The organism is Cellulomonas hominis (genome assembly GCF_014201095.1).
Classification (GTDB): Bacteria; Actinomycetota; Actinomycetes; order Actinomycetales; family Cellulomonadaceae; genus Cellulomonas; species Cellulomonas hominis.
Genome location: NZ_JACHDN010000001.1, coordinates 1699458 through 1929269, shown reverse-complemented (window position 1 = coordinate 1929269; position 229812 = coordinate 1699458). Strand labels below are relative to the sequence as shown.

Below are 229812 nucleotides of genomic sequence, written 5' to 3'. Positions count from 1 at the left end.
AGCCCAGGACGAACTCGCCGGGATGCAGGACGAACGGCTCGTCGCCCTCGACCTCGACCAGCCGGGTCAGCTCGGGCTGGTCCTGGGCGGGGTCGATGACGGGGTACTTGTGGTTGTCGAAGAGCCGGAAGAACCGGTCGAGCCGCACGTCGATGCTGGACGGCTGGAGCATGGCCGGGTCGTAGGGGTCGAGGACCACCCGTCCGGAGTCGAGCTCGGCGGTGATGTCGCGGTCGGAGAGCAGCACGCGCCTACGGTACCGACCCTCCCCGGGGGTCCCCGCCGCGTCCCGGGACGCGCCCGCGACGGCGTCCCCGACGGCCTGCCGGCACCGTCCGGGACCCCCGGTCGCGGGAAGCGCTTCGACGGACGCTATGCTGACCATCGGCACACCCGTGGGAGCGCTCCCGCGGCATGATCACCTGACACCGAGAGGCGCAACGATGCGGTACGGCCACTTCGACGACGAGGCACGCGAGTACGTCATCACGACGCCGCACACGCCCTATCCCTGGATCAACTACCTGGGCTCGGAGGAGTTCTTCTCCCTGCTCTCGCACACGGGCGGCGGCTACTCGTTCTACCGCGACGCGAAGATGCGCCGCCTCACCCGGTACCGCTACAACAACATCCCCGCGGACGAGGGCGGCCGCTACTTCTACGTCAACGACGGCGGCGACGTCTGGACCCCGGGCTGGCTGCCCGTGAAGGCGGACCTCGACCACTTCGAGGCGCGGCACGGCCTGGGCTACTCCCGGATCACCGGCGAGCGCGGCGGCCTGCGGGTCGAGACGCTCTTCTTCGTCCCGCTCGGCGAGACGGCCGAGGTGCAGCACGTCACCCTGACCAACACCTCGGACGCCGAGAAGACGGTCAGCCTGTTCTCGTTCGTCGAGTTCTGCCTGTGGAACGCGCAGGACGACCAGACCAACTACCAGCGCAACCTGTCGCTGGCCGAGGTCGAGGTCGAGCTCGACGGCCCGTCCGGCTCGGCGATCTACCACAAGACCGAGTACCGCGAGCGCCGCGACCACTACGCCGTCTACGGCGTGAACACGCGCGCGACCGGCTTCGACACCGACCGCGACACGTTCGTCGGCCCGTGGAACGGCCTGGGCGAGGCCGCCGTGCCGCGCGCCGGCGCCGCCACCGACTCGGTGGCCTCCGGCTGGTACCCGATCGGCTCGCACCAGGTCGACGTGACCCTCGCCCCGGGCGAGAGCCGCGCGCTGACGTACGTCCTCGGCTACGTCGAGAACCCGCACGAGGAGAAGTGGGCGCCGGCCGGCGAGGGCGAGCTGCCGATGCAGCGGCTCAACCGCGAGCGCGCGCACGCCCTGCTCTCCCGGTTCGCGACCACCGAGCAGACCCTCGCCGCGTTCGAGGCCCTGCGGACGTCCTGGACCGAGCTGCTCTCGACCTACTCGGTGACGTCGACCGACGACAGGCTGGACCGGATGGTCAACATCTGGAACCAGTACCAGTGCATGGTCACGTTCAACATGTCGCGCTCGGCGTCGTACTTCGAGACCGGCATCGGCCGCGGCATGGGCTTCCGCGACTCCAACCAGGACCTGCTCGGCTTCGTGCACCTGGTCCCGGAGCGCGCCCGCCAGCGCATCATCGACATCGCCTCGACGCAGTTCCCCGACGGCTCGGCGTACCACCAGTACCAGCCGCTGACGAAGCGCGGGAACAACGACATCGGCTCGGGCTTCAACGACGACCCGCTGTGGCTCATCCTCGGCGTGGCCGCCTACATCAAGGAGACGGGCGACGCCTCGATCCTCGACGAGCCCGTGCCCTTCGACAACGAGCCGGGCTCCGAGGTGCCGCTGTTCGAGCACCTGACCCGCTCGTTCCAGTTCACCGTCGAGAACCGCGGCCCGCACGGCCTGCCGCTGATCGGCCGCGCCGACTGGAACGACTGCCTCAACCTCAACTGCTTCTCCACCGAGCCCGGCGAGTCGTTCCAGACCACCGAGAACCAGGCCGGCGGCGTCGCGGAGTCCGTGTTCATCGCGGCGATGTTCGTGTTCATCGGCCCCGAGTACGCCGAGCTGGCGGAGCGCCGGGGCCTGACCGACGTGGCCGCCCGCGCGCGGGCCGCGGTCGCGGAGATGCGCGACGCGGTGCTCGAGCACGGCTGGGACGGCGAGTGGTTCCTGCGGGCGTACGACTTCTACGGGAACCCCGTCGGCACCGACGCCAAGCCCGAGGGCAAGATCTGGATCGAGCCGCAGGGCTTCGCCGTCATGGCGGGCATCGGCGTCGAGTCCACGGACCCGACGACCCCCGGCGCCCAGGCGAGCCCGGCGCTGCGCGCGCTGGACTCCGTCCGCGAGCACCTCGCCACCCCGCACGGCATGGTCCTGCAGTCCCCGGCCTACACGAGCTACCAGATCGAGCTCGGCGAGGTCTCCACGTACCCCCCGGGCTACAAGGAGAACGGCGGCATCTTCTGCCACAACAACCCGTGGGTCATCATCGGGGAGACCGTGGTGGGCCGCGGCGAGCAGGCGTTCGACTACTACCGCCGGATCACCCCCGCGTACCGCGAGGAGATCTCCGACGTGCACCGGCTCGAGCCGTACGTGTACGCGCAGATGATCGCGGGCAAGGAGGCCGTGCGGCACGGCGAGGCCAAGAACTCCTGGCTGACGGGCACGGCCGCCTGGAACTTCGTCGCGGTGTCCCAGTACCTGCTGGGCGTGCGGCCGGACTACGACGGCCTCGTGGTCGACCCGCAGATCGGCCCGGACGTGCCGTCGTTCACCGTGACGCGCGTCGCCCGCGGCGCGCGGTACGAGATCACCGTGACGAACTCCGGCCGCGCCGGGGCGCGCGGGACGCTCGTCGTCGACGGCGAGGCCGTCGAGGGCCGGACCGTCCCCTACGCCCCCGCGGGCAGCACCGTGCGGGTCGAGGTCACGGTCTGACGGCCTGCGCCGCCGTGCCCGGGTCACCGCCCGGGCACGGCGCCGCAGCGCGCACGAGCGGCGGCGCAGCGCGCACGAGCGGCGGCGCGGAGCCGCTATGCTGGTCGCGCGTCCCCGGCGACGGGGGCACCACGACCGCCTGCGAGGCACCTCGTCAGACGGTCGCGCGGGTGTAGTTCAATGGTAGAACTTCAGCTTCCCAAGCTGACAGCGCGGGTTCGATTCCCGTCACCCGCTCCACCGAGGGCCAGGTCCGGCAGACGCCGCGCCTGGCCCTTCGCGTTCCCCGGGTGCGCGCGTCGGCGCCGCGACCAGCGACCTGAGTGCTTCCGCGCGGGGCGAGTGGTTTCCCCTACGGAGTCGCGCGCGACCCCTGACGCCGTGGATAGCGTCCCCGTCGCCAGTGCCACAACGGGAGGACCGCATGAACCGGCAGATCGCGCGCATCGACCTGCGGCTCCCCGACCGCTGGTGCGGCTGGCGTCCCGGTGAGGGCCTGCGCGCCGCACGACAGGCCGCTGCCGACCTCGCATCCGGCCCGGTGGCCGAGAACCGCCTGCGCTCGGCCCTGGAGGCGATCGACCGGGCCGTCCTGGCGCAGAACTCCCGCCACGTCCGCGTCGGCGCGTGGGTGCCGGACGGCAGCGGCGACGTCGCGGCCGGCCTCGCGTGCGAGCTGCTGGCCGAGGCGCCCGACGGCCCCGACGCGGCCGAGGCGTACCTCGGCCGGGTGCAGCGGAAGATCTACCGCTCCCGCCGCACCGCCACCCGCGTCACGTACCACACCGCCGGCCTGCGCGAGGTGGCCGCCGGGCGGGCGGTCGTGACGCTGCGGAGCCACGGGGTCGTCCGGCACGAGGTGATCTGGACGGTGTTCCCGCCGGGGTCGGTGGAGGCGGTCGAGCTCCGGTTCGACACCCGGAGCACCCCGCGCTACCAGGACGTCATGGACGAGGCGGAGCTGATCGGCGAGCGGCTCGGCGTCGCGTTGACCGGGGGGCCGGTGGCCCCGTCGCCGCACCTCCTCGCCTGACCGGACGATCCGTCCACCGGGCGTGCACACGGCGTCCACAGGCCGGGTCCGCCGGTCCCCGCTCGATGCACACCCTCGTGCACAAGGTGGGGACAAGTGTTGTGGATAGATCCGGACATATCGCCCAATCGGGTGGCCAATCGCCCCCGTTCGGACCACCGCCCGCCGGCCGTCGCCCACAGGGCCTGTGGACAAACGTGTCCGGACACGGAGAAAGGCCCCTCGGAGTAAGCGTCCGAGGGGCCTTTCCCTGACCGTCGTCCCCACGTCCCCGACGAGTCGGGAACCGGCCGCCGCTCTGACGGTGCGGCTCCGTCCCGGCACCCGGCTACGGCCCCGGAGGGCCTCCCCGCGGGCGGGACGGCGACGATCAGACCGTCGGGGTCCTGCGAGCCGCTGCGTCGTCATCCGCAGCTCGGCCGGTTGCCCGCCCGAGGTGGCCCGTCGTTCTCCCTCCGGTCCCGGCCCCGCCGGTCCCGCCGCCCGCCGGGCCGCCCGGCGAGCCGGTGGTCCTGCGGTGGACGGGGAGTCCGTCGAGGTCGATGGAGAAGTTCTAGTCCCGCCGCGGAGCGCGCCGCAAGGGTTTCGCGGAGGGAATTCTCGTCCACCGCGCCGTGCACATGTTGTCCACATGTTCACCTGCGTGATCGAGCGGAACCCACAGGCCTGTGCACAGAATCTGTGGATGACGGCGACGTCGGCGCGCCTCCACGGCGGCCCGCGGGCGGGCCCGTAGCGTCGTCCCCGGATCGAGGCCCCTCGGAGTAAGCGTCCGAGGGGCCTCGCCGCGTCAGGCGCGCACGTCGTGCAGGTGGTGCACCACGTCGTGCAGGAAGTACTGCCCGAGCGTCGTCGCCGTGAAGGACGAGCCGTTCGACCGGCGCCCCGGGCGGTCCCACTGGTCCGGGCGCACGGACTGGAACCGCGCCGCGAGCACCGCGGCCGCGTCGGCGAGCTCGTCGGCGACCCGGCCCGGGTCCTGCAGGTCGTACCGGTCCGCGGCGGCGGTCGCGTCCTGGTCCCAGTTCGGGAACAGCGGGTCGTCCTCCTCGAGGATCAGCCGCAGCCGCTCGTCGAACACCCGGTGCACGTCCCGCACGTGCGCGCCGTACTCGAGCGGCGACCAGGTCCCCGGCGCCGGGCGGTCCCGGACGTCGAGCCGGTTGAGCGCGGCGCGCCAGCGCGGGACGAGGTCGTGGATCGTGCCGGCCAGGTCGGGGCCGGCCACGTCGGTGCCGGCGAACCCGCACTCCGGGCACCGCTCCCGCAGGACCCAGGTCCAGTCCTTGGCGTCCGGGTCGGCGGGCGCGTACGCGTCGGCCCGTTCGTCGGGCTCGTCGGGCAGGGGGGCGGCGTCAGCGGTCACGTCCCGCACGCTAACCCGTGCGCCCCTCCGCGCGGGAGCGTCCGGCGGCGGGTGTCCACGCCTCGGTCGAGAAGGGTAGGCAATCCTTACTTGATCGGGTACCTTGCTGACGCGGCGTCAGAACGACGCCCCGTCCTTCTCCCGGGAGCCCCGATGACCGCCACGCACGAGCTCGCCGCCACCTCGCCGGCCGACGGCGGCGCCGCCGACCCCGCCGGCACAGCCCCGCTCTCCGTCCTGCTCCGCGAGGGCACCCGGTCCGAGCACGAGGCGGCCGAGGGATCGCGCTTCGTGGAGGACCTGCTCGGCGGACGCCTCACCGTCGGCGCGTACGCCGACCTCGCCGCGCAGCTGCACACGGTGTACACGGCGCTCGAGGAGGTCGGCGAGCAGGTGCGCCGCACGCCGGCCGGCGCGGGCGTGGTGTTCGACGAGCTCGCCCGGGTGCCCGCGCTGGAGTCCGACCTCGCGCACCTGCTCGGCCCGGGCTGGCGGGACTCGACCGCCCCGCACCCGGCCACCGCGGGCTACGCGGCGGCGATCCGGGCCGGCGGGGACGACGTGGGCGCCTACGTGGCGCACGCGTACACCCGGTACCTCGGCGACCTGTCCGGCGGCCAGGTCATCGGCCGGATGGTGCAGCGGCACTACGGCGTGCCGGATGCGGGCGTGGCGTTCTACGCGTTCCCCGCGATCCCGAAGCCGAAGCCGTTCAAGGACCTGTACCGCGCCCGCGTCGACGCCCTCGAGCTCGACGCCGCCGGGCGGGCCGCGGTCGTCGAGGAGGCCCGGGCGGCGTTCCGGCACAACCGGGCCCTGTTCGCCGCGCTCGCGGAGGTCCACCCGTCCGCATGACCGGATGTGCTGACACTTCGTGCGAGAATGTCAGCATGCCCAAGATCATCGGCGGCTCGCTGCACGAGCACCGCGAGCAGACGCGCCTCAAGCTGTTCGGCGCGCTGTCCCGGCTCATGGCCGAGCGCGGGTTCGACGCGATCACCCTCGCCGACATCGCCCAGGCGGCGGGCGTGGGCCGCACCGCGGTGTACAACCACTTCGCCGACAAGGAGTCGATGCTCGTCGGCTTCATCATGCACGAGACCGAGCAGTACGTGGCCGCCCTGGAGGCCGAGCTCGCCGGCGTCGACGACCCGACCGAGCAGCTCCGCGCGTTCGTCCGCGCCCAGTGCGAGCTCAAGCGGGACTACCACCTGGCCCCCGGCCCCGACCTGCGCTCGGTGCTGTCCCGCGGCACCCAGCAGCGGGTCCGCGAGCACGTCGTGATGGTGGAGTCCCTGCTCCGGCGGATCCTCGCCGCCGGCATCGAGTGCGGGGAGTTCGCCGAGCAGGACCTCGGCACCAGCGTCTCCCTGGTGAACGCCTGCCTGACCAGCCGGTCGCTGCCCGACGACGGGCCGGCGCGCGAGCAGACCGTGGAGTCGACCGTGCGGTTCGTGCTCCGCGCGGTCGGCGCCGGGGAGCGCGCCGAGCGACCCGTCGCGGAGCCCGTCCCGGCCTGACCGGCGCCCGTTCACCCACCCGCCGCGGGCGTTCCCGTGTGGTCCGGGCCCCGACCGGGGATGATGGACGCGTGACCGACGCACCGCCGCCGGCCCGGACGAGCGCACCCCGCGGCGACGGGGACGACGCCCGGCACTTCGCCCTGCTCGCGCACCGGCTCGGGGACCTCCTGACGCTCGCCGAGGTCCACGAGGCGGGGGTGGTCGCGGCGCGCGACGTGCTGGCCGCCGGGGTCGCCGCGCTGGCCCGCGTCGAGCAGGACGAGTGGCGCGTGCTCGTCGCCGACCCCACCGACGAGGCAGCCGCCGCGGAGGACGCCCTCAAGGACGGCGAGGCCGTGCGCGCGCTCGCCCGGACCCGGGAGACCTGGCGCGGCGCGCCGGGCGCCGACCCCCTGCGCACCCGGCCGGTGCTCGTGGCGCCGGTCGTCGTGAACGGCGACCTGTGGGGCGTGCTGTGCGCGGTCCGCGACGAGCGGGCGGCCCCGTTCGGGTCCGACGACGCGGCCCGCGGCGAGGTGCTCGGCGCCCTGGTCGGCGCGCACATCGCCCGGCTGGACCTCGCGGAGCAGGTGCGGCACCTCGTCTCGGACGACCCGCTGACCGGGCTCAGCACCCGCCGGGTCGCGGACGAGGCGGCGCAGGCCGCGATCGACTCGGGCGACGAGACCTGCATCGTCATGTGCGACGTCGACGGCCTCAAGCGGGTCAACGACGAGCTCGGGCACGACGCCGGCGACGAGCTGCTCCGCGCCGTGGCCGGGGTGCTCCGTCGCGCGAGCAGCGGGCTGCCCGGGTCGACCGCCGCCCGCATCGGCGGCGACGAGTTCTGCATCGTCACCTGCGGCATCCCGCGCACCACCGTCGTGCAGGTCGTGGACGCCACCGTCGGCGACTCCGCGCTGCCGTACGGGGCGTCGATCTCCTACGGGATCGCGTCCTCCGCCCGGGGCTCGCTGTCCGCGGCGCCGACGCCGCGCTCGCTGTTCCGCCGGGCCGACGCCGCGCAATACCACGCCAAGCGCAGCCACGCGGCGGCGCGGGCGCGGCAGTACCGGGCGGACGACCCCGGGGCGGTGCTCGGCCGGGCCGTGTCCGCCGGCGTCACCGCGCTCGCCGCCACCGGCCCGGCCGTCCTGCCCCGGGTCTGCGCGCTCGCCGCCGCCGTGACCGAGGCGATGGGCGGCTCCGGGTGGGTGGTCGCGCGCGCCGAGGGCCCCGACGGGGACGGGCCGGTCGTCGTGGCGCGCGGCGGCACGTCGTCGCTGCACGTGAGCGGGATGCGGCAGATCGAGCTCGCGCGGGCGCCGTGGGTGGTCACGCTCGAGTCGACGCTTCCCGCGGACGACCGGACCGTGCGGACGACGCTCCAGACTCTGCTGTCGCTGGCGGTGCTGGGCGCGGCCTGACGGCGCCCGCTCACCGCAACCGTCCACCTTCGACCTGGGCCCCCCTGGGGCGCTACCCGTGCAGCGGCAGCGTCAGCGCGTCCGGCGCCCCCGCGACCACGCGCACCGGGACGCCCCAGTCCTGCGAGCTCAGGTGGCAGGCCGGGAACTCGATCGCCGGGTCCGCGTCGCAGGACGCCGCCCGCGCGGTCACGTGCAGCACGCCCTCCGCGACCGACGGGTCGATGCGGAGCGTCCGGGTCAGCGGCACGTCGTCGCCCGCCCCGTCGAGCAGCAGCTCCGGCGGCGTCGCGGACACCTTGAGCAGCGTCGACGGGCCGTAGCGGTCGTCGTACTTCTGCCCGGCGGCCGGGGTGAACACCACCTCGAGCGCGAGCTCGCCCGGGGCGATCTCGGTGACGGGCCGCTGGGTGCGGTGCGCCCCGGAGTCCAGGACCTCGCCGGCGAGCGTCGCCGGCAGGGCCACGCGGGTGAGCCGGTGCGCGGCGGACTCCACGACGACCAGCGTCACGCCGTCGCCCTCGGCCTGGACGACGATCCCGCTCGGCTCCGCGAGGCCGGTCGCGAGGGTGCTGACCTCGCCCGGCCCGCCGTCCGCCCCGGGCGCCCAGCGGCGCACCGCCCCGTTGTACGTGTCCGCGACGACGACCGACCCGTCCGGCAGCACCGCCACGCCGAGGGGGTGCTGGAGCAGCGCCTGGTCCGCGGCCCCGTCCCGGTGCCCGAAGTCGAACAGCCCGGCGCCGACGGCGGTCCCGACGGTCGCGGCGGCCCAGGCGTCGGCCGGTCCCGCACCGGCGGCGGCGTCGCCCGGGTCGATCCAGCGCAGCGCCGACACCTCGGAGTCCGCGAGCCACACCCGCCCGCCGGGCGCGAGCGCGACGCCGGAGGTCTGCGCGAACCACGCCTCGCGGGGGTCGCCGTCGACCAGGCCCTCGTTCATCGTCCCGGCGACCGGCTCGACCGCCCCGGTGCGCGGGTCGAACGCCCACAGCTGGTGGTCGCCGGCCATCGCGACCAGCGCGGTTCCGGTCTGCGGGGACCAGGTCACGTCCCACGGCGAGGACAGCGGGACGTCCGTGCCCGGGCGCGGGGCGCCGTCGGTGCGCCACAGGTCGGGGCGCCCGGGCAGCGGCGACGGGACCGTGGGGTCCCCCACCAGGTACTGCGCCCCGGTGCCGGCGACGGTCGTGACGTGGCCGTCGGCGAGCCGCACGCCGCGCAGCGCGTGGTTCACGGTGTCCGCGACCAGCACGTCGTAGCCCGCGGCCTCCGCCACGTCCGCGGGCAGCACGGCCAGGCCGTTGGGCTCGCTGAACCGGGCCGCGTCCGGGCCGCCGTCGACCAGCCCGCGCTCCCCCGACCCGATGCGGCGCAGCAGCGTCTCGCCGTCCGCGTCGAGCAGGGCGAGCGAGTGGTGCCCGGCGTCCGCGACCAGCAGCGTCCCGTCCGGCAGCGCGACGGCCTTCGCGGGGAACCGCAGCGTCCCCGCGGTCGGCTCCGGCGGCACGTACGGGCCGGCGCCGCGGTGCAGCGTGCCCTTCGCCTCGTGCTCGGCGACCAGGTCGGCCACCAGGCGCGCGACGTTGCTCTGGTGCCCCTCGCCCGCCATCTGCGCGACGACGTAGCCCTCGGGGTCGACGACGACCAGCGTCGGCCAGGCGCGCGCGGTGTACGCGGACCAGGTGACGAGCTCCGGGTCGTCCAGCACGGGGTGGTGCACCTCGTACCGCTCGACCGCCGCGGCCAGCGCGTCCGGGTCCGCCTCGTGCACGAACTTCGGCGAGTGCACGCCGATGATCACCAGGACGTCCCGGTGCTGCTCCTCCAGCTCGCGCAGCTCGTCCAGGACGTGCAGGCAGTTGATGCAGCAGAAGGTCCAGAAATCCAAGAGGACGATCTTCCCGCGCAGGTCCCCGAGCGCGACGTCCCGCCCGCCGGTGTTGAGCCAGCCGCGGCCGACGAGCTCGGACGCGCGGACCTTCGGGAGTCGGGTGGGGCTGGTGGTCACGGGACAAGTCAACACGACGCCGCGCGCGGGTCGTCCCGCGCGTCCGCCCCGCGGGCCGGCGTGACACCGGCGGGGCGGGGCGGACGGCGCGGGTTGGTGCCCGTCAGACCGCGGGCGGCGGGGTCCGGTCCTCGTACCGCTCGACGACCTCGCGGTGCGAGGTGTGCGCCCGCTGCTGGTTGATGACCAGCGCGAGGATCAGCGCGAGCAGCCCCGCGCCCATGCAGATGTACCCGATGACCGTCAGGTCGACGTTCGCGATGTTGTCGCTGACGCCGAACGCGAGGATCGCGCCGATGACGATCAGGGCGATGCCGCCGCCGATGCCCATGGTCGGACTCCTTCCGCCGGCCCGGGCACGGGTGGCCCGGGTCTGAGGGCGAGTCTGGAACGGCGGACGCGATCCCGCGCGTCGAAACCGGACAACCGGCCCGTTGCGCAACGGCCGGGTTGCGCAACGGGCCGGCTGTCAGCCGCCCAGGTCGGGCAGCTCCGGCAGGTTCACCGCCGCGACCATCCGCGGGTCGTCCGGCGCGACGTGCTCGAGCGACTCCGCCAGCGCCACGAGCCGGTCCATCCCGCCCGAGCCGGACACGAAGGAGGTCAGCCCGCCCGCCGACCAGCGCAGCTCGCCGTAGTCCTCGCCGAACTCCTCGGGCGCGCCCGGCTGCGGCGCGTACTCCGCCAGGTGCCCGCCGACCTCGGTCAGGACGACGCCGGGCGCCCCGGTCGCCGCCCACTCCACGGTCGCGCTCGGCCTCGTGCTGACGTTCACGTGCACGCGGTCGGCCGTCCACTGCGCGACCGGCGCGCCGTAGTCGACGCCGAACGACACCTCGCGCCGCTCCGTCGTCGGAGCCGGGACCTCGGCGGTCAGCATGTCCGCGGGGACGCTCGACGCCTCGACGCCGCCGTCGGGCACCAGCGCGAGCGAGTCGAGCAGGCCGACCGCCTCGTCCCCGGCCATGCCCCCGGCCCAGGCCACCCACCGCTTCCCGTCGGGCTCGACCCAGGACAGCACCTGCCCGCCGTCGTCGAAGGTCATGACCTGCGCCGTCGTCCCGCGCACGGCGACGTCCGCGAGGCCGCCCTCCGCCGAGTAGGGGTTCGCGACGTCGGTGTAGAGGGCCAGGGCGCGCACGGGCGTCCCGTCGGCGTACAGCACCGCGGTCGGCACCGCGGGCGCGCAGTTGTGCGTGTACGACCCCATCGACACCCCGCGCATCGGCGCGAGGTCGGTCGAGTCCAGCAGCACCGGCAGCGCCGCGGTCACCGGGTCGGCCGCCCAGTCCTCGTACGGGATCTCCCCGTCGCCGACCCCGATCCGGCAGTCCACGTCCCCCGTGGCGGCGCTCGCCGGGACCACGCCGAGGAACTGCGCGACCGCGGGCGCCTCCCCCGCCGGGCCGGTGCCCTGCGGGAGCACGACGCCCGCCACGGCGATCGCCGCCGCCACCGCGCCCACCGACAGCGCGGACGCCGTCCGCCGCCGCCGGCGCCGCAGGACGGCCGCGCGGGCGTGCACGCGCTCGACGGGCGGGACGGGCCGGGCGTCGGCGTCGTCGCCGAGGGTCACGAGGTCGAGGGGCGCGTTCATGCCGGGTCTCCGTTCAGGCTGGGCTCCAGCACGCGGGCGAGCTGCCGGCGCGCGCGGGACGCCGGTGGTGGCGACGGTGCCGCGCGACACGTTCATCGCGTCCGCGACCTCGGCCTCGGTGAGGTCGGCGACGTACCGCAGCGCCACCGCGGTGCGGGCCCGGGGCGACAGGTCCGCGACGGCGCGCCACAGCGCGGAGTCGGGGAGCGCCGGTGCTGGCACGTCCTCGGAGCGCAGCCGCTCCGCGCAGCGGCGCTCGAGCGCGGACCGGCGCCAGGAGCGCCGCACCTCGTTCAGCGCCGTGGCGTAGACCCACAGTCGTCGAAGACCGGCCCCCCGGGGTCGTCGTCGTCAGTCATGCCCGTGCAAGTCCTGAGGGCCGCGGGGTGTTGACACCCCGCGGCCCCGGCCGGACGTCAGCCCAGCACCTCCGGCAGCGCCGGGACGTCGTCCCCGCCCAGGCCCAGCACGTGCTCCGCCAGGAACGACTCCACCACCTGGTACCAGACCTTCGCGTGCTGCGGCGTGAGCACCCAGTGGTTCTCGTCCGGGAAGTAGAGGAACCGGTGCGGGGTGTTCCCGTCGTCGTCCGCCGGCAGCGCGGAGCGGGACAGGAGCTCGTACCAGAGCCGCAGGCCCTCGCCGATCGGCACCCGGTAGTCCTTGTCGCCGTGCACCACGAGCATCGGCGTGACGATCTTGTCGACCGAGAGGTGCGGGGAGTTCGCGAGCGCCATCTCCGGCGTCATCTCCCGCTCCCAGTAGAACGAGTCGTCCGTCGTGGGGCCGAACTGGTCCAGCGCCCACAGGCTCGCGTGCGTGACGACCGCCCGGAACCGGTCGGTGTGCCCGGCGACCCAGTTCGCCATGTACCCGCCGAACGAGCCGCCCATCGCACCCGTGCGGGTCTCGTCGACGTCCGCGCGCGCGACGGCGGCGTCGGTGACGGCCATGAGGTCGGTGAACGGCGCGGCGCCCCACGCGCCCCAGCCGCGCTGGACGAAGTCCTGGCCGTAGCCGGTGGACAGCGCCGGGTCGGGGAGCAGCACGGCGTAGCCGCGGGCGGCGAGGATCCACGGGTTCCAGCGCCAGGACCAGGCGTTCCAGGAGCCGAGCGGGCCGCCGTGGATCCACAGCAGCAGCGGGGCGGGCGACGCCGCGGACGCGCCCTCCGGGAGCGCCAGCCACGCACGGACCTCCGCGCCGTCCTCCGCCGTCGCGGTGACCTCGGTCAGCGTGCCGGGCAGGGCGGGCAGCGGCGCCGGCGCGGGCAGGGCCACGGCCTCGACCGGGACGCCGTCCGCGAGCGCCCCGGCCAGGTCGAGCCGGACGGGGTGCGCCGGGGCGGCGTACGAGGCCCGCAGCGCGTACAGCGTCCGGCCGTCGGGCGAGACCCGGAGGTCCGAGAACACGGCGTCGTCCGCGGTGACCCGGGTCACGGCCCCCGAGTCCAGGGCCACGTGGAACACCGGCCCGCGGCCCAGGTCGTCGGCCTGCACGAGCAGCCCGGCACCGTCACGGGTCCAGGCGACCTCGTGCGGCCAGCGGTCCCAGTCGGCGGCCACGCGGCGGGCGGCGTCCGGGGCGTCGAGGTCGAGCACCCACAGCTGCACCTGCGGCGCGGCGGTCGGGGTGCTGACCGTCTCGCGCAGGTAGGCGACGCGACGCGAGTCCGGGGAGACCACCGGGGAGCCGGCGTCCGCCGTCGGGTCGTCCACCAGGGTGCGCCGGGCACCGGTCGCCACGTCGACCGCGACGAGCACCTGGCGCAGGGCGCCGCGCGCGCCCGGGCGGGTCCAGGAGGTGACGAGCGTCCGGCCGTCCGGCGACAGCACGGCGTCCTGGTGCCGCAGCCCCACGCCCGGCCGCGGCGTCAGGTCGCGGAGGGCGAGCCGCGGCGCCGGGGCGCCGGCCTCCGGGGAGGCGGCCACGGTCGTGAGGTCGCCGGCGAACAGGTGCGGCTCCGACGGGCCGAGGTCGTGGTCCCAGAACCGCACCGGGTACTGCGTGTGCAGGATCGCGGACACCTTCGCGTCCTTGCGGACCCCGATCAGCCGCTCGTCCTCGGCGTCGTCGGCCGCGCTCGGCAGCACCTCGGACGGGACGACCACGACGGGCGCGTCCTGCGCGACCACGACGCCGTCGATCCCCGCCTTGCGGGACGCGACCACCCGGGCCTCCGCGCCGTCGGCGGGCAGGAGCCAGAGCGCGGCGGGCGGCTCGTCGTCCGGGGCCTCCGCGTCGGCGTCCGGGCGGGCCGAGGTGAACAGCAGGTCGCCGGTCGAGGCGAACCGCGCCGAGGACTCGCCCTTCGCGGAGCGGGTCAGGCGGCGGGCCGGGCGGACGCCCTCGGGGTCGACCTCCCACAGGGCGGTCAGGTACCGGGTGCGCTTGGCGTCCAGCGTCGAGACCGCGGTGACCAGGCGGCTGCCGTCCGGGGACAGCGCCAGGCCGGACATCCGGGGCAGGGCGACGTAGGCGTCGAGGTCGTGGAAGGGGCTGGGCGGGGTGGCGGCGTCATCGGTCACCCCGCCGTCCTATCACCTCAGCGCGTCGCAGCGGCGGCGATGAGCCGGGCGAGGTCGTCGGGGCGGCTCCACATCGGCCAGTGACCCGTGGGGAGGTCGACGGTGTCGACGTCCCGGAGCCTCGCGACCTCGGCGAACACCGGGTGGCCGGCCCGGGCGAGCTCCAGCACCTGGGCGCCGGGGATCGAGCAGCACACCAGCGTGGTCGGGACCTGCAGGCGGGCGTCGTCGGCGAGGTCCACCGGCTGGCGGAGCACGGGGCCGGGCTCCGGGACGGCGCGCGCCCGGAAACGCTCCAGCACCTGGCTGCTCAGTCCCTCGAGGCTGGCCTGCTGCGCCAGCGCGTCGAAGGGCGGCAGGGGCAGCTCGTCCAGATCGCCCGGGGCGAAGACGGTCCCGGGCGCGACCGGCCCGCTGTCGACCCAGACCACGCGGCCGACGCGCTCGGCGTGCCGGTCGAGCACGACGCTGACCGGGGCGTTGGCTCCGCTGTGCGCCACGACGACCACCGGCCGCTCGGCGGATGCCCCCGCGCGGTCCAGGGTCTGCTCGATGGCCGCCACCTGGTCGTCCAGGGTCCGGGACGCCCGGTCGTCGTCGGTCGCGTCGAGGCCGGGAAGGGTCATCGGGACGGCGCGCCGGCCGGCGGCCGTCAGGTGCGCCACCACCTCGTCCCAGGCCCACGCCCCCAGCCAGTGGCCGGGGATCAGGATGATGGTCGGTTCTGTCGTCGTGGTCGTCATGCGGCGACCCTCGCACCCCCGGCGGACACCGGTGTGTCACCATCTCTGACATGATCTCGACCGGATCGCCGCGATGAAGCGGGCCGAGCGGCTCCACGCGCTGACCGAGCTGCTGCGCCGCAGCGGGTCCCGCGGGTGCACGGCCGAGCGGCTGGCGGCGGAGTTCGGCGTCTCGGTGCGGACGATCAAGCGGGACCTCGACGCCCTCGACCGCAGCGGTGCGCCGGTCTGGTCGCGCCCGGGTCCGGGCGGCGGCTACGGCCTGGCGGCCGGGGCGAACCTCCCGCCGGTGAGCCTGAGCCCCGCGCAGGCGGTCGCCCTGCTCGCGGCCGTCTCCGCCGCCCCGGACGCGCCCTACGCCGACCTGGCCTCGGCCGGGATCCAGAAGATCCTCGACGTGCTCGACCCCCGGACCCGGGCGCGAGCCGACGCGCTCGCGAGCCGCGTGTGGGTGGACGCGCCGCCGTCGTCCGCCGCCCGCACGGTCCGGTCGGCGCTCGAGGAGGCGATGACCGAGCAGCGCGTCGTGCGCATCCGCTACACCTCCGGGGACGGCAGCGACACCGTGCGCGACGTCGAGCCGATCATGTTCGGCTCCCGGAACGGGCGGTGGTACCTGATCGGCTGGTGCCGGCTGCGCGGCGGCATCCGGTGGTTCGTCGTGACGCGGATCGGGCACGCCGCTGTGACCTCGATCCCCTGCGAGGGCCACGGCATCGAGGAGGTCGGGGTCCCGCCGGCGACGGCGCGTTCCGTGCAGCGGCGAGGTGCGTGAGGACGGCCGGGCGGGCGCACCCCCGGGGGCTAGTCGTCCCCGGGCCGCGCTGCTCCGCCCCGCGGGGCGTCGTCGCCGTCCCGCGCCGCCAGCCGGGCCAGCATCGCGTTGTACTCGTCCATCTCCGTGTCCCCGTCGCGGTCGACCTTGCGGTCCCGGCGCCGGGCCGTGCGCTCGTCGTCGCGGGCCCAGGCGAAGGCCACCCCGATCGCCAGCGCGAGCGTCGGCAGCTCGCCGATCCCCCACGCGACGCCGCCGCCGCGCTGCTGGTCGACGATCGCCGACGGCCCCCACTCGCGCCCGAGCAGGCCGAACCAGTCCGGCACCAGCAGCACGTCGCCGGTGGTCAGCGCGACGCCGAAGAACGCGTGGAACGCCATCGTCGCGAACAGCAGCAGCAGGCGCTGCGGGTAGCCGGGCCGGGTCGGGCCGGGGTCGATGCCCACGAGCGCGTTGACGAACAGGTACCCGGCCAGCGAGAAGTGCACGACCATCGCGTAGTGCCCGACCTCGGAGGTCAGGGCCCAGCGGAAGACGTCGGTGTAGTAGAAGACCACCATCGACCCGGCGAAGTTCACCGCGGCGACCACGGGGTTCGCGAAGAACCGGCCCCAGCGGCTGTGCACCAGGCCGAGCAGCCACTCGCGCGGGCCCTTCGAGGTGTCCGGGCCGGCTCCCGGCGCTCGGCCCGCGCCGCGCGACGCCGCCGCCCGGGACGGCAGCGCGCGCAGCGCCAGGGTCACCGGGGCCGAGAGCGCCAGCAGCACCGGGACGACCATCGCCAGGAGCATGTGCTGCACCATGTGCGCGCTGAACAGCACGTGCCCGTACATCGCCGGGCCACCCGACGTGGTCCAGAGGAACAGCGCCATCCCGGTCACCCAGGACGCGGTGCGCAGCCACGGCCACGCGTCGCCGCGCCGGCGCAGCCGCAGCACCCAGCGCACGTAGACGACCAGGCCGGCGACGGCCGCGCTCGCCAGCAGCACGTCCCACCGCCACTGCGTCAGCCACTCGGCCGTGCCCGGCTGCGGCGGCAGGGCGTGGCCGGTGACGATCTCCGCCGGGGTCGGGTCCGCGATCGGCTCGTCCGGCACGGGCGGCGGCGACGACGCGAGCGCGACGGCCACGCCGGACACCGCGCCCATCACGGCGAGCTCCACCAGCACCAGGCGCCAGAACAGCCACGTCGCGGGCGCGCGCTCGTCGCCGGCCAGGCGGCCGACGACCCGGCGGCGGTGCGCCAGGCCCAGCAGCCCGAGCACCCCGAACAGCGCCACCTTGACCAGCAGCAGCACGCCGTACCGGGAGCCCAGGTCGGACCACGCGCCGAGCCGGATGACGGAGTTGACGACGCCGGACACGGCCACGGCGACCAGGGACCACCCCGCGATCACGGAGAACCGGGCGACCGCCGGCGCGAGGTCGGCGCCGAGCCGGTGCGCCAGCGGGGACAGCGCGACCAGCGTGCCGATCCACAGCGCCGCGCCCACCAGGTGCAGGTACATCGACGACGTCGCGAGGTCGTGGCTGGCCGCGCCCGCCGCGTGCCCGGTCTGCGCGGACTGCCACAGCGCCGTGAGCACCAGGACCGCCGTCCACACCGCCGCGACCGGGGACGTCGTCATCAGCGCGAGCGCGGTCACCACGGCGGCGGCCACCGCGACGAACAGCAGCACCCGGCCCAGCTCGAACTGCGAGACGAACTGCCCGAGCTCGCCGCCGAAGGCCGGGTCGTCCAGCGGCAGGCCGGCGACGTTCGCGTACGTCAGGACCAGCTCGACGACGGCGGCGAGCGTCCAGACCGCGGCGGCGACCCCCGTGACGCCGGAGGCCGCGCGGACCACCGCGCCGTCCTGCCGGCGGACCAGCACGGTCGCGAGCAGGACGAGGCCGCCCAGCGTCGCGGACGCCGCGAGCTCCGCGGCCGTCGACGCGACCGGCAGCCCCCAGCGCACGAGCGCCCCGGGGTCGCGCAGCGCGGTCGGGGCGGCGGCGCCCGTGAAGGCCATCCCGGCGACCACGGCGGCGACCGCCGCCACGCCGAGCGCGACCAGGCGCAGCCACGACGACGCGCGGTCGCCCCCGTCCGCCGCCCGGTCGGCGCGGGCGGGGCGAGGTGCGGCGGCGACGCCCGGTGCCATCAGTCCTCCGACCGGTCCGTCCCCGACCGGCGCCGCTCCCGCACGACGAACACCGCGACCGCGCCCGCGGCCAGCACCGCGACGACGATCGCGGCGACGACGCCCGCCTCCAGGCCGGCGTCCTCGTCCTCCACGACCTCCTGCTGCGCCGAGATCGTGGCCGCCGGGGACGGCGCGACCGGGGCCGGCTCGGTCGGGTCGGCGGTCGGCGGGGCCTCGGTCGCGGCGGGCGACGGCGCGGCAGCGGTGAAGGTGAGCTCGCCGGACAGCGGGTGCCCGTCCGCCGACGTCACACGCCACTGCACGGTGTACGTGCCGGCCGCCAGGCCGCCGGCGAGCGCCTGCGCGACCGTGGTGTCCACGAGCTCCGCGGACCCCGTGCTGGCGACCGCCCCGTCCGGGCCCAGCACGACGACCTCGGTGCCGAGCGCCTGCGCCGGCTGGCCGAACGTCAGCGTGACGTGGGACGGCGGGGTGTCCACCGTCGAGCCGTCGGCCGGGTCGGTGCCCTGCAGGGTGTTGTGCGCGGCCGCCCGGGGCGCGCCGGCCAGCAGCACCAGCAGGGCGAGCAGCGCCGGCAGGAGCACGAGGGTCAGGGGCGCGCCGGTCCGGCGCACGGAGGAAGTCACGCCCCCATCATCACCCGCGCGACGGCCGCTCCGCTGCGGGGGTGGCGGGCGTCACGCGGCTGCGCGGGCGGCCGCGCCGGCGGTCGTGTCGGTGGCCGGGTCGATCATGGCGGCCTGCGTCCCGTCCGCGGGGAAACCGGGCCTGTGGACAACCGCGGCGGCGCCCCGGGCCGCCCCTAGTGTCGAGGACGTGACGACCGTGACGATCGCCGACCTGGACCCCGCGCAGCGGCCGCGCGAGCGCATGCTGCGGCTCGGGGCCGACGCGCTGTCCGACGTCGAGCTCGTCGCGCTGCTGCTCGGGTCCGGGCGGCGCGGGTCGAGCGCCCTCGACACGGCCCGGGACCTGCTCGTCGCGCACGGCGGGCTCGCCGGACTCGCGCACGCCGACTCCGCGGCGCTGCTGGGCGCACCGGGCGTCGGCCCGGCCAAGGCCACGCGGGTCGTCGCCGCCCTCGCGCTGGCCCGGCGGTTCGGGACCTCGACCGACCGCCGGGAGACCGTCCGCACGCCCGCGGACGTCGCGCGGATCGCCGGTCCCCTGCTCCGCGGCCCCGCCGACGGGCGGGTGGTCGCCGTCGCGGGCGACCGGGCGTCGCGGCTGCTCGGGGCGGTCGTCGTCCCCGGGGCCGTCGCGCACGGCCGGCCGTTCGCGGTGCGCGAGGTGCTCGCCGAGACCCTGCGCCGCGGCGGGGTGACGCTCGCGCTCGCGCACCGGCACGACGAGCACGAGCCGCTGCCCGCGCCCGCCGACCGGGACGCCACGGCGGCCGTCGCCGACGCGGCCGCGCACTGCGGGGTCCGGCTGCTCGACCACCTGGTGCTCGCGGGCGACGCGTGGACGAGCGTGGCGGAGGCCGGTGCCGCCCGGGCAGGATGACGTCCTGTGAGCCAGCCCGTGATCCGCATCGCCGCCGCCGTCATCACCGACCCCGACGGGCGGTGGCTGCTCGTGCGCAAGCGGGACACCGCGGCGTACATGCAGGCCGGCGGCAAGATCGAACCGGGCGAGGACCCGCGCGACGCCGTGGTCCGGGAGATCGGCGAGGAGCTGGCCGTCGTCGTCGACCCCGCGCGGGTGCGGTCCGTCGGGCGGCGCGAGGCGGCGGCCGCGAACGAGCCGGGGCACCGGCTCGAGGCGCACGTGTTCGCCGTGGACGGGGTGACCGACGTGGTCGCGACCGCGGAGATCGCCGAGGCCGTGTGGGTCACGCCCGAGGAGGCGGGGCGGCTGCCGCTGGCGCCGCTCACGGTGGACCTGCTCGCGCTGGGCGGCGGCGCCGCGGCCTGAGCGGCGAGGCTCTCCACCCCGGGGCGGTGCGCGGCACGCCCCCCGCCCCCGCGGACGACGGGACGCCCCGCGCGGGCCGCGCCTACCCTCGACCCCATGGCCCGCACCATCGCGACGAACCGCGCCGTCGACCTGCCCGAGCTCCTCGACTTCGTCCGCCCGCGGCACCACCTGCTGCTGGTGACGAACCGCCGCGACGGCCGCCCGCAGGTCTCCCCGGTCAGCGGCGGCGTCGACGCGTCGGGCCGCATCGTCGTCTCGACCTACCCGGGGCGCGCGAAGACGGTGAACGCCGAGCGCGACGCCCGCGTCTCGGTCGTCGTCCTCTCCGACGACTGGAACGGCCCGTGGGTGCAGGTCGACGGGGACGCCGAGGTGCTGCACATGCCCGAGGCCGAGGACGCGCTGGTGGACTACTACCGGTGCATCGCGGGCGAGCACCCCGACTGGGACGAGTACCGCGCCGCGATGCGGGTGCAGGGCAAGTCGCTCATCCGGGTCACGCCGACCCGCTGGGGGCCGGTCGCGACCGGCGGCTTCCCCGCGGACGTCGCCGCGCGCCTGGACGCCTGACGGGGCTCGTCAGCCCCAGACCAGCGCCTGCGCCGGGTCGGCCAGCACCGCCGCGACGTCCGCGAGCACCCGCGACCCGAGCTCCCCGTCCACCAGCCGGTGGTCGACGGACAGCGCGAGCTGCGTGACGTGCCGGACCTTGATCTTCCCCTTGTGCACCCACGGCTGCTCGCGGATGGCGCCGAACGCGAGGATCGCGGCCTCGCCGGGGTTGAGGATCGGGGTGCCGGTGTCGATGCCGAAGACGCCGACGTTCGTGATGGTGATCGTGCCGTCGGACATGTCCCGCGGGGTGGTCTTGCCGGCGCGGGCGGTCGCGGTGAGGTCGGCGAGCCCGAGCGCGAGGTCGTGCAGGCCGAGGCGGTGCGCGTCCTTGATGTTCGGCACGACGAGCCCCCGCGGGGTGGCCGCGGCGATGCCGAGGTTCACGTAGTGCTTGTAGACGATCTCCTGCGCGGCCTCGTCCCAGGACGCGTTGACGTCGGGGTGCCGGCGGACGGCGAGCAGCAGCGCCTTGGCGGCGATGAGCAGCGGCGTCACGCGCACGTCCCGGAACTCGCGGTCCTCGCGCAGCCGGGCGACGAGCTTCATCGTCCGGGTGACGTCGACCGTGTGGAACACGGTGACGTGCGGCGCGGTGAACGCCGAGGTCACCATGGCCTCCGCGGTGCGCTTGCGCACGGACTTCACCGGGACGCGGGTCTGCCGGCCGTCGGGCGAGACCGTGCCGGACGCGAGCCACGGCTGGTCGTCGCCGGGGTAGGTCGCGAGCTGGCGCGCCTCGGCGGCGGCCTGGTGGGCGAGGACGTCCTCGCGGGTGACGATGCCGCCCGGTCCGGTCGCCTGCACGGAGTCGAGGTCCACGCCAAGGTCGCGGGCGAGCTTGCGGACCGGCGGCTTGGCGAGCGCGCGGCGGCCGGACGCCGCGGCGAGCTCCCCGGCGGGCGCGCCGACCGGCGCCGCGGGCTCGGCGGCAGCCCTCGACGCGCCGGGGCCGGCCGTCGTCGGCCGCACCGCCGGGGCACCGGCGTCGGCGGCGGCGGGCGCCCCCGCCTCCGGGTCGCCCTCGGCGGAGGTGAACCGCGCCCGGCGGCGCGTCGGCGCCGCGGCCGTCCCGTACCCGACGAGCACCGCGCCGCCGGCCTCCTCGGCCTCCTCCGCGGGAGCGGCGGGGGCCGCGGGCGCCGCCGCCACCGGGTCCGCGTCCGACGTCGGCCCGTGCACCGGCACCTCCGGCCCGACCCCGGTCGCCCCGGGCCCGTCCGGGTGCTCCCCGGTGGGATCGGTGTCGATCTCGATGATCGGCGTGCCGACCTCGACGGTCTCCCCCTCGGCGACGAGCAGCCGCGTGACGACGCCGGCGAACGGCGACGGCAGGTCGACCAGGGACTTCGCGGTCTCGATCTCCACGACGGTCTGGTTGATCGCCACGGTGTCCCCGACGGCGACGTGCCAGGCGGCGATCTCGGCCTCGGTCAGGCCCTCGCCGGCGTCGGGGAGGCGGAACTGCTGGTAGGACGGCACGGGTGGTGCTCCCTCGGGTGGGACGAGTCGGTCAGTGCGCGAGCACCCGGTCGACGGCGTCGAGGACGCGGTCGAGGCCGGGCAGGTACTCGTGCTCGAGCTTGGCGACGGGGTACGGGGTGTGGAACCCGCCGACGCGCAGCACCGGGGCCTCCAGGTGGTAGAAGCACTCCTCGGTGACGCGCGCGGCGACCTCGGCGCCCGTGCCGTACAGCACCGGGGCCTCGTGCACGACGACGCAGCGCCCGGTGCGGCGCACCGACTCGGCGACGGTCGTGATGTCGAGCGGCGAGATGGCGCGCAGGTCGACGACCTCGACGGACCGGCCCTCGGACGCGGCGGCGTCGGCGACCTTGAGCGCGGTCGCGACGGTCGGTCCGTGGGCGACGAGGGTGACGTCCGTGCCGCGGCGCAGCACCCGGGCGCCGTCGAGCGTCGAGGGGGCGTCGAGCGGGTCGGCGTCGAGGTCGACCTCGCCCTTCTCCCAGTAGCGGCCCTTCGGCTCGAAGAACATCACGGGGTCCGGCGAGGCGATGGCCTGCTGGATCATCGTGTACGCGTCCTGCGGGTCGGACGGGCTGACCACCCGGAGGCCGGCGGTGTGCGCGAACAGCACCTCGGGCGACTCGGAGTGGTGCTCGACCGCGCCGATCCCGCCGCCGAACGGGACCCGGATGACGACGGGCAGGTTCAGCCGCCCGGCGGACCGGTAGTGCATCTTCGACAGCTGGGTGGTGATCTGGTCGAACGCCGGGAAGATGAACCCGTCGAACTGGATCTCGCACACCGGGCGGTAGCCGCGCAGGGCGAGGCCGATGGCGGTGCCGACGATGCCGGACTCCGCGAGCGGGGTGTCGACGACGCGGTCGGTGCCGAAGTCCTTCGCGAGGCCGTCGGTCACCCGGAACACGCCGCCGAGCGCGCCGATGTCCTCGCCCATCAGGAGGACCTTCGGGTCCCGCTCGAGGGCCTTGCGCAGGCCCGTGTTGATCGCCTTGGCGAACGTCAGCTTCTGGCTCACTTGCCGCCCCCCGTGAACGACGCCTCGTAGCGCTCGAACCAGGCACGCTCGGCGTCCACCACGCTGTGCGGCGTCGCGTACACGTGCTCGAACATGGTGCTCGTCTCGGGCCGGCCGAGCGCGCGGGCCGTCACGCGGACCCGCTCGCCCAGGGCGTCGGCCTCGGCCTCGAGCCCGGCGCGGAACTCCGCGGGGAGCTCGCCGGCCGCCTCGAGGTGCTTCTCCAGGCGGTCGATCGGGTCGCGCTGCCGCCAGTACTCCTCCTCCGCGGCGGACCGGTACCGCGACGGGTCGTCGGAGGTGGTGTGCGCGCCCATCCGGTAGGTGAACGCCTCGATCAGGGTCGGGCCGCCGCCGGACCGCGCGCGCTCGGCCGCCTCGAGGGTGACCGCGTAGCAGGCCAGCACGTCGTTGCCGTCGACCCGCACGCTCGGGACGCCGAAGCCGGGGCCGCGCGCCGCGAGCGGGACGCGGGCCTGCCGGGTCGTCGGCTCGGAGATGGCCCACTGGTTGTTCTGGCAGAACAGCACGAGCGGCGCGTTGTTCACGGCGGCGAAGACCAGCGCCTCGCTGACGTCGCCCTGGGAGGTCGCGCCGTCGCCGAAGTAGGTGACGACGGCGGTGTCCCGCGCGAGGTCGCCGGTGCCGACGTCGCCGTCGCGCTGCACGCCCATGGCGTACCCGGTCGCGTGCAGGGTGTGCGAGCCGATGACCAGCGTGTACAGGTGGAACCGGAACTCCTCGGGGTCCCAGCCGCCGTGGTCGATGCCGCGGAACAGCCGGAGCACCTGCGTGAGGTCGAGGCCGCGGGTGTGCGCGACGCCGTGCTCCCGGTAGGACGGGAAGACGTAGTCCTGCGGGGCGAGCGCGCGGCCGGAGCCGATCTGCGCGGCCTCCTGCCCGAGGCTCTGCGCCCAGAGCCCGAGCTCGCCCTGCCGCTGCAGGGCGGTCGCCTCGGTGTCGAACCGCCGGACCAGCACCATGTCGCGGTACAGCCCGCGCAGGGCGCCGGCGTCGAGGTGCGCGACCCGGGGTGCGTAGTCGGGGTGGTCCACGCGCTCGCCCGCGGGGGTGAGCAGCTGGACCAGGCCGTCGTCGGTGAGCGGACCGCTGGGGCTCACGCGGTACTCCTTCGCCTGGGGGCGCCCGCCCGGGGACCGGGGGGCCTGTCGCAACCTACGCCAGCGTAGGCTACGCAACCGTAGGTCCGAGGCCCCGGGGCGCGTCAAGACGGGACGTCCCCCGTTGTGGGGTCCCGACAACCCCCGGGCGTCAGCGCGGGGGGCCGCCCTGGCCGGCGCGCAGGCGCAGCTCGTCGACCTCGCGCTGCACCGGCCACCGGGAGTACGCGAACACCACGAACATCACGAGGTTCACCACCGGGACCAGGCCCAGCAGGACCCACCGGCCGGAGTACCCGGCCTTCTGGATCACGCGGATGTAGGCGATCAGCAGGAGCAGCCACACCACGGCGACGAGGACGATGCCGACCCCGCCGGTGAGCCACTACCAGACCTCGTCGTCCGTCCAGTCCTCAGCCATGGCGACCAGCATCCTCGCCCGCCTCGCGGGCGCCGCGCTCAGCGCTGCGGCAGGCGCACGACCTCGACGAAGAACTCGTCGATCTGCCGGACGACCTCGATGAACCGCTCGAAGTCCACGGGCTTGGTGACGTAGGCGTTGGCGTGCAGCGAGTACGACCGCACCACGTCCTCCTCGGCCTCCGACGTCGTGAGGACGACGACGGGGATGCTGCGCAGCGCGTCGTCGTTCTTCATCGCCTCGAGGACCTCCCGCCCGTCCATCCGGGGCAGGTTGAGGTCGAGCAGCACCAGGTCCGGGGTGCGGGCGTCGGCGTGCTCGCCCTCCTTGCGCAGGTACGCCAGCGCGCTGACGCCGTCGGACACGACCGCGAGCCGGTTGGCGACCTTGTTGTCCTCGAACGCCTCGCGCGTCATGAGGACGTCGCCCGGGTCGTCCTCGACGAGCAGGACGTCGATGACCTTGCCGGTGCGTGCCACGTTCACTCCGATTCCTCCGGTCCGGCCGGTGCGTCCGGCGCGGGCTCCTCGGCGGCCGGCAGGGTCCAGCGGATGCTGGTGCCGTGCGCCTCGGGTCCGTCGAGCTCGCCGAGCCAGATGCGACCGCCGTGGTACTCGACGATCTTCTTGCACAGGGCCAGGCCGATGCCGGTGCCCTCGTACACGTCCTTGGGGTGCAGCCGCTGGAAGATCACGAAGACGCGCTCCGCGTACTGCGGGTCGATGCCGATCCCGTTGTCCCGGCACTCGAGCTCCCACGAGTCTGCCACCTGCGCGGCGGTGATCCGGACCACCGGCGCACGCCCCGGGTCGCGGAACTTGATCGCGTTGCCGACGAGGTTCTGGAACAGCTGCACGAGCAGCGGCCGCTCGCCGCGGACGACCGGCAGCGGGTCGTGCGTGACGACGGCGCCGGTCTCCTCCACGAGCCCGCCGAGGTTCTCCAGCGCGTCCGCGAGCGACTGCTCCAGGGAGACGTCGGACAGCTCGCCGCCGAGCCGCCCGACCCGGGAGAACCCGAGCAGGTCCTGGATGAGCTGCTGCATGCGCTTCGCGCCGTCCACGGCGAAGCCGATGTACTGGTCGGCGCGCTCGTCCAGCTGCCCGCCGTACCGCTTCTGCAGCAGCTGCGTGAACGAGGCGACCTTGCGGAGGGGCTCCTGCAGGTCGTGCGAGGCGACGTAGGCGAACTGCTCGAGGTCGCGGTTGGACCGGCGCAGCTCCTCCGCCTGCTCGGACAGCCGGTCGTGCGCGTCGGCGATCTCGGACCGCGAGCGCTCGACCTCCTGCACCTGGGCGACCAGGTGCAGGCGCATCCGCTCGACGGCCTCGGCCAGGTCGGCGATCTCCCCGGGGCCGGTGGCGTGCACGACGTGGTGCAGGTCGCCGGCCGAGACCGTCCGCGCGTCGGCGGCGAGGGCGTCCAGCGGCTCGGTGATCCAGGCGCGCAGCGTCCGCCACAGCACCGCGCCCGCGACCACGCCGGCCACCACCAGCGCGACGAGCGAGCCGATGACGATCCGGGTCCACGCGGCCAGGTCGGACGCGGCCTCGTCGCGACCCTCGCGCAGCACGTCGAGGTACGCCTCGACGGCCGTGCGGGTCCCGTCGAACAGGTCGCGGCCCTGCTCGATCTGCTCGGGGCTGACGGCGGCGGTCCCGCCGGCCGCGACGGCGGCGATGGTCGGGCGCGCGAACTCCTCGTCCCACCGCTCGGCGGCGGCGACGGCGGCGGCCGCGGCGTCCCGCACCGCGGGGGAGGCGGCGACGTCGGGGGCCGCGACGGTCGCGAGGGAGGACGTCGCGTCCATGGCGCGCTCGTACGGCTCCAGCGTGCCGTCGTACCCGGTCAGCGCGTAGCCGCGGACGGCCGTCTCCGCGTCGACGAGCCGGGTGTACGAGGTCTCCGCGTCCGTGATCGCGGTGAAGTACCGGTCCGTCACCAGGTCCTGCGCGTCGAGCATCCGCCACAGGGCGACGCCGGAGCCGACGAGCACCAGGCCGAGCAGCACGCCGGCGGCGACGAGGGCGAGGCCGAGGCGGCGGCGGATCGTCACGCGGGCGCGCGGGGCCGCGGGGGCGGCGGGGGCGGCGGTCACGCGCCGCCCGCCCAGCCGAGCACGACGACGGCGGTGTCGTCGACCAGGTCGCCGCCGTGCCGCCGCCGCACCTCGCGCAGCACGTCCTCGACGACGCCGTCGTCCGGCGCGGCGAGCGACCCGTCGACGACCTCGAGCAGCCCGGACTTGCCGATCCGGTCCGCGGTGCCGCCGACCGTCGCCTCCAGCAGGCCGTCCGTGTACATGAGCAGCCGCCACGCGCCGTCGAGCTCGAGCCGGCGCGGCAGCCAGGTGCCGTCCACGGGGATGCCGAGCGCGCGCCCGCGGCGGTCGGTCGGCAGCAGCGCCGACGGCCGGGCCGCGCCCGGGTCGCCGAGCAGGAACGGCACCGGGTGCCCGGCGAGGTACAGGTCGACCTCGGTCCGCTCCGGCGCCACGACGACCATCGCCATCGTCGTGAAGATCTCGTCGCGCGCCCGCTCGGACTGCAGCACCCGCTCGACCAGAGGCAGCAGGTCCGCCACCGGGGTGTCCGCGAGCACGAGCGTCCGCCAGGCCGTGCGGAGCACCGCGCCGAGCGCCGCCTCGTCGGGGCCGTGCCCGCAGACGTCGCCGATCACCGCGAGCACGGTGCCGTCCGGCCGCTCCACCACGTCGTAGAAGTCCCCGCCCAGCACGCCGTCGCGGCCCGCGCGGTAGCCGACGCCGACCTCCAGCCGCGCGTCGCGGACCGCCGGGCGCGGCAGCAGCGCGCTCTCGAACCGGAAGGTCTCCTCGGCGCGGACCATGCTCCGGTAGAGCGCGCGGTCGACCGCCTCGAGCCGGCGGCGCTGGACGGCGTACCGCACGGACCGGCCGAGCAGCTCGCCGTCGACCTCGCCCTTGACGAGGTAGTCCTGCGCGCCCGCCGACACCGCCTGCAGGCCGGTGCCGGTGTCGGTGCGGCCCGTGAGCACGACGACGGCCGGGGCACCCGCGGCGAGCAGCCGCTCGAGCGCCCCCAGCCCGACCGCGTCGGGCAGGCCGAGGTCGAGCAGCACGCAGTCGACGTCCAGGCGCGCGACCGCCTCGTCCAGGGTCCGGGCCCGCCGGAGCAGCACGTCGAGCCCCGCGTCGGCGAGGTGCTCCTCGACCAGGAGGGCGTCGCCGTCGTCGTCCTCGACCAGGAGGAGCGCGATCTGCCCGTCGCCGGCCGGGTCGGCGGGGTCGGGGACGTGGCCGGGCCAGCCCGACGGGATGGTCCCGTCGGGGGTCGTGCTCTCCGTCACCCGGCCCACCCTCCCTGCGCTGCTCGGCAGCATAGGCGAGCAGCCGCCGCCCGCAAGCCGGTGGCGGGGGTCAGCGGCGCAGCTCCCGCGCGACCTCGAGCACGACGTCCGTCGCCTCGGGCTCGCCGACGCTGATGCGCACCCCGTCGCCCGCGAACGGCCGCACCAGCACGCCCGCCCGGGTCGCCTCGGCCGCGAACCGCGCGGTGTCGTCGCCGATGCCCAGCCAGACGAAGTTCGCCTGGCTGTCCGGGACGTCCCAGCCGTGCGCGCGCAGCCCCGCGAGCATCCGGGTGCGCTCCCGGACGATGCGGTCCACCCGGTCCAGGAGCTCGTCCGCGGCCTGGAGGGAGGCGACGCCCGCGAGCTGCGCGAGGTGCGACACCCCGAACGGCGTCGACGCCGCCCGGATGCCCGCCGCGAGCCGCGCCTCCGCGACCGCGAACCCGACCCGCAGGCCCGCGAGCCCGTACGCCTTCGAGAAGGTCCGCAGCAGCACCACGTTCGGGTGCGCGGCCAGCACAGCGAGACCGTCCGGCGCGTCGGGGTCGCGCACGAACTCCACGTACGCCTCGTCCAGCACCACCAGCACGTCGGGCGGGACGGCCGCGAGGAAGGCGTCGAGCTCGTCGGCGTGCACCGCCGGGCCGGTCGGGTTGTTCGGCGTGCAGACCAGGACGACCCGGGTGCGCTCGGTGACGGCGGCGGCCATCGCCGGCAGGTCCAGCCGGCCGTCCGCACGGACGGGCACCGGGACGCCGGTCGCCCCCGCGAGCGTGACCATGATCGGGTAGGCCTCGAACGACCGCCACGCGTGCACGACCTCGTCGCCCGCGTCGCAGAACGCCGCCAGGACGTGCCCCAGCACCGCGACCGACCCGCAGCCCGCGACGACCTGGTCCGGCTGCACGCCGAGGTGCGCGGCCACGGCCTCGGTCAGCTCGGTCGCGTACATGTCCGGGTAGCGGTTCACGTCCACGGCCCCGTCCGCGATCGCCGCGACCACGGACGGCAGCGGCGGGTACGGGTTCTCGTTCGACGACAGCTTGTACGCGGCCGCGCCGACGGGGGCGCGCGCACCGGGGACGTACGGCGGCAGGGAGGCGAGGGCGGGACGCAGGGGGACGCGCTTCACGCCCGCCAGGATGCCACCGGGCCACCCCCCGGCCGCGCGGCCGGTCAGCAGGCGGACGCGCGCCGGGACGGGCCCGCACGCCCGGACCCTGCCGCGTCAGGGCCGCGGATGGCAGGATCGATCCATGAGCTTCGTGCTGCGCGTCCTGATCAGCGGCGTCGCCCTGTGGCTGGCCGAGGTGCTCCTGCCCGGCATCAGCATCATCGGCGCCGACACCACCTGGGGGCGCATCGGGGTGATCCTGCTGGTCGCCCTGGTCTTCGGCATCGTGAACGCCGTGGTGAAGCCGATCGTGGCGGTGCTGTCCATCCCGCTCTACATCCTCACGCTCGGCCTGTTCACGCTGGTCGTGAACGCGCTGATGCTCATGCTCACCGCGTGGATCACCGAGCAGACCTCGTGGGGCCTGCGGATCGACGACTTCGGCGACGCGTTCGTCGGCGCGCTCATCGTGTCGGTCGTCTCCTTCGCGCTGAGCGTCGCGATCCCGCGCAGCCGCGACTGACCGCGACGCCGCCACGCCGCCCATCCCCCTCACCCCGCCGGGCCACTCCGCCGGACCTCTCTCGGCGGGGCCGAGCGGGCCCCCGCGTCGGCGCACGTCAGCGGGCCGGGGTCACCCGACCGGAGTAAGCCGCCGTTGCCGACGTCCGCGGGCGCTCCTACCGTCGGTCGGGTCGAGGTCGCGCCAGAGACGGCGCGGCCGACCGCAGGAGACCCGGGGGAGTCGCCATGCCGACGCGACCGAGCAGTGCACCGCGCGTGCGCTCCGTCGCGTCCCGCTGGCTCCGCCGGGGCCTGTACGCCGCCGGGGGGCTGGCCCTCGCCGGGGCCGCCGCCGTCGGCCTCGCGCCGGCCGCCTCCGCGCAGGAGGCGCCCGCACCGCCCGCCGGGCCCGTGAGCGCGCTGCTCGGCGGGGTCCGGGACGCGGTCGGCGCCGTCGTGCAGCCGGTCACGGAGCACGTCGTGGCGCCGGTGGCGCAGCGGGCGGTCCCCGCGCCGCCCCCCGCCACCCCGGCCCGGCCCGCCGCCCCTGCCCGGCCCGCCGCGCCCCCGGCCGCCGCAGCCCCGGCCGCCGCACCCGCCCCGCCGGCGGCACCCGCCGCACCCGCGTCCACCACGCCGCCGGCCGCCGAGGCCGCCCGGCCGACCGCCCCCGCCGCCCTCGGCACCGCGCTCGCCCACGTCCCGACCGCGTTGGGCGACCCGGTGGTCGCACCCGTGGCGGACGCGGTGGCCCCGGCCGTCGAGGCGCTCGCGGACGACGTCGTCGGACCCGCGGCGCAGGCCACCGAGCCGCTGCGCCCCGTCGTCACCCCGGCCGCCGAGGGCCTCGTCGGCCCGCTCCTCGACCTGGTGACGCCGGGTCTCGGCCCCGTCGCCGCCGGGCTCGCGCCGGCCCTGCGGCCCGTGACGGCACCCGTCACCGACGCCGCGCTGACGCCGGTGGCCGACGCGCTCGAGGGCACGCCCCTGGGCACCGTCCTCGCCCCGGTGGTGCAGGTCCTGCGGCCCGTCCTGCCCGGCGTGCTGCCGCCCGCCGCACCCGCGCCCGAGGGCACCCCGGCCGCGCCGGTGGCCCCCGCGGTCCCCGCGGGCCCGGACCGCGCCGCCACGCCCTTCGGGCCCTGGGGTGACGGATCCGGCCCCGGCACGGGACCGACCGCACCCGCCGCGGTCGACCGCGCACCCGCCGCGCACCCGCCGGCCGCCGCCGGCGCCGCGGTGCCCGGCGACGCGTCCGCGCCCGCGCCGGCGACCCCCGCGGGCTCCGACCGCCCCGCGCCGCCGGCGCCCGGCACCCCTGCCCCTTCCGGCACGGGCACCGGATCCAGCGGCAGCCCGCTGCGCACCTCCGGCGGCGGCGACGTGCTGGCCGTCCTCACCGCCGCCGTGCTCGTGCTCGGCGCCTCCCGCCTCGTGGCCGCGGCCCGGGGCCGCGTCGAGCTGCCCCTCCGCCTGCGCGAGGTCCCCGTCTTCCCTGCCTGAGTCCGGCCCCCGGCGGCACGTCAGCCGCCGTCCGGCCACCGCGCCGCAGCGCGGCGCACCCGACTCAACGCAGGGAGCAGGACCATGCACACAGCTGTCAGACGAGCGATCCACACCGCGCTCCTGACCGGCGGCCTCGTCGTCGCCGGATCGGTCGCGGCCCATGCCGCCGAGGACGACGGCCTCCTGGCCGGCCTCGGCATCCAGGCCCCCGTCGACGTCCCCGTGGAGGTGTCCGGTCTCGCCGCCGGCCTTCTCGGCGACGCCACCGTGACGGGGGCCGGCGGCGCCCCGGCGGACCCCGCACCCGCGCCCACGGCGTCGGTGCCCGGCGGGTCCGCCGGGGGCGCCGTCTCCGGCACCGAGGTCGCCGCCCCGGTGCACGTGCCCGTCGACGTGTCGGCCGTCGCGGTCGGCGTCCTCGGGGACGCGGCGGTCGCCGGATCCGGCACCCCGGCCCCCGCGGCCGCCCCCTCCGCCACGGTGGAGCAGGGCGACGGCGAGGGCCTCGCCTCCGGCACGGCCGTCGCCGTGCCGGTCGGCGTCCCGGTGACGGTCGACTCCGTGGCGCTCGGCGTCCTGGGCGACGCCGCCGTCACGGGGACCGGGCCGGACGACGGCACCGCGCCGGCCTCCGACGCCCCGGCCGCCACGGTCGGCGGCGGCGACTCCGCCGGGATCGCCTCGGGCACCGGCGCCGCCGCGCCGATCAGCATCCCGGTCACCGTCGGCAGCCTGGCCGTCGGCCTGCTCGGGGACTCCGCGATCGCCGGCTCGTCCGGCACCGCCGCGGACGCCCCGGCCGCCACCGTCGGCGCCGGCTCCGGCGAGGGGCTGCTCGCGCGCCTCGGGCTCGCGGTGCCGGTCTCCGTCCCGGTGACGCTCGGCGGCCTGGCGCTCGGCGTCGGCGGCGACGCGACGGTCGCGGACCCGGGCACCGGCACCACCACCCCGGGCACCACGCCCGGCACCGGCACCACCCCCGACGGCACCGCCACCCCGGCTTCCGCCGTCACCTCCGCGGTCCTCGCCGCGGCGGACGTGGCGGCCGCGCTCGACGCGTCCGCCGCGGCGGGTGTGCGCCTCGCACCCGCGGCCCTCGCCCCGACGGGCGCCCCGGCCGCGGTGCTCTCCCTGACGGCGGCGGCGCTGGTGGCCCTCGGGCTGCTGCTCCGTCGTCTCCCCCGGACGGCCCTCTGACCGCCCGGGCGTGAACGCCTCCGGTCGGCGACGGGTGCGGGACCGTCGCCGGCCGGAGGCATCGCTGACACGACCCGTCCTCCCGCACCGGACCGAAGGAGGAACGTCGGAGCGGCCCCCGGCCGGTGGCAGGTGCGGGCCCGCCACCGGCCGGGGGCACGACCTCCTGCCGGGTGGCCCCACCGGCGCGGACACGCCTCGGCGTGCCGGCCCCAGGGGATCCACCGCGCGGCCTGTGGGCTGGTCAGCCCCGCCGCTGGGCCGTTCGACCCAATAAAGACGCTCCCGGCCGTTGAAAACTCGGCGCATGCACAGCGCAGCAGTCGGTCCGGGGCACGTCGTCGTCGTCGGGGGCGGCATGGTCGCCCACCGCTTCGCGGAGCAGCTGTGCTCCCGCGCGGACGCGCCGCCGTGGCGGATGACCGTCATCGGCGAGGAGCCGCACCGCCCGTACGACCGCGTGCACCTGTCCGAGGTCGTCGGCGGCCGGACCGTCGAGAGCCTGACGCTGGACCCGTCGCCGTGGGACGACGAGCGCGTGACCCTCGTCGTGGACGAGCGGGTCATCGCGATCGACCTCGCCGCGCAGACCGTGACCACGCACCGCGGCCGCGTCGAGCACTACGACACCCTCGTCCTCGCCACGGGCTCGCGCCCCTGGGTCCCGCGCACCGAGGGCACCGACCTGCCCGGCGTGCTCTGCTACCGGACGCTCGGCGACATCGCGGACCTGCAGTCCTGGGTCCGGGACCGGTCCGCGGCGCTGGGCCGCCCGCTGCGCGGGGCCGTCGTCGGGGGCGGCGTGCTCGGCCTGGAGGCCGCCGCGGCGCTGCAGACGCTCGGCGTCGCGCAGCCCGCCGTCGTGGAGTTCGCCGACCGGCTGATGGCCGTCCAGCTCGACGCGGGCGGCGGGGAGACGCTCCGCCAGCTCGTGACCGAGCGCGGGATGGACGTGCGGACGGGCGCCGGCGCCGAGCGCGTGCTCGCGACCGGGGACGGCGCCGTGGGCGGCCTGGTCCTCACGACCGGCGACACCCTCGACGTCGACGTCCTCGTCTACTCGACCGGCATCCGCCCGCGCGACCGCCTGGCCCGGGAGTGCGGGCTCGCGGTCGCGGAGCGCGGCGGCGTCGTCGTCGGCCCGACCTGCCGGACGTCCGACCCCGCGGTCTGGGCGATCGGCGAGTGCGCGAGCGTGGACGGCGAGTGCGCCGGCCTGATCGCCCCGGGCAACGCGATGGCGGACGTCGTCGTCGACCAGCTCTGCGGCGGCATCCGCTCCTACGCGCGGACCCCGGACGGCACGAAGCTCAAGGGCGCCGGCGTCGACGCGGCGTCCTTCGGCGACGTGCTCGGCCTGACGCCGGGCGCGCTGGAGGTGACGTTCGCCGACCCCGTGGCCCGCACCTACCGCAAGCTCGTGGTCTCGGACGACGCGCGGCTGCTGCTCGGCGGCGTGTTCGTCGGCGACACCGACCTGTACGCGCAGCTGCGACCCCTGCTCGGCCGGCCGCTCGGCGCGGACCCGTCGGCGTTCCTGGCCCAGGGCGGCGGCCCGGTCGTCACCGACGTGCCGGACGACGTCGTCCTCTGCTCGTGCTCGAACGTGACCGCCGGGACCGTGCGCGCCGCGGTGACCGAGCACGGCTGCCGCACCGTCGGCGAGGTGAAGACCTGCACCCGCGCGGGCACGGTCTGCGGGTCGTGCGTCCCCCTGCTGACGAAGGTCGTCAACACGACGCTCGAGCAGGCCGGCTTCGAGGTGTCGTCCGCGATGTGCGAGCACTTCGCGATGTCTCGCGCCGAGCTGTTCGCCCTGGTCCGGACCGAGGGCCTGCGGACGTTCACCGAGGTCGTGAGCCGGCACGGCCGGGGCCGCGGCTGCGCGATCTGCCGCCCGGTGGTCGCCTCGATCCTCGCGTCGCTCGGCATCGGCCACGTGCTGTCCTCGGACCAGGCGCCGCTGCAGGACACCAACGACCACCTGCTCGCGAACCTGCAGAAGGACGGCACGTACTCGGTCGTCCCGCGGATGCCCGGGGGCGAGGTCACCCCGGAGAAGCTGCTGGCGTTCGCGGAGGTCGCCCGCGACTTCGGCCTGTTCACCCGGATCACCGGCGCGCAGCGGATCGGCATGTTCGGCGCCCGGCAGGACCAGCTGCCGGAGATCTGGCGGCGCCTGGTGGACGCCGGCTTCGAGTCGGGGCACGCGTACGGCAAGTCCCTGCGGCAGGTGAAGACCTGCATCGGCGCCACGTGGTGCCGGTTCGGCGTGCAGGACTCGGCGTCGATGGCCGTGCGGCTCGAGCTGCGGTACCGCGGCCTGCGCGCCCCGCACAAGTTCAAGATGGGCGTCTCCGGCTGCGCCCGCGAGTGCGCCGAGGCCCGCGCGAAGGACGTCGGCGTCATCGCCACCGAGAAGGGCTGGAACGTCTACGTCGGCGGCAACGGCGGCTTCACGCCCCGGCACGCCGACCTGCTGGCGGAGGACCTGGACGACGCGCGCATGATCCAGGTGGTCGACCGGTTCCTCGCGCTCTACGTGCGGCGCGGCGACCGGCTGCAGCGCACGGCCCCGTTCGTCGCCGGGTTCCCGGGCGGCATCGAGGAGCTGCGGCGCGTCGTCGTCGAGGACTCCGAGGGCATCGGCGCCGAGCTGGACGCCGAGATCGAGCGGCACGTGGCGTCGTACGCCGACGAGTGGCGCACCACCCTCGAGGACCCGGAGAAGCTCCGCCGGTTCACCCCGTACGTGAACGCCCCCGGCGTCGGCGACCCCGACCTGGCGTACGTGCCCGAGCGCGGCCAGGCCCGCCCGGCCCGCCCCGGCGAGCACGGCGTCCCCGACCTGCGCACCGCCCGAGCCCTGGAGACCCAGCCGTGACCCCGCCGAGCACCGACACCGACGGCGCCACCCGCGTCTGCCGCCTGACCGACCTGCTGCCCGAGCGCGGCTCCGGCGCCCTGATCGGCGAGCACCGCGTGGCCCTGTTCCGCCTCGCGGACGACCGCGTGCTCGCCGTGCAGCAGCACGACCCGTTCTGCGGGGCCAACGTGCTCAGCCGCGGCATCGTCGGCGACGTCGACGGGGTCCCCACGGTCACGTCCCCCATGTACAAGCAGGTGTGGGACCTGATGACCGGCGCCTGCCTGGACGCCGTCGGCAAGGAGCCCGTCGACCTGCGGACCTACCCCGTCCTCGTCGTGGACGGCGACGTGCTGGTGGTGACGACGTGACCCTGCTCGCCGGGCTCGACCTGACCGGCCGGCCCGTGCTGGTGGCGGGCGGCGGGCCGGTCGGCGCGCGCCGGGCCGGTGCGGCGCTGTCGGCGGGCGCCTGCGTGCGCGTCGTCGCGCCGGAGGTCACCGACGAGCTCGCCGCCTGGGCGGCCGAGGGCCGGCTGACCGTGCACCGGCGCCCCGTCGCCGCGGACGACCTCGCGGACGTCTGGCTGGTGCTCGCGTGCACCGGCGACGCCGCGGTGGACGCCGACCTGGCCCGCTGGGCCGAGGACCGCCGGCTGTTCTGCGTGGTGGCCTCCGACGCGGAGCGCGGCAGCGCCCGCCTGCCCGCCGCCGCCGAGGTCGCGGGCCTGCGCGTCGGCGTGCTGTCCGAGGGCGCGGCCGACCCCCGCCGCGCCGCCGCCGTCCGGGACGCGCTGGTCGCCTCCCTGGTCGCGGGCACGGCCGATGCCGACCTGCGGCCCGTGCGCGGCGGCGCCACCGGCCCCGACGTGCTGCACCCCGGCGAGGTCGCCCTCGTGGGCGGCGGCACCGGCGACCCCGGCCTCATGACGGTGCGCGCCCGCACCCTGCTCGCCCAGGCCGACGTCGTCGTCGCGGACCGCCTCGGCCCGGCCGCGGTGCTGGACGACCTCGGCGACCACGTCCGCGTGGTCCCCGTCGGCAAGGCCCCGGGCGCCGCGCACGTGTCGCAGCAGGGCATCGAGCGGATCCTCGTCGACGAGGCCCGCGCCGGGAACCGCGTCGTCCGGCTCAAGGGCGGCGACCCGTACCTGTTCGGCCGCGGCGGCGAGGAGGTGCTGGCCTGCCGCGCCGCCGGGGTGCCGGTGCGCGTGGTGCCCGGCGTGACCTCCGCGATCGCCGCCGCCGGCGCCGCGGACATCCCCGTGACCCACCGCGGCACGAGCGACCGGGTGCACGTGGTCAACGGCCACTGGCCGTTCACGGACCTGGACCTGGACGCGCTGCGCCGGCCGGACGTCACCGTCGTGGTGCTCATGGGCGTCGCGACGCTCGGCGACCTGGTGGCCCAGGCGCTCGACGGCGGCGTCGACCCGGCGACCCCGGCCGCGGTGGTCGCCCGCGCCACCCTGCCCGGCGAGCGCGCCGTCCGCGCGACCCTGGCCGACCTGCCCGCCGTCTGCGCGGCGGCCGGCATCCGGTCCCCGGGCGTCGTCGTCGTGGGCGAGGTCGCACGGCCCGGGTTCCTGGACCCGGGCAGCCCCGGGCGCGCGGTCGCGCTGCCGACCCGCGAGGAGCGCCGGGCGGTCGCCGGTGTCTGAGGCCGGGGGCGCGGTGCTCGTGGCGTGCGCGCACGGGACCCGCAGCGAGGCGGGCCGGGCCGTGGTGCGGTCCGTGGTCGAGGACCTGCGGGCGCTCGTCGGCGGCACCCCGGTGCGCGAGGCGTTCGTCGACGTCCAGGAGCCCGCGGTCGGCCCGGCGGTCGGCGACGCGGTGCGCGCGGGCGGCGTCGCCGTGGTCGTGCCGCTGCTGCTGTCCACCGGGTTCCACGTGCGGCACGACATCGGCGCCGCGGTCGCCCGCCGGCCCGCGGTCGCAGCCGGTCCGCTGGGGCCGGACGACCGGCTGGTGACGATCCTCGTCGAGCGGCTGACCGAGGCCGGGGCGACCGCGGACGACGCCGTGGTGCTCGCCGCCGCCGGCTCCTCCGACCCCGCCGCCGCGGAGGCCGTCGCCGAGGTGCTGGCCGGGCTGCGCGCCCGCTGGCCCGGGCCGGTCACGGTGGGCTACGGCGCCGCCGCACGCCCGTCGGTCGGGGACGCCGTGGCCGCCGCGCGGGCGACGGGCGCGCGCCGCGTCGTCGTCGCGTCGTACCTGCTGGCGCCCGGGCACTTCCACGGCGCCCTCGCCGGGGCCGGTGCCGACGTGGTCACCGCGCCGCTCGGCCCGCACCCGCTGCTCGCCCGGATCGCGCTCGACCGGTTCCGGGACGCCGCGCGGTGACCCGCCTGGGGCCGACGCCCCCGCCGCCGCCGGGCCCGGCCGACGACGCGGTGCGGCACCGGGTGCTCGCGGTGCCCAGCCGCGCCGCGCTGCTCCAGGCCCTGCGGCGCGCGGCGGTCCCCGTCACCGTCCAGGACCTCGCCGCCGAGGTCGGCCTCGGGGTCAGCACCGCGCGCGAGCACCTGGCCGCGCTGGTCGACACCGGCCTGGTCGAGCGGACCGTCGAGAACCGGCACGCCCGCGGCCGCCCGCACACCCTGTACGCCGCGGCGAACGAGCCCGGCGACGGCGAGCGCTGGGTGCGCGAGCACCTCAGCCGCGTGCTGCTGGCGGGATACGGGCGGGACCTCGCGGCGCCCGGGTCCGCGGCGGCCGAGGCGGCGGTCGCGCTCGCCGGGACCCCGCCGACCGCCGCCGGCGTCGCGGCCGACGACCCGGCGGCCGCCCGCGAGGGCCAGCTCGCCGCGCTCGGCGCGCACTTCGCCCGGCTCGGCTACGACCCGGAGGTCCGGCCCGACGGGACGGCGGTGCGGCTGCGGCGGTGCCCGGTGCTCGACCTGGCCCGCGAGCGCGCGGACGTCGTCTGCGCCGTGCACCTCGGGCTCGCCCGGACGGTGCTCGCCCGCGCGGGCGGACCGGTCACGGCGACCGACCTCACGCCGTTCGCCGGCCCCGGCTGGTGCCTGCTGCACCTCGACCCGGGCGAGGCCTGACCGCTCAGGACGCCCGGAACGCCCGCGCCATCTCCCGCTGCTCGTCCAGCACCTCGCCGATGCGGGCCTGCACCTCGTCCATCCGGCCGATCGTCGTGCTCACCGCGTCGATGCCCCGGGACACCGCGCCGGTGTTCGCCTGGATGTCGGCGACCTGCTGCTCGACGCGGGAGGTCGCCGCGGACGTGCCGCCCGCCAGGTCCTTGACCTCCGTGGCCACCACCGCGAACCCGCGCCCGGCCTGCCCGGCGCGGGCCGCCTCGATCGTCGCGTTCAGCGCGAGCAGGTTCGTCTGGTCCGCGATCGACGAGATCACGCGGATCACGTCGCCCACCGCCGACGACGACTCCTCCAGGGTCCGGACCTCCTCCGCCATCGCGGCGGTCTGCGCGACCGCCTCCTCGGCCACCCGCGCCGCCTCGGCCGCGCTCTCCGACAGCCGCGCGACGCTGCCGAGCAGCGCCTCCGACGCCGCCCGGTCGCGGGCCGCCGCCCGCAGGATGTCCAGCCGCTGCGAGACCAGCCGGGCGACGTTGCGCAGCGAGCCGCGGCGGCTGTCGCTCAGCTCGATGGTCTGCGTCGTGAAGAAGTCCATGGTGCCGACGACCTCGTCGCCGACGACGACCGGCAGGCACACCCCGGACCGCACGCCCGCGCGCTGGGCCGCCGGGGCGCGCACGCAGTCGGTCAGCTCGCCGAGGTCGCGCACGAACACCAGGTCCCGCGCCCGCCAGGCCCGGCCGGCCAGCCCGACGCCCTCCGCGAAGCTCGCGGACAGGGTGACCCGGCGGAACTCCTCCCCCGCCGTGCCGGACTCCACCTGGAACCGCAGCACGCGCGCCTCCGGGTCCACCGCCCAGTACGAGCCGTAGTCCCAGCCGAACTCCTCGCGGACGGTGTCCAGGGCGGTGCGGAGCGCCGCCTCCTCGTCGGCGCACGCGCCGACCCGGGTGACCGACGTCGTCACGGCCTGCTGGTCGCGCGCGACCTGGGCGATCTCCGCCGCGGACCGCCGGGCCTCGAGGGTCTGCGACACCGTCCGGGCCAGCACGTCGAGCACGAGCACCTGGTCCGGCCCCTCGCCGCGCACCTCGCGGGACGCGAAGTCCAGCACCGCCACGACCCGGCCGTCGCGCCACAGCGGCATCGTCATCGCCCCGCGGGCGCCGTCCCGGACCGCCTGCTCCCCGCGCTCACACGTCGCGGGGTGCTCCCGGGCGTCCGCCAGCACGAGGACGCCGTCCCGCTGCCACGCCAGCCCGCACAGGCCGACGCCCTTCGGCATCCGGAAGCCGGGCGACATCCGCGACACCGCCGCCGACAGCTCCCCCGACTGCGCCACGAACGCGAGGTCGCCGCGCGCGTCGTCCACGACCCAGGCCGAGCCGTAGTCGTAGCCCAGGCCGGTGCGCACGACCTCGAGCACCTCCGGCAGCCCGCAGTCCCCGCGCAGCGCGCCGAGCGCCCGCACCACGTCGTCGAGCGCGCGCAGCTCCCGGCCCACGTCGCCGCCGGCGGTCTCCGGCGTCCCGGCCCCGCGTCCCCGTCGCCCGAGCAGCGCCATGTCGTACCCCTCGTCCCCGCACGCCCGCCGGCGTCTGCTCCGCGCGGCTCCCCCTGAGTGGTGTCCCCATCGGCAGCCCGGGGCCCGGCCTGAGGCGTCGCGGGAGAGCGCCTCCCCGGTCGGCCCCGGCCCCGGTGCGCCCGTCCGTGGGAGGATGCGGGCCATGCCCGCGACCGACCTCGCCCCCGCTGCCCGCCGCCCGCTGGCCGACGTCGAGCCGCCCCTGGCGCTCGGCCCGCTCGACGGCCGGTACCGGCGGACCGTCGCCCCCCTCGTGGACCACCTGTCCGAGGCGGCGCTGAACCGCGAGCGGGTGCACGTCGAGGTCGAGTGGCTGATCCACCTGACCACGCACGGCGTCGTCCCGGGCGCCCCGGCGCTGTCCGACGCGGAGCAGGCCTACCTGCGGGCGGTCGTCACGGACTTCGGGGCGGCGGACGTCGCCCGGCTCGCCGAGCTCGAGCGGACGACCGTGCACGACGTGAAGGCCGTCGAGTACTACCTCAAGGAGAAGATCGCGGCCGCGCCGGCGGTCCTCGGCGAGACCGTGCTGCCGTCCGTGTCGGAGCTCGTGCACTTCTGCTGCACCAGCGAGGACGTGAACAACCTGTCCTACGCGCTCATGGTCCGCGGCGCGGTGCGCGACGTGTGGCTGCCCGCCGCGACCGGCCTGGTCGACGACCTCGCGACGATGGCCCGCGACCTCGCCGACGTGCCGATGCTCGCGCTCACCCACGGGCAGCCCGCCACCCCGACCACCCTCGGCAAGGAGCTCGCGGTCCTCGCGCACCGGCTGCGCCGGCAGCTCCGCCGGGTCGCGGGCGCGGAGTACCTGGGCAAGCTCAACGGCGCGACCGGCACGTACGGCGCGCACGTCGTGGCCGTCCCCGACGCCGACTGGCCCGAGGTCAGCCGCACGTTCGTCGAGCACCTCGGCCTCACGTGGAACCCGCTGACCACGCAGATCGAGTCGCACGACTGGCAGGCCGAGCTGTACGCCGACGTCGCCCGGTTCAACCGCGTGCTGCACAACCTCGCGACCGACGTGTGGACGTACATCTCCCGCGGGGTGTTCGTGCAGATCCCCGTCGCGGGGGCCACCGGCTCGTCCACGATGCCGCACAAGGTGAACCCCATCCGGTTCGAGAACGCCGAGGCCAACCTCGAGCTGTCCTGCGCGCTGCTCCACACCCTGAGCGCCACGCTGGTCACCAGCCGCCTGCAGCGCGACCTCACCGACTCCACCACCCAGCGGAACATCGGCCCGGCCTTCGGGCACGCGCTGCTCGCGGTCGACAACGTGCGCCGCGGCCTCGGCGCGCTGTCCGTCGACCGGGACCTCCTGGCCCGCGAGCTCGACCAGAACTGGGAGGTCCTGGGCGAGCCGGTGCAGTCCGCGATGCGCGCGGCCTCGGTCGCCGGGGTCACCGGGATGGAGAACCCGTACGAGCGGCTCAAGGAGCTCACGCGGGGCCGCCGCCTCACGGCCGGGGACATGCGGGAGTTCATCGCCGGGCTGGGCCTGCCGGCCGACGTCGCGGCTCGCCTCCAGGCGCTGACCCCGGCCGCGTACACGGGCCTCGCGGAGTCCCTGGTCGCGCTCCTGGACGACTGACCCCGCCGAACGCACCCGCGTGCACCCGCGTGCACCCGCGGGCGCCCCGGCCCCCGCGCTCGCCGTTCCGCTCGCCGAGATCGGTACTTCGCGCCGAGATCGGCGCGTAGAGCGACCGATCTCGGCGCGGACGACCGATCTCGGCGCGACTGCCGCCGATAGGACTGTCGCGCCGAGACAGGGCGGCGCACGGACCTATCTCGGCGACCGCACGGAGGGCGTGCCCGGGGCGAGCGCATGGGGCGCGGTGTCCGGGGCGCGGTGTCCCAGAGCGCGGGGCCCAGGGCGAGCCCGTGGGGCGGCGGGCGCAGGGCCGACGCGGCGAGCGACCGCGTGCGGGGTCAGGCGCGCGGGGTCGCCAGGTCCCGGGCCGGGACCGTGACCGTCGCCAGCTCCGCGAGCGCCGCCGCGTACTCCGCCGCATCCCCCGCGGCGGCGGCCGCGCGGGCCCGGACGGTCGGGCCGTGCAGCGCGGACCGCACCCGGCGGCGCAGTGCGCGCGCCTCCCGCTCGGGCAGCCCGTCCGCGGCGGTCGCGAGCTCCTCCAGCACCCGGCGCCGCTCGGCGACCACCGGCGGGTTCCACTCGCGCGTGCGGCGGGTGCGCTCGAACGCCTCGGCCTGCTCGGCGACGAGGGCCAGCGCCTCGGCGACGGTCGCGGAGTGCCCGTCGGGCGCCTGCTCCGCGACGGTGGTCAGGCTCACCAGCCGCACGCCGGGCAGCTCGCCGACGGCGGGGTCCACGTCGTGCTGGAGCGCGAGGTCGAGGACGGCGAGCGGCCGGGCACCGATGGAGGCCTCGGCGGACCGGGCGCGGATCAGGGCGTCGACGTCGAGCACGGCCCCGGCGGCGCCGCTGCACGCGACGACCAGGTCCACCCCGGCGAGGCTCGCGGCGAGGTCGGACGTCGCGGCGCTGACCCCCCGCTGCGCGGCGAACTGCCCGGCGCGGCCGCTGGCCGAGTACACGAGCACGTCGCGGCAGCCGCGGGCCTTGAGCGCGGCGAGGCTGGCGCCGGCGTAGGAGCCGGTGCCGATGAGCAGGCAGCGGACGTCGGACCAGTCGGGCAGGCCCTCCTCGACGAGGTCGAGCGCGACGCCCACGACGGAGCGCCCGGCGGCACCGAGGCCGGTCCGGCCCTCGACGGCGCGCGACGCGCGGGAGGCGGCCTGGAACAGCGCCTCGAGGTCGGAGGTCGTGGTGCCGTCGCGGCGGGCCGCGGTCAGCGCCCGGCGCACCTGGCCGGCGATCTCCCGCTCGCCCACGACCATGGACTCCAGGCCGGACGCGACGGCGAACAGGTGCTCGACGACCGCGCCGCCGGTGGCGGGGGCGAGGGCGTCCGCGACGTGCTGCGGGGTGTAGCCGGAGCGGGCGGCGACGGTGGCGGCGACGGCGGTCCGGGCGGCCTCGGCGTCGGCGGGGTCGGGGATGTCCAGGTACAGCTCGAACCGGTTGCAGGTCGCGAGCACGACCGCCCCCGAGACGGGGTGGCAGCCGGTCACGATCTCCCGCCCGACGGCGTGCGTGTCGGCGGACAACCGCTCCAGCACGGCCAGATCGAGGTCGTGATGGCTCGCCACCAACGACAGCATCACCACGCCTACGATTGAATCACTCCAGGGAAGAGGGGGCACAATCGTCGGTGATGTCGACTTCGTCACTCCCCGCTGAGCCCCCGATGCCCCTGCCCTCGCTGCCCGACGGCGCCGGCCTGCCCGCCGGGCACCCGCTCGTCGACGGCCGCACGACCCGCGCGCCCCTGGTGGACGCCTACCGGGGCCGCACGCCCGCGCGCCGGCCGGTGTGGTTCATGCGCCAGGCCGGGCGGTCGCTGCCGGAGTACCGGGCCGCGCGCGCCGGCACCGCGATGCTGGACGCCTGCCTGACCCCGGAGCTCGCCTCGGAGATCACCCTGCAGCCGGTGCGCCGGCACGGGGTGGACGCGGCGATCTTCTTCTCGGACATCGTCATCCCCCTCAGGCTCGCGGGCGTGGACGTGGACATCCAGCCCGGCGTCGGGCCGGTGCTCGGCGCGCCGGTGCGGACCGCCGACGACGTGGCCCGGCTGCGGGACGCCTCGCCCGCCGAGTCGCTGACCGCCGAGGTGCTGGCCCCGGTGACCGAGGCCGTCCGCCTGACCACCGCGGCGCTCGGCAGCACGCCGCTCATCGGGTTCGCCGGAGCGCCGTTCACGCTGGCCGCCTACCTGGTCGAGGGCCGGCCGTCGCGCGACCACCTGGCCGCACGCACGCTCATGCACGCCGACCCGGCCACGTGGCGCGCGCTGACGGAGTGGGCCGCCGACCTCACCGGCGCGTTCCTGCGGGCCCAGGTGCTGGCCGGCACGAGCGCCGCGCAGCTGTTCGACTCCTGGGCGGGCTCCCTGTCGCTGGCGGACTACACCGCGTACGTCGCCCCCGCCTCCACCCGGGCGCTCGCGCACGTCGCGGACCTCGGCGTCCCGCGGGTGCACTTCGGCACCGGCACCGGCGAGCTGCTCGCGGCGATGCGGGACGTCGGCGCGGACGTCGTCGGCGTCGACCACCGGATCCCGCTGGACGAGGCCGTGCGGCGGCTCGACGGCCGCGTCCCGGTGCAGGGGAACGTCGACCCCGCGCTGCTCGCCGCGCCGTGGCCGGTGCTGGAGGCGCACGTCCGCGACGTGCTCGCGCGCGGGGCGGCCGCGCCGGGGCACGTGGTCAACCTCGGGCACGGCGTCCCGCCGGAGACCGACCCCGACGTGCTGACCCGCGTCGTGGAGCTCGTGCACACCGCCTGAGGACCCGCAGGTCCCACCCGCCCGCGGCGCCGGCGCGGCAGAGTGGGGCACCGACCGACCGCCCGACGACGAGCCGAGGAGCAGCCACGAGCGAGCACGACGCCCGACCCGCGGGTCGGGGCACGCAGGAGTCGCCGGAGCCGTCCCGGCACGACGCGGTGGTGGTGGGCGGCGGCGTCGCCGGCCTGGTCGCCGCACGCGAGCTCGCCCTGGCCGGGCTGCGACCGCTCGTGCTCGAGGCGTGGCGCGCGCCCGGCGGGGTGGTCGGTCGGCACGAGGTCGACGGGCTGCGGCTCGACGCCGGAGCGGAGTCGTTCGCGACCCGCGGCGGGGTGGTCGCCGCGCTGGCCGACGAGCTCGGCCTGGCGGACCGGGTCGTCGCGCCGGAGCCGCACGGCGCGTGGGTGCGCCTCCCGCACGGCGCGGGCCCCCTGCCCCGCACCGGGCTGCTCGGCATCCCGGCGGACCCGTGGGCCTCCGACGTGCGCCGCACGATCGGCACCCTGGGCTCGCTGCGCGCCGCGCTGGACCGCGTGCTGCCCCCCTCGGCCGGCCTCGGCGCGCCACCCGCGCCCGCCGAGGTCGAGGGTTTCGCGCGAGAAGGTGCCCCGAAACCCTCGACCTCGCCGCAGACCCTCGACCTCGGCGGCAGCGGGGGGAGCGGGAGCGGGAGCAGCGCGAGCGCCGGCGCCACGCTCGGCGGGCTCGTGCGGGCGCGGATGGGCCGCCGCGTGCTGGATCGGCTCGTCCGCCCGGTCGTGGCCGGGGTGCACGCCGCGGAGCCGGACGACATCGCCGTCGACGCCGTCGCCCCGGGCCTGTCGGCCGCCGTCCGCCGCACCGGCTCCCTCGCCGCCGCCGTCGCCGACCTGCGCGCCCTGGCCCCCGCGGGGTCGGCGGTCGCGGGGTTCCGCGGCGGCCTGCACGTGCTCGTTGACGCCCTGGTCGCCGACCTGACCGCGCGCGGCGGCGAGCTCCGCACGAGCACCCGCGCCGTGGCGGTCGAGCGGGACGCGGACGGGTTCCGGGTGACGGTCGAGTCCGGCGGGTCCCGGCGGGTCCTCGCGGCGGACCGCCTGGTCGTGGCCACCCCGCGCGCGACCGAGCTGCTGGCCGGCGTGGCGCCCGACCTCGCCGGGCTGCACACCGACCCGGGCGCGGACGTCGTGCTGGCCACGCTCGTGCTGGACGCCCCGGCGCTGGACTCCGCCCCGCGCGGGACCGGCGTGCTGGTCGCCCGGGCCGTCCCCGGTGTCCGCGCGAAGGCGCTCACGCACGCCACCGCGAAGTGGGGCTGGCTCGCGGACGCCGCCGGACCGGGCCGGCACGTGGTCCGCCTGTCCTACGGCCGCTCGGGCGAGAGCGAGGCGCTGCCGCCGGACCTCGGCGGGCTGACCGACCTGGCGCTGCGCGACGCCGCGGCGGTGCTGGGCGTGCCCCTGGCCCCGGAGCAGGTGCGCGCGTCCGCCCGGGTGTCCTGGTCGCAGGGCCTGCCGGTGCCGAGCGCCGCGCACCGCCGGACGGTCGAGCGGGTGCGCGCGGCGGTCGGCGGGGTCCCGGGCCTGGCCGTCGTCGGCGCCTGGGTGTCCGGCAACGGCCTGGCGTCCGTGGTGCCCGACGCCCGGGCCACCGCTCGGTCCCTGACCGCGCCGTGAGCCCCGCGCCCCGCCCTTCGCCCCGCCCCGACCAGCCGGTTTCGACAACCCCCGGAAGCGTGGCCGAGACTGGCCCCATGCCCCACACGCTCCGGGTCGGCACCCGTGCGAGCACGCTCGCCCTCACGCAGACGGGACACGTGGCGGACGCCCTGACCGCCCTCGGCGCCGGGGAGCACGAGCTGGTCCGGGTGCGCACCGACGGCGACCGGCTGACCGGCTCGCTGGCCAGCCTGGGCGGCACCGGCGTGTTCGTGACCGCCCTGCGCGACGCCCTGCTGGACGGCCGGTGCGACGTCGCCGTGCACTCGTTCAAGGACCTCCCGACCGCGCCCGCGGACGGCCTGGTGGTCGCCGCCGTGCCCGTGCGGGAGGACCCCTGCGACGCCCTGTGCGCCCGCGACGGCCGCACGCTGGCCGAGCTCCCCGAGGGCGCGTCGGTCGGCACCGGCTCGCCGCGCCGCGCCGCGCAGCTGCTCGCCGCCCGGCCCGACCTCACGGTGGTGGACATCCGCGGCAACGTCGACACCCGGCTGCGGCGGATCGAGGACGACCTGGACGCCGTCGTGCTGGCCCGCGCGGGCCTCGCGCGGCTGGGCCGGCTGGACGCCGTGACGGAGGCGCTGCCGTTCGCCGTCATGACCCCGGCCCCGGCCCAGGGCGCGCTGGCCGTCGAGGTCCGCGCCGAGGAGGCCGCGGGCGCCGCACCGCTGGCCCGGGCGCTCGCCGCGCTGGACCACCGCCCGACCCACCTCGCCGTGCTGGCCGAGCGGGCGCTGCTCAGCCGCCTCGAGGCCGGGTGCGCGGCCCCGGTGGGCGCGTACGCGCGGGTCGGCGGCGACGACGTGCTCACGCTGGACGCGGTCGTGCTCCGCCCGGACGGCACCGCCTCGCTGCGGCGCACCGCGTCGGCGACCCTGCCCGCCGCCCCGGCGGACGAGCCCGCGGCGACCGCCCTGGCCGCCGCCGCGCTCGGCACCCGGCTGGCCGAGGAGCTGCTGGACGCCGGCGCCGCCGCCCTCGCGGGACTCGCGGCGTGACGGGGCCGCTCGCCGGCCTGCGGGTGCTGGTCCCCCGCGAGACGCCCGGGCCCGACCCGCTGGTGATCGCCCTGCGCGCCGCCGGGGCGGAGCCGCTGGTGGTCCCGCTGATCCAGACCGTCCCGCCGCTGGACCCCACCGAGCTGGACGACGTCCTGCTCGCCCTCGAGGTCGGCTACTACGGCTGGGTGGCCGTCACCAGTGCCGCCGCCGTCCCCGTGCTCGTGGACCGCGCCGAGGAGACCGGGCACACGCTGGCCGGGTTGCTCGCGGGCGTCCGGGTCGCCGCGGTCGGCGGCACCACCGCGCGGGCGCTGCGCGAGGCCGGCGTGCGGGTGGACCTGGTGCCGGCGGGCCGGTCGTCCGCCGTGACGCTGCTCGCCGCCTGGCCGCCCGCCGGCGAGGAGCCGGACCGGGTGCTGCTGCCGCTGGGCGACCTCGCCGCCCCGACCCTGGCCGAGGGCCTGACCGCGCACGGCTGGCCGGTCGACGTCGTCGAGACCTACCGCACGGTGCCGGGCCCCGCCCCCGACGAGGACGTCCGCGCCGCGTGGGCCGCCGGGGAGGTCGGCGCCGTGCTGCTCACCTCCGGCAGCACCGCCCGGAACCTGCTGACCATGCTCGGCGCCCCGCCGCCGGGCACCCTGGTCTGCTGCATCGGCGAGTCGACCGCGGCCGAGGCGCGCCGCGCCGGGCTGGACGTCGCCGCCGTCGCCGAGGAGCAGACGCCCGGCGGCCTGGTCGCCGCCCTGGCATCCGCCGCCGGCACCCCTTCGACCCGCGACACCGACGGAGAGCACGCATGAGCCCCGACCCCACCGCCTCCGCCGCCGCGGCGGCCGCCCGGCCCGGCCGCGTCCGGCCCCGCCGCCTGCGCGCCACCCCGGCGCTGCGCCGCTCGGTGACCCAGACCCGGCTGCACCCGGCCGACCTGGTGCTGCCGATGTTCGTCAAGGAGGGCCTGACCGAGCCGCAGCCGATCGCCTCCATGCCGGGCGTCGTGCAGCACAGCCGGGACACCCTGCGCCGCGCCGCCGCCGAGGCCGCCGCCGCCGGGATCGGGGGCGTGAACCTGTTCGGCGTCCCGCTGGTCCGGGACGCGGTCGGCTCGGGCGCCACGGACCCCGACGGCATCCTCAACCAGGCGCTCGCGGACGTGCGGTCCGAGGTCGGCGACGCGCTCGTCATCCAGGCGGACCTCTGCCTCGACGAGTTCACCGACCACGGCCACTGCGGCGTGCTGACCGCCGACGGCACCGTGGACAACGACGCGACGCTGGTCCGGTACGCCGAGATGGCGCTGGTCCAGGCCGAGGCGGGCGCCCACATGGTCGCCCCCAGCGGCATGATGGACGGCCAGGTCGGCGTGGTCCGGGACGCGCTGGACGCCGCCGGCCGCGCCGACGTCGCCGTGCTGGCGTACGCCGCCAAGTACGCGAGCGCCCTGTACGGCCCGTTCCGGGACGCCGTCGAGTCCACCCTGGACGGCGACCGCCGGACCTACCAGATGGACCCGGGCAACCGCCGCGAGGCGCTGCGCGAGGTGGCGCTGGACATCGCCGAGGGCGCGGACGTCGTCATGGTGAAGCCCGCGGGTGCGTACCTGGACGTGCTGTCCGACGTCGCCGCCGCGAGCACCGTGCCGGTCGCGGCGTACCAGGTGTCCGGCGAGTACGCGATGATCGAGGCCGCGTCCGCGCAGGGCTGGCTGGACCGGCGGCGGGCGATCACCGAGTCCGTGCTGGCCATCAAGCGCGCGGGCGCCGACCAGGTGCTGACCTACTGGGCCGTGGAGCTGGCCTGCTGGCTGCGGGAGGAGTGGCGATGACCGTCTCGGAGGAGCTGTTCGACCGGGCCCGGGGGGTCATCCCCGGCGGGGTGAGCTCGCCGGTGCGCGCCTACGGCTCGGTCGGCGGCACGCCGCGGTTCCTCGCCTCCGCGCGCGGCGCCTACGTCACGGACGTGGACGGCCGGGAGTACGTGGACCTCGTCGGGTCCTGGGGGCCCGCGATCCTGGGGCACGCGCACCCGGAGGTCGTCGAGGCCGTGCGGGAGGCCGCCGGGCGCGGGCTGTCCTTCGGCGCCCCGACGCTGGCCGAGGTCGAGCTCGCCGGGGCCGTTCGGGCCCGCGTGCCGGTGATCGATCGGCTGCGTCTGGTGTCGACCGGCACCGAGGCGACGATGACCGCGATCCGGCTGGCCCGCGGCGTCACCGGGCGCGACAAGGTCGTGAAGTTCGCCGGCTGCTACCACGGGCACTCCGACGGCCTGCTGGCCGCCGCCGGCTCGGGCGTCGCGACGTTCGCGCTGCCGGGGTCGGCGGGCGTGCCCGCGACGATCGCCGCCGAGACGATCGTGCTGCCCTACAACGACCTCACCGCCGTCGAGGCCGCGTTCGCCGAGCACGGCGCGGACATCGCCGCCGTCATCACGGAGGCCGCGCCCGCGAACATGGGCGTCGTCCCGCCGGCGCCGGGCTTCAACGCCGGGCTGGCCCGGATCGCGCACGCGCACGGGGCCCTGCTCATCCAGGACGAGGTGCTGACCGGCTTCCGCGTCGGCCCGGCCGGCTGGTGGGGGCTGGAGGCCGCGCGCGAGGGCTGGAGCCCGGACCTGCTGACGTTCGGCAAGGTCGTCGGCGGCGGGATGCCGGTCGCGGCGCTCGGCGGGTCCGCCGCGGTGATGGACGCGCTCGCGCCCACCGGCCCGGTCTACCAGGCGGGCACGCTGTCCGGGAACCCGGTCGCGACCGCCGCCGGGCTCGCCACCCTGCGGCTCGCGGACGACGCGGTGTACGCCCGGGTGGACGCCGCGGCGGCGACGCTGCGGGAGGGCGTGGACGAGGCGCTCGCCGCGGCGGGCGTCCCGCACGCGGTGCAGCGGGCGAGCAACCTGTTCTCGACCGTGCTGGGCACGGACGCCGGTGCGCGGGACTACGCGCAGGTGCTCGCGTCCGAGTCGTGGCGCTACCCGGCGTTCTTCCACAGCCTGCTGCGCGACGGCGTGTACGCGCCCCCGTCGGCGTTCGAGGCGTGGTTCGTCTCGGCCGCGCACGACGAGCGGGCCCTGGCCCGCGTCCTGGACGCGCTCCCCGCGGCGGCCCGCGCGGCCGCGGAGGCGACGCCGCCCGCCGCCTGACCCCGCCACGTCCCGACCCACGTCCGCGGGGCGGGCAGCTGCCCGGTGGAGTTCGGCGCGCTGATCTGCACCGTGACCGGTTCGCAATCCTCCCGTAACACGCGGATGTCCTGTGACGCCCCACACTGTGCTAGTCCTATGTCCCACGTATCGGGCACAGGTGACCGACACGCGAGACAACCGGCGTCGCGGCGCCGGGCAGGGGCTTCACTCCAGGGAAGAGGTACACGCATGACTGCGGTTCCCCACGGCCGCCGACGCGGCTTCGCGGCCGGTGCCGGCCTGGTCGCCACCGCACTGGTCCTCGCCGCGTGCAGCGGCGGCTCCGGCGGCGACGACGAGACGGACGGCGGCGGCGAGAGCACCGGCGGCTCGCTGCTGATCGGCACGACCGACAAGATCACGACGATCGACCCGGCGGGCTCGTACGACAACGGTTCGTTCGCGGTGATGAACCAGGTCTACCCGTTCCTCATGAACACCCCGTTCGGCAGCCCGGACGTCGAGCCGGACATCGCCGAGTCGGCCGAGTTCACCTCGCCGACCGAGTACACGGTCACCCTCAAGGAGGGCCTGACCTTCGCGAACGGCAACGACCTCACCTCGTCCGACGTGAAGTTCACGTTCGACCGCCAGCTCGCGATCTTCGAGTCCGGCGCGGACGGCGGCAACGGCCCCGGCTCGCTGCTCTACAACCTGGAGAGCGTGGACGCCCCCGACGACACCACCGTCGTCTTCCACCTGAAGTCCGAGAACGACCAGGTGTTCCCGCAGATCCTGTCGAGCCCCGCGGGCCCGATCGTGGACGAGGACGTGTTCGCGGCCGACGCGCTCACCCCGGACGCGGACATCGTCGACGGCCAGGCGTTCGCCGGCCCGTACACGATCACGGACTACAGCCAGAACGACCTCGTCTCGTACGCCGCGAACCCGGACTACCAGGGCCTGCTCGGCGCGCCGAAGAACGACGAGGTCACGGTGACCTACTTCGCCGACGCCTCCAACCTGAAGCTGGACATCCAGCAGGGCAACATCGACGTCGCGTTCCGCAGCCTGTCCGCGACCGACATCGAGGACCTGCGCGGCGACGACAACGTGAAGGTCGTCGACGGCCCCGGCGGCGAGATCCGCTACATCACGTTCAACTTCAACACCCAGCCGTACGGCGCGACCACGCCGGAGGCCGACCCGGCCAAGGCGCTGGCCGTCCGCCAGGCGGTGGCCGACCTGATCGACCGCGAGGAGATCGCCGACCAGGTCTACAAGGGCACCTACACGCCGCTGTACTCGTTCGTGCCCGAGGGCCTGACGGGTGCCACCGAGTCGCTCAAGCCGCTGTACGGCGACGGCGACGGCGGCGCGGACGCCGACAAGGCCGCCGAGCGGCTGTCCGCCGCGGGCGTCGAGACCCCGGTCCAGCTGTCGCTGCAGTACAGCAACGACCACTACGGCCCGTCCTCCGGCGAGGAGTACGCGCTGATCAAGGACCAGCTCGAGGCCACCGGCCTCTTCCAGGTCGACCTGCAGACCACCGAGTGGGTGCAGTACGCCAAGGACCGCACGTCCGACGTCTACCCGGCCTACCAGCTCGGCTGGTTCCCGGACTACTCCGACGCGGACAACTACCTCACGCCGTTCTTCCTCACGGACAACTTCCTGGGCAACCACTACGACAACCAGGAGGTGAACGACCTGATCCTCCAGCAGGCCGTCACCCCCGACGCCGGCGAGCGCACCGCGCTCATCGAGCAGATCCAGGACGCGGTGGCGCAGGACCTCTCGACGGTCCCGTACCTCCAGGGCGCGCAGGTGGCCGTGGTCGGCACCGACGTGACCGGCGCCGAGGACACCCTCGACGCGTCCTTCAAGTTCCGCTACGGCGCGCTGGCCGTCGGCTGACGCACCGCCCCACCCGACGCCCGGTGCGGGTCGCTCCTCGCGAGCGACCCGCACCGGGCGTCACGGGCTTGTGAAGCGAGAGACATGACCTCCACCTCCCTCACCGGACCGCAGCAGCCCACCGGCCTGCCGTCCGGCACCGCACCCGGCGGGGACGCGACCACCGGCCGGCAGGGCCGCCGCGCCCGATCCGGCGGCGGGCTGGGCCGCTACCTGCTGGTCCGGTTCCTCCTCATCATCCCGACGGTCTTCATCCTGGTGACGGTCGTCTTCCTGCTCATGCGGACCACCGGCGACCCGATCACCGCCGCGCAGGGCGGCCGGCTCCCCGCCGACCAGCTCGCCGAGCGCATCCACGCCGCCGGCTACGACCGGCCGGTCCTCACCCAGTACGTGGAGTACCTCGGCCAGCTCGTGCGCGGGGACTTCGGCACCACCCTGAGCGACACCCGGCCGGTCACCGAGGTCATCCTCACGTTCGGGGCCGCGACGCTCGAGCTCGCGTTCTACGCGCTGATCGTCGCGTTCGTCGTCGGCATCCCGCTCGGCCTGGCGGCCGCCTACTTCCGCGACCGCGTCCCGGACGCGCTGCTGCGGGTGTTCGCGATCGTCTGCTACGCGACGCCGGTGTTCTTCGCGGGCCTCATGTTCAAGCTCGTGTTCTCCGTGCAGCTCGACTGGCTGCCGGTGTCGGGGCGGGCGTCCACCCGGTCGGAGATCGCGATGCGGCGGCTCGACGACCCGACGGGCATCTACCTGATCGACGCCATCCGCACCGGCAACCCGGACGTCGTCGTGGACGTCCTGCAGCACGCGATCCTGCCGGCGCTGACGCTCGGCCTGCTGACCGCGGGCGTGTTCCTGCGGCTGGTGCGCACCAACGTCATCGGCACGCTCGGCTCCGGCTACGTCGACGCGGCCCGGTCGCGCGGCGTGCGGGAGTCCCGGCTGCTGCGCAAGCACGCGTACCGGCCGGCGCTCATCCCGATCGTCACCGTCATCGGCATGCAGATCGCGATGCTCCTGGTGGGCGCCGTGCTCACGGAGACCACCTTCGAGTGGCGGGGCCTCGGCTTCCAGATCTCGGAGTACCTGCAGGCCCGCGACTTCGTGGCGGTGCAGGGCATCGTCGTCATGCTCGCGGTGATCGTGGCCGTGACGAACTTCCTGGTCGACATCATCGCCGCGCTGATCGACCCGAGGGTGAGGTACTGAGATGACCACCGCCACCCCCGTGGCCGCCGGGCGCACCCGCCGCACCTGGCGCAACCTGCCCGTCGTGCACCAGCTCCGGCAGAGCGTCGGGCTGCAGCGCGGCATGCTGATCACCGGCCTGGTCCTCGTCGGCCTGCTGGTCGTCACCGCGATCGTCGCGCCGTGGGTCGCGCCCTACGGGTTCGCGCAGCTGCGCGACGCGAACGGCCCGTTCGGCGCGCAGCAGCCGCCGTCCGCCGAGCACTGGCTCGGCACCACCGTCGGCGGGTACGACGTGCTGTCCCGGGTCATCTGGGGCACCCGGACCGCCGTGCTCGTCATCCTCATCGCCATCGCGGCGTCGCTGTTCCTCGGCGTGCTGCTCGGCCTGGTCTCCGGGTACTTCGGCGGCTGGCTCGACCGGGTTCTCGTCGTCATCGCCGACGCGATCTACGCGTTCCCCTCCCTGCTGCTCGCCATCGTGCTGGCGATCGCGATCAGCGGCGGGCAGGCGGACCTCATGGGCGGCGTGCTGGCCGCGGCGTTGTCGTTGATGGTCGTGTTCACACCCCAGTACCTGCGCGTCGTCCGGGCGGAGACGATCCGGATCAAGTCCGAGGCGTTCGTCGAGTCGGCGCGCGTGATCGGCGCGAGCAACGGCCGGATCATGTTCGTGCACGTGCTGCGCAACGCGACCCGGACGCTGCCGCTCATCATCACGCTGAACGCGTCCGAGGCGATCCTCACGCTCGCCGGCCTGGGCTTCCTCGGGTTCGGCATCGAGCCGACGCAGGGCGCCGAGTGGGGCTACGACCTCAACCGCGCCATCGCGGACGTCACCTCCGGCATCTGGTGGACGTCCGTGGCCCCGGGTGTCGCGATCGTGCTGTCGGTGCTCGGCATGACGCTGATGGGCGAGTCGCTGAACGACCTCGCCGACCCCCGCCTGCGCGCCCGCCGGGCCGCCGGCTCCGACGACGGCGAGGTCGCCGCGACCTCGGTCGTCCCGGGCGGCGTGCTCACGGCGCCCGGCGGGATCGCGGACCTCGAGACCCCGGAGGCAGGCCGATGACCGCCGCACCGCAGACCGACGCCGCCGCGCCGGTCGTCGAGATCACCGACCTGTCCGTCACGTTCGCGACCGACGCCGGCGACGTCCGCGCCGTCGCCGGGGTGTCGCTGTCCGTGCGCGCCGGCGAGGTGCTGGCCGTCGTCGGCGAGTCCGGCAGCGGCAAGTCGGTCACCGCGAAGACGATCCTCGGGCTGCTCCCGGAGACCGCCCGCACGCGGGGGGCCGTCGTCCTCACGTCGAAGGACGGCAGCACCCGGTCCGACGTCGTCGGGCTCGACAACGCCGCGCTGCGGCGGGTGCGCGGCCGGGACGCCGCCATGGTGTTCCAGGAGCCGTCGACCGCCCTGAACCCGGTCTACCCGGTCGGCTGGCAGATCATCGAGGGCCTGCGCGCCCACGGGAAGATCGGCAAGGCGGAGGCCCGGGCGAAGGCGGTCGAGATCCTGCGCAAGGTCGGCATCCCCGACCCCGAGCACCGGATCGACCACTACCCGCACCAGTTCTCCGGCGGGCAGAAGCAGCGCATCGTCATCGCCCAGGCCCTCGTGCTCGACCCGGGCGTCATCATCGCCGACGAGCCGACCACGGCCCTGGACGTGACGGTGCAGGCCGAGATCCTCGACCTCATCCGGCGCTGCCGGGACGAGTTCGGCGCCGCCGTGGTGCTCATCACGCACAACATGGGCGTCGTCGCGGACCTGGCCGACACGGTGGCCGTGATGTACCAGGGCGAGATCGTCGAGCAGGCCCCGGTCCGGCAGCTGTTCTCGGCGCCCGCGCACGAGTACACCCGGGCGCTGCTGGACGCCGTGCCGCGGATCGGCGGGGGTGGCGCGCACGCCCGCGCACGCGCGGCGGCCCGGCCGGAGGGCTGGGCGGCTGCCACGCCCGTCGTCGAGGCGCGCGACCTGGAGATCACCTACCCCGGCCGGCTGCGGCAGCCCGGGTTCCGGGCGGTCGACGGGGTGTCGCTGGCGATCCGCCCCGGCGAGGTGGTCGGCCTGGTCGGCGAGTCCGGCTCCGGCAAGACCACCATCGGCCGGGCGATCGCGGGCCTCACCCGCGTCACCGGCGGGTCGCTGCAGGTGCTCGGCCTGGAGATGAACGGGGTCAAGGAGCGGGCGCTGCGCCCGGTCCGTCCGCGGATCGGGTTCGTGTTCCAGGACCCGGCGACGTCGTTCAACCCGCTGCTCACCATCGCGGAGTGCGTGGCGGAGCCGCTGGTCGTGCACGGGCGGGCGTCCGACGCCCGGGCCGCGCGGGGGCGCGTGGACGAGCTGCTCGAGTCCGTGCAGCTCCCGCGGGCGTACGGCGACCGGTTCCCGCACGAGCTGTCCGGCGGCCAGCGGCAGCGCGCGTCCCTGGCCCGGGCGCTGGCCCTGGACCCGGAGCTGCTCATCGCCGACGAGCCGACCTCCGCCCTGGACGTGTCGGTGCAGGCGCGGGTGCTGGAGCTGTTCTCGGAGCTCCAGGAGAGCCTCGGGTTCGCGTGCCTGTTCATCAGCCACGACCTGGCCGTGGTCGACCTGCTGGCCGACCGGATCGCGGTGCTGCACCGCGGCCGGCTGGTCGAGGAGGGCACCGGGGAGCAGGTGCTCGGCAGCCCGCGCGAGGAGTACACGCGCAGGCTGCTCGCGAGCCTGCCGGTGCCCGACCCGGAGGAGCAGGCGGCCCGCCGGGAGGCGTGGCGCGCGCTGGCCTGATCCCCGGCCGTCGCGCGCGGCGAGGTGGCAGACGATGCGGGTCCCGGGCGTCCGGGGCCCGCATCGTCTGCGTTCCCGGCGGCTCGGAGGTCCCGGGGTGGAATACCCCTGGGGGGTATACGGTTGGGGTAGTGGCGGGGCGCGCGGTGCGTCCCTGCGACCGAGGGGAGCCGGGCGATGCACGGGTACACGAGCGACAAGGACGACTACCTCAAGCGCCTCAAGCGCATCGAGGGCCAGGTCCGCGGGATCGCCCGCATGGTCGACGAGGACGTGTACTGCATCGACGTGCTCACCCAGGTCGCGGCCGTCACGAAGGCGCTGCAGGCGGTGAGCATCGGGCTGGTCGAGGACCACCTGGGCCACTGCGTCGTGGACGCCGCCCGCCAGTCCCCCGAGGCCGGCGCCGAGAAGGTCCGCGAGGCCTCCGAGGCGATCGCCCGGCTCGTCCGCTCCTGACCCCCCGAAACCCCCGAGAGGAACCCCCCATGAGCCAGACCACCACGTTCTCCGTCGACGGCATGACCTGCGGCAACTGCGTCAAGCACGTCACCGAGGAGCTCACCGCCCTCCCCGGCGTGACCGACGTGCAGGTGCAGCTCGTCACCGGCGGGTCCTCGCCCGTGACGGTCACCTCGGACGCGCCGCTGTCCGACGAGTCGATCGCCGCCGCCGTGGACGAGGCCGGCTACGCGGTCACCCCGCGGGGGTCGCTGCTGTGACAGCCGACGACACCCCGCTCGACGTCCCCGTGGCCCCCGTCGGGACGATCGACCTCGCGGTCGAGGGCATGACTTGCGCGTCCTGCGTCGCCCGGGTCGAGAAGCGCCTCAACCGCGTGCCCGGCGCCCGGGCCACCGTCAACCTCGCGCTGGAGTCCGCGCACGTCGAGCTGGCGCCCGCGCCGGACGGCACCGTCCCCGACGGTGCCGCGCTGGTGGCGGCCGTCCAGGCGGCGGGCTACGACGCCACCGTGACGGCGCGGCGCGGCTCGGCCGCGGCACCGGCACCGGCCGAGGCGGCACGCCACGCGCACCCGGGGCACTCCGCGGAGCACCCCGGACGCACGCCCGATGCCCCCTCGACCGGGGAGCACCACGCCGGGATGGACCCCGTCGAGCACGCGCTGTCCGGGCACGCCATGGCTCCCGGGCACGAGATGGAGCCCGACGAGGACACCTCCGCCCCGACCGACGCGCGCGGCACCGACCTGCGCCGGCGGCTGCGGGTCGCCACCGTGCTGACCGTGCCGGTGCTGCTGCTCTCCATGGTGCCGGCGTGGCAGTTCCGCGGCTGGCAGTGGCTGGTGGCGGTCCTCGCGCTGCCCGTCGCCACGTGGGCGGCGTGGCCGTTCCACCGCGCCGCGGTCAGGGCCGCCCGGCACGGCGCCTCGACGATGGACACCCTGGTGTCGATCGGCATCGTCGCGGCGACCGGCTGGTCGCTGTGGGCGCTGCTGCTCGGCGGCGCGGGCGAGCTCGGCATGACGATGACGCCGACCCTGTGGCCGGCCGCCGACGCGGGCATGGGCTCGCACATGCCGGAGCTGTACTTCGAGGTCGCCGCGGTCGTCACGACGTTCCTGCTGGCCGGCCGGTACGCCGAGCACCGGTCCCGCCGCCGCGCCGGCGACGCCCTGCGCGCGCTGCTGGACCTCGGCGCCAAGGACGTGGCCCTGCTGGTCGCCGGCCCGGACGGCCGGCGCGCCGAGCAGCGCGTCCCGGTCGAGCGGCTGCGCGCGGGCGACGAGTTCGCCGTCCGCCCGGGCGAGAAGATCGCCACGGACGGCGTGGTCGTCTCCGGCACCAGCGCCGTCGACACCAGCCTGCTGACCGGCGAGCCCGTGCCCGTCGACGTCGGCCCCGGCGACGACGTGACCGGCGCGACCCTCAACACCGGCGGCCACCTGGTCGTCCGCGCGACGAAGGTCGGCGACGAGACCCGGCTGGCCCAGATCGGCCGGCTCGTGGCCGCCGCCCAGACCGGCAAGGCCCCCGTGCAGCGGCTGGCCGACCGGATCTCCGCGGTGTTCGTCCCCGTGGTGCTGGTGCTCGCGCTGGCGACGCTCGCCACGTGGCTGCTGACCGGCTCGTCCGTGCAGGCGGCGTTCACCGCGGCCGTCGCCGTGCTGATCATCGCCTGCCCCTGCGCCCTCGGCCTGGCCACCCCGACCGCCCTGCTGGTCGGGACGGGCCGCGGCGCGCAGCTCGGCGTCCTCATCAAGGGCCCGGAGACGCTCGAGCAGACCCGCACCGTCGACACGGTCGTGCTGGACAAGACCGGCACGGTCACCGAGGGCCGGATGGCGCTCGTCGACGTTCTGCCCGCCGCGGGCGAGGACCGCGAGGCGGTGCTGCGCCTGGCCGGCGCGGTCGAGGGGCTCGCGGAGCACCCGATCGCCCGTGCCGTGGCGGACGCCGCGGCGGCGGTCGCGCCCGCGCCCGGGACGGACGGCGTCGGTGGCGACGGGGTGGCGATCGGCTCGGACCAGGTGCACGACTTCCGCGCGGAGGCCGGGCACGGCGTCAGCGGCGTGGTCCGCACCGCGCACAGCGGCGTCGGGCTGTCCCGGCGCGTGCTGGTCGGCCGGCCGGCGTGGCTCGCCACCCAGGGCGTCACGCCCGCCGAGGACCTCGCGGAGCGGTTCGCCGCCGCCGAGGCCGACGGGGCGACCGCGGTCATGGTCGCGTGGGACGGCGCCGCCCGCGGCGTGCTCGTGCTGCGCGACCCGGTGAAGGCCACGTCCGCCGCGGCGGTCGCCGACCTGCGGGCGCTGGGCCTGCGTCCGGTCCTGCTGACCGGGGACAACGCCGGCGCGGCCCGCGCGGTCGCCCGGGAGGTCGGCATCGACGAGTCCGACGTCATCGCGCAGGTGCTGCCCGCCGACAAGGTCGACGTCGTGGCCCGGCTGCAGTCCGAGGGCCGCCGGGTCGCGATGGTCGGCGACGGCGTGAACGACGCGGCGGCGCTCGCCACCGCCGACCTGGGCCTGGCGATGGGCACCGGCACGGACGTCGCCATCGAGGCGGCCGACGTCACCCTGGTCCGGGGCGACCTGCGGTCCGCCGCGCAGGCGGTGCGGCTGTCCCGCAGGACCCTGCGGGTCATCAAGCAGAACCTGTTCTGGGCGTTCGCCTACAACGTCGCGGCGATCCCGCTCGCGGCGCTCGGCCTGCTGAACCCGATGATCGCCGGCGCGGCCATGGCGTTCTCCTCGGTGCTGGTCGTGACGAACTCCCTGCGGCTGCGCCGGTTCGCCTGAGCCGTCCGCCGGTCCGCCCGGCCACCCGCCGCCGTCCTGGGACCCCCATCCGGTCCCGGGGCGGCGGCGAGCCGCTACGGTGCACCATGACGACCGACCGGCCCACCGACGACCCGGCGTTCCCGATCGCCTTCGCGATCGCGTTCGCCCTCGCGTTCCCCGTCGCCTTCGTGACCGCGCACGCCGTGGTCCGGCGGCTGCGACGCACCTGACCGCCCGACCGCGAAGGAGAGCCCGCGTGCCCGCGTCCCGACCCGTCCTCGAGATCGCCGTGCAGGACCTCGCGGGCTACCGCGTCGCCGCCGACGCCGGCGCCGCGCGGACCGAGCTGTGCAGCGCGCTCGCGGCCACCGGCGGCCTCACGCCGAGCGCCGGCCTGCTCGCCGCCCTGGTCGCCGAGCGCGACGCCCGCGGCCCCGGCACCCCCGGCGTGCACCCGCTGATCCGCCCGCGGCCCGGCTCCTTCGTCTACGACGCCGACGAGCTCGACGTCCAGGTCCGCGACGTGCGCGCCGCGGTCGAGGCCGGCGTCGACGGCGTGGTCGTCGGCACGCTCACGGCGGACGGCCGCGTCGACACCGCCGCGCTCGCCGCGCTGGTGGTCGCCGCCGACGGCCGGGAGGTCACGTTCCACCGGGCGGTCGACTCGGTCGAGGACCCGTTCGCCGTCCTCGACGCCCTCGCCGCCGCCGGCGTCACCCGCGTGCTGTCCTCCGGCGGCGAGGCCCGCAGCATCGACGGCGTCCGACGGCTCGCCGCGATGGTCGAGCACACCGCCGGCGCCGTGCAGGTCATGGCGGGCGGAGGGGTGCGCCCCGTGGACATCGGCGCGCTCATCGCCGCCGGCGTGGACGCCGTGCACCTGTCCGCGAGCCGCCCGGTCGCCGGCGACGGCGGCCCCGGCGGGGGCGGCGCCTCCGGCCACACCGTGACGGACCCCGACGTCGTGGCGGAGGCCGCGGCGGCGCTGGCGCGGGGCTGACCGTGGCGATCATCCACCGGGCGACCCTGGTGCCGTCCAAGGCGGAGCTCGTCGCGGCCTGGCTGCCGGGTCGCCCGTGGTTCGACGGTCGCGCGGCGTCCGTGCGCCCCGTCGCGGCCTACCGCTTCGACGACCCCGCCGGGGAGGTCGGCATCGAGTCGCACCTGCTCGACGTCGACGGCCGCCTGGTGCACGTCCCGCTGACCTACCGCGGCGCGCCGCTGCCCGGCGCCGAGGAGTGGCTCGTCGGCACCATGGAGCACTCCGTCCTCGGCACCCGCTGGGTCTACGACGGCCCCGGCGACCCGGTCTACCGCGACGAGGTGACCCGGGTGGTCCGCGAGGCGGGCACGCAGGTGCGGATGTTCGTCGAGACACCCGAGGGGCCCGAGGAGCGGGAGCCGACGATGCGGGTGCGCGGCAGCGGCGGGGCGGCGCCGGGGGCGTCGGTGCCGGTCGTGGTGCGGTTCCCGGAGCCCGGGGCCGCCGCCGCGGGGGGCGCGACCCTCACCGGCACCTGGCCCGGCCAGGAGGAGCCGGTCGTCCTCGTCCACCTCGCGACCCCCGGGGCTTGACCCTCGCACCGTGCGAGGGTGTGGGCTGACGTCATGAGCGAGAAGTGGGACGCGAAGAAGGACCTGGACTCCTACCGCGCGCCCGGCGGCCGGTTCCGGGTCGTCGAGGTGCCCGAGCTGCGGTACCTCGCGGTCGACGGCCACGGCGACCCGAACACCGCCCCCGCGTTCGCCGAGGCGATCGCCGCGCTGCAACCCGTCTCGTGGACGCTGAAGCTCGCGAGCAAGGTGCGCGGCCGCGACTACGTCGTCCCGCCCCTCGAGGGCCTGTGGTGGGCCCGCGACGCGGCCGTGTTCACGACCGCGCGGGACACGTCGGCGTGGGACTGGACGCTGCTCATGCTGGTGCCGGAGTGGCTCGACGCGCCCGACGTCGACGCGGCCCTCGCGCAGGTCCGGGACCGGAACGCCCCGGCGCGCCTCGACGACGTCCGGCTGGAGACCCTGGCCGAGGGGCTGGCCGTGCAGACGCTGCACGTCGGGTCGTTCGACGACGAGGCGGAGACGATCGCCCGGATGCACGACGAGTTCCTGCCCGCGCACGGGCTGCGGCCGACGGGGCGGCACCACGAGATCTACCTGAGCGACTTCCGGCGGGTGGCGCCGGATCGGCGGCGGACGATCGTGCGGCAGCCGGTGGCTCGCGTCGCCGGGTAGGCCGGGCTACCGGAACCGGCGCCCCTCGTCCCGCCGGTACGCCAGCACCGCGAGGGCCGCGAACACCGCCGTCCACCCGAGCAGCACCGGCAGGGCCCACGCCGACCCCTCGATCCCGGTCGTGACCTGCACCGCGAGGTCCCGCGCCGCCCGCGACGGCAGCGCCTGGGAGATCGCGTCGAGCCAGGGCGGGAAGATCTCCGGCGGCATGAACAGTCCGCCGGCGAACGCGAGCGGGAACAGCACCACCTGCACGACCGCGATCGCCGCCTTGGCGGGCAGCGCGTAGCCGATGGCCAGGCCGAGCAGCGTGAACGGCACCGCGATGACGGGCACCATCGCCAGGCCGCCGAGCGCGCGGGCCGGCGAGGTGGACGCCGCGGTCAGGACGATCGCGATGAGGATCACCGGCACCTGCGCGAGCAGGCAGAACATCACCGCGTTCGCGATCCGCCCGGCCAGCCGCGGGCCCGCGCCGGCGGGCAGCGTCCGCACGTACGGGTCGAACGCGAGCTGCCGGTCCTCCGCGACGCCCGCGCCGAGCGTGAACAGGCAGGACGACATGACGGCGAAGGTCCCGAGCTGCGCGACGGCCGCGAGGGAGGCGAGCGGGTCCTCGGCCAGGGCGCGCTGCGGGACGACGAAGAACAGCAGCGCGAGCGCCGGGAACACGAGGTTCCCGATCAGGGCGATCGGCACACGCACGGTCTCGCGCACCTGGAACCGGGTGTGCAGCCAGGCGAGGCGCCACCAGGAGCGGGTCGCGGTCGGGGCGGCGGCGGTCATCGGGGGTCCTCCGGGGTGGCGGCGGTGAGCGCGAGGAAGGCCTCCTCGAGGGAGGCGCCGCGGACCTCCAGGTCGCGGAACGGCACGTCGGCGTGCACCAGCGCGCGCACGACGGAGTCGGCGTCGGCGGCGAGCAGCACGGACCGCCGGCCCTCGCGGCGGGTGTCCAGGACGCCGGGCAGGGCGGCGAGGCGGGGCTCGTCCTCGGCCGGCACCTCGAGCAGCACGCGCCGGGCCGCGGCCATCGACAGGACGGTCGGCAGGTCGTCGTCCACCAGCACCCGGCCCGCGCCGATGACGACCACCCGGCGGGCGAGCGCCTCGATCTCCTCGAGGTAGTGGCTCGTCACCACGACGGTCGCCCCGTCGGCCTGGTAGTCGCGCAGCGCCTGCCACAGGATGTGCCGGGCCTCGACGTCGAGCCCGGTCGTCGGCTCGTCCAGCAGCACCAGGCGCGGCCGGCCGACCAGGGACAGCGCGACCGCGAGCCGGCGGCGCTGGCCGCCCGACAGGCCGCCGGTCTGCCGCCGCGCGAGGTCCGTGAGGCCGAACCGCTCGAGCACCTCCTCGCGCGGCATCGGCGCCGTGTAGTGCCCGGCGACCAGGTCGACGACCTCGCCGACGCGCAGCGTCTCGGGCAGGCCGGTCTCCTGCGGGGTGGTGCCCAGGGTGGTCCGGGCCGCGGGGTCGCGGGGGTCGGCGCCGAAGAGGCGGACGGTGCCCGCGTCCGGGCGGCGCAGGCCGCTCACCAGGGCGAGCAGCGTCGACTTGCCCGCGCCGTTCGGGCCCAGGAGGCCGACCATCTCGCCGGCGCCGATCCGCAGGGACACGTCGTCGAGGGCGGTGACGGAGCCGTAGCGACGGGTGACGTGGTCGAGCTCGACGAGCGGGGTGGCGGCGGTCGCGGCGGCGGCGCTCATCGGGCACCGCCCAGCAGCGCCGTGAGCGCGGCCGTGTACCGCTCGAACGCGGCCCGTCCGGTCGCCGACAGCTCGACGTAGGTCGCAGGCGTGCGGCCCTCGAAGGTCTTGTGCACGGTCACGTACTCGGCCTCTTCCAGCTTGCGCAGGTGGGTGGACAGGTTGCCCGCGGTCATGTCGAGCAGCTGCTGCAGCCGCGGGAAGGTCAGGCGGTCCCCCGGCGCGAGCGCCGCGAGCGTGGCGACGACGCGCAGCCGCGACTGCGCGTGGATGACGGGGTCGAGGTCGGCGTCGGTCATCCGCGGCGGCGCCCCTGCGCCTGCGCGACCAGCGCACCGACGGCCATCCCCCCGCCGCCAGCGAGCGCCATCACCGCGTACGTGCCGGGCAGCCCGGCGACGGTGGCGGCGCCGGCGACGAGCGCCATCCACACCCCGATCACGAACTGCGCCCGGTCCTGCCAGAGCGCGCCGCCCGCCATGTAGAGGGTGCCGACGATCAGCGCGGACACGCCGTTGGCGAGCACCGTGACCGTCTCGGGCGGCAGACCGGCCGACGCCACCCCGCCGATCAGCACCTGCGCGGCGGCGAACGCCACGAACCAGGACCAGCCGTAGTACTGGCCGGTCCGGCGGCTGACCCCGCCCATGCCGGACATCCGGCGCAGGGCGTGCACGATCGTCGTGACGACGCCGCCGACGATGAGCGCGCCGAACACGCCCCACGCCCACCCCGGGTTGCTGCCGGCCGTGCCGTCCCAGGTCGCCCAGAGCACGCTGTAGCCGATCCCCCAGGCGACGGCCCAGACGGCGAACAGCAGGCGGTCGTCGGTGTAGGCCTGCGCGCGGACGCGGGAGCGCTGGGCGTCGATGATCGCGCGCGCGGCGGCGGGGTCGAGCGGCGCGTCGGCGGCGTCGGGCGCGCCGGCGGCCTCGGGGATGGAGCGCGGCATCGATCCTCCAGGAACCGCTCGGGGCGAACTGCTTTGCGCTGCAAAGTACTCGCTGCGCACGTTCGGCGGCAAGGCCGCCCGGGACGCCGCCGTCCCGGCAGCCGCGAGGTCGAGGGTCTCGGCCGGCACGCCGCCGCGACACGCCGAGCGGAGGCGCGAACCCTCGACCTCGGCGAGGTCGGCACGCGGCGTCGGGGGGGCGGCCGGGGTTCAGCCCGCGTCCAGGGCCCGTCCAGCCGCCCGGCCTACGCTGGCCGCGTGACCTCCGCCGCGTCCGAGCCGGGCCTCCCGGCCGCCGAGCCCGCCGCCGTCGCCGCCGGCGTGCGGCCCGCGGGCACCCCGCCGGTGTCGGACCGCGCGTGGCGCCGCCGGCTGACCGCCGAGGTGTGGATCGTCCTCGGGCTGTCGCTCGGGAAGTCCGGCGTGTACGCGCTGGTGAACATCGTGGCCCGGCTGACGGAAGGCACCCCGCTCGCGCAGCAGTCGACGACCCTCAACGCGAGCCGGTCCCCGCGCCCGTACCTCGACCTGACCTACCAGCTCCTGCAGATCGGGTTCGCCCTGGTCCCGGTCGCGCTGGCGCTGTACCTGCTGTCCGCGAACGGCCGCAGCGCGGTGCGCCGGATCGGCCTGGACGGCACCCGCCCGGGCCGGGACCTCGGCGTCGGCGTGGGGCTGGCGGCGCTGATCGGGCTGCCGGGCCTCGCGCTGTACGCGGTCGGCCGGGCGGTCGGCATCACGGTCGAGGTGCAGGCGTCCGCGCTGAACGCGGCGTGGTGGACGGTGCCGGTGCTGGTGCTGGCCGCGCTGCAGAACGCGCTGCTGGAGGAGGTGGTCGTCGTCGGGTACCTCATGGAGCGGCTGCGCGAGCTGCGCTGGCGCACCCCGGCGATCCTCGCCACCAGCGCGCTGGTCCGCGGGTCCTACCACCTGTACCAGGGCATCGGGCCGTTCGTCGGGAACGTCGTCATGGGCCTGGTGTTCGCGGAGTACTACCGCCGGCGACGGCGCACGATGCCGCTGGTGGTCGCGCACACGGTGCTCGACGTGGTGGCGTTCGTCGGGTACGCGCTGATCCCGGCGGAGTGGCGCGAGGCGCTGGGGATCCGCTGACCCCGGGAACCGCTCAGGCCGCCGGCGCCCGGCCGGCCGCCGCGAGCTACCGCCCGAGCGACCGCGTCGCGAACCCCGACACCACCATGACCACCCCGGCGACGAACGCGAACAGCCCGTACACCGTCACGATGACGTCGACCGTGCCCTGCGGCTTGATCGCCAGCAGCAGACCGAACAGGAACGCGATCAGGCCGAACACCAGCGTCCCGGCCCAGGCGAGGTCCCGCGCCCGGTACTGCGTCACGGCCACGACCACGGCCGTCACCCCCAGCACGAGCACCCACAGCGCCAGCAGGTAGAACAGCACGAGCGCGGTGACGTCGGGCCACAGCATGATGACGACGCCGAACGCGATGCTCACGACGCCCTCCGCGACGAGCCAGCCGAACCCCGGCCGCCCGCGGGCCAGCAGCGCCTGCATGAGCACCACCGCGCCGTCGACCACGGCGAACACGCCGAACACCCACACGAGGGCGACGAGCGTGCCCAGCGGCTCGACGAGCAGCAGCAGCCCCAGCACGATCATCAGCAGCCCGCGCAGCACCGGCAGCCACCAGACCGACCGCAGCACCGCCGCGACCCGGCCGTCCACGTCCTGAGCCACGAGCGCCCCCCGTCCTCGAGCGTGCCGCGGGCCAGCCCGCCTCCCTGCGGTCACGCTAGACCCCGGGGGTCATCCTCGCGACGGAGGCACGGCGGCGCGCCCTCATCCTCGAGGACGGAATCCGCCGCGGAGGGCCTGAGGACCCGCTCAGCGGGGCCGCCGCTGCCTAGACTCCACCTCATGCCCGACGCCTCGACCAGCGCGCCGGCGGCGCCCGGTCGACCCGACGGGCCCGCCCCGGGTGCCCACCACCCGCGTCCGGCGGACGGCCTGACGCGACCGCAGGTGCTGGACACCCCCGAGGTGCGGGTGCACCACCCGAGCGACCTGCTCGGCGTCGTGCTCAGCCTGCTCGGCGCGGTGGCCGTCATGGTGCTGGCGACCTACGCCCACAACACGACGACCGGCGTCGCGGAGGACGTGCAGGGCTTCGCCGCGCTGCTCGGGCAGATCCTCATCGTCCCGGTCGCGCTGCTCGAGACGGTCGTGACGTACCTGGTGCCGGTCGCGGTGCTGGCGGAGCTGGCGATCCGGCGCCTCGGTCGCCAGATGATCGAGGCGTCCGTCGCGGCGATCCTCGCGGTCCTGGTGACGGCGACCGTGGCGTGGCTGGTCGAGCACCTGGGGTCGGACCAGCTCGTCGCCGGGCTGTCGGTGCGCCTGCGCGGCGAGCTCACGCTGACGATCCCGGGGTACATCGCCCTCATCGCCGCGCTGCTCACCGCCACCGGGCCCCGCACCCGGCGCCGGACGGTGGCGTGGTCCTGGAACCTCGTGTGGGTCGCGATCGGCGTCATGGTCATCACGGCGGGCGTCTCGCTGCCGGGCGTCGCGGTCGCGCTGCTGATCGGCCGGGCGACCGGCCTCGGCGTCCGGTACGTGTCCGGCGTGAAGTCGGAGCGCGCGTACGGGGCCAGCCTGGTGGCCGGCATCCGGCGCGCGGGCTGGCGGCCGGCCCTGCTGGAGCGCGTGCCGGACGAGGACGAGGAGGACCCGGACGCGGACGCCGTCGGCACCCCCGCCGCCCGCGCGGTGCTCCGGTACACCGACAACCGCGTGTACGAGATGACCACCGAGGACGGCCGGCAGCTCGACGTGCTCGTGCTCGACGGCGACCGCCAGGTGGTCGGCGTCCTCACCCGCCTGTGGCGCTCGCTGCGGCTGCGCGGCCTGGACGGGCGCTCCGTGGTGTCGCTGCGGCAGGCCGCCGAGCGCGCCGCGCTGCTCTCGTACACCGCGACCCGGGCCGGGGTCCGGGCGCCCGCGCTGCGCGGCATCGCGGAGGCCGACTCCTCGATGATCCTGGTCCAGGACCGGGTGCCCGACGCGACGCCCCTGTCCGACCTCGAGCCCGAGGCCATCACCGACGAGGTGCTGCAGGGCATCTGGGGGCAGCTCGGCACGGCGCACGACGCGGGCCTCGCGCACCGCGCGCTGACGGCCGACGTCATCCTCGTCTCCGGCGACCGCGAGCGCCCGGAGGTGTGGCTGGTCGGCTGGGACCAGGGCGACGTCGCGTCCTCGGAGCTCGCGCAGCGGATGGACCGCACGCAGATGGTCGCCCTCCTCGCGCTGCGCGTCGGCCCGGCGCGCGCCCTGGAGTCCGCGGTGGCCGTGCTGCCCGAGGCCGACATCGCCGCGATCGGACCGCTGCTGCAGACGATCACCCTCCCCCGCCGCACCCGCGAGGAGCTGCGCGCGCACAAGGAGGTGCTGGCCGAGCTGCGGTCGGCGCTGGTCGCCCGGCTGCCCGAGGCCGACGTCGAGCCCGTGCAGCTCATCCGGTTCGGCGCGCGGACCGTCCTGACGATCCTGCTGACCACCGCCGCGGTGATCGTCGTCCTCACGTCGATCAACCTGCAGACGATCCTCGACGCCCTGGGCTCGACCGACTGGCGGCTCAGCGTCCTGGCGTTCGCGCTGGGCATGGCGTCCCTGTTCGGCGCGGCGCTGTCGCTGGTGGCGTTCTCGCCGGTGAAGCTGCCGCTGTGGCGCGCGACGATCGCCCAGTCCGCCGCGACGTTCGTCGCGCTGGCCGCCCCGGCGGGCATCGGTCCGGCGGCGCTGAACCTGCGGCTGCTCACCCGGCGCGGCACGTCGGCCTCGCTGGCGACCGCGACGGTCGCGCTGGTGCAGGTCGCCCAGTTCTTCGTGACCGTGCTGCTGCTGCTCGGCCTGTCGGTCGCGTCGGGGACGAACCAGCTCGAGCGGTTCACCATCTCCCCCGCGGTGGTCATCGCGATCGGGATCCTGGCCGCGCTCGTGGCCTCGGCGCTGCTCGTGCCGATGGTGCGCAAGTGGGTCGCCGCCAAGACGCTGCCCACGCTGCAGCAGACCTGGCCGCGTCTCATCGAGATCGTCGGGCAGCCGTGGCGCCTCGCGCTGGGCCTGGCCGGCAACGTGCTGACGACGTTCGGCTACATCCTGGCCTTCGAGGTCTGCCTGCGGGCGTTCGGCCAGGAGCTGTCCCTGGTGCAGGTCGCGATCGTGTTCCTCGCGGGCAACACCGCCGGGTCGATCGCCCCGACGCCGGGCGGCATCGGCACCACCGAGATCGCGCTCGCGGGCGCGCTGACCGTGGTCGGCGTGAACCCCGGCGTCGCGACGTCGGTCGCCGTGCTGTTCCGGGTGCTCACGTACTGGCTCCGCATCCCCGTCGGCTGGGCGGCGATGCGGTACCTGCAGCGCGTCGGCGAGCTGTAGCGGCTCAGGACGCGGCGGTGCACTCCCGCTGCGTCGGGACGTGGTCGCCGTGCGTGGCGAGGGACGCCGCGATGCGGGACCAGGAGGAGAGGCGGGTGGCGGAGCGGACACCGTCGGGCCGCAGCTCGGCGCCGGTGCGGTCGCGCTCGGCCGGCTCGTAGAAGCCGCGCTGTTCCATGGCAGATCCTTCGTTCGGCAGCCCGGCTGACCTGCGGGGGTCCCGTGGCTTTGCGTCCCCTCCTCGCGGAGGGTTTGCCCTTGTCGCTGACGGCTCTGACTGTAGGCCCGGCGTCACCCTGACGGAAGGGGTCACGGGTGAATCAGTCGGACAGAACTCCCATTTCACCCACTCGGGCGAAATCGGACAAACGGCGCGAACGGCGCAGACCTGATGAAGTCGCAGGCCAGCGGCCCCCGAACAGGTTCAGCCGGCCCGGGGACGCCGGCCGGCGGACGCCCCGGCGCGCACCCGCGCGGGCGACGACCGGCGCCGTCGCGGCCCCGCCGGGCGCCACTCCACCGGTCCAGCCGGGCACTCCACCGGGTGCACCCGTCAGCCCTGCGGCACCGCCCGCAGGAAGTCCTCGAGCAGCGGCCCGGACGTCGTCGACCCGAAGTCCCCGGTCTCCACGAACACCGCGACGGCCAGGTCCCCGTACCCCGCGATCATCCACGCGTGGTTCTGCAGGTCCGCACCGCTGCCGTACTGCGCCGTCCCGGACTTCGCGATGACCTCGGCCCCGGGCACGTCCTGCAGGAAGTCCCCGCCACCCTCGGTGACGACGGCACGCATCATCGACCGCAGCGCGTCGGCCTCGGCCCCGGTGAGCGGCTGGGCGGCGGCCGGAGCCGCGGTGGCGCCGCCGGCGTCCGCCAGGATCCGTGGCGTGACCCGCGCCCCGGCCACCACCGACGCCGCCACGGTGGCCATGCCGAGCGGCGTGGCCTGCACGCGCGCCTGCCCGATCATCGACGCGGCGTGGTCGGTCGTCCCCGCGTCGTCCGCCGGGACGGCGCCCAGCGTCGCGGCGAACCCGAGGTCGACGCCGTCCGCGAGGCCGAGCGCGGCGGCCGCGTCCGCGAGCGCCTGCTGCGGCGCCTGGCCGGCAGCGGTGAGGAACGCCGTGTTGCACGACTCGGCCACCGCGGTGCGCAGCGGGATGTCGCCCAGCGCGCTCGACGGGTAGCCCGGGTAGTTCTGGAACTCGCGGCCGTCGACCGTCGCGGTGGGCGGGCAGGTCACGGAGCTGTCCGGGGTGAGGCCCGCGCGCAGCAGCGCCAGCGACGACACCACCTTGAACGTCGACCCCGGCGCGTACAGGCCCAGCGTGGCGGTCGACTGCCCGCCGCCGCCGGACCCGCTCGCCGCAGCGAGGATCTCCCCGGTCGACGGCCGGATCGCGACGACCGCGCTCGCGCTGTCCGTGACCCGCGCGACCACGTCCTCGGCCGCCTGCTGCACGGCCGGGTCGAGCGTGAGGCGCAGCGGCTCCCCGGCAGTCGGTTCCACGTGGAACAGCTGCCGCTCCTGGGCCCCGCCGGCGGTCGCGACGACCGTCAGGCCGGGCAGTCCGCGCAGCTGCTCGTCGAACTGCCGCTGCAGCCCGCCGAGGCCCGTGAGGTCGCCGGCGACGACCGCGCCCTCGGACTCGTCGACGATCTCGGCGGTCGCCTGGCCCACCGTCCCGAGCACGGGCCGCGCGAAGGAGCGGGTCGGGGCCAGCGGGAGCGAGGCGGCCACGGCGTTCACGCCGGGCAGCGCCGACAGGCCGGCCACGTCGTAGGCCGCGTCGCCGTCGCGGACGACGATCGCCTCGACGAAGGCCTTCTCCCCCGCCGCCGCGACCTGCGCCGCGTACGCGTCGGGGTCCATGCCGAGCGCCCCGGCCAGCCCCCGGGCGGCGGCGTCCGCCTGCTCCGGCGCGACCCGGGTCTTGTCGATGCCGATCCGGTGCACCGGCCGGTCCTCGACCAGCACCGCGTCGCCGGCGCCGAGCACCTGCGCCCGGTCGGCCTGCACGCGGTGCACCTGCAGCGCCTCGCCGGCGGCGAGGTCGGGGGCGAGCACGAGGGTGCTCCAGCGGGCGCGCCACTCGTCGTCCACGCGGACCAGCCCGGCGTGGGTGGTGTACGTCCAGTCGGCGTCGCTGCTGTCGACGTCCCACGTGAAGCTGAGGGCGACCGAGGCGGCCGCGTCGTCGTCCGCCGACGGCACGACCTCGCCGGCCTCGACCGCCGGGACCCACGGGTCGAGTCCCTGGTAGGCGGCGGTGCGCTGCTCGCCCGCCTCGGCCGCGGTCGCGCCCTCGAGGGGGACCGCGGCGAAGTCGCCCGACGCGATCGCCGCCGCGAGCGCCTCGGCCGCCTGCTGCCGCTCGTCCTCGCCCCCGCCCGAGCACGCGCCGAGCGCCACGACGAGCCCGGCCGTGACCAGCACGCCCCCGGGACGCCCCCACCGGGCGCCCGCGCGGCATCCCCGTCCCGCCGTCCCGCTCGCCACCGCAGCACCGCCGCGCACCGGCCTCACACCCCGTCCTCGTCCGCTGCCCGGTCGCGTCCGGGCCACGGTCAGCCTAGGCACCCTGATCAGGCGCGACGGCCGGTTCCGGACGCGAGTTCGCGGGAGTCCTGTGGGGGACCTGTGCCCGTGGCCGATCCCCGCCCGGGCAGCGGTTGACGGTCGCGCCCGGGTTGTCTGGAATGGGGCGATGTCACCACCTGCGTGCACCGACTCCCCCTGCAGTCCCGTGCGGCGAGCCCGCACCCCGCGCACCCGCCCGGGGGCTCGCCGCTGATGGACTCCGAGACCTGGGGCAACATCGCCCTCGTCCTGCTCTTCATCCTGATCGGCGGCGTCTTCGCCGGTACCGAGATCGCCCTGGTGTCGCTGCGCGAGAGCCAGATCAACCAGCTCGAGCGGCAGAGCACCCGCGGCGCACGCGTGGCCTCCGTCGCCCGGGACCCGAACCGGTTCCTCGCCGCCGTCCAGATCGGCGTCACTGTCGCGGGCTTCTTCTCCGCAGCGTACGGGGCCTCGACGATCGCCCCCGACTTCGCCCCGGCGATCGAGTCGCTCGGCGTCCCCGAGGGACCGGCCGGCACGATCGCGCTGGTCGTGCTGACGCTGGTCATCGCCTACCTGTCGCTGGTCCTCGGCGAGCTGGTGCCGAAGCGCATCGCCCTCCAGCAGTCGGGGCGGGTGGCGCTCGCCGTCGCCCCGCCGCTCGACCGGTTCGCCACGCTGATGCGCCCGGTGATCTGGCTGCTGTCGACCTCGACGAACCTGCTGGTGCGGCTGTTCGGCGGCGACCCGCACGCGACGTCCGAGGAGATGTCCGAGGCGGAGCTCCGGGACCTCGTCATCGCGCACCAGGGCCTGCCGGAGGACGAGCGGCGCATCCTCGGCGACGTCTTCGAGGCCACCGACCGCTCGGTCGCGGAGGTCATGCGGCCGCGCGGCGAGGTGCACTTCCTCGAGGCGGACCTGCCGCTGACCGACGCGCTCGACCGGGTGCGCGACCAGCCGTGGTCCCGGTACCCGGTGATCGGCGAGGACTTCGACGACGTGCTGGGCTTCCTGCACATCCGCGAGCTCCTGGACACCCCGGCCCGGCCGGGCGTCCGGGTGCGGGACGTCATGCGCGAGATCGTGGTGCTGCCCGGCACGAACAAGCTGCTGCCGTCGCTGTCCTCGATGCGCCGCGAGGGCGTGCACATCGCGGTCGTCGTCGACGAGTACGGCGGCACCGACGGCATCGTCACCCTGGAGGACCTGGTCGAGGAGCTCGTCGGGGACATCCGCGACGAGTACGACATGCCCGGGTCGTCCGGCGCGGAGGCCCGCGAGGGCGCGCCCGGGTCGTACGACGCGGGCATCACCATCGAGGAGTTCACCGAGCTCACCGGCGTGCGGCTCGCGGACGGGCCGTACGAGACCGTCGCGGGGTACGTCATCGCCCGGCTCGGCCGGCTCGGCACGGTGGGCGACGCCGTGGAGGTCGACGGGCACCGCATCGAGGTGACCGCCGTCGAGGGCCGCCGGATCGCGCGGGTGCGGGTCGTCCCGCCGCCCGAGGAGCCGGCGCCCGTCGCCCCGGCGCCCGTCGCCCCGGCGGGCTGAGCCGCGGCCCCGGCGCGCATCCGGACCCCGGCGTCCGGATGCGCGCCCGCGTGGCGTGGCTCACCCTGGTACCGCCACAGGGACCTCGAGGCCCCGGGGAGGAGGACGCGCCCATGACCGACCGGCACCGGATCGTGCTCGACCCGGACCCCGCCTCGGTCGCGGCCGGGCGCGAGTGGGCCCGGCACGAGGCCGCGCTCGCGCACGCCGCCCCGGACGCCGCCCGGACGGTCGAGCTGCTCACCTCCGAGGTGCTGACGAACGCCGTCGTGCACACCCGGGCGCACCGGCACATCGCGCTGACCGCGGAGTGCCACGACGGCTGCGTCCGCGTCGCCGTGACCGACCCCGACCCCACGCTGCCCGTGGTCCGGCCGGGGCGCGCCGGGCGGATCGGCGGGAACGGGATGCGGATCGTCGCGGCGCTCGCGACCCGCTGGGGCATCGACCTCCACCCCGGCGGCGGCAAGACCGTCTGGTTCGAGACGCCCGTCTCCGCCGTCGCCTGACCCGCGGCGGGTCGCGGGGCTGACGCCCGGCGCGGCGAGCCGCCATGATGCGGTCATGACGGCCGAGCCCCGTCCGCGACCGAGCCGCAGGCAGCGGCTCCGCGTGCTGCTGCGCACGCTGGCCACCACCACCGTCCTGCTCGTGGTCTACGGGCTGCGCCCGGTCGACCGGCCGACCGACGCCGTGCTGGCGCTGCTCGCGATCGGCCTGGTGCTGCTGGTCCTGCTGCTCGTCTGGCAGGTGCGCTCGGTGGTCCGCTCGCCGTACCCGGTGCTGCGGGCGGTGGAGGCGTTCGTGACGGCGGCCGTGCTGTTCGTCGTGCTGTTCGCCACCGGGTACGCCGCGCTGTCCGAGTCCGGGCCGGACGCGTTCTCCGAGCCGCTGGACCGGGTCGCGGCGCTGTACTTCACGATGACCGTGCTCGCGACGGTCGGGTTCGGGGACATCGTGCCGGTGACGCACACGGCGCGGATCGTCACGACGGTGCAGATGGTGGCGGGGCTGGCGTTCGTCGGACTGGTCGGGCGGGAGTTCCTCGCGGCGGTGCAGCGCGCGCACGCGCCGGACCCCCCGGCAGCCCCGGCACCCCCCGACGAGACCGACGTCACCCCCTGACCGCCGGAATGCGCGGCGCCCCGGCCGGGTTCGCAGACGGTATGAAGGCTGTCGCGTACGAGACGTTCGGCGGTGCCGAGGTGCTGCGGGTGGTCGACCGCCCGGAGCCGCACATCGGCCCCGACTCGGTGCTGGTCAAGGTGGTCGCCGTGGGGCTGAACCCGGTGGACTACAAGATCCGGGAGGGATACCTCCAGGGGCTGATCGACACCCACCTGCCCGCCGTCCCCGCGTGGGACGTCGCCGGCGTGGTCGTGAAGCCCGGGCTGGACACCCCGGAGCTGGTCGCGGGCGACGAGGTGCTCGCCTACGCCCGCAAGGACATCGTGTCCGACGGCACGCTCGCCGAGTACGTCGCGGTCCCGGTGCGGACCGCCGCCAAGAAGCCGGCCGGGCTGTCGTTCGAGCAGGCCGCCGCCCTGCCGCTCGCGGGTCTCACCGCGCTGCAGAGCGTGCGCCGCTCCGGGCTCGCCGCGGGCCGGACCGTGCTCGTGCACGCCGCGGCCGGCGGGGTCGGGTCGATCGCCACGCAGCTGGCGGTGCACCGGGGCGCGCGCGTCGTCGGCACCGCCTCCGCGGGGAACCACGACTTCCTGCGCGGCCTCGGCGCCGAGCCGGTCGCGTACGGCGACGGGCTGGTGGACGCCGCCCGCGCGCTCGCGCCCGAGGGCTTCGACGTCATCCTCGACTACGTCGGCGGCCAGGCGATCGACACCGCGCCCGCGCTGCTCAAGCCCGGCGGCACCGTCGTGTCGATCACCGACGCGCGCGCCCGCGACGAGCTCGGCGGGCACTACGTCTGGGTCCGCCCGGACAGCGCGGACCTCGCGGAGCTGGCCACCCTGGCGGCCGAGGGCGTCGTGACGGTCGAGGTCTCGCAGACGTTCGACCTCGACCACGCCGCGGACGCCTACCGCGCCCTGGAGACGGGCCACACCCGCGGCAAGATCGTCGTCCGCGTCTGACCCCCGGACCCCTCCGCCCCCTCCCTCCCCCCGTGCGCCCCGTGCGCCAGGTGCCGGGCGGGGGACGGGCGAGGGCGGGGGGCGAGGGAGCCCGTCAGACCGCGCGGGCCGCCAGGAGGTCGCGGGTGACCGCGTGGTGCGGGGTCGCGAACACCTCCGCGACGGGGCCCTGCTCGACGACCGACCCGGCGCTCAGGACCAGCACCCGGTCGCAGACCCGCCGGACCACGCCCAGGTCGTGCGAGACCAGCACCATCGCGACGCCGGACTCCCGCCGGAGCTCGACGAGCAGGTCGAGGATCGCCGCCTGCACCTGCACGTCGAGCGCCGACACGGGCTCGTCGAGCAGCAGGACCCGCGGCCCGGGGGCCAGCGCCCGGGCGATGGCCACCCGCTGCCGCTGACCCCCCGACAGGGTACGGGGCCGGCGGTCCAGCACCGTGGCGGGCAGGTGCACGCGGGCGAGCAGCTCCGCGGCGGCCGCGTCGGTGGCACCCGCGCGGCCGGCCGGGCCGGTGGCCAGCGCCGCCCGCAGCACCGCGCGGACGGTCAGCCGCGGGTCGACGGTGCCCAGCGGGTCCTGCGGGACGAGCCGCACGCCGGGCCGCAGCGGCCGCCGCTCCCGCTCACCCAGCGCGGACCACGGCCGCCCGTCGAGCAGCACCTCGCCGGCGTCCGGGGTGTCGGCCGCGAGCAGCAGCCGCGCGAGGGTCGTCTTGCCGGATCCGGACTCCCCGACCAGCCCCACCGCCTCGCCCGCGCGCACCTCCACGTCCACGCCCGCGACCGCCTCGACCCGCCCGCCGCCGGGCAGCGGGAACGCCCGGCGCAGGCCGCGGCCCGCCAGCAGCACCTCCCCCGGCGGCGGCACCGGTCCCGGCCCGTCCCCGAGGCGCGCGGCCGCGACGAGCTCCGCCGTGTACGCCGAGCGCGGGTCGCCGAGCACCGCGGCCGTCCGGCCGGTCTCCACCACCCGGCCGTCGCGGAGCACCACCACGCGGTCCGCGACCCGGGCCACCGCCCCGAGGTCGTGCGTGACCAGGACGATCGCGGTGCCGGCGTCGCGCAGGTCCGCGAGCAGGCCGAGCACGCGCGCGGCGACGGTGGCGTCGAGCGCGGTCGTCGGCTCGTCGGCGACCAGCAGCGGCGGCCGCGCGACCAGGGCGGACGCGATGAGCGCGCGCTGCCGCATGCCCCCGGACAGCTCGCCGGGCCGCTGCCGGGCGCGCACCGCGGGGTCCGGCAGGCCGGCGTCCGCGAGCGCCGCGAGCACCCGCTCGGCGCGCTCCACCCGGGACGGCCGCGGCCGCCGGAGGGCGAGCGCCTCCCCGACCTCCGCGCCGACGGTGCGCAGCGGGTCCAGCGACCCGAGGGCGTCCTGCAGCACCAGGCCGACGTCCCGGCCGCGGGCGGCGCGCCAGTCGCGGGGGCGGAAGGCGGCGGCGTCCCGGCCCAGCAGGTGGAACCGGTCCGCCCGCACGTCCGCGCGCCCGCCCTCCGCCGCCAGCCCGACGAGCGTCCGCGCGAGCACCGACTTGCCGGCGCCCGACCCGCCGACGACGGCGACGCACTCGCCCGCCTCGACGCGCAGGTCCACGCCGTGCAGCACCTCGCCGCCGCGGGGGAAGCCCACGCGCAGCCCGGCCACGTCCAGGACGGCGGTCACGCGGCCACCGCCCCGATGCGGCGGCCGAGCACGGTCAGCGCGGCGGCGGTCACGGTGATCGCCAGGCCCGGGAACACGGTCAGCCACCACGCGGTGTCGATGTAGACGCGGCCGGCGTTGAGCATCGCCCCCCACTCCGGGGACGGCGGCAGCGTGCCCAGCCCGAGGAAGCTCAGCGCGCACACCCACACCACGGCCTGCCCGATGCCGAGCGTCGCGACCGAGACCAGCGGCCACAGGGTGTTCGGCAGCACGTGCCGGCTCAGCACCCGCCCGGGGCCGTGCCCCTCGAGCCGCGCCGCCTCGACGTACCCGCTGCCCGCCACCGAGCGCACGCGGGCGCGCAGCATCCGCGCGTACCCCGGGGCGGTCGCGGCGCCGACGGCCAGCACCGACGCCTCGACGCCGGCGCCGAGCACCGCGACCAGCAGCAGCGCCAGCACCAGGGTGGGCAGGGCGAACAGCACCTCGAGCACCCGGCTCACCCCGGCGTCGAGCCACCGCGGACCGAGCCCGGCGGCGAAGCCGAGCACCATCCCGGCGCCGACCCCGATCGCGGTGGCCGCCGCGCCGATGCCGAGCGACGCCGCGGCCCCGTGCACGACCCGGGTGTAGACGTCGCGGCCGGACTCGTCGGTGCCGAACCAGTGCGCCGCACCGGGCGGGGTGAAGGCGGCGCGCGCGTCGATCGCGTTCGGGTCGCCGGGGGCGAGGGCGTCCGGCCAGAGCACGGCGACGGCCATCCAGGCCGCCGCGAGCAGCGCGAGGACCCCCGCCACGCCGAGACCGGCCACGGCCGCACCGGTCCGGGTCCGGGTCCGGGCCGCCACCGCCGTCACCGCGCTCACCCGAGCACCGCCGGCTCGCCGGGGCGCACCGTCGCCGGCAGGGACGCGACGGCGCGCAGCCGCGGGTCGAGCACCCGCTCCGCCACGTCGACCAGCAGCATCACCAGCACGTAGGCCACCGCGACCACGACCACCGCCCCCACGACGACCGGCACGTCCCGCTGCATGGTCGCGTCGAGCAGCAGCCGCCCGAGCCCGGGCCGGCCGAACAGCGTCTCGACCACCACGGCCCCGCTGAGCAGCGACCCGAACGCCCAGCCGGACAGCGCCACCGCCGGCAGCACCCCGTGCCGCAGGGTGTGCCGCCACAGCACGCCGACCGGCGACCCGCCGCGCGCGCGGGCCGAGGTCGCGAACGGCGCGGCGGTGGCCTCGTCGAGCGAGTCCCGCATGACCTGCCCGAGGAACCCCGCGACGGGGACCGCCAAGGTCACCGTGGGCAGCACCAGCCCGCGGAGGTCGGTCCCGCTGCTGGTGGCGGGCAGCCAGCCGAGCGTCGAGGAGAACACGACGATCAGCACGGCCCCGAGCCAGAAGTGCGGCAGCACCGCCGCCACGACCTCGGCCCCGCGCAGCAGGGCGGCGCACGCCCGCCCGACCGGGCCCGTCGCCCGCACCGCCGCCGTCGCGACCGCGAGCGCCAGCACCCACGCCAGCAGCAGCGCGAGGACGGCGAGCAGCAGGGTGCCCGGGAGCTGCTCGGTCAGCAGGTCCGCGACGGGCACCTTGCGCGCGTACGAGACCCCGAGGTCGAGGGTCAGCACCCGCCACACCTGCACGGCGTACTGCACGAGCAGCGGCTGGTCGAGCCCGTACTGGGCGCGCGCGGCGGCCACCGCCTCCGGGCCGGCCTGCGACCCCGGTCCGCCGAGCAGCGCCTCGGTGGGGTCGCCGCCGGCGGCCCGGAGCGCGAAGAACACGACCGTCGCGACGACCCACGCCACGAGGACGACCGAGCCGACCCGGCGCAGCAGCCAGCGCAGCCAGCCCGGGACGCGCGGCCGCCGCACCGCCGTCAGGCCCCCAGGCGCGCGTCGAGGAACGTCGGCGTGGCGACGGTGTCGAGCGTGCGCACCCCGGTGACCCCGCTGGTGAGGAAGTGGTTCTGCTGGTCGTACAGCGGGAGGATGTAGTACCCCTCGAGCACGATCTGCTGGGCCTGCCGGTACAGGTCGGCGCGCTCGGCGTCGTCCGCGGTCGCCGACGCCCGGTCGAGCAGGTCGTCCAGGGCCGGGTCGGTCACGCCGGCGTGGTTCGCGAAGTACCCGCTGGGCGCCGGGACGGTGCCGTCGGAGTGGTAGAGGATCCGGAGCACGTCCGGCCCGACCTTCGTGTAGGGGGCGGAGACGGCCTCGTACTCGTGCGCGCCGAGGACGCCGTACCAGGCGGACAGGTCGAGCGGCGTCAGCACGACGTCGAACCCGACGGCCTTGGCGTTCGCCTGGATCTGCTCGAACAGCGACTGCTCGGCGGCGACCGACTGGTTGGTGCTGACCGGGAACCGCACCGTGAGCCGCTGCCCGTCCTTCGTCCGGTAGCCGTCGTCGTCGCGCCCGGTCCAGCCGGCGTCGTCGAGCAGGGCCTCGGCGGCGTCGACGTCCGTGCCGAACAGGTCCTCCTCGGAGAAGGCGGTGGGCTCGACGCTGGACAGCGGGGAGTACGAGCGGGTCGCGGTGCCGGCGAACAGCGTCTCGATGCCGGGCTCGGGGTCGGCCGCGCGGACGAACGCCTCGCGGACCCGGATGTCGTCGAACGGCGGCTGGGCGCTGTTCAGCTCGATCCGGTTCACCGAGCCGGGGCGGGGCGCGTCGATGTGCGCGATGTCGCCGCCGGCGTCCGCCTGCGCGATGGCGTCGGGCTGCGGGTTGTCGATCACCTGGACCTCGCCGGAGCGCAGGGCCGCGTACCGGGTGGCGGCGTCGGGGATGAACCGCCAGACGATCCGCTCCAGGTGCGCCGGGCCATCGTTCTCGGCCTGCGGGTCGCGGGCGACGTAGTCCTCGTTGCGGACCAGCTCGACCTGCTGCTGCCGGACCCAGTCCTCGACCACGAACGGGCCGGTGCCGACCGGGGCTGCGCAGTTCTCGTCCGTCCCGCGCGCGATCCCCGTGGGCGACTGCATGGCGGTCCACTGCTGGCTCAGGGACTCGAGCAGCGCGGAGTCGGGCGCGGAGAGGTGGAACCGGGCGTGCGTGGCGTCGACCGCCTCGACCTGCTCGACCTTCTGCACGGCCAGGTACCCGGTCGACGAGCCGGTGTCCGGGTCCTGCAGGTGCTCGATGTTCGCCTTGACCGCCTCGGCGTCGAAGGGCGTCCCGTCGGTGAAGGTGACGTCGTCGGCGAGCGTGAAGTCCCAGGTCAGGCCGTCGTCGCTGACGGTCCACTCCGTCGCCAGCCACGGCAGGATCGTCCCGTCGGCGTCCCGGCCGACCAGCGGCTCCAGGTACTGCGTGCTGATGAGCGCCTGCGGGTAGTTGCCGCCGACGTGCGGGTCGAGGCAGGTCGGCTCGGCGTCGCCGGTCGCGTAGACGAGGGTGCCGCCCTCGGCCGGGGTGCCGCCGCCGGTGGACGCGTCGTCCGACCCGCCGGTGCAGGCGGCGAGCGTCAGGACGAGGCCCGCGGCGACGGCGGCGCCGGCGCGGGTGCGGAGGGGACGGGTCACGGCTCCACCTTCAGGGTGCGACGTTGTTGTACGGCGTCCAACAATAGGTCGCCCGCGGCGTCCCGGCTGCCCACGGGCGGTGTGATGCTCGTCCTACGATGACGCGGTGCCGACCGCCGACCCCCGCCAGCCCCGCACGGGCCGCGCCGGACGCGCCGGTCGCGCCGGACGCCCGCCCGCCTCGTCGCGCGCGATGCTCGAGGAGGCCGCCGGCGAGCTGTTCCTCGAGCGCGGGTACGCCGCCACGTCCGTCGCGGACATCACCCAGCGCGCCGGCGTCTCCCGCAGCACGTTCTTCAACTACTTCCCCGGCAAGGCGGACCTGCTCTGGGCGGGCTTCGACGAGCGGGTCGACCGGCTCCGGGCCTCCCTCGCGGCCGCCGACCCCGCGACCCCGGCCGGCGACGTGCTGGCCGCCGCGCTGCGCGACCTCGCCGCCGACCTGCCCGCGGAGCACGTGGCCCTGGCGTTCACCCAGGCCGACGCGATGGGCCTCGGCGACGACCTGCGCCTGGCCGCCGCCCGCCGCACCACCGACCTCGGCGCCGTCCTCGCCGGCTACGCGGCCGCCCGCGGGACCGACCCGCTGCACGCGCGCGTCGCCGGCACGGCCTGGGCCGGGGCGCTCGTGGCGGCCGTCGAGGCGTGGGCGCACGCCGGCGCGGACCGGACCCGGCTGCCGGACCTCCTGGACCGCGCGCTCGCACCGGTGCGCCCCGCGCTGCGCTGACGGAGCTCTCGGGACGGGAGTGCCCGCCCCCGCGTTCGTTCCTAGGATCGCCCGTATGAGCGACTCCGGACTCCGGCAGGCCCAGGACAAGATGACCGCGGCGGGCGTCGACCCCACCGCGATCGAGGTCTTCACGCACTACTACCGCGAGCTCGAGGCGGGGGCCACCGGCCTCATCCCCGAGGACACGATCGACCCCCTGCTCGACCCCCCGCAGCTCGCGGACGTCGAGATCGACCCCGAGGCGGCGCGCGAGGCGTTCGGCCGCACGGCGGTCATCAAGCTGAACGGCGGCCTCGGCACGTCGATGGGCATGGACAAGGCGAAGTCGCTGCTGCCGGTGCGGGACGGGCGGTCGTTCCTCGACCTCATCGTCGAGCAGGTGCAGCACGCCCGCGCCGAGCACGGCGTGCGGCTGCCGCTGGTGCTGATGAACTCGTTCCGCACGCGCGACGACTCCCTGGCCGCGCTCGCCCGGCACGACGGGCTGGAGGTCGACGGGCTGCCGCTGGACTTCCTGCAGAACCAGGAGCCGAAGCTCCGCACCGACGACCTGACCCCGGTCTCCTGGCCGGCGGACCCGACGCTCGAGTGGTGCCCCCCGGGGCACGGCGACCTGTACACGGCGCTGCTCGCGTCCGGGGTGCTGCGGCGGCTCCTGGAGGCCGGGTTCCGGTACGCCTCGATCTCGAACTCCGACAACCTGGGCGCGGCGCCGGACCCGACGATCGCCGGCTGGTTCGCGGCCTCCGGCGCCCCGTACGCCGCGGAGGTGTGCCGTCGCACGGCGGCCGACCGCAAGGGCGGGCACCTGGCGGTCCGGAAGTCGGACGGCCGCCTGATCCTGCGGGACACCGCGCAGACGCCGCCGGAGGAGATGGACTACTTCACCGACGAGCACCGGCACCCGTACTTCCACACGAACAACCTGTGGTTCGACCTGGAGCAGCTCGCCGCGGCCCTGGAGTCCCGCGGGGCGGTGCTCGGCCTGCCCCTGATCCGGAACGTCAAGACCGTCGACCCCACCGACCCGGGGTCGCCCGAGGTGTTCCAGGTCGAGACCGCGATGGGCGCCGCGATCGAGGTGTTCGAGGGCGCGACGGCGATCGCGGTGGGCCGCGAGCGGTTCCTGCCGGTGAAGACGACGAACGACCTGCTGCTCATCCGGTCGGACGCGTACGACCTGGCCGAGGACCGCACGCTGCGGCTCGCGGTCGGGAAGGCGCCGCTGGTCGACCTGGACCCCGCGGTCTACAAGACCGTCGGCCGGTTCGAGGAGCGGTTCGCGGCGGGCGCCCCGTCGCTGCGCGGCGCCCGGTCGCTCACGGTCCGCGGGGACTGGACGTTCGGCGCGGACGTGGTCGCCACCGGCGACGCGACGGTCCCGGCGGACGGCGCCCCGGGCGAGATCCCCGCGGGGACGGCGCTCGGCGCCTGAGGCACCCGCGCGGGAGGCCCGGTCAGCCCCGGCCGGCCGGGGCCTCCTCCGCGGACGCCGCCTCGTTCGCGGGGCTGAGGGCCAGCACCCCGCACGCGACGACGGCGGCGGCGACCGCGAGCAGCACCGGCACCCCCCAGCCGGCACGCACGGTGTCGTCGAGCACCAGCACCCCGATCGCGCCGGGGACCACGACCTCGAGCACCGACACGACGGCCGCGACCGCCCCGACCGGCCCGCGCTCGAGCGCCCGCAGGTAGGCCAGCGCCCCGACGACCCCGCAGACCACGATCACCAGCGCGAGCGGCTGCCAGAGCGTGTCGAGCAGCCCGCCGGACGCGTGCGCCCCGCGTGCGGCCACCGCGGCGCCGGAGTACCCGAGGCCGCCGAGCACGGCCAGCAGCACCGGCGGCCCGGACCGGTCGGCCGCGACGGCCGCGACCGCGAGCGCCCCCGAGGCGGCCAGCATCGCGGTCGTGAACCCGGCCGGCGGCGGGGGCGCCGGCTGTTCCCCGGCCCCGGCGGCCAGCACGACGGGGGCGGCGACCGTGACCCCGATCGCGGCGCGGTCCGCCCGCCGCAGCCGCGCGCCGAGCACCCGGCTGGCCAGCAGCACCACGACGACCAGCGACGACGCCAGCACCGCCTGCACCACGAACAGCGGCAGGTGGTCCAGCGCGAGCAGCGACAGCAGCCACGCCGCCCCGTCGATCGCGAACCCGCCGATGACGAGCGGCTGCCGCACGGCCGCGAGCCCGGAGGCCCGCCGGGTGGCGACGGCCTGCAGGATCGTGGACACCACGTCCCCGTCCCCGCGGACCTCCGGATGCCGGACAGCGAGACCTGGGTCTACACCCCGCCGGGCTTCGACCCGTCCGGCGCCGTCCGCTACCCGGTGCTGTACCTGCTGCACGGGACGCCCGGCTCGTCGGACGACTGGATGGCCGCCGGCCTGCCCGGCGTGCTGGACGACCTGGTCACCAGCGGACGGGTGCGCCCCGTGATCGTGGTGTCGCCCGACGTGAACGCCGTCGACATCGCGGAGTCGTCCTGCCTCGACTCGGCGCACGGCGGCTCGCAGGTCGAGACCTACCTCACCGACGTCGTCGTGCCGTGGGTGGACGCGCACTACCCGGTCGCCGACGACTGGCGGTACCGCGGCATCGGCGGCATGTCGTCGGGGGCGTACTGCGCGCTGGACCAGGGTCTGCGGCACCCGGAGCTCTACGGCACGATCCTCGCGACGATGCCCTACGGCGAGCCCGGGGCGGGCGGCGAGCACCAGCTCGCCGGCCCGGCGGACGTCGCGGCGCACTCGCCCGACGTCTACGCGGACACCGTGCCGCTGCCGCACGCGCTCGGCGTCCTCCTGGCGTACGGCTCGCGCGAGGCGGACGGTCAGGTGGGCCGGACGGCGCGCGACCTCGCGGCGCGGCTCGAGGCCCGCGGCGTGGACGTCGAGCTCGTCGTGGAGCCCGGGCTCGGGCACTCGTGGACCACCGCGACGGCGACCCTGCCCGAGGCGCTCACGTTCTTCGAGCACCGCATGGCGGCCGCCGGCGACAGCTGATCCCGCCCGCCGTCTCGGCCGCATCCCGCCCCCGCCCCCGTGACGCGGTGGCCCCGCGGGCCGGTGCGCCGTCCTCGCCACTATGGCGAGCGCGCACCCGCGGTGGCAATCACCCCCCGCCGCTCGACGGGGCCGCGCGCCGCGCGCCAGACTGCCCGGACGGACCCCGTGCGCGCGCCGCGGGCCGACCCGGAGGTCACCGGTGCCCGACGCCACGTCCGACGCCGTCCCCGGCACCGCCGCCGCCCTGCGCCGCGAGCGGACCGCCCTGCTCGGCTCGGCGGCCGCGGCGGGCGTCATCGGCACCGCCGCCGCCGTGTGGGGCGTGGTCGCGGGCTCGGGCGTGATCCTGTTCGACGGCGTCTACACGGTGGCCGGCATCGCCCTGGTCGGGGTCTCGGCCCTCGCGTCCCGGGCCGCCGAGCAGGCACCGGGAGGGCGGTACCCGTTCGGCCGGCACGCGGCGACGCCGCTCGCGGTGGCCATGCAGGGCGCGGCGCTGGTCGCGACGCTGCTGTACGGCGTCGCGGACGCGGTCGGCACGCTGGTCGCCGGCGGCGCGGACGGCGACCCCCTCGGGTTGCTGGCGTACGGCGTCGCGTCCGCGGTGCTCAGCGCCGGCGTGGCCGCGTGGCTGCGGCGCCGGGCGCCGGACTCGGAGCTCGCCCTGGCGGAGGTGGTGTCCTGGCGGGCGGGCGCCTGGCTGAGTGCGGGCGTCGCGCTGGGCGGCGTCGTCGGGACCCTGCTGGACCGCGGCGGGCACGCCACGGCGGCCGGGTACGTCGACCCGGTTCTGCTGCTGCTCGCCGTCGTGCTGATCGCGCCGCTGCCGGTGCGGCTCGTCCGGGACGGGATGCACGAGCTCCTGGAGGGCGCTCCCCCGCCCGAGGTCGCGCACGCCGTGGACGCGGCGGTGGCGGCGGCCCGGGCCGAGTTCGACCTGCCCGAGGCGCTGGTGCGCGCGACCAAGCTGGGACGCCGGCTGTACGTCGAGGTGGACTTCGTCGTGGAGCCGGGGCCCTGGGACGTGGCCGCCGAGGACCGGGTCCGGCACGCGGTCGTCGACCGGTTGGAGGCGCTGCCGTACGACGTGTGGGCCACCGTCGAGCTCACGACGGACCCCGGCCTGGCGCTCTGACGGGCGGCCCAGCAGGACGTTTGACATCCCGACCAGTCGGTCGTAATTTCTCCACTACCTACCATGCGGTAGGTAGTGGTGGCGCCCCGGTGCCACGACGTCTCAACGTGGAGCCGTCCGACTCCCATGGCCGAAGAAGGTTTGCATGGACGCGACACTGGCCGCCGGCACCGCCCCGGCGCGCGACGACCTCGCCCCCGACACCGGGACCCCGTTCACCCGCGCCCGGACGCTGCGCTTCGGCGCCGGCTTCTTCGTCTTCGGCGGGCTGTGGATCATCGGCCTCCAGATCGTCGCCGCGGTGCTGCTGCCGCAGCGCCTGCTCGACATCGGCGTCGCCTCGCCCGAGACCCTGCTCGGCACCATCAGCGCCGTCACGGCGATCGTGTCCCTGGTGTCGAACCTCGTGTTCGGCAACCTGTCGGACCGCAGCCGCAGCCGGTTCGGCCGCCGCGCCCCGTGGATCCTCGCCGGAGGCCTGATCGGCGGCGCGTCGCTGTTCGCCATCGGGGTCCTGACCAGTGCCGCGGCCATCACCGTCGTCTACTGCCTCTGCATGGTCGGCCTCAACATGATGCTCGCACCCGCGGTCGCCGTCCTGGCCGACCGGGTCCCGGCGAAGCTGCGCGGCACGATGTCCGCCTTCTACGGCGCGGGCCTGTCCGGCGGTGCCCCGATCGGCGCGCTCATCGGCGCGGTGTTCCTCACGCACACGGTCCCCGGGTTCGTGCTCGGCGGCGTGCTCATGGCCCTGTCCGCCGTCATCGCCCTCGTCGTCTGGCCCCGCGAGAAGCCCGCCACCGACCTGCCCCCGGCCGCCGGCGGCCTCGGCGAGCTCCTCAAGTCGTTCCGCCCGCCCCGCAAGGCCCCGGACTTCTACCTCGCGTTCGTCGGCCGCCTGTTCATGCTGGTCTCGTACCAGATGGTCATGGCGTACCAGCTCTACATCGTCCGCGACCACGTCGGGCAGACCACCGAGCAGGCCCAGGTCACCATCGCCACGATGTCCGTGATCCTGCTGGTCGTGTCCCTCGCCGGCTCGGTCGTGTCCGGCCCGGTGTCCGACCTCATCGGCCGCCGCAAGCTCCCCGTGGTGGTGTCCAGCGTGCTGTTCGCCGTCGGCATCGCGATGCCGTGGGTCTGGCCGACCCCGGCGGGGATGTTCCTGTTCGCCGGGATCGCGGGCTTCGGGTACGGCGTGTACACCTCCGTCGACCAGGCGCTGAACGTCGACGTGCTGCCGAACGAGGAGGAGGCCGGCAAGGACCTCGGCATCCTCAACCTGTCGACGACGGCCGGCCAGACCGTCGGCCCGCTCATCACCTCGGCGCTGGTCGTCGCGACCGGCGGGTACGGCCTGGTGTTCCCGGTCTCGATCGCCGCCGCGCTGCTCGGCGCGTTCGCGATCACCCGCATCAGGTCCGTCCGCTGAAGGGGCCCGCCATGACGACGACGTGGACCGTGTCCACCCCCGACCGGCGGTGGGCCGACGGCGGCGCCCCCGCGCCCGGCGCGACGGCCGGCAAGGGCCTCGCCCTCACCGGGGAGCGCGGCCAGACCCTGCACGGGTTCGGCGGCACGTTCAACGAGCTCGGGCACCGGGCGATCAGCGCCCTGTCCCCGGAGGACCAGGAGACCGTCTACCGGGAGCTGTTCAGCCCCGACGAGCTGAACCTCCGCGTGAACCGCTCGGCCGTCGGCGCGAACGACTTCGCGACGTCCTGGTACTCCTACGACGAGACGCCCGGGGACCACGCCCTCGAGCACTTCTCCGTCGACCGGGACGAGGAGCGGGTCATCCCGTTCATCCGCCGGGCCCAGCGGTACCAGGAGGACATGGTCCTGCACTGCTCCCCGTGGAGCCCGCCGACCTGGATGAAGAACCCCCCGGCGTACAACCACGGCACGCTCGTCATGACGCCGGAGAACCTCGACGCCTACGCGCGGTACCTCGTGCGGTTCGTGCAGGCGTACGCCGAGCGCGGGATCACCGTCAGCCAGCTGCACGTGCAGAACGAGGTGTTCGCCGACCAGAAGTTCCCGTCGTGCGTGTGGACCGCCGAGCAGCTGCGGGTGTTCATCCGCGACCACCTCGGCCCCGCGTTCGAGGCGGCCGGGCTGCCGACCCGGATCTTCCTCGGCACCCTCAACGGCCCGGACGACATGGCGTTCACCGCGACCGGCCAGAAGCTGACGAACTACGCCCGGTACGTCGACCACATCCTGTTCGACGACGAGGCCCGCCGGCACATCGCCGGGATCGGGTACCAGTGGGCCGGGCAGCACGCCATCGCCCGGACCCGCGAGGCGTGGCCCGAGCTGGAGATCATGCAGACGGAGTCCGAGTGCGGCTTCGGGTCCAACGCGTGGGAGGACGCCGAGTACGTCTTCCACCTGGTCCGGCACTACCTGCAGCACGGCGCCACCGGGTACACGTACTGGAACATGGCCCTCGAGCCCGGCGGCCTGAGCACGTGGGGCTGGCCGCAGAACTCCCTGATCACGGTCGACCCCGACGCCCGCACGTTCATGCGGAACCCGGAGTACTACGTGCTCAAGCACTACGCGGCGGCGGTGCGCCCCGGCGCGGCCCGGCTCGGCGTGACCGGGCGGTGGAGCGCCCAGGGCTCCGCGTACCTCAACCCCGACGGCTCGCTCGCCGTCGTCGTGCAGAACGCGCTCGACCGCGCCGAGGCGTTCGCGTTCACCGACCCCGCGGACCCGTCCCGGGCGTTCACCGCCACCCTGGCGCCGCGGTCGCTGAACACGTTCGTGCTGGCCTGAGCCGCGCGCTGCCGGCCGCGCGCTGACCGCCACGCACCGCCCGCCGCGCGCTACCGGTCGAGGGTCGACGCGACCGCCCGGTAGTGCGCGGCGAGGGCCGGGTAGTACGCGTCCCAGTCCAGCGCCCCGGGGTCCCCGCCGGTCTCCGCCGCGACGAGGCGGTCCAGGTACCAGTCCCACCCCGGCCCGATGTTCTCGAGCGCGGCGGGGTCGTGCACGACCTGCGCGAACGTGAGCCGCGCGCCGGCGCCCGCCGGCGCGACCGTGAGCTCGACGTCCCACACGCCGTACGCGTCCGCGCTGTGCAGGGCCACGCGGTGCGGCGGCTCGCAGGCCCGGACCTCCCACTCGGCCGCCTCGACGTCCTCGCCCTCGGCGGTCATCCGGACGCGCACCCGGCCCGACGCGGGATCGCCGTCCCAGGTCCCGAACCAGCGCGCGAGCCGGCCCGGGTCGGTGACCGCGGCCCAGACCTCCTGCACCGGCAGGTCGAGGTCCCGCTCCAGGACCAGCAGGTCGACGCCGTCGCGGCGCTCGCAGCGCCCGGTCGGTCGTGCGGACATGGCTCCTCCTCGCGCTCACCCGGTGCACCACTGTGCCACCGGCCCGCTCGCGCAGGGCTCGGCGCGCACCGCGACGTTCCGTCCGGGGGGACGACGCGACCGGGAGAAGCACGTGGCGCGCGACCCGGGGACGACCGGCCCACGGCGTAGCGCCGTGGTGTCTTCCCGTCGTCGGGCGACGACGCTGCGGTCGTCGTGCCCGTGCGGCTCGACCCCGGACGCCTGCGCGCGCTGGACGCCCTCGCGGCCCGTGACCACCGGACCCCGCAGCGAGGTCATCCGCGCGGCGATCGACCGCGAGCTCGCCACCGCCTGACCGCACCCGAGGGGCTCAGCGCCGGACGTCCTGCCCGGCGTACTCGATCGTCCGGACGTCCACCACGCCCTCCCGGGCGTACGGCCCGACCACGCGCCCGGTGAACGACTCGGTGAAGTCCGACGACAGGAACGCCCCGTCCACGCTGCCGAGCTCGACCCACTCCCCCGCGTCCTCGACGAGCCCGACGAGCCGGTCGCACGACGCCCCGAGCACGGCCTGCCCGACGGGCGGCGGGTCGGCGACGATCCGCAGCCGGACCTCGCCGCCCGGGGCGGTGCGCGGGCGCGCCCAGGACTGCTGCAGCCCGCGCGCGGTCATCGTCATCGTCACGAGGTCGGCCGTGGCCTCCACGTCGAGGTGCGAGTGCTCGTCGTACCGCATGGACAGCCCGCCGACGCCGGCCGCGACGTCGAGGGTCACCGTGACCTCGGCGCCCTCCGAGCACTGACGGATCCCGAGGAACACGGGGTGCTCGTCCGCCATGCCGGCGCCGCGGCCGGTGAGCCGCGCCCAGCCGGGCCGGGCGGCGAGGTCGGCGACGTCGCGCGGGAACGCCCGCACCGCGAGGACCTCGCCGTCGAACCCGTCGAGCACGGCGGGGGCGCCGGGCGCGGCCGGGAAGGCGATGGTCCGCGCGACCGGCCCGTGGCGCTCGTCGAGGAGCACCGGCTCGGCGTGCGGCCAGCCGTCCTCCCACGTGACCGGGACGACGAACGTCTCGCGGCCCATCGGCGCGAACGCGCGGGTCATGGAGCGCGGGCGGGTGCCGAGCAGGACCATCGCCCAGGTGCCGTCGGGCCGCTGCACCAGGTCGCCGTGGCCGGTGTTCTGCACGGCGCGGTCGGTGCCGCGGGCGGTGACCAGCGGGTTGTGCGGCGCGCCCTCGAAGGGGCCCTCCGGCGACGGCCCGCGGGCGATCGTCACGGCGTGCCCGCGCTCGGTGCCGCCCTCGGCGATCATCAGGTACCAGGTGCCGTCGACCTCGTAGAGGTGCGGGGCCTCGGGGAACATGCCGCCGGTGCCGGACCACAGCGAGATCGGCTCGCTCAGCGCAGCGCCGGTCCCGGGGTCGATCCGGACCTGCGTGATGCCGAGGTGCTGCGCGGTGCCGTCGTCGGCGAAGCCCAGGCCGGACATCGTCACGTAGCAGGTGCCGTCGGCGTCCCACGCGATGTCCGGGTCGATGCCGAACACGTCCATGACGACGCCGTCGGACCACGGGCCCGCCGGGTCGTCGGCGGTGAACAGGACGTTCCCGCGGCCGGTCCCCATCATGTCCGGGACCACCAGCCAGAACCGCCCGTCGTGGTGCCGGATGGTCGGCGCCCAGGTGCCGCCGCCGGTGGGGACGCCGGGCGTGCCGAGCTGGCCGTCGCGGACGGCGACGTGGCCGATGAGCTCGACGTGCACGAGGTCGGTGGACCGGAAGACCGGGATGCCCGGCAGGTACTCGAACGTCGACGTCGCGAGGTAGTAGGTGTCGCCGACCCGGCAGACGCTCGGGTCGGGGTGGAAACCGGGGATGAGCGGGTTGCGCACGGACGTGCTCCTCGTCGTCGTCGGCGGAGGTGGGGCTGTCGGGCGGTCGGGCGGTCGGTGCGCCTAACCTACCACTTGGTAGGTAACCGGCCCGTCACCCGGCTCGTGCAGACTGACCCCGCCGGGCCGAGGGGCGGCCGGGCCACGGGCGCACGGACGGGTGGCGGATGGGCGGCACGGCGGGGCTCGCACGACGGCTCGGCACCGGCGACGCGGTGCTCATCGGGCTCGGGTCGATGGTCGGGGCCGGGGTGTTCTCCGCGTTCGCGCCCGCCGCGGCGGCTGCCGGGGCGTGGCTGCTCGCGGGCCTCGGGATCGCCGCCGTCGTCGCGTACGCCAACGCCACCGCGTCGGCGCAGCTCGCGGCGCAGTACCCGACCTCCGGCGGCACATACGTGTACGGGCGCGAGCGGCTCGGGCCCTGGTGGGGGTTCCTCGCGGGGTGGGCGTTCGTCGTCGGGAAGACGGCGTCGTGCGCGGCCATGGCGCTGACCGTCGCGGCGTACGCGGTGCCCCCGGCGTGGCAGCGCCCGGTCGCGGTCGGGACGGTGCTCGCGCTGACCGCCGTGAATCTGCGCGGGGTCACGCGGACCGCACGCCTGACCCGCGTGGTCGTCGGGATCGCGCTCGCGGCGCTGGCCGCCGTGGTGCTCGCGGGACTCGCGGGCGGCGACCCCTCGTGGGCGCGGGTCACCGCCGGGGACGCCTCCCCGGGCTGGGCGGGCGTGCTGCAGTCCGCCGGGCTGCTGTTCTTCGCGTTCGCCGGGTACGCCCGCATCGCCACGATGGGTGAGGAGGTCCGGGACCCCGCGCGGACGATCCCCCGGGCCATCCAGGCCGCGCTGGGCATCGCCGTCGTCGTGTACGCCGTCGTCGGCGGGACGCTTCTCGCGGTGCTGGGCCCCGGCGGGACCGCCGCGACGCCCGCACCGCTGTCCGCCCTGGCCGAGGCGAGCGGCTGGGGGTGGGTAACGCCGGTCGTCCGCGTCGGGGCGGTCGCCGCGTCCCTCGGGGCGCTGCTCGCGCTGGTCGCCGGCGTCGGTCGCACGACGCTCGCCATGGCGCGGGAGGGCGACCTGCCGCGCGCGCTGGCCGCCGTGCACCCGCGGTTCCGGGTGCCGCACCGGGCGGAGGTCGCGCTCGGGGTCGTCGTCGCCGTCCTCGTGGCGACAGTCGACCTGCGGGGGGCGATCGGGTTCTCGTCGTTCGGGGTGCTCGTGTACTACCTGGTCGCGAACCTCGCGGCGCTCACGCAGGACCGGGCGCACCGGCGGTTCCCGCGGGCGCTGCAGGTGCTCGGCGCAGCCGGGTGCGTGGTGCTCGCGGTGACGCTGCCGCCGGCGGCCGTGCTCGGCGGCGCGGCGGTGCTGGCGGCCGGCGTCGCGGTGCGGGCGGTGCGGCTGCGCGCGGACAGGGCCCCGCAGTAGGTCGCGCGCTCGTCAGGCCGCCGCGGCCGGCTCCCGCGGCGCATCCCCGCCGCCCGGTACGCCGCGTCCACGACCCGCATGGCCTCGACGGCCTGCGCCGTGCCCGACACCGGGTCGGCGCCGCGGAGCACCGCGTCCGCGAAGGTCCGGAGCATGAACACGTACGACGGCGTCGGGTCGGCGGCCTCCTCCACGCTGCCGCCGTCCCGCTCGACGACGACCCGTCCGCCGTGCTGCGGCCCGTACGGCTGGTCGATCGTCAGGCTGCCGGTCGTGCCGGTGATCCGGGCCCACGCGCGCGGGCGCGCGGTCTCGACCATGCTCGCCCGCAGCGTCCCGGACACCCGGTTCGGCAGGTCGAGCCGCACCGTCATCTCCGCGTCCACCCCGTCGACGTCCTGCGCGACGGCCGACCGCACCTCCGGCGTGCCGAGCAGGTGCGTGAGCAGCCGCAGCGGGTAGACGCCGAGGTCCATCAGGGCGCCGCCGCCCATCGGCTCCTGCCAGCGGATGTCCGACCGGTCCGCGATGTCGACGCAGAAGTCCGCCTCGGCCTCCCGGACCTGGCCGACCGCCCCGTCCGCGAGCAGCGCCCGCAGGCGCGCCCACAGCGGGTGGTGCTGCGAGTGGAACGCCTCCATCACGACCAGGCCCGACCCGTCCGCCAGGGCCGCCACCTCCTCGGCCTCGGCCGCGTTCGCCGTGAAGGGCTTCTCGCAGAGGACGTGCTTGCCCGCCGCGATCGCCCGCCGCATCCAGACGCCGTGCAGCGCCGCCGGGGTCGGCACGTACACCGCGTCCACGTCGGGGTCCGAGAGGACGGCGTCGTAGTCCGGCAGCACCCGGGCGATGCCCTCCCGCTCCGCCATCGCGGCCGCGCGCTCGCGGTCGCGGGCCGCGACGGCCACCACCTCGACCTCCGGGACCTGCGCGGCGGGCGCGACCACCGCGTCGTGCAGGATGCGGGCCGCACCGAGGACTCCGAGACGCACCGTTGCCATGCGTCGAACCCTAGTCCGCGCCACCGACCCCGCCGCGCGCCCGTACCGTGGCCCCCATGCCCACCGCCCCGCACCGGTTCACCCAGGTCGACGTCTTCACCCGCGAGCCGTACCGCGGCAACCCGGTCGCGGTGGTGCACGACGCGGACCGGCTCACCGACGAGCAGATGGCGGCGTTCGCGCGCTGGACGAACCTGTCGGAGACGACGTTCCTGCTCCCGCCCACCGTCCCCGGCGCGGACTACCGGCTCCGGATCTTCACCCCCGGCGGCGAGCTGCCCTTCGCGGGGCACCCGACGCTCGGGTCCTGCCACGCGTGGCTCGCCGCCGGGGGCCGGCCGGCGGCGGGCGACGTGGTGCAGGAGTGCGGCGTCGGGCTGGTGACGATCCGCCGGGACGCCGGCTCCGGCTCGCTGCGGTTCGCCGCGCCCGCCCCCCTCGCCGACACCCCGGTGCCGGCGGACGTGCTCGAGCGGGCCGTCGCCGCGCTCGCGCTGCCCCCCGACGCGCTGGTCGACCACCGGTTCGTCGACAACGGGCCGCGGTGGAACATCCTGCTGCTCGACTCCGCGGAGCGGGTGCTCGCGCTGCGCCCCGACTGGGCCGCGCTCGGGGACGCGCACGTCGGCGTCGTCGGCCCGCACCCCTCCGGCGGCCCCGCGGCGTTCGAGGTGCGCGGGTTCGTGCCCGGCATCGGCGTCCCGGAGGACCCGGTCACCGGATCGCTGAACGCCGTCGCGGCCCAGTGGCTCATCGGCACCGGCCGGGCCCCGGACACGTACGTCGCCGCCCAGGGGACCGCGCTCGGACGCGCCGGCCGCGTGCACGTCGAGCGCGACGCCGACGGCACCATCTGGATCGGCGGCGCGAGCGTGACCTGCATCGACGGGACCGTGCAGATCTGAGCGCGGCAGTCCCTGCCACGTCACCCCTCGCCGCGCGCGAACCGCGGGCCGCTGCGAGGGTGGAGGTCATGCGCACCTCGACGCGACTCCCGGCCCTCGCCGCCTGCGCCCTGGTCCCCGCCCTGCTGCTGACCGGCTGCGCGGGCGACGCCGACGGCACCGGAGCCACCGACGACCCGACGACGACCACGGCGCCACCCGCGACGAGCGCCCCGAGCCCGTCCGCGCCCGGGACGACCACGCCCTCCGTCGCGACCGACCTCACGACCACCGACCTGCTCCCCGAGACCGCCTGGGACCCGCCGGGCGGACCGCGCGAGGAGAGCGCGGGCGTCGTCGCCTGGCGCCTGCCCGAGGCGTGCGCCGCCGGGGCGCCCGAGGGTGCCGCCGCGATGCGCACCGCCGTCCACGGCGACGGCGAGTACGAGGCGCAGATCGGCGTCCAGCAGGTCGCGGTCCTCCCCGACGCCGACGCGGCCGTGGCGGAGGCCGACCGGCTCGCGGCGGCGTTCGACGCGTGCGCCGCCGGGGCCACGGCCGCGGAGGGCGGGTCGGCGTACGTCCGGGAGACCGTCGAGGTCGGCGCCCAGGGCGCGAGCCTGGCGACCGCGTACACCGCCGTCGACGAGGCGTCGCTCGACGGGGCGCTCGGCAGCTACCTGGCGGTCACCCGGCGCGGCGCGGCCGTGACACTCGTCGCGCTCGAGGGCGGCGAGAGCACCGTCGGAGCGGCGCGCGAGTCCGTCACCGCGCGGGCCCAGGAGGCGTGGGCACTGCTCTGCCGGTACGACGCGGCGGGCTGCTGATCCTCGTCCGCCCGGGCGGGGCGAGCGAGGCGGGCGGGCCGGGCGAGCCGGGCGGGTGCACGATGGCCCGGTGACCGCTCCCGCCCGGACCAGCGCCGGCCTGCTCCTGCACCGCCGTGGACCGGACGGCCGGACCGAGGTGCTGCTCGGGCACATGGGCGGACCCTTCTGGGCGCGCAAGCAGCAGGGCGCCTGGACGATCCCGAAGGGCGAGCCGCTGCCCGACGAGGACCCGCACGCCACCGCCCTCCGGGAGTTCGCCGAGGAGGTCGGCCTCCCGGCCCCCGACGGCACCGACGTCGACCTCGGCGAGGTCCGTCAGCGCGCCGGGAAGGTCGTGCGGGCGTGGGCGCGCGCGGCCGACCTCGACCTCTCCGCACCGCGCGGGCCGGTCAGCGAGGTCACCGTCGAGTGGCCGCCGCGCAGCGGACGCACGATGACGTTCCCCGAGATCGACGAGCTGCGGTGGTGGCCCCTCGACGAGGCGCGCGGGATGGTCGTCACGGCGCAGGCAGAGCTGCTGGACAGGCTGGAGTCGCACCTCGCCGCGTGATCACGGGGCGCCGAGTCCTCCACAGGCTGGCGGGGTGTGCGTGGTCCCCAGGCGGGGGTCTGGCGGGGCGTGCGTGTGGGTGGTGGTCGGTAGCGTCTTGCCATGGCTGACCAGCAGGAACACCTCGGGGACGCGGCTGAGACCGCGCCCGTGGTGCTGCCGGTCTACGACGACGACGGGGTGTGCTCGACGCACTACGGTCCGGACCGCGACGTGCCGGCGGGCTCCGAGCCGCGGTCTGCCGAGGAGCGGCAGATCGAGGCGATCTCCGCCGCTCTGCCCGGGCCGGTGCTGTTCGCGTGGTTGACGGGTCTGGACCTGAGCGTGCTGCCCGAGCCGGTCGTGGTGGAGGTCGCGGCGGCGTGGCGGCGGATGGTCGCGCACTGCCACGCCGGGATGCTGGCCGCCGCCGGTGAGCTGGGTGAGCGTCCGGGGATGAACCCGTACTGGTCGACGTTGGCCGGTCCGCCGCCGGTGGTGGCCGGGGTGGCGGGGGATGAGCTGTCGATGCGGTTGCGGGACTCGCGTCCGGCGTGCAACCGGATGGTGCGTGATGGTCGCCTGCTGGGCGGGGTGCTGGCCGCCACGGGTGAGGCGCTCGCGACGGGGCACATCGATCCGGGGAGGGTCGCGGTGCTGACCGGGCGTCTGGCGGAGGTGTCGCACCAGGTCGCCCAGGCGGTGCAGGACGTGGTGCTGCCGGATGCGGACCAGTGCTCGCGGGCGCAGCTGGTGCAGCGGGTGGACAGGGCGTTGATCGAGGTCGACCCCGCGGGTGCGGTCGAGCGGCGTGAGCGTGCCCGGTGCACCCGCCGGGTGACGCACCCGCGGGCGCAGGCGGAGGGGATGTCGTCGTTGTGGGTGCTGCTACCTGACGAGGACGCGCTCCGGTTGGACGGGGTGCTGGAGCACACCGCCCGCGCCGCCCGCGCGATCGGCGACCCGCGCACCCTGGACCAGCTGCGCGCCGACGGGTTGCGGGACCTGGTCGTCGGGGACGTCCCGGCGGCCGGCGGTCCGGCGTTCGAGGTGCACCTCGACCCGCCCGCCCCGCCCGTACCTGTCGCACGCCCGGACGGGGCGTGGGTCACGGTCATCGGCCAGCCGGTGCGCCCGCGACCGGTCCAGCCGGAACCCACCGCGACCATCACCCCCGTGCCCGCCACCGACCCGGCGGCGTCCACGACCGGCACCGCGACCGCGACCGCCGCCACTCCCGGTGCCGCTCCGGCCGCCGCGCCCGGCCCTGCGTCCGGTACCCCGTCCGGCGCTGCGGTGTCCGGTGCGGGTGGCCGGTGCACGACGTGCTCGGGTCGCCCGGGCGCGCAGGTCCGCATCACCATCGCCGCCTCGACCCTCGCGGGCCTGGACGACCAGCCCGCCGACCTCGACGGGCACGGCCCCATCGACGCCGCCACCGCCCGGGCCATCGCCGCCGACGGGGAGTGGCAACGGATCCTCACCGACGACACCGGCGTCACCCTGGAGGTCGGGCGCGCCCACTACCGGCCCTCGGCCGCCCTGGCCGAACACATCCGGGTGAGGGACAAGACCTGCGCCGCGCCGGGCTGCTCGGTCTCGGCGTGGCGGGCGGACCTGGACCACACCATCGAGTACCACCCACAACCCGCCGGACACACCCCTGGGCGACACCTCCGCCGCGAACCTCGGGCCCCTGTGCCGGCGCCACCACCGCCTCAAGACCGACGGCGGGTTCCGGCTGCGGCAGATCGCACCCGGCCTGTTCGAGTGGATCACCCCCACCGGCCACCGCTACCTCGTACGCCCCGGCACCGGGCAGTCCCTCGACACCACCACCCAGCGCTGCACCGAACCACCGTTCTAGCCGGTCCCGTGTCGAGGGGCCGTGGTTCTCCGGAACCCCGGGCCGTGTCAGTGGTCGGTCGTACGGTGCTCGCCATGAGCAGCCGTCCGATCGACCACGTGCGACTGACCGAGGTCAGCGAGCGATACTTCGCCGCGCGGCCGCCGCGCACCGCGGCGGAGCAGGTGGCGTACCAGGGGCTCGAGCTCGAGATGATCGAGGCGATGGGTCTGACGCGGGCGGAGTTCGAGCGCATGACCGCGGCGTACCGCGCGCGAACCACCCGACGGCGGGCGAGCTGACCCGGCACGCCTGCTGACCCGCGCACGAGCCGAGGTCGCCGCGCCGCCTCGCCGGAACGCGCGGGCCCACCGCAGCCCACCGGCCCACCTCAGCGCGCCGGCCCACCGCAGCTCGCGGCATCACCAGACCGGGGGCCTCCGGTCGGGCCACCGCAGCCGGTCCTCGAGCTGGGCGGCGATCGCCAGCAGGACGTGCTCCCCGCCGGACCGACCGACGAGCTGGACGCCCATCGGCAGCCCGCGCGGGGCGCCCTCGTCGGGGTCGGTCCACAGGACCGGCACGGTGACGGCGGGCAGTCCGGCGACGTTGATCATCGACGTGTACGGCGTGTACGCGCACTGCTGGGCGAAGTTCCGCTCGGGGTCTTCCGCGTCGTACCAGCCGAGCGGCCGCGGCGTCATGGCCATGGCGGGCAGCAGGACGGCGTCGAACCGCTCGACGCGCGCGACCAGGGTGCGCTCGAACCGGGCCAGGTCCGCGAGCGCCTCCGCGAGCGCCCGGGCGGTGACGGTGCGGCCCCGCTCGATCAGCCAGCGGGTCAGCGGCTCGAGCAGCGCCAGCCGCTCCGGGTCGTCGAGGGGGACGGCGGAGGCGCCGCCCATCCAGAGGGTGCGGAACGCCGGGGCGTAGGTGGGGTCGGGCTCCCACGTGCCGGCGTCCTCGACGTCGTGGCCGAGGGCGCCGAGGGCGACCGCGGCGGCGTCGAGCGCCGCACGGGCATCCGGGCCGAGGGCGATCTCGTAGGCGTCGGCCCAGGCGCTGAACGTGCTCACGCCGATCCGGAACGACGCCCGCCCGTCCGGCGTGGCTCCGCGGCGCGCGGCGTCGAGATACGACCCGGCGGGTCCGGCGGCGGTGCGCAGGGTGCGGGGGTGCTCGACCGAGCCGTCGGCCCTCCGGGGCAGCATGCCCTCGAGCAGCAGGGCGGTGTCGGCGACGGTGCGGGCGATCGGCCCGTGCACCACGAGGCCCCCGAGGGACTCGACGCCGCCGCCGGCCGGCAGCAGACCCCGGGTGGGCTTGAGGCCGACGAGGCCGCACGCCGCCGCGGGGATCCGGATGGACCCCCCGCCGTCGGACCCCGGCGCGAACGGCAGCAGGCCGGCGGCGACGGCGGCCGCGGCCCCGCCGCTCGACCCGCCGGCGCTGCGCCCGGTGTCCCACGGGTTCCGGGCGACCGGACCGGCGAGCGGCTCCGTCGTGGCGGGGAACCCGAGCTCCGGGGCGGTCGTCTTGCCGAGCGACACGGCGCCCGCGGCGTCGAGGACGAGCGCGACGTCCCCGCTCACCTCGGGCACGTAGCGGTGGCGGCCGGACCAGGCGCGGGACCCGAACCCGGTGGGCACTCCGGCCCGGTCGCCGAGGTCCTTGTCCGCGAGCGGCATGCCCCACAGCGCGGCGGACCGGTCCGACCCGGCGGTCACCTCAGCCGCCCGCGCCCGGGCGGCTTCCGGGGTGACGGTGCGGAACGCGCCGACGGCGTCGTTCCCCGCGGTGACCCGGCCGAGGTAGTGCTCGACGAGCCCGGCGGGGGTCAGGTCCCCGGTCCGGAGCAGGTCGCGCTGGTCCACCGCTGTCATGTCGTGCAGGCCGGTCACCCCGACAGCGTAGGTCGGCCTGCGAGGACGCACCCCGAGCCGCACGCCGAGGAACCCGCCGGTGCTGACGCCGTCCGGTGCCCGGGCAGGGCGTGCCCGGGCACCGGCTCCGCGTCGCCGATCCCGACGGGTCAGGTCACCAGCGCGGCAGCAGCGGGTCGGGCACCGTCGTCACGGAGCGGTGACCTTCACCTCGACGATCCGGGCGTCCGCCGCCGTCACCTCGTGCACCGCGCCGGTGACCGCGAGCGACGCGCGCTCGGTGGCCGTGCCGGGCACGGACCGCACCTCGCGGTCGCGCGCGTTGCTGATGGCGCCGCCGGTGGTGTCCCCGAGCTCGGCGTGCTCGGCGGAGGCCTGCGCGTGCGACGCGACCCAGACCTGCACCTCGCCGGGCTCGACGACCCGCACGAGCCGCCGGTCCGCGAAGGCGAGCCGCGTCGTCGGCACCCGGAACGTCACCCGGCGGGACTCGCCCGGCGCGAGGTCGACGCGCGCGTACCCGAGCAGCTGCGCCACGGGCCGGACGATCGAGCCGAGCACGTCGCGCCCGTACAGCTGGACGGTCTCCGTGCCCGCGACGTCGCCGGTGTTGGTCACGGTGACCGCCGCCTCGAACGTCCCCGCGGAGTCGACCTCGGCGTCCACGGCCAGGTCGGCGTACGCGAACGTCGTGTACCCGAGGCCGAACCCGAACGGCCGCACCGGCGTCGGGTCGGTGGACGTCACGTCGGACGGCCCGCCGAGCACCGGGTGCAGGTAGCGGTACGGCTGCGCCCCGGCCGCGCGCGGCAGCGAGACGGGCAGCCGGCCCGAGGGGTTGACCGCGCCGGTGAGCACGTCGGCGATCGCGTCGCCGCCGCCCTCGCCCGGGAAGAACGCCTGGACGACCGCGGCGGGCCGCGCGCCGGACCCGTCGAGCGCCCAGCCGATCGCGTACGGCCGGCCGGTGAGCAGCACCATGACGACCGGCGTGCCCGTCGCGACCAGCGCCTCGACCAGCGCGCGCTGCGCCCCGGGCAGCTCGAGCGACTCGACGTCGTTGCCCTCGCCGACGGTGCCCCGGCCGAACAGCCCCGCCTGGTCGCCGACCACGACGACCGCGACGTCCGCGCCCTCGGCGGCGGCGACGGCCTCCGCGAAGCCGGTGGTGTCGTCGCCCTCGACGGTGCAGCCCTCGGCGTACGCGATCTCCGCGTCGCCGAGCGCGGCGGTCAGCGCCTCGTGCACGCTGCGGATCTCGAAGCCCATCGGCAGGCCCGGGTGGTGCGCGAGCACGTGGTTCGCGAACGAGTAGCAGCCCATGAGCGCCTCGGCGCGGGACGCGTTCGGACCGACCACGGCGACCCGGCGCGGCGCGCGCAGCGGCAGCACCCCGTCGTTCGCGAGCAGCACGATCGACTCCTGCGCCAGCCGGCGGGTGAGCTCCCGGTGCCGCGGCGAGTCCAGGTCGATGTCGGTGGGCGGCTCGTCCTCGTACACGTCGGGGTCGAGCAGGCCGAGGTCCTCCTTCTGCGCCAGCGCGCGCAGCACGGCCCGGTCGACCAGGCGCTCGTCCACCAGCCCGGCGCGCACCCGCTCGGCCAGCGGCTCCAGGTAGGCGTCGCCGGTCGGCAGCTCGATGTCGATGCCGGCCTCGAGCGACAGCGCGGCGGCCTCGCCCCGGTCGGCGGCGATCTGGTGCATGACCTCGAGGAACGCCACCGCGAAGTAGTCCGCGACCACGACGCCGTCGAAGCCCCACTCCTCGCGGAGCAGCCGGGTCAGGTACTCCGGGCTCGCCGCGACCGGCACGCCGTCGATGTCGACGTAGGAGTTCATCACCGAGCGGGCGCCGCCGTCGCGGACCGCCATCTCGAACGGCGGCAGGTAGACGTCGGCGATCTCGCGGGGCCCGGCCTCGACCGGCGCGTGGTTCCGGCCGGCGGTCGACGCGGAGTACGCCACGAAGTGCTTGAGCGTCGCGTGCACCCCCGCCTCCTGGAGGCCGCGCACGTACGCGGTGCCGACGGTGCCGACGAGGTACGGGTCCTCGCCGATGCACTCGTCCACCCGGCCCCAGCGCGGGTCGCCGACGACGTCCAGCACCGGCGCGAGACCCTGGTGGATGCCGAGCTCGCGCATGGAGTCACCGATCGCGCGGCCGGCCTCCTGCACCAGCTCGGGGTCGAACGACGCCCCCCACGCCAGCGGCGTCGGGTAGGTCGCCGCCTGCCACGCGGCGAGGCCCGTCAGGCACTCCTCGTGCACCAGCGCGGGGATGCCGAGGCGGGTCTCCCGCTTCAGCCGGCGCTGCTCGGCCCAGAGCCAGGCCGCGCGCTCGGCGGGCTCGACCGGCCGGGTGCCGTACACCCGGGTGTAGTGGCCCAGTCCGTGCTTCGTGATCTCCGGGAGCTGCCCGGAGTCCTTCTGCCCGGCGGCCATCTCCGACTGCATCGGCGCGACGGTGCCGTTCTGGTCGAGCCAGTAGCCGACGAGCTGCGCCAGCTTCTCCTCGAGGGTCATCCGGGCGTGCAGGTCGCGGACCCGCTCGGAGACGACGGGCATGGCGGGCGGCACGGGTGCGGCGGGCGCTGCTGGCACGGCGGACACCGCGCCGGTGGACTGGTCGGGCATGGGGTGGTCGCTCTCTGACATGGGGTCGGCTCAGCCCTTCACGGCGCCCTGCAGGCCCGACACGATGCGGCGCTGCATGGCGAGGAAGAACACGAGGGCGGGGATCATCGCGAGGGAGGTGAATGCGAAGACCCCGGCGGTGTCGGCCGAGTGCTCGGACGAGAAGTCCGCGACGCCGAGCGGGAGGGTCTTCATGTCCCCCTGGAGCAGGAGCAGCGGCAGGAGGTACGCGTTCCACGAGCCGACGAACGCGAGCACGCCGACCGTCACCATGCCCGGCGCCGACAGCGGGATCGCGATCCGCCAGAAGAACCCGATGCGCGTCGTGCCGTCGAGCATCGCCGCCTCCTCGAGCTCCTTCGGCAGCGCCATGAGGAACGGCCGCAGGATGACGACGGTCATCGGCAGCGCGAACGCCGCCTGCGGGAGGGCGACGCCCCACCAGGTGTTCCCCATCCCGAGGTCCCGCGAGATCAGGATGAACAACGGGATGATCGCGACGGTCGCCGGGAACAGCAGGCCGACCACGAAGACGGTGAACAGCGCCTCACGGCCCCGGAACTGGTACCGGGCCAGCGGGTAGGCGGCCATGATCCCGAACACGACCACGATCGCCGTCGTGATGATCGCGATGGCGCTGGAGTTCAGCGCGTAGGTCCAGAAGCTCGGGTTGGTCAGGACGCCCCGGTAGTTGTCCAGGACCCACGGCGACGGCAGGCCGGCCGGGCTCTCGGCGAGCTGGGCGTTGGTGCGGAACCCGCCGAGGACGCCGTAGAGCACGGGGCCGAGGGTCAGGGCGACCACGACGAGCGAGATCGCGTAGACGAGCGGGCTGCCGCCCTGGAAGGACCGGCCGCGACGCTGGCGCCGCGGTGCGGGGGACGTGCCGGCGGTCCGCGCCGGCGCGGTGACGGCCGTCATCGGTTCGCCTTCTTCCGGGGGGCGTCGTCCTGCGTGTCGCGCCGCAGGATGAAGTGCTGGTACGCGAGCGCCATGATCAGCGCGACCGCGAAGAGGATCACCGAGGCGGCACCGGCGATGCCGTAGTTCTGCCGCTTGGTGCCCTCGTTGATGAGGAAGGTCGCCATGGTGGTCGTGGCGTTGGCGGGACCGCCGCCGGTGAGGATCCAGACCATGTCGAACAGCTGGAGCGAGCCGATCATCGACAGGAACGCCCAGGTGCGCAGGGTGGGGCCGAGCAGCGGGATCGTGATCCGGCGCTGCACCTGCCACCACGTCGCGCCGTCGAGCTGCGCGGCCTCGTAGAGCTCCTCGGGCACGCCCTGCAGGCCGGCGAGGAACAGGATGACCGCGAGGCCGAGGTACTTCCAGGTGAGGACGACGAGCACGGTCCACAGCGCGTACTCGGGCGTCCCGAGCCAGCCCTGCGCCGGCCCCTGGAGCCCGATGGCCTCGAGCAGGGTGTCGACGACGCCGTACTGCGGCTGCAGGAGCTGGAACCAGACGACACCCGCGATGACCTCGGCGAGCACGTACGGCACGAAGATGATGGTCCGCAGCAGGCCCTGCCCCCACATCTTGCGGTTGAGCAGCAGAGCGATGGCCAGACCGAGCGGGAGCTGCACCGCGATGGAGCCGACCACGATGATCATGTTGTGCACGAACGCGTCCGTGAAGACGTCGTTCTGCAGCACGCTCACGTAGTTCTTCAGGCCGACGAAGTCGACCATCGGGCCGTAGCCCTTCCACCGGTAGGCGGACATCTGGACGGCCTTGAGCATCGGCCAGATGACGAAGGTGAGGAACAGCACGAGCGCGGGGGCCACGAAGAACGTGATCTCCAGGCGCTTGCGCCAGGGCGAGCGGGACATCCTCGCCCGGGGGGTCTCGGCGGCCGGGGCCGGGGCCCCCGGCCGCGCCGTGCTGGCGCGGCCGGGGGTCCGGACCGACAGGGTGTCGTCGGTCATGTCGGTCACTTCTCGGCGTCGGCCGCTGCCTGCGTGGCGTCGACGATGTCCTGCGGCGTCGCCTGGCCGGCGAAGGCCAGGGCGATGGCGTCGTTCATCGCGCCGCCGACCGAGGCACCGAACGCGGTGTCGAAGTACAGCTGCACGAACGGGGCGTCGTTCCGGACCTGGAGCAGGTTCGCCAGGGCGGGGTCGGCCACGTACTGGCTCGCCGTCGGGTTCGTCGGCAGGCCCATGTCGTTCTCGGCGAAGCCCTTCTGCACCTCGTCCGAGACCAGGTACTTCACGAACTCCACGGCCTCGTCCGGGGCGTCCTGCGAGACGGCCCAGGCGTCACCGCCGCCGAGCTGCGCGGCCGGGTCGCCGTCGCCGCCGTCGACCTCCGGGAAGGGGAACCAGCCGGTGGCGTCGCCGAGGCCCTTGCCGTCCTCGGTGAGCCCCTGCATCACGCCGGGCTCCCAGTGGCCGGCGAGCTCCATGGCGACCTTGCCGGTCGCGAGGAGGCCGGAGGCCGAGGTCGGGCCGGACTGCGCCGGGGTGGACAGGAAGCCGGCGTTGAACGGCTCCGCCGCGACGAGCGCCTCGAGGTCCTCACCCGCCCGGACGAAGCAGTCGTCCGAGAAGTCGAGCGTCTTCACCGCGTCGGTCAGCACGTCCTGCGCGCACTGGCGCAGGGCGAAGTAGTACCAGTAGTGCGCGGCGGGCCACTTGTCGCCCGCGCCGACCGAGATGGGCTCGACGCCGGCGGCCTTGAGCTTGTCGATCGCGGCGTACAGGTCGTCCATCGTCGCGGGCGCCTCGGTGATACCGGCCTGCTCGAAGATCTCGGTGTTGTACCAGAAGCCCACGACGCCGAGGGAGAACGGCAGCGCGTAGGTCTGGCCGTCGACCTGCCAGCCGGCGACGGAGCCGCCGATCTTGTCGATCTCGTCGGCCGCGGCCTCGGAGATGTCCTTCGTGAGGCCCGCCTCGACGTGGTCGGCGAGCTCGCCGCCCCCACGCTCCATGTAGACGCTCGGCACGTCGCCGCTCTGGAACGCGGCGTCGAGCTTGGTCAGCATGTCCTCGTGCTGCATGGCGCTGATCTCGATGGTCACGCCGGGGTGGTCGGCCTCGAAGTCGGCCGCGACCTGCTCGTAGTAGCTCTTGCCCGGGTCGTTGTTCGAGTTGTGCCACCAGGTGATCGTGACGTCGCCGTCGCCGGACGACGCCGCCTCGTCCCCGCTGCCGCCGCAGGCGCTGAGCCCCATGGCCCCGACCAGCATCGCGGCCGAGATCGCCAGTGTCTTCCTAGCCTTCATCAGACCTGTCCTCTTCGTTGAGTTGACCGGATGTCCTCCCCCGGTGGGTCGGACCCGATGTGCCGCCGGGCACCTGCCCGGGGCTGCTGCCTGCTCCCCCCGCCGGGGGGTCGTCGTCATCGCTGACCGGACTGCATGAGGGACTCTCGCAAACCACGATCCGCCATGTCAACCGTTGTCGATAACGTTTTAGTCACCGCTAGGATGTCCGGTATGAGACGCCGGGTGACGATCACGGACGTCGCCCAGGAGGCCGGGGTCTCCGTGGCGACCGTGTCGAAGGTGATCAACGGCCGCGACGGGATCGCCGCCGGGACCGCCGCGCACGTGCAGCAGGTCGTGGAGCGCCTCGGCTACGAGTCGAGCCTCGTCGCGCGGGGCATGCGGTCGCAGCGGACCCACGCGGTCGGCGTGCTGGTCGCCGAGTTCGAGCCGTTCAGCACCGAGATCCTCAAGGGCGCCGGGGCCGCGCTCGCCGGCACCGACTACGCCCTGCTCGCGTACACCGGCGGGGGCGCGGGGCGGGCCGGCTGGGAGCGCCGCTACCTCTCCCGGCTCAGCGGCACGCTCATCGACGGCGCCGTCCTCGTCACCCCCACGGTCGTGGACCCCGTCGCCGGCGTCCCGGTCGTGGCGGTCGACCCGCACGCCGGTCCCGGGGCCACCCCGACGGTCGACTCGGACAACCTCGAGGGCGCGATGCTCGGCGTCCGGCACCTGCTCGGCCTCGGGCACCGGCGCATCGGCTTCCTCGGCGGGCGCCGCGACCTCGAGTCCTCCGCGCTGCGCGAGGCCGGCTACGTCCAGGCGCTCATCGACGCCGGCGTCACCCCCGACCCGGCGCTCCTGCACGTGGCCGAGTACCGCCGCGACGCCGCCTACGAGGCGACCGCCGCCATGCTCGCCCTGCCCGACCCGCCGACCGCCGTGTTCGCCGCGAACGACGTGTCCGCCATGGGCATCCTCGACGCCGCCGGGCGGCTCGGCGTCCGGGTGCCGGACGACCTGTCCGTTGTCGGCTTCGACGACATCCCCGAGTCGGCGTCGACCACCCCGCCGCTCACCACCGTCCGGCAGGAGATCCAGCAGCTCGGGGCGGTCGCGGTGCGGCTGCTGCTCGACCTGCTCGACGGCTCCGGCGTCGGCGCGGCCGGGGACGCGCCGGGGCACGTGCGGCTGCCGACGTCGCTCGTGGTGCGGGGCTCGACGGCGGCGCCGCGTCGCACGGCATGATCGCGGGCATGGACTCCTGGGGCGCCCTCTCCGCCATCGCCACGTTCGTCGCCCTCCTCGTCGCGCTGCTCGCCGTCGCCGTGGAGCAGCGACGCGGGCGGAAGCAGGCGCAGGCCGACGCGCTCCGCGAGCGCGCGACGCGGGCGGGCTCCGTGGTGGCGTGGCAGTACCGGGAGCGTCCGGGCCGCGTCGCCTCGGAGATCTTCAACGGCTCCGGCGCACCCGTCTTCGACGTCACGACCACGCTCCCCGGCGGTGTGGAGCTCGGGACCGAGGTCGTCCTGCCGCACAGCCCGGGCGAGCGCCTGCACTCGCTCGACCGCGCCGGCCAGGACCGGTCGATCGACGTCCTGAGCCTCGCGATCGCGTTCACCGACGCGCAGGGGTCCCGCTGGCACCGCCCCGCCGGTGGTGCGCTGCACGTCGACGGCACGCCCGTCGACGTCGCGGTCGACGAGATCCTGCGGGTCCGGCGACGGCGTGCCCCGCGTCAGGCCGCATCGACCTCGTAGGCCGCCGGGATCCGCGACGCCCCGGTCCACTCCCGCACCCACTCCGGCACGTCGCGCGCGTCCGGCGCGGGGCCGACGAGCTCCTCCAGCTCCGCCCGCTCGACCGAGCCCCCGGAGCGCTTGAGGAACCGCGAGCGCACCACCGCGCGGGCGTACACGTCCCGGCCGACGCAGAACGTCTGCTCGACGTAGACCCACCGGTCGTCGATCCCGACCGCGCGCGAGTACACGTCGAACCGCTGGCCCAGCCGCAGCGACCGCCGGTAGGTGATGGTCTGCCCGGCGACCACCGGGTACCAGCCGCGCCGCCGGAGCTCGTCCCACACGCCCGCGCGCATCAGCAGGTCGATGCGGGCCACGTCCATCAGCGTGAGGTACTTGCCGTTGTTGACGTGCCCGAGCAGGTCGAGGTCGGTCGGCACGACCCGGAACGACGTCCGCGCCACGTCCCACGCGCCGACGCGGGGCCGCCGCGGGGACCGCAGCCGGAGCAGCAGCAGGCGGAGGTACAGGTTCACGCCCCGCACCCTAGGCCGTCGCGCGGGCGCCGAGCGTCCGGGGGGTCACCCGACCGGGACCGCGACCTCCAGCACCGTGCCCGCCGCACCGGTGCCGAACGACGGGAGGTAGACCTCCCGGTTGTCCCCCGCCGGCGCCGGGCCGCCGAAGGACCCGGTCGAGAGGTGGTCGTGCACCGCCACCAGCAGCGCCTGGTCGTCGGCCTGCGCCTGGTCGAGGGCGACGACGGCCTCGCGGTGCGCCGGGTCCGGCACGAGCGACTGCCCGACCGCGGGCCGGACCGGCCCGGGCACCGGGACGCACACCCGCAGGTCCGCGGGGAACGTCTCGGTGGCGCGCGACGCGATCTCGGCGTGCACCGGCCCGGCGAGCGGGACGTCGAGCGCCGCGAGGTGCGCGAACAGGGCCTCCGTCGTCGCGCGCAGCACCGTGGGCATCTCGGGCAGCGTCGCGGCGGCGGGCTGCACGAGGAGCAGGCGCCCGGGCACGTCGCGGTACGTCACGGTGGTCCCGGCGGGCGGGGCAGCGGCGTCGCCGAGGACCGCCCGCGCGTACTCCGCCGCCGCGGCCGCGCGCTCGCCGGCCCGGTGCCGCTCGCTCCACAGCGCGTCGAACGCCGCGACCGGGTCGTCGGCACCGAGCACGCGCGCCACGTCGGCCAGCGGCATGTCGAGCCCCCGCAGCAGCGCGATGCGGCGGGCGACGTCGACCTGGTCGGGGGCGAACGACCGTGCTCCGGTGACAGGGTCGCGCTCGGCGCGGAGCAGCCCGCGGTCGGCGTACATCCGGACGGCCTTCTCGGACAGGGCGGCGGCGCGGGCGAGCGCGCCGGTGCTGGTGGGCGTCATGTCCGGGACGCTAGGGGGTGCCCCTGGGGCAGGGGCAAGACCCCGCGGCCGCCTCCCCGATCAGCAGGACCTTCACGAGCGTCACGACCACGATGCCGAGCCCGTGAGACCCGTAGTCCGCCGAGCCGGACGAGCTCTCGGCGTCCACGTGGTCCCCGAGCGGCAGGCCGACCAGCAGACCGGCCCCTCGCCGCGACCGGCTCGCCCGAGCAGCGCGCCGTGGAGGAGCTCGACCTGCTGATGACCCGCGGCTGACGGCGAGGGCCGGTCCTCGCCCCTCGCGTCAGCGGTCGCGCGGGGCGTGCTGGTGCGCCGCCGCCGTGAGGTCCCGGAGGAACCGGTTGAGCCGCTCCGGGTCGCCGCCCAGGCCCGGCAGCGCCTCCGCGATCAGGCGCCCCAGGTGGCGCAGCGGGACGTTCGCGTCGTTCGACGCGACCCGCAGCATCGCGAACGCGGTCTCCGCGTCGACCTGCTCGCTGAACGCGATCGCCCCGACGGCCTGGTCGATCAGCGCGCGGTTCCGGGCCGACGCGACGATCGACGCGGTGGCCTCGGCGCGCGTCTGCGCGTCCACCCGCGCGGTCGCGTCGACCAGGTGGCCCCGGAGGACAGCAGCGGTGCCGTCCGGCGGCGCGGGCGCCTCGAGGACCACCGTGACGAGGTGCTCCCGCCCGCGGGCGTCGACCAGCCGGTGGGCCGACCGCATCGGCACCCCGTCGGCGAGCGTCCGGTCCAGGGCCGCCCGGACGTCCTCCCGGTCGTCGGGGTGCAGGTGCGCGACGAACAGCCCGGTGGTCGGCACCACCTCGTGCGGCGCGAACCCGTGGATCGCGTACACCGCGTCGGACCACCACCACGACCCGGTGGCCCGGTCCACGCGGAAGGTCCCGGCGGCCACGGCGCCGGGCGGGTCGCCTGTCGGCTCGGTCATCGGCTCGCCCCCTCGCCGGTGGCGCCGGTCGCGGGCCGCTGCCGGACCCGTCCGCGCCTGCTCCGACCGTAGGGGGCGGACGGGTCCGCCGCACCCCCCGGGTCGCCCGCGCCGGTGCAGGGTCGACGGTCACCGCCGGGGCCGATGACACAATGGCCACCGACCGCGGCGGGAGAAGGACCAGGACATGACGAACGACGCTGCCGCCCACCTCGTGGAGCTGGACGCCCGCCCGAGCCTGCGCGAGCACGTCCGGCACTCGCTGCGCGCGGCGATCGTCACCGGCGAGCTCGAGACCGGGCGCGTCTACTCGGCGCCCGTGCTCGCGGCGACGTTCGGGGTGTCCGCGACCCCGGTCCGCGAGGCCATGCTCGACCTCATCAAGGAGGGTCTGGTCGAGCGGCTGCCGAACAAGGGCTACCGGGTCGTCGAGATCTCCGAGCAGGACCTCGACGACATCACCGCGCTGCGCCGGCTGGTCGAACCCGCCGGCATGCGCGACGCGGTGCCGCACGTCCCGGAGTCGGAGTTCGGCCGGCTCCGCGGCCTCGCGCAGCTGGTCATCGAGGCGGCGTCCCAGGAGGACCTCGTCGCCTACGTCGACCACGACCGCGAGTTCCACCTCGCGATCCTCGGGTACTGCGGGAACCGGCGCCTGGTCGAGCTCGTCGCCGAGCTGCGCGCCCGGACCCGCCTGTACGGCCTGCCGGTCCTCGCCGCGCACCACGACCTCGCGGCGACCGCCGCCGAGCACCTCGAGCTCATGGACCTGATCGAGCGGCGCGACGCCCCCGCCGTCGAGGCGCTCATGCAGCAGCACCTCGGGCACGTCCGGGGGCTCTGGGCGCGACCGACCTCCTGACCCGGGGCTCTCGGCGCCCGCCGCGGAGGGCGGGCACCGAGAGCGCGGGCGTCACAGGTCGATGCGGTGCCCGACCCCGGCCGCGACCGCCGCCTGCAGGACGCGGTGCGCGGTCACGACGTCCAGCACGGCCGAGCCCACGGTCTTGAACACCGTGGTCTGGCCATCGGCCGTCCGGCCCGCGGCACGACCGCCCAGGACCTCCCCGAGGGGGACCGGCCGGGACGGCTCGAGCAGGCCCGCCTCGATCGGGGCGATGAGGTCCCCGGCCTCGTCCAGCGCCGCCGCCGTGTCGATGGTCACCAGGTCGGCGTCCACGACGAGCCGCGCCGGAAGCTCCTGCATGGCCGGGGTGTAGGCGCCGACGCCGTTGACGTGCACGCCCGGGCCGAGCGCCGAGGGGTCGAACACGGGAACCGGGGAGGTCGTCGCCGCCGTCACCACGTCGGCGCCCTCCACGGCGTCCTCGGCGGTGCGCGCCACGGACAGCTCCGCGCCGTACCCGCTCGCCATCCCGCGGGCGTCGTCGACGAACGCGGCACACCGCTCGCCGTCGCGGTCGTGGACGCGGACGTGCGTGAGCGGCCGGGCCGCGAGCATCGCCTCGAGCTGGCCGAACGCCTGGCCGCCGGCCCCGATCAGTGCCCCGGTGCGCGCGTCGGCCCGGGCGAGCGTGTCGGTCGCCGCGCCCTGCACGGCACCCGTCCGCAGCGCGGTGAGGTAGGTCCCGTCCAGGATCGCCGCGACGTCACCCGTCGTGGCGTCGAGCAGCACGACCTTCGCCGGGACCGCCGGCAGCCCGCGGGCCGCGTTGCCGGGGAACACGGAGACGATCTTGATGCCGACCGCGTCGATCTGCGGCACGTGGGCCGGCATGAACAGGGCCTGCCCACCGTGCTGCGCGACGTCGAGGTTGGTCCGCAGGGGGACGTCGCAGCCGCCCGCCGCGTGCAGGGTGAGCGCCTCCTTCGCGGCGGCGATCGCCTCCCGCATGCTCATCAGGCTGCGGATGTCCTTCTCGGTCAGCAGGATCACGCTGCGACCTCCTTCTCGGGGGCGGTGGGCTGGGCGCGGCGCCCGAGGGCGAACGCCCGCAGGATCGTCACGGCGGTGTAGACGAGGACGGCGAGCACGACCCACTTGATGACCGTGACGTCGAGCGACTTCACGACGTAGACCGCCACCAGCACGCCCAGCACGCCGAACGTGGACGTCGACAGCGTCAGCTTGCGCGAGTAGGTGCCGAACTTGACGAACTGCGACGACCCGATCGGGACCGACAGCGCGCAGGCGCCCATCATGATCGGGAAGGCCGCGGCCGGGTTCATGCCCAGCGCGTAGGTGGTCGCCATCGTCAGCGCGTACGAGCCGATGCCCACGTTGTTCAGCGCGCCGAAGACGAACATGCAGACCGCGCCGAGCGCGAACTTCCAGCCGGTGAGCTCCGTCGCGACGCCGTTCGACGGGATCCAGCCGAGCTGACCGGCGAGGATCATGAACGACGTCACGACGAGGCCGATCCCGATGAACAGGCGGATGGTGTTCACGGGCAGCCGGACCACGAACCGCGGCCCGAGGTAGGCGCCGACGCACTGGGCGATGATGAACGTGAACAGCGTGACGAGGCCGACCTCGATGCTGCTGATGTACGAGACCGCCATGACGGCGACCGGGATGACGCACTGCGCGTTCAGCGTGCCGGGCAGCTTCTCGTCCGGCACCCACTTCGCGCGGCGGTACACGACCGTCGAGATCGCGAAGTCGGAGATGCCGAAGGTGGAGAAGAAGAAGGTGACGACCGAGGACAGCGCCTGGCCGATCACGCTCCCGGGCTCCGAGCGCAGCTCGGCACGGTGCCGGAGGAGGTCGCGGACGAACACGAACGCGAAGACGAGGTTGACCGCGACGACGAGGCCGAGCAGGACGGACAGCATCACTGTGCTCCCATGGGCCGAGGCCCGCTCTGAGGGGGTGGGGGCGGCGCGGGTGCTCCGGAACACCATGTGCCGTATGACAGTGCAATGGTATTGAGAACGGAGTCACAAGGTGGTGGGCCGATGGTCCCGAGGACGCGGCTCCGTGCGCAGGCGTGGCCTCGACGAGGCGGTGCACCTCTGCCGTGCGCGGCGCTGCGTCAGGACTGCATGTCCACGAAACGCGAGTAGTGCCCCTGGAACGCCACGGTGATCACGTCGGTCGGGCCGTTACGGTGCTTCGCCACGATCAGGTCCGCCTCGCCCGCGCGCGGCGACTCCCGCTCGTACGCGTCCTCGCGGTGCAGCAGGATCACCATGTCCGCGTCCTGCTCGATGGACCCGGACTCGCGCAGGTCGCTCATCGCCGGCTTCTTGTCGGTGCGCTGCTCGGGTCCACGGTTCAGCTGCGAGAGCGCGATGACGGGGACCTCGAGCTCCTTCGCGAGCAGCTTGAGCGCACGGGAGAACTCGGAGACCTCCTGCTGCCGGGACTCGACGCGCTTGCCGGAGGACATGAGCTGCAGGTAGTCGATGATCACGAGCTTGAGGTCGTGCTTCTGCTTGAGGCGCCGGCACTTGGCGCGGATCTCCATCAGCGACATGTTGGGCGAGTCGTCGATGTACAGGGGCGCCTCGGTGAGCTTGCCCTGGATCTGGGCGAGCTTCTGCCAGTCGTCGTCGCCCATCGAGCCGTTGCGCATCTTCTGCAGGGGCACGCGGGCCTCGGCGGAGAGCAGGCGCATGGTGATCTCGGAGCGGCTCATCTCGAGGGAGAACACGACGGAGGCCTGGTGGTGCTTGATGGACGCGGCGCGGGCGAAGTCCAGCGCGAGCGTCGACTTGCCGATGGCGGGGCGCGCGGCGATGACGATCATCTGCCCCGGGTGCAGCCCGTTGGTCAGCCGGTCGAGGTCCGCGAACCCGGTGGGCACGCCGACCATGCCCTCGCCGCGGTGGCCGGCGGACTCGATCTCGTCCAGGGTGCCCGCGACGACCTCGCCGAGCCGGTGGTAGTCCTCGGTGGTGCGCCGCTCGGTGACCGCGTAGACCTCGGCCTGGGCGTTGTTGACGATGTCGTCGACGTCGCCGCCGTCGGTGGCGTAGCCGAGCTGCACGATGCGGGTGCCGGCCTCGACCAGGCGGCGCAGGACGGCGCGCTCCCGGACGATGCGGGCGTAGTACCCGGCGTTCGCCGCGGTCGGCACCATCGAGATGAGGGTGTGCAGGTACGGCACGCCGCCGATGCGGCCGATCTCGCCGCGCTTCGTGAGCTCGTCGGCGACGGTGACGGCGTCGGCAGGCTCGCCGCGGCCGTAGAGGTCGATGATCGCGTCGTAGATCGCCTCGTGCGCCGGGCGGTAGAAGTCGTTGCCGCGGATCTGCTCGACGACGTCGGCGATGGCGTCCTTCGAGATCATCATGCCGCCGAGCACGGACTGCTCGGCGTCGAGGTCCTGCGGCGGGGTCCGGTCGAACGCCGGCGCGCGCCCCTGGCCCGCGGGTGCCCCGTACTCCAGGTCCTCGATCGTCACGTGCCCCGCCCCTCGTCCTGTCGCCCTCAGCCGTCGAACACCCGTTCTAGCACCGGCCACCCACACGTCCGCGGAGGCGGTGCGCACCCGGCGACGGTTCGCGCGCCGTCGCGAGGTTAGGTGCCGTCCGGGGTCGGCGTCGAGCGAGGCGTCCACAGGGGGTGTGGGCGACCTTGTGGAAGGCTGTGGACGAGCACCGTGCAGTTGTCCACAGTCCGTGGACACAGGTGTGGATGACTCCGGACAGCCTCGCGACCAGCGGCTTCTCACCGGGGCAAACGCCATCAACCGATGTGGACAGGACGAAGTTGGCCGCGATTTCACGCCTCGGACAGATGCTGTCCACCGTCGACCGCCAGATCCTCGGTCTCGCCGTCCCGGCGCTGGGGGCGCTGGTCGCCGAACCGCTGTTCGTGCTGGTCGACTCGGCGATCGTCGGACGGCTGGGGACCACCGAGCTGGCCGGCCTCTCCCTGGCGTCCACGCTGCTCGTCACCGTCGTCGGGCTGTGCGTGTTCCTCGCCTATGCGACCACGGCCGTCGTCGCCCGGCGACTCGGGGCGGGCGACCGGGCGGGCGCCATGCAGGTGGGCGTGGACGGCCTGTGGCTCGGCGGCGGGCTCGGGGTCGTGCTCGCCGCGGCCGCCCTCGCGCTGGCGCCGTGGGCCGTCGGCGCGCTGGGGGCGACCGGCGAGGTGGCCGAGCAGGCCGTGACCTACCTGCGCGCCTCCGCGCCGGGGCTCCCCGGGATGCTGCTGGTCCTGGCCGCCACGGGCGCCCTGCGCGGGCTGCAGGACACGCGCACGCCCCTCGTGGTCGCCGGCGTCGGGGCCGCGGTGAACGCGGCGCTCAACGTGGTGCTGGTCTACGGCGCCGGGCTGGGGATCGCGGGGTCCGGCCTCGGGACGGCGATCACGCAGGTCGGCATGGGCGCGGCGCTCGTCGTCGTCGTGGTGCGCGGGGCGCGGCGGGCGGGGGCGTCGCTGCGCCCGGCGCCGGGCGGGATCCTCGCGGGGGTCCGCACCGGGACGCCGCTGCTGCTGCGCACGCTGTCGCTGCGCGTGGCGATCCTGCTGACCGTGTGGGTCGCGACCGCGCTCGGCCCGGTGGCGCTCGCCGGGCACCAGGTGGTGAACGCGGTCTGGGGCTTCGTGGCGTTCGCCCTGGACGCCCTGGCGATCGCGGCGCAGGCGCTCGTCGGGCACGCGCTGGGGGCGGCGGACGTGCCGCTCGTGCGGTCGCTGCTGCGCCGGACGCTGCAGTGGGGCGTCGGGGCCGGGGTGGTGCTGGGGCTGCTGACCGGCTCGCTGGGCTGGTGGTTGTCCGCGGCGTTCACGTCGGACCCCGAGGTCCGGCACGCGGTGACCGTCAGCCTGGTGGTCGCCGCGGCGCTGATGCCGATGGCCGGGTGGGTGTTCGTGCTCGACGGGGTGCTGATCGGTGCGGGCGACGGGCGGTTCCTCGCGGCGGCCGGGCTCGTGACGCTCGCGGCCTACGTGCCGGTCGCGCTGGCGGTCCGGGCGTGGGCGCCGGACGGGTGGGCCGGGCTCGCGTGGCTGTGGGCGGCGTTCGCCGGGGTGTTCATGCTGGCGCGGGCCGTGACGACCGGCCTGCGGGCGCGCGGCGGGGCCTGGATGGTCACCGGGGCGTGATGTCCGGGTCCACCGGTGGCTCCTCGGGTGGCGCGCCGGCCGCCTTCTCGCCCCGGCCGGAGCGCGCGCTCAGCAGCAGGAGGACGATCCCGATCGGCAGGAACGCGTACGACGTCGAACGCATCGACTCGTTCGTGAGCCCGCTGAGCCCGAGGATGAAGAACACGAGCCCGATCGGCAGGAAGGCGGCGTTCGGGTTCGTCCCGTCCTGCTCCGCCTCGGGCGCCGGCGGCTGCGGCTGCTCGCTCATGCCCTCGACGCTACCCAGCGCTCGCCCGGCCTGCCTCCGCCCCGGGACGGAACGCCAGGTCGAGGGTTCCGCTCGACACGCCGCGACGACACGCCGGAGGATGAGCGAAACCCTCGACCTCGACCGCCGCGCGCCGCGCCCCGGACGCACGCACGCCCCGCGCCGGCGGACCGGGGCGGGGCGTGCGGGGTGCTGCTCGGGTCAGGCCGCGACGACCTTGACGGTCAGCTTCGCGGAGACCTCGGCGTGCAGGCGGACCTGCACGTCGTACTGGCCGAGGGCCTTGATCGGCTGCGCGACCTCGACCTTGCGGCGGTCGATCGACGGGCCACCGGCCGCCTTGACCGCGTCGGCGATCTCGGCGGTGGTGATGGCACCGAACAGGCGACCGGACTCGCCGGCCTTCGCGGAGACGGTCACCGGGTTGCCCTGGAGGGAGTCACGCACGGCGCGCGCCTCCTCGAGGGTCTCGATCTCGCGCGCCTTGCGGGCACGGCGGATCTGGGTGATCTCCTTCTCGGCGCCCTTCGACCAGGTGGTCGCGAGGCCGCGCGGGACCAGGTAGTTCCGGGCGTACCCGTCCTTGACGTCGACGACGTCGCCGGGAGCGCCGAGGCCCGTGACCTCGTGGGTCAGGATGAGCTTGGCCATCTGATTGCTCCTTCTCAGCGCGCCGACGACGAGTACGGCAGGAGCGCCATCTCGCGGGCGTTCTTCACGGCCCGCGCGATCGCGCGCTGCTCCTGGACGGACACGCCGGTCACGCGGCGGGCGCGGATCTTCCCGCGGTCGGAGATGAACTTCCGCAGCAGGGCGGTGTCCTTGTAGTCGACCGACTCGATCTTCGCCGCCTTGAGCGGGTTCTGCTTCTTCTTGGGCTTCCGGACAACGGCCTTGGCCATCGTGGTGCTCCTCTTCTACGTTCTGGAGCCCGGGGCGTTGCCATGCCCCGGGATGGGATGTGCTGTGCGGGCGCGCGCCCTGGTGCCGACCGGCAGGTCAGCGGTGGTCGATCAGAACGGGGGCTCGTCGGAGTAGCCGCCGGCGCCGCCACCACCCGCGGGCGTGGCCCACGGGTCGTCCTGCGCCTGGTTGCCGCCTCCGTTGAAGCCGCCGCCACCACCGCCACCGCTGAAGCCGCCACCGCCGCCGCCGAAGCCACCGCCGCCGCCACCGGACCGCTGGGTCCGGGTGACCTTGGCCGAGGCGTAGCGGAGCGACGGGCCGACCTCGTCGACCTGCAGCTCGTACACGGTGCGCTTCTCGCCCTCGCGGGTCTCGTAGGACCGCTGGACGAGCCGCCCGCTGACGATCACGCGGGTGCCCTTGGTGAGCGACTCGGCGACGTTCTCGGCCGCCTCCCGCCAGATCGAGCAGCGGAGGAACAGCGTGTCGCCGTCCTTCCACTCGTTGCTCTGGCGGTCGAACGTGCGCGGCGTGGACGCCACGGTGAAGTTCGCGACCGCGGCCCCGGACGGGGTGAACCGCAGCTCCGGGTCGGCGGTCAGGTTCCCGATCACCGTGATGGTGGTGTCACCAGCCATGCCAGCTCCTCGTTCTCGTCGAATGCTCGTCGGGCTGTTCCGCCCCTGACGGGGACGGTACGCGCGCGGTCAGACACTCAGGCGTCCTGGCGGAGCACCTTCGTGCGGAGGACGGCCTCGTTGAGGCCGAGCTGGCGGTCCAGCTCCTTGGCGGTGTCCGGCGTCGAGGAGAAGTCCACGACGGCGTAGATGCCCTCGGACTTCTTCTTGATGTCGTACGCCAGGCGGCGACGGCCCCAGATGTCCACCTTGTCGACGGAGCCACCGTCGGTCTTGACGACCGACAGGTACTTGTCGAGGGACGGAGCGACCGTGCGCTCCTCGATGTCGGGGTCGAGGATGATCATGATCTCGTACTGACGCAGGCTCATACCCACCTCCTCTGGTCTCGGCGGCCACGGTCGTTCCGTGGCAGGAGGGTGTCGTGCGTCGCGGTGCCGGCGCCGGGGTCGATCGGCGACGTCCGGGCAGGCACAGCAGCGCACCAGTCTACCCGGTCCGGGCGGCGGCTGGGGACGACGACGGGGACGTCCCGGGCGGTCCCGGGACGTCCCCGTCGGTGGTGCTGCGCGGCGTGCGGTCAGCCGGTGGTGCCGGCGTTCCCGGCGGCGTTGCCGTTGGCCGGCGGCGCCGGGCTCTGCGTCGGGCCGGGGTCGGCCTGCTGCGGCCCGCGCGACACCCGGATCGTGACCGTCGAGCCCGGCGCGACCTGCGTGCCGCTGCCCGGGTTGACGCCGAGCACGGTGCCCTTGGGCTGGTCGCTGTCCTCCTCGGCGACCGCGGGCACCAGCCCGGCGTTCGTGATCGCGGCCTGCGCGTCCGCGATCTTCATGCCGGACCCGATCGACGGCACCGCCACGGTCGCCGGCTCCTCCGGCTCCACCGGGGCCTGCGTCTCCACGGGCGCCTGCGTGGTGGGCGTCGCGGTCGGCTTCCGGTCGGCGTTCACGTCGGCCCGGGCGGGGAACGGCGTCGGCGTCGCGTACTTCTCGAGCTGCAGCACCGGGGTCATGTACTGCGCCCAGAGCCGGGCCGGCCAGGTGCTGCCCGTGACCTCCGTGACGCCCTTGCCCCACGGCGTGATGCTGACGACGTCCTTGCCGTTCTCGCCGACCTGGCTGAGGGCGACGGACGTGACGATCTGGGGCGTGAACCCGACGAACCAGGCGGACTTGTTCTCGTTCGACGTGCCGGTCTTGCCGGCGATGTCGCGCCCGATCGGCTTGATGTAGGTCTTGCCGGAGCCCTTCTGCACGACCTGGGTCATCGCGTACGTGGTGTCCGCCATGACGCCCGCGTCGAACACCTGCGTCGGGGTGGTCTCGCCGGTGTAGGCGACGTCGCCGTCCGGGTAGGTCGCCTGGGCCACCATGTACGGCTTGTGGTAGACGCCCTGAGCGGCGATCGTCGCGTACGCCGACGCCATGTCCAGAGGGCTGACGTCGTCGCTGCCGAGCACGTTGGAGGGCTCGGTGTTCACCGGGGAGGTGACGCCGGCGCGCGCCGCGACCTCGGCCGTCTTCTCGGGCCCGACCTCGATGTTGACCTGCGCGTACACCGTGTTCACGGACTGCTCGGTGGCCTTGACCAGGTCGATGTCGCCGAAGTCCTCGAACCCGAAGTTGTTGACCTTCCAGTCGCCGAACTCCTGCGGCGACCGGCCGTTGTACCGCTCGGTGAGCGGGATGCCGTTCTCGAGCGCCGCGATCAGCGTGAACGGCTTGAAGGTCGAGCCGCCCTGGACCCGCCCGCGGGTCGCGCGGTTGATCATGTCGGTCAGGTAGTCCTCGCCGCCGTACATCGAGACGATCGCCCCGTTCGTGGGGTCGATCGAGACGATGCCGACCTTGAGGGCCGGGTCCGGGACGGCGCCGCCGGCCAGCTCCCCGCTGCGCACCTGGGCCACGGACCCGACGGCGGTGTCCTGCACCGGCTTCTCGATCGTCGTGACGATCGTCAGCCCGCGGCGCGACAGCATGTCCTCGGTGATGCTGCCCGTGGCGGTCAGCTCCTGCGTCACGTACTCGAGCAGGTAGCCGTTCGGCCCGCCGAGCCGGTTGCTGCGCTCGTACGGCTGCACGGCGGGGAACGTCAGCGCGTCGCGGTCCGCCTGGGCGAGGAACCCGTCGCGGACCATGCCGTCGAGCACGTAGTTCCACCGCTGCTCGGCCTTCTCGGGGCTGACCGCCGGGTCCCAGTTGTTCGGGGACGGGATCAGGCCCGCGAGCATCGCCGCCTGGGAGACGTCGAGCTCGGCGGCGGAGACGCCGAAGTACGACCGCGCCGCGGCGTCGATGCCGTACGCGTTCCGGCCGAAGTAGATGGTGTTGAGGTACCGGCCGAGGATCTGCTCCTTGGTCTCGGTCTGCGCGATCTTGATCGCGAGCAGGGCCTCCTTGGCCTTGCCGACGTACGACGTGGTGGTCTCGCCCACGTAGTACCGCTCGACGTACTGCTGCGTCAGCGTCGACCCGCCCTGGGTGTCGCCGCCCCGGAGGTTGTTGAGCAGCGCGCGGCCCATCCCGGTGATCGAGATGCCCTGGTTCTCGAAGAACGTGTGGTCCTCGGCGGACACGACCGCCTGGCCGACGTGCTCCGGCAGCGTCTCGTAGTCGACGAGGTTCCGGTTCGGCCCCTCGTACCGGCCGAGCTCCGTGGTGCCGTCCGCGTAGTAGACGACGGACGCCTGCTCCTCGGCGAAGTCGTCGGGCGCCGGGACGTCGGTCAGCGCGTACGCGGCGACCGCGACGCCCAGGCACAGGAAGACGAACGACAGGATGCTGCCGACGACGAACCGCCACGAGGGCAGCCAGCGGTGCAGGCCGGTGTAGCCGCGGCGGGGGTAGTCGAAGATCCGCCGCCGGCCGCCGGAGGGGGCGGTCCGGGACGCGCCGCCGCGGGGGGCGTTCGTCGTGGACCGTCGGGTGGAGCCTGCCAACGCACTGCCTTCCTGTGGACTGCCGGGGGGCGGGGTTCGGGGGCGGTGGGCGGCGAGGACGCCGGCCCGGGCCCGGATCAGTATGCGCGTGCCGCCGGCGGCGACAGCGGGCCGCCCCCCCGGAAGCGGCGGACTTTCACGCGATCGCCACGAGGCCCGCCGCAGGACTTCCCGACCCGACGAGGATCCTCGCAGGGTCGGCGCCCGACGGCACGTGAACCGGGGGCGAACCGCCGGGCGCGCGGCGGGCGACGCGCGGGTGAACGCCAGGTCTTGCCGGAATCGCCCGGTTCGCCCTACCCTCCCCGATGTATCAACTCGATACATCGCGGTGCGAGGCAGCGGAGGGAGGCCAGCGGTGCGCGGACGTCAGGACGTGCTCGAGTCGGCGATCCTCGGGCTGCTGCACGACTCCCCGATGCACGGGTACGAGCTCCGCAAGCGGCTCAACCTGCTGCTCGGGTCGTTCCGGGCGCTGTCCTACGGCTCGCTCTACCCGTGCCTCAAGGCGCTGGTCGCGCGCGGCTGGATCGCCGGTTCCGACCCGCAGGACGCGCCCGCGCACGGGCTGTCCGGCAAGCGCGCCCGCATCGTCTACCAGCTCACCGCCGAGGGCAAGGAGCAGTTCCAGCACGTGCTGGCCTCCTCGGGCCCCGCGGCCTGGGAGGACGAGAACTTCGGCTTCCGGTTCGCGTTCTTCGGCCAGACCGACGCGGAGACCCGGCTGCGGATCCTCGAGGGCCGGCGCACCCGGATGACCGAGCGGCTGGAGCTCATCAAGGACTCCGTGTCCCGCACCCGCGTCCGCATGGACGAGTACACCCTCGAGCTCCAGCGTCACGGGCTCGAGCAGGTCGAGCGCGAGGTCCGCTGGCTCGACGACCTCATCGACCACGAGCGCAGCAACCGCGGCGCCCGTCCCCAGGGCACCGGCCGTCCGGCCGACGCCCGCCCCGAAGCTGTCGAGGATGACCCCATCGTCGCGGCACAACCCCCTCAGAAGGAGCGAGGATGACCGCCATCCGCGTGGCTATCGCAGGCGTGGGCAACTGCGCCTCGTCGCTGGTCCAGGGCGTGCACTACTACGCCGACGCCGACCCGAGCACCAAGGTGCCGGGCCTCATGCACGTGCAGTTCGGGGACTACCACGTCCGCGACCTCGAGTTCGTCCTGGCGTTCGACGTCGACGCGAAGAAGGTCGGCTTCGACCTCTCCGAGGCGATCGTGGCCTCCGAGAACAACACCATCAAGATCGCGGACGTCCCGCCGCTCGGCGTGACCGTGCAGCGCGGCCCGACCCTCGACGGCGTCGGCAAGTACTACGCGCAGACCATCGAGGAGTCCGACGCGGAGCCCGTGGACGTCGTCCAGGCGCTCAAGGACGCCAAGGTCGACGTGCTCGTCTCCTACCTGCCGGTGGGCTCCGAGGAGGCCGACAAGTTCTACGCGCAGGCCGCCATCGACGCGGGCGTCGCGTTCGTCAACGCGCTGCCGGTCTTCATCGCCTCCGACCCGGAGTGGGCCGCGAAGTTCGAGGCCGCCGGCGTCCCGATCGTCGGCGACGACATCAAGTCCCAGGTCGGCGCGACCATCACGCACCGCGTGCTCGCCCGCCTGTTCGAGGACCGCGGCGTCATCCTGGACCGCACGTACCAGCTGAACGTCGGCGGCAACATGGACTTCAAGAACATGCTCGAGCGCGAGCGCCTGGAGTCCAAGAAGGTCTCGAAGACCCAGGCGGTCACCTCCAACCTCGAGGACGGCCCGCTGGCCGGCAAGAAGGAGGACCGCAACGTCCACATCGGCCCGTCGGACTACGTCGCGTGGCTCGACGACCGCAAGTGGGCGTACGTCCGCCTCGAGGGCCGCGCGTTCGGCGAGGTGCCCCTGAACCTCGAGTACAAGCTCGAGGTCTGGGACTCCCCGAACTCCGCGGGCATCATCATCGACGCGGTCCGCGCGGCGAAGATCGCGCTCGACCGCGGCATCGGCGGCCCGATCCTGTCGGCGTCGACCTACTTCATGAAGTCCCCGCCGGTCCAGAACGAGGACCGCTACGGCCGGGAGCTCGTGGAGAAGTTCATCGCGGGCGAGATCGAGCGCTGAGCGCTCGCTGAACCCGACCGGGGCCCCGGTGACGTCCGCGTCGCCGGGGCCCCGTCGCGTCCCGACCCGTCAGGACCCGTCAGGACCCGGCGATCTCTGCGCGCAGCGCGTCCAGCAGCGTCGTCAGCCCCTCCGCGAGCGCCTCGGCCTGCGCGCGGGTCGCGGTCGCCGACACGGTCCACACGGTCGCCGGCCCGCCATCGGCGGCCGGCACCGCGACGAACTCCTGCACCTGCGTCATCGGCACCGGGTCGCCGTCGATCGTCGTGGTGAAGTGCACCTCCTGCGCGACGGCGAGGTCGCCGCGCGCCTCCTGGCGGTGCACCGCGACGTCCTGCTCCGAGGCCTCGATCGCGCGGACCGCCTCGGCGCCGAGCGCCCGGACCAGGCCCGGGTCCGCGGACCGCTGGACGCCGACGGTGACGTTCGCGGTGAACCCGGCGTCCGGCACCTCGTGCGCGGCGGCGAACGCGATGCCCGGCGTGCCCAGGGTCTCCGGCGGGATCAGGCGCCAGCCGTCCGGCAGCGCGGGGGCGGCGTCCTGGGGCTCGGTGCTCATGGGTCTCCTCGGTCGTGCGCGGCGGTCCGCCGAGTCTAGGCGCGGGGTCCGTGCCGGTCCCCGCCCGGGACGTCCGCCCCCGGCCGCCCGCGCGGCGCCCGGGTACCGTCGGGGGCACCCAGCCGCCCGACCCCCCGGACCCGCGATGCCCCTCCCCCCGCTCGTCGACCCCGGACCGCCGCTCACCCCCGCCGAGCGCGCCCGGTTCTCCCGGCACGTCCTCATCCCGGAGGTGGGCGAGGTCGGCCAGCGCCGGCTGCGGAACGCCCGGGTGCTGGTCGTCGGCGCGGGCGGCCTCGGCTCCCCCGTGCTGCTGTACCTGGCCGCGGCGGGCGTCGGGACGATCGGCGTGGTGGACGACGACGTGGTGGACGCCTCGAACCTGCAGCGCCAGGTCGTGCACGGCGACGCGGACGTCGGCCGGGCGAAGGTCACGAGCGCCGCGGAGACCGTCCGGGCCGTGAACCCGCTGGTCGAGGTCGTGGAGCACCGGGTCCGGCTGACCGCGGCGACCGTCGCGGACGTGGTCGCCGGCTACGACGTGGTCGTGGACGGGACCGACAACTTCCCGACGCGGTACCTGGTGAACGACGCCTGCGTGCTGGCCGGGGTGCCCCTCGTCTGGGGCGCGGTGCTGCGGTTCGACGCGCAGGTGTCGGTGTTCTGGGCGGCGCCGCCCGCGGGCTCCGGGTACCCGGCCGTGCAGTACCGCGACGTGTTCCCCGAGCCGCCCGCGCCGGGCACGGTGCCGTCCTGCGCGGAGGCCGGGGTTCTGGGCGTCGTGTGCGGGGCGGTCGGCTCGATGATGGCCGCCGAGGTCGTCAAGCTCGTCACCGGCCTGGGCGACCCGTTGCTCGGGCGGATGCTCGTGCTCGACGCACTGGGCGGGCGATGGCGCGAGCTCCCGGTGCGGCCGGACCCGCGGGGCGTCCCGGTGACCGCGCTGACCGACCTGGACGAGGTCTGCGAGGTCGGCGAGCCGCTGCCCGCCATCACGGCCCGCGCCCTCGCCGCGCGTCTGGCCGCGCGCGAGGCCGGCGCCGACGACCTGGACCTCGTGGACGTGCGGGAGCCCGCGGAGCACGCCCTGGTCGCGATCCCCGGGGCGCGGCTGCTGCCGAAGGGCGCGTTCCTGGACGGCTCGGCGTTCGCGCACCTCGACCCGGCGCGGCCGCTGGTGCTGCACTGCAAGTCGGGCATCCGCTCCGCGGAGGTGCTGGCCCTGGTCCGGCAGCGGGGGTTCGACGCCGTGCACCTGGAGGGCGGCGTGCTCGCGTGGGTCGACGACGTGGACCCGGCGCTCCCGCGGTACTAGCCGGCGCGACCGCGACCGCCCCGGTCGCTCAGTGGTCGCCGCCGGCCACCTGGTCCACGGCGTGCCGCAGGGCCGCGCCGACCGCGGCCATCGCCTGCTCGACGGCCCGCACGGACCCCGGCAGGTTCACCACGACCGTGCGCCCGGCGAGCCCGGCGCGGCCCCGGCTGAGCATCGCGGACGGGACCCCGGCGGCCACGCCCGCGGCACGCACCGCCTCCGGGACGCCCGGCAGGTCGCGGTCCAGCAGCGGGGCGGTCTGCTCGGGGGTGTCGTCCCCGGGAGCGAGGCCGGTGCCGCCGGTCGTGACCACGAGCGCGACGCCCGCGGCCACCGCCGACCGCAGCGCGGCCCCGACCGGCGGGCCGTCGGGCACGACCTCCGGACCCTCCACGACGAACCCCAGCGCGGCGACCGCGGCCGCGAGCGCCGGGCCGGACCGGTCAGGGTAGACCCCGGCGGCGGCGCGGGTGGAGACGGTGACGACCCGGGCGCGGAGCGCCGGCGCCCCCGCCGGAGGGCCCCCGGTCTCAGGCACGGCGCCAGGTCCCGCTGCGACCGCCCGACTTCTCCTCGACTCGGACGTCGGTGATCGTCGCGCCGCGGTCCACGGCCTTGACCATGTCGACCAGCGCGAGCCCGGCGGCGGCGACGCAGGTCAGCGCCTCCATCTCCACGCCCGTCCGGTCGGCCGTCCGCACGGTGGCGGTGATCCCGACGCCCGCGTCCGTGACCTCGAGGTCGACCACGACGCCGTGGATGGCGACCGGGTGGCACAGCGGCACGAGGTCGGGGGTGCGCTTGGCGGCCTGGATGCCGGCGATCCGGGCGACCGCGAGCGCGTCGCCCTTCGGCACGCCCTCGCCCCGCAGCAGGTTGACCACGTGCTCGGTGGTGACGACGAAGCCGGTGGCGGTCGCCGTGCGGACGGTGACCTCCTTCGCGCTCACGTCGACCATGCGGGCCTCGCCGCGGGCGTCCACGTGCGTGAGGTGCTCCTGGGTCATCGGGGGTCTCCTTCGGTGAGCAGCACGTCGACGAGCGCGCCGGCCGGCAGGGCGGTGACGTCCTCGGGGACGACCGCGAGGGCGTCGGACAGCGCGAGGGCGCCGAGCAGGTGGGAGCCGGGGCCGCCGACGAGCCGCACGGTGGGGGTCCCGCCGGCGGCCGCGGGCTCCAGGCGGGCGCGGAGGAGCTGCCGCCGCCCGGCCGGGGAGGTCAGCGGCTCGGCGAGCGCCGCGCGGACGACCGGCCCGGGTCCGTCCGGCAGGCCGAGCAGGCGGCGGAGCAGCGGCCGCACGAAGACGTGGAACGACACGAACGCGCTCGCGGGGTTGCCGGGCAGCGTCACGACGGGCACGCCGCGCGGGCCGAGGACCCCGTGGCCCTGCGGCTTGCCGGGCTGCATCGCGACGCGGACGAAGGTCACCCCGGCCCCGGCGAGGTCCGCCTTGACCACGTCGTACGCGCCCTCGCTCACCCCGGCGGACGTGAGCACCAGGTCGGCGTCGCCCAGGTGCGGCTCCAGCGCCGCGAGCAGCGCCCCCGGGCGGTCGGCCACGACCGGCGCGGTCACCGCGACCCCGCCCGCTCGGCGGACGGCGGCGGCCAGCATCGGGCCGTTCGCGTCGTGGATCTGCGCGGGACCGAGCGGCTGCCCCGCGGGGATGAGCTCCGCGCCGGTGGACAGCACGACGACCCGCGGCGGGCGGTGCACCCGGACGGCCGCCCGGCCCACCCCCGACAGCAGCCCGACGACGGCGGGCGTGACGACGGTGCCCGCGGTCAGGACCACCGCGCCGGTCCGGACGTCCTCGCCGCGCCGGCGCACGTGGGCAGCGGGCCGGGGCAGGACGTCGACGCGCACCCGCTCGGTCCCCGCATCCGTCTGCTCGACGGGGACGACCGCGCCGGTGCCCTCGGGGACCGGGGCGCCCGTCATCACCCGGGACGCCGTGCCGGCCACGAGCGCGGCGCGCGGCACCCCGCCGGCGGGGACGTCGTCGACGACCCGCAGCGTGACCGGGACCGCGGCGGCCGGGTCGTCGGCGTGCAGGTCGTCCGCGTGCAGGGCGTAGCCGTCCATCGCGGAGTTGTCGAAGGCCGGCAGGTCCACGGCGGAGGCGACGTCCTCCGCGAGCACCAGGCCCAGCGCGTCGGGCACCGCGCGCTCCTCGACGGGCCCGGCGACGACACCGGACAGCACGGCGGCCCGGTGCTCCTCGACGGTGCGGGCGGCGACGGGCAGGCTGCGGCTCACCGCCCGACGGTAACCCGGGCGCGCCACGCCGAGGTCGGCCCAAGGTCATGCGACGCGCCCGACCGGACTCCGTAGCCTGTCGGCATGAGGAGCGCCGGCGACGCGGCCCCGGGCGCGGGGGTGCTGGAGGACCGGTTCGGCCGCGTCGCGCGGGACCTGCGCGTGTCGCTCACCGACCGGTGCAACCTGCGCTGCACGTACTGCATGCCCGCCGAGGGGCTGCCGTGGCTGCCGACCGCGGAGGTGCTGACCGACGACGAGGTCGTGCGCCTGGTGACGGTGGCCGTCGAGCGGCTCGGGGTCCGGGAGGTGCGGTTCACCGGCGGCGAGCCGCTGCTGCGCCGGGGCCTGGAGTCGATCGTCGCCGCGACCACGGCGCTCCGCCGGGCCGACGGCACCCCGCCCGAGACGTCGCTCACCACGAACGCGCTGGGTCTGCACCGGCGGGCCCGCGGCCTGGCCGACGCCGGGCTCGGCCGGGTGAACGTCTCCCTCGACTCGCTCCAGCGGGACCGGTACGCGCGGATCACCCGCCGGGACCGGCTGCCGGACGTGCTGGCCGGGCTCGCCGCCGCACGGGACGCCGGGCTGACGCCGGTCAAGGTGAACACGGTGCTGGTCCGCGGGGTGAACGACGACGAGGCCGTGCCGCTGCTGCGCTGGGCCCTGGCCGAGGGCTACCGGCTGCGGTTCATCGAGCAGATGCCGCTGGGGCCGCACGACGCCTGGGACCCGTCGTCGATGGTGCGGGCCGACGAGATCCTCGGCGCGCTGCGCGCGGCGTTCGACCTGACCCCGGTGGACTCCGCCCGGCGGGGCGCGGACCCCGCGCAGACCTGGGCCGTCGACGGCGGCGACCCGGACGGGGGCGCCGTGGTCGGGGTGATCGCGTCCGTGACCCGCCCGTTCTGCGGCGACTGCGACCGGGTGCGGCTCACCGCGGACGGCCAGATGCGCGACTGCCTGTTCGCCCGGCACGAGACGGACCTGCGGGGCATGCTGCGGGCGGGGGCGGACGACGCGGAGCTGGCGGCGGCCTGGGCGGCGGCGATGCTGCGCAAGGGCCCGGGCCACGGCATCAGCGAGGCGGGGTTCCGGCAGCCGGAGCGCCCGATGAGCGCGATCGGAGGATGAGCATGACCGACGTCAGCGTGCGGCTGCGCTACTACGCCGGGGCGAGCGCCGCCGCGGGCCGCGACGAGGAGCCGGTGACCGTGGCCGCGGGGACCACGACGGCCACCCTCGTGGCCGACGCGTGCGCGCGGCACGGCGCCGACCTGACCCGCGTGGCCGCGGCGTGCAGCGTCCTCGTGGACGGGGTGCCCGACGCGGACCGCAGCCGGGTGCTCGACGGCGCGGTCACGGTCGACCTGCTGCCGCCCTTCGCGGGAGGCTGAGGACGCCGCCCGGGCTACGGGCAGGCCACCCACTCGTCGGTGCCGTCCGGGAACTCCTGGCGCTTCCAGACCGGCAGCCGGTGCTTGACCTCGTCGACCAGGGCCGACGCCGCCTCGAACGCCTCGGCGCGGTGCGCCGCGGCCACGGCGACAGCGAGCGCGCAGTCCCCGATGCCGAGGTCCCCGATCCGGTGCACGGCGGCGACCGCGTCCACGTCGGACCGCGCCGCCACGTCGGCGACGACCGCGGCCATCACGTCGGGCGCGGAGGGGTGGGCGACGTACTCGATGCCGGTGACGGCGCGGCCGAGGTCGTGGTCGCGGACCACGCCGGAGAACGTCACCACGGCGCCGGCGGTCGCGCGGCCGACCTCGCGGGCCAGGTCCGCGGGGTCGATCGCGTCGCGGGTGACCTCGGCCCGGACCACGGTGCGCGCGGCGGGCGAGACGCGGCTGCTGTCCCGGGCGGGCGCGGGGGCGCCGTCGAGCGCCGGGTGGGCGGCGGTCGCGTCGGGGCGGGGGGCGGCCATCGGCCCAGCGTAGGCCGGGGCCGGCGGGACCCGGGTCCCGGGTCGCGGCCCGCACCTGCGGATGTCCGTCCCCGCTCCACACCGCACGCGCGTCGATCTGGGACCTCCGGCCCCGCGCGCGCGGCGTCCCGTCCCTAGACTCCCGACCGTGTCGGACTTCCGGATCTCCGAGGCCGCGGCCCTGCTCGGCGTCAGCGACGACACCGTGCGTCGCTGGGTGGATGGCGGCCGCCTGCCCGCGCGTCGCGCCGAGGGCTCCGGGCGGTGGACCGTGGCCGGCGCCGACCTGGCGGCGCTCGCCCAGGAGCTCGCCGGCACGCCCGACGCGGAGACCGGCCGGTCCGCGGTCTCCGCCCGCAACCGCATGCGCGGCATCGTCACCCGGGTCGTCCGGGACACGGTGATGGCGCAGGTGGAGATCCAGGCCGGTCCGCACCGGCTCGTGTCCCTGATCAGCCGCGAGGCCGCCGACGAGCTCGGCCTCGAACCCGGTGTCGTCGCGGTCGCGTCCGTGAAGGCCACCCACGTCGTCGTGGAGGCCGCCCCGTGAACCGTCGTCCTGCCGCGCTCGTGGCCGGCTCGCTCGCGCTGCTGGTCGCCCTGGCGGGGTGCGCGTCGACGGCCGCCCCCGACGCCGCGACCACCCCGGAGCCGGCCGGCTCCCCGACGGCCGAGCCGCTGACGGGCGAGCTCGTCGTGTTCGCGGCCGCCTCGCTGCAGGACGCGTTCACGGAGCTCGGCGAGCAGCTCGAGCAGGAGAACCCGGGCCTCACCGTGACGTTCTCGTTCGGCGGCTCGTCCACCCTCGCGACGCAGCTCGTCTCCGGCGCCCCGGCGGACGTGTTCGCCGCCGCGAGCGCGACGACGATGGCGGACGCCGCCGAGGTCACCGGCGAGCCGCAGCTGTTCGCGCGGAACACGCTCGAGATCGCCGTCCCCGCGGGCAACCCGGCGGGCGTCACCGGCCTGGCCGACCTGGCCGACCCCGACCGCACCATCGCCCTGTGCGCGGTCGAGGTCCCGTGCGGCGCCGCCGCCGAGAAGGCGTTCGCCGCCGCCGGCCTCACCCCCGCCCCGGACACGTACGAGAAGGACGTCACCGCGACGCTCACCAAGGTGCAGCTCGGCGAGGTCGACGCCGCGCTGGTGTACCGGACCGACGTCATCGGCGCCGGCGCCTCCGTCGAGGGCATCGACTTCCCCGAGTCCGCCGAGGCCGTGAACGACTACCCGATCGCGCTGCTGGCGGACGCCCCGAACCCCGGGGCGGCCGCGGCGTTCGTCGCCCTCGTGCTGTCCGCGTCCGGTCAGGACCTGCTCGCCGGCGCGGGCTTCGACCCCGCGGGCTGACGTGCGGCGCCGCCTCCCGCCTCCCGGCGTCCTGGTCCCCGCGGTCGCGGGACTGCTGTTCCTGGTCGCGCCGTTCGTGGCGCTCCTGGTGGCGGCCCCGTGGTCCGCGATGCCGGACCTCGTCGGGTCCCCGGAGGTGGCGCAGGCCCTCGGGCTGTCGCTGCGCACGGCCGTCGCCGCGACCGCGATCTGCCTGGTGCTGGGCGTCCCGCTCGCGTCGCTGCTCGCCCGGGGGCAGGTGCCGGGACTCGGCCTGGTGCGCGCCCTCGTGACGATGCCGCTCGTGCTCCCCCCGGTCGTGGGCGGCGTCGCGCTGCTCATGCTGCTCGGCCGCAGGGGCCTGGTCGGGGAGCACCTGGACACCTGGTTCGGGTTCACGCTGCCGTTCACGACGGCCGCGGTCGTGGTCGCGGAGGCGTTCGTCGCCCTGCCGTTCCTCGTCATCTCCGTCGAGGGCACGCTGCGCGGCACGGACCGGGCCGTCGAGGACGCGGCGGCGACGCTCGGCGCCTCCCGCTGGTACGTGTTCCGCCGGGTGACGCTCCCCCGCATCGCGCCCGGGATCGCCGCGGGCGCGGTGCTGTGCTTCGCGCGGGCGCTCGGCGAGTTCGGCGCGACCATCACGTTCGCCGGCAACTTCCCCGGCACGACGCGCACGATGCCGCTGGCGATCTACCTCGCGCTGGAGCAGGACCCGGACGCGGCGATCGCGCTGTCCCTGGTGCTGGTGGCGCTGTCGCTCGCGGTGCTCGTCGCCCTGCGCGGCCGCTGGCTCACGGAGCTCCGGCGGTGACCGGCCTGGACGCGCACCTGCGGGTGGCGCGCGGGGCGTTCACGCTCGACCTGCCGCTCACGGCGGCGCCGGGCGAGGTCGTCGCGCTGATCGGGCCGAACGGTGCCGGCAAGTCGACCGCCCTGCGCGCGCTCGCCGGGCTGCTGCCCCTGGACCGCGGCCGGGTGCTGCTCGGCGGCCGGACGCTCGACGGCCCGGGGGTGCACGTGCCGCCGGAGCGCCGCGGGTGCGGCGTGGTGTTCCAGGACCACCTGCTGGTCGGGCACCTGTCGGCGCGGGAGAACGTGGCGTTCGGCCCGCGCGCCCGCCGGGTCCCGGCGCGGGTCGCGCGGGCGACGGCCGACGCGTGGCTGGACCGGCTCGGGCTGGCGGCGCACGGCGGGGCACGGGCGAGCACGCTGTCGGGCGGGCAGGCGCAGCGGGTGGCCCTGGCCCGGGCGCTCGCGACCGACCCCGGCCTGCTGCTGCTGGACGAGCCCTTCGCGGCGCTCGACGCGGAGACGCGCGGGGCCGTGCGGGACGTGCTGCGCGCGCACCTGGCCGAGCGGCCGTGCCCGGTCGTGCTGGTCACGCACGACGCTGCCGACGCCGCCGACCTGGCCGACCGCGCGGTCGTGCTGGTGGACGGGCGGCCCGTGGCGGAGCTCGGCCGGGCGGAGCTCGCGGCCGCGTGGGACGCCGGGGCGGCGACGGTGCCGTGGCGCGGCGGGGCGGGGGCCACGGGCGCGCTCGCGGCGGAGCCGGAGCCCGAGGAGCCGCCGCTGCCCGACCTCACCGTCGGGGTCGTCGTGCTGGCCGGGGGCACGGCCCGGCGGATCGGCGGCGGCGACAAGACCGCCCTCGACGTCGGCGGGCGCCCGATCCTGCACCGGCTGCTCGACGACCTCGCCCCCCTGCCGACGGTCGTCGTCGCCGACCCGCCGCCCGCGGCCGACGCCGCGCTGTTCCCGCACGCCCGCTGGGTGCGCGAGTCCCCGGCGGGCGCCGGGCCCGCTGTCGCCCTCGCGGCGGGGGTCGCGGCGCTGCCGGACGTCGAGGCGGTGGTGGCGGTGGCCGGGGACCAGCCGTTCGCGGGCCCGGTGGTCCCCCGGCTCGTGCGGGCCCTCGCGGATCACCCCGAGGTGGACGCGGCGCTCGGCGTGGACGCGGACGGGCGCGAGCAGCCCCTGCTCGCGGTGTACCGGACCGCCGCGGTGCGGATGCGGCTGGCGGCCGTCCGCCCGGGGCAGGCGCTGCGCACGGTGCGGGTCGGGCTGCGGGTGCACCCCGTCCCGCTGACGGGCACGGAGGGGCTCGACGTGGACGACGCGGCGGACCTCGCGCGCGCCCGGGACGCGGCGGACCACCCCGCGCATTAGCGCAGGCATGTCCGGAAGAAACCCGTTCGTCCCGGTGACATTTTCGGCATGCCGGTGTTTCTTTTCTCCCGTTCTCTGTGTGCTTCATGCATTTCGGGACCTCCGTCCCGGACACATCAGGCGTCCCGGCGAACACTGGGAGGGCACCCCGCGGCCCCGTCATCGTCGACCCGGCCCGCGCGAGCCCGTCCTCAGCCCGCCAGGAGCGCCCCCATGCCTCAGCCCGCCGCACCCGCGGCCGTCCTCGACGCACCCGTCACGCGTCGCTCGTTCGTCAAGTGGAGCGCGGCCGCCGGCGGTGCGGCCGCCGCGGTGGGTGCCGGGGCCAAGCTCGGCCTGCTCCCGATCACCGCCGCCGCGCCCGCGTCGGCGGCCGAGCAGCCCGCGGACGCCCGCGTCGTCTGGTCGTCGTGCAACGTCAACTGCGGCTCCCGCTGCCCGCTGCGGATGACCGTCGTCGACGGCCAGGTCACGCGGGTGGACCCCGACGACACCGGCGACGACCAGCTCGGCACGCAGCAGATCCGCGCCTGCGTCCGCGGCCGGTCGATCCGCCAGCGCATCTACAGCCCGGACCGGATCAAGTACCCGATGAAGCGGGTCGGCACCCGCGGCTCGGGCGAGTTCCAGCGCATCAGCTGGGACGAGGCGCTCGACACCGTCGCCCAGGCGCTGCGCAGCACGATCGACACCTACGGCAACGAGGCCGTCTACTACAACTACGGCTCCGGCAGCACCGGCGGCAACATCTCCAAGCGCGGCACGTGGCCCCGCCTGCTCGCCTGCCTCGGCGGGTACCTCGGGCAGTACGGCACCTACTCGACGGCGCAGATCCAGTACGCCACCCCGTACACCTACGGCTCGATGGTCTCCAGCAACTCGCTGCCGGACGCCGTCAACGCCAAGCTCGTCGTCTTCTGGGGCAACAACCCCCTCGAGACCCGGATGAGCGGCGGCGGGGAGACGTTCTCCGTGCAGCAGGCCCGGCGGGAGGCCGGCACCCGGACCATCGTCATCGACCCGCGCCTCAGCGAGACCGCGGTCAGCGTCGCCGACGACTGGGTCCCGCTGCGGCCGGGCACCGACGCCGCGCTGGTGGCGGGCATGGCGCACGTGATGATCACCGAGGGCCTGCACGACCAGGCGTTCCTCGACCGCTACTGCGTCGGCTTCGACGAGGACCACCTGCCCGAGGGCGCCGCGCCGGGCTCGTCGTACCGGTCCTACATCCTCGGCGAGGGCCCCGACGGCACCGCCAAGACCCCCGAGTGGGCCGCCCGGATCACCGGCGTCCCCGCCGGCACCATCGTCCGGGTCGCCCGCGAGATCGCCCTCGCGAAGCCGTGCGCGATCACCCAGGGCTGGGGCCCGCAGCGGCATGCCGACGGCGAGAACGCCTCCCGGGCGATCTTCATGATGGCGATCATGACCGGCAACGTCGGCGTCACCGGCGGCGGCACCGGGGCCCGCGAGGGCTCCTACTCGCTGCCCGTCGAGGCGTTCCCGCTGCTCGACAACCCGGTGAAGACGAAGATCTCGTGCTTCCTGTGGACCGACGCGGTCGAGCGGGGCGCCGAGATGACCAAGACCGCCGACGGCGTGCAGGGCAAGGACCAGCTCGACGTCCCGATCAAGCTCATCATCAACAACGCGAGCAACACCCTGATCAACCAGCACTCCGACACCGGCCGCACCGCGAAGCTGCTCGAGGACGACTCGCTCTGCGAGATGGTCGTCGTCATCGACAACCAGATGTGCGCGTCGGCCCGGTTCGCGGACATCCTGCTGCCCGACACCACCAACGTCGAGCAGGCGGACCTCGTCCCCGGCGGTTCCGCCGGCGACATGGGCTACGTGATCCTGGCCGACAAGGTCATCGACCCGCTGTTCGAGAGCCGCACCGGCTACGACATGTGCTCCGACCTGGCGCGGCGCCTCGGCGTCGAGGAGGCGTTCACCGAGGGCCGCACGCAGGAGGACTGGATCGACTACCTGCACGCCAAGACGCAGGCGAAGGTCCCCGAGCTGCCGTCCGTGGACGAGCTCCGGGAGCTGGGCGTCTGGCGCAAGCAGAACCCGGCCGGCACCGTCGTGGCGCTGAAGAAGTTCCGCGAGGACCCGGACGCCAACCCGCTCGAGACCCCGTCCGGGAAGATCGAGATCTACTCCGCCGCGCTCCAGGAGCTCGCCGACACCTGGCAGCTGGCCGACGGCGACCGGATCACGGCGCTGCCCGAGTACGTCCCGACCTGGGAGGGCCCGGACGACGAGCTCCGGTCGACCTACCCGCTGCAGATGATCGGCCACCACTACAAGGGCCGCACCCACAGCTCCTACGCGAACGTCCCCTGGCTGCAGGAGGCGCACCCGCAGGAGGTGTGGATCAACCCGGTGGACGCCCGCGAGCGCCGCGTCGAGCAGGGCGACACGGTCCAGGTGTTCAACGACCGCGGCCGCATCGAGCTGCCGGCGAAGGTCACCGCGCGCATCGCCCCCGGGGTCGTCTCCGTCCCGCAGGGCGCCTGGTACCGGCCGGGGGCCGACGGCGTCGACCGCGGCGGCTGCACGAACACGCTGACCACGTGGCGGCCGTCCGCCCTGGCCAAGGGCAACCCCCAGCACACCAACCTCGTCCAGATCGAGAGGGCATGACCGTGGCCAAGCAACTCGGCTTCCACGTCGACCAGGCCTACTGCACCGGCTGCAAGGCGTGCCAGATCGCGTGCAAGGACAAGAACGACCTCCCGGTGGGCATCTCCTGGCGCCGGGTGGTCGAGTACACCGGCGGCGGGTGGACCACCGACCCGAGGGCCGGGACGTTCACCCCGAACGTCTTCACCTACTACACGTCGGTCTCCTGCAACCACTGCGAGGACCCGATCTGCGTGAAGGTCTGCCCCACCACCGCCATGAGCAAGGGCGAGGACGGCATCGTGTCCGTCGACCCCGAGAAGTGCGTGGGCTGCCGCTACTGCGAGTGGGCGTGCCCCTACTCCGCACCCCAGTACGACGCCGACGCCGGCGTCATGTCGAAGTGCGACTTCTGCGCCGACTACCTCGCCGAGGGCAAGGACCCGGCCTGCGTCGCCGCCTGCCCCTCGCGGGCCCTCACGTTCGGGGAGATCGACGAGCTGCGCGCCACCTACGGCGACCGCGCGGACATCGCCCCGCTGCCCGACCCCTCCGTCACCCGCCCGAGCCTCGTGATCACCCCGCACCCGCGCGCCCAGGCGTCGGGCGAGGGGACCGGGGTCGTCGCCAACCCCGAGGAGATCTGACCATGCACGTCAGCGAGCTCCCGCTGGTCACGTTCACGATCCTCGCCCAGCTCGCCGTCGGGTCGTTCGTCGTGCTGGGCGTGGTCCAGCTCGTCGCGCGGCGCCGGGGCGGGGCCGCGGTGGTCGACCGGCTGTCGGACCCGGCGCTCTACGCGATCGGCCCCGTGATGGTGCTCGGGCTGCTCGCGAGCATCCTGCACCTCGGCAACCCGATCAACATGCTCCACACGATCCGGCACTGGGACAGCTCGTGGCTCTCCCGGGAGATCCTGTTCGGCTGCACGTTCGCCGCGCTCGGGGCCGCGTTCGCGGTGTGCCAGTGGCGGCACTGGTTCACGCCCGTGCTCCGGCAGGTGCTCGCCGGCGTGACGGCCGTCGTGGGCCTCGGGCTCGTCTACGTCATGTCGATGGTCTACATGCTGCCGACGGTCCCCGCCTGGAACACCTGGGCCACCCCGGTGTCGTTCTTCACCACGACGCTGCTGCTCGGGACGCTGAACATCGGGGCGGCGTTCGTGGGGGTCACCGCGTACCGGCGGCGCCGGGGGCTCGCGACCGACCCGGAGGTGGACGCCCTCCTGCAGCGCACGCTGCGCGGGGTGGCCGTCGCCGCGATCGTCCTCGTGGGCGTCGAGTTCGTCGTCGCCCCGACCTACGCGCTCACGCTGGCCACCGCCGGCGACGGCGCCTCGGCGGTCTCGGCGGACGCGCTGATGATCGGCAGCGGCGCGGCGCTCGTCGTGCGGCTGGTGCTGGTGTTCCTCGGGGCCGCGCTGCTGGGGGTGCTGCTGTACAAGGCCGCGTCGTCGGGACGGCAGCGGATGATGTTCGCGGTCGCGACCGGCGCGTTCGTGCTCGTGCTGGCCTCGGAGGGGCTGGGCCGGGTGCTGTTCTACGAGAGCATGACGCGCATCGGGATGTAGCCCCGTCCCCGCGCGCCGAGGGCCTAGACGTCCTCGGCGCGCTCCCAGTCCGCGGCCAGCGCCTGCAGGCGGGCCACGCGGGCGAGCACCTGGTCGGCGTCGACGGCGGTCCCGGAGTCCCCGGCGGCTCCTGCCGCGCCGGCGGCGAGGCCGACCAGGAACGCGCTCAGCGGGGCGGCCGGGCGGTTGACGCCGTGCGCGACGTCCCGCACCAGGTCCAGCACCGGGTGCGACGACGCGGTCAGCACCGCCGCCGGCACCCCGAGCTCTGCGGACGCCGCCGTCAGCCACCGCTCCATCTCGCCCATCGCCCGCTCCTCCAGTCCGTCGCCCGGGACGCCCGGGTCAGGGTCCCCCGGCCCGCACCCGCCGACGCCGGGACCTTCGGCCCCCGGACCCCGCGCCGCCCGCGCCCACGCTGGTGGGGCACCTCCGACCCCAGGGAACGTCATGTCCACCGGAACGGCCGCCCAGCGCACCGAGCTGGCCCAGCGACTCGACGAGCTCGCCGGCTGCTACACGTTCGTGTCCCGTCTGCTGCTCGCCTCCCCCGACCCGGACCTGCTCGCCCGCATCCGGCAGCCCGGCCTGATGGCGGGGTGGCCGCTGGCCGACGCCGCCTCCCGCGAGGGCGCCGCGCTGCTCGTCCGCGGCGCCGATGCCGAGGTGCTCGTGCTCGCCCGGGACCACCAGGCGCTGTTCATCGGGCCCGGGCCGCTGCTCGCCCCACCGTACGAGTCCGTGCACCGCAGCCGCGACCGCCTGCTGTTCGAGGAGGCGACGTTCGAGGTCCGCGCGGCGTACCGCGCGTACGGCCGGGTGGCCCCGGCGCTGAACAAGGAGCCGGACGACCACCTGGGCCTCGAGCTCGACTTCCTCGCGCACCTCTGCGTGCGGGCCCTGGACGGCCTGGACGCCGGCGACGAGGACGCCACCGACGCCGCCCTGGCCGCGCAGCAGTCGTTCCTGACGGAGCACACCCTGCTCTGGGGGCCGGAGTGCCTGCGGCTGGTGCGGGACCACGCGACGACCGACTTCTACCAGGGGGTCGGGCTGCTCGGGACCGGGCTGCTCGCGCACGCCCGGGACGTCCTCGTCGGGGACTGACGTCGTGCCCGGGCCGGCCGCGGACCCCGACGGCCTCGGCGTGCTCGTCCGGTGGCTGGCGTGGCAGCCGGACCCGCTGCCGCTGCACGCCGTCTGCCCGGACGCCCCCGACCGGGTCCCCGCGCCCCCGCCCCGCCGCGCGGCGGTCGTGCGCCTGCCGTGCTGCCCCGGCGAGCTCCCGGTCTCGGCGTGGCTGGAGCTCGCCGCCGCCGGCGCCGCGAGCGTGACGCTCCACGACCCCCACGCGCCCCTGGACCCGGCGTCCCTGGCGGCCGCCCGCACCCTCCTCCGCTCCGCGGCCCCCGACCGCCGAGGGTGGTGCTCCGCGGACGAGGACGCACCCGCGCGGGCGCCGCGTCGTCCGCGGTTGGGCGCTCGCGCGCGCCGCCGGACCCCGGTGGAGGCCGCCGCGCTCGAGCTGCCCCGCCGGGCGCTGCTCGCGCCGGCGTCCCGCGCGCGGTACGGCGCGCGCGGGCGCGCGGGGACCGAGCGGGGGCGGCTGCTGGCGGTGCTCGAGGTGCTGGGGGTGCCGGCCGACGCCGCGGTCGCGGCGGACGCCGCCGTGCCGCCCGGGGACCCGGCGGCCGGGAGCCGGACGGCCGGAGGACCCGGGGCGGCGACCCCCTCGGGCGCGCTGCTCGACGCCCCGGGCTGCACCGCGTGCGGGACCTGCGTCCGGGCCTGCCCGGAGGGCGCGCTGGCGCTCGTGGACGTCCCCGGCACCGCGGACCTGCTCCTGCGGCAGGAGGTCGCCGCGTGCACGGGCTGCGCGCGCTGCGTCGACCTCTGCCCGGCGGACGCGCTCGTCGCCGCCCCGGCGGACGGCTGGGGCGGCGTGCTCGACGGCGGCCTGCGGGACGTCGCCCGGGTGGCGACACGCGCGTGCGCCCGGTGCGGCGCGGCGTTCGGCGGCGCGGCGTCCGAGGCCCACGGACCCGCCCTGTGCCCGGTCTGCGCCTTCCGCCGCGCGCACCCGTTCGGCTCGGCGGCCCCGGCCGGGGCACCGGCGCCGCCCGGCTAGCCTGTTCCGGTGCAGGTGGTCTCGGATCTGAAGCAGCTGTGGCCCCTCGTCGACTTCCGGCGGCTGCTCACGGTCCGCCTGGTCAGCCAGTGCTCGGACGGCCTGTTCCAGGCGGGGCTCGCCACCCTGTTCTTCTTCTCCCCGGAGAACGCCACGACCGCCACCGGCGTCGCCGCCGCGTTCGCGGTGCTGCTGCTGCCGTTCACCGTCGTCGGCCCGTGGGCCGGCGTGCTGCTCGACCGCTGGCGCCGCCGGCAGGTGCTGCTCGTCGGGAACCTCGTCCGGACCGCGCTCACCGTGCTCATCGCCGTCATCATGGCGACCGCCGGCGTCGGGCCCGTCGTCTACGTGCTGGCGCTGGTCACGCTGTCCGTCAACCGCTTCCTGCTGTCCGCGCTGTCCGCGTCGCTGCCGCGGGTGGTCGCCGGGCCGCTGCTGCTCACCGCGAACTCGATCACCCCCACGCTCGGGACGGTCTCCGCGGGCATCGGCGCCGGCATCGGCCTGCTGCTCGGGCTGGTGCTCCCCGACGGCGGGCCGAAGGACGTCGCCGCGCTGCTCTCCGCCGCCGCGCTGATGTCCGTCGCGTCGCTCGCCGCCACCCGCATCGACCGGGACCGTCTCGGGCCGGACACCCGCGCCGACGCCGGCGAGATGCGCCGGGCGCTGTCCGTCCTCGCGCGCGGGCTCGTCGACGGCGCCCGCTACCTCGTGCGCCGCGGCACCCCCGGCCGGGCGCTGGGCGTCATGGCGGTGCACCGGTTCCTGTACGGGGTCGTGTTCATCTCGAGCATCCTCATCTCGCGGAACCTGCTGTCCGACCCCGCCGACGCCCGCGCCGGCCTGCTGACGTTCGGCGTCGTCGCCGGAGTGACCGGCGCCGGGTTCGCCCTGGCCATCGTCGTGACCCCCGTGGTGTCCCCGCTGATCGGCCCGCACGGCTGGATCACCGTCTGCCTGCTGATGGCCTCGGCCACGCAGGCGCTGCTGGCGGTCACCGTCGCGCGGCCGGCCGTGCTCGCCGGGTCGCTCGTGCTGGGCCTGGCGGCGCAGGGGGCGAAGATCGCCGTCGACACGATCGTGCAGCGGGACACGGCCGACGAGTTCCGGGGCCGCGCCTTCGCGCTGTACGACGTGCTGTACAACGCCGCGTTCGTCGGGGCGGCGGCGCTGGCCGCGGTCGCGCTGCCGGACACGGGCTGGTCGCCCGCGGTGTTCGCGCTGCTCGCGGCGGCGTACCTCGCGACGGCCCTGGTCTACCGCACCCGCGCCACGGAGCCGACCGAGGTCCCGGCCCGCGCCTGACCGGTCGCGCGCCCCCGTCCGCCCGCCACCGCGTGCGGCGGGATCCGCCGAGATCGGTGCTTCGCGCCGAGATCGGTCGGTCGTGCGACCGATCTCGGTCGGGAGGACCGATCTCGACGCCCTCGGCGCCACGGGTCAGGCGCGGTGGGTCTCCCACCAGGCCAGCAGGGCCTCGCGCGCCGCGTCCTCACCGACCGGGCCGTGCTCCATGCGGAGCTCCAGCAGGTGCTTGTACGCCGCGCCGACCTCGCGGCCCGGGCCGATGCCCAGGATCGCCATGATCTGCGTCCCGTCCAGGTCGGGCCGGATCGCGTCGAGCTCCTCCTGCTCCTGGAGCCGGGCGATCCGCTCCTCGAGGTCGTCGTACGCCTCGGACAGCCGGCGCGCCTTGCGGACGTTCCGGGTGGTGCAGTCGGACCGGGTCAGCCGGTGCAGCCGCTCGAGCAGGGGGCCGGCGTCGGTGACGTACCGCCGGACGGCGGAGTCGGTCCACGCGCCCTCGCCGTAGCCGTGGAACCGCAGGTGCAGCTCGGTCAGCCGGGCGACGGCCTGCACGGTGGCCTTGTCGAAGTGCAGCGCCTTGAGCCGCTTCGCGACGAGCTTCGCGCCCACCACCTCGTGGTGGTGGAACGAGACGCCGCCGCCGGACTCGAACCGCCGGGTCGCCGGCTTGCCGATGTCGTGCAGCAGCGCGGCCAGGCGCAGCACCAGGTCCGGGCCGGGCACGGGGCCGTCGGGGCCGGTCTCCAGCGCGATGGCCTTGTCGAGCACGGTGAGCGAGTGCTCGTAGACGTCCTTGTGCCGGTGGTGCTCGTCGATCTCCAGGCGCAGGGCGGGCAGCTCGGGCAGGACGTGCTGGGCGAGGCCGGTGTCGACGAGCACCCGCAGGCCGGGCCGCGGCTGCCGGGACATGAGCAGCTTCACGAGCTCGTCGCGCACGCGCTCGGCCGACACGATGGCGAGCCGGTCCGCCATGTCGGAGGCGGCCGCGAGCGCCGCGTCGTCCACGGCGAACCCGAGCTGGGCGGCGAACCGCGCGGCCCGCAGCATCCGCAGCGGGTCGTCGTCGAACGACTGCCGGGGGTCGACGGGCGTCCGCAGCACGCCGCGCGCGAGGTCGTGCAGGCCGTCGAACGGGTCGACGAACGTCAGCTCGGGCAGCCGGATGGCCATGGAGTTCACGGTGAAGTCGCGCCTCGACAGGTCACCCTCGAGCGAGTCGCCGAACGCGACCTCCGGCTTGCGGGACGTCGGGTCGTACGCGTCGGTCCGGTAGGTGGTGACCTCCACGACGACGTCCTGCGCCCCGCGCCGGCCGTGCCGCTGCGCACCGATCGTGCCGAACGCCCGGCCGATGTCCCAGTGCGCGTCGCCCCAGGCCGCGAGGATCCGCTCGGTCTCGTCGGGCGACGCCGAGGTCGTGAAGTCGAGGTCGGCGCTCGGCCGGCCGAGGAACGCGTCGCGGACCGGACCGCCCACGAGGGCGAGCTCGTGCCCGGCGGCGCGGAACAGCTCCCCGAGCTCGAGGGCGGCGGGCGCGAGGCCCGCGATCACGCCGAGGGCGCGCTTCTGCAGCGCGACCAGCGCCTCGGCGTCGACCACGCCGGCGGTCGGGTCGACGGCGGCGGGGCTCGGGGTCAGGTCGTCGGACGGCACGACGACCAAGCCTGCCAGATCGCCGCCGCACGGGGCCGTTCGTCCACAGGTCCTCCACGGCGTTCCGGCCGGGCTGACGGGCGGAGTCGTTACAGTGGCCTGCATGCCCGAGCCCGCGAGCGCCCTGCCACCGGAGGGCGTGCCCGCGCCGCCCGGGGGGCACGCGCTGCGGATCGACCCGCGCTCACCCCGGACCCGGCACCCCCACCTGCCCGTCGTCGAGGAGACGTCCGCGGGCGGGCTGGTGGTGCGCGTCGAGGCCGGCGTGCACGTCGCGGCCGTCATCGCCCGGCGCAACCGCGCGGGTCGCCTCGAGTGGTGCCTGCCGAAGGGCCACCTCGAGGGGGACGAGACCCCCGAGCAGGCGGCGGTCCGGGAGATCGCCGAGGAGACCGGCATCACCGGGCGGATCGTGCGGCGCCTCGGCACCATCGACTACTGGTTCACCGGCGACGACCGGCGGGTGCACAAGATGGTGCACCACTACCTCCTGGGTGCCGTGGGCGGCGAGCTGACCGTCGAGGGCGACCCGGACGGCGAGGCGGAGGACGTGGCCTGGGTCCCCGTCCTGGACCTGCCGGCGCGGCTGGCCTACCCGAACGAGCGACGACTGGCCGAGACCGCGCACGTGGTCCTGGTCGGCGGGGCATGAGGCTGCGCGGCACGGCGGCGCGCGGGGCGGCGCTGGCGACGGCGGTGCTGGCGGGCGTCCTCGCGCTCGCCGGTGTGCCCGCGGCGCCGGCCACGGCGGCCCCGGCGGACGCAGCAGCGACGGTCCCCGCGGCGCCGGCCACCGACGACCTGCCCGTCAGCGTCTCCGTGACGGGCGTGTCCCCGCAGGTGCTCGAGCCCGGGGACGACCTGACCGTCACGGCCGCGCTGCGCAACGACGGGGACGAGGTCCTCGACTCCCCGCGCGCGTCGGTGCGGATCTACCGGTACCGCATGACGTCGCGCGACGAGCTCGCGCGCTGGGCGGCCAGCGGCACGTCCAGCCCGATCGGCGACGTCGCGGCCACGACGGTCCTCGACGCCCCGCTGGAGCCCGGGCAGTCGCAGACCGTCCAGGTCGTGGTGCCGGCCGACGACATCCGGCTGCTGCGCACCGACAACGCCTGGGGCCCCCGCGGCATCACCCTCGACGTGGGCGACGGTTCCCGGCGGGTCGGTGTGGACCGCACCTTCCTGCTCTGGGGGTCGGCGGACGAGGTGCCGACCGCGCACGTCGGCGTCCTGGCGCCCGTCGTCGGGCCGGCCACCGACCCCGGGCCGCCGGACGAGGAGCAGGACGAGGACGCCGCGCCGCAGCCGTCGGCCTCACCGACGCCGACGCCCACCCCGACCGGCGGCGAGGACGCGGAGGGAGCGGAGGGCGAGGCCGGCGCGGAGGACGAGGCCGGTGCCGAGGACCCCGCCAGCGCCGAGGAGCAGGCCGCCGACGACGCGCTCACCGCGCTCACCGCGTCCGGCGGCCGGCTGTCCCGCCTGCTGCAGGCCACCGGGAGCCACCCGGCGGTCTCCTGGGCGGTGGACCCCGCGCTCGTGGAGTCCGCAGCCGGCGGGTCCCGCGCCGCGCAGGCGTGGCTGTCCGCGATGGAGGCGGCGGCCGACGGGCGCGAGGTGCTCCGCCTGCCCTGGGCCGACCCGGACGTGGCGGCCGTCGCGCACGCCGGGGCGGTGCACCCCGGGTCCGACCTGCTGCGGATGGCGCTGGACGTCACCGGGTCCGGGTCCGAGCTGCTCGGGGACGACGCGGAGCCGCTGCTGTGGGCCGCGGACGACGTCCCGGACGACCTGACGGCGGCCCGCGCCGCCGCCTCGGCCCCGGGCGTGCCGCTCGTGGTCGGGCCGGGCGCGCTGCCCGCCGACGGTTCCGGCACCCCGGGCGCCCCCGTGACGGTCCCCACGGACTCGGGCCCGGTGACCGCGCTCGTGCCCGACGGGACCCTCACCGCGCTGCTGTCGACGCCCGCCTCGGACGAGCCCGGCGTGACGCCCGCGACCGCGGCGCAGCGGATCCTCGCGGAGACCGCCGTGCTCGCCCGGTCGGACGACGCCGACTCCTTCGTCCTGGCGACCACCCCGCGCGACTGGGAGCCGTCGACCGCCCTGGCGACCGCGCAGCTCCAGGCCCTCGAGTCGGCGCCGTGGGTCGAGACCGAGACCGTCGCCGACGTGCTCGCCGCGCACGCCGCGGGCGAGTCCGGCAGCGGCGCCGACCGGGCCGGGCTCCCCGCCGCCGAGCGCGACGGGACGGAGCTCACCCCCGCCTGGGTGAACGCCCTGGCCGCGGACTGGCGGGCGGCGACGGAGTTCGCGAGCGTCGTCGAGGACCCCGACGCGCTGCTCGACGGGCTGGACGCCGACCTCGTCGCGCCCCTCGCCGTCGCCTGGCGCGAGGACCCGGAGGGCCGGGCCGCGGCCGTCGAGAACGCCCGGGCGCGGGCGACCGCGCGGCAGGAGGGGCTGTCGGTCCTGCTGAACGAGCAGTTCACGGTCATCTCGTCCTCCGCACCGATCACCGTCGCGGTGCGCAACGACCTCGACCAGGCCGCCGAGGTCCGCGTCGAGCTCCGGCCGCACAAGGGCTGCCTGGACACCGCCCGCTCGGACCTCACGACCGTCGCCCCGAACGCCGAGACCTCCGTGACGCTCACGCTGCGCGCGACGGCCAACTGCGACGTCGAGGTCGACGTCAGCCTGGTGTCGGCCACCGGCCGCGAGCTGGCGACCCCGGCGACCTTCTCGGCCCGGGTCGCCCCGACCATCGAGAGCGTCGGCACGATCGTCATCGGCGTGCTGCTCGCCCTCGCGCTGGCGTTCGGGATCTGGCGGACCGTCCGCCGCGGCCAGACCGCCCGGCGCGGCGCGCGCGTCGTCCCCGACCCCGCCCGCGACGACCCCGCGCCCGACGCCACCCCCACCAGCCCCAGTCCCGGACGACAGGACCCCTCATGACCTCCCCGGCCACCGGCGCCGGCGACGCCGACCCGGACGGCACCGCGGCGGGCGCCACCGCCGGCGCGGGCACCGACCCCGCCGCCTCCGACCCTGGCGCGCTGCCCGCCCGCACCGGCCTCGGCCGCTCCTCGATGATCATGGCCTCCGGCACGTTCGCGTCCCGGGTGCTCGGCGTGGTCAACTCCGCGCTGCTCGGCTGGGCGATCGGCCTGACCGGCAGCGTCGCGAACGCGTTCTCCGTCGCGAACAAGCTGCCGAACACGCTGTACCTGCTGATCGCCGGCGGCGTGCTCAACGCGGTGCTCGTGCCGCAGGTGGTGCGCGCGTACCGGCGCCCCGACGGGCAGCACTACGTCGACCGGCTGCTCACCGTGGGCATCGTCCTGCTCGGGGGCCTGGCCGTCGTGCTGACCGCGGCCGCGCCGCTGTGGGTCCGGTTCTACTCGCAGTTCGCGGACCCCCGGGTCACGGCCGTGGCGACCGCGCTGGCGTTCTGGTGCATCCCGCAGGTGTTCTTCTACGGCCTGTACTCGCTGCTCGGGCAGGTGCTCAACGCGCGCGGGTCCTTCGGTCCGTACATGTGGGCGCCGGTCATCAACAACGTCGTCTTCATCGCGGGCCTGCTGGTCCTCGTGCAGGTCTACGGCACCGTCGACGAGGCGACCCGCGTCACGGAGTGGAGCGCCGGGCAGACCGCCGTGCTCGGCGCCGCGGCGACCCTCGGGATCGTCGCGCAGGCGCTCGTCCTGCTGGTCCCGCTCTACCGCAGCGGGTTCCGGTACCGGCCGCGCTGGGGGCTGCGCGGCTCGGGCCTCGGTTCCGCCGGGCGCGTCGCCACCTGGACGTTCCTCGGGCTGCTGATCGGGCAGGTCGGGGTCTGGCGGATCAGCGTCGTGGCGTCGTCGGTCGGCGACGCGAGCAACGCCGGGAACGCGGTCTACGACCGGGCCTTCCTCATCTTCATGCTGCCGCACTCCCTGGTGACCGTGTCGCTGGCGACCGCGCTGTTCACGCGGCTCGCGGGCCGGGCCGCCGCCGGGGACCGGCACGGCGTGCGGGCCGACCTGTCGCTCGGGCTGCGCACCGTCGGGGTGTTCACGGTGCTGGCGACCGTGGGGATCGCGGTGCTCTCCACGCCCCTGGCGCGGGCGATGTTCCCCACCGAACCCGACTCCGCCGTCGAGGCGCTGGCGCTGGTGGTCGTGCCGCTGGTCTTCGGTCTCGTGCCGTTCGGGGTGTGGTCGCTGTGCCAGCGCGTGTACTACGCGTACGAGGACGCGCGGTCGATGGTCCCCGTCCAGGTCGTCATGGCCGTGGTGGTCGTCGGCGGCACGGAGGCCGGCCGCTGGCTGCTGGACGACCGGTACTGGGTCGCCGCGGCCTGTGCCTCGATGGCGGTGTCGTACCTGGTCGGCGCCGGCGTGGCCCTGGTCGCGGTGCGCCGCCGGCTCGGCGGGGTCGACGGCCGGCGGGTCCTCGTGCTGCACGCCAAGGCGGTGGTGGGCGGCCTGGTCGCCGGGGCCGCGGGTCTGGGCCTGCTGGCCGTGCTCGGCCCGGTGCAGACGTTCCGCGAGGCGGTCGTGGCCTGCGTGCTCGGCGCCGTGGTGATGTCCGCGGTGTACGCCGGGGTGCTCGCGCTGCTCCGGGTCGGCGAGCTGCGCCTGCTGGTGCGGCCGGTGCTGCGGCTGGTCGGGCGCGGCCGGTGAGCCGGGCCGTCGCCGCCCGCGTGACCGTCCCCCGCGTGGTCCCCTCGTGGTCCCCCGCGTGGTCCCCAGGCGGCCCGGCGGACCGGCGACGGGAGCCGCTGCGCGTCTAGCATGACGGGGAGCCCGGGGCCGGGCGCCCCGGACCGACGCACGACCGGCGGGCCACGACCCGCCACCGACGACCGGACGGAGGACCACGTGCCGCAGGCCCGACCCGGCGACCCCGGACGCCCCGGCGCCCCCGCGGGCCGTCCCGGCAGCACCGTCGCCGGCCGGTACCGGCTCGACGCGCCGCTGGCGACCACGCTGCCCGGCTCCGAGCGGTGGTCCGCCACCGACCAGATCCTCGCCCGCCGCGTCACCGTGACCCTGGTGCAGGGCCCGCGCACCGCCGCCGTCCTCGACGCCGCCCGGCGAGCCGCCCTGGTCGTGGACCCGCGGCTCGCCCGCATCCTCGACGTCGGGTCCGCGGACGGCACCGGCTACGTCGTCACCGAGGCGGTCGAGGGCCGCAGCCTCGCCGCCCTGGCCGCGCGCGCGCCGCTCGGGCCCGACCAGGCCCGCGCCGTCGTCGGCGAGGCCGCCGCCGCGCTCGAGGCTGCTCGACGCCGCGGGGTGCACCACCTCGCGCTCCGCCCCGAGTCCGTCGTGCTCACGTCCGCGAGCCGCGTGGTCGTCGAGGGCCTCGCGGTCGACGGCGAGCTGCTCGGCGCGGGAGGGGGCGGCGCGCACGCCAAGAGCCGCGCGGACACCGTCGGGCTGGTGCGGGTCCTCTACGCCGCGCTGACCGGGCGGTGGCCCGCGGCGTCGAGCGCGCCGGCACCGGCCGTGCCGACCTTCGACGAGTGGTCCGCCGGCCCGGCTCTGGCTCCGGCCGGTGACGCCGCCGACGTGGACCCGGGACTGCCCGCGGCACCGACGCACGACGAGGTGCCACTGCCCCCCGCGGACCTGGTTCCCGGGGTCCCGGCCGACCTCGACACGCTCTGCGTCGTCACCCTCGGCCCGCACGACGACGGGCCGCACAGCCCCGGGGAGCTCGTGCGCGAGCTCGAGCCGTGGCGCGCCGTCCGGTCCGACGAGATCTTCCGCGCCGCGGACGCGGGCCGGTGGCCCGCGCTCCCCGACCAGGCCGGGTCCCGCGACCCGGGCGGCAGCACCACCCCAGCACCTCCGACGGGAAGCAGCCCGATGAGCGACGACCAGCACGGCAGCACGCCGACCGACGAGGGCACCCCGAAGCCCGGGGCCGGGGCCGCGCCCGCCGGAGCGGCCGCGGGCGCCGGAGCGGCCGCGGGCGCGGCGGGTTCCGGAGCGGCAGGTTCCGGCGCGGCGGCCGGCGCGACCGCCGCCGGGACGTCCGCGGCGGCGCAGGGTGCCGCCGCGGGTGCCGCGGGTGCCGCGGCCGGGTCGGTCGCGCGTCAGTCCGTCCGGTCCGCGCTCGGTGCCGTCCGCGGCGCGGGGAGCCGCCGGCCGGGTACGCCGCCCCCGGCCGCCGCCGGACCGGGAGCCTTCCCGCCCGCTGCGCCGACCGCGCCGGTGCGGAGCACCACCCGCCCGACGCCGGTCGCTCCCCCGGCCGCTGCCGCGACGCCGACGCCCGACGCAGCGGCCGACGAGGCTGCGACGAGCGCGGAGGCCGCCGCCGGCGCGTCCACGCCCGCGACCGGCACGACCGAGGCGCCGCCGGCCATCCCGCCCGCGCGCTCGGGGTCGGCGGCCGAGCCCGCCACCGCCACCGCGCCCGGCATGCCGCCGGCCATCCCGCCGGCCGGCCGCGCCGAGAGCGCGCCGACGACGCCGACCCCGGCCGCGCAGGACGCGGAGGCGCAGGACCCCGAGGCCCAGGACCCGAAGACGCGGGACGCGAAGGCACCGGACGCGCCCGCGGACGTGGCTCCGGCCGCCGGGTCCTCCTCCGCCGACGCCGACGCCGAGGGCCGGCAGCCCGCCAAGGCCGCCGACCAGGCCGTCGCCGGGATCACCTCGGTCGGCGCCGCCTCCGCCGGGGCGGCTGCCACGGGAGCCCCGGCCGACGGAACCGCCGGCGCGGCGCCCGCGGCACCGGCCTCGCCGGTCCGGCGCTCGGCGTCCGCGTTCAGCTCCGGGGCCCCGCGCCCCGCCGGTGCCGAGTCCGCCCCGGCACCGGCACCGGCCTGGCCGACGCCGGCACCCGGGTCCAGGCCCGCACCCGCGGCCCGGGCCGACGACGCCGCCCCCACCGCCGCGCTGTTCGGGACGCCGGAGGCCCCGGCCACCTCCGGCGGGAGCTCCGACCCCGGACGTCCCGCGTGGGACCTACCGTTCCCCGCGGAGGAGCCCGCGCCGTCGTTCGGCCAGCGCCGGTTCGACCCCACGCGCTGGGTCATCGGCCTGGTCGCCGTGGCGGTGGTCGTCGGGCTCGTCATCGCGATCGGCAACGTCCTCGCCCCGTTCGGCTCGGGCGGCGACGACTCCGCCGGCACCACCCCGGCGCCCTCCGCCTCGGCGCCGGCGCCCGACCAGTCCGCGCCGGCCGCCGCCGAGGGCGAGCAGGAGCCCGCGCCGCAGACGGCACCGCCCGTGATCGCCGCGGTGAGCTCCATCGACCCGTCCGACGGCGACGGCGAGCACGAGGAGCTGGTCGGCCGGCTGACCGACGGCGACCCGGCGACGTCCTGGTACACCCAAACGTACAACCGCCCGGACTTCGCGGGCTTCAAGGACGCGGTCGGCCTGGTCATCACGCTCCAGGCACCGGCCACGGTCACGTCGGTCACGCTCGACGTCAACGGCTCCGGCGGGAACGTCGAGGTGCGGTCGACGGACGCGGCGAACCCCACCGCCGGGGACGTCCTCGCCTCGGGTCCGCTGTCCGCGCAGACCGTGCTCACGCTGTCCCAGCCCACCGAGACGCAGAGCATCGTGCTGTGGTTCACCGCGCTCGCGCAGACGCCCGACGGCGCGAACAAGATCGAGATCTCCAGCCTCGCGGTCTCCTGACCGCGCGCCGGCCGGCGGCGGCGACCCGGAACAGACGGACCCTAGGATCTGTTCTTCCCGCAGCACCACGCACCCGACCCGAGGAAGCACCGTGACCGAGACCCCCGTCCGCGACATCGTCATCGTCGGCTCCGGCCCCGCGGGGTACACCGCCGCGATCTACGCGGCGCGCGCGGGCCTGGCCCCCTACGTGGTCGCCGGCTCCGTGACCGCCGGCGGCGCGCTCATGAACACCACCGACGTCGAGAACTTCCCGGGCTTCCCCGACGGGATCCTCGGCCCGGACCTCATGGACAACCTGCAGAAGCAGGCCGAGCGCTTCGGCGCCGAGGTGCTGTGGGACGACGTCACCGAGGTGGAGCTCTCCGGCCCGGTCAAGACGGTCGTCACGGGCGGCGGCGAGACGATCCGGGCACGCGCGGTCATCCTCGCGACCGGGTCGGCGTACCGCGAGCTCGGCCTGGCGGACGAGAAGCGGCTCTCCGGCCGGGGTGTGTCCTGGTGCGCGACCTGCGACGGGTTCTTCTTCCGCGACCAGGACATCATCGTGGTCGGCGGCGGCGACTCCGCGGTCGAGGAGGCCACCTTCCTCACGCGGTTCGGCAAGTCCGTGACGATCGTGCACCGCCGCGACGAGCTGCGGGCCTCGAAGATCATGGCCGACCGCGCGAAGGCCGACCCGAAGATCTCGTTCGCCTGGAACTCCGAGGTCGTGGCGATCCACGGCGAGGACAAGGTCACCGGCGTGACGCTACGCGACACCGTGACCGGCGAGACCCGCGAGCACGGCGCGACCGGCGTCTTCGTGGCGATCGGCCACGTCCCGCGCACCGACCTCGTGGCCGGTCAGGTCGACCTGGACGACAACGGCTACATCGTCGTCGAGGGCCGGTCCACCCGGACGAACCTGCCCGGCGTGTTCGCGTGCGGCGACGCCGTGGACCACACCTACCGGCAGGCGATCACGGCGGCCGGCTCCGGCTGCTCCGCGGCCCTGGACGCCCAGCACTACCTGGCGGCTCTCGCGGACGTCGACCCGGCCTCCCCGGACCTCATCCCCGACGCCGTCGAGCGCGCCGACGTCGACGCCGCGGGGGCGGTCGCCGCGCAGGGCTCGGACACGGCCGCCGCCGCTGCTGCTGCCGGGCACTGATCCCGGTGGCGGCCCCGCTCGCGGTGACCGCGGAGACCTTCGAGCAGGAGGTGCTGCGGTCCGAGCTGCCCGTCGTGGTGGACTTCTGGGCGGAGTGGTGCGTCCCCTGCCGGATGATCGCGCCGGTGCTCGAGGAGCTCGCGGACGCGTACGACGGCCGGCTCCGGTTCGTGGCGGTGGACACCGACGCGAACCCGGAGCTGAGCCGGCGGTACGGCATCCTGTCGATCCCGACGCTGTACGTCTTCCACGGCGGCGAGCTCGTCCGGACGCTGGTCGGGGCGCGGGAGAAGCTGGCGTACACCGCGGAGCTGGACGCCACCCTGACGGAGATCGCCGCCGCCTGACGCGGGCCCGAACCCACGGGGACGTCCGGTGGACGTGCGGCGCGCCTGCCGTGGACGCGCGGGGGTTCGGCCGGGGTGGCGTGCGACACTCGGAGGATGACCACCGAACCGCGTCCCGGCGAACCGCTGTCGGGCCCCCTCCCGACTCCGGCCGCCGGCACGCGGCTCGACCGCTGGCTCGGCTCCTACGCCGAGCGCACCCACGGCATGCGCGCCTCCGAGATCCGCGCGCTGTTCGCCGTGGCCAACCGCCCCGAGGTCGTCTCGCTCGCCGGCGGGATGCCGTGCCTCGACGTGCTGCCCCTCGACGTCATCGGCGAGCTGGCGCAGCGCGTCGTCGCCACCCGCGGCACCACGGCGCTGCAGTACGGCTCCGGCCAGGGCGACGAGGGCCTCCGCGAGCAGATCCTCGAGGTCATGCGGCTCGAGGGGATCGACGCGCACCCGGACGACGTCGTCGTGACGACCGGCTCGCAGCAGGCGCTCGACCTCGTCACGCGGCTGTTCATCGACCCGGGCGACGTGGTCGTCGCCGAGGCCCCGTCCTACGTCGGCGCCCTGGGCGTGTTCCGCGCCTACGAGGCGGACGTCGTGCACGTGCCGCTCGACGCCGACGGGCTCATCCCCGAGGCGCTGGAGCAGACGCTCGCCGACCTCGCCCGGCAGGGCCGGCGCGTGAAGTTCCTCTACACGATCCCGAACTTCCACAACCCCGCCGGCGTGACCCTGTCCCTGGAGCGCCGCCCGCGGATCCTCGAGATCGCGGACCGGTACGGCGTCCTCGTCATCGAGGACAACCCGTACGGCCTGCTCGGGTTCGAGGGCGAGCCGCTGCCCGCCATGCGCTCCACGCACGACGACGGCGTCATCTACCTGGGCTCGTTCTCCAAGACGTTCGCCCCGGGGTACCGGGTGGGCTGGGCGGTCGCCCCGCACGCGGTCCGCGAGAAGCTCGTGCTGGCCTCGGAGTCGGCGATCCTCTGCCCGTCCAACGCCTCGCAGCTGGCGATCAGCGGCTACCTCGCGACGTGCGACTGGAAGGGTCAGGTCAAGGCCTTCCGCGAGCTCTACCGCGAGCGCCGGGACGCCATGGTCGGCGCGCTCGCCGAGCACCTGCCCGACGCGACCTGGACCGTCCCCGACGGCGGCTTCTACAGCTGGGTGCGGCTGCCCGACGGGCTCGACGCGAAGGCCATGCTGCCGCGCGCCGTCACCGCCCGTGTCGCCTACGTCCCCGGGACCGCCTTCTACGCCGACGGGCAGGGCGCCGACCACATGAGGCTGTCGTTCTGCTTCCCGACCCCGGAGCGCATCCGCGAGGGCGTCCGGCGTCTGGCCGGCGTCGTCGCGGGCGAGAGCGAGCTCGTGTCGCTGTTCGGCACCGGCGGGCCGCGGCCGGGGGACGACGTGCAGTCGCCCGGGCCCGACCTGGCCTGACCCGTCCGCGGGCGTCGTCCCCGGTGACGACGGCCCGGTAGCGTCGGGGCCGGGGCCGCGGTGCCCCGGCCCATCCCCGTCCGTCCGCGTCGTCCAGGAGGACCCGCCCGTGCTCTCCGCCCCCGCCACCCCGCGCGTCGTCGTCCTCGCCGGCGGCCTGTCCCACGAGCGCGACGTGTCGCTCCGCTCCGGCCGCCGGGTCGCCGAGGCCCTGCGCTCCGCCGGCGTCGAGGTCTGGGTGCACGACGTGGACGCCGACCTGGTCCCGGCCCTCACGGAGTCCCGCCCGGACCTGGTGTGGCCGCTGCTGCACGGGGCGGGCGGCGAGGACGGGTCCGTGCGGGACGTGCTCGAGCTGCTGGACGTGCGGTGCCTCGGCACCGGCCCGCGCGCGAGCCGGGTGGCCTGGAGCAAGCCGATCGCGAAGACCACGGTCACGCGCGCCGGGCTGGCCACCCCGCAGTTCGTGACGCTGCCGCAGAGCCTGTTCCGGGAGCTCGGGGCCGGCCGGGTGATGGACGCGGTCGTGACCAAGCTCGGTCTGCCCCTCGTCGTGAAGCCCTCCCGGGGCGGGTCCGCGCTCGGCGTGACGCTGGTCCGCACCGTCGAGGACCTGCCGCGCGCGATGGTCAACTGCTTCGCGTACGGCGACACGGCGCTGATCGAGCGGGCCGTCGAGGGCACCGAGGTGGCCGTCGGCGTGGTCGAGCTCGACGGCGAGCCCGTCGCCCTGCCCGCGGTCGAGGTGGTCACCGACGGCCCCTACGACTACGACGCGCGGTACAACCCCGGGCGGACCGAGTACTTCGCGCCCGCGCGGCTGTCCGAGGAGCACGCCCGGCGGGCCGCCGAGGTCGCCGTCGCCGCGCACCAGGTGCTCGGCCTGAAGCACCTGTCGCGGACCGACCTCATCATCGACGGCGACGGGCAGCCGTGGTTCCTCGAGGTGAACGTCGCCCCGGGGATGACGGAGACGTCGCTGTTCCCGCAGGCCGCGGAGGCCGGCGGGCACCACCTGCCGACGCTGTACCGCCGGCTCGTGGAGACGGGTCTGCGGGCGCCCTGACACGCCGGTCCCCCGGGGCCGTGGGCTCCCGGGGGGATCGCGCGCGTCAGCCGCGGAGGAGGCCCGGGTCGTCCGGCGCGAGGCTCGCGAGGATGCGGTTGAGGTCCTGCACCGACGCGAACTCGACCGTCAGCTTGCCCCGCTGCTTCCCGAGGTCCACCTTGACGCGGGTCTCGAACCGGTCGGACAGCCGGGTCGCGAGCTCGTCCAGCGCCTCGTTCCGGACGCCCGCCCGCGGCCGGCGCTGCTGACGGCGGCCGCCGCCCTCGCCGCCGAGCGCCACGATCTCCTCGACCGCGCGGACGGACAGCCCCTCGGCCACGATGCGCTGCGCGAGCCGCTCGATCGCCGCGCCGTCGCTCAGGCCGAGCAGCGCGCGTGCGTGCCCTGCCGAGAGGACGCCCGCCGCCACGCGGCGCTGCACCAGCGGGGGCAGGCGGAGCAGGCGGAGGGTGTTCGAGATCTGCGGCCGCGAGCGGTGGATCCGGGTCGCGAGCTCGTCGTGCGTGCAGCCGAAGTCGTCCAGCAGCTGCTGGTACGCCGCGGCCTCCTCCAGGGGGTTGAGCTGCGAGCGGTGCAGGTTCTCGAGGAGCGCGTCCCGGAGCAGGTCGGCGTCCTCGGTCTGCCGGACGATCGCCGGGATCGTGTCCAGACCCGCGGCCTGGGTCGCGCGCCATCGCCGCTCCCCCATGATGAGCTCGTAGCCGTCGTCGACCGGGCGGACGACCACCGGCTGCAGGACGCCGATCTCGCGGATCGAGCCGACGAGCTCGTCGAGGGCGTCCTCGTCGAACACCGATCGCGGCTGGCGCGGGTTCGGCCGGATGGCGGTCACGGGCAGCTCGGCGAAGGCCGCGCCCGGGACCGGCAGGAGCCCGCCGTCGTCCGGTGCGTCGGCGCGTGCGCGTGCCGGGGCTGCCGCGTGGTCGTGCGAGGCGGGTGCGCCGTCGGCCTCGGGGGTCGGAGCGCCCCCGTCGGCACCCGATCCGGCGTTTCCGCTGGTCAGCGCCTCGTCCGAGGCGGATGTGGTGCCGTTCGAGCCGACGTGGCCGTTCGACGCAGGCGCATCCTCCGCTGCCGAGCGCTCGCCCGAGCGGTCAGGGAAGAACACGTCGACGGGGCGGCTGCCCTCGGCGTTGCGGGTCTCCAGACCCGTCGGGATGAGGGCTCCCAGGCCACGCCCGAGACCTCGCCGCTTCTCGCTCACACGTCCTCCTTCTGCGTCGCCGCGGTGGTGCCCCGCTCGGCGAGCTCGCGGGCGGCCTCCAGGTAGGCCAGGGCCCCGCTCGAGCCCGGATCGTACGTCAGGACCGTCTGCCCGTAGGACGGCGCCTCGGAGACCCGCACCGACCGCGGGACCGTCGTCCGGAGCGTCTGCTGCGGGAAGTGCTGGCGGACCTCCTGCGCGACCTGCTGCGCGAGGTTCGTCCGGCCGTCGTACATCGTCAGCAGGATGGTCGACACGTGCAGCCCGGGGTTGAGGTGCGCCTGGATCAGCTCGATCGACTTGAGCAGCTGGCTCAGACCCTCCAGCGCGTAGTACTCGCACTGGATGGGGATCAGCACCTCGTCCGCGACGACGAACGCGTTCACGGTGAGCAGGCCGAGGGACGGCGGGCAGTCGACCAGCACGTAGTCGATGCGCGGCAGACCCTGCTGCCCCCGCTGCTCCAGGTACGCGGCCAGGGCGTTCCGCAGCCGGGTCTCGCGGGCGACCATCGAGACGAGCTCGATCTCGGCACCCGAGAGGTCGATGGTCGCCGGCACGCACCACAGGTTCGGGATGTCGGGGCTCGCGTGCACCGCCGTGCTCATCGGGGCCCCGTTGACGAGCACGTCGTAGACCGAGGTCACGCCGGCGTGGTGGTCGATCCCGAGCGCCGTCGAGGCGTTGCCCTGCGGGTCGTTGTCGATCACGAGGACGTGCAGGCCCGACTGCGCGAGGGCCGCCGCCAGGTTGACCGTGGTCGTCGTCTTGCCGACCCCGCCCTTCTGGTTCGCGACGGTGATCACCCGGGTGCGGTCCGGTCGCGGGAAGACCCTCCCCCGCAGCTCGATGCGCCGCCGCGCGTCCTGACGGAGCTCGGCCATGAGGGGCGTGTCCTCGTCGGCAGGCGGCAGGCTCTCCACCAGGGCGGCGCGGCGCCGCTCCTCGAGCTCGTCCGTACCCCATCGGCTCGGTTCGGTCGTCACCGGCGATGTCCCTTCGTCGAGCGCCGCGTCGCGCGCGACCCGCTCTCGGTTCCACGTGAAACACGCGCGGGCCGCTGGTCGCCCGCTGCCACCTTCTCCACCACCACGACGCTCGTCGGTTCCAGACCATCGAGGGTCGGAGCCACGAGGATCTCCGCCGGACCCCCGCCGAGCCGGCGACCCGCGTCCGCACCCTGCTCGGCCTCCGCCCGCGCGCGTCCGCCCTTGAGGGCGACGAGGCGCCCACCCACCCTGAGCAGCGGCAACGTCCAGCCATAGAGCTTGTCCAGCGCCGCCACCGCGCGGGCTGTCACCGCGTCGCCCACGAGCGAGCCGGCCTGGTCCTCGGCCCGTCCGCGCACGACGCGGACGTTCCCGAGGCTGAGCTCCCCGACCACTTCCGTCAGCCAGTCGGTGCGGCGCTCCATCGGCTCGAGGAGCACCACCTCGGCGTCCGGGCGCATCGCCGCGATCACGACACCCGGCAGACCTGCGCCGCTGCCGACGTCGATGATCCGGCCGGTCTCCGGCAGGAAGGGCACCACCGCGGCGGAGTTCACCAGGTGCCGCTCCCAGAGACGGCCGACCTCGCGCGGTCCGACGAGGCCGCGCAGGACGCCCTGGTCGCGGAGCAGCCCGTGGAAGCCGTCGACCGCCGCCCAGGCCGGGCCGAAGTGCGCCGGCAGGCGCGGATCGCCGTCGAGCGGATCGGCCGTCAGGGCGCGCGCCTCGTCCTCGGGGACGGACGCAGACTCTGACCGCACAGCACTCCCCTGGGGTGTCGGACTCGGGCGGTGGTTCGCGTGCCCGTCCGGGTCGGTCCGGGTGCGCGCGATGACGCTCTACGGTACCCCGGTTGACCGGCGCGATTGCGCATGGTCCCCAGGTGTCGAGGATCGACGTTTCACGTGGAACACGCCCCGTCCTGGCCGGGCCATGCGGCCACTCGCTGGCGGTTGGTCGCGGCCTCCGGGGGACGGCGAAGCGGTGCAGCACCGACCGCGGCTCGTCGCGGCCGCAGGTCAGGGGCACGGGCCGTCCCCCGCCGGGCGGTGTCGCGCACGTGGCGGTCCCCGTCATCCCGGTCGTTCCCCGCGGCGGGGTTCACGGGGACATCGCGCAAGTCGCGTGGGACGGCCGCGGCCGTCACGGCGTGCTGGGCGGACCGGCAGATCCGCCGCTCTACATTGCGTCGCGCGGCCGCGGCCTGGTCCGTCGCGCCGGGCGGCCGCGGCTTGGCCCGTCGCGCCGGCCGTCCGCGGCGGTCCGGCGCGCGCCGCGTCGCCGTGCCGCCGTGCCGCCGTTTCACGTGAAACCGGCGCCCGTGCCGCATGTGACTCGGTCTCGGGTCACCTCCCCGAACGTGCTCATCCCACGACGTGCAGCGGTCCCGTGGACGCCACGCCACCGAGCCCTCCCCCGCGGAACGAGCCGCTCCCACCCGCAAAGCGAGCCGCCCCCACCCCCGCAAAGCGAGCCGCTCCGCCCACGCGAAGCGAGCCCCTCCGACCCCACGCGAAGCGAGCTGCACGCAGCTCGCCAGAAGTGACCTGCTTCTGGCCCATGCGAAGTGACCTGCTCCTACCCCCACGCGTGATGACCTGGCTCCACCCTGGGGGGGCGACTTGCCTCCGCCCCACGAGACGCCCTGCGCACGTCTCGCGAAGCGGTTCGTCGGGTCTGCGCCGAGCGCGCCGGCTGCGCGCTCCGCATGCGCCACCGTGGAACCTGGGCCGGCCGAAGCCCTAGCGGCGCGAGCAGCACCGTTCGCCCGAGACGGGCTCACGCGTGACGCGCCCAGCGGCGCGTAGTCGTCCAGCGTCCCGCACGCGCCCATGTGCAACCCCGCACGCACCTGGCGCCTCGCGTCGGCCCGGCCCGATCGGGCATCTGGTCGCCGACCGTCCGGCAGGCAAATCCTGTTCCACGTGAAACGACGCCTGTGATGGCGCCCCGCTGCGGGGGAGTCCGGCCCGCCCGGTACCCGCGGCTGACCACTTCCCTCCACGGACGCGCCGGTCGACTTAGGGGAAGTCGGCCACGGGGACCATCGACCGCCGCACCCGGAGAAGACGACGGGAGCACGTGGTCGACAGACCACGCCTCGTTGCCCGGGCATGGGCTGTGACCCAGAGGCGGCTCGACGAGCCACCGAAGTGCACCCGAGCAAGCCTGGGAGGCTCGCCCTGAACAACCGGCGCCGATCAGGCCCCGCGCGCGCTGGTCTGGGTTCACCAGGAGGCCCTGAGACGGCGTCCGACCCCAAGGTTCCGGCGCGGTTGGTGGCCCTCCTGCGCTCTCGTTGGCTCCTGACGAACTTCTGAGGGGCGTTCGCCGACGCAGTGGACCGGTGTCGGCCATCGCTCGGTACCCGGCCAGCATCTCTCCCCCGAGCGCCGGCCCCTCGGACTCCGACGAATCCGCAAGCGACGGGGGACTCGGCCGGGCTGCGACCGCGCGCGCGGGCTGAACCGTTCTCGCCGTCGCGGTCTGCGGCGTAGCGCAGCAAACGCGCGCCGACTCGATGTCGCTGTCGCCATCACTCCCGATCAACGCCGAGGCCGACGGTCGCGCCCACGCCCACCACGCGAGAGATAGGAGCGCATCGGGCCATACCGCACGCAGAGGCCACCGCGCGCCTCGCCATCGCAGGCCGCGACGCGCGGCGACGCCGTTTCACGTGGAACACCGCGCTGAAGCCGCGCCGCCTCAGCACGCCAGGAGCGTGTCCCACGCACCGAGGCAAGCGGCACTGAGCGCGACTCGCGCGGCACCAGCTACCTCGGGACGCCAGTCGGCCCGACCACGGCCGTTCGGCTGCCCGCACGCGGAGCGCGCAGGCACAGCAGTCGAGGGTCCACGCCGGGCGTTCGCCGAGTCGATGCCACTGGGGACGACGACCACCCTGCACTGGACGCCCCCGAAGACACTCGGCGCGCACGACCACTCCCGCTCCGGCCGACGGCCCGAGGTCACCGGGCCCCACGGCTGCCCTCTGCTGCCGAGACGACACCGCGCGCCCTCGGGCACGCGCGACCACGCTGGATCCCCGCGACCGGCGCCCGGCTCCGGGAGACTCACGGCCACCCGTCCCCCGACACCGGCGGTGGACCCCCGGGACGCGGTCTCCCAAAAGCGACGACAGCGATACCCGCGGCCACGGCCGCTTCGCTCGACGACACCTCGCATCCCCAGGGAGCACGGCGACGCAGCCCTCCGGAGACGCGCCCTCCCGCCCTTCGCACGATCACCGACCCGCCGCACCGCGTCGACGATCGACGGCGCAGCTCCCGCAGCCAGGCGAACCCGGGACGGTCCCCCTCGCATCGCCTCTGTCCGCGGCGCGCGTGGGCCGCGAACCGCGAACCTGCCGTGGAGAACGCACCGGAGCCGCAGCGCGCGTCGCGCAGGTACGCAGTGCGCGCGGACTGTGCCAACCACCACCACGCCACGCCGAACGATGCGCCCTCCCAGGCGCAGTCCGAGCCGACCGCTTGGAACGTCGGTCGATCCGCGCGCACCCGTCCCACGGGAAACGGAGAACTGGCCCGAGGCGGTCATCATCCGGGCGCCCCACCCCCGTGCTCCCGCAGGCGCTCGACGGCCTCCACCGCGGCCGCCACGAGTTCCCGCCCCCAGCGAGCGGTCGACCTCATCGCGAGATGCCCCACCGACCCCGAGCCCTCGCCGGCGTCAGGCTGGCTGCTTCCCTACGCCCACCGTGATCCCGCCACTCACCCGCGTTCGCCACGACGCTCTGAGAGGCGTCCGCCTCCCCCGACGAGAGGCCGGCCCCTCCCGGGACCGGCCTCTCGTTGGCTCCTGACGAACTCGCCGAACGGTCAGACGGCGGGCTTGATCACCACGTACCGCGCCGGCTCGATGCCCTCCGAGTCGGAGGACAGCCCCGCTGCGGCCACCGCGTCGTGCACGACCTTGCGCTCGAACGGGTTCATCGGCTCGAGCGACACCTCGGTGCCGGACTCCCGCGCCTCGGCGATCGCCCGCTCAGCGACCGTGACGAGCTCGGCCTTCCGAGCAGCGCGGTAGCCGGCGATGTCGAGCATCAGACGGCTGCGGTCACCGGTCTTCGCCTGGACCGCGAGCCGGGTCAGCTCCTGCAGCGCGTCGAGCACCTCGCCGTCCTGGCCGACGAGCCGGCGGAGCGCGTGCTCGGTGCCCTCCTCGGCGACGATCTCGACGGCCGCGCGGCCGTGGTCGACGTCGATGTCGATGTCGCCGTCGAGGTCGGCGATGTCGAGCAGCTCCTCGAGGTAGTCGGCCGCGATCTCGCCCTCCTCCTCGAGGCGGGAGGCGGCGCCGGCCTCGCCGGTCGCGTCGGTCGGTGTGGTCATGTGTGCTCCTCCGTGGAACGTGGCCGCGCCGGGGCGCGAGGTCTCAGTCGTCGGTCTTGCCGGTGCGCGGGGTGGCCTCGGTCGAGCCGCCCGCCGCCCCTGCCGCGCCGCCGGCGCCGCGCTTCTTCTTGCCCGAGCCGCCCGAGCCCGAGCCGCCCGAGCCCGAGCCGGCCGCACCGGCCTGGCCCTTCGCGGCTCCGCCGGCCTGGCCCTTCCCGGACGCCGCCCCGGTCCCGGCCCCGGACGCCGCCCCGGTCCCGGCCCCGGACGCCGCCGAGGGACCGCCCGCGGTCGGTGCCGACGACGCGCTGGACGCGGTCCCGGCCGGCTTCGGCCCACCGGACTTCTTCGCCCGGTCCTTGCGCACCGGCTGCTGCCGCTGGCCGGACACGGGTCGCGCCTCCTCGATCGTGAGGGTGCTGCCGCCCTCCTCGATCGTCACCCCCCGGTGGGCCGCCTTCTTGGCCTTCCGTGCCTGCATCGCGGCCTCGGCCTGCGAGCCCGGGGCCGGCATCTTGCGGATCGTGTAGAACTGCTGACCCATCGACCACAGGTTGGTCGTGGTCCAGTAGATGAGGACACCGATCGGGAAGTTCACGCCGGAGAAGGCGAAGATCAGCGGGAAGACGTACATCAGCATCTTCTGCTGCTGCGCCATCGGGCCCTCGAGGGCGGCCGGCGGCATGTTCTTCATCGTCAGCTGGCGCTGGGTGGTGAACGTCGTGACCGACATCGCGACGACGAGCAGGATCGTGACGATCCGGACGTTCATCGCCGCCGAGCCGAACTGGTCGGCATTCATGAAGGTGGCCGACAGCGGCGCGCCCAGGATGGTGGCGCTCTCCGCCTGCGCGGCGAGGTCCTGCGTCAGCGGCCCGAGGTTCGGCCGCGGGTACTCCCCCGAGGCGAGCAGCGGCAGCGAGTTCAGCACCCGGAACAGGGCGAAGAAGATCGGGGACTGCGCCAGGATCGGCAGGCAGGACGAGAACGGGTTCGTGCCGTGCTTCCGGTAGAGCTCCATCGTCTCGCGGCTCATCGCCTCGCGGGACGCGGGGTCGGTCTTCCCCTTGTACTTCGCCTGGATCTTCTTCATGTCCGGCGCGAGCATCTGCATGCCGCGGGACGCCTTGATCTGCTTGAAGAAGAGCGGGATCAGGAGGATCCGCATGACGATCACGAGGCCGACGATCGACAGGCCCCACGCCGCCCCGCCGGCCGGGTCGAGCCCGAGCCAGTCGAAGAAGGAGTGGAACTGGACCATGATCCAGGCGACCACGACCATGATCGGGTACAGCAGGCCGTCGAACCAGCTCATCGGGGAACTCTCCAGGTGGTCAGTGCGCGGAGGCGACCGCGCCGTGCGGGTGTCGACGGTGCGACCCCGCCGGTGGAACGTCGTCGATGCCGCCCGGGTTCCACGGGTTGCAGCGCAGGATGCGCCAGACCGCCAGCCGCGTGCCCCGGATGACGCCGTGCCGCTCGAGGGCGATGACGGCGTAGGCGGAGCACGACGGGTAGAACCGGCAGGTCGGCGGGGTGAGCGGGGACAGGAACCGCTGGTACCCGCGGATCAGGAGCACGAGCAGGCGGCGCGGCAGCCGGACGACGCCGCGCAGCCCGCGGGCGACCGCGGACCCCGGAGCGCCCGCGGCGCCGCTCATCGCGACCCCCCGGCGACACCGGAGGCGGCGCGCTCGTCCCGGCGGCGTGCCGCCGTGCGCAGGGCGCCGTCGAGGTCCCGGCCGAGCGTGGCGTAGTCGACCTCGGCGGCGGGCGCGAGCGCCCGGACCACGAGGTCCGCGTCGGCCGGCAGGCTGCCCAGGCGGTCGGCCGTGAGGGCTCGCAGCCGGCGCTTCACGAGGTTCCGCGTCACCGCGTTGCCGACACCCTTGGACACGACGAAACCGACCGCCGGACCAGGTCCGGGGTCGGTTCGCGTCACGAGGTGCACCACGAGCGTGTTCCGCCCGGCCCGCGCACCGCCGCGCACGGCCCGCTCGAAGTCGGCGGACCGGCGCATCCGGTGTGCGGCGGGCAGCACCGCGACGGGTGGTGTCAGGCCGACAGCTCGGCGCGACCCTTGCGCCGGCGGGCGGCGAGGATCGCGCGGCCGGCACGGGTCCGCATGCGCAGACGGAAGCCGTGGGTCTTGGCGCGCCGCCGGTTGTTCGGCTGGAAGGTCCGCTTGCTCACGATGGTCTCCAAGTACTTCGGTGCATCGGCCGGACGTCCGGCCAGGTCGGTGTGCCCGTGCTCGACTGCTCCGGTACCCACGTCGTCGACGCGGCCGACGTCGGGGCACGCCAGCAGGAGCCATCAGGAAGGCTGGTCAACGTTACGTCGCCCGTGCGCGAGGGTCAAACCGCGAGGACGGGGCCCCGCGCGCCGGGGCGGACCCCGGTACCCACCCGGGACCGCTCACCCTCTCCCGTGCGCCTCCGCGGCCCACTAGCATCGACGCTCGATGCGTCCCGCAGCGACCGGTCCCCACCCCGTGGACAGGATCACCCGGCCCTGTGGACAAGTACGCACCTGAGGGGCACTCCGACCGCCTGCGTGGCCGGGAACTCCCGTGATCCCGCGTCACGCACAGGTGTGGACAAGTCTGTGGATGCACCACCCGGTGCGTGCGACACTCGACCACGCCACACACGACGGCAGCGAGGTACAGGTGTCAGGACAGGACGATCAGCTGGGCCAGGTCTGGTCGGCCGCGATGGCGCAGCTCGAGGTGAGCCCGGACATCACGCCGCGCCAGCTCGCCTTCGTCCGGCTCGCGAAGCCGCTCGGCCTGCTCGACGGGACGATGCTGCTGGCGGTCGGCAACGACCTGACCAAGGACTACCTGGAGACGCGGGTCCGGCAGGAGGTCTCCGACGCCCTCGCCACCGCCCTCGGCCGCGAGGCCCGGTTCGCGATCACCGTCGACCCCTCGCTGGAGACGGGCGCCGCCGGCCTCACCGCCACGCCGCCGACGGCCCGGGGCCCGGAGGACGAGCCCGTCCCCGCCGCAGCGCCGGCCGCCACGGGCCACCCGAGCACCGGGGACAGCGCGCACGTCGAGCCCGTCCGCGCCGAGCCGTTCCGGCGGGAGCCCGCCGGCCCGACGCCGAGCGTCGAGCCGGCCCGCCTGAACCCGAAGTACCTGTTCGAGACCTTCGTCATCGGCTCGTCCAACCGGTTCGCGCACGCTGCGGCCGTGGCCGTGGCCGAGGCCCCCGCGAAGGCGTACAACCCGCTGTTCATCTACGGCGACTCGGGTCTGGGCAAGACGCACCTGCTGCACGCCATCGGGCACTACGCCCGGAACCTGTACCCGTCGGTGCGGGTGCGCTACGTGAACTCCGAGGAGTTCACCAACGACTTCATCAACTCCATCTCGGAGGGCAGGGCCGGGGCGTTCCAGCGCCGCTACCGCGAGGTGGACGTCCTGCTCATCGACGACATCCAGTTCCTGCAGGGCAAGGAACAGACGATGGAGGAGTTCTTCCACACGTTCAACACCCTGCACAACGCGAACAAGCAGATCGTGCTGACGTCCGACCTGCCGCCGAAGCAGCTCAACGGCTTCGAGGACCGGATGCGGTCCCGGTTCGAGTGGGGACTCATCACCGACGTCCAGCCGCCGGACCTCGAGACCCGCATCGCGATCCTCCGGAAGAAGTCCGCCAACGACAAGCTCCAGGCGCCGGACGACGTCCACGAGTACATCGCCTCCAAGATCTCGACGAACATCCGCGAGCTCGAGGGCGCGCTGATCCGGGTCACGGCCTTCGCGAACCTCAACCGGCAGCAGGTGGACCTGTCGCTGGCCGAGATCGTGCTGAAGGACCTCATCACCGACGACGACCAGGCGGACATCACCGCGACGGCCGTCATCGGGCAGACGGCGGCGTACTTCGGCCTCACGATCGAGGACCTGTGCGGGTCGTCCCGCTCGCGCGTCCTGGTGACCGCCCGGCAGATCGCGATGTACCTGTGCCGCGAGCTCACCGACCTGTCGCTGCCGAAGATCGGCCAGGCGTTCGGCGGCCGCGACCACACCACCGTCATGCACGCGAACCGCAAGATCCGCGAGCTCATGGCCGAGCGGCGCTCGATCTTCAACCAGGTCACCGAGCTGACCAACCGCATCAAGCAGGAGAGCCGCGGCTGACCGCCGTCCCGCGCCTCGTCAGGACCCCCGCACCGACCCCGGAGCGGGGGTCCTCGCGCGTCCGGGCGCGGGGCCGTTCGCGCACGTCCCCGCAGGGCGCAGGAATCAGCCCTGGGACGATTACGCACACCTGTGGACGAGTCTGTGGATACCGGTGGACGACCCCCCTGATTCGTGTGGACGGATCCTGCTGCCTCTGGGGACGCAGAAGCACGGCTCCGGCGTCGTCCACCTCCGTCCGCGTCGTCCCCAGCGGGTCCACAGGCGCCGTGCACACCGCGCTCAAGGCGCCCACCAGCACGAATACCCGTCGTCCCCAGGATCCACAGAAGCGACGATGACGACGACAGAGGTCTAGGAAGAAGATCCACAGCCCGTCAAGGCCCTGCCGGGCCGACCGAGCCGACCTCACGACCCCACGCCGTCCCGCAGGAGGAGCCGGCTCCGCCGGCGCCCGGACGACGCGGTTGTGGACGACCTCGACGGCCCCGGAACGTGCGTCAGGCGTCGTCCGGAGCACGGACGTCCCCGGCCGGTCGCCGCGTGGGCCGCGACCCTCTCGCGCACGTCGCGTCCTGGCGAACGCTCACGGCCCGACGCCGTGATCCACAGGCCCGCAGTTCGGTACCGGAGGCCTGGTCACTCGCGTAGTGTTCGGGGGAACCCTGCCCGCGTCCATGCACGGGGTCGACCAGCACCAGCAGCACCAGCAGGGATCCCGCGATCCCCCGACCGAGAGGGTGGGGCATGAAGTTCCGCGTCGAACGCGACGTCCTCGCAGAAGCCGTCACGTGGATCGCCCGCAGCCTGCCCACCCGTCCCCCGGTCCCCGTGCTGGCCGGCGTCCGCATCGAGGCCGGCACCGACGGCGTGCTGCGCCTCGCGAGCTTCGACTACGAGGTCTCCGCCCGGTCCGAGATCGCGGCCGACGTCAGCGAGCCCGGGACGGTCCTCGTCTCCGGCCGCCTGCTCGCCGAGATCTCCCGCGCGCTGCCGGCCAAGCCGGTCGACGTGCACCTCGAGGGCACCAAGGTCACCGTCACCTGCGGCGCGAGCCGGTTCACGCTCCTGACCATGCCGGTCGAGGAGTACCCGCAGCTCCCTGCGATGCCCGCCCTGACCGGCACGGTCGACGGCGACGAGCTCACGAAGGCCGTCGCCCAGGTCACCGTCGCCGCCAGCCGGGACGACACCCTCCCGCTGCTCACCGGCGTCCGCGTCGAGATCGAGGGCGAGAAGGTCACGCTGCTCGCGACCGACCGCTACCGCCTCGCGCTCCGCGAGCTCACGTGGAAGCCGGCGTTCCCGGACGTCTCCCAGATCGCGCTCGTGCGCGCCCGGACCCTCTCGGATGCCGCGAAGTCCCTCGGGGCCTCCGGCTCGGTCAACGTCGGCCTCGCCACGGGCCAGGGCGTCGACCTCATCGGATTCGAGGCCGGCGGCCGCCACACCACGTCGCTGCTGGTCGACGGCGACTACCCCGCCGTGCGCCGGCTGTTCCCGGACGAGTCGCCGATCCACGCCGTGGTGAACACGCAGCTCCTGGCGGACGCCGCCAAGCGCGTGGCCCTGGTCGCGGAGCGGAACACCCCGATCCGCCTGACCTTCTCCGACGGCCAGGTGGTCCTGGACGCCGGGCAGGGCGACGACGCGCAGGCGTCCGAGGCCCTCGAGGCCACGCTCGTCGGCGACGACATCGCCGTCGCGTTCAACCCGCAGTTCCTGCTGGACGGCCTCGGCGCGCTGACCACGTCGTTCGTCCGGCTGTCGTTCACGCACCCGAACAAGCCGGTGGAGTTCACCGGCCAGGAGTCGCTCGAGGGCGAGGACCTCAAGGAGTACCGCTACCTCCTGGTCCCCATCCGCTTCGCCTCCTGACGGGTTCCTGCGTCCCGCCGGTGTGACCGGCGAGACGCGCGCATCGGTCGTCAGCCTCCGGGCACGGCAGGAGAATGACGGGCGAAGAAGTCGCCGCCGGGCCGTACGCGCCCGACGGCGGTCGGGCGAGGAGAGGTGGAGCGATGCGGATCGGCCTGGTGGGTCTGGGCAGGATGGGCGCGAACATGCGCGACCGGATGCGGCGCGCGGGGATCGACGTCACGGGCTACGACCGGAACCCGGAGGTCTCCGACGTCGCGTCGCTCGCCGACCTCGTCGCGGCGCTCCCGGCCGGTGAGCGGATCGTCTGGGTGATGGTTCCGGCCGGCGCGGTCACGCACGGTGTGATCGACGAGCTGGGCGGCCTGCTGACCGCCGGCGACCTCGTCATCGACGGCGGCAACTCGTACTTCGGGGACGACAAGGGCCACGGCGAGCAGCTGGGCGCGAAGGGGATCCACTTCCTCGACGTCGGCGTCTCCGGCGGCGTGTGGGGCCTGGCGAACGGCTACGGCCTCATGGTCGGCGGCGACCAGGCGCAGGTCGAGCGCGCGATGCCGCTGTTCGACGCGCTGCGCCCTGAGGGCCCGCGCGAGGAGGGCTTCGTGCACGCCGGGGCGATCGGCGCCGGGCACTACGCGAAGATGGTGCACAACGGCATCGAGTACGGCCTCATGCAGGCCTACGCCGAGGGCTACGAGCTCCTGGCCGCGAAGGACATCGTCACCGACGTCGCCGGCACGATGAAGGCCTGGCAGCGCGGCACGGTCGTGCGCTCCTGGCTGCTCGAGCTCCTGGTCAAGGCGCTCGAGGAGGACCAGGACTTCGAGGCGATCGACGACTGGGTCGCCGACTCGGGCGAGGGCCGCTGGACGGTGGACGAGGCGATCGAGGCCGCCGTCCCGCTGCCCGTGATCACCGCGGCGCTGTTCGCGCGGTTCCAGTCGCGCCAGGAGGAGTCCCCCGCGATGAAGGCGGTCGCCGCGCTCCGCCAGCAGTTCGGCGGGCACGCCGTCCGCGCGGCAAGCGCCCCGATCTCCGGCGACGCCCCCGCGGGCGTGCGCTCGGAGGGCTGACGCCCCGTCGATGTACGTCTCGCACCTGTCCCTGACGGACTTCCGGTCGTACCACCAGGTCGACCTGACCTTCGAGCCGGGGATCACCGCGCTCGTCGGGCCGAACGGGCAGGGCAAGACGAACCTCGTCGAGGCGATCGGCTACGTCTCGACGTTCTCGAGCCACCGCGTGCCGACCGACGCCCCGCTCGTGCGTGCGGGCGCGCCGGCGGCCGTGGTCCGCTCCCGGATCGTGCGGGCGCAGGACGACGGCTCCGAGCGGGCGCTCGTCATCGACATCCAGCTCGGGTCGGGCCGGTCGAACCGCGTGAAGCTCAACGGCGCGCCGTCCCGGGCCCGCGACGTGGTCGGCGCGCTGCGCTCCGTGCTGTTCGCGCCGGAGGACCTCGCGCTGGTCAAGGGCGACCCGGACGGCCGGCGCCGGTTCCTCGACGAGCTCGCGGTGCAGGTGACGCCCCGGCTCGCGGGGGTGTTCTCGGAGTACGACCGCGTCGTGCGGCAGCGGACCGCGCTCCTGAAGTCGGCGGCGGGGTTCCGCGGGTCCCGGTCGAACCTCGACCTCAGCACGCTCGACGTGTGGGACGCCAAGCTCGCGGAGCTCGGGGCGCAGGTGGTCGTGGCCCGGCAGGCGGTGATCGCCGCGCTCGACCCCTACGTCGGCGACGCGTACGAGCGGGTCTCCGAGGGCCAGGGTGCCGCGCGGGTCGGGTACCGGTCCTCGCTCGCGGCCGCGCTGGCCGACGACGGCGGCGGTCCGGGACCCGGGACCGGACCGGGACCGCACGAGGGCGCGACCCCGCAGGCGGTCGAGGAGCAGATGCTCGCCGCCCTGGCCCGGGTGCGCCCCAAGGAGCTCGAGCGGGGCGTGTGCCTGGTGGGCCCGCACCGCGACGACCTCACGCTGACGCTCGGCGACCTGCCCGCGAAGGGCTACGCGAGCCACGGGGAGTCGTGGTCGTTCGCCCTGGCGCTGCGGCTCGCGTCCTACGACCTCCTCACCCACGGGCCGCGCCCCGGGACGGACGGCGAGGTGGCCGGCCTGTGGGTCGCCGACTCCGGGCCCGACGGCGAGCCGGTGCTCATGCTCGACGACGTGTTCGCCGAGCTCGACGCCCGGCGCCGCGAGCGGCTGGCCGAGATGGTCGCGGGCGCGCGCCAGGTGTTCGTGACGGCGGCGGTGCCGGGCGACGTGCCCGCGCGGCTGGCCGGTGCCCGGTACGACGTGCTGGCGTCGGAGGTCGCCCGTGCCGGCTGACGACCCCACCCCCACGCCGCCGGCCGGCCCCGAGGACGGGGCGGCGCCGGAGGTCGACCCCGCCGTCCCGGTCGCGGAGCAGCTGGAGATCACGCCGGCCGCGCAGATGGCGAAGATGTCGCTCGCCCGGTTCCGGTCCGTCGCCCGGTCGAAGGGCTACCGGCCCGGCCAGCAGGCCCGCGGGCGCTCGCCCCTGTCCCCCGCCGAGCGCGGCGGCCCGGGCGTGCACCCCCGGGACCCGCAGACCGTGTCCGCCACGATGGCCTCCCTGTTCCGGGACCGCGGCTGGGTGCAGGAGGTGTCCGTCGGCGGGGTCGTCGGCCGGTGGCGGGACGTCGTGGGCGACCAGATCGCCGACCACTGCACGCCGGAGACGTTCGCCGAGGGGGTCCTCGTGGTCCGGACCGACTCGACGGCGTGGGCGCAGCAGCTGAAGATGCTGGCCCCGCAGCTCGTGCGGCGGATGGCGGAGGACGTCGGCGAGGGTGTCGTGAAGGACGTCCGGGTGCTCGGTCCGGCCGGCCCGGGCTTCGGCCGGGGCAAGCGCTCGGTGCGCGGCCGCGGCGCCCGCGACACGTGGGGCTGACGACGCGCGGGAACGCGTCCACAGGGCAGGCGGTTCACCGGGGGTTCCGGCGCGGGGCAGGGTACACTGGGAATTGACATGTCTGGCGCGTCTGCGCCGGTCCAGGACGCACGATCTCCGTCGTCGTGGAGTGATCCGCTCTCCCACCGGGTAGACGGGCGCCTCCGCCGCGTACGAGAACTGAGGAGCACCACCGCCCGTGGCTGACCAGAGCCCCTCCACCGGACCGAACCCCACCACACCCGGAGGGGCGGTGAACGGGACTCCCGCCTACGACGCGTCCGCGATCACGGTCCTCGAGGGTCTCGAGGCGGTCCGCAAGCGTCCCGGCATGTACATCGGCTCCACCGGCGAGCGCGGCCTGCACCACCTGGTGTACGAGGTCGTCGACAACTCCGTCGACGAGGCCCTGGCCGGCTACTGCGACCACATCGAGGTCACGCTGCTGGCCGACGGCGGCGTGCGTGTCGTCGACAACGGCCGCGGCATCCCCGTCGCGATCCACCCCACCGAGGGCCGGCCGACCGTCGAGGTCGTCATGACCATCCTGCACGCGGGCGGCAAGTTCGGCGGCGGCGGCTACGCGGTGTCCGGCGGCCTGCACGGCGTCGGCATCTCCGTGGTGAACGCGCTGTCCACCAAGGTGCAGACCGTCGTGAAGCGCGACGGCTTCGCCTGGGAGATGGACTTCGCGGACGGCGGCAAGCCGGCGAGCGAGCTCCGCAAGGGCGAGGCGACCACCGACACCGGCACGTCGCAGACGTTCTGGGCCGACCCGAGCATCTTCGAGACGGTCGAGTTCGACTTCGAGACCCTGCGCTCCCGGTTCCAGCAGATGGCCTTCCTCAACAAGGGCCTGCAGATCTCGCTGACCGACGAGCGCCCGCAGCACACCGACACCGACGACGAGGTGGCCGGCAGCGACGGCGTCACGGAGGCCCCGTCGACCGCCCGCAAGGTCACGTACAAGTACGACGGCGGCCTGGTCGACTACGTGAAGCACCTGAACTCCGCCAAGAAGGTCGACCTGGTGCACCCCGAGGTCATCGACTTCGAGGCCGAGGACACCGAGCGCAAGATCTCGGTCGAGGTCGCGATGCAGTGGACCAGCGCCTACTCGGAGTCGGTGCACACCTACGCGAACACCATCTCCACCACCGAGGGCGGCACGCACGAGGAGGGCTTCCGCGCGGCGATGACCTCGCTGGTCAACCGCTACGCGCGCGACAAGGGCATCCTCAAGGACAAGGACGACAACCTCACCGGCGACGACATCCGCGAGGGCCTGACGGCCGTCGTGTCGATCAAGCTCGGGGAGCCGCAGTTCGAGGGCCAGACCAAGACCAAGCTCGGCAACACCGAGGCCAAGACCTTCGTGCAGCGCGTGGTCAACGAGCAGTTCGGCGACTGGCTGGACTCCCACCCGAACGAGGCCCGGGACGTCATCCGCAAGGCCATCCAGGCCTCCCAGGCGCGGCTCGCCGCCCGCAAGGCCCGCGAGGCCACCCGTCGCAAGGGGTTGCTCGAGTCGAACTCCATGCCGGGCAAGCTCAAGGACTGCCAGTCCAACAACCCGGCCGAGTGCGAGATCTTCATCGTCGAGGGCGACTCCGCCGGCGGCTCCGCGGTCCGCGGCCGCAACCCGCAGACCCAGGCGATCCTCCCGCTGCGCGGCAAGATCCTCAACGTCGAGCGGGCCCGGCTCGACCGGGCGCTCGGCAACGCCGAGGTCCAGGCGCTCATCACGGCGTTCGGCACCGGCATCGGCGAGGACTTCGACATCTCGAAGCTCCGGTACCACAAGATCGTGCTCATGGCCGACGCCGACGTCGACGGCCAGCACATCCGGACCCTGCTGCTCACGCTGCTCTACCGGTACATGCCCGAGCTGATCCTCAAGGGCCACGTGTACATGGCGCAGCCGCCGCTGTTCCGCATCAAGTGGTCGAACTCCCCGCACGACTACGTGTACTCGGACCGGGAGCGCGACGCCGTGCTGGCCGACGGCCAGGCGAACGGCAAGCGGATCCCCAAGGAGAACGGGATCCAGCGCTACAAGGGTCTGGGCGAGATGGACTACTCGGAGCTCTGGGAGACCACCATGGCCCCCGAGCACCGCACGCTGCTGCAGGTCACGCTCGACGAGGCGGCCGCGGCGGACGAGATCTTCTCCGTGCTCATGGGCGAGGACGTCGAGTCCCGCCGCTCGTTCATCCAGCGCAACGCGCGCGACGTGCGGTTCCTGGACATCTGACTCGCCCCACCCCGGCGCGCCGCGCCGGGCCGTCCCACCGAAGGACACTGACCTGTGACTGAGCTGACCGGCGACAACATCGAGCACGGCCGCATCGACCAGGTGGACCTGCAGCTCGAGATGCAGCGGTCCTACCTGGACTACGCGATGGCCGTCATCGTGGGCCGCGCGCTCCCGGACGTCCGCGACGGCCTCAAGCCGGTGCACCGCCGCGTCCTGTACGCCATGTACGACGGCGGCTACCGCCCGGACCGCCAGTTCTCGAAGTGCTCCCGCGTCGTCGGCGACGTCATGGGCAAGTACCACCCGCACGGCGACACGGCGATCTACGACGCCCTGGTCCGCCTGGTGCAGGACTGGTCGCTGCGGTACCCGCTCGTCGCCGGCCAGGGGAACTTCGGCTCGCCGGGCGACGACCCCGCGGCCGCCCCGCGGTACACCGAGTGCAAGATGGCCCCGCTCGCCATGGAGATGGTCCGGGACATCGACGAGGACACCGTCGACTTCCAGGACAACTACGACGGCCGCACCCAGGAGCCGTCGATCCTCCCGTCGCGGTTCCCGAACCTGCTGGTCAACGGCTCGGCCGGCATCGCGGTCGGCATGGCGACCAACATCCCGCCGCACAACCTGCGGGAGGTGGCCGAGGGCGTCCGCTGGCACCTCGACAACCCGGAGGCGTCGAAGGAGGAGCTGCTCGCCGCGCTGCTGACGCGCGTCAAGGGCCCCGACTTCCCCACCGGCGCGACGATCCTCGGGCACAAGGGCATCGAGGAGGCCTACCGGACCGGCCGCGGCTCGATCACGATGCGCGCCGTCGTCGAGGTCGAGGAGATCCAGGGCCGCATCTGCCTGGTCGTCACCGAGCTGCCGTACCAGGTCAACCCGGACACCCTGGCGAAGAAGATCGCCGACCTCGTCCGCGAGAACCGGGTCCAGGGCATCGCGGACATCCGCGACGAGACCTCCGGCCGCACCGGCCAGCGCCTGGTCATCGTGCTCAAGCGCGACGCCGTCGCCAAGGTCGTGCTGAACAACCTGTACAAGCACACGCAGCTGCAGGACACGTTCGGCGCCAACATGCTCGCCCTGGTCGACGGCGTGCCGCGCACGCTCAGCCTCGACGCGTTCATCCGGCACTGGACGGCCCACCAGCTCGACGTCATCGTCCGGCGGACGAACTTCCGGCTGCGCAAGGCCGAGGAGCAGATCCACATCTACCGCGGCTACCTCAAGGCGCTGGACGCGCTGGACGAGGTCATCGCGCTCATCCGCCGCTCCCCCGACGCCGACGAGGCACGCACCGGCCTGATGGCGATGCTCGACATCGACGAGGTCCAGGCGAACGCGATCCTCACGCTGCAGCTCCGCCGGCTGGCCGCCCTCGAGCGCCAGAAGATCCTCGACGACTACGCCAAGCTCGAGGCGGAGATCTCCGAGTACCGCGGCATCCTGGCCTCGCCGGAGCGCCAGCGCGGCATCGTCCGCGAGGAGATGGACGAGATCGTCGACAAGTACGGCGACGAGCGCCGCACGACGATCCTGCCCTTCGACGGCGAGGTCTCCGTCGAGGACCTCATCGCCGAGGAGGAGATGGTCGTCACCATCACCCGCGGCGGCTACGCCAAGCGCACCCGGTCGGACAACTACCGGGCCCAGCGCCGCGGCGGGAAGGGCGTCCGGGGCGCGCAGCTGCGCGAGGACGACATCGTCGACCACTTCTTCGTGACGACGACGCACCACTGGTTGCTGTTCTTCACGAACCTCGGCCGCGTGTACCGCGCCAAGGCGTACGAGCTGCCCGAGGGCGGCCGCGACGCCAAGGGCCAGCACGTCGCGAACCTGCTGGCGTTCCAGCCCGGCGAGAAGATCGCCCAGGTCCTGGACCTGCGGGACTACGAGCAGGCCGAGTACCTGGTGCTCGCCACCAAGCGCGGCCTGGTGAAGAAGACCCGGCTGGCCGAGTACGACTCGAACCGCTCCGGCGGCGTCATCGCGATCAACCTGCGCGAGGACGAGGACGGCCTGCCCGACGAGCTGGTGTCCGCCCGCATCGTCGACTCCGTGAACGACCTGATCCTCGTGTCCCGCAAGGGCCAGTCGCTCCGGTTCACCGCGACCGACGAGGCGCTGCGCCCGATGGGCCGCGCGACGTCCGGCGTGACCGGCATGAAGTTCCGCGCCGACGACGAGCTGCTCGCGATGGACGTCGTCCGCGAGGAGGCGTTCCTGTTCACCGTCACGCAGGGCGGCATCGCCAAGCGCACCGCCCTCACCGTGGAGAACTACCGCGTGCAGGGGCGCGGCGGCCTCGGCATCAAGGTGGCGAACCTCCCGGAGGCGAACGGTGACCTCGTCGGCGCCCTCGTCACCGACGCGGACGACGAGGTGCTGGTCATCATGGAGCGCGGCAAGATCGTCCGCTCCGCGACCTCCGAGGTGAACGCGACCGGCCGCACGACCCAGGGCGTCATCTTCGCGAAGCCCGACAACGGGGACCGGATCATCGCGGTGGCACGCAACATCGAGCGTCACCTCGGCGACGAGGCGGGTACCGTGGGTGAGACGGGCGAGCCGGACGTGACGTCCGCGGCCCTCGAGGACACCAGCGCCACCACAGCTCCGGACGCCCCGGTGGCTGACGAGACCTCCGAGGAGGATGCGTGAGCGACACGCCTCCGTCGATCCCGCCCCGCAAGGGCGGCGACGCCACCGACAAGCCGTCGGGCGGCGCGCGCACCACGACCGACTCGGCGAAGCGCGGCGCCGGCACGGCCACCGCCGCGACGCCGGCGGCGACGTCCGCGCCCGCGGCCGGCAAGGGCGCCCCGGCGTCCTCCGGCAGCGCCTCGGCCCCGGCGCAGGCCGCTCCCGCGCCGTCGGGTGCCCCGGTCGGCTCGTCGGCCGCGCCGAAGCCCGCGACGTCCCCGCGACCCGCCGGCGACACCCCCGCGCCGCGGCCGGCCGCCACGGGGACCGGTGGTCTCACCGGCACCGGCCCGCGGCGGGTGCGCCTGGCGGTGTCCAGGGTCGACCCGTGGTCCGTGATGAAGCTGTCGTTCCTCATCTCCGTCGCGATCGGCATCATGGTCGTCGTCGCGAGCGCGGTCGTGTGGCTGACCCTGGACGGGCTCGAGGTGTTCGCCCGCCTGGACGGCCTCATCACCGAGATCCTCGCGGATTCAAACTTCGACCTCATGGACTACGTCCAGTTCGACCGGGTCATCTCGGTCGCCACGCTGGTCGCCGTCCTCGACGTCTTCCTCATCACCGCCCTGTCGACCATCGGCGCGTTCCTGTACAACATCACGGCCGCCCTGGTCGGGGGCGTGCACGTGACGATGACCGACGAGTGAGGTGGCGGTTTGGGCGGGTGGCCCCTGCTGGGGTAGTCTCGTCCGGCACGCCCGGCGTGCGAACGGGCCTATAGCTCAGACGGTTAGAGCGCTTCCCTGATAAGGAAGAGGTCAGAGGTTCAAGTCCTCTTAGGCCCACTCCCGAGCCCTGGGGGACCCCATGAAGAAGCTCCTGCTCCTGGCGGCGGTCGCCGTCGCGGGATACGTCGCCTGGACGCGGTACACCGCCGAGCGCGACGACCGAGACCTGTGGGCCGAGGTCACCGACCCGGTCGAGTAGGGCTTCTCCCCCGTCACCACCCGCACCACCGCGCTCTGCGGTCGTGCGCGGGGCCATGGCGCAATTGGTAGCGCACCTGCTTTGCAAGCAGGGGGTTAGGGGTTCGAGTCCCCTTGGCTCCACACAGCAGCATCCCCGGCCCGCTAGCGTGACCGCGTGAGCACGCCCGGAGCGACGTATCCCCCGCCCCCCGGCACCGGACGGTGGGGCCGGGCCGCCCGCGACGCGTGGAGCGTCCAGGTGCGGTGCCAGGCGGTGGTCGGGGGGCTCGGGCTGGTGGCGGCCCTGGCCGTGGCCGTCCTCATGGACCTCGACTCCGCCGGCCTGATCGGCTTCGTGTGGCTCGTGCACGCCGTGGTCACGCTCGTCGTGGGCTACCCCGTCGGCGTGGTCGTGGGCCGGCTGCTGCCGGACGACGCGACGGCGGCCGCTGCGGGCTGGTGGTTCGCGCTGGCGGGGGCGGTGGCCGCGCTGGCCCTCATGCTGGCGTTCGGGCCCGGCGGGGTCGTGCTGTACGTCCCGCTCGGCGCGGCCGTCGCGGGCGGAGCGCGGGCGTGGGCGCACGGGGCGATCGCACGCCGGCACGCGGGGCTGCTGCCGGTCGCCTGAGCGCCGCCGCCCGCCCGGACGGCGAAGGGCCCGGTACCCCTCGGGGTACCGGGCCCTGCTCGCGTGCGTGCCGGTCTCAGACCTCCGGGGTCGTGCCCTCGGCGGCGTCGGTGTCCGGCTTCTTCGGGGCGGCCCGGCGCTGGGTCGCCTTCTTCGTCGCCTCGGTGACCTTCTCGGTGGCGTCGGCGACGCGCTCCTCGACGTCCTCGCGCACCTCGGCGACCTTCTCCGCGGCCTTCTTGGTCGCCTCCCGCCCGCGGGCCACCGCCTCGCCGGCGGCCTCCCCCACGGCCTCGGCGGCGTCGCCCGCCCGGGCGCGGAACTGGTCGGCGGCAGGGGCCTCGGGCTCCCACGGCTCGGCCCACGGGTCCGTCGTCGTGCGGGTCCGGGTCCAGGCGAAGACCGCGGCGCCCGCGCCGACCAGCGTCGCGAACAGGAAGAACCGCTTGGCGCCCTTGTGCTGCTTCTTCTCGGCCTGCTTGGCGGCGGCGGCTGCGGCTGCCGCTGCGGCGGCGGCACGGGCCTTCTTCTTGCCCGCCTCCTGGTCCGCGACCTGCTCGACCACGGCACCCGCGCGCTCGGCGGCGTCGTTGACCGCCTGCACGAGCTTGGGCAGCAGGTCCTCGACGAGCTTGTCGTGCGCGGTGTCGATGACCGGGCCGGCCTTCTCCGCGGCCTTCTCGACGCGCGGGGCCGCGGCCTTCACGCTCTCCTTGTAGAGGTGGTCGATGCGCGGGATCAGCCACTCGACGGCCGCCTCGACGCGCGGCTGGGTCCACTCCAGCGCGTGCTCGGCGGCCCCCTTCGCGGCGACGGCGGCGTCCGCGGCCTGCACCTTGGCGGTCGCGGCCAGCTTGCCGGCGCCGTCGGCGGCCCTGGTCCCCGCGTCCGCGAGCACGGCGGCGGCCTGCTCCTTCACGCGCTCGGAGGTCAGGTGGTCGGTGACGGTCTCGAGCTTGCTCCGTCGGGTCAGGAAGGCCATGTCCACACACTCCCGCTCAGCTGGTCCGATGACGTCCCACTCTGCCACCGTCGCGGCTTCCGCGCAGGTGGCAGGCGCGTGTTCGTCCCGCGTGAACACCCGATCCTCACCGGGTCGGCGCACAGCGGTCCGTGACAGGATGACGGGCATGCACGCGACCCTGCACACGAACCGTGGCGACATCCGCCTGGAGCTCTACCCGAACCACGCCCCGAAGACCGTGGAGAACTTCCGCGGCCTCGCGACCGGCGAGAAGGAGTGGACCGACCCGGCGACGGGCGAGAAGCGCACGTCCCCGCTCTACGACGGCGTGGTGTTCCACCGCGTCATCGACGGCTTCATGATCCAGGGCGGCGACCCCCTGGGCTCCGGCCGCGGCGGCCCGGGGTACACCTTCGACGACGAGATCCACCCCGAGCTGCGGTTCTCCGAGCCGTACCTGCTCGCGATGGCGAACGCCGGCCTGCGCCGTGACCCCATCACCGGCCAGGTCGGTGGCACCAACGGGTCGCAGTTCTTCATCACCGTGACCGCGACGCCGCACCTCAACGGCAAGCACACGATCTTCGGCAAGGTCGCCGACGACGAGAGCCGTGCCGTGGTCGACGCGATCGCCACCACCCGCACCCGCCCGGGCGACCGGCCGGTGGAGGACGTGGTCATCGAGTCGGTGACGTTCGAGTCCTGACCCCTCGATGACCCACCCGCAGCCGGGCCCTGCCGCTCCCGCCCCGCCGCCGGTCTGCCCGCGGCACCCCGACCGCATCGCGTACGTGCGGTGCCAGCGGTGCGGGCGGCCGACGTGCCCGGAGTGCCAGCGCCCGGCTGCGGTGGGCATCCAGTGCGTCGACTGCGTGCGTGACGCGGCGAAGGCCACGCGTCCCGCGCGCACGGCGTTCGGCGGCCGCATCACCACCGGCCGGCCCGTCGTGACGCTCACCCTCATCGGGCTGTGCGTCGTGTCCTACGTCCTGCAGCTCACCACGCCGACGTGGACGCAGGACCTCGCGTTCGCGCCCGTCGTCGGCGAGGCGGAGCCGTGGCGGTTCCTCACCTCCGCGTTCCTGCACTCCCCCGGCCAGATCCTGCACATCGCGTTCAACATGGTCGCGCTGTGGTCGGTCGGGCCGTTCCTCGAGGCGATGCTCGGGCGCTGGCGGTTCCTCACGCTCTACCTGCTGAGCGCCGTCGGCGGTTCCGTGATGTTCCTGGTGCTGGCGTCGCCGTACTCCGCGGCGTGGTTCACGGGGCTCGTCGGGGCGTCGGGGGCCGTGTTCGGCCTGTTCGGCGCGGTGCTGGTGGTGCTGCGACGCACCGGGCGCAGCGCCGGCGGCATCGTCGGCGTGCTCGTCATCAACGCGGTGCTCGGGTTCGTGCTGCCCGGGGTGGCCTGGCAGGCGCACCTCGGCGGCCTGGTCGTGGGCGCCCTGCTCGGGACGGCGTACGCCTACGCCCCGCGGGACCGGCGGTTCGCGGTCTCCGTCGGCGCCAGCGTCGGCGTCGGCCTGCTGCTCGTGGCGGCCGTCCTGGTGAGCTACGCGCGGGTCTGACGCCCGTCCCCAGCGTTGCTCACAGCTGTGGAATTACACCCGTGTAGTTATCCACAGGGTTGTGCACCCCTGGGGAAACGGCCCGCGCGGCCTGGGGACAACGGGTCCCGGGCTGGGGACGACGCGGTGGGCGCCGGTCCCCGCCCCGGCCGCGCGGCGGACCGCTCACTTCCAGCGGGTGGCCATCCCCAGGCCGCCGAGCGCGAACGCGAAGCCGATCGCGAGGTTCCACGAGCCGATGCCCGGGATCGGGTAGTCGAAGCTCGTCAGGTACGTGACGACGATCCACACGAGACCGAGCACCAGGAGCCCGACCAGCACCGGCACGAACCACGGCGGGTTGACCGCCGGACCGGCAGAGCGCTCGGGCGGCGCGGTGTAGTGCGACTTCTGCCGCGTCCTCGACTTGGGCACGGGATGCTCCTGACCTCGACCGGCTGACCTTCACAGGTGCTCCCGCCGTCCGCCTGTGGACGCACGCACGGAAGCCACGAACGTGGCCTAGCGTAGTGGCGAGACCGAGGGGGAGAAGCGTGCCCGACGAGCACCCCGAGCGCCAGGTCCACGGCGCACACGCGGCGAGGCCCGCCGCGGGCGACGGGGTGCCCGGCGACAGGCCGGGCCAGGCGGCGGAGACCGCCGACCGGCTGCACGCCGCGCGCGAGCACGCCCAGCACCGCCTGACCCGGCACCGGCGCAGCCGGGCGCTGCGGGGCACCGTGTCCGTCGCCCTCGTCATGGCGCTGTCCGGCGCGCTGTTCACCGCGAACGCCCGCCTCGCCAGCGGCACGAACACCCGCCAGCCGCAGGACCTCGCCGGGCTGCAGGCCAACGAGGACGCGCGGCGCGAGCGGCTCGCCGACGACGTCGCCGCGCTCCGGGCCCAGGTCGACGCGCTGACCCGCGAGCAGACGGACACCGTCGGCCTCGAGTGGCAGTCCGCCGGCACCGCCTACGACATCGCGTCGGGCCGGCTCGCCGTGACCGGCACCGGGATCACCGTCTCCCTCGACGACGCACCGGTGGACGGCCCGCGGCCCGCGGGCACCGGGCCGGACGACCTCGTCGTGCACCAGCAGGACCTGCAGGCCGTCATCAACGCCCTGTGGGCCGGGGGAGCCGAGGCGATGGCCCTCATGGACCAGCGGGTCATCTCCACGAGCGCGTTCCAGTGCATCGGGAACGTCCTGTCGCTGCAGGGACGCCGCTACTCGCCGCCGTACGTCGTCACCGCCGTCGGCGACCCCGAGGAGCTCCTCGACGCCCTGGACGCCGACCCCGCGGTCCGGGCGTACCGGTCCTGGGTGGACGCCGTGGGGCTCGGGTGGTCGGTGACCGAGCCGGGCGGCGGGGTCGAGGTGCCCGCCTACGATGGGTCGGTCGACATGAGGTACGCCAGCGTGCCGTCCGGCACGGAGGTCCTGCCCGGGCTCGTGGCCGGCGACGACGCCACGACGAGCCCCGACCAGGGCCGGGAGGACACCGAGGGATGAGCGGCACGGAGGTGTCCTGGCCGACGGTCGACGGGCCCGACGGCGGGCGCGGGGGACCCGCGCCGACCCGGCGTGACGCGCGTCGGGCGGAGCACCGCCCGCGGGGTCGCCGGGGCGGCGGGTTCGTGCTCGGCGCCGTGGGCGTGCTCGGCGAGCTCCTCATCACCGCCGGCGTGCTGCTCCTCGCGTTCCTCGCGTGGCAGCTGTGGTGGACCGACGTCGTCGCCGACCGCGACCAGGCTCGCATCGTCGCCGAGCAGGGCTGGGACGAGCCGCTCGCCCCGCTCGAGGCCGACGAGGGTCCCGCCGTCGTCACGCCCCGGTACGACGAGCCGCCCGTCATGGAGGAGCCGCCGTACCTCACGACGTTCGCCTCGATGCGCGTGCCGCGCTGGGACGGCGAGCCGACCCGGACCATCACGCAGGGCACCGACCGGCCCAACGTGCTGAACCCGCTCGGAGTCGGGCACTACGAGGGCACCGCCATGCCGGGCGGCGTCGGGAACTTCGCGCTCGCCGCGCACCGCACCACCTACGGCAAGCCGTTCAACCGGATCGCGGAGCTCCAGGAGGGCGACCCGATCGTCGTCTGGACCGACGAGGCCTGGTACGTCTACCGCGTGACGTCCTCCGAGATCGTCCTGCCGCAGGACGTCCAGGTGATCGCGCCGGTGCCGAACCAGCCGGGGGTCGAGCCCACCGAGCGGTACATCACCCTGACCACCTGCCACCCGATGTTCTCCGCCCGCGAGCGGTACATCGTGCACGGCGTCCTGGACTACTGGGCACCCCTGGACGAGGGCGTGCCCGCCGAGCTCGTGGAAGGCACCTGAGATGTACGGATGGCTCTGGCGGCACCTCCCGGGCCCGGCGGTGGTGCGCGTGCTCCTGCTGCTGGTGCTCGCGACCGCGGTGCTGGCCGCGTGCTTCGTCTGGGTGTTCCCGTGGCTGGCCCCGTACATGCCGTTCAACGACACCACCGTGGGGGAGTGACCCGATGAGCCGCATCCTCGTGGTCGACAACTACGACTCGTTCGTCTACACGATCGTCGGGTACCTCGACCAGCTCGGCGCCGAGACCGTCGTCGTCCGGAACGACGCCGTCCCGCCGGCGTCCGAGCGCGCCGGTTTCGACGGCGTGCTGGTCTCGCCCGGACCCGGCACCCCGTCGGAGGCCGGCGCGTCCATGCAGGTCATCCGCGACTGCGCCGAGGCCGGCACCCCCATGCTCGGCGTCTGCCTCGGGCACCAGGCGCTCGGCGAGGTCTTCGGCGGCACCGTCACGCACGCCCCCGAGCTCATGCACGGCAAGACCAGCCTGGTCGCGCACGACGGGCAGGGGGTGTTCGACGGCCTGCCGACGCCGTTCACCGCCACCCGGTACCACTCGCTCGCCGTCGTGGACGGGACGCCGTCCGACGAGCTCGTGGTCACCGCCCGGGCGAACGGCATCATCATGGGCCTGCAGCACCGGACGCTGCCGCTGCACGGGGTGCAGTTCCACCCGGAGTCCGTCCTGACGGAGGGCGGCCACCGGCTCCTCGCGAACTGGCTGGCCCTCACGGGCGCCGACGACGCGGTCGCCCGCTCCGCCGACCTGCACCCCCTCGTGCGCCCCTGACCGCGGCGCCCCCGACCCCCCGCTCCTGAACCTCGGCCCCGGCGCGTCGCCGACGCCGGCTGCGCCCGCGCCGACTCCGTGCCGCGAGCCGGGGCCGCCCATGCCCGCGACCCGCTGCTCGCTGCCCGGGTGCTCACCACCGACCGGCCCGGCGTCCGCCGCCGGGCGTCCGCCGACCGAGCGTCCGCCACCGGGTGTCCGCCGCCGGGCGTCCGCCGACCGGGCGTCCGCCGCCGGGGGTCCGCAACCGGGCGTCCGCCGAGATCGGCACTCCCGACCGGGATCGGTCGGTGCAACGGCCGATCTCGGTCCGATCGACCGATCTCGGCGGGCCTCGGGGCGGCGCGGCTGGTGGCGAGCGACGCAGATCGAGCATGGCTGAGATGCGCCGGATGCGCGTGATCCGGCCTCACCGAGATGCCGACGTGCCTGGGGACCATGGCCGCAGGCCCCATTCTGTGGATAACTCGGTGACCGCGCGGGCGCCTGCTGCACGGTCGGAGCATGACCTCGCACGAGCGCCCCGCCATCCGCAGATCGTCGTCTCTCCTGGAACGCCTCCCCGGTGAGGGCCCGCCACTCCGGCCGTCGCCGGCCGTCGTGCTGCCCGCCGTCCCGCGCGTCCTGCGAGCCGGCGACCTCCCACCGGACGTCCTGCGCACACGGGTCAGGGACGGCTCGCTGATGCGAGTCCTGCGCGGGGTCTACGCGGAAGTGTCCCCCGACGGACTGCCCTGGGACCTCGCCCGCAGCCGGGTCCTCGCTCGGGCCGCGGCGCTGCACGCGGTGCGGACCGGCGACCACTGGTTCAGTCACCGCACAGCCGCGTTGCTGCACGGGTGCCAGCTCGTGGCCGTTCCCGACGACGTGGACGTCACGGCGCTCTCGGCACCGCGGGCGTCGCGTACGGGGGGCCTCCGCGGCGTGCGGGAGCACTGGACGAGCCGTGCGACTCGCGCAGCAGAGGTCGACCGGACCGCCTCGCTCCCGGTGTCGCCGATCGAGCGGACAGCGGTGGACTGCGCTGCGACGCTCGACCGGGCGCACGGGCTCGTGGTCGCCGACTCCGCGCTCCGTGCCGGGGCGGACCCGGCCGTCATCGACGAGATGCTGGCGGCGGCCGCCGGCGACCGTGGCGTCCGCCGCGCGCGGGAGGTCCTGGCGTTCGCCGACGCGAGGTCGGAGTCACCCGGGGAGTCCCTGCTGCGCTGGCACGTGCGCGCGGCGGGTCTCCCGGCGCCGGATCTCCAGGTCGCCGTGCCGACACGGCTCGGGTGGCGGTGGGTCGATCTGGGGTGGCGGGAGGAGCGGGTCGCCCTCGAGTTCGACGGCCGGCTCAAGTACGGAGGGAGCGCGCAGGAGTCGAGCGCCGCGGTCGATCAGGAGAAACGCCGGCAGGACGCGCTCGAGGACGCGGGGTGGATCGTCGTCCGGTTCACCTGGGCGGACCTCCGGCACCCGGAGGAGGTCGGACCGCGGGTGGGCAGGGCGCTCCGCTCCGCTCACAGCCGTCGCCGCTGACGCCGGGTGGTCCCGTCGCCGCTGACGCCGGGTGGTCCCGTCGCCGAGATCGGTTGCCGCGACCGAGATCGGCGCCTCCAGCGACCGATCTCAGCGCGGACGACCGATCTCGGCGCACAGGGTGGGACAACGGGGGCCCCGCGCGGGCGGGCAGGCCGGACGGCGCAGGCCCCGCGCCCTCCGGGAGGGGCGGGGCCTGCGGGGCGTGCGGCGGGGCGGGGTCAGTCGTTCCCGCTGGTGTCCGGGCCCGCGGACAGGGTGACCGTCACCTGGGAGCCGGTCTCCACCGTCGAGTTGGGCGCCGGGTTCGTGGAGAGGACCGCGTCCTTCGGCTTGTCGGAGTCGCCGACGTTCGCGTACTCCTGGACCGGGACCAGGCCGAGCTGGGTGAGCGCGGCGCTGGCCTGGCTCCAGTTCATCGAGGTGATGTTCCCCGGGATCTGGACCGTGGTCGGCTCCGGCGGCGCCTTGGCGACGGTCAGCACGACGACCGTCTGCTGCTGGACGATGCCGGAGCGGTCCTGGTCGATGACCGTGCCGGGGGCCGCGTCGGTGGTCTCCTCCTCGCGGATGTTCGACCCGAGCTTGAGGCCGTTGAGGGTGGCGACGGCGTCGGCCTGGGCCTGGCCGCGCAGGTCGGGGAGGTCGACGTTGCCGGACGCGATGAACAGGTTGACGGCGGAGCCGTCCGCGACGGACTGACCGGCGGCGGGCTCGGTGCGCAGGGCGCGGTCGGCGGGCTGGTCCGGGCTGTCCTCCTCCGTCACGTTGCCCACCGTCAGGCCGGCGCCCTCGAGCTGCTTGCGCGCGGCGTCCTGGGTCAGGCCGGTGACGTCGGGGACGGCGACGGAGTCCGGGCCGGTGGAGACCCAGAACTGGACGGTGCTGTCCTTCGGGGCCTCCTCGCCGGCGGCGGGGTCGGAGCGCGTGACGCTGCCCGGTGCGACGTCGGCGCTGGTCTCCTCCTGCCGTTCGCCCTCGAAGCCGGCGTCCTGCAGGGCGGCGAGGGCGTCGGCCTCCGCCATGCCGACGACGTCCGGCACGGTGGCGTTCACGACGGGCGGCGTCCGGTCCTGCATGAGCAGGGCGACGATGCCGGCGACGGCCAGCACGGCGACGACCGCGAGGGTGATCCAGAGCCAGCGCCGCGACTTCTGCTCGGGCTCCTCGTCCTCGCCCGGGGTCGCCGTGAGCACGGCCGTGCCGGGGTTGGTGGGCGCCCACGCGGGGGCGTCGCCGGGCATGATCTGGGTCGCGGCGGCGTCCGGGCCGAGCACCTGCGTGGCCGCCCCGGCACCGAGCGCCGCAGCGGCCACGGCGGGGGCGGACACGTGCCCACCGCGGGCGGCGGCCTCGAGGTCGGCTCGGAACTCCGCGGCGGAGGAGTAGCGGGCGTCCCGCTCCTTGGCCAGGGCCTTCGCGGTGATCCGGTCGAGCACCTCGGGGACGTCGGACGCGACGGAGGACGGGGCGGGCGCGATCTCCCGGACGTGCTGGTACGCCACGGCCACGGGGGAGTCGCCGACGAACGGCGGGCGCCCGGTCAGCAGCTCGAACAGCAGGCAGCCGGCGGAGTACAGGTCGGAGCGGGCGTCCACGGTCTCGCCGCGGGCCTGCTCGGGGGACAGGTACTGCGCGGTGCCGATGACGGCCTGGGTCTGCGTCATGGTCGCGGCGGAGTCGGCCACCGCGCGGGCGATGCCGAAGTCCATGACCTTGACGGCGCCCGTGGGCGTGAGCATGACGTTCGCGGGCTTGATGTCCCGGTGCACGATGCCGGCGTGGTGGGAGTACTCGAGCGCCGACAGCACGCCGGCGGTGATCTCGATGGCCTCCTCGATCGGCACGGCCTGGCCGTCGCGGAGGATGTCGCGGACCGTGTGGCCCTCGACGTACTCCATGACGATGAACGGGACGTGCGCGACGGCGCCGGTCGGCTCCGTGTACACGTCCTCGCCGGTGTCGTACACGGCGACGATGGCGGGGTGGTTGAGCGCGGCCGCGGCCTGCGCCTCGCGGCGGAACCGCGCCTGGAACGACGGGTCGCGCGCGAGGTCGGAGCGCAGGATCTTGATCGCGACGGTGCGCCCGAGGCGCGTGTCGTGCCCGATGTGCACCTCGGCCATGCCACCGCGGCCGATGAGCTCACCGACCTCGTACCGTCCGGCGAGGATCCGGGATCCGTCGTCCACCACTAGGCGTCCTTCGCTGTCGTCGTTCGCGCGTCCGGCGCGGTTGCGCCGGGCACGTGCTCGGAGATCATCCCACCCTCGTCGGCCGCGCGGGTGTACCCCGTGGTCGCGGACCCGACCGGCAGGTCGGCGGCACCCGTGAGCCGGTCGGCCAGCGCGGCGCCGAGGAGCGCCACGACGAGGACGGCCAGCACGAGCAGGGGCCACCGGACGTGCAGCCGGCGCCAGCCGGACCGCTCGGCGACCCGGGCGTGCGCGCGGGTGCTGGGCTGGGCGTGCGCGCCGCTGCGGGTGCTGGCGGGACCGCCGACGCGGTACGTGGGCGCGGGTGCGTCCCGGCGGGCCGCGCGGGAGTCCGTGGGCCGGCCGGTGCGGGGGTCGAACGAGGGCGGCATGGTGCCGGCCGCGGGGGCGGCGGCCGGTGCGGAGCCGCGCACCCGGGTCGCGCCGTCGGCCGGGCGGGACCCGGGGGAGGACGCGGGCGCGGGCGAGGACGCGGGCGCCGCCGCGACCGACCGCGACCGACCGGGCACGATCGACACCGGCGGGCTCCCCCCGGCGGGCGTGTGCGGCACCAGGGCGTCGAACATCCGCGCGAGCTCCTCGGCGCTGGACGGCCGGGCGGCCGGGTCCTTGGAGAGCAGCCGCATGACCAGCGCGGCGATCTGCCGGTCGACGGACGCGGGCAGCGGCGGCACGGGCGTGTTGACGTGCGCCACCGCGATGTCCACCGCGGTGGGCCCGGTGAACGGCCGGTGCCCGACGAGCGCCTCGTACGCGACGATGCCGAGCGCGTACATGTCCGACGCCGCGGTCGCGGGGCCGCCGACGGCCTGCTCGGGGGAGAGGTACTGCGCGGTGCCCATGACCATGCCGGTCGCGGTCATCGGCACCTGGTTGCTCGACAGCGAGACGCCGAAGTCGGTGATCTTCACCTTGCCGGTCGGCGTGATGAGGATGTTCCCGGGCTTGACGTCGCGGTGCACGACCCCGGCCTGGTGGGCGGCGTGCAGGGCGCGCGCGGTCTGCGCGAGGATCGGCAGCAGCCGGCGCGGGGGCAGCACGGGCTCGCGTTCGAGCAGGTCGCTCATGGGCTCGCCGACGATGAGCTCCATGGCGAGGAAGGCGGACCCGTCCTGCTCGCCGTAGTCGAACAGCGCGGCGATGCCGGAGTGCGAGAGCCGGCCGGCGTTGCGCGCCTCGGTGCGGAACCGCTCGAGGAAGCCGGTGTCGCCGGCGAACTCCGCGCGCAGCACCTTGATCGCGATGTCGCGCTGCAGCGACTCGTCGTGCGCGGCCCACACCTCGCCCATGCCGCCCACGGCGATCTGCCGGGTGAGGCGGTAGCGCCCGCCGAGGACGACGCCCGGTGCCGGTCTCACTGGCCGATCACCGCCTGCATGACGGCGCGCGCGATGGGTGCGGCCACACGACCGCCGGTCGCCTCGGAGCCGACGGACCCGCCGTTCTCGACGATGACCGCCACCGCGACCTGCGGGTCGGTGGCCGGCGCGAAGCCCGTGAACCAGGCGTGCGGCGCCTCGCCCTCGCGGCCGGTCTGGGCGGTGCCCGTCTTGCCCGCGACCTGCACCCCCGAGATCTGCGCGGCGGTGCCCGACCCGGACTCCACGACGCCCACCATCATGTCGGTCAGCGCCTGCGCGGTGCCCGCGGAGACGGCGTCGGACAGCTCGACCGGCTCTGCCTCGCTGACCACGTCGAGGTCCGCGGTCCGGACGGTCTGCACCAGGTACGGCGTCATGAGCGTGCCGCCGTTCGCGATCGCCGCGGAGACCATGGCCATCTGGATCGGGGTGGAGCGCACCGACTCCTGGCCGATCGCGGACAGCGCGGTCTGGGCGGCGTCCGGGTCCGCGGGGAACGTCGACCGGGAGACCGCCATGGGGATCGTGAGGTCGCCGGAGTCGAAGCCGAACCGCTCGGCCTGCTCGCGGATCGCGTCGTCGCCGAGGTCGACCCCGAGCTGCGCGAACGCGGTGTTGCAGGAGATCCGCAGCGCGTCGGCGAGGGTGGTCTGCTGGTCGGCGCCGCAGGAGGATCCGCCGAAGTTCGGCAGGTCGGTGCGGGTGCCCGGCAGGGTCAGCACGTCGGGGGCGGCGATGACGGACTCCGGGGTGTAGCTGCCGGACTCGAGGGCGGCCGCGGCGGTGACCAGCTTGAACGTCGACCCGGGCGGGTAGTTCTCGTTGATCGTGGCGTTGATCAGCGGGTCGCCGTCGGCGGCGAGGAGCTGCTGGTACGCCGTGTTCGCCGCGGTCGTGTCGTGCGTGGCCAGGGCGTTCGGGTCGAAGCCGGGCGTCGACACCATCGCGAGGATCTTGCCGGTCGACGGCTCGATCGCGACGACCGCGCCCTGCTGCCCGCCGAGCGCGTCGAGCGCCGCCTGCTGCGCCGCCGGGTCCAGGGTGAGCTCGATCGACGACCCCTGGGGCTGCCGGCCGGTGATGAGGTCCTGCACGCGGGTCCAGAACAGCGAGTCCGCCTGGCCGGTCAGCACGTCGTTCATGGACTTCTCGAGCTGGGTCCCGCCGTTGACCACGGAGTAGAAGCCCGTGACGGTCGAGTACAGCTCGGGCTGCAGGTACGAGCGCTGGTATCCGAACGGGTCGTCCACCGGCGTCGACTGCGCGATCGTCTGGCCGCCGACGATGATCGGCCCCCGCGGCTTGCCGTACTCCCGGTACAGGGTGCGGACGTTGCGCGGGTCGTTGTTGAGTGCGGACGCCTGCCCGAACTGCACCCAGGTGGTGCCGACGAGCAGAGCGAGGAACATGACGAGGACGACGGTCGACAGGCGGCGGAGCGCGGCGTTCACGGGCGGCCACCCCCCGTCGTGCGGCGGAGCCGCTCGGTGGGCCGGTCGTCCGGCTCCGCGCCGCGGGCGGGCGCGGGGCCGGATCCGTCGAGCGCGAGCCCGCCGGCGGGCGTGCTGAGCAGCGGCCCCCTGACCTCGGGTGCCGGGCGGCGCGCGTCGTCGGAGATCCGGAGCAGCAGGGCCGCGACGATCCAGTTCGCGAGCAGGGACGAGCCGCCGTACGCGAGGAACGGCGTGGTGAGGCCGGTCAGCGGGATGATCCGGGTGATGCCGCCGACCACGACGAAGCACTGGAACGCGATGACGAAGGCCAGGCCGGCGGCGAGCAGCTTGCCGAACCCGTCCCGGACGCCGATGGCGGTGCGCAGGCCGCGCTGGCACAGCACCAGGTAGAGCACGAGGGTCGCCATCAGGCCGGTCAGCCCGAGCTCCTCGCCGAGCGACGCGATGATGAAGTCCGACTCGGCGAACGGCACGAGGTCCGGGCGTCCCTGACCCCACCCGGTGCCGAACAGCCCGCCGCTGGCCAGGCCGAACAGCCCCCGGACGAGCTGGCCCGAGCCGCCGGGCGCGCGGTCGAAGACGTCCTGGTCGAGGGCGTGCAGCCAGATGAGGAACCGGGCGGCCACGTGCCCGAACGTCGCCGTCGCGAACGCCACGCCGCCCGCGAACATCAGCAGGCCGATGATGATCCAGGACAGCCGCTCGGTGGCGACGTAGAGCATCGCGACGAACAGGCCGAACAGCAGCAGGGACGTGCCGAGGTCCTTCTGGAACACCAGGACGGCGATCGACGCGGCCCAGACGACGAGGATCGGCCCGAAGTCCCGCAGCCGGGGGAGCTGCAGCCCGAGCACCTTCGGCCCGGCCAGCGCGAGCGTGTCGCGGTGCGTGACCAGGTACCCGGCGAAGAACACCGCCAGGCAGATCTTCGCGAGCTCCGCGGGCTGCAGGGAGAAGCCGAGCGCCCGGATCCAGATGCGCGCGCCGTTGATCTCGACGCCGAGGCCCGGGATCAGCGGCAGGACCAGCAGCACGAGGCCGGCCACCATCGCGGTGTACGTGTAGCGGCGCAGCGTGCGGTGGTCGCGCAGCACGACGAGCACGGCGCACGCCAGGACCACGGAGATCGCCGACCACGCGAGCTGCTTGCCGGCGAACATCTCGGTGCCGCCGCGGGCCTCCCGGGCCAGGTCGATCCGGTAGATCATCGCCAGCCCGATGCCGTTCAGGGCGATGACGACCGGCAGGATCACCGGGTCCGCGTACGGGGCGCGCCAGCGCAGCACCAGGTGCACGACGAGAGCCAGGCCCGCCATGCCGGCGCCGTAGCCGAGCACGTCGGCGGGCAGCTCGTCGGTGGCGCCCAGCCCGACCAGCGCGTACGCGGCGATCGCGATGGCCAGCGCCAGGACGATCAGGCCCAGCTCGGTCCCGCGGCCGGCGCGCACGCGGTGCGCCTCGACGGTCGCCATCAGGGCGCCGCCGTGGTCGTCGTCGGGGTGGGCGTGGGACGGGGGGTGGGGGTGGCGCCGGCCTCGGCGGCGTCCTCGACCAGCGCGTCCACCCGGTCCCGGGCGTCCGCGAGGGAGGCGGTGTGGATCGTCTGCTCGACGCGGTTCCGCACGAACTCCGGCAGGTCGTCGACGGCCACGTCGGTCGTCTCGACCACCTCGGACAGCGCGATCGGCCCGACGGACTGCGGGATGCCGCGGTAGATCGCCACGACCTCGCCGTCGACGCCGACGAAGTACTGCGTCTGGGTCCACCGGTAGAAGCCGAACGCCCCGGCGGCGAGGACCAGCACGGCGAGCAGGGTCAGCAGCACGCCGCGGGTGCGCCGGCGCCGGCGGGCGCGGCGCTCGTCGGCGTCCTCGTCCTCGTCGTCGGCCTCGACCTCGGGCACGCCGGCGCCCGGGGTGCTGGCGGCAGCCTGGCGGGAGAGCTCGGCGGCGCGGGCGGCGGGGCCGTCCTGCGCGGACGTCGGCCGGTTGCGGGAGATGGCGGCGGACCCGACGACGACGGCGTTCGTGCGCGGGCCGGCGCCGTCGCGGACCTGGTCGAGCTCGAGCACGTCCGCGACGACCACCGTGACGTTGTCACCGCCCCCGGCGCGCAGGGCGAGCTGGACCAGGCGCTCGGCGCAGGTGTCGACGTCGGCGATCTCGTGCAGGGTCTGCGCGATCGTGTCGCCGCTGACGAAGCCGGACAGCCCGTCGGAGCAGAGCAGCCAGCGGTCGCCCGGCCGGGCCTCGCGCACGGACAGGTCGGGCGCGATGTCCGCGTCGAAGTCGCCGAGCACCCGCATGACGACCGAGCGCTGCGGGTGGTGCTCGGCCTCCTCCGGGGTGATCTTCCCCGTGTTGACCAGGTGCTGGACGAAGGTGTGGTCCGTGGTGACCTGCGTGAGCACGCCCTCGCGGAGCAGGTAGCCGCGGGAGTCGCCGAGGTGCACCATCGCGAGCTTGTTGCCGGCCCGCAGGATGGCGGTCACCGTCGTGCCCATGCCCGCCAGCTCGGGGTTCGTCTCCGAGCGGGTGATGATCTCCTCGCGGGCCTCCTCCAGCGCGCGCTCCAGCTCGTCCAGCGCGTCGTCGGGCCCGTGCGACTCCCCGTCGAGGGGAGCCAGCGCGGCGATCGCCACCGAGGACGCCACGTCGCCGCCGGCGTGCCCGCCCATGCCGTCCGCGACGACGAGCAGGTGCGGACCGGCGTAGGCCGAGTCCTGGTTGTTGGACCGGACCAGCCCCACGTCGGACCGGGCGGCGTAGCGCAGCGCGATGCTCACGATCCCCCGCTACCCCTGCAGCTCGAGGACGCTCTGGCCGATGCGGATCTGCGCGCCGGGACGCACGGGCGCCGGACCGGTGACCTTCTGGTCGTCCAGGAAGGTGCCGTTCGTGGAGCCCATGTCCTCCACCAGCCACTGGTCGCCCTCCGGGAACACGCGCGCGTGCCGCGAGGAGGAGTAGTCGTCGTCGAGGACCAGCGTGCAGGACGGCGCACGACCGATCAGCACCGCGGACGCCCCGAGCGGCAGCGTCGTCCCGCGCAGCGGGCCCTCGGTCACGACGAGGCGGGTCGGGCCGGCGCGCCGGGCCGACCGGGGGCGCTCGGGCGCGGGTGCCCCCGGCGTGGCGCCCGGGGCGGCCGGCGCGGGGGTGCCGCGGCGCCGGTTGGTGATCCGGGTCCCGTACAGGTCGCGGCGCAGGACGCCGATCGCGGACAGCACGAAGGCCCACAGGAGCACGAGGTAGCCCAGCCGCAGCAGGGTGACCGTCAGCTCACTCATGCGTGCCGTTCGTGGAGCCGCTCACTCGTCCAGGTCCTGTCCGTCGCCGTCGCCCGTCCAGAACATGATGCGGGTCCGCCCGATCGTCAGGGTGTTCCCGTCCAGGAGTGTCGCCGCCGGGACCTGGTGACCCTCGACGAACAGCCCGTTCGTCGACCCGAGGTCGGACGCCACGACGCCCTGGGACGACACCCGGATCTCCAGGTGCCGGCGCGAGACGCCCGGGTCGTCGACCACGATGTCCGCCTCGGAACCTCGCCCGATCACCGTCACCGGCCCGGTCAGCAGGTAGCGCTGCCCGTCGATGTCGATCAGCGGGTGCCGCGGGCTCGGTGCCGCCGACGTCGCCGGGGCGGCCGCGCCGCGCACCGTCGCCGACTTCACGCGGAACCGGCCGGTCTCCAGGTCCTCGTACTCGTGGAACGCCACCGTCACCGGGCCGACGAACGCGTACCGCTGCCCGGTCGCGTGCTCCGTCACGTTCGCCGCGAGCTCGTCCGCCAGGGCCTCCGCGCCCCAGGCCTCGACCTGGTCGTAGTCGCCCGGGGACAGCTCCAGCGTGAACTCGTTCGGCACCACCGTCCGGTCGCGGCCGACGACGGCCGCCCGGTCGTCGACCTCGCGGCGCAGGGCGCTCGCCAGCTCGACGGGCTTCACCTCGCTGCGGAAGGCCTTGGCGAACGCGGTGTTCACGACGCGCTCCACACCGTGCTCGAACCGGTCGAGGATGCCCACGCCCACCACCTCCCTCACCGCACGCGTCTGCCGCCGGTCACCGGACGGCGCCCGACATTCTGCCTGAATCGTAGCCATGCGAACCGTGACCGGGCCGTTCCTGGCGGCGCGCGGCGGGCGGGGACCTGGTGAAAGGGCTGCGCGGGAGGTGACGGTCCGGTGTGCGCGGGGTCGTCGGCGGGCTCCGCGTGGGGGCGTCGGGGGGTGGTCCGGAGGGGGGTCGCGGTCGTGTTAGTCTTCTGCGGCGCGCGAGTGGCGGAACGGCAGACGCGCTGGCTTCAGGTGCCAGTGTCCGAAAGGGCGTGGGGGTTCAAATCCCCCCTCGCGCACAGTGGCTTGTTCGTCTAGGACAGGCAGAGCAGTTCGGGTAACCCCCGGTCGGAGAGTCTCCGGCCGGGGGTTCTTCGTTTGTCGGTCTGACCTGCGGTTTCGCTAGCACACTGGGGTGCTGGAGCTGGTGGTTGGTGAGCTCGGGTTGGCGCTCGCGGGTACGCCGAAGGGCCCGCTGACCGGGTCGGTCAGCGGGCTGTGCGGCTGGTGCTGTTCAGTTCGTGCGGGCGGGGGCGCCCGCCTCTGGGTCTAGCCGGGCTGGTGCGGTGGGGCGTGGTCGTCGGCGTCGCGGGCGGTGCCTACGCTGTCGGACTCGGCCGCGGCGGCGGCGTCCGCGGTCGCGTGCAGGTGCTTGGGCCGCAGGTGCTTGGGCACGAACGGGTACCGGGGGCGAGGTTCGGTGCGGCGAGGGATGTCACCGGTCGTGACCCGCACGTGCAAGGCCGTGCCCCGAGGCTTCGCGGTGCGGCGAGCGTGCACCAAGGAGAAGTCCGGGTCGGACGTGTCGCCGATCGCGACCATCCACGGGTCGGCCTGCCCGCGGGTCGTGTACCAGTCGCGCAGAAGACGGACGTTCACACCGACGAGACCGAACGTCACCAGGGCGTGAGTGCGGGCGGCGCCGCGGACCCGGCACCAGTCGCGGCGGAAGTTCATGCCGCGGTGGGTGCGGATCTCGGAGTTGAACGCTTCGATCGCGGTGCGTCGACCGTACGACGCGGCCCACGTCGTCGTGCCGTACAGCAGCGGCTGGCGTTCCCGGGCGTACTCGTCGAACGACACGGTGACGGTCTTGTGACACCCGCACGGGACGACCCGCTTGCCCGTGACCGGGTCGGTGTACGCCGGCTTGCAGTTCGTCGTCGGGCGGTCGTACGGCAGACGCATCGACTCCGGGTCGTTCGGGCAGCGAAGCCAGCGCATCCACGTCGGGCCACGCCAGCGGCGGCCGGTGGGCTTGAGCTCCCCGTACGGGGAGAACGCGTACGGGAGGCGTTCGTCGTACCGGGCCTGCAGCGCGATCTTCTCCTCGACGGTCAGGCCCAGCTTGAACCCGGGCAGATCGCGCAGATGCTCCGGCAGTGCGTCGGTGAACAGTCCGCCGTCAACCCAGATGGTCCCCATGGTGGGGCCGGGGTGGACGCCACGCTGGTTCTTGTGCAGGTCGAAGGTCTGGGAGATGTCGCGGGCGCGCAGGGCGTTCGCCCACTTCTCGGCGTCCAGGTACGTGTACCCGCGGTCCGACAGCAGCTCCTTGACGTCGTAACCGACGGCGCGGAGCGCGTCGACCGCCAGGATGCCTGCAGCGGCCTTGTCCGACCCGGCCGGTGCAGTCACCAGCGTCAGCGCCACGTGCGGGGTCTCCGGGTCACCGAACTCCGGGACCTGCGTGCCGACGTGCTCGTCGAAACCGATGAACACGCCCTTGCGGCGCATGTTCTTACCCGACACGTACCCGCTGCGGGCGTCCAAGTCTCCCGAGTGCTGAGCGCGGCCGTCGTGCCCGAGGCGGGGCCACCCCGGAGTGGTGAACGAGTCCTGGGAGCTGACCTTCTCGCCCTCGTCCTCGGGGCGCACCGCACCGGAGGACTGGTCGATATCGGGGACCTTGGCCCACGACTTACGGGCCGCCCACGTCTCCTTGTCGGTGGAGTCCAGGGCGAACACCGTCGTGTTGACGGTCATCCCGGCGGGGAACGCGGACGCCTGCAGCAGCAGAGCGGAGAACAGTTCGCGGGTGATGGGCCGGCCACCGGTGCAGCCGTTCGGGCAGTCGGTGACCTCGCCGGTGGTCTTGTTCACCTCGAGCTCGTGAGTGTGAGCGGACACCACGTAGCCGGCGTCCAGTGCGGTCGTGAAGTGGTCCAGGTTGTCCCACAGCTGGCAGTACGAGACCTTCGCCGGCAACAGGCCGTCGCGCAGCATCTCCGCGGCCGTCTTCTGGACCAGGGTCAGGAGCATGTCGCCGCCGCGGATCCCCGCGGTGACGTACACGACCAGCAGGGTCCTCCACGACACCCGCCGGGGTGCCCCGGTGTGCGAGGTCAGGGAGAACTCGAACGCGTCTGCAAGGCCGGTGGCGTCGACGATCGTCTCGGCGACCTTCGTGGCCTGCGCCAAGGACAGGTCGCACGCCTCCACGACATGCTTCGGCAGAGGAAGCAGCAGCAGTGGGGCGGTCACAGGCCACCACCGATCAGCCGGCGCAGGACCGCGTCGTCACGGCGCGGGACGAATCTGGTGAAGTCCTCCCAGCCCTTAAGGGTCTTGACTCCCGCCAGGTGCTGCAGCTCAGAGATGCGCACCCCCGCCGTAGACAGCGCCACCATCCACGTGGTCCTCAACCGCGACGGGACCAGTCGGGGTGCACCGGCCGGGACCTCCAGGTACTGAAGGACGCCCGACGTCCAGTTCCTCGTCGGTGCACGGTCGGAGAACATCGGACCGTCCACGTAGGCCAAGGACAGACGCACGAGCTCGTCCGCGTACTGCGGAAGCACCGGGATGTCCCGAGCGTGAGCTCCGGTGATGTGGACGACGGCGACCCCGTCGACCATCTCGACGCTCGAGCCGTGCAAGGTCGAGAACTCCGCGCCGGTCAGGCCGGCGCCATGGCACAACGCCATCGTCGCGACACCGGCGCGGCGGCGGACCTCCGAACGCTGCGTGAGGCAGATCTCCCACAGCCACGCCAGGTCCCTGTGCGGGTAGGGGTCGGCGAGCGTCGTCCGCTTCAGACGTGCAGGCTCGGGCGCCCACGGCGCCTTCCTAGTGATGGTCCGGCCGATCCCGCGGAGCGCGGACCGGTACGAGGCGCGGGAGTGCTGCGCCAGGTGGTTCATCCCGGTCTCGGAGAAGCGCTCGACGTTCTCCGAGACGAACAGTCGCTCGATGTCCAGCGGCAGGTGCTGCTCGGTCGCCCACAGGAAGAACATCGTGACCGCACGCATCGTCAGGTACACGGCCGACAGCGACTTCGGAGCGAACCGCCGAGTAGCGTCGCGCACGTTCGGCTCGATCGACTCCCACTGCTCGGAGGTCATCACGCCCTTGGGCCGGTAGGTCGCGATCCGGTACTCGATCACCTCAGGAGCCGCGACGGTGTGAGCCGTCCTCTTCGGTGACGTGCGCTTAGCCACGGACGCGCACCGCCACTCGAGCGATCGAGGTCACGCCGACGGGCGCGTCGAACTCTGGCGTGCTGTGGGCACGCCGGTCTACAGTCATCAACGAGGACTCCAAACCTCGGCCCTGGAGCTGCGAACTCCTCGGCCAGCGAGAGCGTCACCCCATCGGGTGGCGCTTTTTGCTTGCCTGGGCTTCGGATGTCTCTGTACTTGGCCGGGCTGACCCGGGGTGCGGCCTGTTCCGCACGCCTACCAATCAACGTGATGAGACCGACGGGATCGCCGATCTGGGCGAGTTCCATGTCGACAGGCGTCGACCGGACATGTGGGCCCACGTCTACACAGTGAGCGACAGCGGGGTATCGTCGGGCCAGATCCGCACCGTCATCAGGACCAGCCGCGCTCCGTCGCGAGGACCACTCTCCACCCGAGGGACGACTCTTGTCGACATCCGTACCTTCGAACATCTGCGTCGACTGCTGGAAGTTCGGCCACCGCATCGCGGCCAAGGGCGAGCGGTGCGACGCTCACCGGGCCGCGTACCGACGGTGGTACCAGGCGACCTGGAAGGCGAAGAAGGCCGGCCGCGCGTCCGGCGCCAGCACCTACGTTGCCGAGCAGGTGCGCGTCGACCGGGTCTACGTCGCTCCTGAGGTCCTCGAAGCAATGGTGCGGCTCAACGGCGAGCTGGACACGGCGACCAGGATGCTGCTCCTCCTCGACACCTCACAGCTGGACCCGACGTCCAAGCGGCGGGTACTCGAGGCCCGGGCGAAGGTCGCCACCTCAAGCAAAGAGCTTGAGGACCTCGTGGAGAAACTCTCAGGCGCACGGCGTCTGACGCTGGCCGTGCGGGAAAAGGGAGCCCGTCGTCCAGCCGTGCGGGCCGCTCAGCACGAAGGTGAGCAGCGAGTCCCCGGTTCAGGCTCCTGACGGCTTGGAGGCGCGGGCGGCGCCGTCGTCTTCGCGGACCGGGAAGAACGCCCGCGGCGACACCGCGAGTGCGTCAGCGAGCTGCCACATGGCCTTGAGTGACAGGTTGCGTCGCCCGTTCTCGACGCTGCCGATGTAGGTCCGGTCGAGACCCGCCGCGTGGGCGAGCTCTTCTTGGGTGAGGCCGACGTTCGTCCTGATCAGCCGCAGGCTCGAGCCGAACGCGAGGCGTTGGGCGAGCTCTCTGGGAGGGACGGGCACCTGCTCGACGGTAGGCACGAGCAGTCTTTGAGTCGACGGACTCTGGGTCGCCCTCGCCATGAGACGTAGCGTATAGACACCTTGCCCGTTTAAGCCGCTCAGACACCGCCCCCTCGGGGCCGCGCGTCTTGACGCGGGCCCGGACGTGCGTACTCTGAGTCGAGTTGGTCACTACCGTCGGTGACATCGCGACCCTGAACCCCGGGCCACACCCCGCAGTTCACGCTCCCCTCGAGAAGAGGACGCCACCATGCGAGCGAGCACCCCCGACCCCACCAAGACCCCGGACGTCGTAGCCCGGGCTGCGTGGTGGGGTCCCACGTACCTGATCACCATCCTCGGCCTCGCCGGAGGGATCGGGTCGCTGCTGACCGGCCAGCCGGTTGCGGTCACGATCTGCGCGTTCGCGATCGTCGTGATCGCCGGCACCGGTCAGATCCGCGCCCGCCGTGAGTTCCGGAGAGGCTGGCGGTACGGGTACGAGTCCGCGATCCGTACGGCGTTGCAGTACCAGGCCGGCAGAACCCCCGACGTCGAAGCGCGCGCCGTGGTCAACGGTGATCCGATTCCCGAACCGTGGGAGCGGCACGTCCCCCCGATCCGGCCACGGAGCCTGCGGTGAGTGGCGCCCACCTCGCCGAGCTCGTCCTGTCTGACGGAACCGGAGTGTGGGCGATCCGGTCGCTCTCGCGCACGGTGTACTTCCTCGACCTGGACTCGATGCTGCTGCTGCGTCAGCCCGGGCCGACGTCCGCGGTCGGGCCGGGTGACGGGCGGTGGGTGCCGCTGGTGTCGGTGAAGTCGCTGTTCCACGGCGATCTCGGAGTGATCCGGGTCGGGGACCGGCACCACTACGTGTACGACTGGGACCCTGACGGTGCAGACTACGGGTTCTGGATCCAGCGGTTGGTGACGTCGATCGACTACGTCGAGGCCGAACAGCTCGCCGGGTTGCCGGCCTTCCCGCAGGACGACCCGCTATGACCGGGACCCGACGCCGGTGGTTGTGGTCGCTGCCGACCCAGGTGGGGCTCGCCGCGGGTGCCGTGATCGAGTCCAGGGAGCGCGGGCACTCGGCCGTGGGTTCTCGCAGTCGCAGATCGACAAGATCTTCGAGGTCGAGCTGATGCGGCCGCCGCTGACATTCGAACGTCTTCTGAACTCCCTCGGCGCTGGCGGCTTGCTGGAGGGCGACGTCCGGATCGGGGACCTGCTGGTCGAGCTCGACCAGGGTGGCCGCATCGTCTTCGTCGAGGACGGCAAGCGGGTTGCGGTGATGACGTCGTGGCCGGCGTACGTGGACGTGCGCGAGGAGCGCGCCGGCATCGCCGCGGCGCTCCGGTCCGCGTGGCAGTCCGGGATGTTCGACGTTGCCGGCTACGACAGCGACGTGACCCGGATCCTGCACCGCCGCGGGACGAAGCCTGACCCGTCGCCGGTCGACGAATGGAGCGACCCGGAGGGTGGCGATGGCGATGAGCGCGTCCGGTGACCGTCGCCGCGGGTTCTGGTGGGAGGCGACCGAGCGGGTCATGCCTGTGGCGGGCGTGATCCCGAAGTACAAGAAGATCCGCAGCAGCGTGGAGGCGGGTCTTCCCGTGGTCCTGACCGACGGCGGCACGCGCATCGCGGTCGTCGTCGGGTGGGACCTGTGGACGCTGCAGCACGAGCGCTACCTGTACGCAGCCGCGATGTCCTGGGCGTTCTGGCGCTCCGGCCGGTTCGACGCCGCGGGGTTCGGCTGGGAGGTATTGGCGTACCTGCGGCCGCCGATGCAGGAGCGTCTGCACCCCACCGTTCAGCTCGGCGAGGACGACGAGCCTGATGAGCGACCCCGTTGACCCCATGCGGACGCCCGGTCGGTGGCTCGTGACGACCGCGTCTGGGGCGGCTTACCTGATCGAGGCGACCGATCCGGACAGTGCGGTCACCGCGACGAGGGTTGTGGCTGGCCCAATCGGCGACGATCTGCGGTTCCCGCGCGCTGCGCTGCGCCGCGACGACCAGCCCTTGCGGGTGATGAGCGTGCAGCACTCGAGCGGGACGACCATGTCGAACGGGATCGTCGTCGGGCAAGACATGTGGCTGTACCTCGAGCCTCTGGACCCGGCCGCGGCCCTGACGCTGCGCCGGACGACTCCAGTAGTCGGCGTCGCGGAGCTCCCGACGGTGGTTTCCGATCGCTGACCTTGACCAAGACCGCGGCCCGGCATCCCTAGAGATCCTTAGTGGCCGGACTCGGGCGTCCAGGTTCACGACGGCGGATCAGACGGCCTACTGGCTGCCGGCCGCGCGTATGTCCGGCGAGGGCCCGTGTCGGCGGCGGTCATCGTCGTCGTCTTGATGTTCGACAGCAGCCGCGACGTGGCGACCATTGTGGAGGTCTGCGGGAGGGTGATGACCTCCTTGATGCAGGTCCCCATGTAGCCCAGCAGTGTGAACGGCTGCAGCTCGTGCCGGTTCGGGTGTGCGGCGATGGCGTGGTTGCGCATGAAGCGAACGAGATCGAGCTGCTGGCGACCTACCGGAGAGATGAACCCGATCCGGTCGGCGGCCTGGATCCGCTCCTCGTCGGTGATCTTGACCAGGTCGTCGGCCCCGCAGGTCCTTGCGCTTCTCGGGCGTGGCGAGGGCCAGGTCGAAGAAGTACTAGTCGGTCGGCTCCACGTCGAAATCAGACGACGACGGACCCGCGGAGGTCAGCCGGCTCGCAGCCGTCGCCCAAGGTGCTTGACCGCTTTGCCAACTGTGGCGACGGCTCGAGCTGACCCTGCACGAGCGACGGGCCACGACCCCGATCGATCTGCGTAGCTCCCTGGCGCGCGGCTGGCGCCTTGCGTGGAACCCCGAAGCGTCACCGAAATCCGGGCGTGGAACCCGAAGAGTCCACTTGGGACCTATAAATGCCGCGGTTCGGACCTGACAGGAATCCGTCCTGCGCCGACGGCCGATCAAGGAAGCAATTCGGCGGTTGCCCTGAGGGTTGTCTCAACGGGCCCCATCTGTCACAGGAGTAACAGCCGTCCACGCCCCTTGACTGAGCCGGTGAGGGCCTTAGTTCGCTGACGGCCTCCGCGAATCTCAGGGCGTAAAGCCGGGCTCGCGCTCCGCTTCCGCACGACGTCGCTCCAGCCGTTGCTCAACCGTCAGCTGATCGAGCTCCCGCCGGCGCACGAGCTCACCATCCTGATTGCGCACCCAGTGCCGCCCTGCGCCATCGCGGAACTCAACTTCGAGTACGACGTCCTCGGCGAGCGCGCCACAGTTCGGCACCCGTCTGATCGCCAGCGACCGAGGGTGGGCCTCCGGCGGGAGGATCGCGTGGAACCAAGCACCGCGGAGATCCGACTCATCTCCTCCGTCGGCCTCCCTGACCCACGAGGTATCGAAGTAGCGAACGACCACGTCGTAGATCGCCGAAGTCGAGTCGTTCATGACGTAGATGTGCCGCCGCTCGACAAGGTCGTCTTGCACTGCGCCGAACTCGCCCGGGTCGTCAGGAAGCGGTCGTCCGTTGCGCAGCTCTACCCACTGACGCTCCCATGCGCTGACCTGTGCTGCCTGAGCCTTCTCCTCGAACGCAAGTCGCTCACGACGTTCCTCGCTGGCGCGCCGCGCCTCGTCGCGTCCGGTTCGTATCGCCCAGAACAGCGCCGCTACGGTCGCCGCAGCGATCAAGAGTTGGATGACGAGGTTGCCCCAGTCATAACCCTGCGGGTTCACGACCGCTATCGGAATCGGGGAGGGGGCAGCGATCCATGACTGCTCGTCCCACAACGTCGTGATGGCCATGAGTCACAGAATATCCAGCCAGTTCTGTGGTGAGAGCGACCGCAGCAGCGCCACCAGCGCTCAGAGAGCTGGCGTGAGCCTTCGTGCGGAGGTCTGAGCCTTTCGCGGAACTGCGCCACCTCGATCCGACCTGCCAAGCTCGTGGCAGCGATCGGACGAGTCGCGGGCGATAGCATCTCTGGCCAAGAGGGCTGGGGGTTCGAGTCCCTCCAGGCGCACGTCGAGCGAAGGCCCGGCACCGAGACGGTGCCGGGCCTTCGTCGTACCCGAGCGCTCGCAGTCTCCCGACGCGGAGAGGCCGTTCGCACCCGGGCCGCCCGCCGTCAGAACAGGTTCCGGGGGTCCAGCGATCCGGCGAGGTCGCTGAGCTGCTGGGCGATGCCGGAGACACCCTCAGTGACGCCTGCGAGGCCGTCGAGCGGGGCGCCGAGGGCGTCTGTCGCGGCTCCTGTCGCCTGCTCGGCGATGCCGGCCGTGTCGAGTGAGGTCAGCGACTCGAGGTCGACGCCGATCGCCGTGGCCTGCGCCAGGAGCGGTGCGGCCACTCCTCCCAGGACGGCGGCGCCCGCCACCGAGGCGAGGAGACCTCCGGCGACGCCGGCGGTCCCCGCGACGGCGGCGGTGGTGGCGATGCCGCGCGCCGGGCCGCCGAGGATCCGGTGCACGAGGCCGGGCTCTCTCGCTTCTGACCGGGCGGCCGCCCGGGCCAGCTCGCCGGCCGCCGGGGACGCGGGCTGCTCGGACGGGGGCAGCGCGTCGCGCATGCGCAGGAGCACCTCGTCGCGTTGTGCGGGGGTGAGGCGGGCGAACGCCTCGGCGTGCACCTGCTCGATCTGGTCCGGAGTCGCGGTGCGCATCAGGTAGTCGTACCGGGCCACCGCGGCCGCGTCGTCGGGCGCCGGAGCCGGCCGGCTCGGCCCGGGGGCGGGTGTCTGTCCGGAACGGGCGCGCACGGCGGCTGCTGCCGCGGAGGTCAGGGTCGCGCGCAGGGACGCCTCGCCCCCGCCCGGTGCCTGGGGCGGGCGGCCCGTGCTCTGGCTCTGGCTCTGGCTCTCGAGCACGGTGCGTGCCAGGCCGATCAGCCGGTTCAGTCGTGCCATGGGGTGCTCCTTCGTGGGCTCGGGTCGTCAGGCCGCGTCGGCGGGAGCCGGCTCGGGCTCGGGCTGGTGCCGGCGGAAGGGTGCCGTCAGCGTCGGCACGATGTGGCGCCGCTGGATCACGAGGATCACCGCGGCGATCGCGAGGTAGACCCCGGACAGGATGAACCGGCCGTGCGTCGAGGTGAGCGGGAACTGCACGACGAACAGCGCGAGCAGCGCCCACGCGGACCAGCGGTGGAACCGCAGCCCCAGCAGGATCGCGATGCCCATGAGCGTCTGGGCGGCGGTCAGGAGCATCTCCTCGGTCTGGCGGGTGTCCAGCACGAGGGAGGCGGAGCCGCCGCCGGCCAGGTAGGCGATGGGCAGCGAGCCCACCAGCAGGGTCCACTGGTTGATCTTCGAGGAGATCAGGGTCGCGATCGCGGCGGTGCCCTTGCCGCGCCAGGCGAACAGCACGGCGATGATGAACTCGGGCGCCTCGGAGGCGAGCGGCGCGAGCCACTGCACGAGCAGGAACTCGTCGATGCCGAGGCTGGTCCCGGAGGCGACCAGGGCCTCGGCGAACGGCTCGGCGCACAGCAGGATGATGGTCGCCGCGAGCACGAACAGGGCGATGACCGTGGCGCGGCGCTTGCGTCGGGGCAGCGCGCCGATCGCGGCGGCGGTGCCGATCAGGTCGGGCTCCTCAGCCTCGCCCCGGGTGAGCTTGTACAGGTAGAACCCGAACCAGGCGATCATCACGACGCCGAACACCAGGTGGATGTGCCCGGTGGCCGGGATGATGAAAGCGACCACGCCGGCGATGAGCAGGAAGCCGAGCTCCATGCGGTTCTCGGGGTCGAGGGCGAGCGCGGTCGCGGGCTTCTTGCTCACCCGGCCGGCGACGTAGAGCGACACCAGGACGACCAGCGGCCAGCCGAGGCCGAGCAGCAGCCGGTTCGAGCCGGTCATGTTGGCGGCGGCGTACTGGACGTAGGCCGGGTCGCTGCCCGCGGTGTACGCGTAGTACAGGTCCACGGCGTACTCGGGCAGCACGGCGATCAGCGCGAGCACGGCGATCGCGAACCCGCCGGACACGTCGACCTGGGCGGCCTCGGCGGCCCACGCGAGCACGAACGACGCGGCCACGACCGCGGCGCCGAAGATCACCAGCTCCAGCACGGGAGCCGGGGACGCACCCGAGAACCGGGTGATCAGCGCCGGGACCATGATCACGCCGGCGATCGCCAGCGAACGGATCAGGACCCGGGGGGACGGGGGCGGCACCAGGGGTGCTGCTGGGGTGGTGAGCGTCTGCTCGTCAGGGGCGGGCACGGCGGCTCCTCGGGCACGGGCCGAGCCCGCTCGCGCCGGGGGGGGCGCGACGACCTCGACCAGCGGACATCGGCTGGTCGAAGGTCTCGTCCACCACGGCTGACGTGGCGAGGTGACCGGGCGCAGACGCCAGCATGTCGACCACCTCTACCGGCACGCATCAGCGCCGGTCGGGCTACTCCCCTTCGCAATGAGGACAGTAGAGGACCAATGTCACGAATGTGAACCCATCAATACGTGACGCCGATCTAGGAATCTATTTGTTTGGATCTTCTGCATCCGGATCTTCGAGGGCTCGAACACTGATGATCAGGAGCCCGCGCTCCCGGTCCATGAAGGTTTGCTGAAGGGACCGCCGCGCGGGCGCCGATCTGGCGACGCGACGCCTACCGTCATCAGATCCGGACGTTCAGTCCGGGAGCCGCGCGGATGCCGAGTCCTGCCGCCGTCCGGCCCGTCGACGTCGCGTGGCAGGAGCGGGGGACCCAGGTTCCACGGGCGCTCAGGCGCCCTCGGGGTGAAGCCGATCCACGAGACCGGCCGGACGGCTCCGTCCGAACCCGACAGCTCACCTCGCAGGCGACCAGGAGCTCCGCATGCCCACACACCTGCGTGCCCCCTCGCGTCATCGCAACCCCGGTCGCGCTCGTACGCCGCTCACCGACGCCGGCACGAACGCCCGGGCGACCGCTGTCGTCTGGGGTCGGCGCACCGGCGCGGTCGTTGCTACCTCGGGACTCGCCGTCTCTCTCTCCACCGTCCCCGCCTCGGCCGCACCCTCGCCGAGCCGGGCTGCCGAATCGATCGACGTGCGAGCCCTGGATGCGGCGCGGGCCCTGGCCACCGCCGCACCGTCGGCGGTCGCGCCGGCGGAGGCCACCTGGTCGTTCGACGTCCCGGCCGCGACCGCGATCCTCCCGCCCCCTCCGCCGCCCGTTATCGAGGAGCCGCCCGCCCGGTCGACCGACGGAGCCGCATCGCGCGGCAGCCAGCGCGACGAGGCTGCCGAGCCGGCCGAGACCGCGCCGATCGGCGCACCGCCTCCGGCGTCCGCGAACGGCAGCGCCGTCGTCGAGGTCGCGTCGGGCCTGGTCGGCGTCCCGTACGTGTACGGCGGCACGACCCCGTCCGGCTTCGACTGCTCGGGGTTCACGTCATACGTCTACGCCCAGGTCGGGATCGCGATCCCGCGGACCTCGACTGCGCAGCGGGACGCCGGCACGGTCGTGCCCCGGGATCAGGCGCAGCCGGGTGACCTGATCTGGTCGCCGGGTCACATCGCGATCTACGCCGGCGGGAACCTCCAGGTCGACGCCCCCGTTCCGGGCAAGTCCGTGCAGATCCGCGAGATCTGGCAGTCCGATCCGCTGTTCATCCGGATCGGCTGACCGGCGTGCCCCTCGGAGACCTCAGCACGCTGCTCGTGTGGGGAGCGGTGACGGCGTACACCATCGCCCTGGTGGCGTACTCCGCCGCGCTCGCCCGGGTCGCCGACGCCTCGGCCCGCTCGCAGCGCCGTCTCGCAGCGGTCGGGGCCGGAGCCGGGGGCGCTGACGCGCCTGCCTCGCAGGACCCGGCACCGTCTGTGCCGGGCGGGCGGGCGGCCGGCATCGCGCGGTCGACGGCGACCGTGGCGACCGCGCTGCTGCTGGCCGGTGTGGCGCTGCGCGGGGTGGCGGCGGGCAGGTGGCCGACCGCGAACATGTACGAGTTCACGATCTTCGGGATCCTCGTGGCCGCGCTGGTGTTCCTCGGGGTGCGGCGCACGCGCACGGTTCCCTTCGTCGGGGTGCTGGTCACCGGCATCGCCGTGCTGGCGTTGATCGTGGCGCAGAACTCGTTCTACCTGCGGGCGGACGCGGTGCAGCCGGCGTTGCAGAGCTACTGGCTGGTGATCCACGTGAGCATCGCGGTCGTGGCGACCGGGATCTTCACGGTCGCGTTCGCGACGTCGGTGCTGCAGGTCCTGCAGGACGCCCGCGAGTCGGGACGGTCGCGGCTGGACCGCCCGTGGCGCGCGGGCGACGAGCTGCGGCGTTCGCTGCGAAGGTGGCGGATCACCGGGCCGGCGTGGTCGTGGCTGCGCACGGTGCCGACCGCGGTCCGGCTCGAGGCGTTGTCGTTCCGGCTGAACGCGATCGCGTTCGTGCTGTGGACGCTCACGCTGATCGGTGGGGCGATCTGGGCCGAGCAGGCGTGGGGCCGGTACTGGGGCTGGGACCCCAAGGAGGTCGCGACCTTCGTCGCCTGGGTGGTGTACGCGGCGTACCTGCACGCGCGGACCACGCGGGGTTGGCAGGGGCGACGCGCAGCCTTCCTGGTGTACGTCGGGTATGCCGTCGTGATCGCGAACTTCACGGTGGTGAACCTGTTCATCAACGGCAAGCACTCCTACTCGGGCATCTGACGCGTGCGCCGCCCGCTGCTGCCACCGCGTCGCGGTCCACGCGAGGGTCGCGCCGTGCCGGACCGGCGTCGGCTCCCGCAGGACGACCGTTCTGCGATCGTCCTGATCGTCGTGGCGCTCGTCGCGGGCGGCGCCCTGACCCTCACCGGCGTCCTGACGAGCAGCCTCGCTTCGACGGCCGCTGGGGTCGTCGTGCTGTTCGTCTGCTCGACCGGGACGCGGATCTGGTACCTGCGCCGTCGACGGTGACGGTCGGGGCCGTGCTCCCGGTGCTAGTCGCGCGAGCGGGGCGGGCGGTCGCGCCGGTGCAGGACGGCCGAGGGCGCGGCCGCGATCGCGGCCATGCCGAGGCCGACGAGCGCCCACCGCAGGTCGAACGGCAGCCGATCGGCCGCCGCGGGCGCGGTCTCGGGCGTGGGCTCGGTGGTCGGCACAATTCTGCCGGGGTCGGCGCTCTCGGTCGCCGCGGGCGAAGGGGGCACCTCGACCGCCCGCGACCTGTCGGCGGGCAGGACGGACAGCACCAGGAGCAGACCCGTGGCAGCGAGCGAACCCGCCGCCCGCAGGTGGGTCCGGGCGTCTCGTCTCAGCGCGGCGGGCACAGGTCGCCTCCCGAGGTCGTGGTGCCGCCCCGGGGAGGGATCTCCCCGACGGCGGGTGCGCGGGCGCTGTCGGTCTCGGGCACCGGCGGCCTTCAGGAGCCCGTCACCGCGGCGCGGCGCTGGAAGATCAGCACCGCGTTGCCCTGGTACCGCGGGAGCACGAGCCGGCCCATGGAGAGGTCCCGGACGTAGGTGAACCCGGTCTGGCGCCGGTAGTCGAACCAGTTCCCGCTGCCGGTCTCGCGGGTGCTGCCGATGACGATGTAGGTCTGGACGCTCGGGGTACGGAACACCTCGCGCTCGAACGCGTTGCCGACGGGAGGCCAGGAGCACACCACGACCTGGGGGCGGCGGGCGCGCAGGGCTGCGACGGCGTCCTGGCGGACGACGTCGTCGGGGTAGTCGATGGATCGTGCCCAGCTGTGGTTGTCGGTCGCGACGACGTCGACACCTCGCTGGCGCAGGAACCGGCTGAGCGTCCCGTCGCCGGCGGCGATCTCGAGGGTCTCGCGCGAGCCGATCAGCTTCGCGAGCCTGCGCACGAGGGCCGCCGAGTAGAAGCAGTACACCCCGCGCGGGCGGACCAGGGGCATGACGTACCGGCGTTGGCGCGCGAGCGGCCACAGCAGCGTGTACGCGAGCGTCGAGACGGGCTTGCGCTCCAGCCCGCGCCGGAAGAACAGCCGCTGCAGGATCTGACCGTTGAGCCGGTCGAACGCGATCTCGGACCGGTCGACGCCGGCCTCGGCCGTGAACGCGGCACGTTGGACGGCGTGCAGGAGCATCTGCCGGCGGACCTCGTCGGCGACCAGGTCGTCCTTCCTGCGGCGGTGGTCGGGCGATCCGACCCTGGGGGCGCTCAGCTCCGCGACCAGGGCGTGCAGCGCGGTCTCACCGTCCTCCGCGGCGGCGGACAGGCGCGTCTGCACGTCCTCCCACTCGTGGGGGAACACCCGGCGCAGCTCGTCGAGCGTCGGTTCGGTGTCGAGCCAACGCAGGACGTCGGGACGGCGCCCGTCTCGGCTCACAGGACCTCCAGGCTCGCCGCGGTTGTGCCCTTGCAGCATCGCCGCCGCCTGCGCGGGATCGGTGCGAGAAGCACCCGTTCGCCGATGAAGGTCTGCTGAAGGTTCGGGCGCCCCTCGTCACACGACGGGCTGAAAGATCAGGATCAGGCCCTGGAGGCTCTGCGCCCACCGGCCCCACAGGCCGGTGACCAGGGCGATCCCGATCAGCACCAGCATGGTTCCTCCCACGACGGAGATGGCGCGGCGTCGACGGCGCACGATGTCGAGCAGGCGGCTGCTGCGCTGGAGCCCGAGAGCGAGGAGCACGAACGGCAGGCCCAGCCCGAGGGCGTAGGCGGCGGACAGCACGGCGCCCCGGGCGGGTGACCCGCCGTCGAGGGACAGGGCCATCACGGCGGCGAGCGTGGGGCCGATGCACGGGGTCCAGCCGAGCCCGAACGTCACGCCGAGCACGGGGGCGCCCCACAGCGTCGCCGGCGGACGGCGGTGCACCCGGACCTCGCGCTGGAGGAACGGCACGCCGCCGAGGAACGCGACGCCCATGACGATCACGACCACGCCGAGTGCCCGGGTGATCGGGTCCTGCCAGCGCAGCAGCGCCCCGCCGAGCGACCCCGCGAGGGCACCGAGCGCGACGAACACCAGGGCGAACCCGAGCACGAACAGCGCGACACCGAGAGTGAGCCGGCCGCGCCCGGGGGCCGGCGGGGCCGGTCTGCGCCCTGCGACCGCGCGGGCCGGCTGCACGGTCTGCGCGGTCAGCCCGCTGAGGAATCCGAGGTAGCCGGGGACGAGCGGCAGGACGCAGGGTGAGGCGAACGACACCGCGCCGGCGACCAGCGAGACGAGCAGGGCGAGCAGCAGGGGGCCGGAGAACGCGGTGGTCGCGAACGCGGACCCGACGTCGGCTGCGGCCGCGAGGGTAGCGGGGGCCGTCACGCGGGCGCCGGGGTGGGTGCCGGTGCGGCGAGTGCGCGGTCGGCGCCGGTGCGCGGTCCCGGGGTGGTGACGCGGGCGGCTCGGATCCCGTTGAGGATGACCACGACCTCGGCGACCTCGTGCACGAGGACGACGCCTGCCAGGCCCAGCGTGCCGGTCAGGGCCAAGGGGAACAGCGCGATGATGATGAGCAGCGCGAGGCCGATGTTGCCGGTCATGATGCGTCGCCCGCGTCGGGCGTGGGTGATGGCGCGGGGCAGCAGCCGCAGGTCGTTGCCGGTGAACGCGACGTCGGCGGACTCGACCGCGGCGGCGGTGCCGGTCGCGCCCATCGCGATGCCGACGTCCGCGGCGGCCAGCGCGGGTGCGTCGTTCACGCCGTCGCCGACCATCGCGGTGCCGGGACCCAGTTCGAGGACCGCGGTGGCCTTATCCTCGGGTCGCTGCTCGGCGCGCACGTCCTGGATGCCTGCGGCTGCGGCGAGGGCGTGCGCGGTGCGGCTGTTGTCGCCGGTGAGCATGGTGGTCCGCAGTCCGGCGGCGTGCAGCGCGGCGACGGCCTCGGCGGCCTCCGGGCGCAGCTCGTCGCGGATCCCGATCACGCCGACGGTGCGTGCGTCGGCGCGCACGACGACGGTGGTCATGCCGGCGGTCTCCATGGCGTCCAGGGCACCGGTGAGGGACCCCGCTTCGAGCCAGCGGGTGGAGCCGACCTGCACGCGCACACCACCGACGGTCCCGGTGATCCCGTGCCCGGGCTCCTCGACGACGTCCTCGCCCGTCCCTGCGCCGGGCGACGCGGTGAGCAGGGCGCGGGCCAGCGGGTGCGCGCTGCGTGCCTCGACGGCGGCCGCCCAGGCCAGCACCTGCTCGGGGGTGGTGCCCTCGACGGTCCGGGTGTCCACCACCTCGGGCCGGTTCACGGTCAGGGTGCCGGTCTTGTCCAGCGCGACCGTGCGCAGGGCACCCAGCTGCTCGAACGCCTCGCCGGACTTGATCGCGACGCCGAACCTGCTCGCCGATCCGATCGCGGAGATCACCGTGACGGGCACGGCGATCGCCAGCGCGCACGGGGAAGCGGCCACGAGCACGACCAGCGCGCGGTCGATCCAGACCGACGGGTCGCCCAGCAGCGAACCGAGCACAGCAACACCGGCGGCGACCACCAGGACCGCGGGGACCAGGGGCTTGGCGATGCGGTCAGCCAGCCGCGCCCGCTCGCCCTTGCGGGCGTGCGCCTCCTCGACGAGCCGCACGATGGTCGTGAGCGAGTTGTCCCGGCCGTCGGCGGTCGCCTCGAGCTCGAGCGCGCCGGTGCCGTTGACCGCGCCGGCCGGGACGGCGTCGCCAGGCCCGACCTCGACGGGGATGGACTCACCGGTGACTGCCGAGGTGTCCACCGCGCTGCGCCCGGTCACGACCACGGCGTCGGTCGCGACCCGCTCGCCCGGGCGCACCACCAGCACATCGAGCTCGCGGACGTCCTGGGCAGGCACGACGACCTCGCCGGCCAGGCGGGAGAGGCGGGCGGTCTGCGGCATGAGCGTCAGCAGCGCCCGCAGGCCGTGCTTGGCGCGGTCCATGGCCCGGTCCTCGAGGGCCTCGGCGATGGAGAAGAGGAACGCGAGTGCCGCGGCCTCGGCGACGTGCCCCAGGACCACGGCGCCGGTAGCCGCGATGGTCATCAGCAGGCCGACCCCGAGCCGCCGGCGTCGGAGTCGACGCAGGGCACCGGGTACGAACGTCCAGGCCCCGGCGGCCAGCCCGAGCGCGAACGCCACGGTGCTGGCCACCGGCCCGGCGCCCGACCAGTCGAGGGCGTATCCGGTGAGCAGCAGCACGCCGGAGGCAGCGGGCAGCCGCAGCGCGGGGTCGCGCCACCAGGCGACGAACTGGTCCTCGTCCGCGTCGAGGGGTGGGGCGTCGTGGTCGCAGCAGTCGTCCGGCTCGGGGCGCGGGGGCGTGCTGCTCGCGGGGCGCACGCCGATGGACAGGCCAGGTCGCGGCGCGTCGTCCTCCGGTCCGCAGCACTCCCGGCTCATGCGCGCACCTCGATCCGGTCGTCGCCGATTACCCGCGCGGCCGGCCCGGGGTCGCAGTCCGCGCAGCATCCCGGTACGTCGCACGTGTCGTTCGCGCACGGCGTGCCGTCGTCGACGGCGAGGACCACCTCGACGAGGGCGGTCAGCGCGTGCGCGAGGTGCGCGTCGGCGATCGCGTACCTCGTGCGGCGCCCCTCGGTCTCGGCGAGCACGAGCCCGCAACCCCGGAGGCACGCGAGGTGGTTCGAGACGTTCGAGCGCGTCATCCCCAGGACGTCCGCGAGCTCGGCGGGGTAGGCCGGGCCGTCGGTGAGAGCGGCCAGGATCCGCGCGCGGCTGGGGTCGGCCATGGCCCGGCCCAGGCGGGTGAAGACGTCGATGCGCGAGGAACTGGTCAGCACGGGCTGAACAGTACAGCCCTCGCTGTATCGACGAGAAGGGCGATCCGGCGGTCGGCTCACGGTAGGAGGGTCGACCAGTACGACCAGAACCGCTGGACCGCGAGCAGGGTGATCGCGAGGTACCAGACGGTGAGGATGGTCGAGCGGTAGTCCACCGCGACGGCGAGCGCCGACCGGGCGGGTCGCGGCAGGGACAGCTGCCAGCGCTGGAGGTTGCGCAGCGTGACCGACAAGAACAGCGGGATCATGACGGCCCACACGACCAGGCAGTACGGGCACAGGGCACCGATCCGGTAGAGGCTCTGGAACGCCAGCCAGTGCACGAAGACCGCGCCGAAGGTCACGCCGGCCTGCAGGCCGAGCCAGAACCACTCCCCGAGGCGGGCGCCGCTGAGCATGCTCGCACCCGCGGTCAGGACCACGGTGAAGCCCACGACGCCGATCAGCGGGTTGGGGAACCCGAACACCGACGCCTGGTCCGACGCCATCACCGAGGTGCAGGACAGGATCGGGTTCAGCGTGCAGCTCGGGACGTGGGTGGGGTCCTCGAGGATCGCGAACCGCTCGAGGAGCAGGGCGATCGCCGCGGCGAGCCCGATGGCGGCCAGGGCGGTCACCGCGATCGCGCGCCGCCGTTCGGCCGCACGGGGCTCGAACAGCACGGTGCCGGGCGTCGTGGCGACCGCGGTCACGCGCTGCCCGACGCGTCGAGGGCGCGGTCCAGGGCGTCGGTCAGGTCCTGGACGCTGCTCAGCTCGAGGCGCTCACCGTCGAGGTAGAACGTCGGGGTGCCCTGCACGCCGAGCGCCTGCCCGTCGTCGAGATCCTGCTGCACCCGCTCCTGGGTCGAGGGGTCCGCGATCGCGTCGTCGTAGGTGTCCAGGTCGAGCCCGAGGTCCTCGGCGAACGAGCGGAACAGGTCCGCCTGCGAGGTCTGCTGCTCGCCCCACTCGGCCTGGGTCTCGAACATCCGGTGGTACATGTCCTCGACCTGGCCCTGCTGCGCGGCGGCCTCGACGGCCAGCGCCGCGTTCATGGCGTTGGCGTGGCTCGCGATCGGGAAGTAGCGGATGACGTAGTTGATCCGACCGGCGTACTGCTCGCGGATCTGCTCCACGACGGGGTAGAAGGCGCCGCACGCCTCGCACTCGAAGTCCATGAACTCGACCAGCGTCGGTGCGTCCGGGCCCGCCTCGTCCAGCACGTGCGAGTCGGTGCGGGTCGCGGGCAGCGCGCCGTCCTGCTGCTCCGGTGCCAGCCCGCGCGGCCCGGTGGCGAGCGCGTAGACCAGCACGCCGGTGGTGGCGATGACTACCAGCGCGCCCGCGATCAGCGCGCTGCGCATGCGCGGGCTCAGCGGTGTCGGGGCGTTCGCGGCGGCGGCGTCGGTCCTCATGGCATCGCACGCTAGGCGAGCCCGTGGTGCCCATCCGCCGACCGAGATTGAGATTCGATGAAGACTCCCGATGGTCCTGGTCGGAGACCGCCCCTAGCCCGTAGCATCGCCACGTGACGATGACATCCCCGGTGGTCGATAATGAGAACGACGCCCGTTCCGCGGACGACGCCGCGCTCACGGCCCCGACCGCCGCGCTGTTCCGGGCGCTGGGGGAGCCGGCGCGGCTGACGATGCTGCGGCACCTGTTCACGGGGGAGCACTCGGTGCGCGAGCTCACCGACCACCTCGGCCTCGCTCAGTCCACGGTGAGCGTGCACCTGGCGTGCTTGCGGGACTGCGGGCTGGTGACGGTGCGGCAGCGGGGGCGGTCCTCGATCTACGCGATCGCCGACCCCGGCCGGCTGGCGACGCTGGTCGGCGCGGCGGAGGACCTGCTGCACGGCGGCTCGAGCCCCGACTCCTGCGCGCACCTGACGGGGGGCGAGCGGTGAGCCACGGCCACGACCACGCGCCCGCGGGGGCCGGCGCCCTCGCCGACCACCGGCGCCGGCTCGCGATCGCCTTCGGCCTGACCTCGACCGTGCTGGTCGCCCAGGCCGTGGGCGCGGTGCTCACGGGCAGCCTCGCGCTGCTCGTGGACACCGCGCACATGCTGACCGACGCCGCCGGGCTGGCGATGGCGCTGGTCGCCGCGCACCTGGCGCTGAAGCCCGCGACCTCGCGGCGGACCTGGGGCTACCGCCGCGCGGAGGTGCTGGGCGCCCTGGCGCAGTCCGCGGTGCTGCTGGCCGTCGGCGGGTACGTGCTGGTCGAGGGCGTCCGGCGGCTGTTCGCGCCGCCCGAGGTGCCCTCGACCGAGCTGATCGTGTTCGGCGTCATCGGCCTGGTCGCGAACGTGGCGGCGATCGCGGTGCTGGCGGGCGGCCGGAAGGCGAACTTCAACCTGCGCGCGGCGTTCCTCGAGGTCCTGAACGACGCGCTCGGCTCGGTCGGCGTGATCGCCGCGGCGATCGTGATCGCGACCACGGGCTGGTACCAGGCCGACGCCGTCGCGGGCCTGCTCATCGGGGCGCTGATCGTCCCCCGGGCGTTCAAACTGCTGCGGGAGACGAGCGCGGTGCTGCTGGAGTCCACCCCGGCGGGGCTCGACCTGGACGCGGTGCGGGAGCACCTGCTCGGCGTCGAGCACGTGCGCGCGGTGCACGACCTGCACGCGACGCTCGTCGCGACCGGCCTGCCGGTCGTCACCGCGCACATCACGGTCGACGATGAGTGCTTCTCCGACGGGCACACGGCCCGCATCCTCGACCAGCTGCAGTCCTGCCTTGCCACGCACTTCCCGATCTCAGTCGAGCACTCGACGTTCCAGATCGAGCCCGCGTCGCACCGCACGCACGAGCACCTGGGGCACGCGTGAGCCTCCGGACCGCGCCTGCACTCCCGCCGGTGGCCGTCGCCGCGGCCGCCGGCGCGCTCCAGCTCGCGGTCTCCCGGCGCACGAGGCCCACGCCCGGCTCGCTCGCCGCGGCCGCGCTCCCCGCCGCCGCGGCGGCCTGCCTGCTCGGCGACGCCCTGGTCCGGTTCCGGCGCGCCCGCACGACCGTCGACCCCACCGCCCCGGCGGCGGCCAGCGTCCTGGTGGTCTCCGGCGCCAACCGGGTCAGCCGGAACCCCATGTACCTGGGCATGGCCGCCGCGCTGCTCGCGCACGCCGTTGCCCGCCGGTCCGCCGTCGCGCTGGTACCGGTCGCCGGGTTCGTCGGGGTGCTGATCACCGGGCAGATCGCCGCCGAGGAGATGGCGCTCGACGCGCGGTTCGGCGAGCAGTACGCGCGGTACCGCGCCGAGGTGCCGCGCTGGGCGGACCTGCGCTCGGTACGAGCGCTCGTCGCGGCTGCCCGCGCGGTGAAGTTCCGATGAAGGCCGAGGTGGATCGCTGCCGCCTTGGCACGGATCGGGAACCGGCGCGTGCGACGGTGGACCATGCCCACTGAGACGGACCGCGTGCGCGTCCTGGTCGTCGAGGACGAGAGCGTGCTCGCCGCCGTCATCGGCGACTACCTGCGCGCCGACGGGTACGACGTGGCCGTGGTCGGCGACGGGGCCCGCGCGCTGGAGGCGGCCCGGTCGATCGCCCCGCACGTCGTCGTCCTCGACCTCGGGCTGCCCACGGTCGACGGCATCGAGGTCTGCCGGCAGCTGCGGGAGTTCTCCGACGCCTACGTCGTGATGCTCACCGCCCGCGCCGATGAGACCGAGGTGCTGCAGGGGCTGCGCTCAGGGGCGGACGACTACATGACCAAGCCGTTCCGGCCGCGTGAGCTCCTCGCGCGGGTCCGCACGCTGCTGCGTCGCGCCCGCACCCCCGGGCCGCTCGCCCCACCCACCCGCGAGGTGGGCGCCCTGGTGGTGGACCTGCGCAGCCGCGAGGTGACGCTGGCGGGGGCCCTGATCGATCTGACGCCGACCGAGTTCGACCTGCTGGCGTGCCTGCTCGACAACGCCGGGACCGCCATGACCCGGCGGGCGCTGATCGAGGCGCTGCGCGGGGAGAACTGGTTCGGCGACGAGAGCCTGATCGACGTGCACGTGCTGCATCTGCGCCGCAAGCTCGGCGACGACGCCGCCACCCAGCGGTTCGTGCGGACCGTGCGCGGCATCGGCTACCAGCTGGGCGACGGATGAGCCGCGCGCCCTGGCGCCGGTGGGGCGTCGCCCTCCGGCTGAGCGTCGCGCTCTGGGCGGTCATCGTGGTCACCGTCGCGACCGCCGGCGCGGTCGCGTGGGTGATCGGGCCGGGGATCTTCCACGAGAACCTGCTCCAGCACAACGAGGACGCGTCCGACGACGCGACCGAGCACGCCGAGGCCGCGTTCGGCACGGCCGGGAGCGTCTCGCTCGCGGCTGCCCTGCTGCTGGCCCTCCTCGTGTCGTCGGCCCTGAGCATCTGGATCGCCGGCCGGGTGACCCGCTCGCTGCAGCCGATCGTCACCGCGGCCGGGAGCGTGGCCCGTGGGGTGTACGACCGCCGGGTCCCGGTGCCGGGTCTGGGCGCCGAGTTCGACGACGTCGCGACCGCGATGAACGCGATGTCCGAGCGTCTCGAGCACGTCGACGGCACCCGCCGCCGGCTCCTGGCGGACCTGGCGCACGAGATGCGCACGCCGCTGGCGACCTTGACCGTGTACGTCGACTCGATCGAGGACGGACTGCGGGATCCGGACGCGGCGACGCTGCAGGTGCTGCGCGACCAGGTCGACCGCCTCAGCCGGCTCGCCGAGGACGTCTCGGCGGTCTCGCTGGCCGAGGAGCGACGCCTGCCCCTGCGGCTCGCCGACGCCGCACCCGAGGACCTGGTGCGGGCGGCGGCCGCGGCCGCGAACCCCGCGTTCGCCGCCAAGGGCGTCTACCTGCAGGTCGACGCCGCGGTCCGGGTCCCCGCCGTCAGCGTCGACCGTGACCGGATCGGGCAGGTCCTGGCGAATCTCCTCGACAACGCGCTGCGGCACAGCGACCGCGGGGCCGCCGTCGTCGTGCGCGTGCGCGCCGAGCGCGACGCCGTGGCCATCGCGGTGCACGACACCGGGGACGGCATCGCTGCGGAGCACCTGTCCCACGTGTTCGACCGGTTCTACCGCGCCGACACCGCCCGGGACCGCGACCACGGCGGGTCAGGGATCGGGCTGACCGTGAGCAAGGCATTCGCCGAGGCCCACGACGGCTCGCTGGACGCCGCCAGCCCCGGCACCGGGCAGGGCGCGACGTTCACCCTCCGACTCCCGGTCCGACGCAGCCGCAGCGCCGCGGCGAGCCCCAGATGAAGGAACGCTGAAGGCGCGCCCGCGCCCCGGTCGCACAGTGGCCGCCCCGACCTACGGTGGTCGCGCCCTCGTGCCCCACGACAGGAATCCCGCATGCGCCCCGCCCTCCGTCCCGTCCGCGCCTGGAGGCGCCTGATCGCCACGCTGGTCGCCGCCGCCGTGCTGGTCTCGGTCGCCCCGGTCACCGGGTCCGCCGACGACCTGGACGACCGGCGCCGGGCCGCGCAGGAACGCGCGGACGCCGCGCAGCAGCGCTCCGACGACCTGCAGGCGTCGGTCGAGGGGCTTTCCGCCGAGCTCGCCCAGGCGGTCAGCGACCTCGCGGCGACTGAGGCCCGGCTCCCGGCCGCGCAGGCCGAGCTGAAGGCCGCGCAGGACGAGCTGGCCGGTGCCGAGCGCGGGGCGGCGCTCGTCCAGGCCCGGCTCACGGACGCCATCGAGCAGCAGGAGCGCATCACCGCGCAGGTCGCCGAGTCCGCCACCCGCGGCGAGGAGGTGCGGGCCAGCGTCGGGCAGCTGGCGCGCCAGGCGTACCAGAACGGCGGCGAGGTGTCCCCCCTCGCCGTGGTCCTGGACGCCCAGGACCTGGACGACTTCAACCGCCGCTACCAGGCTGCCGCCGCCGCTCAACGGGCTCAGTCGGAGATGGTCGACGAGCTGGCGCGGCTCGCCGGGGAAGCTCGCCAGGCCGAGGCCCGGCTCGTCGCGGTCACCGACCGCATCGCCGACCTCAAGGTGGAGGCGGACGAGGAGGTCGCCGTCGCGGACCAGGCCCGAGCAGCAGCGGCCACCCGCGAGCAGGAGATCGAGCAGCTGATCACCGATCAGCGAGCGAGCCAGCAGCGGCTGGCCGGCATGAAGGCGCAGGCCGAGGCCGAGCAGGCGCAGGCGGAGCGTGAACGCGGCGCGCTGGAGAGCGAGCTCGCGGGGATCATCGCCGAGCAGCGCCGGCAGGCCGAGGCCGCGGCGGCGGCGAACCAGCCCGCGGCGCCCGGTCCCGCAGCCCCTCCTCCGCCCTCGTCGGGGTCCGGGGCGATCTTCGCCAACCCCACCTCGATCAACCCGATGTACGTCACCTCGAACTACGGCATGCGGCTGCACCCGATCCTGGGCTACACCCGCCTGCACGCCGGGATCGACCTGCGCACCTATTGCAACACCCCGCTCTACGCCCCCCGCGACGCGACCGTGCAGTGGGCGCAGTGGCGCAACGGGTTCGGCAACCAGGTGATGCTCAACTACGGCACCGTGAACGGGCAGCCCATGATGAGCAGCTCAAACCACATGACCCGGTCCGTCGTCTCCGCGGGCCAGCAGGTCCGCCAGGGCGACCTCATCGGCTACTCCGGCAACACCGGGCTGTCCGGGGCGTGCCACCTGCACTTCGAGGTCTACGTCAACGGCTCCACCGTCGACCCGGCACCGCTGCTGGGGAGGTGAACGGGGTGCGCGGCACATGCCGCGCCGCGGGGCTGATCGCGACCGCGGTGCTGGCCCTCGCCGCCTGCAGCCCGTCGTCGACGACGGGCGCGACCGTCCCCGGCCAGGGGTACGTCTCCGGCGACGGCAGCGTGCAGACGTGGGAGCGCGACGAGCGGGGCGAGCCTGTGGCGGTCACCGGCACGACCTACCAGGGCGACCAGGTCGACACCGCGGACTGGGCCGGCGATGTCGTCGTGCTCAACACCTGGTACGCAGCCTGCCCGCCGTGCCGCGTTGAGGCGCCGACCCTCGCGGCGCTCGCTCGAGACCGCGCGGACGAGGGAGTGCGGCTGCTGGGGATCAACGTCGAGGACGCCGCCGGCGCGGCACTGGCGTTCGAGCGCACCTTCGACATCCCGTACCCGTCGATCGACGACTCGACCGGCACCGCGGTGAGCGCCCTGTCAGGGACCGTGCCCCTGCAGGCTGTCCCCACCACCGTCGTCCTCGACCGTCAGGGGCGCGTCGCCGCCCGTATCGTCGGGCTCGCCGAAGACTCCACCCTGGACGCCGTGGTCGGTGACGTCGTCGACGAAGCCGGTGCGCCGTGAGACCAGCAGGCGACGCGTGATGTTGCCCGCCGACTTCTCCGGCCCGGCCCTGATCCCGACCGCGCCCCCGAGCCTGGCGACCTATCTCGCGCCGTGGATCCAGCCGGTCCCGGTGCTGCCGGTGGTCGCCGTCCTGCTCGGCGCCGCCTACGTGGTGGGCGTCGCCCGGCGTCACAGGCGGGGCCGGCGGTGGCCCTTCAGCCGGACGCTGGCGTTCCTGGGCGGTTGCGTCGTGCTGCTGGTCGTCACCGGGGCCGGTGTCGAGGGGTACGGGTACGAGATGTTCTCCGTGTTCATGTTCCAGCAGCTCACGCTCATGATGTTCGTCGCGCCCCTGCTGGTGCTCGGCCGCCCGGGCACGCTGCTGCTGCACACGGCTCCGCACCGCGGGCCGGGGCGGGTGCTCCTGGTCTCAGCGCGCCGTGCGCTGCGGTCACCGGTCGCGGCCGCAGCCCTGCATCCGGCGGTCACCGTGCCGCTGTTCCTGCTCGCCTTCTACGGCCTGTACCTGACCGACGCTGCCGGCCTGGTCCTGTCCTCGTGGGTCGGCCACACCGCGCTCGAGGTCGCCCTGCTCGTGGCGGGCGTGCTGTTCGCGGCACCGGTGCTCTCGCGCGACCCGCTGCCGAGACGCCAGGGGCACGCGGGTCGCGCGCTGGACGTCGCGGTCGAGATGCCCCTGCACGCGTTCTTCGGCGTCGTGCTCATGATGGCGACCACACCCGTCGTCGCCGCGTTCGGGCACCCGCCCGCGGGCTGGGGCGTCGACCTGGTCGCCGACCAGCAGACCGCAGGCGCGCTGGCCTGGTCCTACGGCGAGCTGCCCACCCTGATCGTGCTGCTGATCGTGCTGTCGCGCTGGCACCGCGAGGAGACGGTCAGCACGGCGCTGCGCGACCGTCGCGCCGACCGGGACGGCGACGCCGAGCTCGACGCCTACAACGTCTACCTGGCGGGGCTCGCCGAGCGCGACCGTCGCCCCACCTGACGCCCACCCGTCCCGCCGGGTCCGCGTTTCGAACCACCTCCACCAGCATCCGCACCACCCGAGAGGTCCGACATGTCCCACGCCCCCGCGCCGAACCGGCGACGGTCCTTGCTGTCCCGCCTGCTGCTCGTCCCGGTGCTGGCCACCGGTGCCCTGGCCCTGTCCGTGGCCCCTGCGTCGGCGCACTCCGGCATGACCGGGTCGGACCCCGCGGACGGCGCCACCGTCGACGTCGCGCCCGACGCCGTCACACTGACCTTCAACGAACCGCCGCAGGCGCTCGGCACGGAGGTCGCCGTCGTCGGGCCCGACGGGACGACCGTGAGCGAGGGTGCGACGACGGTCGCCGACACTGCCGTCATCCAGACCCTCGCCGCGGCGCGACCGGCAGGCGCCTACGTCATCCAGTGGCGGGTCACGTCCGCTGATGGGCACCCGCTGTCCGGCGAGCTCACGTTCACGGCCGCGACCGACACCGGGGTGGAAGAGACGGCCGGCGGATCGACCCACCCGGAGCCGGGGCCGATCGAGGAGACCACCGTTCCGAGCACCGAGGAGACCGTCGACTCCGCCGCGGCGCCGAGCGAGGCTCAGGAGGAGCAGGTCACTTGGCGGTGGGGACCGACATCGATCGGGGTCCTCATCGCGATCGCCGCAGCGGTCGGCGTGCTCGTCTTCGTAGCTCTGCGTCTGCGGCGGCGGAACCTCGGGGCGTCGAACGACGATCACGAGCGCCGCGAGCCGTGACGTCGAGCCGGGCTTAGCCGGATCTTCATCAGCAGGCGCTCACCGATAGCCGCCTACCGGACGATCCAGTCGCTGCACGACACGAGGTGCGAACCAGCGAGGAGGGGCGGATGCCCGAACAACGGATCGTCGGGTCCAGCAACAAGATCGGTGGCCAGCGCTCGTCGTCGACCCACACAGAGCCGGAGCCCGCGCCTGTACCGAAGAAGCGAGGCAGGCGTGGGCTGGTGGTCGTCGGGGCGCTTGTTGTTGCGGCCGGAGCCGGCTGGTTCCTGCTTCGGCCCGGTGCAGCGTCGGAGGCCGAGCCAATGAAGGTCGAGCTCGGTACCGTCCAGGCGGTTGAGCCGATCAGCATCAACCTTGCGGGCGGTCGCTACCTGCGTCTCGGGCTAGGACTACAGCTGACCGCCGAGGTCGCCGAGGACGTGGACACGGTCAAGGCGCTCGACCTCGCGATTGCGCTGTTCTCGCAGCGGCCCGTCGAGGAGATCAGCACGCCTGAGGGCAGGAATGCGCTCAAGCGCGAGCTCGCCGCTCAGCTGACCGAGGTGTACGAGGGCGAAGTCGTCGACGTCTACTTCAGCAACTTCGTCTATCAGTAACCATGGAGGACGCCCGGCCACGGATCTTCATCGAACCTCAACCGGCGGCGGCCGAACTCGGGATCCCAGGCGCTTACGTTGGACGCACCCCGTGGCGGCCCTCTCGATGGATCCGAGCGCTCGGCCGCCACGGGGACCACCGCACCCCGCCCTCGTGCGCATGAGCCGCGCGGGACCAGCCCGTCGTGCTCCCGGCCGCGACGGCGAACGCACGCGCTCGCCGGTCACGACTCCGTGGTGGGTGCGGTGTCGCACGATCGCGACCTGAGCCTCGACGACGCGGTGGCGATCGCGACTGCCTGGACCTGCCGCGCAAGGTGCTCGGCACGAAGGTACTGGTGCATAAGTCGAGGTGGGGCGAACAGCTGCAGCGCAAAGCAGCGCACTGCCGAGCGGGTGCTCGGGCACGTCTACTACGTGTCCACCTCGGCGGCGTCGGTCGAAAGGGGCTGAGCGACGAGACGTAGACCAAGGTCGCGGCGGACTAGGTGTACTCGGCCATCACGTTGGTGACAGTCGGCTGATCGGCGGTCGTCCGCCGAGTGCGATGTGTGGTCTGCGAGTGTTGTAGTGCTCGAGCCAGGGAGCAAGAGCGGCGGCGCGGTCGTCGTTGCTGGTGAAGATCTGCCGGTAGGCCCACTCGGTCGCCAGGGTCCGGTTGAGTCGTTCGACCTTGCCGTTCTGCCAGGGGCAGTGCGGCTTGATGAACACCTGGCGGGCGCCGAGCGCGGCCACGACGGCGCGCAGGTCGCCCGAGTACCTGTAGGCGTAGGCGTTGTCGGTCATGACCCGCTCGATGCGCTCGATGCCGCAGCCGCCGAAGTAGGCCGCGCCGCGCGCCAGGAAGCCCGCGCAGGTCGGGCCCTTCTCGTCGGGCAGGATCTCGCAGTAGGCCAGCCGGGAGCAGTCATCGATCAGGGCGTGCACGTAGTCGTAGCCGATCGGGGTCTTGTCCACGCGTGACTGGTGGTTGGCCAGGGTCCAGCCGCCGCCAGCGCGCCAGCCACCACCGGGCGGGATGCGGCCGATCTTCTTGACGTCCATGTGGACCAGCTCGCCGGGTCGTTCGCGTTCGTAGCGCAGCGTGGTCAGGCGGGTGGCTCGGATCGGTTGGCCGGTCAGCGGGTCGCAGTCGGCCAGGTGCGGGACTCGATGACGGGCCAGGATCCGCGAGACCGTGCGGGCCGGGACGCCGGTCTGCTCGGCCAGCCAGGCAGGCCCTCGACGGTGGGCGCGGCGCGCGAGGACTACCACCAGCTCGATCTCGGGATCGGTGCGGGTCGGTGAGCGGTGCGGGCGTGAGGACCTGTCGGCCAGCCCTGCCGGTCCCTCGCTGCGGAACCGATTGACCCACCGGTGGGCGCACTGGCGAGAGACGCCGAGTTCCTTGGCGACGTGGGCGACCGGGCGATGGCCCTCGATCACCCGCCGGACCAGCAGAGCTCGGCCATGGACAGTCAGACGCGCATTACCGTGAGACACGAGAACCTCCGGCGGGACGTGGGCCTTCGACAAGCCACACCCCAGCCGGAGGTTCTCCTCACGTCAACGGTCCCGCACCGTCATCAACGTCCCGGCCGAGTACAACTAGGTCGCGGCGATGCGGCTCGCCGACAAGGGTGTCGACTGAGCGTGGTGCCGGTCGTTGACGAGTTGCACGTGGTCTCGGCGAACGGCAACGACCAGGTGCACGTCGTGCTGAACCTGGTGCGCGAGGGAGGGGCGAGGGCTGACCTGCTCCGCGACTGGGCCCGGTCGTAGCGGATCATGAACGATGTCGAGCACCGCTACGGCTGACGGTCACCGAGACCCCGAAGTGGGAGGGCAAGGGACTGGGCGCGAACACGCGTGGCGAGATCGCCAGTGCCGAGCGCGAGCGGATGCCGGCTGCGGCGCGCGACGAGCTGAGGCTGCGGGTCAGCGCAGTCACCGTGGCGTCGAACGACGAGCGCGAGTTCCTCGACGGGCCGCGCGACGCGCGCGTGCCGGATGCACCGGCTTGGACGGTGCGGTGGAAGGGCCGCGAGGTCGCCGACCGGGTTAGGGCGCTTCGCGCCAGAGCCGGCGATCGCGGCGGTGCCAAAGCTTGACGAGTGGATGAGCGCTCGCCAGGCACATGTCGCGGCTGCAGGCATCGCCCGCCGGCGGGGGCGCGCCCGCACTTTTCATCGAACCTCAACCGGTTCCGGTGGATCGGGGTGTTCCGGCCTGCTTACGTTGAGGAGACCCCGCGGCGGCGTCCCACGGACCCAGGCACTGCCGCCGCGGGGGCCACTCACCCCCTCTCTCGTCCCGGGAGTCGTGCCACCCGTGTCCTCCTCGCTCCTGCTGGACGTGCCGAGCCCGCGGGTGGCTCTGGCGACGGAGGGGCGGACCCGGCCGGTGCTGCGGGTCGTCGTGGCCGGCTGGGGTGGCGCGCTCACCGCCGCGGCGTTCCCTGACCTCGGGTGGTGGCCGCTCGCGTTCGTCGGCATCACGGCCCTCGTGCTCGTCTCCCGCGGCCGTGGGGCGTTCGTCACCGCGCTGCTGTGGTCGGTGTGGGGTGCCGCCTTCTTCGTCCCGCACGTGGTCTGGGCATCCGAGGCCGCAGGGCCGGTCGCCTGGATCGCGCTGGCGGTGCTGCAGGCGCTGGTCGTCGCGGTCGTCGGGGCCGCGTGGTCGTTCGCTTCACGGGCGCCGTGGCTGCGGGGGCGACCGACGCTGCTGGGTCTGACGTTTGCGTCCGTGTGGGTCGCCGGCGAGCAGCTGCGGTCGGTCGTCCCGTTCGGCGGCTTCCCCTGGGGGCGGCTCGCGTTCTCCCAGGTGGACGGCCCGCTGCTCGCCCTAGCGTCGGTCGCCGGAGCGCCGGGGGTCTCGTTCGTGGTCGCCCTGGTCGGCTACGCCCTCGCAGCACCGTTCGACACGACCCGTGCACGGGTCCGGGCGCTGACGCCGCTCGCGCTCCTCGCCGGGCTCGCGCTCGCCGCCGGCCCGTTGATCCCGCTGCCCTCGCGGGCGGAGAGCGGCGTGATCGCCGTCGGGGTGGTCCAGGGCGACGTCCCGGATGACGGCGCACCCGACCGGGCGCGCCGGGTCCTGGACAACCACGTCGCCGGGACCCGGGACCTCGCCGCGGCCGGTACGCAGCTCGACGTCGTCGTGTGGCCGGAGAACGCCACTGACGTCGACCCCCGGACCGATGTCCAGACCCGCGCCGCGGTGCAGGACGCGGCCGACGCGGTGGGCGTCCCGGTGCTGGTCGGAGCGATGCGGTACCGGCCGGACGCGCGGTTCAACGACGTCCTGGTCTGGGACCCCGAGCGGGGCTTCCTCTCGTCCTATACCAAGCAGCGTCCGGCGCCGTTCGGTGAGTACGTGCCGCTGCGCTCGTTCGTCCGGCTGTTCTCCTCCGAGGTTGACCGGGTCCCGGTGGACATGGTGGCGGGGGAGGAGCCTGCGGTCCTTCGCGTTCCCGTCGACCGGCTGGGCCGCGACGTCCCGGTGGCGACCGTGATCTGCTTCGAGGTCGCGTACGACGACGTGGTGCGCGACGCCGTCCGGCGCGGGGCCGAGCTGCTCGTGGTCCCGACGAACAACGCTTCGTTCGGACGCACCGCGCAGTCGACGCAGCAGCTCGCGATGTCCCGGCTGCGTGCGGTCGAGCACGGCCGCGCCACGATCCAGGCGTCCACCGTCGGCGTCAGTGCGATCGTCGCCCCCGACGGCACCGTGCTGGACCGCACCGCGCTGTTCACCGCCGACACCCAGTCTGCGCGTCTTCCACTGCGCACGACGCTCACCCTTGCCGATCGCCTCAGCAACGCCCCCATGACCATTGCGGTGGTCCTCGCGCTCGGCGCGCTCGGTGCCGGCTTGCAGGCACCTGCCGGCGCACCCCGATCCCGAGGGCGCGACACCAAGGAAGGACCGACGTGAACCCCGCCCCCCGCCAGCGAGACCATGAACCCGCACACGACGAGGCCCTGCTGAACCGGAACACGATCCTGGCGTTGTCGATCGTCGCCGTCATCGCCGTCGCAGTCGTGGTCGTTGTGATCGTCGTGTCGTCCGGCGCCGGTAGCCGCCCCAAGGACGACACCACCAGTGCAGCACGCCCGCCTTCGGTCGCTGGGCTGCTGTTCGACCAGGCGATAGCGGTATGACCGTGGGCGGTGGCCCGCTAGACACACCGGCGGCGGCGAAGCCCCGCTCCGCCAACACCGTCAGCCCATGCAGGGTGAACGCTCCATGCATACGGGCACGGACAGCCCCTGCCCGTGAACATGCCTGTTATCGCCGTCTTCGCGGCCGCCACCGCAGCGATCGCCGCGACGACGTAGTTCGCTGGGCGGGCCACTCGCCGACCCATCATCGTCACGGTGACTGACCCCGAGTCTCGCCGCTCTCCGTGGTGATCAAGGACGTGAGGAGGGAAGTCGAGGGATCCTGCATGGAAGTAGTTCTGGAACACGGTTGAAGGACAAGGCAGGCGAGCAGCCGCCGAGCGACGGTCAGGAGCACCACGCGTGAGCGGTGCATCAGGGAAGGGAGCCTGGCCCGCTTCTCCGGACACCTGGTCTGAGGCGATGATCGTCTCGGAGAGGAGTCCTGGATGCCTGCAGCCAAGCCGCCGGAGTTCCGGCGTCGAGCAGTGGATCTGGCCCGCTCGGGTCGGCAGCCGGTCGCGAAGGTCGCGTCCGATCTCGGGATCAGCGAGTCGTGTCTGCGCCGGTGGATGGCCCAGGACGACGTCGATGCCGGTCGCCGTGAGGGCGTGAGCTCCGACGAGCGCCGCGAGCTGGTCGAGCTGCGGCGCCGCAACCGGGTGCTGGAGATGGAGGTCGAGATCCTCAAGCGGGCCTCGGCGTACTTCGCCCGGGAGAACGTCCTCCCAAAATGAGCGCCCGGCTGGTCCAAGAGCTGGCCGCTGACGGGGTGCCCGTCGCGGCGACCTGCCGGGTCCTCGGGATCTCCCGCTCCGGGCTCTACGACGCCATGAACCGACCGCCGAGCACCCGCGCGATCGCCGACCAGGCGCTGACCGCGACGATCACGGCGATCCATCACGGCTCGCGGGCGACCTACGGCGCCCCGCGAGTCCATGCCGAGCTGCGTCTCGGGCTCGGGGTCGCCTGCGGACGCAAACGCGTCGCGAGGCTGATGCGCGCGGCCGGGTTGATAGGGGTCTGCCACCGGCGCAAACGCTGCGGGCAACGACCGCTGCCAGCACCGCACGACGACCTCGTCCAGCGGCGGTTCACCGCCAACGGCCCGGACCGATTGTGGTGCACCGACATCACCGAGCACCCCACGGGCACCGGGAAGGTCTACTGCGCCGCGGTCCTGGACGTGTTCACCCGCAAGATCGTCGGGTGGTCCATCGCGGACCACATGCGCTCGGAGCTGGTCGTCGACGCCCTGCAGATGGCGATCTGGCGGCGCCACCCCGCACCAGGTGCGATCGTGCACGCGGACCGCGGAAGCCAGTACACGTCGTGGATCTTCGGGCACCGGCTGCGCGAGGCCGGCCTGCTCGGCTCGATGGGCCGAGTCGCGTCCTCGGTCGACAACACCATGATGGAGAGCTTCTGGTCGAGCATGCAGCGCGAGCTGCTCGACCGCCACGCCTGGTCCTCCCGCGAGGAGCTCGCCTCGGCGATCTTCGAGTGGATCGAGGGCTTCTACAACCCCGTCCGACGCCACTCCGGCCTCGGCTACCGGTCCCCGAACGACTTCGAGGACCTACACACCGCCGCCACCGCGGCGGCATGATCACCACACCGCAACTGTCCGGGAAACCGGGTCAGGCTCCAAGTCAAGCAAGGGCTGGCATCGCTTATGGGCAGCGCCGGCTGTCTTCTCGCACCAGTAGAGGCGAGCGAATCACGATCGTTGTCAGGCAACGCTCTCCGGGAGCAGCGCGCCGGCAGAGCGTCGGGCCGGTGGGTCGTCGTCTCACCGCGACCAACACGCAGCCCCACGCATCAGGTCCGGGCCGGGACACGCCGACAGCACCGACAAGGCCAGGGTCACCGCCGTCGAGCCGATATGCCGGTCATTGCGCTGACGACGTCGTCGGCCGACGACGACATCGCGCGGGCGTACGCCTCGCACCTGAGCGTTTAGGCCACCAAGCCCCTGAACTGGGACGATCTGTGTCCGGCGGTCAGGTGCATCGGAGATACGTCGACGGTCGCACGCCCTGCCGAACCGACTCACGAGTAGCGGCGCCATGGCACCGTCGAGCCAGCGCGCAAACCTCAGAAACCGAACTCGATGCCCGCCCGGTGAACTCGCTGACCGCTGAGCTTCTGATACAGCGCCATGCACTTTGCGTCGCTCAGGCTGCAGATGTAGTCGACGATGGCCCGGTTCGGCTCCCCGCGGGGCGCAGGCTCCATGAAGTCGTCGCCAGGCTCACGCTGTGCGAGATGGGCGTAGTACTCCTGTTCGTACTTGGCCCCTCCCTGCGTGGTCGCGAGCTTGATCTCCGCTGCGAGGCGCGGGGGCAGTCGAGACGGGTCATTCTGCGTCCACGAGTGCAACATGTCCACGAGGCCACCCAGCACGTGCTCCTGCCCGCGTTGCAGCAGGGCGAGTTCGGCGCCGTCGATCACGTAGCGCTTGGTGATCTCCTTGAGCACCTGCACCTGATGCCACTGCGGCCGGCTCAGCCCGATGTGAGGGCCGTTGACCCACAAGGGCGTGGCCGAGATGACCACGCTCGAGATAAAGCGGCCGATCAAGTCCGAGACACCGCTTCGAGCGAGCGCCTCGCGCAGATCGACGGCGGAGCGGGCACGGTCTGACAAGTAGCCCGCCAGGACGCTCTCGACCTCGACCAGCGCCTCAATGAACAACGCAGAATCTGCTGCCGTGTCCTGGGCGTCAGCAAGCCCGGCTACTACCGCTACCGCAACCGTGCCACGTCCCAGACCCAGCTACGCCGCCAGTGGCTCACGGGCCTCATCCGGGAGGTCCATGTCGCCTCGCGCGGCACCTACGGCTACCGGCGCGTGCACGCCGAACTGACCATGGCGATGGATGTGACGGTCTCCTCCCGACTGGTGTTCGCCCTGATGCACGATGCCGGGATCTACGGGCTGCCGGGCCCCGCCAGGGTCAAACGGCTGCGCGGTGTCGTCACGGCCGGTGACCTGGTCAACCGCAAGTTCCACCGGGTTCGACCGAACGAGCTGTGGGTCACCGACATCACCGAGCACGCCACCCGCGAGGGCAAGCTCTACTGCTGCTGCGTGCTGGACGCCTTCAGCCGCAAGATCATCGGCTGGTCGATCGACTCCACCCAGGACACCCGTCTGGTCATCAACGCCCTCGACATGGCGATCAGCAACCGCGACCCGGCCCCGGGAGGGATCGTGCATGCCGATCACGGGGCCCAGTTCACGTCGTGGGCGTTCGGCGACCGCATCCGCCGTGCTGGGCTCATGCCCTCGTTCGGGTCCGTCGGTGACGGTCTGGACAACGCGATGATGGAGTCGTTCTGGTCCTCGATGCAGATCGAGCTGCTCAACCGGCAACGCTGGAACACCCGAGTCGAGCTCGCGAACGCGATCTTCGAGTACATCGAGATCTTCCATAACCGTCGCCGCCGACACTCGAGCCTGGGCTACCTCAGCCCGATCGAGTTCGAGCTACGCTCCGAACTGCCACCCATCCCGGCCTGACCACCACACGCACCGTGGTAACCAAGCCGTAGGGCAGGTCACGCTGTCACCTCCTCGTGCAGCAGACCCCACCGCGAGCAACTCGCGTCCTCGGCAGGGCGCCAAGGGCGTCGGACCGCGGCGGCGCGTGGTGGATTGCCCGCGCCTCGCCGCAGGCGTTCAGTCGCAGAGACTCGGCCCGGAACCTGCGGCCGGTGGGGACCGCATCGTGGAACGCGGATCGACCACAACTGTGATGGACGCAGGCTCCTGAACCGGCGAAGGCCGGCGTTCGGCGTCCCGGCGCCTGGCGTCCAGAACTGTCTCCGCCGCTCGATCAGCGTCGGTTCGCTCGGACGTCCCGCCGATTGCCCATGCCATGACCGAGGCGGGCAGGAAGAGCGCAGCCTCGAGCACGATGAAGCCCAGCACGGTGAGCCGATCCAGGCGCAAAGCGCGGCTCTGGATGCTGTCGACCACAGCCATCGCTGAGACCGAGATCAGCACGATCCCGACGAGTACCAACCGGACCTCGAGGCGCCGGTCTGGATGGTCAGCGCGAATCCGACCCACAGGCTCGCTCCCGTCCGGTACCGCGCGATGGCGTCCCCGTCCTCCAGCCGGAAAGACACGCACGCGGCGCCGTACACGAGCAGCACCATCACCCACACGACGGGTGCCGCTGCGGCGAGCGTGTCGGTCAGTCTGCCGTCCAGCCAGCGCGCGAACGTGTGCGCCTCGATTGCGCGCAACCACGCCGCGATCTCGTCTAGCGGCGTCGTGCCGAGGTTGAGGGCGATCGCGGTGGCGATCGCGAGCAGCGACGTGACCACGCCGTAGACCCCGTCCAGGAGCCGACGATCGTTGATGATGCCGATGACGTCAGGCACGGATGGCCGAGGGAGAGCTCGCAGCTTCGGCCCCGCTGCCGATCGAGTCGTGCGCGTCGCTGCTGGTCACGACCTCCACGATCGGCAAGTGCTGTCCTTCCGTGCGCGCTCGGCGACGACGGTCAGATCCCTGGGCCTGGACGTGGATCTCGCTCTCCTATTCCGCACCCGTGGGGTTCGGAACGCTGGCATCCTCGGGGCATGACCGACCTCGCCGCCTGGCACCACGCGATCCGGTCCGCGTTCGAAAGCGACGGCCGTCCCGTCGTGGGGTCGCCGAGCGTCTCGGCCCCTGAGGGGGCCGGCGTCGTGGTCGTCCCGCTCGACGAGGACGCCACTGCGACGGCCATCCAGGTGGTCACCGCCCTCGACCCGCGCGTCGTGATCCTCGAGGTGCCCGACGACGAGGCGGAGGAGTTCGGTGCCCACCTCGCCGGTGCATCGTGGGTCCAGCTGCTGTTCGTCACCACCGACGCGCTCGCACGGTTCGAGGACACCGACGCCGATGACACGAGAGCGGAGTTCACAGAGGACGACCGGGCAGTAGTCGTCGCGGCTGTCGAGGACCTCGTGCGCGAGACACCGCTGTCCTCGCACGGAGGGCTGCGCGAGGCGCGTGCTCTCCTCCTCGGGTACCTCGGAGAGCGTCAGCCGCAGGTCGCCGCCGTGTTGTCGGAGGCGGGGTTTGTCACCGGTGAATTCGCCTCGATGCTGCATGACGGGTTACGAGACAGCCACGCGATGCTCCTACGTTCCGATGTGGCCGACCTTGCCGGGCGGATCCTCGCCGAGGAGGACCTGACGCCGGCAATGTCGCGGACGTTGATCCGGGATCGCGTCTACACCCGTCTGAAGCGGCAGGACCCCACGTGCGTGACGAAGTCCGCGGTCGAAGGTGTCGTGTTCGAGGTCGCAAGCCTGCTCTCGGAGGTGGTTCCCGGTGCGACTGCTGCGGCACGAGGTGTGCGCGTGAACCCCGAGCAAGGCGCGCTGCTCGACATCTGAGGGGGCGCTGGTACCTTCGCGCGGTCCGTTGACCCGTCACCGCGGCCGCGATGATCCTGTCGGGTGAGGTGCTCCGGACGATTGCCGGGGCGAACCCCGCGCTCGACCATTTGACGACGACGTCGTGGGATCTCTTGGACGGGGTGGTGCTCCGGCTTCACGCAGCGGAGGCTGGCACGCGTGTGTGACGCGTGTGCCTCACCCGGCGTGCGGCCGCCGAGCGCGCGTCGTGCGGCCGGCCGCGAGGCAGGTCAGGTCGTCGCGTTCAGGTAACCACGGACACGCTTGCGCCACGCCCGGATCCGGACGAGCTCTTCCTCGAGCTCGTCGGGCTCAGGAGCCTGGTACTGCGTCTCGGGTGCCTTGTCGTGCCGCCGACCCCACCGCGAGGTGGCGCCGTACCCGGTCTGCAGATCGACGTCGTCCGCGGCGGTGATCCGCGCGAGCACGCGAAACATGCGGACCCGGACCTCGGACGACCCGCGGTCGAACACCTCGTTGAGGATGTCGGTGACGATGCAGCGTTCCCAGGTCTCGGAGAGGAAGCCCGACCAGCTCGCGACCTGCTCTTCCCACAGGCTCTGCTCGAGGTCGGGGCGTGCCTTCCTCATCGCGGCCAGTCGAGTCTCGAGGAGGTTCGTGCGTTGGCCGAAGTCCTTCGCGTTCCACGGGAACGACGTCAAGCACACTCCCGGGTCGCTGCCGCGACGCTCGACGGCCCTGCTGGTGAGCGTGACGTCCTCGCGGGCGCACGCGGCGGAGAGGCTGGTCACGAACGCCACGTCGTGCGTGAAGACCACGACCTGACGGTTCTTCGCGAACTCGACCAGGCGTTCGGCGACCTTGGTCCGACGCCCGTGGTCGAGCGAGGTCACGGGGTCGTCCAGGATGATCGCCGACCGCGAGTCGTCGAAGACCGCCTCGGTGAAGAAGCCTGCGAGTCCGAGCGCCGTCTGCTCGCCCTCGCTCAGCACGGCGCTCGGTGTCGACCCCGCGCTCGCTCCCTGGAGCGCGAACTTCTGGCTGATCTGGCCCTTGGTGACCTTCACCTTCTGCCACGCCACACGGTCGAGCCGCAGGTTCACCGCCTCAGCGTGGAACTGGCGCTGGACCTGGTCGGCGGCGAACGTCTCCGCCAGCTCGGCCGCCTTCTTGCTGATCGCCGTGGTGTCCGCGCTCGACCGGGCGCCCGTGAGCGCGGAGAGGCGAGCGAGCCGTGCCACCTCGGCGTGCACTCGCGGTGCGGCCTCGGCGAGCTGGGAAGCAGCCTCGAGCTCGTGCCGGAGCCGAGATGCCGACGCGAGAGCAACCGCGAACGCGGCCGGGTCCAGCGACTCCGCCTGCTCGGAGAGCTGGGTCGCGAGCGCGGAGAGCCGCGCCGGAAGGTCGCCGGTCGTCGGTGGAGCCGGTGCGGCCGCAGCATCGGTGGTCGCCAGGTGGGCGGAGATCGCGTCGCGGTGCGCCTGCATCGCGTCGATCAGCGTGGCGGCCTGCGCGCTCAGTGCCGCATCGTGAGCGGCGAGCGCTGTCAGTGCCGCGGACTGAGCCGGCGTGGTGAACGCGAGGGCGCGCAGCTGCTCGACCGCCGTCGCGGCCGCGGTCTCCGCTGCGGCCGCGTCGCGCTCGGTCGTGTCGGTCATGTAGGCGTCGAACCGCCCCATGCGGGTACGTGCCTCGGCGGACAGCACCTGCTGGCACAGCACGCAGCGACTGTCGTCCTCGAGCGCCGGGAACGGATGCTCGTGGTCGACCTCCGCCGTCGAGTACGAGCGGGCGGTCTCCCACAAGGTGCGCCAGGTCTCGGAGCCGACCCCCGGGAGCGGGAGGTCGTCGAAGGACGCCCCTGCTGCGACCGCTGCCGTGGTGCGAGCAGTCCGCGCCTTGTCACGGAGTGCGACCCGGGTCAGGGTTCGCTCGACGGAGAGGACCTCGACGAGGGCCGCCAGGTCGGTGGCGAGTCGTGAGACGTGCCTCGCCAGGTCCCGCAGACGCTCCTGCTCCTTCGTGGGATCGGTCGATCGCAGCCGCGCTTCCTCGGTGATCGCGTCGGCGCGCCGCTGGTCGTGACCGGTCGGGAGCGTCGTCGCCGTCGTGATCTCGGCAGCGGAGGTGCTCGCGCGCAGCCCGCCGGTGAACGTCGCGGCCGGGGTTCCGGGCGCGAGGTCCAAGTCGAGCGCCGCCGCCTCGGTCGTGCTGATCCGGGTGGCGAGCTCCGCGCGAACCTGGTCGCAGACCCGGATGAGCGTGTCAATGACCGTCAGCGCCGACGGTCGGTACGACACGGAGGACTCCCGGGTCAGATAGGTGTCGCCGCAGTGCTCGTCGTAGAAGCGCATCTTCTCGAGCTCCGGCACGGTGTCGCCGGGGAACGCGAACGCACGCTCCTGACCTGCCACGTTGAACCGAAGTGTGCACGAGGGAGGAGTCGTCGTGGGAGTGAACACATTCGGCAGGATCGTCGGTCGGTGCCGTGCGCTGACGAGGGCCTTGACGAGCCGCGCGTACCCGGACTTGCCGCTGCCGTTGTCGCCGTAGACGACGGTGAGGCCCTTCATGCCGAAGTCGAGGGTCTGACCTTCGACGAGGGCGTTGACGCCCGACGTCTCCGAGA

Annotated in this window: 212 protein-coding genes, 4 tRNA genes, 3 pseudogenes and 2 riboswitches (2 of these 221 running past the window's edge); of the genes and pseudogenes, 125 read left to right on the top strand and 94 right to left on the bottom strand. The window is 74.7% G+C overall.

Annotated elements, in window-relative coordinates; all coding sequences use genetic code 11:
• On the bottom strand, positions 1-247 hold the beginning of the coding sequence (gene dcd / locus HNR08_RS09095; protein ID WP_146840330.1) for a dCTP deaminase. The gene continues 329 nt to the left of window position 1, outside the view; only the first 247 of its 576 coding nucleotides appear in the window; it begins with the start codon at positions 245-247; the stop codon falls past the left edge of the window.
• Between the two features lie 196 nt (positions 248-443).
• Between dcd and HNR08_RS09090 the strand changes: the two genes are divergently transcribed.
• The 3 genes from HNR08_RS09090 to HNR08_RS09080 all read left to right on the top strand — a co-directional run bounded on the left by HNR08_RS09090 (position 444) and on the right by HNR08_RS09080 (position 3972).
• Complete coding sequence (locus HNR08_RS09090; protein WP_183834966.1) at positions 444-2939, top strand: glycoside hydrolase family 94 protein; 2496 nt, start codon at positions 444-446, stop codon at positions 2937-2939.
• A gap of 166 nt (positions 2940-3105) precedes the next feature.
• A tRNA-Gly gene (locus tag HNR08_RS09085) sits at positions 3106-3179 on the top strand.
• 184 nt (positions 3180-3363) lie between these two features.
• On the top strand, positions 3364-3972 hold the full coding sequence (locus tag HNR08_RS09080; protein WP_146838958.1) for a hypothetical protein: 609 nt from the start codon (positions 3364-3366) through the stop codon (positions 3970-3972).
• A gap of 790 nt (positions 3973-4762) precedes the next feature.
• On the opposite strand, the gene HNR08_RS09075 is transcribed toward HNR08_RS09080, so the two are convergent.
• A complete protein-coding gene (locus HNR08_RS09075) occupies positions 4763-5317 on the bottom strand; it encodes a DinB family protein (protein WP_146839005.1) in 555 nt (184 codons plus the stop codon).
• Positions 5318-5491: 174 nt separating this feature from the next.
• On the opposite strand from HNR08_RS09075, the gene HNR08_RS09070 reads away from it, so the two are divergent.
• The 3 genes from HNR08_RS09070 to HNR08_RS09060 all read left to right on the top strand — a co-directional run bounded on the left by HNR08_RS09070 (position 5492) and on the right by HNR08_RS09060 (position 8267).
• Entirely contained in the window at positions 5492-6193 is a 702-nt protein-coding gene (locus tag HNR08_RS09070) for a biliverdin-producing heme oxygenase (RefSeq protein WP_146838960.1), read from the top strand.
• 35 nt (positions 6194-6228) lie between these two features.
• Positions 6229-6858, top strand: a complete 630-nt coding sequence (locus HNR08_RS09065) for a TetR/AcrR family transcriptional regulator (RefSeq protein ID WP_146838962.1) — start codon at positions 6229-6231, stop codon at positions 6856-6858.
• Between the two features lie 71 nt (positions 6859-6929).
• On the top strand, positions 6930-8267 hold the full coding sequence (locus HNR08_RS09060; protein ID WP_168430876.1) for a GGDEF domain-containing protein: 1338 nt from the start codon (positions 6930-6932) through the stop codon (positions 8265-8267).
• A gap of 52 nt (positions 8268-8319) precedes the next feature.
• Here the strand turns inward: HNR08_RS09060 and HNR08_RS09055 are convergent, their stop codons facing one another.
• From HNR08_RS09055 to HNR08_RS09035, 5 genes are all read right to left on the bottom strand, one after another.
• Entirely contained in the window at positions 8320-10278 is a 1959-nt protein-coding gene (locus HNR08_RS09055; RefSeq protein WP_146838965.1) for an NHL domain-containing thioredoxin family protein, read from the bottom strand.
• Between the two features lie 103 nt (positions 10279-10381).
• Entirely contained in the window at positions 10382-10609 is a 228-nt protein-coding gene (locus tag HNR08_RS09050; RefSeq protein ID WP_146838967.1) for a DUF6458 family protein, read from the bottom strand.
• A 138-nt stretch (positions 10610-10747) separates the two neighbouring features.
• Positions 10748-12163 (bottom strand): RNA polymerase sigma factor, encoded by a 1416-nt coding sequence (locus HNR08_RS21275; protein WP_146838969.1) that lies wholly within the window; start codon positions 12161-12163, stop codon positions 10748-10750.
• 128 nt (positions 12164-12291) lie between these two features.
• Entirely contained in the window at positions 12292-14403 is a 2112-nt protein-coding gene (locus HNR08_RS09040) for a prolyl oligopeptidase family serine peptidase (protein ID WP_246803107.1), read from the bottom strand.
• Positions 14404-14420: 17 nt separating this feature from the next.
• Positions 14421-15146 carry an alpha/beta fold hydrolase gene (locus HNR08_RS09035; RefSeq protein WP_146838971.1) on the bottom strand — a complete coding sequence of 242 codons (726 nt, stop codon included), beginning with the start codon at positions 15144-15146 and terminating at the stop codon, positions 14421-14423.
• Positions 15147-15219: 73 nt separating this feature from the next.
• On the opposite strand from HNR08_RS09035, the gene HNR08_RS09030 reads away from it, so the two are divergent.
• Positions 15220-15921, top strand: a complete 702-nt coding sequence (locus tag HNR08_RS09030; RefSeq protein WP_146838973.1) for a helix-turn-helix transcriptional regulator — start codon at positions 15220-15222, stop codon at positions 15919-15921.
• Between the two features lie 29 nt (positions 15922-15950).
• Here the strand turns inward: HNR08_RS09030 and HNR08_RS09025 are convergent, their stop codons facing one another.
• Both HNR08_RS09025 and HNR08_RS09020 read right to left on the bottom strand, forming a co-directional pair.
• Positions 15951-18065, bottom strand: coding sequence for a bifunctional copper resistance protein CopD/cytochrome c oxidase assembly protein (locus HNR08_RS09025; RefSeq protein ID WP_146838975.1), 2115 nt, complete (start codon positions 18063-18065; stop codon positions 15951-15953).
• Positions 18065-18694 (bottom strand): copper resistance CopC family protein, encoded by a 630-nt coding sequence (locus HNR08_RS09020; protein WP_146838977.1) that lies wholly within the window; start codon positions 18692-18694, stop codon positions 18065-18067. Before HNR08_RS09020 ends, HNR08_RS09025 begins: the two co-directional genes overlap by 1 nt.
• 190 nt (positions 18695-18884) lie before the next feature.
• On the opposite strand from HNR08_RS09020, the gene HNR08_RS09015 reads away from it, so the two are divergent.
• From HNR08_RS09015 to HNR08_RS09005, 3 genes are all read left to right on the top strand, one after another.
• Complete coding sequence (locus HNR08_RS09015) at positions 18885-19574, top strand: JAB domain-containing protein (RefSeq protein WP_183834964.1); 690 nt, start codon at positions 18885-18887, stop codon at positions 19572-19574.
• Positions 19575-19580: 6 nt separating this feature from the next.
• Positions 19581-19985 (top strand): NUDIX hydrolase, encoded by a 405-nt coding sequence (locus HNR08_RS09010; RefSeq protein WP_146838981.1) that lies wholly within the window; start codon positions 19581-19583, stop codon positions 19983-19985.
• 96 nt (positions 19986-20081) lie between these two features.
• Positions 20082-20558 (top strand): PPOX class F420-dependent oxidoreductase, encoded by a 477-nt coding sequence (locus HNR08_RS09005; RefSeq protein ID WP_146838983.1) that lies wholly within the window; start codon positions 20082-20084, stop codon positions 20556-20558.
• Between the two features lie 9 nt (positions 20559-20567).
• Here the strand turns inward: HNR08_RS09005 and HNR08_RS09000 are convergent, their stop codons facing one another.
• The 8 genes from HNR08_RS09000 to hisC all read right to left on the bottom strand — a co-directional run bounded on the left by HNR08_RS09000 (position 20568) and on the right by hisC (position 29107).
• Entirely contained in the window at positions 20568-22082 is a 1515-nt protein-coding gene (locus HNR08_RS09000; protein ID WP_146838985.1) for a dihydrolipoamide acetyltransferase family protein, read from the bottom strand.
• A 31-nt stretch (positions 22083-22113) separates the two neighbouring features.
• Positions 22114-23103: an alpha-ketoacid dehydrogenase subunit beta gene (locus HNR08_RS08995; RefSeq protein ID WP_146838987.1), complete on the bottom strand. Its 990-nt coding sequence runs from the start codon at positions 23101-23103 to the stop codon at positions 22114-22116.
• The gene (pdhA, locus tag HNR08_RS08990) at positions 23100-24224 is read right to left on the bottom strand and encodes a pyruvate dehydrogenase (acetyl-transferring) E1 component subunit alpha (protein ID WP_146838989.1); all 1125 of its coding nucleotides are present in this window, start codon (positions 24222-24224) and stop codon (positions 23100-23102) included. Before pdhA ends, HNR08_RS08995 begins: the two co-directional genes overlap by 4 nt.
• 151 nt (positions 24225-24375) lie before the next feature.
• Positions 24376-24573, bottom strand: a complete 198-nt coding sequence (locus HNR08_RS08985; RefSeq protein ID WP_221286332.1) for a hypothetical protein — start codon at positions 24571-24573, stop codon at positions 24376-24378.
• Positions 24574-24683: 110 nt separating this feature from the next.
• On the bottom strand, positions 24684-25124 hold the full coding sequence (locus HNR08_RS08980; protein ID WP_146838993.1) for a response regulator: 441 nt from the start codon (positions 25122-25124) through the stop codon (positions 24684-24686).
• 2 nt (positions 25125-25126) lie between these two features.
• Positions 25127-26743, bottom strand: coding sequence for a sensor histidine kinase (locus tag HNR08_RS08975; protein ID WP_246803108.1), 1617 nt, complete (start codon positions 26741-26743; stop codon positions 25127-25129).
• Positions 26740-27972 carry a PP2C family protein-serine/threonine phosphatase gene (locus HNR08_RS08970; RefSeq protein ID WP_307724262.1) on the bottom strand — a complete coding sequence of 411 codons (1233 nt, stop codon included), beginning with the start codon at positions 27970-27972 and terminating at the stop codon, positions 26740-26742. Before HNR08_RS08970 ends, HNR08_RS08975 begins: the two co-directional genes overlap by 4 nt.
• Positions 27973-28042: 70 nt before the next feature.
• Positions 28043-29107: a histidinol-phosphate transaminase gene (gene hisC, locus HNR08_RS08965; protein ID WP_146838997.1), complete on the bottom strand. Its 1065-nt coding sequence runs from the start codon at positions 29105-29107 to the stop codon at positions 28043-28045.
• Positions 29108-29231: 124 nt separating this feature from the next.
• On the opposite strand from hisC, the gene HNR08_RS08960 reads away from it, so the two are divergent.
• The 8 genes from HNR08_RS08960 (at position 29232) to HNR08_RS08925 (ending at position 38217) form a co-directional block, all read left to right on the top strand.
• The gene (locus HNR08_RS08960; RefSeq protein WP_146838999.1) at positions 29232-29612 is read left to right on the top strand and encodes a phage holin family protein; all 381 of its coding nucleotides are present in this window, start codon (positions 29232-29234) and stop codon (positions 29610-29612) included.
• Positions 29613-29839: 227 nt separating this feature from the next.
• On the top strand, positions 29840-31096 hold the full coding sequence (locus HNR08_RS08955) for a hypothetical protein (RefSeq protein ID WP_183834962.1): 1257 nt from the start codon (positions 29840-29842) through the stop codon (positions 31094-31096).
• An 84-nt stretch (positions 31097-31180) separates the two neighbouring features.
• Complete coding sequence (locus HNR08_RS08950; RefSeq protein WP_146839001.1) at positions 31181-32296, top strand: chaplin family protein; 1116 nt, start codon at positions 31181-31183, stop codon at positions 32294-32296.
• Positions 32297-32603: 307 nt separating this feature from the next.
• Positions 32604-35180: a nitrite reductase large subunit NirB gene (gene nirB, locus HNR08_RS08945; RefSeq protein ID WP_183834960.1), complete on the top strand. Its 2577-nt coding sequence runs from the start codon at positions 32604-32606 to the stop codon at positions 35178-35180.
• Positions 35177-35533 carry a nitrite reductase small subunit NirD gene (gene nirD / locus HNR08_RS08940; RefSeq protein WP_146840859.1) on the top strand — a complete coding sequence of 119 codons (357 nt, stop codon included), beginning with the start codon at positions 35177-35179 and terminating at the stop codon, positions 35531-35533. The genes nirB and nirD overlap by 4 nt, the downstream gene beginning before the upstream one ends.
• Positions 35530-36822 (top strand): uroporphyrinogen-III C-methyltransferase, encoded by a 1293-nt coding sequence (cobA, locus tag HNR08_RS08935; protein WP_146840860.1) that lies wholly within the window; start codon positions 35530-35532, stop codon positions 36820-36822. Before nirD ends, cobA begins: the two co-directional genes overlap by 4 nt.
• Positions 36815-37504, top strand: coding sequence for a sirohydrochlorin chelatase (locus HNR08_RS08930; protein WP_221286331.1), 690 nt, complete (start codon positions 36815-36817; stop codon positions 37502-37504). The genes cobA and HNR08_RS08930 overlap by 8 nt, the downstream gene beginning before the upstream one ends.
• Positions 37501-38217: a helix-turn-helix transcriptional regulator gene (locus tag HNR08_RS08925; protein ID WP_146840861.1), complete on the top strand. Its 717-nt coding sequence runs from the start codon at positions 37501-37503 to the stop codon at positions 38215-38217. The genes HNR08_RS08930 and HNR08_RS08925 overlap by 4 nt, the downstream gene beginning before the upstream one ends.
• 4 nt (positions 38218-38221) lie before the next feature.
• Here HNR08_RS08925 and HNR08_RS22310 read toward each other — a convergent pair whose 3' ends face one another.
• The gene (locus HNR08_RS22310) at positions 38222-39781 is read right to left on the bottom strand and encodes a GAF domain-containing protein (RefSeq protein WP_146840862.1); all 1560 of its coding nucleotides are present in this window, start codon (positions 39779-39781) and stop codon (positions 38222-38224) included.
• A 163-nt stretch (positions 39782-39944) separates the two neighbouring features.
• On the opposite strand from HNR08_RS22310, the gene purB reads away from it, so the two are divergent.
• Complete coding sequence (purB, locus tag HNR08_RS08915) at positions 39945-41396, top strand: adenylosuccinate lyase (protein WP_183834958.1); 1452 nt, start codon at positions 39945-39947, stop codon at positions 41394-41396.
• Positions 41397-41737: 341 nt separating this feature from the next.
• On the opposite strand, the gene HNR08_RS08910 is transcribed toward purB, so the two are convergent.
• Positions 41738-42991, bottom strand: coding sequence for a glutamyl-tRNA reductase (locus HNR08_RS08910; RefSeq protein ID WP_146834593.1), 1254 nt, complete (start codon positions 42989-42991; stop codon positions 41738-41740).
• An 86-nt stretch (positions 42992-43077) separates the two neighbouring features.
• Here HNR08_RS08910 and hemE point away from each other — a divergent pair, with 86 nt between their 5' ends.
• The 17 genes from hemE to HNR08_RS08830 all read left to right on the top strand — a co-directional run bounded on the left by hemE (position 43078) and on the right by HNR08_RS08830 (position 61355).
• Positions 43078-44178 (top strand): uroporphyrinogen decarboxylase, encoded by a 1101-nt coding sequence (gene hemE, locus HNR08_RS08905; protein ID WP_183834956.1) that lies wholly within the window; start codon positions 43078-43080, stop codon positions 44176-44178.
• A gap of 164 nt (positions 44179-44342) precedes the next feature.
• Positions 44343-45833 (top strand): protoporphyrinogen/coproporphyrinogen oxidase, encoded by a 1491-nt coding sequence (locus HNR08_RS08900; protein WP_307724245.1) that lies wholly within the window; start codon positions 44343-44345, stop codon positions 45831-45833.
• A 77-nt stretch (positions 45834-45910) separates the two neighbouring features.
• Positions 45911-46873 carry a hydroxymethylbilane synthase gene (gene hemC / locus HNR08_RS08895; RefSeq protein ID WP_146834369.1) on the top strand — a complete coding sequence of 321 codons (963 nt, stop codon included), beginning with the start codon at positions 45911-45913 and terminating at the stop codon, positions 46871-46873.
• Positions 46870-47679, top strand: coding sequence for a uroporphyrinogen-III synthase (locus tag HNR08_RS08890; protein ID WP_146834372.1), 810 nt, complete (start codon positions 46870-46872; stop codon positions 47677-47679). Before hemC ends, HNR08_RS08890 begins: the two co-directional genes overlap by 4 nt.
• Positions 47676-48701 (top strand): porphobilinogen synthase, encoded by a 1026-nt coding sequence (gene hemB / locus HNR08_RS08885; protein WP_146834375.1) that lies wholly within the window; start codon positions 47676-47678, stop codon positions 48699-48701. The genes HNR08_RS08890 and hemB overlap by 4 nt, the downstream gene beginning before the upstream one ends.
• Positions 48698-50011 carry a glutamate-1-semialdehyde 2,1-aminomutase gene (gene hemL, locus HNR08_RS08880; RefSeq protein WP_146834378.1) on the top strand — a complete coding sequence of 438 codons (1314 nt, stop codon included), beginning with the start codon at positions 48698-48700 and terminating at the stop codon, positions 50009-50011. Before hemB ends, hemL begins: the two co-directional genes overlap by 4 nt.
• Positions 50012-50242: 231 nt before the next feature.
• Positions 50243-51910: an ABC transporter substrate-binding protein gene (locus HNR08_RS08875; RefSeq protein WP_146834381.1), complete on the top strand. Its 1668-nt coding sequence runs from the start codon at positions 50243-50245 to the stop codon at positions 51908-51910.
• An 84-nt stretch (positions 51911-51994) separates the two neighbouring features.
• On the top strand, positions 51995-53125 hold the full coding sequence (locus tag HNR08_RS08870) for an ABC transporter permease (RefSeq protein ID WP_146834384.1): 1131 nt from the start codon (positions 51995-51997) through the stop codon (positions 53123-53125).
• A 1-nt stretch (position 53126) separates the two neighbouring features.
• Positions 53127-54176 (top strand): ABC transporter permease, encoded by a 1050-nt coding sequence (locus tag HNR08_RS08865; protein WP_146834387.1) that lies wholly within the window; start codon positions 53127-53129, stop codon positions 54174-54176.
• Positions 54173-55879 carry a dipeptide ABC transporter ATP-binding protein gene (locus tag HNR08_RS08860; RefSeq protein ID WP_146834390.1) on the top strand — a complete coding sequence of 569 codons (1707 nt, stop codon included), beginning with the start codon at positions 54173-54175 and terminating at the stop codon, positions 55877-55879. The genes HNR08_RS08865 and HNR08_RS08860 overlap by 4 nt, the downstream gene beginning before the upstream one ends.
• A gap of 177 nt (positions 55880-56056) precedes the next feature.
• Positions 56057-56338 carry a metal-sensitive transcriptional regulator gene (locus HNR08_RS08855; RefSeq protein ID WP_122150577.1) on the top strand — a complete coding sequence of 94 codons (282 nt, stop codon included), beginning with the start codon at positions 56057-56059 and terminating at the stop codon, positions 56336-56338.
• Positions 56339-56367: 29 nt separating this feature from the next.
• Entirely contained in the window at positions 56368-56601 is a 234-nt protein-coding gene (locus HNR08_RS08850; RefSeq protein ID WP_146834393.1) for a heavy-metal-associated domain-containing protein, read from the top strand.
• A gap of 68 nt (positions 56602-56669) precedes the next feature.
• Positions 56670-59141 carry a heavy metal translocating P-type ATPase gene (locus HNR08_RS08845; RefSeq protein WP_146834599.1) on the top strand — a complete coding sequence of 824 codons (2472 nt, stop codon included), beginning with the start codon at positions 56670-56672 and terminating at the stop codon, positions 59139-59141.
• An 86-nt stretch (positions 59142-59227) separates the two neighbouring features.
• Positions 59228-59353: a hypothetical protein gene (locus HNR08_RS22305; RefSeq protein ID WP_276509348.1), complete on the top strand. Its 126-nt coding sequence runs from the start codon at positions 59228-59230 to the stop codon at positions 59351-59353.
• A 26-nt stretch (positions 59354-59379) separates the two neighbouring features.
• Entirely contained in the window at positions 59380-60123 is a 744-nt protein-coding gene (locus HNR08_RS08840; protein ID WP_222595998.1) for a copper homeostasis protein CutC, read from the top strand.
• Positions 60124-60125: 2 nt separating this feature from the next.
• Entirely contained in the window at positions 60126-60698 is a 573-nt protein-coding gene (locus HNR08_RS08835) for a CG0192-related protein (protein ID WP_146834396.1), read from the top strand.
• Between the two features lie 33 nt (positions 60699-60731).
• Positions 60732-61355 (top strand): GyrI-like domain-containing protein, encoded by a 624-nt coding sequence (locus tag HNR08_RS08830; protein WP_146834399.1) that lies wholly within the window; start codon positions 60732-60734, stop codon positions 61353-61355.
• 6 nt (positions 61356-61361) lie between these two features.
• On the opposite strand, the gene HNR08_RS08825 is transcribed toward HNR08_RS08830, so the two are convergent.
• From HNR08_RS08825 to HNR08_RS08810, 4 genes are read right to left on the bottom strand one after another with little or no spacing between them, the layout of a single operon-like run.
• On the bottom strand, positions 61362-62141 hold the full coding sequence (locus tag HNR08_RS08825) for an ABC transporter permease (RefSeq protein ID WP_146834402.1): 780 nt from the start codon (positions 62139-62141) through the stop codon (positions 61362-61364).
• Positions 62138-63061, bottom strand: a complete 924-nt coding sequence (locus tag HNR08_RS08820; protein WP_146834405.1) for an ABC transporter ATP-binding protein — start codon at positions 63059-63061, stop codon at positions 62138-62140. The genes HNR08_RS08825 and HNR08_RS08820 overlap by 4 nt, the downstream gene beginning before the upstream one ends.
• Complete coding sequence (locus HNR08_RS08815) at positions 63058-63360, bottom strand: transcriptional regulator (protein ID WP_146834408.1); 303 nt, start codon at positions 63358-63360, stop codon at positions 63058-63060. Before HNR08_RS08815 ends, HNR08_RS08820 begins: the two co-directional genes overlap by 4 nt.
• On the bottom strand, positions 63357-64013 hold the full coding sequence (locus tag HNR08_RS08810) for a hypothetical protein (protein WP_146834411.1): 657 nt from the start codon (positions 64011-64013) through the stop codon (positions 63357-63359). Before HNR08_RS08810 ends, HNR08_RS08815 begins: the two co-directional genes overlap by 4 nt.
• Positions 64014-64334: 321 nt before the next feature.
• On the opposite strand from HNR08_RS08810, the gene HNR08_RS08805 reads away from it, so the two are divergent.
• The gene (locus tag HNR08_RS08805; protein ID WP_222596000.1) at positions 64335-65126 is read left to right on the top strand and encodes a CPBP family intramembrane glutamic endopeptidase; all 792 of its coding nucleotides are present in this window, start codon (positions 64335-64337) and stop codon (positions 65124-65126) included.
• A gap of 46 nt (positions 65127-65172) precedes the next feature.
• On the opposite strand, the gene HNR08_RS08800 is transcribed toward HNR08_RS08805, so the two are convergent.
• Complete coding sequence (locus HNR08_RS08800) at positions 65173-65733, bottom strand: HdeD family acid-resistance protein (protein ID WP_246802949.1); 561 nt, start codon at positions 65731-65733, stop codon at positions 65173-65175.
• A gap of 180 nt (positions 65734-65913) precedes the next feature.
• Here HNR08_RS08800 and HNR08_RS08795 point away from each other — a divergent pair, with 180 nt between their 5' ends.
• Positions 65914-68436: a lysylphosphatidylglycerol synthase transmembrane domain-containing protein gene (locus HNR08_RS08795; RefSeq protein WP_146834413.1), complete on the top strand. Its 2523-nt coding sequence runs from the start codon at positions 65914-65916 to the stop codon at positions 68434-68436.
• A gap of 4 nt (positions 68437-68440) precedes the next feature.
• Here HNR08_RS08795 and HNR08_RS08790 read toward each other — a convergent pair whose 3' ends face one another.
• Together HNR08_RS08790 and HNR08_RS08785 are read right to left on the bottom strand one after the other, a co-directional pair.
• Positions 68441-68614 carry a hypothetical protein gene (locus HNR08_RS08790; protein WP_168430442.1) on the bottom strand — a complete coding sequence of 58 codons (174 nt, stop codon included), beginning with the start codon at positions 68612-68614 and terminating at the stop codon, positions 68441-68443.
• 13 nt (positions 68615-68627) lie between these two features.
• A riboswitch (cyclic di-GMP riboswitch) is annotated at positions 68628-68703 on the bottom strand.
• Positions 68704-68989: 286 nt separating this feature from the next.
• The gene (locus HNR08_RS08785; protein WP_246802950.1) at positions 68990-70873 is read right to left on the bottom strand and encodes a penicillin-binding transpeptidase domain-containing protein; all 1884 of its coding nucleotides are present in this window, start codon (positions 70871-70873) and stop codon (positions 68990-68992) included.
• Between the two features lie 357 nt (positions 70874-71230).
• Here HNR08_RS08785 and HNR08_RS08780 point away from each other — a divergent pair, with 357 nt between their 5' ends.
• The 4 genes from HNR08_RS08780 to HNR08_RS08765 all read left to right on the top strand — a co-directional run bounded on the left by HNR08_RS08780 (position 71231) and on the right by HNR08_RS08765 (position 74646).
• Positions 71231-72556 (top strand): hemolysin family protein, encoded by a 1326-nt coding sequence (locus HNR08_RS08780; protein WP_146834417.1) that lies wholly within the window; start codon positions 71231-71233, stop codon positions 72554-72556.
• A 113-nt stretch (positions 72557-72669) separates the two neighbouring features.
• Positions 72670-73065 (top strand): ATP-binding protein, encoded by a 396-nt coding sequence (locus tag HNR08_RS08775; RefSeq protein ID WP_183834954.1) that lies wholly within the window; start codon positions 72670-72672, stop codon positions 73063-73065.
• Positions 73066-73120: 55 nt separating this feature from the next.
• Entirely contained in the window at positions 73121-73681 is a 561-nt protein-coding gene (locus tag HNR08_RS08770) for a potassium channel family protein (protein WP_146834422.1), read from the top strand.
• Positions 73682-73722: 41 nt separating this feature from the next.
• Positions 73723-74646: an NADP-dependent oxidoreductase gene (locus HNR08_RS08765; RefSeq protein WP_146834425.1), complete on the top strand. Its 924-nt coding sequence runs from the start codon at positions 73723-73725 to the stop codon at positions 74644-74646.
• Between the two features lie 94 nt (positions 74647-74740).
• Here the strand turns inward: HNR08_RS08765 and HNR08_RS08760 are convergent, their stop codons facing one another.
• Genes HNR08_RS08760 through HNR08_RS08745 form a run of 4 tightly spaced genes read right to left on the bottom strand, consistent with a single transcriptional unit; the run spans position 74741 to position 79822 of the window.
• On the bottom strand, positions 74741-76312 hold the full coding sequence (locus tag HNR08_RS08760; protein WP_146834428.1) for an ABC transporter ATP-binding protein: 1572 nt from the start codon (positions 76310-76312) through the stop codon (positions 74741-74743).
• Positions 76309-77160 carry an ABC transporter permease gene (locus tag HNR08_RS08755; protein ID WP_371862361.1) on the bottom strand — a complete coding sequence of 284 codons (852 nt, stop codon included), beginning with the start codon at positions 77158-77160 and terminating at the stop codon, positions 76309-76311. Before HNR08_RS08755 ends, HNR08_RS08760 begins: the two co-directional genes overlap by 4 nt.
• Positions 77157-78170: an ABC transporter permease gene (locus HNR08_RS08750; RefSeq protein WP_146834431.1), complete on the bottom strand. Its 1014-nt coding sequence runs from the start codon at positions 78168-78170 to the stop codon at positions 77157-77159. The genes HNR08_RS08755 and HNR08_RS08750 overlap by 4 nt, the downstream gene beginning before the upstream one ends.
• Positions 78171-78175: 5 nt before the next feature.
• A complete protein-coding gene (locus HNR08_RS08745; protein ID WP_146834434.1) occupies positions 78176-79822 on the bottom strand; it encodes an ABC transporter substrate-binding protein in 1647 nt (548 codons plus the stop codon).
• Between the two features lie 106 nt (positions 79823-79928).
• On the opposite strand from HNR08_RS08745, the gene HNR08_RS08740 reads away from it, so the two are divergent.
• On the top strand, positions 79929-80552 hold the full coding sequence (locus HNR08_RS08740; RefSeq protein ID WP_246802951.1) for a TetR family transcriptional regulator: 624 nt from the start codon (positions 79929-79931) through the stop codon (positions 80550-80552).
• Between the two features lie 55 nt (positions 80553-80607).
• Complete coding sequence (locus HNR08_RS08735) at positions 80608-81990, top strand: UTP--glucose-1-phosphate uridylyltransferase (protein ID WP_146834437.1); 1383 nt, start codon at positions 80608-80610, stop codon at positions 81988-81990.
• Positions 81991-82012: 22 nt separating this feature from the next.
• On the opposite strand, the gene HNR08_RS08730 is transcribed toward HNR08_RS08735, so the two are convergent.
• Complete coding sequence (locus HNR08_RS08730; RefSeq protein ID WP_210736665.1) at positions 82013-82789, bottom strand: hypothetical protein; 777 nt, start codon at positions 82787-82789, stop codon at positions 82013-82015.
• A 27-nt stretch (positions 82790-82816) separates the two neighbouring features.
• On the opposite strand from HNR08_RS08730, the gene HNR08_RS08725 reads away from it, so the two are divergent.
• The 4 genes from HNR08_RS08725 (at position 82817) to HNR08_RS08710 (ending at position 87482) form a co-directional block, all read left to right on the top strand.
• A complete protein-coding gene (locus tag HNR08_RS08725; RefSeq protein ID WP_146834443.1) occupies positions 82817-83560 on the top strand; it encodes an alpha/beta hydrolase in 744 nt (247 codons plus the stop codon).
• A gap of 202 nt (positions 83561-83762) precedes the next feature.
• Complete coding sequence (locus HNR08_RS08720; RefSeq protein WP_210736666.1) at positions 83763-84698, top strand: cation efflux transmembrane domain-containing protein; 936 nt, start codon at positions 83763-83765, stop codon at positions 84696-84698.
• Between the two features lie 145 nt (positions 84699-84843).
• Positions 84844-86130 (top strand): MFS transporter, encoded by a 1287-nt coding sequence (locus HNR08_RS08715; RefSeq protein ID WP_146834448.1) that lies wholly within the window; start codon positions 84844-84846, stop codon positions 86128-86130.
• An 11-nt stretch (positions 86131-86141) separates the two neighbouring features.
• Positions 86142-87482, top strand: coding sequence for a glycoside hydrolase family 30 protein (locus HNR08_RS08710; protein WP_146834451.1), 1341 nt, complete (start codon positions 86142-86144; stop codon positions 87480-87482).
• 50 nt (positions 87483-87532) lie between these two features.
• On the opposite strand, the gene HNR08_RS08705 is transcribed toward HNR08_RS08710, so the two are convergent.
• Entirely contained in the window at positions 87533-88045 is a 513-nt protein-coding gene (locus HNR08_RS08705) for an SRPBCC family protein (protein ID WP_146834453.1), read from the bottom strand.
• A gap of 331 nt (positions 88046-88376) precedes the next feature.
• Positions 88377-89903, bottom strand: a complete 1527-nt coding sequence (locus HNR08_RS22300; protein WP_146834456.1) for a glycoside hydrolase family 43 protein — start codon at positions 89901-89903, stop codon at positions 88377-88379.
• A 167-nt stretch (positions 89904-90070) separates the two neighbouring features.
• On the opposite strand from HNR08_RS22300, the gene HNR08_RS21645 reads away from it, so the two are divergent.
• Entirely contained in the window at positions 90071-91330 is a 1260-nt protein-coding gene (locus HNR08_RS21645; protein ID WP_146834459.1) for an APC family permease, read from the top strand.
• A 59-nt stretch (positions 91331-91389) separates the two neighbouring features.
• Here the strand turns inward: HNR08_RS21645 and HNR08_RS08690 are convergent.
• Positions 91390-92331, bottom strand: a pseudogene (locus HNR08_RS08690) (Gfo/Idh/MocA family protein); the annotation flags it as partial.
• A gap of 56 nt (positions 92332-92387) precedes the next feature.
• Between HNR08_RS08690 and HNR08_RS08685 the strand changes: the two are divergent.
• The 4 genes from HNR08_RS08685 to HNR08_RS08670 all read left to right on the top strand — a co-directional run bounded on the left by HNR08_RS08685 (position 92388) and on the right by HNR08_RS08670 (position 96722).
• Positions 92388-93236 carry a PhzF family phenazine biosynthesis protein gene (locus tag HNR08_RS08685; protein WP_146834462.1) on the top strand — a complete coding sequence of 283 codons (849 nt, stop codon included), beginning with the start codon at positions 92388-92390 and terminating at the stop codon, positions 93234-93236.
• A 68-nt stretch (positions 93237-93304) separates the two neighbouring features.
• Entirely contained in the window at positions 93305-94042 is a 738-nt protein-coding gene (locus HNR08_RS08680) for a hypothetical protein (RefSeq protein ID WP_146834465.1), read from the top strand.
• 70 nt (positions 94043-94112) lie between these two features.
• Positions 94113-94595 carry an NUDIX hydrolase gene (locus HNR08_RS08675; RefSeq protein WP_146834468.1) on the top strand — a complete coding sequence of 161 codons (483 nt, stop codon included), beginning with the start codon at positions 94113-94115 and terminating at the stop codon, positions 94593-94595.
• A 102-nt stretch (positions 94596-94697) separates the two neighbouring features.
• Entirely contained in the window at positions 94698-96722 is a 2025-nt protein-coding gene (locus HNR08_RS08670) for a DUF222 domain-containing protein (protein WP_146834470.1), read from the top strand.
• A 120-nt stretch (positions 96723-96842) separates the two neighbouring features.
• Here HNR08_RS08670 and HNR08_RS08665 read toward each other — a convergent pair whose 3' ends face one another.
• From HNR08_RS08665 to HNR08_RS08645, 5 genes are all read right to left on the bottom strand, one after another.
• Complete coding sequence (locus tag HNR08_RS08665) at positions 96843-98321, bottom strand: amidase (protein ID WP_246802952.1); 1479 nt, start codon at positions 98319-98321, stop codon at positions 96843-96845.
• A 171-nt stretch (positions 98322-98492) separates the two neighbouring features.
• Positions 98493-100937 carry a beta-xylosidase/alpha-l-arabinosidase gene (locus tag HNR08_RS08660; protein ID WP_146834473.1) on the bottom strand — a complete coding sequence of 815 codons (2445 nt, stop codon included), beginning with the start codon at positions 100935-100937 and terminating at the stop codon, positions 98493-98495.
• Between the two features lie 30 nt (positions 100938-100967).
• A complete protein-coding gene (locus HNR08_RS08655; RefSeq protein ID WP_146834476.1) occupies positions 100968-101858 on the bottom strand; it encodes a carbohydrate ABC transporter permease in 891 nt (296 codons plus the stop codon).
• Complete coding sequence (locus HNR08_RS08650) at positions 101855-102865, bottom strand: carbohydrate ABC transporter permease (protein ID WP_146834478.1); 1011 nt, start codon at positions 102863-102865, stop codon at positions 101855-101857. Before HNR08_RS08650 ends, HNR08_RS08655 begins: the two co-directional genes overlap by 4 nt.
• Before the next feature lie 5 nt (positions 102866-102870).
• Positions 102871-104166: an ABC transporter substrate-binding protein gene (locus HNR08_RS08645; protein ID WP_146834481.1), complete on the bottom strand. Its 1296-nt coding sequence runs from the start codon at positions 104164-104166 to the stop codon at positions 102871-102873.
• A gap of 213 nt (positions 104167-104379) precedes the next feature.
• Between HNR08_RS08645 and HNR08_RS08640 the strand changes: the two genes are divergently transcribed.
• Positions 104380-105399 (top strand): LacI family DNA-binding transcriptional regulator, encoded by a 1020-nt coding sequence (locus tag HNR08_RS08640; RefSeq protein WP_146834484.1) that lies wholly within the window; start codon positions 104380-104382, stop codon positions 105397-105399.
• Between the two features lie 8 nt (positions 105400-105407).
• A complete protein-coding gene (locus tag HNR08_RS08635) occupies positions 105408-105911 on the top strand; it encodes a hypothetical protein (RefSeq protein ID WP_146834487.1) in 504 nt (167 codons plus the stop codon).
• Here the strand turns inward: HNR08_RS08635 and HNR08_RS08630 are convergent.
• The 3 genes from HNR08_RS08630 to HNR08_RS08620 form a co-directional block, all read right to left on the bottom strand.
• Complete coding sequence (locus HNR08_RS08630; protein ID WP_146834489.1) at positions 105890-106429, bottom strand: acyl-CoA thioesterase; 540 nt, start codon at positions 106427-106429, stop codon at positions 105890-105892. The two genes, HNR08_RS08635 and HNR08_RS08630, sit on opposite strands and share 22 nt — an antisense overlap.
• A gap of 45 nt (positions 106430-106474) precedes the next feature.
• The gene (locus HNR08_RS08625; protein ID WP_146834493.1) at positions 106475-107278 is read right to left on the bottom strand and encodes a MerR family transcriptional regulator; all 804 of its coding nucleotides are present in this window, start codon (positions 107276-107278) and stop codon (positions 106475-106477) included.
• Between the two features lie 283 nt (positions 107279-107561).
• On the bottom strand, positions 107562-108209 hold the full coding sequence (locus HNR08_RS08620) for a PAS and ANTAR domain-containing protein (protein ID WP_146834496.1): 648 nt from the start codon (positions 108207-108209) through the stop codon (positions 107562-107564).
• Positions 108210-108396: 187 nt separating this feature from the next.
• On the opposite strand from HNR08_RS08620, the gene HNR08_RS08615 reads away from it, so the two are divergent.
• Positions 108397-109071: a GntR family transcriptional regulator gene (locus HNR08_RS08615; protein WP_146834499.1), complete on the top strand. Its 675-nt coding sequence runs from the start codon at positions 108397-108399 to the stop codon at positions 109069-109071.
• 51 nt (positions 109072-109122) lie between these two features.
• Here the strand turns inward: HNR08_RS08615 and HNR08_RS08610 are convergent, their stop codons facing one another.
• The 3 genes from HNR08_RS08610 to dnaB form a co-directional block, all read right to left on the bottom strand.
• Positions 109123-110106 carry an ornithine cyclodeaminase family protein gene (locus HNR08_RS08610; RefSeq protein WP_146834502.1) on the bottom strand — a complete coding sequence of 328 codons (984 nt, stop codon included), beginning with the start codon at positions 110104-110106 and terminating at the stop codon, positions 109123-109125.
• Positions 110103-111005: a sulfite exporter TauE/SafE family protein gene (locus HNR08_RS08605; protein ID WP_183834952.1), complete on the bottom strand. Its 903-nt coding sequence runs from the start codon at positions 111003-111005 to the stop codon at positions 110103-110105. The genes HNR08_RS08610 and HNR08_RS08605 overlap by 4 nt, the downstream gene beginning before the upstream one ends.
• A gap of 200 nt (positions 111006-111205) precedes the next feature.
• Positions 111206-112579, bottom strand: a complete 1374-nt coding sequence (gene dnaB, locus HNR08_RS08600) for a replicative DNA helicase (protein WP_183834950.1) — start codon at positions 112577-112579, stop codon at positions 111206-111208.
• 335 nt (positions 112580-112914) lie between these two features.
• Here dnaB and HNR08_RS08595 point away from each other — a divergent pair, with 335 nt between their 5' ends.
• Complete coding sequence (locus HNR08_RS08595; protein ID WP_146834511.1) at positions 112915-114231, top strand: MATE family efflux transporter; 1317 nt, start codon at positions 112915-112917, stop codon at positions 114229-114231.
• Here the strand turns inward: HNR08_RS08595 and HNR08_RS08590 are convergent.
• The 6 genes from HNR08_RS08590 to HNR08_RS08565 all read right to left on the bottom strand — a co-directional run bounded on the left by HNR08_RS08590 (position 114218) and on the right by HNR08_RS08565 (position 118963).
• Positions 114218-114481 (bottom strand): hypothetical protein, encoded by a 264-nt coding sequence (locus tag HNR08_RS08590; RefSeq protein WP_146834514.1) that lies wholly within the window; start codon positions 114479-114481, stop codon positions 114218-114220. The two genes, HNR08_RS08595 and HNR08_RS08590, sit on opposite strands and share 14 nt — an antisense overlap.
• Positions 114482-114682: 201 nt before the next feature.
• Positions 114683-115132, bottom strand: coding sequence for a 50S ribosomal protein L9 (rplI, locus tag HNR08_RS08585; protein ID WP_146834517.1), 450 nt, complete (start codon positions 115130-115132; stop codon positions 114683-114685).
• Between the two features lie 14 nt (positions 115133-115146).
• A complete protein-coding gene (gene rpsR, locus HNR08_RS08580; RefSeq protein WP_013772910.1) occupies positions 115147-115383 on the bottom strand; it encodes a 30S ribosomal protein S18 in 237 nt (78 codons plus the stop codon).
• Positions 115384-115494: 111 nt separating this feature from the next.
• Positions 115495-116025 carry a single-stranded DNA-binding protein gene (locus HNR08_RS08575; protein ID WP_146834520.1) on the bottom strand — a complete coding sequence of 177 codons (531 nt, stop codon included), beginning with the start codon at positions 116023-116025 and terminating at the stop codon, positions 115495-115497.
• A gap of 77 nt (positions 116026-116102) precedes the next feature.
• Entirely contained in the window at positions 116103-116396 is a 294-nt protein-coding gene (gene rpsF / locus HNR08_RS08570; protein WP_146834523.1) for a 30S ribosomal protein S6, read from the bottom strand.
• Positions 116397-116605: 209 nt separating this feature from the next.
• Positions 116606-118963 (bottom strand): penicillin-binding protein, encoded by a 2358-nt coding sequence (locus tag HNR08_RS08565; protein WP_168429950.1) that lies wholly within the window; start codon positions 118961-118963, stop codon positions 116606-116608.
• A 358-nt stretch (positions 118964-119321) separates the two neighbouring features.
• Between HNR08_RS08565 and HNR08_RS21640 the strand changes: the two genes are divergently transcribed.
• Both HNR08_RS21640 and HNR08_RS08555 read left to right on the top strand, forming a co-directional pair.
• Complete coding sequence (locus HNR08_RS21640) at positions 119322-119978, top strand: PadR family transcriptional regulator (RefSeq protein WP_183834948.1); 657 nt, start codon at positions 119322-119324, stop codon at positions 119976-119978.
• Positions 119975-121069: an inositol-3-phosphate synthase gene (locus tag HNR08_RS08555; protein WP_146834532.1), complete on the top strand. Its 1095-nt coding sequence runs from the start codon at positions 119975-119977 to the stop codon at positions 121067-121069. The genes HNR08_RS21640 and HNR08_RS08555 overlap by 4 nt, the downstream gene beginning before the upstream one ends.
• Before the next feature lie 79 nt (positions 121070-121148).
• Here the strand turns inward: HNR08_RS08555 and HNR08_RS08550 are convergent, their stop codons facing one another.
• Entirely contained in the window at positions 121149-121628 is a 480-nt protein-coding gene (locus HNR08_RS08550) for a hypothetical protein (RefSeq protein ID WP_146834535.1), read from the bottom strand.
• Positions 121629-121773: 145 nt separating this feature from the next.
• On the opposite strand from HNR08_RS08550, the gene moeB reads away from it, so the two are divergent.
• Positions 121774-122943: a molybdopterin-synthase adenylyltransferase MoeB gene (moeB, locus tag HNR08_RS08545; protein ID WP_146834538.1), complete on the top strand. Its 1170-nt coding sequence runs from the start codon at positions 121774-121776 to the stop codon at positions 122941-122943.
• A 28-nt stretch (positions 122944-122971) separates the two neighbouring features.
• Here moeB and HNR08_RS08540 read toward each other — a convergent pair whose 3' ends face one another.
• The 3 genes from HNR08_RS08540 to HNR08_RS08530 are packed head-to-tail and all read right to left on the bottom strand — an operon-like array spanning position 122972 to position 125203.
• Positions 122972-123481 (bottom strand): MogA/MoaB family molybdenum cofactor biosynthesis protein, encoded by a 510-nt coding sequence (locus tag HNR08_RS08540; RefSeq protein WP_146834541.1) that lies wholly within the window; start codon positions 123479-123481, stop codon positions 122972-122974.
• Entirely contained in the window at positions 123474-123950 is a 477-nt protein-coding gene (gene moaC / locus HNR08_RS08535; RefSeq protein ID WP_146834544.1) for a cyclic pyranopterin monophosphate synthase MoaC, read from the bottom strand. The genes HNR08_RS08540 and moaC overlap by 8 nt, the downstream gene beginning before the upstream one ends.
• Positions 123947-125203 (bottom strand): molybdopterin molybdotransferase MoeA, encoded by a 1257-nt coding sequence (locus tag HNR08_RS08530; RefSeq protein WP_146834547.1) that lies wholly within the window; start codon positions 125201-125203, stop codon positions 123947-123949. The genes moaC and HNR08_RS08530 overlap by 4 nt, the downstream gene beginning before the upstream one ends.
• 84 nt (positions 125204-125287) lie before the next feature.
• Between HNR08_RS08530 and moaA the strand changes: the two genes are divergently transcribed.
• The gene (gene moaA, locus HNR08_RS08525; protein ID WP_146834550.1) at positions 125288-126337 is read left to right on the top strand and encodes a GTP 3',8-cyclase MoaA; all 1050 of its coding nucleotides are present in this window, start codon (positions 125288-125290) and stop codon (positions 126335-126337) included.
• A 2-nt stretch (positions 126338-126339) separates the two neighbouring features.
• Entirely contained in the window at positions 126340-126600 is a 261-nt protein-coding gene (locus tag HNR08_RS08520) for a MoaD/ThiS family protein (protein ID WP_146834553.1), read from the top strand.
• A 14-nt stretch (positions 126601-126614) separates the two neighbouring features.
• On the opposite strand, the gene HNR08_RS08515 is transcribed toward HNR08_RS08520, so the two are convergent.
• Positions 126615-127130 (bottom strand): molybdenum cofactor biosynthesis protein MoaE, encoded by a 516-nt coding sequence (locus HNR08_RS08515; RefSeq protein WP_146834556.1) that lies wholly within the window; start codon positions 127128-127130, stop codon positions 126615-126617.
• Positions 127131-127278: 148 nt separating this feature from the next.
• Between HNR08_RS08515 and HNR08_RS08510 the strand changes: the two genes are divergently transcribed.
• From HNR08_RS08510 to HNR08_RS08480, 7 genes are all read left to right on the top strand, one after another.
• Positions 127279-127680: a TOBE domain-containing protein gene (locus HNR08_RS08510; protein WP_146834559.1), complete on the top strand. Its 402-nt coding sequence runs from the start codon at positions 127279-127281 to the stop codon at positions 127678-127680.
• Positions 127677-128480, top strand: coding sequence for a molybdate ABC transporter substrate-binding protein (modA, locus tag HNR08_RS08505; protein ID WP_222595999.1), 804 nt, complete (start codon positions 127677-127679; stop codon positions 128478-128480). The genes HNR08_RS08510 and modA overlap by 4 nt, the downstream gene beginning before the upstream one ends.
• Before the next feature lies 1 nt (position 128481).
• Complete coding sequence (gene modB, locus HNR08_RS08500) at positions 128482-129273, top strand: molybdate ABC transporter permease subunit (protein ID WP_146834562.1); 792 nt, start codon at positions 128482-128484, stop codon at positions 129271-129273.
• Positions 129270-130631, top strand: coding sequence for an ATP-binding cassette domain-containing protein (locus HNR08_RS22295; RefSeq protein WP_183834944.1), 1362 nt, complete (start codon positions 129270-129272; stop codon positions 130629-130631). Before modB ends, HNR08_RS22295 begins: the two co-directional genes overlap by 4 nt.
• Before the next feature lie 213 nt (positions 130632-130844).
• Positions 130845-133283 carry a DMSO/selenate family reductase complex A subunit gene (locus tag HNR08_RS08490; RefSeq protein WP_146834565.1) on the top strand — a complete coding sequence of 813 codons (2439 nt, stop codon included), beginning with the start codon at positions 130845-130847 and terminating at the stop codon, positions 133281-133283.
• The gene (locus tag HNR08_RS08485; protein WP_146834568.1) at positions 133280-133909 is read left to right on the top strand and encodes a DMSO/selenate family reductase complex B subunit; all 630 of its coding nucleotides are present in this window, start codon (positions 133280-133282) and stop codon (positions 133907-133909) included. Before HNR08_RS08490 ends, HNR08_RS08485 begins: the two co-directional genes overlap by 4 nt.
• Before the next feature lie 2 nt (positions 133910-133911).
• Positions 133912-134832, top strand: a complete 921-nt coding sequence (locus tag HNR08_RS08480; protein WP_146834571.1) for a dimethyl sulfoxide reductase anchor subunit family protein — start codon at positions 133912-133914, stop codon at positions 134830-134832.
• Between the two features lie 23 nt (positions 134833-134855).
• Here HNR08_RS08480 and HNR08_RS08475 read toward each other — a convergent pair whose 3' ends face one another.
• Positions 134856-135140, bottom strand: coding sequence for a DUF6457 domain-containing protein (locus HNR08_RS08475; protein WP_146834573.1), 285 nt, complete (start codon positions 135138-135140; stop codon positions 134856-134858).
• Between the two features lie 142 nt (positions 135141-135282).
• Between HNR08_RS08475 and HNR08_RS08470 the strand changes: the two genes are divergently transcribed.
• Genes HNR08_RS08470 through HNR08_RS08460 form a run of 3 tightly spaced genes read left to right on the top strand, consistent with a single transcriptional unit; the run spans position 135283 to position 138265 of the window.
• A complete protein-coding gene (locus tag HNR08_RS08470; protein WP_146834576.1) occupies positions 135283-135939 on the top strand; it encodes a TorD/DmsD family molecular chaperone in 657 nt (218 codons plus the stop codon).
• A 4-nt stretch (positions 135940-135943) separates the two neighbouring features.
• Complete coding sequence (locus HNR08_RS22650; protein WP_146834579.1) at positions 135944-136960, top strand: 4Fe-4S dicluster domain-containing protein; 1017 nt, start codon at positions 135944-135946, stop codon at positions 136958-136960.
• Positions 136961-136969: 9 nt separating this feature from the next.
• On the top strand, positions 136970-138265 hold the full coding sequence (locus HNR08_RS08460; protein WP_146834582.1) for an MFS transporter: 1296 nt from the start codon (positions 136970-136972) through the stop codon (positions 138263-138265).
• A 135-nt stretch (positions 138266-138400) separates the two neighbouring features.
• Here HNR08_RS08460 and HNR08_RS08455 read toward each other — a convergent pair whose 3' ends face one another.
• On the bottom strand, positions 138401-139867 hold the full coding sequence (locus tag HNR08_RS08455) for a CCA tRNA nucleotidyltransferase (protein ID WP_371862364.1): 1467 nt from the start codon (positions 139865-139867) through the stop codon (positions 138401-138403).
• A gap of 157 nt (positions 139868-140024) precedes the next feature.
• Between HNR08_RS08455 and HNR08_RS08450 the strand changes: the two genes are divergently transcribed.
• The 8 genes from HNR08_RS08450 (at position 140025) to HNR08_RS08415 (ending at position 151573) form a co-directional block, all read left to right on the top strand.
• Positions 140025-140573 (top strand): NUDIX hydrolase, encoded by a 549-nt coding sequence (locus tag HNR08_RS08450; protein WP_146834588.1) that lies wholly within the window; start codon positions 140025-140027, stop codon positions 140571-140573.
• Positions 140570-142879, top strand: coding sequence for a DUF6049 family protein (locus HNR08_RS08445; RefSeq protein ID WP_168431889.1), 2310 nt, complete (start codon positions 140570-140572; stop codon positions 142877-142879). Before HNR08_RS08450 ends, HNR08_RS08445 begins: the two co-directional genes overlap by 4 nt.
• On the top strand, positions 142876-144588 hold the full coding sequence (murJ, locus tag HNR08_RS08440) for a murein biosynthesis integral membrane protein MurJ (protein WP_246803155.1): 1713 nt from the start codon (positions 142876-142878) through the stop codon (positions 144586-144588). Before HNR08_RS08445 ends, murJ begins: the two co-directional genes overlap by 4 nt.
• A gap of 198 nt (positions 144589-144786) precedes the next feature.
• Complete coding sequence (locus HNR08_RS08435) at positions 144787-147570, top strand: protein kinase family protein (RefSeq protein WP_146840012.1); 2784 nt, start codon at positions 144787-144789, stop codon at positions 147568-147570.
• Between the two features lie 91 nt (positions 147571-147661).
• A complete protein-coding gene (gene trxB / locus HNR08_RS08430; RefSeq protein WP_146840014.1) occupies positions 147662-148723 on the top strand; it encodes a thioredoxin-disulfide reductase in 1062 nt (353 codons plus the stop codon).
• 5 nt (positions 148724-148728) lie between these two features.
• The gene (trxA, locus tag HNR08_RS08425; RefSeq protein ID WP_146840015.1) at positions 148729-149070 is read left to right on the top strand and encodes a thioredoxin; all 342 of its coding nucleotides are present in this window, start codon (positions 148729-148731) and stop codon (positions 149068-149070) included.
• A 96-nt stretch (positions 149071-149166) separates the two neighbouring features.
• Positions 149167-150507, top strand: coding sequence for an aminotransferase-like domain-containing protein (locus HNR08_RS08420; RefSeq protein ID WP_146840017.1), 1341 nt, complete (start codon positions 149167-149169; stop codon positions 150505-150507).
• 109 nt (positions 150508-150616) lie between these two features.
• Positions 150617-151573, top strand: a complete 957-nt coding sequence (locus HNR08_RS08415) for a D-alanine--D-alanine ligase family protein (RefSeq protein WP_146840019.1) — start codon at positions 150617-150619, stop codon at positions 151571-151573.
• 46 nt (positions 151574-151619) lie between these two features.
• On the opposite strand, the gene HNR08_RS08410 is transcribed toward HNR08_RS08415, so the two are convergent.
• The 8 genes from HNR08_RS08410 to rpmH form a co-directional block, all read right to left on the bottom strand.
• A complete protein-coding gene (locus HNR08_RS08410; RefSeq protein ID WP_146840022.1) occupies positions 151620-152780 on the bottom strand; it encodes a ParB/RepB/Spo0J family partition protein in 1161 nt (386 codons plus the stop codon).
• Positions 152777-153766: an AAA family ATPase gene (locus tag HNR08_RS08405; protein ID WP_276509379.1), complete on the bottom strand. Its 990-nt coding sequence runs from the start codon at positions 153764-153766 to the stop codon at positions 152777-152779. The genes HNR08_RS08410 and HNR08_RS08405 overlap by 4 nt, the downstream gene beginning before the upstream one ends.
• A complete protein-coding gene (gene rsmG, locus HNR08_RS08400) occupies positions 153763-154530 on the bottom strand; it encodes a 16S rRNA (guanine(527)-N(7))-methyltransferase RsmG (protein WP_146840024.1) in 768 nt (255 codons plus the stop codon). The genes HNR08_RS08405 and rsmG overlap by 4 nt, the downstream gene beginning before the upstream one ends.
• Positions 154531-157608: 3078 nt before the next feature.
• Positions 157609-158121: a Jag family protein gene (locus HNR08_RS08395; RefSeq protein ID WP_146840026.1), complete on the bottom strand. Its 513-nt coding sequence runs from the start codon at positions 158119-158121 to the stop codon at positions 157609-157611.
• Between the two features lie 43 nt (positions 158122-158164).
• On the bottom strand, positions 158165-159436 hold the full coding sequence (gene yidC, locus HNR08_RS08390) for a membrane protein insertase YidC (RefSeq protein WP_146840028.1): 1272 nt from the start codon (positions 159434-159436) through the stop codon (positions 158165-158167).
• Positions 159437-159455: 19 nt separating this feature from the next.
• Complete coding sequence (gene yidD, locus HNR08_RS08385) at positions 159456-159782, bottom strand: membrane protein insertion efficiency factor YidD (RefSeq protein WP_146840030.1); 327 nt, start codon at positions 159780-159782, stop codon at positions 159456-159458.
• Entirely contained in the window at positions 159779-160162 is a 384-nt protein-coding gene (gene rnpA / locus HNR08_RS08380) for a ribonuclease P protein component (protein ID WP_146840032.1), read from the bottom strand. The genes yidD and rnpA overlap by 4 nt, the downstream gene beginning before the upstream one ends.
• 14 nt (positions 160163-160176) lie before the next feature.
• Positions 160177-160314, bottom strand: coding sequence for a 50S ribosomal protein L34 (gene rpmH / locus HNR08_RS08375; protein ID WP_010849920.1), 138 nt, complete (start codon positions 160312-160314; stop codon positions 160177-160179).
• Positions 160315-160837: 523 nt separating this feature from the next.
• On the opposite strand from rpmH, the gene dnaA reads away from it, so the two are divergent.
• From dnaA to HNR08_RS08320, 12 genes are all read left to right on the top strand, one after another.
• Positions 160838-162277: a chromosomal replication initiator protein DnaA gene (dnaA, locus tag HNR08_RS08370; RefSeq protein ID WP_246803157.1), complete on the top strand. Its 1440-nt coding sequence runs from the start codon at positions 160838-160840 to the stop codon at positions 162275-162277.
• A gap of 747 nt (positions 162278-163024) precedes the next feature.
• The gene (gene dnaN, locus HNR08_RS08365) at positions 163025-164155 is read left to right on the top strand and encodes a DNA polymerase III subunit beta (protein ID WP_146840036.1); all 1131 of its coding nucleotides are present in this window, start codon (positions 163025-163027) and stop codon (positions 164153-164155) included.
• 74 nt (positions 164156-164229) lie between these two features.
• The gene (gnd, locus tag HNR08_RS08360; protein ID WP_183834942.1) at positions 164230-165231 is read left to right on the top strand and encodes a phosphogluconate dehydrogenase (NAD(+)-dependent, decarboxylating); all 1002 of its coding nucleotides are present in this window, start codon (positions 164230-164232) and stop codon (positions 165229-165231) included.
• Positions 165232-165241: 10 nt separating this feature from the next.
• Positions 165242-166486, top strand: coding sequence for a DNA replication/repair protein RecF (recF, locus tag HNR08_RS08355; RefSeq protein ID WP_146840822.1), 1245 nt, complete (start codon positions 165242-165244; stop codon positions 166484-166486).
• Positions 166476-167072 carry a DciA family protein gene (locus tag HNR08_RS08350; protein WP_246803223.1) on the top strand — a complete coding sequence of 199 codons (597 nt, stop codon included), beginning with the start codon at positions 166476-166478 and terminating at the stop codon, positions 167070-167072. The genes recF and HNR08_RS08350 overlap by 11 nt, the downstream gene beginning before the upstream one ends.
• Positions 167073-167325: 253 nt before the next feature.
• Positions 167326-169326, top strand: coding sequence for a DNA topoisomerase (ATP-hydrolyzing) subunit B (gene gyrB / locus HNR08_RS08345; RefSeq protein WP_246803222.1), 2001 nt, complete (start codon positions 167326-167328; stop codon positions 169324-169326).
• Between the two features lie 54 nt (positions 169327-169380).
• A complete protein-coding gene (gene gyrA / locus HNR08_RS08340) occupies positions 169381-171993 on the top strand; it encodes a DNA gyrase subunit A (RefSeq protein WP_168431239.1) in 2613 nt (870 codons plus the stop codon).
• On the top strand, positions 171990-172682 hold the full coding sequence (locus HNR08_RS22645; protein WP_146837737.1) for a DUF3566 domain-containing protein: 693 nt from the start codon (positions 171990-171992) through the stop codon (positions 172680-172682). Before gyrA ends, HNR08_RS22645 begins: the two co-directional genes overlap by 4 nt.
• A 64-nt stretch (positions 172683-172746) precedes the next feature.
• Positions 172747-172820 (top strand) — tRNA-Ile (locus HNR08_RS08330).
• 22 nt (positions 172821-172842) lie between these two features.
• A complete protein-coding gene (locus tag HNR08_RS21265; protein ID WP_210737316.1) occupies positions 172843-172962 on the top strand; it encodes a DLW-39 family protein in 120 nt (39 codons plus the stop codon).
• 49 nt (positions 172963-173011) lie between these two features.
• Positions 173012-173084: transfer RNA gene (locus HNR08_RS08325), tRNA-Ala, on the top strand.
• A gap of 34 nt (positions 173085-173118) precedes the next feature.
• The gene (locus HNR08_RS08320) at positions 173119-173571 is read left to right on the top strand and encodes a hypothetical protein (protein ID WP_146837735.1); all 453 of its coding nucleotides are present in this window, start codon (positions 173119-173121) and stop codon (positions 173569-173571) included.
• Positions 173572-173647: 76 nt separating this feature from the next.
• Here the strand turns inward: HNR08_RS08320 and HNR08_RS08315 are convergent, their stop codons facing one another.
• Positions 173648-174553 carry a hypothetical protein gene (locus HNR08_RS08315; protein ID WP_146837733.1) on the bottom strand — a complete coding sequence of 302 codons (906 nt, stop codon included), beginning with the start codon at positions 174551-174553 and terminating at the stop codon, positions 173648-173650.
• Positions 174554-174701: 148 nt separating this feature from the next.
• On the opposite strand from HNR08_RS08315, the gene HNR08_RS08310 reads away from it, so the two are divergent.
• Together HNR08_RS08310 and HNR08_RS08305 are read left to right on the top strand one after the other, a co-directional pair.
• Positions 174702-175241: a peptidylprolyl isomerase gene (locus HNR08_RS08310; RefSeq protein ID WP_146837731.1), complete on the top strand. Its 540-nt coding sequence runs from the start codon at positions 174702-174704 to the stop codon at positions 175239-175241.
• Positions 175242-175407: 166 nt separating this feature from the next.
• Positions 175408-176103, top strand: coding sequence for a rhomboid family intramembrane serine protease (locus HNR08_RS08305; protein ID WP_307724258.1), 696 nt, complete (start codon positions 175408-175410; stop codon positions 176101-176103).
• Positions 176104-176268: 165 nt separating this feature from the next.
• Here HNR08_RS08305 and HNR08_RS08300 read toward each other — a convergent pair whose 3' ends face one another.
• Entirely contained in the window at positions 176269-176517 is a 249-nt protein-coding gene (locus tag HNR08_RS08300; RefSeq protein ID WP_146837727.1) for a cell division protein CrgA, read from the bottom strand.
• A 119-nt stretch (positions 176518-176636) separates the two neighbouring features.
• Here HNR08_RS08300 and HNR08_RS08295 point away from each other — a divergent pair, with 119 nt between their 5' ends.
• The 5 genes from HNR08_RS08295 to HNR08_RS08275 all read left to right on the top strand — a co-directional run bounded on the left by HNR08_RS08295 (position 176637) and on the right by HNR08_RS08275 (position 180738).
• Positions 176637-177596 carry a DUF881 domain-containing protein gene (locus tag HNR08_RS08295; RefSeq protein WP_246803063.1) on the top strand — a complete coding sequence of 320 codons (960 nt, stop codon included), beginning with the start codon at positions 176637-176639 and terminating at the stop codon, positions 177594-177596.
• Positions 177593-178429, top strand: a complete 837-nt coding sequence (locus HNR08_RS08290; RefSeq protein ID WP_146837725.1) for a class E sortase — start codon at positions 177593-177595, stop codon at positions 178427-178429. The genes HNR08_RS08295 and HNR08_RS08290 overlap by 4 nt, the downstream gene beginning before the upstream one ends.
• Before the next feature lies 1 nt (position 178430).
• Entirely contained in the window at positions 178431-178589 is a 159-nt protein-coding gene (locus tag HNR08_RS08285) for a hypothetical protein (protein WP_168431789.1), read from the top strand.
• A 4-nt stretch (positions 178590-178593) separates the two neighbouring features.
• Positions 178594-179217, top strand: a complete 624-nt coding sequence (locus HNR08_RS08280; protein ID WP_146837722.1) for an aminodeoxychorismate/anthranilate synthase component II — start codon at positions 178594-178596, stop codon at positions 179215-179217.
• A gap of 1014 nt (positions 179218-180231) precedes the next feature.
• Entirely contained in the window at positions 180232-180738 is a 507-nt protein-coding gene (locus HNR08_RS08275) for a hypothetical protein (protein WP_146837719.1), read from the top strand.
• A 221-nt stretch (positions 180739-180959) separates the two neighbouring features.
• On the opposite strand, the gene pknB is transcribed toward HNR08_RS08275, so the two are convergent.
• From pknB to HNR08_RS08240, 7 genes are read right to left on the bottom strand one after another with little or no spacing between them, the layout of a single operon-like run.
• A complete protein-coding gene (gene pknB / locus HNR08_RS08270; protein WP_146837716.1) occupies positions 180960-182933 on the bottom strand; it encodes a Stk1 family PASTA domain-containing Ser/Thr kinase in 1974 nt (657 codons plus the stop codon).
• Positions 182933-184312 (bottom strand): serine/threonine-protein kinase, encoded by a 1380-nt coding sequence (locus HNR08_RS08265; protein ID WP_146837713.1) that lies wholly within the window; start codon positions 184310-184312, stop codon positions 182933-182935. The genes pknB and HNR08_RS08265 overlap by 1 nt, the downstream gene beginning before the upstream one ends.
• The gene (locus HNR08_RS08260) at positions 184309-185766 is read right to left on the bottom strand and encodes a peptidoglycan D,D-transpeptidase FtsI family protein (protein WP_146837711.1); all 1458 of its coding nucleotides are present in this window, start codon (positions 185764-185766) and stop codon (positions 184309-184311) included. The genes HNR08_RS08265 and HNR08_RS08260 overlap by 4 nt, the downstream gene beginning before the upstream one ends.
• Positions 185763-187241: an FtsW/RodA/SpoVE family cell cycle protein gene (locus HNR08_RS08255; protein ID WP_146837708.1), complete on the bottom strand. Its 1479-nt coding sequence runs from the start codon at positions 187239-187241 to the stop codon at positions 185763-185765. Before HNR08_RS08255 ends, HNR08_RS08260 begins: the two co-directional genes overlap by 4 nt.
• Positions 187241-188554, bottom strand: coding sequence for a Stp1/IreP family PP2C-type Ser/Thr phosphatase (locus HNR08_RS08250; RefSeq protein ID WP_146837705.1), 1314 nt, complete (start codon positions 188552-188554; stop codon positions 187241-187243). Before HNR08_RS08250 ends, HNR08_RS08255 begins: the two co-directional genes overlap by 1 nt.
• Positions 188555-188563: 9 nt before the next feature.
• Positions 188564-189058 carry an FHA domain-containing protein FhaB/FipA gene (locus HNR08_RS08245; RefSeq protein ID WP_146837702.1) on the bottom strand — a complete coding sequence of 165 codons (495 nt, stop codon included), beginning with the start codon at positions 189056-189058 and terminating at the stop codon, positions 188564-188566.
• A 21-nt stretch (positions 189059-189079) separates the two neighbouring features.
• Positions 189080-189793 (bottom strand): FhaA domain-containing protein, encoded by a 714-nt coding sequence (locus tag HNR08_RS08240; RefSeq protein WP_146837699.1) that lies wholly within the window; start codon positions 189791-189793, stop codon positions 189080-189082.
• A 246-nt stretch (positions 189794-190039) separates the two neighbouring features.
• Here HNR08_RS08240 and HNR08_RS08235 point away from each other — a divergent pair.
• A tRNA-Leu gene (locus HNR08_RS08235) sits at positions 190040-190122 on the top strand.
• Positions 190123-190372: 250 nt separating this feature from the next.
• On the opposite strand, the gene HNR08_RS08230 is transcribed toward HNR08_RS08235, so the two are convergent.
• The gene (locus tag HNR08_RS08230) at positions 190373-192307 is read right to left on the bottom strand and encodes a hypothetical protein (RefSeq protein WP_146837696.1); all 1935 of its coding nucleotides are present in this window, start codon (positions 192305-192307) and stop codon (positions 190373-190375) included.
• Positions 192304-193209 (bottom strand): hypothetical protein, encoded by a 906-nt coding sequence (locus HNR08_RS08225; RefSeq protein WP_146837693.1) that lies wholly within the window; start codon positions 193207-193209, stop codon positions 192304-192306. Before HNR08_RS08225 ends, HNR08_RS08230 begins: the two co-directional genes overlap by 4 nt.
• A gap of 483 nt (positions 193210-193692) precedes the next feature.
• Between HNR08_RS08225 and HNR08_RS08220 the strand changes: the two genes are divergently transcribed.
• The gene (locus HNR08_RS08220; protein ID WP_146837691.1) at positions 193693-194184 is read left to right on the top strand and encodes a hypothetical protein; all 492 of its coding nucleotides are present in this window, start codon (positions 193693-193695) and stop codon (positions 194182-194184) included.
• Here HNR08_RS08220 and HNR08_RS08215 read toward each other — a convergent pair.
• Complete coding sequence (locus HNR08_RS08215) at positions 194173-194463, bottom strand: helix-turn-helix domain-containing protein (RefSeq protein WP_221286329.1); 291 nt, start codon at positions 194461-194463, stop codon at positions 194173-194175. The two genes, HNR08_RS08220 and HNR08_RS08215, sit on opposite strands and share 12 nt — an antisense overlap.
• Before the next feature lie 232 nt (positions 194464-194695).
• Here HNR08_RS08215 and HNR08_RS08210 point away from each other — a divergent pair, with 232 nt between their 5' ends.
• The 5 genes from HNR08_RS08210 to HNR08_RS08190 are packed head-to-tail and all read left to right on the top strand — an operon-like array spanning position 194696 to position 196632.
• Positions 194696-195067 carry a hypothetical protein gene (locus tag HNR08_RS08210; protein WP_146837685.1) on the top strand — a complete coding sequence of 124 codons (372 nt, stop codon included), beginning with the start codon at positions 194696-194698 and terminating at the stop codon, positions 195065-195067.
• Entirely contained in the window at positions 195064-195429 is a 366-nt protein-coding gene (locus tag HNR08_RS08205; protein ID WP_146837681.1) for a hypothetical protein, read from the top strand. The genes HNR08_RS08210 and HNR08_RS08205 overlap by 4 nt, the downstream gene beginning before the upstream one ends.
• Before the next feature lie 22 nt (positions 195430-195451).
• Positions 195452-195937, top strand: coding sequence for a hypothetical protein (locus tag HNR08_RS08200; protein ID WP_146837678.1), 486 nt, complete (start codon positions 195452-195454; stop codon positions 195935-195937).
• Positions 195921-196286, top strand: coding sequence for a hypothetical protein (locus tag HNR08_RS08195; protein ID WP_146837675.1), 366 nt, complete (start codon positions 195921-195923; stop codon positions 196284-196286). The genes HNR08_RS08200 and HNR08_RS08195 overlap by 17 nt, the downstream gene beginning before the upstream one ends.
• A complete protein-coding gene (locus HNR08_RS08190) occupies positions 196270-196632 on the top strand; it encodes a hypothetical protein (RefSeq protein WP_146837672.1) in 363 nt (120 codons plus the stop codon). The genes HNR08_RS08195 and HNR08_RS08190 overlap by 17 nt, the downstream gene beginning before the upstream one ends.
• Before the next feature lie 65 nt (positions 196633-196697).
• Here the strand turns inward: HNR08_RS08190 and HNR08_RS08185 are convergent, their stop codons facing one another.
• The 4 genes from HNR08_RS08185 to HNR08_RS08170 form a co-directional block, all read right to left on the bottom strand.
• Complete coding sequence (locus tag HNR08_RS08185; RefSeq protein WP_146837669.1) at positions 196698-196937, bottom strand: hypothetical protein; 240 nt, start codon at positions 196935-196937, stop codon at positions 196698-196700.
• A 589-nt stretch (positions 196938-197526) separates the two neighbouring features.
• Positions 197527-198237: a hypothetical protein gene (locus HNR08_RS08180; protein ID WP_146837666.1), complete on the bottom strand. Its 711-nt coding sequence runs from the start codon at positions 198235-198237 to the stop codon at positions 197527-197529.
• A 323-nt stretch (positions 198238-198560) separates the two neighbouring features.
• Entirely contained in the window at positions 198561-199337 is a 777-nt protein-coding gene (locus HNR08_RS08175) for a cation-transporting ATPase (RefSeq protein ID WP_146837663.1), read from the bottom strand.
• A gap of 27 nt (positions 199338-199364) precedes the next feature.
• On the bottom strand, positions 199365-200651 hold the full coding sequence (locus HNR08_RS08170; RefSeq protein WP_246803062.1) for a sodium:proton exchanger: 1287 nt from the start codon (positions 200649-200651) through the stop codon (positions 199365-199367).
• 455 nt (positions 200652-201106) lie between these two features.
• Positions 201107-201241: riboswitch (cyclic di-AMP (ydaO/yuaA leader) on the top strand.
• A gap of 219 nt (positions 201242-201460) precedes the next feature.
• Here HNR08_RS08170 and HNR08_RS08165 point away from each other — a divergent pair.
• From HNR08_RS08165 to HNR08_RS08155, 3 genes are read left to right on the top strand one after another with little or no spacing between them, the layout of a single operon-like run.
• Entirely contained in the window at positions 201461-202039 is a 579-nt protein-coding gene (locus HNR08_RS08165) for a C40 family peptidase (RefSeq protein ID WP_307724257.1), read from the top strand.
• Between the two features lie 5 nt (positions 202040-202044).
• Positions 202045-203058: a c-type cytochrome biogenesis protein CcsB gene (gene ccsB, locus HNR08_RS08160; RefSeq protein WP_146837658.1), complete on the top strand. Its 1014-nt coding sequence runs from the start codon at positions 202045-202047 to the stop codon at positions 203056-203058.
• 54 nt (positions 203059-203112) lie between these two features.
• Positions 203113-203307 (top strand): hypothetical protein, encoded by a 195-nt coding sequence (locus HNR08_RS08155; protein WP_146837655.1) that lies wholly within the window; start codon positions 203113-203115, stop codon positions 203305-203307.
• 23 nt (positions 203308-203330) lie between these two features.
• Here HNR08_RS08155 and HNR08_RS08150 read toward each other — a convergent pair whose 3' ends face one another.
• From HNR08_RS08150 to HNR08_RS08120, 7 genes are all read right to left on the bottom strand, one after another.
• Complete coding sequence (locus HNR08_RS08150; RefSeq protein ID WP_146837652.1) at positions 203331-203660, bottom strand: hypothetical protein; 330 nt, start codon at positions 203658-203660, stop codon at positions 203331-203333.
• Between the two features lie 92 nt (positions 203661-203752).
• Positions 203753-204688, bottom strand: coding sequence for a class I SAM-dependent methyltransferase (locus tag HNR08_RS08145; protein WP_146837649.1), 936 nt, complete (start codon positions 204686-204688; stop codon positions 203753-203755).
• Between the two features lie 117 nt (positions 204689-204805).
• The gene (locus HNR08_RS08140; protein ID WP_146837646.1) at positions 204806-205627 is read right to left on the bottom strand and encodes a cytochrome c biogenesis CcdA family protein; all 822 of its coding nucleotides are present in this window, start codon (positions 205625-205627) and stop codon (positions 204806-204808) included.
• Positions 205624-207669, bottom strand: coding sequence for a heavy metal translocating P-type ATPase (locus HNR08_RS08135; protein WP_146837643.1), 2046 nt, complete (start codon positions 207667-207669; stop codon positions 205624-205626). Before HNR08_RS08135 ends, HNR08_RS08140 begins: the two co-directional genes overlap by 4 nt.
• Entirely contained in the window at positions 207666-208070 is a 405-nt protein-coding gene (gene cmtR, locus HNR08_RS08130) for a Cd(II)/Pb(II)-sensing metalloregulatory transcriptional regulator CmtR (RefSeq protein WP_146837640.1), read from the bottom strand. Before cmtR ends, HNR08_RS08135 begins: the two co-directional genes overlap by 4 nt.
• A gap of 56 nt (positions 208071-208126) precedes the next feature.
• Positions 208127-208762 (bottom strand): vitamin K epoxide reductase family protein, encoded by a 636-nt coding sequence (locus HNR08_RS08125; protein ID WP_146837637.1) that lies wholly within the window; start codon positions 208760-208762, stop codon positions 208127-208129.
• Positions 208759-209466: a DsbA family protein gene (locus tag HNR08_RS08120; RefSeq protein ID WP_246803061.1), complete on the bottom strand. Its 708-nt coding sequence runs from the start codon at positions 209464-209466 to the stop codon at positions 208759-208761. Before HNR08_RS08120 ends, HNR08_RS08125 begins: the two co-directional genes overlap by 4 nt.
• 119 nt (positions 209467-209585) lie before the next feature.
• On the opposite strand from HNR08_RS08120, the gene HNR08_RS08115 reads away from it, so the two are divergent.
• The 10 genes from HNR08_RS08115 to HNR08_RS08070 all read left to right on the top strand — a co-directional run bounded on the left by HNR08_RS08115 (position 209586) and on the right by HNR08_RS08070 (position 217660).
• Positions 209586-209960: an ArsR/SmtB family transcription factor gene (locus HNR08_RS08115; protein ID WP_146837745.1), complete on the top strand. Its 375-nt coding sequence runs from the start codon at positions 209586-209588 to the stop codon at positions 209958-209960.
• A complete protein-coding gene (locus HNR08_RS08110; RefSeq protein ID WP_146837634.1) occupies positions 209957-210886 on the top strand; it encodes a cation diffusion facilitator family transporter in 930 nt (309 codons plus the stop codon). The genes HNR08_RS08115 and HNR08_RS08110 overlap by 4 nt, the downstream gene beginning before the upstream one ends.
• Positions 210887-210915: 29 nt before the next feature.
• Entirely contained in the window at positions 210916-211389 is a 474-nt protein-coding gene (locus tag HNR08_RS22640) for a methyltransferase family protein (RefSeq protein WP_221286328.1), read from the top strand.
• Positions 211390-211452: 63 nt separating this feature from the next.
• The gene (locus HNR08_RS08100; protein ID WP_183834938.1) at positions 211453-212154 is read left to right on the top strand and encodes a response regulator transcription factor; all 702 of its coding nucleotides are present in this window, start codon (positions 211453-211455) and stop codon (positions 212152-212154) included.
• A complete protein-coding gene (locus HNR08_RS08095) occupies positions 212151-213290 on the top strand; it encodes a sensor histidine kinase (protein WP_146837628.1) in 1140 nt (379 codons plus the stop codon). Before HNR08_RS08100 ends, HNR08_RS08095 begins: the two co-directional genes overlap by 4 nt.
• Positions 213291-213383: 93 nt before the next feature.
• On the top strand, positions 213384-214730 hold the full coding sequence (locus tag HNR08_RS08090; RefSeq protein WP_146837625.1) for a M23 family metallopeptidase: 1347 nt from the start codon (positions 213384-213386) through the stop codon (positions 214728-214730).
• 5 nt (positions 214731-214735) lie between these two features.
• A complete protein-coding gene (locus HNR08_RS08085; RefSeq protein ID WP_146837622.1) occupies positions 214736-215323 on the top strand; it encodes a TlpA family protein disulfide reductase in 588 nt (195 codons plus the stop codon).
• Positions 215324-215342: 19 nt separating this feature from the next.
• Positions 215343-216311 carry a cytochrome c oxidase assembly protein gene (locus HNR08_RS08080; protein WP_146837741.1) on the top strand — a complete coding sequence of 323 codons (969 nt, stop codon included), beginning with the start codon at positions 215343-215345 and terminating at the stop codon, positions 216309-216311.
• Between the two features lie 72 nt (positions 216312-216383).
• Entirely contained in the window at positions 216384-217058 is a 675-nt protein-coding gene (locus HNR08_RS08075; protein WP_146837619.1) for a copper resistance CopC family protein, read from the top strand.
• Positions 217059-217168: 110 nt separating this feature from the next.
• Complete coding sequence (locus HNR08_RS08070) at positions 217169-217660, top strand: flagellar basal body-associated FliL family protein (protein WP_146837615.1); 492 nt, start codon at positions 217169-217171, stop codon at positions 217658-217660.
• A 501-nt stretch (positions 217661-218161) separates the two neighbouring features.
• On the opposite strand, the gene HNR08_RS08065 is transcribed toward HNR08_RS08070, so the two are convergent.
• The gene (locus HNR08_RS08065; RefSeq protein WP_146840922.1) at positions 218162-219142 is read right to left on the bottom strand and encodes an IS481 family transposase; all 981 of its coding nucleotides are present in this window, start codon (positions 219140-219142) and stop codon (positions 218162-218164) included.
• A gap of 153 nt (positions 219143-219295) precedes the next feature.
• On the opposite strand from HNR08_RS08065, the gene HNR08_RS22290 reads away from it, so the two are divergent.
• From HNR08_RS22290 to HNR08_RS08045, 4 genes and pseudogenes are all read left to right on the top strand, one after another.
• On the top strand, positions 219296-219421 hold the full coding sequence (locus HNR08_RS22290) for a hypothetical protein (protein WP_276509389.1): 126 nt from the start codon (positions 219296-219298) through the stop codon (positions 219419-219421).
• Positions 219422-219970: 549 nt separating this feature from the next.
• Complete coding sequence (lnt, locus tag HNR08_RS08060) at positions 219971-221575, top strand: apolipoprotein N-acyltransferase (RefSeq protein WP_338075793.1); 1605 nt, start codon at positions 219971-219973, stop codon at positions 221573-221575.
• Positions 221572-221802: a hypothetical protein gene (locus HNR08_RS08055; RefSeq protein ID WP_146840929.1), complete on the top strand. Its 231-nt coding sequence runs from the start codon at positions 221572-221574 to the stop codon at positions 221800-221802. Before lnt ends, HNR08_RS08055 begins: the two co-directional genes overlap by 4 nt.
• A gap of 449 nt (positions 221803-222251) precedes the next feature.
• Positions 222252-223411 (top strand): annotated as a pseudogene (locus tag HNR08_RS08045) (IS3 family transposase).
• 488 nt (positions 223412-223899) lie between these two features.
• On the opposite strand, the gene HNR08_RS08040 reads toward HNR08_RS08045, so the two are convergent.
• Entirely contained in the window at positions 223900-224499 is a 600-nt protein-coding gene (locus HNR08_RS08040) for a hypothetical protein (protein ID WP_146840915.1), read from the bottom strand.
• Positions 224500-224508: 9 nt separating this feature from the next.
• On the opposite strand from HNR08_RS08040, the pseudogene HNR08_RS08035 reads away from it, so the two are divergent.
• A pseudogene (locus HNR08_RS08035) lies at positions 224509-225327 on the top strand (IS3 family transposase); the annotation flags it as partial.
• A gap of 159 nt (positions 225328-225486) precedes the next feature.
• On the opposite strand, the gene HNR08_RS08030 reads toward HNR08_RS08035, so the two are convergent.
• Positions 225487-225813: a hypothetical protein gene (locus HNR08_RS08030; RefSeq protein WP_146838894.1), complete on the bottom strand. Its 327-nt coding sequence runs from the start codon at positions 225811-225813 to the stop codon at positions 225487-225489.
• Positions 225807-226196, bottom strand: coding sequence for a hypothetical protein (locus tag HNR08_RS08025; protein ID WP_146838892.1), 390 nt, complete (start codon positions 226194-226196; stop codon positions 225807-225809). Before HNR08_RS08025 ends, HNR08_RS08030 begins: the two co-directional genes overlap by 7 nt.
• Positions 226197-226397: 201 nt before the next feature.
• On the opposite strand from HNR08_RS08025, the gene HNR08_RS08020 reads away from it, so the two are divergent.
• Positions 226398-227201 carry a hypothetical protein gene (locus tag HNR08_RS08020; RefSeq protein WP_146838890.1) on the top strand — a complete coding sequence of 268 codons (804 nt, stop codon included), beginning with the start codon at positions 226398-226400 and terminating at the stop codon, positions 227199-227201.
• A gap of 251 nt (positions 227202-227452) precedes the next feature.
• On the opposite strand, the gene HNR08_RS08015 is transcribed toward HNR08_RS08020, so the two are convergent.
• Positions 227453-229812, bottom strand: partial view of an AAA family ATPase gene (locus HNR08_RS08015; protein WP_146838888.1) — the 3' portion only. 217 nt of this gene lie beyond the right edge of the window; 2360 of the gene's 2577 nt are visible here — the last part of the coding sequence; its start codon lies off the right edge, out of view; the stop codon is at positions 227453-227455.

Bases quoted from the DNA above. Each gene is read 5' to 3' on its own strand.
- HNR08_RS08715 (WP_146834448.1), top strand. From the start codon at position 84,844: ATGGACGCGACACTGGCCGCCGGCACCGCCCCGGCGCGCGACGACCTC.
- HNR08_RS09005 (WP_146838983.1), top strand. From the start codon at position 20,082: ATGGCCCGCACCATCGCGACGAACCGCGCCGTCGACCTGCCCGAGCTC.
- dnaA (WP_246803157.1), top strand. From the start codon at position 160,838: ATGGCGCAGCTCGAGGTGAGCCCGGACATCACGCCGCGCCAGCTCGCC.
- HNR08_RS08210 (WP_146837685.1), top strand. From the start codon at position 194,696: ATGCGAGCGAGCACCCCCGACCCCACCAAGACCCCGGACGTCGTAGCC.
- HNR08_RS08645 (WP_146834481.1), bottom strand. From the start codon at position 104,166: ATGAAGGCTAGGAAGACACTGGCGATCTCGGCCGCGATGCTGGTCGGG.
- HNR08_RS08680 (WP_146834465.1), top strand. From the start codon at position 93,305: ATGCGCACCTCGACGCGACTCCCGGCCCTCGCCGCCTGCGCCCTGGTC.
- HNR08_RS08765 (WP_146834425.1), top strand. From the start codon at position 73,723: ATGAAGGCTGTCGCGTACGAGACGTTCGGCGGTGCCGAGGTGCTGCGG.
- HNR08_RS21265 (WP_210737316.1), top strand. From the start codon at position 172,843: ATGAAGAAGCTCCTGCTCCTGGCGGCGGTCGCCGTCGCGGGATACGTC.
- yidC (WP_146840028.1), bottom strand. From the start codon at position 159,436: ATGAGCTGGTTCGACGGCCTGCTGTACCCGATCATGGTCGTGGTCGCC.
- HNR08_RS08620 (WP_146834496.1), bottom strand. From the start codon at position 108,209: ATGACCGAGCCGACAGGCGACCCGCCCGGCGCCGTGGCCGCCGGGACC.
- HNR08_RS08245 (WP_146837702.1), bottom strand. From the start codon at position 189,058: ATGAGTGAGCTGACGGTCACCCTGCTGCGGCTGGGCTACCTCGTGCTC.
- murJ (WP_246803155.1), top strand. From the start codon at position 142,876: ATGACCTCCCCGGCCACCGGCGCCGGCGACGCCGACCCGGACGGCACC.
- HNR08_RS08135 (WP_146837643.1), bottom strand. From the start codon at position 207,669: ATGAGCCGGGAGTGCTGCGGACCGGAGGACGACGCGCCGCGACCTGGC.
- HNR08_RS08090 (WP_146837625.1), top strand. From the start codon at position 213,384: ATGCGCCCCGCCCTCCGTCCCGTCCGCGCCTGGAGGCGCCTGATCGCC.
- gnd (WP_183834942.1), top strand. From the start codon at position 164,230: ATGACGGGCGAAGAAGTCGCCGCCGGGCCGTACGCGCCCGACGGCGGT.
- HNR08_RS08810 (WP_146834411.1), bottom strand. From the start codon at position 64,013: ATGCCGCGCTCCATCCCCGAGGCCGCCGGCGCGCCCGACGCCGCCGAC.
- HNR08_RS08515 (WP_146834556.1), bottom strand. From the start codon at position 127,130: ATGGCCGCCCCCCGCCCCGACGCGACCGCCGCCCACCCGGCGCTCGAC.
- HNR08_RS08795 (WP_146834413.1), top strand. From the start codon at position 65,914: ATGCCCGACGCCTCGACCAGCGCGCCGGCGGCGCCCGGTCGACCCGAC.
- HNR08_RS08670 (WP_146834470.1), top strand. From the start codon at position 94,698: ATGGCTGACCAGCAGGAACACCTCGGGGACGCGGCTGAGACCGCGCCC.
- HNR08_RS08725 (WP_146834443.1), top strand. From the start codon at position 82,817: ATGCCGGACAGCGAGACCTGGGTCTACACCCCGCCGGGCTTCGACCCG.
- HNR08_RS22310 (WP_146840862.1), bottom strand. From the start codon at position 39,781: ATGGCGCTGCTCGGGCGACGGGGACGCGGGGCCGGGACGCCGGAGACC.
- HNR08_RS08860 (WP_146834390.1), top strand. From the start codon at position 54,173: ATGACCGCCGCACCGCAGACCGACGCCGCCGCGCCGGTCGTCGAGATC.
- HNR08_RS08910 (WP_146834593.1), bottom strand. From the start codon at position 42,991: ATGCTGTCGTTGGTGGCGAGCCATCACGACCTCGATCTGGCCGTGCTG.
- HNR08_RS08475 (WP_146834573.1), bottom strand. From the start codon at position 135,140: ATGGGCGAGATGGAGCGGTGGCTGACGGCGGCGTCCGCAGAGCTCGGG.
- HNR08_RS08115 (WP_146837745.1), top strand. From the start codon at position 209,586: ATGACATCCCCGGTGGTCGATAATGAGAACGACGCCCGTTCCGCGGAC.
- yidD (WP_146840030.1), bottom strand. From the start codon at position 159,782: ATGAGCGGCGCCGCGGGCGCTCCGGGGTCCGCGGTCGCCCGCGGGCTG.
- HNR08_RS08865 (WP_146834387.1), top strand. From the start codon at position 53,127: ATGACCACCGCCACCCCCGTGGCCGCCGGGCGCACCCGCCGCACCTGG.
- HNR08_RS08735 (WP_146834437.1), top strand. From the start codon at position 80,608: ATGAGCGACTCCGGACTCCGGCAGGCCCAGGACAAGATGACCGCGGCG.
- rpsR (WP_013772910.1), bottom strand. From the start codon at position 115,383: ATGGCCAAGGCCGTTGTCCGGAAGCCCAAGAAGAAGCAGAACCCGCTC.
- HNR08_RS09030 (WP_146838973.1), top strand. From the start codon at position 15,220: ATGAAGCGGGCCGAGCGGCTCCACGCGCTGACCGAGCTGCTGCGCCGC.
- HNR08_RS08445 (WP_168431889.1), top strand. From the start codon at position 140,570: ATGAGGCTGCGCGGCACGGCGGCGCGCGGGGCGGCGCTGGCGACGGCG.
- HNR08_RS08480 (WP_146834571.1), top strand. From the start codon at position 133,912: ATGCACGTCAGCGAGCTCCCGCTGGTCACGTTCACGATCCTCGCCCAG.
- HNR08_RS08450 (WP_146834588.1), top strand. From the start codon at position 140,025: ATGCCCGAGCCCGCGAGCGCCCTGCCACCGGAGGGCGTGCCCGCGCCG.
- HNR08_RS08310 (WP_146837731.1), top strand. From the start codon at position 174,702: ATGCACGCGACCCTGCACACGAACCGTGGCGACATCCGCCTGGAGCTC.
- HNR08_RS08575 (WP_146834520.1), bottom strand. From the start codon at position 116,025: ATGGCTGGTGACACCACCATCACGGTGATCGGGAACCTGACCGCCGAC.
- HNR08_RS08780 (WP_146834417.1), top strand. From the start codon at position 71,231: ATGGACTCCGAGACCTGGGGCAACATCGCCCTCGTCCTGCTCTTCATC.
- HNR08_RS08870 (WP_146834384.1), top strand. From the start codon at position 51,995: ATGACCTCCACCTCCCTCACCGGACCGCAGCAGCCCACCGGCCTGCCG.
- HNR08_RS08290 (WP_146837725.1), top strand. From the start codon at position 177,593: ATGAGCGGCACGGAGGTGTCCTGGCCGACGGTCGACGGGCCCGACGGC.
- HNR08_RS09090 (WP_183834966.1), top strand. From the start codon at position 444: ATGCGGTACGGCCACTTCGACGACGAGGCACGCGAGTACGTCATCACG.
- HNR08_RS08650 (WP_146834478.1), bottom strand. From the start codon at position 102,865: ATGACCGACGACACCCTGTCGGTCCGGACCCCCGGCCGCGCCAGCACG.
- HNR08_RS08815 (WP_146834408.1), bottom strand. From the start codon at position 63,360: ATGACCGACGCCGACCTCGACCCCGTCATCCACGCGCAGTCGCGGCTG.
- HNR08_RS08070 (WP_146837615.1), top strand. From the start codon at position 217,169: ATGCCCGAACAACGGATCGTCGGGTCCAGCAACAAGATCGGTGGCCAG.
- HNR08_RS08175 (WP_146837663.1), bottom strand. From the start codon at position 199,337: ATGGCACGACTGAACCGGCTGATCGGCCTGGCACGCACCGTGCTCGAG.
- HNR08_RS08950 (WP_146839001.1), top strand. From the start codon at position 31,181: ATGCACACAGCTGTCAGACGAGCGATCCACACCGCGCTCCTGACCGGC.
- HNR08_RS08075 (WP_146837619.1), top strand. From the start codon at position 216,384: ATGTCCCACGCCCCCGCGCCGAACCGGCGACGGTCCTTGCTGTCCCGC.
- HNR08_RS08625 (WP_146834493.1), bottom strand. From the start codon at position 107,278: ATGACGCCCACCAGCACCGGCGCGCTCGCCCGCGCCGCCGCCCTGTCC.
- HNR08_RS08285 (WP_168431789.1), top strand. From the start codon at position 178,431: ATGTACGGATGGCTCTGGCGGCACCTCCCGGGCCCGGCGGTGGTGCGC.
- HNR08_RS08315 (WP_146837733.1), bottom strand. From the start codon at position 174,553: ATGGCCTTCCTGACCCGACGGAGCAAGCTCGAGACCGTCACCGACCAC.
- HNR08_RS08485 (WP_146834568.1), top strand. From the start codon at position 133,280: ATGACCGTGGCCAAGCAACTCGGCTTCCACGTCGACCAGGCCTACTGC.
- HNR08_RS08490 (WP_146834565.1), top strand. From the start codon at position 130,845: ATGCCTCAGCCCGCCGCACCCGCGGCCGTCCTCGACGCACCCGTCACG.
- HNR08_RS09065 (WP_146838962.1), top strand. From the start codon at position 6,229: ATGCCCAAGATCATCGGCGGCTCGCTGCACGAGCACCGCGAGCAGACG.
- HNR08_RS09070 (WP_146838960.1), top strand. From the start codon at position 5,492: ATGACCGCCACGCACGAGCTCGCCGCCACCTCGCCGGCCGACGGCGGC.
- HNR08_RS08395 (WP_146840026.1), bottom strand. From the start codon at position 158,121: ATGACCACACCGACCGACGCGACCGGCGAGGCCGGCGCCGCCTCCCGC.
- HNR08_RS08710 (WP_146834451.1), top strand. From the start codon at position 86,142: ATGACGACGACGTGGACCGTGTCCACCCCCGACCGGCGGTGGGCCGAC.
- HNR08_RS08095 (WP_146837628.1), top strand. From the start codon at position 212,151: ATGAGCCGCGCGCCCTGGCGCCGGTGGGGCGTCGCCCTCCGGCTGAGC.
- HNR08_RS08420 (WP_146840017.1), top strand. From the start codon at position 149,167: ATGACCACCGAACCGCGTCCCGGCGAACCGCTGTCGGGCCCCCTCCCG.
- HNR08_RS08595 (WP_146834511.1), top strand. From the start codon at position 112,915: ATGCTGTCCACCGTCGACCGCCAGATCCTCGGTCTCGCCGTCCCGGCG.
- HNR08_RS08790 (WP_168430442.1), bottom strand. From the start codon at position 68,614: ATGGAACAGCGCGGCTTCTACGAGCCGGCCGAGCGCGACCGCACCGGC.
- hemC (WP_146834369.1), top strand. From the start codon at position 45,911: ATGCCCCACACGCTCCGGGTCGGCACCCGTGCGAGCACGCTCGCCCTC.
- HNR08_RS08180 (WP_146837666.1), bottom strand. From the start codon at position 198,237: ATGGCCATCACGACGTTGTGGGACGAGCAGTCATGGATCGCTGCCCCC.
- hemE (WP_183834956.1), top strand. From the start codon at position 43,078: ATGCCCCTGCCCTCGCTGCCCGACGGCGCCGGCCTGCCCGCCGGGCAC.
- HNR08_RS08190 (WP_146837672.1), top strand. From the start codon at position 196,270: ATGAGCGACCCCGTTGACCCCATGCGGACGCCCGGTCGGTGGCTCGTG.
- HNR08_RS21645 (WP_146834459.1), top strand. From the start codon at position 90,071: ATGGGCGGCACGGCGGGGCTCGCACGACGGCTCGGCACCGGCGACGCG.
- HNR08_RS08640 (WP_146834484.1), top strand. From the start codon at position 104,380: ATGAGACGCCGGGTGACGATCACGGACGTCGCCCAGGAGGCCGGGGTC.
- HNR08_RS08775 (WP_183834954.1), top strand. From the start codon at position 72,670: ATGACCGACCGGCACCGGATCGTGCTCGACCCGGACCCCGCCTCGGTC.
- hemL (WP_146834378.1), top strand. From the start codon at position 48,698: ATGACCGTCTCGGAGGAGCTGTTCGACCGGGCCCGGGGGGTCATCCCC.
- HNR08_RS08280 (WP_146837722.1), top strand. From the start codon at position 178,594: ATGAGCCGCATCCTCGTGGTCGACAACTACGACTCGTTCGTCTACACG.
- moaA (WP_146834550.1), top strand. From the start codon at position 125,288: ATGAGGAGCGCCGGCGACGCGGCCCCGGGCGCGGGGGTGCTGGAGGAC.
- HNR08_RS08655 (WP_146834476.1), bottom strand. From the start codon at position 101,858: ATGACGGCCGTCACCGCGCCGGCGCGGACCGCCGGCACGTCCCCCGCA.
- HNR08_RS08615 (WP_146834499.1), top strand. From the start codon at position 108,397: ATGACGAACGACGCTGCCGCCCACCTCGTGGAGCTGGACGCCCGCCCG.
- HNR08_RS08555 (WP_146834532.1), top strand. From the start codon at position 119,975: ATGACCGCCATCCGCGTGGCTATCGCAGGCGTGGGCAACTGCGCCTCG.
- HNR08_RS08195 (WP_146837675.1), top strand. From the start codon at position 195,921: ATGAGCGCGTCCGGTGACCGTCGCCGCGGGTTCTGGTGGGAGGCGACC.
- HNR08_RS08855 (WP_122150577.1), top strand. From the start codon at position 56,057: ATGCACGGGTACACGAGCGACAAGGACGACTACCTCAAGCGCCTCAAG.
- HNR08_RS08825 (WP_146834402.1), bottom strand. From the start codon at position 62,141: ATGACCGCCGCCGCCCCGACCGCGACCCGCTCCTGGTGGCGCCTCGCC.
- HNR08_RS08120 (WP_246803061.1), bottom strand. From the start codon at position 209,466: ATGAGGACCGACGCCGCCGCCGCGAACGCCCCGACACCGCTGAGCCCG.
- purB (WP_183834958.1), top strand. From the start codon at position 39,945: ATGCCCGCGACCGACCTCGCCCCCGCTGCCCGCCGCCCGCTGGCCGAC.
- HNR08_RS08100 (WP_183834938.1), top strand. From the start codon at position 211,453: ATGCCCACTGAGACGGACCGCGTGCGCGTCCTGGTCGTCGAGGACGAG.
- HNR08_RS08685 (WP_146834462.1), top strand. From the start codon at position 92,388: ATGCCCACCGCCCCGCACCGGTTCACCCAGGTCGACGTCTTCACCCGC.
- HNR08_RS08635 (WP_146834487.1), top strand. From the start codon at position 105,408: ATGGACTCCTGGGGCGCCCTCTCCGCCATCGCCACGTTCGTCGCCCTC.
- recF (WP_146840822.1), top strand. From the start codon at position 165,242: ATGTACGTCTCGCACCTGTCCCTGACGGACTTCCGGTCGTACCACCAG.
- nirB (WP_183834960.1), top strand. From the start codon at position 32,604: ATGCACAGCGCAGCAGTCGGTCCGGGGCACGTCGTCGTCGTCGGGGGC.
- dnaN (WP_146840036.1), top strand. From the start codon at position 163,025: ATGAAGTTCCGCGTCGAACGCGACGTCCTCGCAGAAGCCGTCACGTGG.
- HNR08_RS08255 (WP_146837708.1), bottom strand. From the start codon at position 187,241: ATGGCGACCGTCGAGGCGCACCGCGTGCGCGCCGGCCGCGGGACCGAG.
- HNR08_RS08605 (WP_183834952.1), bottom strand. From the start codon at position 111,005: ATGCTGTCCGTCCTGCTCGGCCTCGTCGTCGCGGTCAACCTCGTCTTC.
- HNR08_RS08520 (WP_146834553.1), top strand. From the start codon at position 126,340: ATGACCGACGTCAGCGTGCGGCTGCGCTACTACGCCGGGGCGAGCGCC.
- HNR08_RS08845 (WP_146834599.1), top strand. From the start codon at position 56,670: ATGACTTGCGCGTCCTGCGTCGCCCGGGTCGAGAAGCGCCTCAACCGC.
- HNR08_RS08185 (WP_146837669.1), bottom strand. From the start codon at position 196,937: ATGCGCAACCACGCCATCGCCGCACACCCGAACCGGCACGAGCTGCAG.
- HNR08_RS08955 (WP_183834962.1), top strand. From the start codon at position 29,840: ATGCCGACGCGACCGAGCAGTGCACCGCGCGTGCGCTCCGTCGCGTCC.
- HNR08_RS08830 (WP_146834399.1), top strand. From the start codon at position 60,732: ATGAGCGAGAAGTGGGACGCGAAGAAGGACCTGGACTCCTACCGCGCG.
- hemB (WP_146834375.1), top strand. From the start codon at position 47,676: ATGAGCCCCGACCCCACCGCCTCCGCCGCCGCGGCGGCCGCCCGGCCC.
- HNR08_RS08590 (WP_146834514.1), bottom strand. From the start codon at position 114,481: ATGAGCGAGCAGCCGCAGCCGCCGGCGCCCGAGGCGGAGCAGGACGGG.
- HNR08_RS09025 (WP_146838975.1), bottom strand. From the start codon at position 18,065: ATGGCACCGGGCGTCGCCGCCGCACCTCGCCCCGCCCGCGCCGACCGG.
- moeB (WP_146834538.1), top strand. From the start codon at position 121,774: ATGCCCCTCCCCCCGCTCGTCGACCCCGGACCGCCGCTCACCCCCGCC.
- HNR08_RS09080 (WP_146838958.1), top strand. From the start codon at position 3,364: ATGAACCGGCAGATCGCGCGCATCGACCTGCGGCTCCCCGACCGCTGG.
- HNR08_RS08960 (WP_146838999.1), top strand. From the start codon at position 29,232: ATGAGCTTCGTGCTGCGCGTCCTGATCAGCGGCGTCGCCCTGTGGCTG.
- HNR08_RS08550 (WP_146834535.1), bottom strand. From the start codon at position 121,628: ATGAGCACCGAGCCCCAGGACGCCGCCCCCGCGCTGCCGGACGGCTGG.
- HNR08_RS09050 (WP_146838967.1), bottom strand. From the start codon at position 10,609: ATGGGCATCGGCGGCGGCATCGCCCTGATCGTCATCGGCGCGATCCTC.
- HNR08_RS08080 (WP_146837741.1), top strand. From the start codon at position 215,343: ATGTTGCCCGCCGACTTCTCCGGCCCGGCCCTGATCCCGACCGCGCCC.
- HNR08_RS08820 (WP_146834405.1), bottom strand. From the start codon at position 63,061: ATGAGCGCCGCCGCCGCGACCGCCGCCACCCCGCTCGTCGAGCTCGAC.
- HNR08_RS08705 (WP_146834453.1), bottom strand. From the start codon at position 88,045: ATGTCCGCACGACCGACCGGGCGCTGCGAGCGCCGCGACGGCGTCGAC.
- HNR08_RS08770 (WP_146834422.1), top strand. From the start codon at position 73,121: ATGACGGCCGAGCCCCGTCCGCGACCGAGCCGCAGGCAGCGGCTCCGC.
- HNR08_RS08850 (WP_146834393.1), top strand. From the start codon at position 56,368: ATGAGCCAGACCACCACGTTCTCCGTCGACGGCATGACCTGCGGCAAC.
- moaC (WP_146834544.1), bottom strand. From the start codon at position 123,950: ATGACCCAGGAGCACCTCACGCACGTGGACGCCCGCGGCGAGGCCCGC.
- rplI (WP_146834517.1), bottom strand. From the start codon at position 115,132: ATGGCCAAGCTCATCCTGACCCACGAGGTCACGGGCCTCGGCGCTCCC.
- HNR08_RS08660 (WP_146834473.1), bottom strand. From the start codon at position 100,937: ATGCCCGACCAGTCCACCGGCGCGGTGTCCGCCGTGCCAGCAGCGCCC.
- rpsF (WP_146834523.1), bottom strand. From the start codon at position 116,396: ATGAGCCTGCGTCAGTACGAGATCATGATCATCCTCGACCCCGACATC.
- HNR08_RS09035 (WP_146838971.1), bottom strand. From the start codon at position 15,146: ATGACGACCACGACGACAGAACCGACCATCATCCTGATCCCCGGCCAC.
- HNR08_RS22305 (WP_276509348.1), top strand. From the start codon at position 59,228: ATGACGACCGACCGGCCCACCGACGACCCGGCGTTCCCGATCGCCTTC.
- HNR08_RS08875 (WP_146834381.1), top strand. From the start codon at position 50,243: ATGACTGCGGTTCCCCACGGCCGCCGACGCGGCTTCGCGGCCGGTGCC.
- HNR08_RS08020 (WP_146838890.1), top strand. From the start codon at position 226,398: ATGACCGACCTCGCCGCCTGGCACCACGCGATCCGGTCCGCGTTCGAA.
- HNR08_RS08470 (WP_146834576.1), top strand. From the start codon at position 135,283: ATGTCCACCGGAACGGCCGCCCAGCGCACCGAGCTGGCCCAGCGACTC.